The organism is Steroidobacteraceae bacterium (assembly GCA_041395505.1).
In the GTDB taxonomy this organism is placed as follows: Bacteria; Pseudomonadota; Gammaproteobacteria; order Steroidobacterales; family Steroidobacteraceae; genus JAWLAG01.
Genome location: JAWLAG010000002.1, coordinates 488,015 through 718,700, shown reverse-complemented (window position 1 = coordinate 718,700; position 230,686 = coordinate 488,015). Strand labels below are relative to the sequence as shown.

The 230,686-nt window shown below is 62.3% G+C and carries 200 protein-coding genes, 1 tRNA gene and 1 riboswitch (2 of these 202 cut by a window edge); of the genes, 123 read left to right on the top strand and 78 right to left on the bottom strand.

What is annotated here, in order from left to right:
• The 4 genes in view from R3E77_15930 to R3E77_15915 are tightly spaced (at most 57 nt apart) and all read left to right on the top strand, a layout consistent with a single transcriptional unit that may run on beyond the window.
• A protein-coding gene (locus R3E77_15930) for a hypothetical protein (GenBank protein MEZ5500904.1) crosses the window boundary here: on the top strand, positions 1-85 show its final stretch. The gene continues 704 nt to the left of window position 1, outside the view; only the last 85 of its 789 coding nucleotides appear in the window; its start codon lies off the left edge, out of view; it ends in the stop codon at positions 83-85.
• Positions 60-1,886 (top strand): alginate export family protein, encoded by a 1,827-nt coding sequence (locus tag R3E77_15925; GenBank protein ID MEZ5500903.1) that lies wholly within the window; start codon positions 60-62, stop codon positions 1,884-1,886. The genes R3E77_15930 and R3E77_15925 overlap by 26 nt, the downstream gene beginning before the upstream one ends.
• A 57-nt stretch (positions 1,887-1,943) precedes the next feature.
• The gene (gene acs, locus R3E77_15920) at positions 1,944-4,136 is read left to right on the top strand and encodes an acetate--CoA ligase (protein ID MEZ5500902.1); all 2,193 of its coding nucleotides are present in this window, start codon (positions 1,944-1,946) and stop codon (positions 4,134-4,136) included.
• Positions 4,133-4,597, top strand: a complete 465-nt coding sequence (locus R3E77_15915; protein ID MEZ5500901.1) for an ASCH domain-containing protein — start codon at positions 4,133-4,135, stop codon at positions 4,595-4,597. The genes acs and R3E77_15915 overlap by 4 nt, the downstream gene beginning before the upstream one ends.
• Before the next feature lie 245 nt (positions 4,598-4,842).
• Here the strand turns inward: R3E77_15915 and R3E77_15910 are convergent, their stop codons facing one another.
• Together R3E77_15910 and R3E77_15905 are read right to left on the bottom strand one after the other, a co-directional pair.
• Positions 4,843-5,610 (bottom strand): ABC transporter permease, encoded by a 768-nt coding sequence (locus R3E77_15910; protein MEZ5500900.1) that lies wholly within the window; start codon positions 5,608-5,610, stop codon positions 4,843-4,845.
• Entirely contained in the window at positions 5,603-6,508 is a 906-nt protein-coding gene (locus R3E77_15905) for an ATP-binding cassette domain-containing protein (GenBank protein ID MEZ5500899.1), read from the bottom strand. Before R3E77_15905 ends, R3E77_15910 begins: the two co-directional genes overlap by 8 nt.
• Before the next feature lie 66 nt (positions 6,509-6,574).
• On the opposite strand from R3E77_15905, the gene R3E77_15900 reads away from it, so the two are divergent.
• Positions 6,575-7,597 carry an SDR family NAD(P)-dependent oxidoreductase gene (locus R3E77_15900; GenBank protein MEZ5500898.1) on the top strand — a complete coding sequence of 341 codons (1,023 nt, stop codon included), beginning with the start codon at positions 6,575-6,577 and terminating at the stop codon, positions 7,595-7,597.
• Entirely contained in the window at positions 7,594-8,307 is a 714-nt protein-coding gene (locus tag R3E77_15895) for a hypothetical protein (protein MEZ5500897.1), read from the top strand. The genes R3E77_15900 and R3E77_15895 overlap by 4 nt, the downstream gene beginning before the upstream one ends.
• On the opposite strand, the gene R3E77_15890 is transcribed toward R3E77_15895, so the two are convergent.
• Positions 8,292-9,389 (bottom strand): hypothetical protein, encoded by a 1,098-nt coding sequence (locus tag R3E77_15890; protein ID MEZ5500896.1) that lies wholly within the window; start codon positions 9,387-9,389, stop codon positions 8,292-8,294. The two genes, R3E77_15895 and R3E77_15890, sit on opposite strands and share 16 nt — an antisense overlap.
• A 322-nt stretch (positions 9,390-9,711) precedes the next feature.
• Here R3E77_15890 and R3E77_15885 point away from each other — a divergent pair, with 322 nt between their 5' ends.
• From R3E77_15885 to R3E77_15875, 3 genes are read left to right on the top strand one after another with little or no spacing between them, the layout of a single operon-like run.
• The gene (locus R3E77_15885; protein MEZ5500895.1) at positions 9,712-11,682 is read left to right on the top strand and encodes an EAL domain-containing protein; all 1,971 of its coding nucleotides are present in this window, start codon (positions 9,712-9,714) and stop codon (positions 11,680-11,682) included.
• 32 nt (positions 11,683-11,714) lie between these two features.
• The gene (locus tag R3E77_15880; protein MEZ5500894.1) at positions 11,715-12,287 is read left to right on the top strand and encodes a VOC family protein; all 573 of its coding nucleotides are present in this window, start codon (positions 11,715-11,717) and stop codon (positions 12,285-12,287) included.
• 23 nt (positions 12,288-12,310) lie between these two features.
• A complete protein-coding gene (locus R3E77_15875) occupies positions 12,311-12,727 on the top strand; it encodes a VOC family protein (protein MEZ5500893.1) in 417 nt (138 codons plus the stop codon).
• A gap of 3 nt (positions 12,728-12,730) precedes the next feature.
• Here the strand turns inward: R3E77_15875 and R3E77_15870 are convergent, their stop codons facing one another.
• From R3E77_15870 to R3E77_15860, 3 genes are read right to left on the bottom strand one after another with little or no spacing between them, the layout of a single operon-like run.
• Complete coding sequence (locus R3E77_15870) at positions 12,731-14,881, bottom strand: acetyl-CoA hydrolase/transferase C-terminal domain-containing protein (GenBank protein MEZ5500892.1); 2,151 nt, start codon at positions 14,879-14,881, stop codon at positions 12,731-12,733.
• A gap of 21 nt (positions 14,882-14,902) precedes the next feature.
• Positions 14,903-15,514, bottom strand: a complete 612-nt coding sequence (locus tag R3E77_15865) for a YceI family protein (GenBank protein MEZ5500891.1) — start codon at positions 15,512-15,514, stop codon at positions 14,903-14,905.
• The gene (locus tag R3E77_15860) at positions 15,511-16,068 is read right to left on the bottom strand and encodes a cytochrome b (protein ID MEZ5500890.1); all 558 of its coding nucleotides are present in this window, start codon (positions 16,066-16,068) and stop codon (positions 15,511-15,513) included. The genes R3E77_15865 and R3E77_15860 overlap by 4 nt, the downstream gene beginning before the upstream one ends.
• A gap of 18 nt (positions 16,069-16,086) precedes the next feature.
• Here R3E77_15860 and R3E77_15855 point away from each other — a divergent pair, with 18 nt between their 5' ends.
• Complete coding sequence (locus R3E77_15855; GenBank protein MEZ5500889.1) at positions 16,087-16,812, top strand: YceI family protein; 726 nt, start codon at positions 16,087-16,089, stop codon at positions 16,810-16,812.
• Positions 16,809-18,125: an MFS transporter gene (locus R3E77_15850; protein MEZ5500888.1), complete on the top strand. Its 1,317-nt coding sequence runs from the start codon at positions 16,809-16,811 to the stop codon at positions 18,123-18,125. Before R3E77_15855 ends, R3E77_15850 begins: the two co-directional genes overlap by 4 nt.
• Here the strand turns inward: R3E77_15850 and R3E77_15845 are convergent.
• From R3E77_15845 to R3E77_15825, 5 genes are read right to left on the bottom strand one after another with little or no spacing between them, the layout of a single operon-like run.
• On the bottom strand, positions 18,107-18,829 hold the full coding sequence (locus R3E77_15845; protein ID MEZ5500887.1) for a VOC family protein: 723 nt from the start codon (positions 18,827-18,829) through the stop codon (positions 18,107-18,109). The genes R3E77_15850 and R3E77_15845 overlap by 19 nt on opposite strands.
• 27 nt (positions 18,830-18,856) lie before the next feature.
• The gene (locus R3E77_15840; protein MEZ5500886.1) at positions 18,857-20,068 is read right to left on the bottom strand and encodes an MFS transporter; all 1,212 of its coding nucleotides are present in this window, start codon (positions 20,066-20,068) and stop codon (positions 18,857-18,859) included.
• 7 nt (positions 20,069-20,075) lie between these two features.
• Positions 20,076-21,527, bottom strand: coding sequence for an NADP-dependent succinate-semialdehyde dehydrogenase (gene gabD, locus R3E77_15835; protein MEZ5500885.1), 1,452 nt, complete (start codon positions 21,525-21,527; stop codon positions 20,076-20,078).
• A complete protein-coding gene (locus R3E77_15830; GenBank protein MEZ5500884.1) occupies positions 21,527-22,234 on the bottom strand; it encodes a dienelactone hydrolase family protein in 708 nt (235 codons plus the stop codon). Before R3E77_15830 ends, gabD begins: the two co-directional genes overlap by 1 nt.
• An 11-nt stretch (positions 22,235-22,245) precedes the next feature.
• Positions 22,246-23,535 carry an acetyl-CoA C-acetyltransferase gene (locus R3E77_15825; GenBank protein MEZ5500883.1) on the bottom strand — a complete coding sequence of 430 codons (1,290 nt, stop codon included), beginning with the start codon at positions 23,533-23,535 and terminating at the stop codon, positions 22,246-22,248.
• 62 nt (positions 23,536-23,597) lie between these two features.
• Between R3E77_15825 and R3E77_15820 the strand changes: the two genes are divergently transcribed.
• A complete protein-coding gene (locus R3E77_15820) occupies positions 23,598-25,031 on the top strand; it encodes an MATE family efflux transporter (GenBank protein ID MEZ5500882.1) in 1,434 nt (477 codons plus the stop codon).
• Here the strand turns inward: R3E77_15820 and R3E77_15815 are convergent.
• A complete protein-coding gene (locus R3E77_15815; protein ID MEZ5500881.1) occupies positions 24,977-25,480 on the bottom strand; it encodes a GNAT family N-acetyltransferase in 504 nt (167 codons plus the stop codon). The genes R3E77_15820 and R3E77_15815 overlap by 55 nt on opposite strands.
• Positions 25,480-25,812, bottom strand: coding sequence for a DUF2845 domain-containing protein (locus tag R3E77_15810; GenBank protein MEZ5500880.1), 333 nt, complete (start codon positions 25,810-25,812; stop codon positions 25,480-25,482). The genes R3E77_15815 and R3E77_15810 overlap by 1 nt, the downstream gene beginning before the upstream one ends.
• Positions 25,813-25,939: 127 nt before the next feature.
• On the opposite strand from R3E77_15810, the gene R3E77_15805 reads away from it, so the two are divergent.
• The 5 genes from R3E77_15805 (at position 25,940) to R3E77_15785 (ending at position 30,272) form a co-directional block, all read left to right on the top strand.
• Entirely contained in the window at positions 25,940-26,752 is an 813-nt protein-coding gene (locus tag R3E77_15805; GenBank protein MEZ5500879.1) for a DUF1499 domain-containing protein, read from the top strand.
• Entirely contained in the window at positions 26,749-27,054 is a 306-nt protein-coding gene (locus R3E77_15800; protein MEZ5500878.1) for a DUF962 domain-containing protein, read from the top strand. The genes R3E77_15805 and R3E77_15800 overlap by 4 nt, the downstream gene beginning before the upstream one ends.
• 6 nt (positions 27,055-27,060) lie before the next feature.
• Entirely contained in the window at positions 27,061-28,668 is a 1,608-nt protein-coding gene (gene gshA, locus R3E77_15795; protein MEZ5500877.1) for a glutamate--cysteine ligase, read from the top strand.
• Between the two features lie 110 nt (positions 28,669-28,778).
• Positions 28,779-28,985 (top strand): hypothetical protein, encoded by a 207-nt coding sequence (locus R3E77_15790; GenBank protein ID MEZ5500876.1) that lies wholly within the window; start codon positions 28,779-28,781, stop codon positions 28,983-28,985.
• 30 nt (positions 28,986-29,015) lie between these two features.
• On the top strand, positions 29,016-30,272 hold the full coding sequence (locus R3E77_15785; protein MEZ5500875.1) for a diguanylate cyclase: 1,257 nt from the start codon (positions 29,016-29,018) through the stop codon (positions 30,270-30,272).
• Positions 30,273-30,275: 3 nt separating this feature from the next.
• Here R3E77_15785 and R3E77_15780 read toward each other — a convergent pair whose 3' ends face one another.
• Positions 30,276-31,277 carry an isoaspartyl peptidase/L-asparaginase gene (locus R3E77_15780; GenBank protein ID MEZ5500874.1) on the bottom strand — a complete coding sequence of 334 codons (1,002 nt, stop codon included), beginning with the start codon at positions 31,275-31,277 and terminating at the stop codon, positions 30,276-30,278.
• 31 nt (positions 31,278-31,308) lie between these two features.
• A complete protein-coding gene (locus tag R3E77_15775; GenBank protein MEZ5500873.1) occupies positions 31,309-32,961 on the bottom strand; it encodes a M12 family metallo-peptidase in 1,653 nt (550 codons plus the stop codon).
• Positions 32,962-33,069: 108 nt separating this feature from the next.
• Here R3E77_15775 and R3E77_15770 point away from each other — a divergent pair, with 108 nt between their 5' ends.
• The 3 genes from R3E77_15770 to R3E77_15760 all read left to right on the top strand — a co-directional run bounded on the left by R3E77_15770 (position 33,070) and on the right by R3E77_15760 (position 35,879).
• The gene (locus tag R3E77_15770) at positions 33,070-34,473 is read left to right on the top strand and encodes an MFS transporter (protein ID MEZ5500872.1); all 1,404 of its coding nucleotides are present in this window, start codon (positions 33,070-33,072) and stop codon (positions 34,471-34,473) included.
• A 93-nt stretch (positions 34,474-34,566) separates the two neighbouring features.
• Positions 34,567-34,905 carry a P-II family nitrogen regulator gene (locus tag R3E77_15765; protein ID MEZ5500871.1) on the top strand — a complete coding sequence of 113 codons (339 nt, stop codon included), beginning with the start codon at positions 34,567-34,569 and terminating at the stop codon, positions 34,903-34,905.
• Positions 34,902-35,879, top strand: a complete 978-nt coding sequence (locus R3E77_15760) for a quinone oxidoreductase (GenBank protein MEZ5500870.1) — start codon at positions 34,902-34,904, stop codon at positions 35,877-35,879. The genes R3E77_15765 and R3E77_15760 overlap by 4 nt, the downstream gene beginning before the upstream one ends.
• Here R3E77_15760 and R3E77_15755 read toward each other — a convergent pair.
• Together R3E77_15755 and R3E77_15750 are read right to left on the bottom strand one after the other, a co-directional pair.
• Complete coding sequence (locus R3E77_15755; GenBank protein MEZ5500869.1) at positions 35,876-36,751, bottom strand: AraC family transcriptional regulator; 876 nt, start codon at positions 36,749-36,751, stop codon at positions 35,876-35,878. The genes R3E77_15760 and R3E77_15755 overlap by 4 nt on opposite strands.
• Positions 36,752-36,860: 109 nt before the next feature.
• Positions 36,861-37,985: a zinc-dependent alcohol dehydrogenase family protein gene (locus R3E77_15750; GenBank protein MEZ5500868.1), complete on the bottom strand. Its 1,125-nt coding sequence runs from the start codon at positions 37,983-37,985 to the stop codon at positions 36,861-36,863.
• Positions 37,986-38,002: 17 nt separating this feature from the next.
• On the opposite strand from R3E77_15750, the gene R3E77_15745 reads away from it, so the two are divergent.
• Complete coding sequence (locus tag R3E77_15745) at positions 38,003-38,443, top strand: thioesterase family protein (GenBank protein MEZ5500867.1); 441 nt, start codon at positions 38,003-38,005, stop codon at positions 38,441-38,443.
• Here the strand turns inward: R3E77_15745 and R3E77_15740 are convergent.
• On the bottom strand, positions 38,424-39,296 hold the full coding sequence (locus tag R3E77_15740) for a glycine zipper 2TM domain-containing protein (GenBank protein ID MEZ5500866.1): 873 nt from the start codon (positions 39,294-39,296) through the stop codon (positions 38,424-38,426). The genes R3E77_15745 and R3E77_15740 overlap by 20 nt on opposite strands.
• A gap of 176 nt (positions 39,297-39,472) precedes the next feature.
• A complete protein-coding gene (ilvN, locus tag R3E77_15735) occupies positions 39,473-39,988 on the bottom strand; it encodes an acetolactate synthase small subunit (protein MEZ5500865.1) in 516 nt (171 codons plus the stop codon).
• A 140-nt stretch (positions 39,989-40,128) separates the two neighbouring features.
• On the opposite strand from ilvN, the gene ilvB reads away from it, so the two are divergent.
• The 4 genes from ilvB (at position 40,129) to R3E77_15715 (ending at position 45,306) form a co-directional block, all read left to right on the top strand.
• On the top strand, positions 40,129-41,979 hold the full coding sequence (gene ilvB / locus R3E77_15730) for a biosynthetic-type acetolactate synthase large subunit (GenBank protein MEZ5500864.1): 1,851 nt from the start codon (positions 40,129-40,131) through the stop codon (positions 41,977-41,979).
• Complete coding sequence (locus R3E77_15725) at positions 41,980-42,399, top strand: VOC family protein (GenBank protein MEZ5500863.1); 420 nt, start codon at positions 41,980-41,982, stop codon at positions 42,397-42,399.
• Between the two features lie 173 nt (positions 42,400-42,572).
• A complete protein-coding gene (locus R3E77_15720) occupies positions 42,573-43,844 on the top strand; it encodes an EAL domain-containing protein (protein ID MEZ5500862.1) in 1,272 nt (423 codons plus the stop codon).
• Positions 43,845-43,968: 124 nt separating this feature from the next.
• A complete protein-coding gene (locus tag R3E77_15715; GenBank protein ID MEZ5500861.1) occupies positions 43,969-45,306 on the top strand; it encodes an MFS transporter in 1,338 nt (445 codons plus the stop codon).
• A 12-nt stretch (positions 45,307-45,318) separates the two neighbouring features.
• On the opposite strand, the gene R3E77_15710 is transcribed toward R3E77_15715, so the two are convergent.
• Positions 45,319-46,323: a zinc-binding dehydrogenase gene (locus R3E77_15710; GenBank protein MEZ5500860.1), complete on the bottom strand. Its 1,005-nt coding sequence runs from the start codon at positions 46,321-46,323 to the stop codon at positions 45,319-45,321.
• Between the two features lie 37 nt (positions 46,324-46,360).
• Between R3E77_15710 and R3E77_15705 the strand changes: the two genes are divergently transcribed.
• Positions 46,361-47,080 (top strand): SDR family oxidoreductase, encoded by a 720-nt coding sequence (locus R3E77_15705; protein ID MEZ5500859.1) that lies wholly within the window; start codon positions 46,361-46,363, stop codon positions 47,078-47,080.
• On the opposite strand, the gene R3E77_15700 is transcribed toward R3E77_15705, so the two are convergent.
• The 5 genes from R3E77_15700 to R3E77_15680 form a co-directional block, all read right to left on the bottom strand.
• Entirely contained in the window at positions 47,069-47,794 is a 726-nt protein-coding gene (locus tag R3E77_15700) for a hypothetical protein (GenBank protein ID MEZ5500858.1), read from the bottom strand. The genes R3E77_15705 and R3E77_15700 overlap by 12 nt on opposite strands.
• Positions 47,795-47,858: 64 nt before the next feature.
• Positions 47,859-49,505 carry a hypothetical protein gene (locus tag R3E77_15695; GenBank protein ID MEZ5500857.1) on the bottom strand — a complete coding sequence of 549 codons (1,647 nt, stop codon included), beginning with the start codon at positions 49,503-49,505 and terminating at the stop codon, positions 47,859-47,861.
• A 5-nt stretch (positions 49,506-49,510) separates the two neighbouring features.
• Entirely contained in the window at positions 49,511-50,266 is a 756-nt protein-coding gene (locus R3E77_15690; protein ID MEZ5500856.1) for an SDR family oxidoreductase, read from the bottom strand.
• Positions 50,267-50,364: 98 nt separating this feature from the next.
• Positions 50,365-51,471, bottom strand: a complete 1,107-nt coding sequence (locus R3E77_15685) for an NAD-dependent epimerase/dehydratase family protein (protein MEZ5500855.1) — start codon at positions 51,469-51,471, stop codon at positions 50,365-50,367.
• A 10-nt stretch (positions 51,472-51,481) separates the two neighbouring features.
• Entirely contained in the window at positions 51,482-53,512 is a 2,031-nt protein-coding gene (locus R3E77_15680) for a S9 family peptidase (GenBank protein MEZ5500854.1), read from the bottom strand.
• Positions 53,513-53,598: 86 nt separating this feature from the next.
• Between R3E77_15680 and R3E77_15675 the strand changes: the two genes are divergently transcribed.
• The 3 genes from R3E77_15675 to R3E77_15665 are packed head-to-tail and all read left to right on the top strand — an operon-like array spanning position 53,599 to position 55,234.
• Positions 53,599-53,946 (top strand): nucleotide pyrophosphohydrolase, encoded by a 348-nt coding sequence (locus R3E77_15675; protein ID MEZ5500853.1) that lies wholly within the window; start codon positions 53,599-53,601, stop codon positions 53,944-53,946.
• Positions 53,947-53,972: 26 nt separating this feature from the next.
• Positions 53,973-54,746 (top strand): TerC family protein, encoded by a 774-nt coding sequence (locus tag R3E77_15670; protein MEZ5500852.1) that lies wholly within the window; start codon positions 53,973-53,975, stop codon positions 54,744-54,746.
• Positions 54,743-55,234, top strand: coding sequence for a DUF3598 family protein (locus tag R3E77_15665; GenBank protein ID MEZ5500851.1), 492 nt, complete (start codon positions 54,743-54,745; stop codon positions 55,232-55,234). The genes R3E77_15670 and R3E77_15665 overlap by 4 nt, the downstream gene beginning before the upstream one ends.
• Positions 55,235-55,243: 9 nt before the next feature.
• Here R3E77_15665 and R3E77_15660 read toward each other — a convergent pair whose 3' ends face one another.
• Together R3E77_15660 and R3E77_15655 are read right to left on the bottom strand one after the other, a co-directional pair.
• Positions 55,244-55,645 (bottom strand): DUF1761 domain-containing protein, encoded by a 402-nt coding sequence (locus R3E77_15660; GenBank protein ID MEZ5500850.1) that lies wholly within the window; start codon positions 55,643-55,645, stop codon positions 55,244-55,246.
• A 43-nt stretch (positions 55,646-55,688) separates the two neighbouring features.
• Complete coding sequence (locus R3E77_15655; protein ID MEZ5500849.1) at positions 55,689-56,117, bottom strand: CBS domain-containing protein; 429 nt, start codon at positions 56,115-56,117, stop codon at positions 55,689-55,691.
• 143 nt (positions 56,118-56,260) lie between these two features.
• On the opposite strand from R3E77_15655, the gene R3E77_15650 reads away from it, so the two are divergent.
• The 4 genes from R3E77_15650 to R3E77_15635 all read left to right on the top strand — a co-directional run bounded on the left by R3E77_15650 (position 56,261) and on the right by R3E77_15635 (position 60,396).
• Positions 56,261-56,674 carry an MbcA/ParS/Xre antitoxin family protein gene (locus R3E77_15650; protein MEZ5500848.1) on the top strand — a complete coding sequence of 138 codons (414 nt, stop codon included), beginning with the start codon at positions 56,261-56,263 and terminating at the stop codon, positions 56,672-56,674.
• 9 nt (positions 56,675-56,683) lie between these two features.
• Complete coding sequence (locus R3E77_15645; protein ID MEZ5500847.1) at positions 56,684-57,385, top strand: RES family NAD+ phosphorylase; 702 nt, start codon at positions 56,684-56,686, stop codon at positions 57,383-57,385.
• A 66-nt stretch (positions 57,386-57,451) separates the two neighbouring features.
• Positions 57,452-58,540, top strand: coding sequence for a fatty acid desaturase (locus R3E77_15640; protein MEZ5500846.1), 1,089 nt, complete (start codon positions 57,452-57,454; stop codon positions 58,538-58,540).
• Complete coding sequence (locus R3E77_15635) at positions 58,537-60,396, top strand: ABC transporter ATP-binding protein (GenBank protein MEZ5500845.1); 1,860 nt, start codon at positions 58,537-58,539, stop codon at positions 60,394-60,396. Before R3E77_15640 ends, R3E77_15635 begins: the two co-directional genes overlap by 4 nt.
• Here R3E77_15635 and R3E77_15630 read toward each other — a convergent pair.
• On the bottom strand, positions 60,387-61,016 hold the full coding sequence (locus R3E77_15630; GenBank protein MEZ5500844.1) for an alpha-ketoglutarate-dependent dioxygenase AlkB: 630 nt from the start codon (positions 61,014-61,016) through the stop codon (positions 60,387-60,389). The two genes, R3E77_15635 and R3E77_15630, sit on opposite strands and share 10 nt — an antisense overlap.
• A complete protein-coding gene (locus R3E77_15625; protein ID MEZ5500843.1) occupies positions 60,995-61,870 on the bottom strand; it encodes a hypothetical protein in 876 nt (291 codons plus the stop codon). The genes R3E77_15630 and R3E77_15625 overlap by 22 nt, the downstream gene beginning before the upstream one ends.
• 55 nt (positions 61,871-61,925) lie before the next feature.
• On the opposite strand from R3E77_15625, the gene R3E77_15620 reads away from it, so the two are divergent.
• Entirely contained in the window at positions 61,926-64,004 is a 2,079-nt protein-coding gene (locus R3E77_15620; GenBank protein MEZ5500842.1) for a S9 family peptidase, read from the top strand.
• Positions 64,001-64,444, top strand: a complete 444-nt coding sequence (locus tag R3E77_15615; GenBank protein ID MEZ5500841.1) for a hypothetical protein — start codon at positions 64,001-64,003, stop codon at positions 64,442-64,444. Before R3E77_15620 ends, R3E77_15615 begins: the two co-directional genes overlap by 4 nt.
• Before the next feature lie 15 nt (positions 64,445-64,459).
• Here R3E77_15615 and R3E77_15610 read toward each other — a convergent pair whose 3' ends face one another.
• Both R3E77_15610 and R3E77_15605 read right to left on the bottom strand, forming a co-directional pair.
• A complete protein-coding gene (locus R3E77_15610) occupies positions 64,460-65,275 on the bottom strand; it encodes an aspartate/glutamate racemase family protein (GenBank protein ID MEZ5500840.1) in 816 nt (271 codons plus the stop codon).
• Positions 65,272-65,757, bottom strand: coding sequence for a DUF456 family protein (locus R3E77_15605; GenBank protein ID MEZ5500839.1), 486 nt, complete (start codon positions 65,755-65,757; stop codon positions 65,272-65,274). Before R3E77_15605 ends, R3E77_15610 begins: the two co-directional genes overlap by 4 nt.
• Positions 65,758-65,840: 83 nt before the next feature.
• Between R3E77_15605 and R3E77_15600 the strand changes: the two genes are divergently transcribed.
• Complete coding sequence (locus R3E77_15600) at positions 65,841-66,893, top strand: nitrilase-related carbon-nitrogen hydrolase (GenBank protein MEZ5500838.1); 1,053 nt, start codon at positions 65,841-65,843, stop codon at positions 66,891-66,893.
• Positions 66,890-67,879 carry a zinc-dependent alcohol dehydrogenase family protein gene (locus R3E77_15595; GenBank protein MEZ5500837.1) on the top strand — a complete coding sequence of 330 codons (990 nt, stop codon included), beginning with the start codon at positions 66,890-66,892 and terminating at the stop codon, positions 67,877-67,879. Before R3E77_15600 ends, R3E77_15595 begins: the two co-directional genes overlap by 4 nt.
• On the opposite strand, the gene R3E77_15590 is transcribed toward R3E77_15595, so the two are convergent.
• The gene (locus R3E77_15590; protein MEZ5500836.1) at positions 67,870-68,841 is read right to left on the bottom strand and encodes a zinc-binding dehydrogenase; all 972 of its coding nucleotides are present in this window, start codon (positions 68,839-68,841) and stop codon (positions 67,870-67,872) included. The genes R3E77_15595 and R3E77_15590 overlap by 10 nt on opposite strands.
• Before the next feature lie 10 nt (positions 68,842-68,851).
• A complete protein-coding gene (locus R3E77_15585; GenBank protein MEZ5500835.1) occupies positions 68,852-69,664 on the bottom strand; it encodes a hypothetical protein in 813 nt (270 codons plus the stop codon).
• Positions 69,665-69,782: 118 nt separating this feature from the next.
• Here R3E77_15585 and R3E77_15580 point away from each other — a divergent pair, with 118 nt between their 5' ends.
• Positions 69,783-70,631, top strand: a complete 849-nt coding sequence (locus R3E77_15580) for an alpha/beta fold hydrolase (protein ID MEZ5500834.1) — start codon at positions 69,783-69,785, stop codon at positions 70,629-70,631.
• Here R3E77_15580 and R3E77_15575 read toward each other — a convergent pair.
• A complete protein-coding gene (locus R3E77_15575) occupies positions 70,576-71,799 on the bottom strand; it encodes an MFS transporter (GenBank protein ID MEZ5500833.1) in 1,224 nt (407 codons plus the stop codon). The two genes, R3E77_15580 and R3E77_15575, sit on opposite strands and share 56 nt — an antisense overlap.
• Positions 71,800-71,953: 154 nt before the next feature.
• On the opposite strand from R3E77_15575, the gene R3E77_15570 reads away from it, so the two are divergent.
• Genes R3E77_15570 through ilvA form a run of 3 tightly spaced genes read left to right on the top strand, consistent with a single transcriptional unit; the run spans position 71,954 to position 76,091 of the window.
• Positions 71,954-74,170 (top strand): FHA domain-containing protein, encoded by a 2,217-nt coding sequence (locus R3E77_15570; protein MEZ5500832.1) that lies wholly within the window; start codon positions 71,954-71,956, stop codon positions 74,168-74,170.
• 56 nt (positions 74,171-74,226) lie between these two features.
• Positions 74,227-74,565: a hypothetical protein gene (locus tag R3E77_15565; protein ID MEZ5500831.1), complete on the top strand. Its 339-nt coding sequence runs from the start codon at positions 74,227-74,229 to the stop codon at positions 74,563-74,565.
• Complete coding sequence (gene ilvA, locus R3E77_15560) at positions 74,562-76,091, top strand: threonine ammonia-lyase, biosynthetic (protein ID MEZ5500830.1); 1,530 nt, start codon at positions 74,562-74,564, stop codon at positions 76,089-76,091. Before R3E77_15565 ends, ilvA begins: the two co-directional genes overlap by 4 nt.
• A gap of 16 nt (positions 76,092-76,107) precedes the next feature.
• Here the strand turns inward: ilvA and R3E77_15555 are convergent, their stop codons facing one another.
• Positions 76,108-76,473, bottom strand: a complete 366-nt coding sequence (locus tag R3E77_15555) for a DUF4870 domain-containing protein (GenBank protein ID MEZ5500829.1) — start codon at positions 76,471-76,473, stop codon at positions 76,108-76,110.
• A 44-nt stretch (positions 76,474-76,517) separates the two neighbouring features.
• Between R3E77_15555 and R3E77_15550 the strand changes: the two genes are divergently transcribed.
• The 3 genes from R3E77_15550 to R3E77_15540 are packed head-to-tail and all read left to right on the top strand — an operon-like array spanning position 76,518 to position 79,427.
• Positions 76,518-77,417, top strand: coding sequence for an alpha/beta hydrolase (locus R3E77_15550; GenBank protein MEZ5500828.1), 900 nt, complete (start codon positions 76,518-76,520; stop codon positions 77,415-77,417).
• Positions 77,414-78,208, top strand: coding sequence for an alpha/beta hydrolase (locus tag R3E77_15545; protein ID MEZ5500827.1), 795 nt, complete (start codon positions 77,414-77,416; stop codon positions 78,206-78,208). Before R3E77_15550 ends, R3E77_15545 begins: the two co-directional genes overlap by 4 nt.
• Positions 78,209-78,218: 10 nt before the next feature.
• A complete protein-coding gene (locus R3E77_15540) occupies positions 78,219-79,427 on the top strand; it encodes a hypothetical protein (GenBank protein ID MEZ5500826.1) in 1,209 nt (402 codons plus the stop codon).
• A 1-nt stretch (position 79,428) separates the two neighbouring features.
• Here R3E77_15540 and R3E77_15535 read toward each other — a convergent pair whose 3' ends face one another.
• A complete protein-coding gene (locus R3E77_15535) occupies positions 79,429-79,845 on the bottom strand; it encodes a GFA family protein (GenBank protein ID MEZ5500825.1) in 417 nt (138 codons plus the stop codon).
• Between the two features lie 65 nt (positions 79,846-79,910).
• Between R3E77_15535 and R3E77_15530 the strand changes: the two genes are divergently transcribed.
• Together R3E77_15530 and R3E77_15525 are read left to right on the top strand one after the other, a co-directional pair.
• Positions 79,911-80,153 carry a PGPGW domain-containing protein gene (locus R3E77_15530; GenBank protein MEZ5500824.1) on the top strand — a complete coding sequence of 81 codons (243 nt, stop codon included), beginning with the start codon at positions 79,911-79,913 and terminating at the stop codon, positions 80,151-80,153.
• Positions 80,150-80,713 (top strand): hypothetical protein, encoded by a 564-nt coding sequence (locus R3E77_15525; protein MEZ5500823.1) that lies wholly within the window; start codon positions 80,150-80,152, stop codon positions 80,711-80,713. Before R3E77_15530 ends, R3E77_15525 begins: the two co-directional genes overlap by 4 nt.
• 7 nt (positions 80,714-80,720) lie before the next feature.
• On the opposite strand, the gene R3E77_15520 is transcribed toward R3E77_15525, so the two are convergent.
• Positions 80,721-81,683 (bottom strand): PIG-L family deacetylase, encoded by a 963-nt coding sequence (locus tag R3E77_15520; GenBank protein ID MEZ5500822.1) that lies wholly within the window; start codon positions 81,681-81,683, stop codon positions 80,721-80,723.
• Here R3E77_15520 and R3E77_15515 point away from each other — a divergent pair.
• A complete protein-coding gene (locus R3E77_15515) occupies positions 81,682-82,359 on the top strand; it encodes a response regulator transcription factor (GenBank protein MEZ5500821.1) in 678 nt (225 codons plus the stop codon). The two genes, R3E77_15520 and R3E77_15515, sit on opposite strands and share 2 nt — an antisense overlap.
• Positions 82,360-82,386: 27 nt before the next feature.
• Positions 82,387-83,712, top strand: a complete 1,326-nt coding sequence (locus R3E77_15510) for a HAMP domain-containing sensor histidine kinase (protein MEZ5500820.1) — start codon at positions 82,387-82,389, stop codon at positions 83,710-83,712.
• Between the two features lie 41 nt (positions 83,713-83,753).
• Here R3E77_15510 and R3E77_15505 read toward each other — a convergent pair whose 3' ends face one another.
• The 3 genes from R3E77_15505 to R3E77_15495 all read right to left on the bottom strand — a co-directional run bounded on the left by R3E77_15505 (position 83,754) and on the right by R3E77_15495 (position 84,763).
• A complete protein-coding gene (locus R3E77_15505; GenBank protein ID MEZ5500819.1) occupies positions 83,754-84,014 on the bottom strand; it encodes a PsiF family protein in 261 nt (86 codons plus the stop codon).
• On the bottom strand, positions 84,011-84,466 hold the full coding sequence (locus R3E77_15500; GenBank protein ID MEZ5500818.1) for a hypothetical protein: 456 nt from the start codon (positions 84,464-84,466) through the stop codon (positions 84,011-84,013). The genes R3E77_15505 and R3E77_15500 overlap by 4 nt, the downstream gene beginning before the upstream one ends.
• 69 nt (positions 84,467-84,535) lie before the next feature.
• The gene (locus R3E77_15495; GenBank protein MEZ5500817.1) at positions 84,536-84,763 is read right to left on the bottom strand and encodes a hypothetical protein; all 228 of its coding nucleotides are present in this window, start codon (positions 84,761-84,763) and stop codon (positions 84,536-84,538) included.
• 177 nt (positions 84,764-84,940) lie between these two features.
• On the opposite strand from R3E77_15495, the gene mprF reads away from it, so the two are divergent.
• Both mprF and R3E77_15485 read left to right on the top strand, forming a co-directional pair.
• Positions 84,941-87,499 carry a bifunctional lysylphosphatidylglycerol flippase/synthetase MprF gene (mprF, locus tag R3E77_15490; GenBank protein MEZ5500816.1) on the top strand — a complete coding sequence of 853 codons (2,559 nt, stop codon included), beginning with the start codon at positions 84,941-84,943 and terminating at the stop codon, positions 87,497-87,499.
• On the top strand, positions 87,496-88,938 hold the full coding sequence (locus R3E77_15485) for an AcvB/VirJ family lysyl-phosphatidylglycerol hydrolase (GenBank protein ID MEZ5500815.1): 1,443 nt from the start codon (positions 87,496-87,498) through the stop codon (positions 88,936-88,938). Before mprF ends, R3E77_15485 begins: the two co-directional genes overlap by 4 nt.
• 10 nt (positions 88,939-88,948) lie before the next feature.
• On the opposite strand, the gene R3E77_15480 is transcribed toward R3E77_15485, so the two are convergent.
• The gene (locus R3E77_15480; protein MEZ5500814.1) at positions 88,949-90,646 is read right to left on the bottom strand and encodes an alpha/beta fold hydrolase; all 1,698 of its coding nucleotides are present in this window, start codon (positions 90,644-90,646) and stop codon (positions 88,949-88,951) included.
• Between the two features lie 72 nt (positions 90,647-90,718).
• Between R3E77_15480 and R3E77_15475 the strand changes: the two genes are divergently transcribed.
• Positions 90,719-91,978 carry an MFS transporter gene (locus tag R3E77_15475; GenBank protein MEZ5500813.1) on the top strand — a complete coding sequence of 420 codons (1,260 nt, stop codon included), beginning with the start codon at positions 90,719-90,721 and terminating at the stop codon, positions 91,976-91,978.
• A 91-nt stretch (positions 91,979-92,069) separates the two neighbouring features.
• Positions 92,070-92,483 carry a hypothetical protein gene (locus tag R3E77_15470; GenBank protein ID MEZ5500812.1) on the top strand — a complete coding sequence of 138 codons (414 nt, stop codon included), beginning with the start codon at positions 92,070-92,072 and terminating at the stop codon, positions 92,481-92,483.
• Here R3E77_15470 and R3E77_15465 read toward each other — a convergent pair.
• Complete coding sequence (locus tag R3E77_15465; GenBank protein MEZ5500811.1) at positions 92,467-93,015, bottom strand: hypothetical protein; 549 nt, start codon at positions 93,013-93,015, stop codon at positions 92,467-92,469. The genes R3E77_15470 and R3E77_15465 overlap by 17 nt on opposite strands.
• A 76-nt stretch (positions 93,016-93,091) precedes the next feature.
• On the opposite strand from R3E77_15465, the gene R3E77_15460 reads away from it, so the two are divergent.
• The 12 genes from R3E77_15460 (at position 93,092) to R3E77_15405 (ending at position 107,329) form a co-directional block, all read left to right on the top strand.
• Positions 93,092-94,162, top strand: coding sequence for a PA0069 family radical SAM protein (locus tag R3E77_15460; GenBank protein ID MEZ5500810.1), 1,071 nt, complete (start codon positions 93,092-93,094; stop codon positions 94,160-94,162).
• A gap of 138 nt (positions 94,163-94,300) precedes the next feature.
• A complete protein-coding gene (locus R3E77_15455) occupies positions 94,301-95,029 on the top strand; it encodes a hypothetical protein (protein MEZ5500809.1) in 729 nt (242 codons plus the stop codon).
• Positions 95,026-95,853, top strand: coding sequence for a hypothetical protein (locus R3E77_15450; GenBank protein ID MEZ5500808.1), 828 nt, complete (start codon positions 95,026-95,028; stop codon positions 95,851-95,853). Before R3E77_15455 ends, R3E77_15450 begins: the two co-directional genes overlap by 4 nt.
• A 16-nt stretch (positions 95,854-95,869) precedes the next feature.
• A complete protein-coding gene (locus tag R3E77_15445) occupies positions 95,870-97,132 on the top strand; it encodes a hypothetical protein (GenBank protein ID MEZ5500807.1) in 1,263 nt (420 codons plus the stop codon).
• Positions 97,133-97,149: 17 nt separating this feature from the next.
• On the top strand, positions 97,150-99,486 hold the full coding sequence (locus R3E77_15440) for a serine/threonine-protein kinase (GenBank protein MEZ5500806.1): 2,337 nt from the start codon (positions 97,150-97,152) through the stop codon (positions 99,484-99,486).
• Between the two features lie 7 nt (positions 99,487-99,493).
• A complete protein-coding gene (locus R3E77_15435) occupies positions 99,494-101,983 on the top strand; it encodes an SUMF1/EgtB/PvdO family nonheme iron enzyme (protein ID MEZ5500805.1) in 2,490 nt (829 codons plus the stop codon).
• Positions 101,964-102,239 (top strand): hypothetical protein, encoded by a 276-nt coding sequence (locus tag R3E77_15430; protein ID MEZ5500804.1) that lies wholly within the window; start codon positions 101,964-101,966, stop codon positions 102,237-102,239. The genes R3E77_15435 and R3E77_15430 overlap by 20 nt, the downstream gene beginning before the upstream one ends.
• A 15-nt stretch (positions 102,240-102,254) precedes the next feature.
• Positions 102,255-103,094 (top strand): MotA/TolQ/ExbB proton channel family protein, encoded by an 840-nt coding sequence (locus tag R3E77_15425; GenBank protein MEZ5500803.1) that lies wholly within the window; start codon positions 102,255-102,257, stop codon positions 103,092-103,094.
• Between the two features lie 5 nt (positions 103,095-103,099).
• Positions 103,100-104,419: an FHA domain-containing protein gene (locus R3E77_15420; protein ID MEZ5500802.1), complete on the top strand. Its 1,320-nt coding sequence runs from the start codon at positions 103,100-103,102 to the stop codon at positions 104,417-104,419.
• Between the two features lie 2 nt (positions 104,420-104,421).
• A complete protein-coding gene (locus R3E77_15415; protein MEZ5500801.1) occupies positions 104,422-105,510 on the top strand; it encodes a VWA domain-containing protein in 1,089 nt (362 codons plus the stop codon).
• Positions 105,507-106,559: a hypothetical protein gene (locus R3E77_15410; protein MEZ5500800.1), complete on the top strand. Its 1,053-nt coding sequence runs from the start codon at positions 105,507-105,509 to the stop codon at positions 106,557-106,559. The genes R3E77_15415 and R3E77_15410 overlap by 4 nt, the downstream gene beginning before the upstream one ends.
• On the top strand, positions 106,538-107,329 hold the full coding sequence (locus R3E77_15405) for a hypothetical protein (GenBank protein ID MEZ5500799.1): 792 nt from the start codon (positions 106,538-106,540) through the stop codon (positions 107,327-107,329). The genes R3E77_15410 and R3E77_15405 overlap by 22 nt, the downstream gene beginning before the upstream one ends.
• Before the next feature lie 5 nt (positions 107,330-107,334).
• On the opposite strand, the gene R3E77_15400 is transcribed toward R3E77_15405, so the two are convergent.
• Positions 107,335-108,675, bottom strand: coding sequence for a hypothetical protein (locus tag R3E77_15400; GenBank protein ID MEZ5500798.1), 1,341 nt, complete (start codon positions 108,673-108,675; stop codon positions 107,335-107,337).
• A gap of 182 nt (positions 108,676-108,857) precedes the next feature.
• On the opposite strand from R3E77_15400, the gene R3E77_15395 reads away from it, so the two are divergent.
• Positions 108,858-109,550 (top strand): hypothetical protein, encoded by a 693-nt coding sequence (locus tag R3E77_15395; protein ID MEZ5500797.1) that lies wholly within the window; start codon positions 108,858-108,860, stop codon positions 109,548-109,550.
• A gap of 52 nt (positions 109,551-109,602) precedes the next feature.
• Here the strand turns inward: R3E77_15395 and R3E77_15390 are convergent, their stop codons facing one another.
• Positions 109,603-109,806 (bottom strand): hypothetical protein, encoded by a 204-nt coding sequence (locus R3E77_15390; GenBank protein ID MEZ5500796.1) that lies wholly within the window; start codon positions 109,804-109,806, stop codon positions 109,603-109,605.
• A gap of 206 nt (positions 109,807-110,012) precedes the next feature.
• Between R3E77_15390 and R3E77_15385 the strand changes: the two genes are divergently transcribed.
• The 3 genes from R3E77_15385 (at position 110,013) to R3E77_15375 (ending at position 115,564) form a co-directional block, all read left to right on the top strand.
• Positions 110,013-112,847 (top strand): EAL domain-containing protein, encoded by a 2,835-nt coding sequence (locus R3E77_15385; protein ID MEZ5500795.1) that lies wholly within the window; start codon positions 110,013-110,015, stop codon positions 112,845-112,847.
• A 1-nt stretch (position 112,848) separates the two neighbouring features.
• A complete protein-coding gene (locus R3E77_15380; protein MEZ5500794.1) occupies positions 112,849-113,382 on the top strand; it encodes a C40 family peptidase in 534 nt (177 codons plus the stop codon).
• A gap of 117 nt (positions 113,383-113,499) precedes the next feature.
• A riboswitch (cyclic di-GMP riboswitch) is annotated at positions 113,500-113,579 on the top strand.
• Between the two features lie 92 nt (positions 113,580-113,671).
• Positions 113,672-115,564, top strand: coding sequence for a hypothetical protein (locus R3E77_15375; GenBank protein MEZ5500793.1), 1,893 nt, complete (start codon positions 113,672-113,674; stop codon positions 115,562-115,564).
• Between the two features lie 3 nt (positions 115,565-115,567).
• On the opposite strand, the gene R3E77_15370 is transcribed toward R3E77_15375, so the two are convergent.
• Together R3E77_15370 and uvrA are read right to left on the bottom strand one after the other, a co-directional pair.
• Entirely contained in the window at positions 115,568-115,870 is a 303-nt protein-coding gene (locus tag R3E77_15370; protein ID MEZ5500792.1) for a hypothetical protein, read from the bottom strand.
• A 5-nt stretch (positions 115,871-115,875) separates the two neighbouring features.
• On the bottom strand, positions 115,876-121,386 hold the full coding sequence (gene uvrA / locus R3E77_15365; GenBank protein ID MEZ5500791.1) for an excinuclease ABC subunit UvrA: 5,511 nt from the start codon (positions 121,384-121,386) through the stop codon (positions 115,876-115,878).
• A gap of 214 nt (positions 121,387-121,600) precedes the next feature.
• Between uvrA and R3E77_15360 the strand changes: the two genes are divergently transcribed.
• Both R3E77_15360 and R3E77_15355 read left to right on the top strand, forming a co-directional pair.
• Positions 121,601-123,559 carry a S9 family peptidase gene (locus tag R3E77_15360; GenBank protein ID MEZ5500790.1) on the top strand — a complete coding sequence of 653 codons (1,959 nt, stop codon included), beginning with the start codon at positions 121,601-121,603 and terminating at the stop codon, positions 123,557-123,559.
• Positions 123,560-123,574: 15 nt separating this feature from the next.
• Positions 123,575-125,689 (top strand): YgiQ family radical SAM protein, encoded by a 2,115-nt coding sequence (locus R3E77_15355; protein MEZ5500789.1) that lies wholly within the window; start codon positions 123,575-123,577, stop codon positions 125,687-125,689.
• Positions 125,690-125,735: 46 nt separating this feature from the next.
• Here the strand turns inward: R3E77_15355 and R3E77_15350 are convergent, their stop codons facing one another.
• Together R3E77_15350 and R3E77_15345 are read right to left on the bottom strand one after the other, a co-directional pair.
• Positions 125,736-126,158, bottom strand: a complete 423-nt coding sequence (locus R3E77_15350; GenBank protein MEZ5500788.1) for a DUF4440 domain-containing protein — start codon at positions 126,156-126,158, stop codon at positions 125,736-125,738.
• A 9-nt stretch (positions 126,159-126,167) separates the two neighbouring features.
• A complete protein-coding gene (locus tag R3E77_15345; protein ID MEZ5500787.1) occupies positions 126,168-127,028 on the bottom strand; it encodes a neutral zinc metallopeptidase in 861 nt (286 codons plus the stop codon).
• A 105-nt stretch (positions 127,029-127,133) separates the two neighbouring features.
• On the opposite strand from R3E77_15345, the gene hrpB reads away from it, so the two are divergent.
• The 4 genes from hrpB (at position 127,134) to R3E77_15325 (ending at position 133,141) form a co-directional block, all read left to right on the top strand.
• Positions 127,134-129,635 (top strand): ATP-dependent helicase HrpB, encoded by a 2,502-nt coding sequence (gene hrpB, locus R3E77_15340; protein ID MEZ5500786.1) that lies wholly within the window; start codon positions 127,134-127,136, stop codon positions 129,633-129,635.
• A 140-nt stretch (positions 129,636-129,775) separates the two neighbouring features.
• Complete coding sequence (locus R3E77_15335; protein ID MEZ5500785.1) at positions 129,776-130,333, top strand: NfeD family protein; 558 nt, start codon at positions 129,776-129,778, stop codon at positions 130,331-130,333.
• 35 nt (positions 130,334-130,368) lie between these two features.
• Entirely contained in the window at positions 130,369-131,922 is a 1,554-nt protein-coding gene (locus R3E77_15330; protein MEZ5500784.1) for an SPFH domain-containing protein, read from the top strand.
• Positions 131,897-133,141, top strand: a complete 1,245-nt coding sequence (locus tag R3E77_15325; GenBank protein MEZ5500783.1) for an MFS transporter — start codon at positions 131,897-131,899, stop codon at positions 133,139-133,141. Before R3E77_15330 ends, R3E77_15325 begins: the two co-directional genes overlap by 26 nt.
• Here R3E77_15325 and R3E77_15320 read toward each other — a convergent pair.
• The 9 genes from R3E77_15320 to gstA form a co-directional block, all read right to left on the bottom strand.
• Positions 133,105-133,656, bottom strand: coding sequence for a hypothetical protein (locus R3E77_15320; GenBank protein ID MEZ5500782.1), 552 nt, complete (start codon positions 133,654-133,656; stop codon positions 133,105-133,107). The two genes, R3E77_15325 and R3E77_15320, sit on opposite strands and share 37 nt — an antisense overlap.
• 110 nt (positions 133,657-133,766) lie before the next feature.
• Positions 133,767-134,945: an ABC transporter permease gene (locus R3E77_15315; protein ID MEZ5500781.1), complete on the bottom strand. Its 1,179-nt coding sequence runs from the start codon at positions 134,943-134,945 to the stop codon at positions 133,767-133,769.
• Positions 134,946-134,957: 12 nt separating this feature from the next.
• Complete coding sequence (locus R3E77_15310) at positions 134,958-136,115, bottom strand: FtsX-like permease family protein (protein MEZ5500780.1); 1,158 nt, start codon at positions 136,113-136,115, stop codon at positions 134,958-134,960.
• A gap of 8 nt (positions 136,116-136,123) precedes the next feature.
• The gene (locus tag R3E77_15305; GenBank protein ID MEZ5500779.1) at positions 136,124-136,813 is read right to left on the bottom strand and encodes an ABC transporter ATP-binding protein; all 690 of its coding nucleotides are present in this window, start codon (positions 136,811-136,813) and stop codon (positions 136,124-136,126) included.
• 17 nt (positions 136,814-136,830) lie between these two features.
• Complete coding sequence (locus tag R3E77_15300) at positions 136,831-138,066, bottom strand: efflux RND transporter periplasmic adaptor subunit (protein MEZ5500778.1); 1,236 nt, start codon at positions 138,064-138,066, stop codon at positions 136,831-136,833.
• Between the two features lie 3 nt (positions 138,067-138,069).
• Entirely contained in the window at positions 138,070-138,744 is a 675-nt protein-coding gene (locus tag R3E77_15295; protein ID MEZ5500777.1) for a DUF480 domain-containing protein, read from the bottom strand.
• A gap of 14 nt (positions 138,745-138,758) precedes the next feature.
• Positions 138,759-140,642 (bottom strand): PhoX family phosphatase, encoded by a 1,884-nt coding sequence (locus tag R3E77_15290; protein ID MEZ5500776.1) that lies wholly within the window; start codon positions 140,640-140,642, stop codon positions 138,759-138,761.
• Between the two features lie 50 nt (positions 140,643-140,692).
• Positions 140,693-141,013, bottom strand: coding sequence for a DUF1330 domain-containing protein (locus R3E77_15285; protein MEZ5500775.1), 321 nt, complete (start codon positions 141,011-141,013; stop codon positions 140,693-140,695).
• Positions 141,010-141,621 carry a glutathione transferase GstA gene (gene gstA / locus R3E77_15280; protein ID MEZ5500774.1) on the bottom strand — a complete coding sequence of 204 codons (612 nt, stop codon included), beginning with the start codon at positions 141,619-141,621 and terminating at the stop codon, positions 141,010-141,012. The genes R3E77_15285 and gstA overlap by 4 nt, the downstream gene beginning before the upstream one ends.
• A 157-nt stretch (positions 141,622-141,778) precedes the next feature.
• Here gstA and R3E77_15275 point away from each other — a divergent pair.
• Positions 141,779-141,851: transfer RNA gene (locus R3E77_15275), tRNA-Ile, on the top strand.
• Positions 141,852-141,859: 8 nt separating this feature from the next.
• Here the strand turns inward: R3E77_15275 and R3E77_15270 are convergent.
• Both R3E77_15270 and R3E77_15265 read right to left on the bottom strand, forming a co-directional pair.
• Entirely contained in the window at positions 141,860-143,479 is a 1,620-nt protein-coding gene (locus R3E77_15270) for an AMP-binding protein (protein MEZ5500773.1), read from the bottom strand.
• 12 nt (positions 143,480-143,491) lie between these two features.
• Positions 143,492-143,923, bottom strand: a complete 432-nt coding sequence (locus R3E77_15265; protein MEZ5500772.1) for a hypothetical protein — start codon at positions 143,921-143,923, stop codon at positions 143,492-143,494.
• Positions 143,924-144,172: 249 nt separating this feature from the next.
• On the opposite strand from R3E77_15265, the gene R3E77_15260 reads away from it, so the two are divergent.
• The gene (locus tag R3E77_15260) at positions 144,173-144,703 is read left to right on the top strand and encodes a glycine zipper 2TM domain-containing protein (GenBank protein MEZ5500771.1); all 531 of its coding nucleotides are present in this window, start codon (positions 144,173-144,175) and stop codon (positions 144,701-144,703) included.
• A gap of 12 nt (positions 144,704-144,715) precedes the next feature.
• Here R3E77_15260 and R3E77_15255 read toward each other — a convergent pair whose 3' ends face one another.
• Both R3E77_15255 and R3E77_15250 read right to left on the bottom strand, forming a co-directional pair.
• A complete protein-coding gene (locus R3E77_15255; protein MEZ5500770.1) occupies positions 144,716-146,779 on the bottom strand; it encodes a S9 family peptidase in 2,064 nt (687 codons plus the stop codon).
• A 51-nt stretch (positions 146,780-146,830) separates the two neighbouring features.
• On the bottom strand, positions 146,831-147,217 hold the full coding sequence (locus R3E77_15250) for a DUF302 domain-containing protein (protein MEZ5500769.1): 387 nt from the start codon (positions 147,215-147,217) through the stop codon (positions 146,831-146,833).
• A 110-nt stretch (positions 147,218-147,327) separates the two neighbouring features.
• On the opposite strand from R3E77_15250, the gene R3E77_15245 reads away from it, so the two are divergent.
• Positions 147,328-148,644 (top strand): M48 family metallopeptidase, encoded by a 1,317-nt coding sequence (locus tag R3E77_15245; protein MEZ5500768.1) that lies wholly within the window; start codon positions 147,328-147,330, stop codon positions 148,642-148,644.
• Here the strand turns inward: R3E77_15245 and R3E77_15240 are convergent, their stop codons facing one another.
• Both R3E77_15240 and R3E77_15235 read right to left on the bottom strand, forming a co-directional pair.
• Entirely contained in the window at positions 148,645-149,793 is a 1,149-nt protein-coding gene (locus tag R3E77_15240; protein MEZ5500767.1) for a hypothetical protein, read from the bottom strand.
• 52 nt (positions 149,794-149,845) lie between these two features.
• Positions 149,846-150,874: a hypothetical protein gene (locus R3E77_15235; protein ID MEZ5500766.1), complete on the bottom strand. Its 1,029-nt coding sequence runs from the start codon at positions 150,872-150,874 to the stop codon at positions 149,846-149,848.
• Positions 150,875-151,015: 141 nt separating this feature from the next.
• Here R3E77_15235 and R3E77_15230 point away from each other — a divergent pair, with 141 nt between their 5' ends.
• Positions 151,016-153,040, top strand: coding sequence for a caspase family protein (locus tag R3E77_15230; protein MEZ5500765.1), 2,025 nt, complete (start codon positions 151,016-151,018; stop codon positions 153,038-153,040).
• On the opposite strand, the gene R3E77_15225 is transcribed toward R3E77_15230, so the two are convergent.
• The gene (locus R3E77_15225; GenBank protein MEZ5500764.1) at positions 153,037-154,281 is read right to left on the bottom strand and encodes an autotransporter outer membrane beta-barrel domain-containing protein; all 1,245 of its coding nucleotides are present in this window, start codon (positions 154,279-154,281) and stop codon (positions 153,037-153,039) included. The two genes, R3E77_15230 and R3E77_15225, sit on opposite strands and share 4 nt — an antisense overlap.
• 181 nt (positions 154,282-154,462) lie before the next feature.
• On the opposite strand from R3E77_15225, the gene R3E77_15220 reads away from it, so the two are divergent.
• Positions 154,463-155,017, top strand: coding sequence for an RNA polymerase sigma factor (locus R3E77_15220; GenBank protein ID MEZ5500763.1), 555 nt, complete (start codon positions 154,463-154,465; stop codon positions 155,015-155,017).
• 65 nt (positions 155,018-155,082) lie between these two features.
• Positions 155,083-155,868, top strand: coding sequence for a hypothetical protein (locus R3E77_15215; GenBank protein MEZ5500762.1), 786 nt, complete (start codon positions 155,083-155,085; stop codon positions 155,866-155,868).
• On the opposite strand, the gene R3E77_15210 is transcribed toward R3E77_15215, so the two are convergent.
• A complete protein-coding gene (locus R3E77_15210; GenBank protein ID MEZ5500761.1) occupies positions 155,852-158,137 on the bottom strand; it encodes a winged helix-turn-helix domain-containing protein in 2,286 nt (761 codons plus the stop codon). The two genes, R3E77_15215 and R3E77_15210, sit on opposite strands and share 17 nt — an antisense overlap.
• Before the next feature lie 1,075 nt (positions 158,138-159,212).
• On the bottom strand, positions 159,213-160,298 hold the full coding sequence (locus R3E77_15205) for a thioredoxin domain-containing protein (protein ID MEZ5500760.1): 1,086 nt from the start codon (positions 160,296-160,298) through the stop codon (positions 159,213-159,215).
• A gap of 72 nt (positions 160,299-160,370) precedes the next feature.
• Here R3E77_15205 and gmd point away from each other — a divergent pair, with 72 nt between their 5' ends.
• The 22 genes from gmd (at position 160,371) to R3E77_15095 (ending at position 193,511) form a co-directional block, all read left to right on the top strand.
• Positions 160,371-161,507, top strand: a complete 1,137-nt coding sequence (gmd, locus tag R3E77_15200) for a GDP-mannose 4,6-dehydratase (protein ID MEZ5500759.1) — start codon at positions 160,371-160,373, stop codon at positions 161,505-161,507.
• Positions 161,508-161,513: 6 nt separating this feature from the next.
• Positions 161,514-162,506 carry a GDP-L-fucose synthase gene (locus R3E77_15195; protein MEZ5500758.1) on the top strand — a complete coding sequence of 331 codons (993 nt, stop codon included), beginning with the start codon at positions 161,514-161,516 and terminating at the stop codon, positions 162,504-162,506.
• Between the two features lie 248 nt (positions 162,507-162,754).
• Entirely contained in the window at positions 162,755-163,624 is an 870-nt protein-coding gene (locus R3E77_15190) for a VPLPA-CTERM sorting domain-containing protein (GenBank protein MEZ5500757.1), read from the top strand.
• Between the two features lie 49 nt (positions 163,625-163,673).
• Positions 163,674-165,116 carry a hypothetical protein gene (locus tag R3E77_15185; protein MEZ5500756.1) on the top strand — a complete coding sequence of 481 codons (1,443 nt, stop codon included), beginning with the start codon at positions 163,674-163,676 and terminating at the stop codon, positions 165,114-165,116.
• Between the two features lie 100 nt (positions 165,117-165,216).
• The gene (locus tag R3E77_15180) at positions 165,217-166,845 is read left to right on the top strand and encodes a ShlB/FhaC/HecB family hemolysin secretion/activation protein (GenBank protein ID MEZ5500755.1); all 1,629 of its coding nucleotides are present in this window, start codon (positions 165,217-165,219) and stop codon (positions 166,843-166,845) included.
• A 16-nt stretch (positions 166,846-166,861) separates the two neighbouring features.
• Entirely contained in the window at positions 166,862-177,004 is a 10,143-nt protein-coding gene (locus R3E77_15175; protein MEZ5500754.1) for a filamentous hemagglutinin family protein, read from the top strand.
• A gap of 191 nt (positions 177,005-177,195) precedes the next feature.
• Entirely contained in the window at positions 177,196-178,968 is a 1,773-nt protein-coding gene (locus R3E77_15170; protein MEZ5500753.1) for a DUF2341 domain-containing protein, read from the top strand.
• Between the two features lie 12 nt (positions 178,969-178,980).
• Positions 178,981-179,388, top strand: coding sequence for a biopolymer transporter ExbD (locus R3E77_15165; protein ID MEZ5500752.1), 408 nt, complete (start codon positions 178,981-178,983; stop codon positions 179,386-179,388).
• Positions 179,389-179,401: 13 nt separating this feature from the next.
• The gene (locus R3E77_15160; GenBank protein MEZ5500751.1) at positions 179,402-180,037 is read left to right on the top strand and encodes a TonB C-terminal domain-containing protein; all 636 of its coding nucleotides are present in this window, start codon (positions 179,402-179,404) and stop codon (positions 180,035-180,037) included.
• Between the two features lie 23 nt (positions 180,038-180,060).
• Entirely contained in the window at positions 180,061-181,761 is a 1,701-nt protein-coding gene (locus R3E77_15155) for a putative porin (protein MEZ5500750.1), read from the top strand.
• Positions 181,706-182,425 carry a hypothetical protein gene (locus R3E77_15150; GenBank protein MEZ5500749.1) on the top strand — a complete coding sequence of 240 codons (720 nt, stop codon included), beginning with the start codon at positions 181,706-181,708 and terminating at the stop codon, positions 182,423-182,425. The genes R3E77_15155 and R3E77_15150 overlap by 56 nt, the downstream gene beginning before the upstream one ends.
• Before the next feature lie 175 nt (positions 182,426-182,600).
• Positions 182,601-183,419, top strand: coding sequence for a DUF4114 domain-containing protein (locus R3E77_15145; GenBank protein MEZ5500748.1), 819 nt, complete (start codon positions 182,601-182,603; stop codon positions 183,417-183,419).
• A gap of 560 nt (positions 183,420-183,979) precedes the next feature.
• Positions 183,980-184,399, top strand: a complete 420-nt coding sequence (locus R3E77_15140) for a hypothetical protein (GenBank protein ID MEZ5500747.1) — start codon at positions 183,980-183,982, stop codon at positions 184,397-184,399.
• Between the two features lie 19 nt (positions 184,400-184,418).
• The gene (locus R3E77_15135; GenBank protein MEZ5500746.1) at positions 184,419-184,964 is read left to right on the top strand and encodes a hypothetical protein; all 546 of its coding nucleotides are present in this window, start codon (positions 184,419-184,421) and stop codon (positions 184,962-184,964) included.
• Between the two features lie 140 nt (positions 184,965-185,104).
• A complete protein-coding gene (locus R3E77_15130; GenBank protein ID MEZ5500745.1) occupies positions 185,105-185,692 on the top strand; it encodes a polysaccharide biosynthesis/export family protein in 588 nt (195 codons plus the stop codon).
• Between the two features lie 161 nt (positions 185,693-185,853).
• Positions 185,854-186,846 (top strand): hypothetical protein, encoded by a 993-nt coding sequence (locus R3E77_15125; GenBank protein ID MEZ5500744.1) that lies wholly within the window; start codon positions 185,854-185,856, stop codon positions 186,844-186,846.
• Positions 186,843-188,591 carry a Wzz/FepE/Etk N-terminal domain-containing protein gene (locus R3E77_15120; GenBank protein MEZ5500743.1) on the top strand — a complete coding sequence of 583 codons (1,749 nt, stop codon included), beginning with the start codon at positions 186,843-186,845 and terminating at the stop codon, positions 188,589-188,591. Before R3E77_15125 ends, R3E77_15120 begins: the two co-directional genes overlap by 4 nt.
• Positions 188,515-189,426, top strand: a complete 912-nt coding sequence (locus R3E77_15115; GenBank protein MEZ5500742.1) for a CpsD/CapB family tyrosine-protein kinase — start codon at positions 188,515-188,517, stop codon at positions 189,424-189,426. Before R3E77_15120 ends, R3E77_15115 begins: the two co-directional genes overlap by 77 nt.
• 107 nt (positions 189,427-189,533) lie before the next feature.
• Entirely contained in the window at positions 189,534-190,295 is a 762-nt protein-coding gene (locus tag R3E77_15110; GenBank protein ID MEZ5500741.1) for an AAA family ATPase, read from the top strand.
• A gap of 29 nt (positions 190,296-190,324) precedes the next feature.
• Positions 190,325-191,323, top strand: a complete 999-nt coding sequence (locus tag R3E77_15105) for a TIGR03790 family protein (GenBank protein MEZ5500740.1) — start codon at positions 190,325-190,327, stop codon at positions 191,321-191,323.
• A gap of 94 nt (positions 191,324-191,417) precedes the next feature.
• Positions 191,418-192,734 (top strand): hypothetical protein, encoded by a 1,317-nt coding sequence (locus tag R3E77_15100; protein MEZ5500739.1) that lies wholly within the window; start codon positions 191,418-191,420, stop codon positions 192,732-192,734.
• Between the two features lie 12 nt (positions 192,735-192,746).
• Positions 192,747-193,511, top strand: a complete 765-nt coding sequence (locus tag R3E77_15095; protein MEZ5500738.1) for a methyltransferase domain-containing protein — start codon at positions 192,747-192,749, stop codon at positions 193,509-193,511.
• A 41-nt stretch (positions 193,512-193,552) separates the two neighbouring features.
• Here the strand turns inward: R3E77_15095 and R3E77_15090 are convergent, their stop codons facing one another.
• The 4 genes from R3E77_15090 to R3E77_15075 all read right to left on the bottom strand — a co-directional run bounded on the left by R3E77_15090 (position 193,553) and on the right by R3E77_15075 (position 198,822).
• Positions 193,553-194,602, bottom strand: a complete 1,050-nt coding sequence (locus R3E77_15090) for a glycosyltransferase family 4 protein (protein MEZ5500737.1) — start codon at positions 194,600-194,602, stop codon at positions 193,553-193,555.
• An 83-nt stretch (positions 194,603-194,685) separates the two neighbouring features.
• Positions 194,686-196,176 carry a hypothetical protein gene (locus R3E77_15085; protein MEZ5500736.1) on the bottom strand — a complete coding sequence of 497 codons (1,491 nt, stop codon included), beginning with the start codon at positions 196,174-196,176 and terminating at the stop codon, positions 194,686-194,688.
• Between the two features lie 34 nt (positions 196,177-196,210).
• Positions 196,211-197,362, bottom strand: a complete 1,152-nt coding sequence (locus tag R3E77_15080) for a glycosyltransferase family 4 protein (protein ID MEZ5500735.1) — start codon at positions 197,360-197,362, stop codon at positions 196,211-196,213.
• Positions 197,359-198,822: a family 10 glycosylhydrolase gene (locus R3E77_15075; GenBank protein ID MEZ5500734.1), complete on the bottom strand. Its 1,464-nt coding sequence runs from the start codon at positions 198,820-198,822 to the stop codon at positions 197,359-197,361. Before R3E77_15075 ends, R3E77_15080 begins: the two co-directional genes overlap by 4 nt.
• Positions 198,823-199,267: 445 nt before the next feature.
• Between R3E77_15075 and R3E77_15070 the strand changes: the two genes are divergently transcribed.
• Complete coding sequence (locus R3E77_15070) at positions 199,268-200,473, top strand: glycosyltransferase family 4 protein (GenBank protein ID MEZ5500733.1); 1,206 nt, start codon at positions 199,268-199,270, stop codon at positions 200,471-200,473.
• A 104-nt stretch (positions 200,474-200,577) separates the two neighbouring features.
• On the opposite strand, the gene R3E77_15065 is transcribed toward R3E77_15070, so the two are convergent.
• Positions 200,578-200,835 carry a hypothetical protein gene (locus R3E77_15065; GenBank protein MEZ5500732.1) on the bottom strand — a complete coding sequence of 86 codons (258 nt, stop codon included), beginning with the start codon at positions 200,833-200,835 and terminating at the stop codon, positions 200,578-200,580.
• A gap of 51 nt (positions 200,836-200,886) precedes the next feature.
• Between R3E77_15065 and R3E77_15060 the strand changes: the two genes are divergently transcribed.
• The gene (locus R3E77_15060; protein ID MEZ5500731.1) at positions 200,887-201,171 is read left to right on the top strand and encodes a hypothetical protein; all 285 of its coding nucleotides are present in this window, start codon (positions 200,887-200,889) and stop codon (positions 201,169-201,171) included.
• On the opposite strand, the gene R3E77_15055 is transcribed toward R3E77_15060, so the two are convergent.
• Positions 201,139-202,329 carry a glycosyltransferase gene (locus tag R3E77_15055; GenBank protein ID MEZ5500730.1) on the bottom strand — a complete coding sequence of 397 codons (1,191 nt, stop codon included), beginning with the start codon at positions 202,327-202,329 and terminating at the stop codon, positions 201,139-201,141. The genes R3E77_15060 and R3E77_15055 overlap by 33 nt on opposite strands.
• Positions 202,330-202,348: 19 nt before the next feature.
• Between R3E77_15055 and R3E77_15050 the strand changes: the two genes are divergently transcribed.
• The 9 genes from R3E77_15050 (at position 202,349) to R3E77_15010 (ending at position 214,258) form a co-directional block, all read left to right on the top strand.
• The gene (locus R3E77_15050) at positions 202,349-203,299 is read left to right on the top strand and encodes a WecB/TagA/CpsF family glycosyltransferase (protein ID MEZ5500729.1); all 951 of its coding nucleotides are present in this window, start codon (positions 202,349-202,351) and stop codon (positions 203,297-203,299) included.
• Positions 203,300-203,323: 24 nt separating this feature from the next.
• The gene (xrtD, locus tag R3E77_15045) at positions 203,324-204,937 is read left to right on the top strand and encodes a VPLPA-CTERM-specific exosortase XrtD (protein ID MEZ5500728.1); all 1,614 of its coding nucleotides are present in this window, start codon (positions 203,324-203,326) and stop codon (positions 204,935-204,937) included.
• A 3-nt stretch (positions 204,938-204,940) separates the two neighbouring features.
• A complete protein-coding gene (locus tag R3E77_15040; GenBank protein MEZ5500727.1) occupies positions 204,941-206,548 on the top strand; it encodes an MraY family glycosyltransferase in 1,608 nt (535 codons plus the stop codon).
• A gap of 54 nt (positions 206,549-206,602) precedes the next feature.
• Positions 206,603-209,050 (top strand): tetratricopeptide repeat protein, encoded by a 2,448-nt coding sequence (locus R3E77_15035; GenBank protein MEZ5500726.1) that lies wholly within the window; start codon positions 206,603-206,605, stop codon positions 209,048-209,050.
• A gap of 49 nt (positions 209,051-209,099) precedes the next feature.
• The gene (locus R3E77_15030) at positions 209,100-211,079 is read left to right on the top strand and encodes a hypothetical protein (GenBank protein ID MEZ5500725.1); all 1,980 of its coding nucleotides are present in this window, start codon (positions 209,100-209,102) and stop codon (positions 211,077-211,079) included.
• A gap of 1,393 nt (positions 211,080-212,472) precedes the next feature.
• Positions 212,473-212,754 carry a hypothetical protein gene (locus tag R3E77_15025; GenBank protein ID MEZ5500724.1) on the top strand — a complete coding sequence of 94 codons (282 nt, stop codon included), beginning with the start codon at positions 212,473-212,475 and terminating at the stop codon, positions 212,752-212,754.
• Between the two features lie 60 nt (positions 212,755-212,814).
• Positions 212,815-213,324, top strand: a complete 510-nt coding sequence (locus R3E77_15020; protein ID MEZ5500723.1) for a hypothetical protein — start codon at positions 212,815-212,817, stop codon at positions 213,322-213,324.
• A 107-nt stretch (positions 213,325-213,431) separates the two neighbouring features.
• Entirely contained in the window at positions 213,432-213,755 is a 324-nt protein-coding gene (locus R3E77_15015) for a helix-turn-helix domain-containing protein (GenBank protein ID MEZ5500722.1), read from the top strand.
• Positions 213,756-213,760: 5 nt separating this feature from the next.
• A complete protein-coding gene (locus R3E77_15010) occupies positions 213,761-214,258 on the top strand; it encodes an arsenate reductase ArsC (GenBank protein ID MEZ5500721.1) in 498 nt (165 codons plus the stop codon).
• A 401-nt stretch (positions 214,259-214,659) separates the two neighbouring features.
• On the opposite strand, the gene R3E77_15005 is transcribed toward R3E77_15010, so the two are convergent.
• Positions 214,660-215,046 carry a hypothetical protein gene (locus tag R3E77_15005; GenBank protein ID MEZ5500720.1) on the bottom strand — a complete coding sequence of 129 codons (387 nt, stop codon included), beginning with the start codon at positions 215,044-215,046 and terminating at the stop codon, positions 214,660-214,662.
• 106 nt (positions 215,047-215,152) lie between these two features.
• Between R3E77_15005 and R3E77_15000 the strand changes: the two genes are divergently transcribed.
• The 4 genes from R3E77_15000 to R3E77_14985 all read left to right on the top strand — a co-directional run bounded on the left by R3E77_15000 (position 215,153) and on the right by R3E77_14985 (position 219,643).
• On the top strand, positions 215,153-215,953 hold the full coding sequence (locus R3E77_15000; protein ID MEZ5500719.1) for a UDP-2,3-diacylglucosamine diphosphatase: 801 nt from the start codon (positions 215,153-215,155) through the stop codon (positions 215,951-215,953).
• A complete protein-coding gene (locus tag R3E77_14995; protein MEZ5500718.1) occupies positions 215,950-217,005 on the top strand; it encodes a glycosyltransferase family 1 protein in 1,056 nt (351 codons plus the stop codon). The genes R3E77_15000 and R3E77_14995 overlap by 4 nt, the downstream gene beginning before the upstream one ends.
• 121 nt (positions 217,006-217,126) lie before the next feature.
• A complete protein-coding gene (locus tag R3E77_14990; GenBank protein ID MEZ5500717.1) occupies positions 217,127-217,915 on the top strand; it encodes a hypothetical protein in 789 nt (262 codons plus the stop codon).
• A gap of 21 nt (positions 217,916-217,936) precedes the next feature.
• Positions 217,937-219,643 carry an aminotransferase class III-fold pyridoxal phosphate-dependent enzyme gene (locus R3E77_14985; protein MEZ5500716.1) on the top strand — a complete coding sequence of 569 codons (1,707 nt, stop codon included), beginning with the start codon at positions 217,937-217,939 and terminating at the stop codon, positions 219,641-219,643.
• Here the strand turns inward: R3E77_14985 and R3E77_14980 are convergent.
• A complete protein-coding gene (locus R3E77_14980) occupies positions 219,571-220,182 on the bottom strand; it encodes a hypothetical protein (GenBank protein ID MEZ5500715.1) in 612 nt (203 codons plus the stop codon). The two genes, R3E77_14985 and R3E77_14980, sit on opposite strands and share 73 nt — an antisense overlap.
• A 139-nt stretch (positions 220,183-220,321) precedes the next feature.
• Between R3E77_14980 and R3E77_14975 the strand changes: the two genes are divergently transcribed.
• A complete protein-coding gene (locus R3E77_14975) occupies positions 220,322-220,684 on the top strand; it encodes a DUF1428 domain-containing protein (GenBank protein MEZ5500714.1) in 363 nt (120 codons plus the stop codon).
• Between the two features lie 28 nt (positions 220,685-220,712).
• Here R3E77_14975 and R3E77_14970 read toward each other — a convergent pair whose 3' ends face one another.
• The 3 genes from R3E77_14970 to R3E77_14960 are packed head-to-tail and all read right to left on the bottom strand — an operon-like array spanning position 220,713 to position 223,291.
• A complete protein-coding gene (locus R3E77_14970; protein MEZ5500713.1) occupies positions 220,713-221,177 on the bottom strand; it encodes a cupin domain-containing protein in 465 nt (154 codons plus the stop codon).
• A gap of 27 nt (positions 221,178-221,204) precedes the next feature.
• Positions 221,205-222,566 (bottom strand): HAMP domain-containing sensor histidine kinase, encoded by a 1,362-nt coding sequence (locus tag R3E77_14965; protein MEZ5500712.1) that lies wholly within the window; start codon positions 222,564-222,566, stop codon positions 221,205-221,207.
• On the bottom strand, positions 222,563-223,291 hold the full coding sequence (locus R3E77_14960) for a response regulator transcription factor (GenBank protein ID MEZ5500711.1): 729 nt from the start codon (positions 223,289-223,291) through the stop codon (positions 222,563-222,565). Before R3E77_14960 ends, R3E77_14965 begins: the two co-directional genes overlap by 4 nt.
• A gap of 119 nt (positions 223,292-223,410) precedes the next feature.
• On the opposite strand from R3E77_14960, the gene R3E77_14955 reads away from it, so the two are divergent.
• The 4 genes from R3E77_14955 (at position 223,411) to R3E77_14940 (ending at position 229,172) form a co-directional block, all read left to right on the top strand.
• A complete protein-coding gene (locus R3E77_14955) occupies positions 223,411-224,352 on the top strand; it encodes a hypothetical protein (GenBank protein MEZ5500710.1) in 942 nt (313 codons plus the stop codon).
• 143 nt (positions 224,353-224,495) lie between these two features.
• Positions 224,496-226,196 (top strand): arylsulfatase, encoded by a 1,701-nt coding sequence (locus R3E77_14950; protein MEZ5500709.1) that lies wholly within the window; start codon positions 224,496-224,498, stop codon positions 226,194-226,196.
• Positions 226,186-227,451 carry a hypothetical protein gene (locus tag R3E77_14945; GenBank protein MEZ5500708.1) on the top strand — a complete coding sequence of 422 codons (1,266 nt, stop codon included), beginning with the start codon at positions 226,186-226,188 and terminating at the stop codon, positions 227,449-227,451. The genes R3E77_14950 and R3E77_14945 overlap by 11 nt, the downstream gene beginning before the upstream one ends.
• A gap of 11 nt (positions 227,452-227,462) precedes the next feature.
• Positions 227,463-229,172 carry an NAD-dependent malic enzyme gene (locus R3E77_14940; GenBank protein MEZ5500707.1) on the top strand — a complete coding sequence of 570 codons (1,710 nt, stop codon included), beginning with the start codon at positions 227,463-227,465 and terminating at the stop codon, positions 229,170-229,172.
• A 45-nt stretch (positions 229,173-229,217) separates the two neighbouring features.
• On the opposite strand, the gene R3E77_14935 is transcribed toward R3E77_14940, so the two are convergent.
• Positions 229,218-229,913 carry a cupin domain-containing protein gene (locus R3E77_14935; GenBank protein MEZ5500706.1) on the bottom strand — a complete coding sequence of 232 codons (696 nt, stop codon included), beginning with the start codon at positions 229,911-229,913 and terminating at the stop codon, positions 229,218-229,220.
• Positions 229,914-230,049: 136 nt separating this feature from the next.
• On the opposite strand from R3E77_14935, the gene R3E77_14930 reads away from it, so the two are divergent.
• Positions 230,050-230,686, top strand: partial view of a hypothetical protein gene (locus tag R3E77_14930; protein ID MEZ5500705.1) — the 5' end (the start) only. It continues 977 nt past the right edge of the window; 637 of the gene's 1,614 nt are visible here — the first part of the coding sequence; the start codon lies at positions 230,050-230,052; its stop codon lies beyond the right edge, outside the window.

The following is a 230,686-nucleotide window of genomic DNA, read 5'->3' as shown; positions in this document are numbered from 1 at the left end:
CCGGTTGTGCAACATGCGCAGCCTCTTCGATTCGCACCGCCATGACACCGGTGAAACCAATGACGCAACTCACGCGGCTGCTTAGCGGCCTTCTCATCCTGGCTGCGGCAGCCGCCCAGGCCGACCCGTACGAGGGGCGCAGTTTCCGTGTGACCGGGCGCTGGAACGGCGACATGCTGATCAGCGACCGCGTGCAACTGCGCACGGACTATGACGATCCCGAGCGCGGCCAGATCCGTGGCCGCATGCGCAAGCTGGACCGCAGCGACCAGACGTTCGCGATGGGCCCGCTGCTCGTGCACTGGAACGAGAGAACCGAATTCGAACGCATGTCGCCGGCGCAGCTGGCGAGCGGTAGATCGCTGCGGGTGAGCGGTGTACTCAATTACGATCAGTTCGAGGCGCTCTCGGTCAGGCCGAATGATGACCTCGGGCCCAGCACCTATCAGATTACGGGCACGGTTGCGCAATCCCGCGAGCGCGGCGACGGTACACGAACGCTGCAGATCCTCGATGTCCTGATCGACATGCGCCAGGCCGGATTCAATGGCGTCAGCTCGCTGATCCGCCGCCAGGACTCGCGTCGGCCTGAGGAAGTGCGCACGCGGCGCTTCCTCGGACGACCGCTTGGTATCTCCGGAGAGTTTGGTTTCAATGCCAGGGACCGCAACAACTACGCGCTCGATGACGATGAGCGCATCATCGACACGGCCACGGAATTCAAGCTCGAATTCGTTTATCGCCTGAGCGAACGAATGACGTTCTTCGCCGGTGCCCAGGCCGAGTATCGGGGCGAACTGCTGCGCGATGGTGGCCGCCGCGAACCACAGCTCGCTGCATCACGAGACCAGACCTGGCTATTCATCGACCGAATCGCGGGCACCGGCATCGGCCTGCAGATCGGACGCCAGAATTTCAAGGAGCCGCGCGAATTCTGGTGGGATGATGATCTGGATGCCGTTCGCGTTTATTACGATCGCGGCGCGTTGCACGCGGAGCTCGGCCTGGCCCGCGAGCTCGTGCGCGCGAGCACGGACGAGAGCGACATCGACCCCGAGCAGCAAGGCGTCGATCGCCTCATCGGCACGGTGAGCTGGCAGTGGGCCCCGGCGCACAAACTCGAGGGCTTCTACCTGCGCGCACAGGACCGTTCCGCAACCGGCACCATTGGGGAGTTGATCGCGCCCGACCGCGAGGATGAGAGCGATGCTGACCTCAGGTGGGCCGGCGCGCGTGCCAGTGGCGGGTTCACCCTCAGGCGACTCGGTGACTTCGAATACTGGGCCGACGTTGCAAATGTCAGCGGCGATGAGCGCGTGGTGAGCTACGTCGACGCCGGCGAGCTGTCGCGCATCGACGCCATCCGTACACGGCAGATCAGTGGTTCGGCCTGGGACCTCGGGTTGTCCTGGCGCAGCACCTTGCCGATGTCGCCATCAGTATCGCTCGGCCTCGCGCGCGGCAGCGGCCGGCCGGATGGTGGCGGATTTCGCCAATCCGGTCTGCACAACAACAAGTCCCGGTATTACGGAGTGAATCGCTTCCGCAGCTACGGTGAGGTTCTGCGCCCCGATCTCGCCAATCTTCAGGTCGAGACCGCGTCCGTAGGCCTACCGCTACTGACCAACAGTTCAGTCGAAATCGCATTCCACCGCTACCGCCAGCAGGTTGCCGCTACCGAAATGCGCGGTGCGCGCATCGATGCCGACCTGACGGGCGACTCGAGCGATGTCGGCGAGGAACTCGATATCGTGCTGGGGTTTCGCGAGGGCCGCAGCCTCGATCTCGAGCTGATCGCGGGCGCATTCCGCGCAGGCGACGCTTTCGGCACGCGACGTGGCCAGTACGCCTACCTGGTCGCGCTCGAGGCCAGCTGGAACTTCTGAACTCGCCGGCAGCGCGTACTGCGGTATCCTTGGCTGCCATCGCAGGGGGAGGCGGTTGTGGCCAGCAAGGATATCGAATCGGTACTTATAGAAGAGCGCAGGTTCGCGCCGTCGCGCGAATTCGTCGCCGGCGCGCGCATCGATCAGGCGAAACTTGCCGCGTTGCACCGCGAAGCACAGGCCGATTTCGCCGGATTCTGGGCAAGGCTTGCGCGCGAGGAGCTTGTTTGGCAGCGTGATTTCACCCAGGCACTCGACGCGAGCGAGGCACCCAACTATCGCTGGTTCGCCGATGGCAGGTTGAACGTCAGCTACAATTGCCTTGATCGCCACCTCGACAGTCGTGGACACAAAACGGCTATTGTCTTTGAGAGCGAGTCGGGGGATGCCCGCCATATCAGCTACCGCGAGCTGCATTCCGAGGTGGGACGCCTTGCCAATGGGCTGCGCGAACTCGGCATCGGCAGCGGCGATCGCGTAATCATCTATATGCCCATGGTGCCCGAGGCGATCATCGCCATGCACGCCTGCGCACGCATCGGTGCCATTCACTCGGTGGTATTCGGCGGATTCTCGGCGAACTCGCTCAGGGATCGGATCGAGGATGCCGGCGCACGATTGCTGATCACGGCCGATGGCGGCTATCGCGGCGGACAGATCGTCGAGCTGAAGCAGGCTGCCGACAAGGCGCTGGCCGCGGGCTGCGCCAGCATCGAGCATGTCGTTGTTTTTCGTCGCACTGGCCACGACGTGCCGATGCGTGCGGGCCGCGACCTCGATTGGCAGCAGATCGTCCATGGTCAGTCGCCGATCTGCGAATGCGAGTGGGTCGATTCCGAGCATCCGTTGTTCCTGCTCTATACCTCGGGCTCCACGGGCAAGCCCAAGGGCGTGCAGCATTCGAGCGCCGGCTACCTGCTGGGTGCCAAGGTCACCAGTCAGTGGGTTTTCGATTTTCGCGACGACGACGTGTTCTGGTGCACGGCCGATGTCGGCTGGGTCACGGGACACAGCTACGTCGCCTACGGCCCATTGGCGGCCGGCGCCACCATCGTCGTCTACGAAGGCGCACCCACATGGCCTGATGGCGGGCGCTTCTGGCGCATCTGCCAGGATCATCGCGTCACGATCTTCTACACGGCGCCAACCGCCATCCGCGCGCTCATGCGCCTCGGGGATTCCATTCCCGCGCACTACGATCTGTCGCGCCTTCGCCTGCTCGGTACGGTCGGCGAGCCGATCAACCCGGAGGCGTGGATGTGGTATCACCGGGTGATCGGCCGCGAGCGCTGCCCGATCGTCGACACCTGGTGGCAGACCGAAACGGGCGCGATCATGATTTCTCCCGTGCCGGGCGCGGTCGCAACCAAGCCAGGATCCTGCACCTTGCCCTTGCCCGGGGTGTTCGCGGACATCGTCGATGCCGATGGCGAGCTCGTTCGCGAGGCTGACGCCGGCGGCTACCTGGTCATCAAGAAACCCTGGCCGTCGATGCTGCGCACCATCTGGGGAGACAACGAGCGGTATGTCAGCACGTATTGGGAAAAGTTCGCCAACCGATATTACGTGGCGGGTGACAGTGCGCACCGCGACAAGGACGGCTATTTCTGGATCATGGGACGCATCGACGATGTGCTGAACGTGTCCGGCCACCGGCTTGGCACCATGGAAATCGAGTCGGCGCTGGTTGCGCACGAGATCGTTGCCGAAGCCGCCGTCGTCGGCCGTCCCCATGAAATCAAGGGCGAGGCCGTGGTCGCGTTCGTGGTGTGCAAGGGTGCCGCTGGCAGCCGCGACGATGTGCGGTTGACGCGCGAGCTTCGCGACTGGGTCGGCGAGCAGCTGGGTGCCATAGCCAAGCCCGATGACATCCGTATCGCAGAGAATCTGCCGAAGACGCGCTCGGGCAAGATCATGCGCAGGCTATTGCGCGCCATCGCCCGTGGCGAGGACATCACGCAGGACATCTCCACCCTCGAGAATCCCGCCATCGTCGAGCAACTGCGTGGCAAACCGGCTGCACCCGCACGACCCGCTGGTCGGGCGCGGCCTGTGCGCAGTAGGAAGACAGCCGGGCGCAAGCAAAGTGCGCGACGCAAGCCCGCCACCAGATCCGCGCCGGCCAGGCGTGCGAAGGCTGAAGCGAAACGCAAACCCGCGAAGCGCAAGCGCGCTGCCCCGAAACCCGGGAAGTCGAGCCGTGGCAGGACAGCAGCTGCCACGAAACGCACCGCCCGGCGCAAGAAATGAGCGAGGCCATCGACGACTTCGTAGCCCAGGCGCAGCGTGCAGTCGCCCACGAACGCCTGTATCCATTCAAGGTGCGCGGTTTCGGCAGCCAACCAGAGTTGTCGGAGCGCATCCTCAACGTGATCCGGCGCGGCGAGAAGACGGGAACCTTTGCGCTGGCAGCGGATTTTGCGGCGCAGCCCGAGCAGCGGCCCGAACCGGGTGATATCTTTGTCGTAACGCGGCACGATGGCGTGCCCGCGCTGATCATTCGCATCGATCGTACCGAGACGATGCCCTTTCGCGATATCGATGCGATCCATACGGCTCATGAAGGCGCGGCGCTTCGCGATCCGCAAGCCTGGCGCGCCATGCACCGCGCCTACTGGACAGAGGCGCAGGCCGCGCGCGGCGAGCAATTCAGCGAAGACCTTCCGGTAATCTTCCAGACCTTCACACTGCTCTATCCAGTGGTTGCCTGACGCGCCGGCGTCCTGTGCGCGTTTGACGCACACAACGCCTCTCGCCACCAATTGCCCATCTGCCCATATGCGCGAACGTCGGCACCGCTCCTGCGAGTCATGGCCTGCTTCCAGGACCGCCGTGAACCCATCCATGGGGGCTGCGGGCGCGCCGTCCCTGGCGCGCACGCTCCTGGAAACAGGCCATGACTCGCAGGAGCCGCGCCATTGTTCGAGTTCATCGCGCGCAACCCGTTGCGACAGGTTCAGCGCGCGAGGCGTCGGCGCATCAACCAAAGCGCCAGCGCCGCCGCGGCGCAGGCGTAGAGCAGCAGTACGAGCAGATGCAACCACACGGCGCCGAGCGGCAGGCCTAGCGCAAGGCCGCGCGTCAAGGCCGTGCCGTGGGCAAGCGGCAGGAATTCGGCGACCCGCTGCACAGGCGCTGGCAGCGCGCTCATCGGAAAGAACACACCCGACAGCAGCGTCATCGGTGTCACGATCAGTGTGAAGTAGTAGACGAAGAAATCGTAGGAACGCGCAAACGCAGTCACGACGAGCGCCATGGCCGAAAACGCGAGTCCCACCAGACCCGCGACCGGCAGGGCGAGCAATGGCCACCCTCCGGAAACCAGGCCAAGCAGATACATGACCGCGATGATCGCCGCCGCGGAGAACAGGCTCTTGACCGCTGCCCAGACCCATTCACCGACGACGATGTCGTTGATGGTCATCGGCGCATGCAGGATGCCCTCCCAGCTGCGCTGGATCTGCAGTCGCGTAAAGGCAGAGTAGAGCGCTTCGAAAGAGGCGCTGTTCATCGCTCCGTAGCAGATCATTCCGCCCGCGAGGAAGCTGATGTAGGGGAGCCCCTCGAGGGGACGCAGAAAACTGCCGAGGCCAAAGCCGAGTCCCAGCAGCAGCAGCAGCGGCTCGGCCAGATTGCCGACCAGCGACGGCCACATGAGCTTGCGCCACACCAGCAGGTTGCGGTGCACGACATGCAGAAATCGCCAGCTCAGTCCGTCAGTCACGGATTTCCCGTCCAGTGAGTTTGATGAAAACGTCCTCGAGGTTCGCGGGGCGCTTCAATGCGCGCAATTGCGGCGTCGCGTGCAGGGCCTCGAGCAATGCGTGATCATCGTTGCAGTAACAGAACGCAGTCTCGCCGCTGGTTTCGACGCGTGTGGCATAGCGCGGTGCCACCTCGCGAGCCCACTCCTCGATGCCTTCGCCATAGACCTCCACGACCTGCGCATCGACGTGCTTCGCAACCAGCGCGCGCGGTGAATCGAGGGCGATGATGCGACCCTGATCGAGTATGGCGACACGATCGCAGAGGCGTTCTGCTTCCTCCATGAAGTGCGTGGTCAGGATCAGCGTGCGACCTTCGCTCTTGAGGCCCTTCAGCCGGTCCCAGATCAGATGGCGGGCCTGTGGGTCGAGGCCTGTTGTCGGCTCGTCCATGAACAGAACCTGCGGATCATTCACCAGTGCGCGCGCCAGCGTCAGCCGTCGCTTCATTCCGCCCGAGAGCGTGTCGAGTTTGTCTCCCGCGCGCTCACCGAGACCGGCGAATTCGAGCAATTCGGGCACCCGCTTGCGCACGGTCGCGGCACGCAAACCAAAGTAGCGGCCGAACACCACGAGATTTTCGGTAATGCTGAAATCCGGATCGAGATTGTCGAATTGCGGCACTACGCCGACGCGATAGCGTGCCAGCCGGGCATTGGCCGGGACGGGCTGCTCCGCGAGCGTGATAGCGCCCGAATCTGCAGTGGTAAGACCGAGGCAGCAGCGCAGTGTGGTGGTTTTGCCTGCGCCATTTGGACCGAGCAGCCCAAAGCACTCGCCCGCCGCCACGGCGAAGCTGACGTCATCGACGACCGTACGTCCGCCGTAACGCTTGACCAGATTGCGCACGCTCAACATGGAGCTACTGTAACGCGCTGTGCTGAGCTTGTGGACGACAAATGGCAGTTGTCGCATCATCGCCTCATGCCGACACGACGCCAATTCGTTCATGCCGCGATGGCGACGGCGATCGCACCCGTGCTCGTTGCCTGCTCGGATGATCGCGGCGTGCAGCGACCCGCTGGTTCGGTAGTCGGACCTTTCGGCAGCGACTCGACTGCCGATGAGGTGACCGCGGGAATCGATCTGGCCGGCAAGACCGCATTGGTCACGGGCGCGACCTCCGGACTTGGGCTGGAGACGGCGCGCGTGCTTGCACTGCGCGGCGCGACGGTCATCGCAAGTGGCCGCACACTCGAGAAATCGCGCGAAGCCTGCATTCAGATCGGCGGCGACACGCGGCCACTCGCACTCGAACTCAGCCAGCTGGAATCCGTTGCCGCGGCAGGCGATGCCGTACGAGAGATCGCGCCAGCGCTCGACATCCTCATCTGCAATGCCGGCATCATGGCGCTACCGCGGCTCGAGCAGGTCGATGGCATCGAGAGACAGTTCTTCGTCAATCACCTGGGTCACTATCTCCTGGTTCGGCATCTGTATGACGCAGTGCGAGCGGCGCCGCAGGGACGCGTGGTCATGGTCAGCAGCCTGGGCTATCGCTGGGCGAGCGATGCGGGAATCGAATTCGACAACTTGAGCGGCGAACGCGACTACGAACCCAACCGCATGTACGGACAGTCGAAGCTCGCCAACGCATTGCTTGCGTTGGAACTCGCGCGCCGATTCGCCGGCAGTCAGGCAACTGCCAATGCCGTGCACCCCGGCATCATCAATACCAATCTTGGCCGGCATTTCCCGCGCTGGAAGCGCATGCTCGGCAGCCTGATCGGCTGGACGTTCATGAAATCCGTCGAAGAGGGTGCGGCCACCACCTGTTATGTCGCGACGGCGCCCGCCCTTGCCACGACGAGTGGCCTTTATTTCGAGAACTGCAATCCCGTCGTGCCGCAGGCCGGCAAACACATGGACGACGCGGCCATGGCGCGACGGCTATGGGACGTATCGGCCGACCTCGTGCGCGATTATTTGCCGACCGCGCTTGCATGAGCGGACGCTGGCCACTGTGGGTATTGCTCGCCTCGTCCTGCGGCGTGGCCGGAAGTGCGTCGGACGAGCTGGCTGCCATCGATCGCGCTTATTTCGCGCGCGATGTCGCCGCGCTCGCCCGATTGCAGGAGCAACTCCGCTCCGCGCCGGGTACTGGCGAATATGCTCGCGCCTTCGTCGCCTTCAGGGGTTTGCAGCTCGCCGTCTGGCAGCACGACAAATCCGCTGCGACGCGTTGGGGTTCGAGCTGTGTCGAGGCGGCCGGGCGCGCTGGCAAGACCCTGCCGGCCGAAGCCCTGGCCCTGGAATCCGCGTGCTACGGTTATCTCGCGAGCCAGGGTGGCCTGTCGGCAATCAGGAATGGTTCACGCAGCGGCAAGCGTATCGAAGCAGCTGCCGGGCTTGCGCCAACCAATCCGCGCGTGCTGCTGGTCGATGCGCTGGCACTTTATTTCCGTCCGGCTTTCGTTGGCGGCGACAAGGTCAAGGCCCGCGCCCTCGTCAAATCGGCTACCGAGGAATTCGCTCGCGGCAATCCAGCCGTCGCCGGCGGGCGCGGCTGGGGCGAGGGTGAAGCGTGGTACTGGCTGGCGCGCATGTCGGCAGAGCAGGGTGATGACGAAGCGGCGCGCGCCGCCCTTGCAGAGTCCCGGCGGCGTCTGCCCAACTGGCGCAGGCTCGACGAACCCCTCATTCAGGGCGCGCGATAGGGCCGGTCGTAGAGTTCGTCCCAGGCTGCGAGTGCCGGTTTTGGCATGAAGTCGCTGTCGACCACGCCCAGGTGCGCGAACAACGGCAGGTTGGCCGGGACCGGCTGCGGAAACTGCGCGAGGTCGAGGTCGACGAACAACAACTGGATGAGCGCGCGTGCAGACACCGAATCAAGCAACGCGGCTTGACGGCGGATGTAGCGCGCCTGCAGATCCGGAGTCGATTGCACGTTGGCTACCGCGGCGCTGGTCCAGCCGCCTTCCACGACCATGACCGGCAGGTTGCGACCGTTCAGCACACGCGAGTAGTAGTTGCTCGGGATGTCCTCCGGCGTGCTGAAACCAAAATACGGGTAGGACGACAACCCGACAACGTCAGCGAAAGGGAAATCGGCGAAGTCGGTCTCTGCACCCACATAACTGCCGCCGCCGAGTGCGCCCCATGCCGTATCGACCTGGATGCTGAACAACAACTGGCCCTGGGCGCCCGCTGCGCGCAAATCCGCCGCGGCGTCATTGGCAACCTGTCGCACGGCAGCGTAGAGCGGTGCCGGTGCGGCAACGCGGATCAGGTTGGTCTCCGCCGCGAGGCCCAGGTACTCGGGATGCAGGACCTCGGCAACAGCCAGGGCATAGTCGCGGTACAACTGCTGCACTTCGGGTTCGGTGAGACTGCGACCGAGCGCGCGCAGCTGCGGTGCTTCCTCGGCGCGTGACAACCCGTCGGTCGAATCGAGCATGAAGTAGATCGCGAGGCCCTTGCCGCGCAGGTAATCGACCAGGCCCACCTTGTCGCGAGCCAGGATGTCGCGAGGCGGCATGCCCGCGAGCAGGTCGGCCCAGGGCAGCTCCTCGTGCAAAGCCGCGATCTCGGCGCGCAGGCTGAGTTCGTCGATGGTGCGCAGCACCTCGTTCACGTCAGGTCTCGGAGGAATGGGCGCAAAACCCATGCGCCAGGTGCGTGTTACCGGCGCTGGTGTCGAGGAGCCGGTCCCACCGCTGCCGCCGCCGCAGCCCGCAACGGCCAGCAGGGTGCAAATCGCGGCGAGGCATGCCCTCAGTCGGAACGTCGAGTGGTTCACGGTGACTCCAGGTGTGAACGACGAAGGCGTCAATTATCGAGTGGCCGGCCTGAACCGGAGCTGGCACGAGTCACATTACGGTAAATCCCGACCCGTGGGGGACTCATCAGTGGTGCCGGCGCATACGCCTGATCCTGCAAAAGTGGACATGGATCGCGTGAGCCCCGAACAAACTGTGCGATGGCGCGCAGCCGCCTGACCGCGACCTCTCCAGACTCGAACAAGTTTGTGTCCTGCCGTGGCGACTTCGGGTCCGACCGCGACGGGCATCCGAGTGCCGGGAGTTTGCGCATTGAAGTCGGACGAGGGAACGCCAGGGAAAATGCGTCTTTATGAGTATCTGCCAGGGACTCGGCAGGTCGTCTTCGTCACCTGTGCGCTGACGCTGATTGCCATCGCCGCAGCCTGGCGCATTGGACAGGATGCCATCAATGGCGGGCAGATGATCAACGCCATTGCCGCCTGCACGTCGGCGCTCATCGTCATCGCATTGGCCGCGGTCATCTACAAGATCTGGATCATGGCATTGCGTACCGAACGCGAGCGGCGCGCCGAATCGCATCGCTACGAATCGCTCGTTGGACAGTCCGAGGACCTGATCATAGGTGTCGACGTGCGTACGCGGCGCATCGTCGATGTCAACGCGGCGGCCGCGCGCCGTCTCGATGCACGTCACGAAGACCTCTGCGAACTGCAAATCGATGCGCTGATCGTCGATGACAGCGGCGAGCTGCTGGAGAAGCTGCTCGCCGGCACCACTTCCACGGTAACCGCAAAGCTGCGCGGCCGACGCAATAGCCTCCTTGAGACGGAAATCACCGTCAGCCGCTCGGTGTTGAAGCGTCGGCCGCTCGCGACCATGGTCATCCGCGACGTCACCTTGCGCAAGAAGATCGAGACGCAGCTCGTGGAGAATCAGCAGCGCCTCGATCGCCTCGCGCACCGCGACCAATTGACTTCGCTCCCCAATCGCCTCTACCTGACCAACTACCTGCCGCGCGCACTGAGCGATGCGCAGCAGTCCGGCAGCGGACTTGCGATCCTGTTCATCGATCTCGATCACTTCAAGCACGTGAACGACTCGCGCGGACATGATGTGGGTGACAAGCTTCTGCAAGCCGTGGCGCAGCGGCTCACCTCGGTGACCCGCGAGACCGATACTGTCGTACGCATGGGTGGCGACGAGTTCGTCGTCGTCATGCCGGACCTGCCGGACATGCACCTGGTCAACAAGACGGCAGCGAATATCAACCGGGTCATGTCGACGCCCGTCATCGTGGAAGGACATGCGCTCACGACGACGGCGAGCATCGGCGTTTCCATGTACCCACGCGATGGCGACAACGTCGTGGCGCTGCTGAAGCACTCCGACACGGCCATGTACCAGGCCAAGGACAGCGGTCGCAACAACTGCCAGTCATTCAGCCCGGCCATGGACCGCAAGCTCAAGGAGCGCGTTGCGATCGAGGCGGGACTTCGCAATGCGCTCAAGATGAATCAGCTCACCGTTCACTATCAGCCCATCATCAACACGCGGCTACGCCGCGTGATCGGGCTCGAGGCCTTGCTGCGCTGGCAGCACCCCAAGCGCGGTACCGTCTCGGCTGCGCGTTTCATACCCGTCGCCGAGGAAACAGGACTGATCGTGCCTATCGGCGCCGTCGTGCTGCAGCAGGTGCTTGCGGACATGCGCAACTGGGGCAGCGAAGGCGCAAAGCTCGTGCCCGTGTCGATCAACGTGTCGGCCGTGCAATTGAAGCGGCCGGAGTTCGCGAGCGAACTCGCGCGCGCGGTCGCCGACGCCAACCTGCCACCGGGTCTATTCCAGCTCGAGCTCACCGAGGGCCTGATGATCAACAGTCCCGATGCCCGCGGCGGCGAACCCTGCCATGATGTCGTCGAGGAGCTGCGTGAGCGTGGGTTTCGGATCGCGATCGACGATTTTGGAACCGGGTACTCGAGTCTTACCTATCTGCAACACTGGCGAGTCGACTGCCTGAAGATCGATCGAAGTTTCGTACGCGATATCGTCACCGATCCGAACGACTACGCCATCGTAAGTGCCATTACCACCCTCGCGCGTCATCTCGAGATCCAGGTGGTCGCCGAAGGCGTGGAGAGCTGGCAGCAAAGCGAGAAACTGCGCGAACTGGGTTGCGACCTGGCGCAGGGCTTTCTGTTCGCGCGGCCGGCGCCCGCGAGCGCCTGCAGCAAGCTGCTCGCCGCGCCTGCCTTCGATGTAACCGAGGTGCAGTACATCAACACCCGCCGGACGCGTCGCCTCGCGGGATAGCTCGCAAGAGGCGGCTGTGGCAGGATGGCGCGATGAAATACCTCGCCGCACTGCTCGCCTTGTTTTTCATCGTGGCCGCGGCCTCTGCCGAGCCTGTCGCCCCCGGGGAGCGCATCCCCGTCGATCTGCGGCGTACGACGCTCGTTGTCCGCGACCTCGATCAATCGCTGCGGTTCTACCGCGATGCCCTCGGGCTCACCGTCATCTACGATCAGCTGCTCGGCGGCAACCCGGATGCCGAAGGGGGACCGGTGGCGCCGACTACCCGGCTTGCGCTGCTGCGCGCAAACGATCGCTTCATTGGTGTCCTCGGCCTGATGCAGCGGCTCGATACACCGGCCCCACCGGTTCCGCCGCTGGCCAAGGCTCAGGCGGGACAGGCCATCCTGGTCATCAACGCGGCCGACCTCGACACACGATTCACCCGTATTCGCGAGGCTCCGGGCGTGACGGTTTTCAGTGATCCCAAGCCCATTCAATACCCGAGCGCCGATGGCAAAGGGCACATCGATGTCATGTTCAGCGCGGTGTGGGACCCGGACGGATTCTTCGTCGAGATCAACAAGCTCCTCGGCGCCCCGGCCGGGAGCGACGCGAAAGACTGACCGCCTCGCCCCGGTTGACGGACTTGCCTGCACCTTTTCATCTGGCTGTACCGGTCCACGACCTCGAGGCCGCGCGGGCGTTCTATGGCGGGTTATTGCAGTGCGCGGAGGGCCGCAGCGCGGCGGACTGGGTGGATTTCAATTTCTTCGGCCATCAACTGGTCGCGCATCGCGTCGCCTCGGTGCAGGCTGGAGCACAGTGCAACCCGGTCGATGGCGAGCAGGTGCCGGTGCCGCATTTCGGTGTGGTGCTGCCCTTCGCCGAATGGCAGCAGCTGGTGGAGCGCCTGCGCGAGGCGGGAATCGATTTCGTCATCGAACCCGGCATACGCTTTGCCGGCCTGGTCGGTGAGCAGGCGACTTGCTTCCTTCGCGATCCGTCGGGCAATGCGCTGGAATTCAAGTCCTTCAAGGACCCTGCGCAATTGTTTGCGCGCTAGGCGCTAGAGCATCTGGCCCAGTTGCCGTGCGAGCGCGCGAGCGGTCAGACGCTCGCGCAGGCTCATCGACTGATCGAATCCCATGCGCTGCAGGTAGGGGCGTTCGCGTTCGCGCGGCTGGCGCAGCGCCGCAGCCGCCAGCATCTTCAGCTTGCCGAGCGGTCGCGCGGCCGCGGTTGCCATCGTCCGCAGCGCGCGGGCAATGAGGATCTCCTGTTCATTGAGGTCGCTCCCGAAGGGGTATTCACTGAATCGGCCGAGGGCCCGGTGCGCGGCGAGCACGCGTTCGAGTCTTTCGGGCAGGTTGGCACGACGATTGTCCGGAATCCGGTGATCCCTGGAGATCTTGCCGGCGCGCTTGGCTTCATCCAGGAGTTGGTCCTGGAAGCGCGAGTCGCTGATGTCGAGGATGGCAGCGATGGTTTCGCTGTCGGTGCGGCCGCGCAGGTCCGCTACTCCATATTCGGTGACGATGACATCGCGCAGATGGCGCGGGATGGTGCAGCTGCCGTAGCCGAAGCGCACGTTCGATGAAACGCGACCATTCTTGTTGCGCGTGGCGCGCAGGCAAAGGATCGATCGCGCATCGGGGAGCGCATGGCCCATGGCGACGAAGTTGAATTGTCCACCGACGCCGCTGACGACCTGCCCGTCATCGAGGCCATCCGAAATGGCTGCGCCTAGCAGCGTCACCATCATGGTCGTATTGACGAAACGGGCCGCCGCGCGCTGCAGGACGCGCAGCTCGTAATCGTCGCCGTAGAGCTGGTTGATGTAGCCGACGCCGCGCATGTCGATCTGGGTCAGGACATCGACCGGCAGATCATTCAGCGCCGCATAGAAGCCGGCCGGGCCGAGGAAAAAGCCCGCATGCAGGAGTTTCCCGTTCTGCAACGTTCGTCCGAGGCAGCTCGCTGCAATGGCCTGGCAGGCTGCCTCGTCCGCCAGGTTCGCATCGATCCAGTCGTTGCCGGGATAACGAACGCGTCCGTCGCGGTATTCGCAGCGCTGGCGGAACACGCCGTAGCGTCGAAGTTCCTCGAACCACCTGCGATCGAGCCGCGCCGGTACGCCAGCCTCGAGCAACAGCGGGAGAATTTCGCTCCCGAAAGGTTCACTCAGCTTGCCGCTCGAAAGAAGCCGCTGCAACACCACCGAGTCGTAGACCTTGCGACTCATGATGCCGGCGCGTATCAGATCGAGCATCTGGTCGACCAGCATCTCGCTCGAGCCGAACAGGCCCTTGTCGAATATGTCGCGCCCGCCGATACGATCGCTCCTTTGCCGCCACGATGGGCCGTCGAGTGCCTTGAGCAGATCACGGTAGGGCTGATTGTTCTGCTGCCGCAGCAACAGCGCGTAGACGATGGAGTCGCCGAGTTCACCGATGCCGATCTGCAACGTGCCACCATCGCGGATGAGGCTGCTCGCATGCAGGCCGATCGCGTAATCGACGGTCTGCAGGGCGGGATTCGGCACCGAGAACAGGCCACGTCGTGCGGCCGGGTCATCCAGCACGAAATCGAATCTCTCGGCGGGCAGCTCGGCGCTGCCGGCCATGTAGGGCATCTGCGGATGGATCATCGCGACCAATACGACCCGGCGACCCTCGGCGCGCAGCGGCTCGAGCAAGGGCAGGAGGTCCAGGGTCACATCTGGATTGCAGGCAAGCGACAATCGCTGCGCGCTGCCCGTGTCGCGGCTTGCGACCAGGTGGGCGAGCACATTGACGCCGCGGTCCTGCAGGTCGCGCGCTACGTGGGTGTAGTTCGCGCTGAGATAGTTCTGCTGCGCATTGCCGTTGCCGAGTGCAGACCCGGGTTCGAAGAAGAATTCGATTACAGTGACATTGGGTGGCAACGCGCCACTTTGCCGATCGCGCAGGAAATTGAGTTCTTCGTAATCGCCATACAGTCGCTGCAGGATGGGTTCCACCAGGCGCCGCTCGAGATCGTTGCGTGGCTGGGGGCGGCGCAACGATAGCGCCGTAAGGATGGTGAGCTTCAGATCGGGGTTCGACAGCGCACGCCTGTAGAGCTCGTTGACGAAGGGTACGGGCTTGCCGAGTCCGAGCGGCAACGCGAGTACGATATGCGTGCCTACGGCGGCAAGCACCTGGTCGACACACTCGCCGACATTGTCGATGCGGATCACTGACGGCTGGTCCGGCCTGCCTCAGTCGGGTTGCGGCCGCAACAGTATGTCGAAACGAACCTTGACCTCATTGCCGATCCATTCCGTCGAACTCCACTCGCCCTGGCCGATGCCATAGTCGAGGCGGTGTATGGTGCTCTCGCCGCGCAGACGCAAGGACTGACCGTCGGCCGCGAATACCATCTCGAGCGGCAACGAGTGCGAGTGCGGCACGCCGCGCAGCGTCAGCCTGCCGGAGGCGACATACTGGTCGCGGCCTCTCGCCACGACGGCGTTGGCTTCGAATTTTGCCTGTGGATATTCCTTGACCGCGAGGAAATCCGGACCCTTCAGGATGCCATCGCGATCGGCTTCGCCGGTCTCGACTTCGGCCATGTAGATCGTGACGTTCAGGTCCGCGGCATCGCTGTTTGGCCGGTAGGCGGAAAGCGTCAGCCGAAAATCCGGCAACCGGCCGGTATTCTGCGCACCCGCCTGGTCGAATATGAATTCCAGCCGGCTCGCCGACAGATCTGCCTTCCAGCGCGTGGACGGCGCCGAGGCGATGCTCGCCGCAGATGGAATCAAAGTCAGGATGAGTGTTGCAAGCAGCGGCAGGGTAGCCGGCCGCCAGCCCGACGAACTACCGGTCATGATCCGGGCCGGACAAAGGGCAACATGCGTCGCAGGATGTTGTCTCGATTGACGAAATGGTGTTTCAGCGCAGCGAGCAGGTGCAGGGTCGCGATCGCAACCAGGGCATAAGCGAGCGACTCGTGCAACTCGTGCATGGCATCGAACACGCCATCATCGCGGCCTACCAGGTCCGGCAGCTGCACGAGCCCGAACCAGCTGACCGAGTAACCCTTCGCCGATGACATCAGCCAGCCACTGAGTGGCATGACGAGCAGAACCAGATACAGCAACAGGTGCGTGCCACGAGCGAGCAGCCGTTCGTAGCCTTTCATCGTGGCCGGAAGCTCGGGCGTCGGATTGGCGAAACGCCACACTACGCGCACGAGGGCAATGGCAAAAATCGTGACGCCGAATGACTTGTGGCGCGCGAGCAGCGCGAGCTTCTGCAGGCCGGGCGCGAGGTCATCCGCCATACTGGCGAGTACGAACTGTGCGATCACCAACAGGACCACCAGCCAATGCAGGAATTTGGCGACGCCGCCCCAGGCGTCATTGGTATTTTTCAAAGCCATCGGCGTAAGCTACGCCGGATGCGCGTCGGCGTCAAAATGCTCGTGGCAACGGGTGCGGCGGCCTTGCTTCTCGCCTGCGCGCCACGTAACCGCGCACCCGAAATACCTCCGCGAGGCGTGCCGCCACCGCAGCAACCCATAGCCGATCGTTGGCAGATCGATTCATCGCAGTCCCTGCTGACGGTGCGCGTGCACCGCGCCGGCCCGATGGCCAGCATCGGGCACAACCATGTCATTGCCTTGCGCGATCCGGCGGGTTGGATCGAGAGGCCGGACCGACCGGCCGCGACGCGCCTGCTGCTGCGCCTCGCCCTGGCATCGTTCAGCGTCGATGAACCGCAGCTGCGCGCGCAAGCTGGCGATGAGTTCAGCGCAGTCGTGCCCGACGATGCCCGACAGGGCACGAAGAACAACATGCTGGGCGAGAAGCTTCTCGATGTGAAGGCCTATCCGGAGATCCTTGTGCGCTCTACGGCCGTTCGCCGCGCCGCGACCGGTTATCGCGCCGACCTGATGGTCGATCTGAAAGGCGGGGAGTATCCGCTGCGCGACCTACCCGTGGATGTCACGATCGATGGACCGTTGCTGCGTGCCAGCGGCGCGGTAACGTTGCGTCATGGCGATCTCGGTCTCGTGCCCTTCAGCGTGATGTTCGGCGCATTGCGTGTCGCGGATGAGATGCAGATCGATTACCTCATCGTCGCGCGTGCGCCGACCAGAGAACCAACCGGATATGACCCATGAGTGATCAAGGCTCCGCGGCACCCAGAAAGTTCGGCCCCGTCACGCTCGCAGACGGCTACACGCGCATCAACGCGCTGACCTACCTGTACGCCGCATTCATCACGATTGGCATGCTGAGTTTCGTGAGTTTCATGCAGCCCTATCTGCTCAATGCGAACCTGAAGCTGCCCGACGGCGAGCAAGGTCGTGCCATAGGAATCCTCGGTTTCAGCAACGAGATCGTGTCGTTGTTGCTGGTCGCGCCGATGGGTGCACTGGCGGACAAGATTGGGCGGCGGCCCGTGTACGCGCTCGGATTCCTGTGGCTCGCCGCGGGATTCTTCCTCTACCCGCTGGCCATGTCCTTCACGCAGCTGCTCGCCTGCGCGCTGTTCTTCTCGGTCGGTGTTGCAGCGGTCGGCACGATGCTCGCGACAGTCATGGCCGATACGCCGCGCGAGCAGTCGCGCGGCAAGTTCGTCGGCATTGCGGGATTTTTCAACGGCCTCGGTGCGGTGTTCGCGGTGCTGCTGCTTGGCGGCGTGCCGAAGCGGCTCGCAGCATCCGGACTCGACGACGTGGCGGCCGGACGTATCACCTTCACGATTGCTTCTGCCCTGTGCGTGTTGTCGGCCGCATTGCTGTTCCTCGGTCTCAAGCGTGGCACACCGAGCCGCGTCGGTGGCGCCGAGCGGCTCGGCCGGTTGTTGCGGATCGGCATCGAAGCGGCGCGCGCCAATCCGCTGATCTGGTTCGCATGCGCACTGCAATTCGTCTCTTTCGCCGATCGCATCATCATCGGCAGCTTCTTTACCGCCCGCATGCAGCAAACGGCGATCGCGCACGGCATGTCGGTCGCCGATGCCGCGGACGCATCGCGCCTGCCCTTCGCCATCGGCAACAGCACCGGATTGCTGTTCGCCTTGCTCTTTGGCTGGATGATCGACCGCATCAAGCGCGTGACAGCGGGCGTTCTCGCCATGGCGGTGGCCGGTGTGGGTTACCTCGCCGGCGCGCTGATCGGCGATCCTACGAATCCGCTGATCATTCCGGTGGCCATCATGCTCGGCGTCGGGCAGGTTGCGGCCATCATTGCCTGCCAGACGCTGCTCGGCCAGGAGGCGCCGCGCGATGTTCGTGGCGCGGTGTTCGGACTGGCTGGCATATTCGCCTCGCTCGGCATCCTGTTCACCAACCTGGTCGGCGGCTTCCTCTACGACACGGTCGGCAAGCAAAGTCCGTTCGTATTGATCGGCAGCCTCAACGTAATGATCATGATCTTCGGGCTAACGCTCGCCGGACGATTGCGCCAAACTCAGAACTCGTCGTCCTGAAGGAGGAGCAATCCGGTGCCTTCCGGGGCCACGAGGAGGGCGTTTGCACTGCCCGACAGACCGCCCGGCAGGGGAGTCTTTCCGGTCACGCCGCGTTCGGCGAGCGATGCCACGCGATCTGACATGTGCGAATCGCGAAACACCAGCAATGGTTTCGGTGAAAACGCCGGATGATGCAGTCCGATATTGATCGCGCTGCTTGCGATGACTTGCTGCGCGAAAGGCCGATCGACAGCATCGTGGGCCACGAAGCCCAGTGACTCCCAGAATGCCGCGCATGCCGCGAAGTCGGCACAGGGCTGGCTGAACTCGCTGAAGTAGCCGCAGGCACTGTACTCGGTTGCCGTGCGCTCGCTACGCGAGAACGTACGTGCTTCGAGCACGGCGATCATGCGCCCGCTGGGATCGCCGAAACCGATTTCGTTGAAACTCTCGCCGCCGCTTTTGACGAATGCCATCTCGATGCCGAGTGCCGCGAACTGCGGAACCGACGCGACGATGTGCTCGCGCCAGAAAGTCAGCGCTGGCGAATCGAATCGGTACTCGTGCAGACCGAGCCAGACGCGCCCGTCTGTGAGCACACCGTAGCGATGCGGCCAGGTATCGCTCGTCGTGCAGTGGCTGAACCCGAGCCGTTCATAGAATGCGACGGTTGCGGCGATGTCCGTCGTCGCGATGCTGATTTCCAGGAATTGGCCAAGCACGGCGCGACAATACCCAAGCGTCTTGCACTACGCCAGACGGGCCGCGCGCGAGCGCGGCGTGAACAGCAGCGCCAGCATCGCAAGTCCCGAGACGGCAACGCAGAAGAGCATGACCGGTACCGCGGTGTCGGTTCGGGCAAAACCCATGCCCTGGACTGCTGCGGCCGCGGTAGCCTGCTGGGCAAACCCGAGCAGGCTGCTCGCAAGACCCGCAAATCCGGGTGCCGGCGACACGGCGCGCGCCGACAGGTGCGGCAGCGCGAGTCCCTGCCCGAAGGCCATCGGCAATAGCGGCGCGAACAACCAGATCGGTCGGCCGGGCGGCGCCAAGGCCACCGCAAGCGATGCCAGCGCGCCGAGCAATTGTATGAGCAAAGCAATGCGCAGTACCTTGCGCACATCGGCCTTGATGCGCCCGCGGGAGATCAACCAGTTTCCGACGAAGTACCCGAGCGACATGAGAATGTAATAGCGTCCAACATCGGCAAGGGCACCACCATAAACATCACGCATCAGATAGGGTGCGTAGGCGATCAACACCAGGAAGATCGCGTAAATGGCGCTCGCCTGGCACAGGGTCACGACGAACTCACGCTCCGCCAACGCCCGGCGGCTGCGTAGCAGGATCGCAACGATGCGATGTCCGGCGCCTGCACCAGGGCGCGTCTCCGGCAGGCGTCGAAGCGCAACGACGAGCAGCAGCGTGCCGGCAAGGAGCAGCATCCAGAATCCTGCCTTCCAGCCGAAGGCCGCTGCGATGTAACCGCCGGCCCAGGGCGTCAGAACGGTCGCGATGACCATGGTCATGGTGAGCGTCGCGATCATCCGCGGCAACATCTGATCGCTGAACACGTCGGCGACGACGGTACGCGAGCCGGTGAGCGTTGCCGCCGCGCCCAATGCCTGGACGACACGCCCCGCGATCAATGCGGGTAACGAGGAGGCGAGGGCACACAGCGCCGAGCCCATGGTGAAGATGGCTGCGCCGCTGAGGATTGTCGGCCGGCGGCCGAATCGCTCGGCAATCGGACCTGTGAACAGGGTCGCGAACGCGTAGGCCACGAGGAAGGAGCTGACCGTCGTCTGGGTGGCAGCGACGGTCACCGCGAACTGCTCACGTATGAGCGGTAATGCCGGCAGGAACAGGTTGGTCGCGACCGGGCCGAGTGCGCCGCATACGGCCAGCAGCGCGATCAGCGCGCGCGGATCCGCCGCCCCCGATGCACTGCAAGGACGCATGCGGCGGCTAGATGCCGCCTACGCAGACGTACTTGATCTCGGTGTAATCGTCGATACCGTAGCGCGACCCTTCGCGGCCGATACCTGATTCCTTGATGCCGCCGAACGGGGCGACTTCGGTCGAGATGATGCCGGTATTGACTCCGACGATGCCGTATTCGAGGCGCTCCTGGACACGCCAGGAGCGGGCGAGGTCGCGAGTATAGAAGTATGCCGCCAGGCCGAACTCCGTGTCGTTGGCGAGCGCCATCGCTTCATCCTCGCTTGCAAAGCGAAACAACGGCGCGACGGGCCCGAAGGTCTCTTCGCGCGCGACGCGCATCTCGGGCGTGACATGGGTGAGCACCGTGGGCTGGTAGAACGTGCCGCCGAGTTCGTGACGCCGCCCGCCGGTAGCCACCTTCGCGCCCTTGGCGAGCGCATCAGCGATGTGTTCCTCCACTTTCGCAAGCGCATCGCCATCGATCAGCGGGCCCTGGTCGGTTGCGCCCTTGAGGCCGTCACCAACGCGCAGTTTTTCGACCGCGGCGACCAGTTTCGCTGCGAAACGCTCGTATACTCCGGCCTGCACCAACAACCGGTTCGCGCACACGCAGGTCTGCCCTGTGTTGCGATACTTGCTGGCAATCGCGCCCTCGACCGCGGCATCGAGATCGGCATCGTCGAAGACGATAAATGGCGCGTTACCGCCGAGCTCGAGCGACAATTTCTTGACCGTGCCCGCGCACTGCGCCATCAGCAATTTACCAATTGCGGTGGAGCCTGTGAACGACAGCTTGCGAACGGTGGAGCTCGCGGTGAGAGCGCCACCTATTGTCGCGGCATCGCCGGTAATGACATTGAACACGCCCGCCGGTACGCCAGCACGCGCCGCAAGTTCGGCCATGGCGAGCGCGGAGAACGGCGTCTGCTCCGCCGGTTTGCAGACGAAACTGCAGCCGGCGGCCAGTGCCGGCGCGGCTTTGCGGGTGATCATCGCCGCCGGGAAATTCCATGGCGTAATGGCTGCCACCACGCCGATCGGCTGGCGCAACACCAGGATGCGCTTGTCGGGTTGATGCGCCGGGATGATGTCGCCGTAGATGCGTTTGCCTTCTTCGGCAAACCATTCGACGAATGCCGCCGCATAGGCGACCTCGCCACGCGCCTCGGCCAACGGCTTGCCCTGTTCGGCCGTCATGATGGTCGCCAGATCGTCGGCATTGGCCATCATCAGTTCGAACCAGCGGCGCAGCACATTGGCGCGATCCTTGGCGGTCCGGGCAGCCCAGGCAGGCTGCGCGCGAGCGGCCGCGGCGATGACCGCATCGGTCTCGGGCGCGGACAGCTGCGGGACGCTTCCCAGGGGAGCGCCACTTGCGGGATTGTTGATGGTCAGCTTGTCGCCGCCGGCGGCATCGCGCCATGAGCCGTCGATGTAGCATTGCTGGCGCAGCAGCGCCGGGTCCTTGATCTGCATTACTCGTCCTCGTCCTCGGCACTCGCCGCGGGCTTGCCCTTGCGACGCATGTTGTTGCGTATGAATTCGAGACTCCGCTCCAGCGCGAGTGTTGCGCTGTCGCGATCGAAATCGCCCCGCTCCGAGCAATTGAAACCGTGGCCGGCCGGATAGACGTGAATTTCGCCTTCGGGGCGGGTGGCGCGGATCGCGTCGATTTTCTCGGTGGGGATATGCGCATCCTTCGCACCGAAGTGATACATGATGGGGCAGCGCGGCGCCTCGCCGAGGAATTCGCCGATGCGCGCACCATAATAAGAGACAGCGCAGGCGATCGGCGCGCGACAGGCAGCCACGTAGGCCATGGTTCCGCCCCAGCAATATCCCACAACGGCGACAGGTCCCGCATGCCGTGTCACGGCGATGGCAGCGCCGAGATCCAGCATGACCTTGTCCGTCGCGAGCTGCATGGCGTAGCCGCGACCCTCCTGGATCTGGGCCTCGCCGTAGCCGAGCTCGATGCCGCGCCTCACGCGATCGAAGAATGCCGGGGCGATCGCGACATAGCCCTGGCGCGCAAAACCATCGGTTACGGCGCGGATATGCGAGTTAACCCCGAAAATCTCCTGCAACACCACGATCGCGCCCTGCGCCGCGCCAGTGGCTGGCGCCAGATAGGCGGAGAACTCGTGTCCGTCGCGTGCCATCAGGGTTGTGAACTCGCCCATGAGCCTGCCGCCTAGCGTTCGATGATGGCGGTGACACCCATGCCGCCCGCCGTACACACGGAAATCAGGCCGCGTTTCGCCGACGAGTCGCCCGCCAGGATCTTCGCCAGGGTGGCGACAATGCGCGCGCCGGTGGCCGCGAAGGGGTGACCGATGGCAACACTGCCGCCTTTGACATTGAGTCGCTCGCGATTGATCGAACCGAGCGCCCGGTCGCGACCGAGCCGTGTGCGGCAGAAGTCTTCCGATTCCCAGGCCTTGAGTGTGCACAGCACCTGGCCGGCGAAGGCTTCGTGAATCTCGTAGTAATCGAAGTCCTGCAATGTGAGCCCCGCGTCATCGAGCATCGCCGGCACCGAATAGGCCGGTGCCATCAGCAGTCCTTCGTGACCGGATGCGAAGTCGACGGCGGCTTGCTTGCCATAGCTCAAGTATGCGAGCACCGGCAGGTTGTTGCGCTTCGCCCAGTCATCGGTGCCGAGCAGCACGGCGGACGCGCCGTCTGTCAGCGGCGTACTGTTACCCGCGGTGAGCGTGCCGGAGGACGAGCGGTCGAAAACCGGCTTGAGGCGCGCCAGTTGCTCGATGTTCGAGTCGGCACGTACGTTGTTGTCGGCCTTCAGGCCTTCGAACTCGAAAACCAGGTCGCTGTAGAACCCCTCGCTCCAGGCGCGTGCGGCGTTTTGATGGCTGGCGAGCGCGAGCCGGTCTTGTTCGTCGCGGGTGATCTTCCAGTTCTTGACCATCAGTTCGCAGCTCTCGCCCATCGACAGGCCCGTGCGCGGCTCCTGCACGCCCGGCAACACGGGACGAAAATGTTTTGGCCGCAGCTTGAAAAATGGCCGCAGGCGCTGCCAGGCGCTGCGGCCGCGATGCGCCTCGAGCAACAACTGCTGGTAGCTGCGCGGATATACGACCGGAGGATCGCTCACCGAGTCGACGCCGCCGGCGATACCGCACTCGATCTGGCCGAGCGCAATCTTGTTGGCGATGAGTATGGCGGCCTCCAGGCTCGTGCCGCAGGCGCGCTGCACGTCGAGACCTGGTGTCTGCGGGTCCAGTCCCGTCGATAACAACGCTTCTCGCGTCAGGTTGAAGTCGCGCGAGTGCTTCATTACGGCACCGGCGATGACATCACCCAAGCGTTTGCCGGCGAGGCCGTATTTTTCCACGAGCGCCCGCAGCGCTGCCGTCAGCATGGCCTGATTGCCGACTCGCGAATAGGCGGTGTAGCCGCGCGCGAACGGGATACGCGCGCCGCCCACGATGGCAACGCGGCGTGTAGAAGAGCCGACCAGCATGTATAGGCACTCCGAAACAGGAATCGATGGCCTTAGAATGCCACGCCCACCGGCCGCACGCCATGAACCAGACGAAACGAATCCGCGACGCATCGAGCTTGCTGCCCTCCGATAGCAATCTGCGTTCGATCCTGCGTTACGCCTGGCCCATTCTCGTCAACAATCTGGCGACCATCGGGGTTACCACGGCGGACACGATCATGGCCGGCCGCCTCGGTGCAAACGACCTGGCAGCGGTTGCGGTCGGCGCCAGCTACGCAATGGTGGTCTATATCGCGGGCCTGGGGCTCCTGATGGCGTTGTCGCCGCTCGTCGCGCACGCCTATGGCGCGGGCGAGGACCTGCGCGCCGGCGCCCTGCTGCGCCAGGGCATCTGGCTCGCCGCCATGTTCGCACTTCTCGCGCTGTTGCCATTCCTCGGCAACGCACCGGTGCTCGAGCGCATCGGCATCGAGCCGCGAATCCGGGAGCTCGCCGGCGGCTACCTGCGCATGCTGGCCCTGGGACTGCCCGCGCTGTTCGCCTACCTCGCGTTGCGCTTCAGCGCCGAGGGGTTGGGGCGCACCCGTCCCATCATGTATGCAGCGCTTGTTACCCTCGTGCTCAACATATTCGGAAACTATGTCCTCATGTACGGCAAGTTCGGTGCCCCGGCGATGGGCGCACTCGGCTGCGGCCTGGCGAGTGCCCTGAGCCAGTGGCTGGTTTTCCTGGGTATGTGGTTTTACCTGCGCCGTGCGGCGATGTTCGCGCCATACCGCTTGCTCGAGCGATTCGAATTGCCCAGGCGCCGTGAGCTCCTGGAAATCCTGCGGCTCGGTCTGCCTATCGCGGGATCCCTGCTCGCCGAGGGCGCGTTGTTCTCTGCAGCTGCGTTGCTGGTCGGGACCCTGGGCGCCCGGCAGATGTCCGGCCACGCGATCGCGATCAATTTTGCATCGATCATGTTCATGGTGCCGCTCGCCGTGCATTCGGCAACGACCATACATGTCGGTCATCGCGCCGGTCGCGGCGAGTGGCTGGCTGCCGCCGAGGCCGGCTGGTCAGGAATCCGTCTCTGCGTCGCGTTGATGGCAGCATCGGCCGTCGTGCTGACGTTGTGGCGCTACCCGATCGCGGCACTTTACAGCGATGATGCCGAGGTCGTTGCGCTGGCAGCGCAACTACTGTTGCTCGCGGCCGTGTTCCAGATCGTCGATGGCGCGCAGGTCGGCGCTGCGGGGGCGTTGCGCGGTTTCCGCGATGCCAGGATTCCAATGCTCATCAACGTCATTTCATACTGGTTGATCGGGTTTCCCTGCGCCTGGCTCGCGGGTATCCACTTTGGCCATGGCCCGCGCGGCGTCTGGTGGGGTTTGATCGCGGGTCTCGCCGTGTGCGCACTATTGTTGCTGTTGCGTTACCGTCGGGTCGCCGCGGGTGTGCGCGCAACTCCCGAAGCTCAGCCGGATCGTGGCGTCAGTTCGAGCTCGTACCAGGCATCGCAGGAGAAATGACCGGTCGCACCGCGCGGTGCCGCGATGCGACGAAAGCCGAATTTGCGGTACAACGCCTGGGCGGCGTCCATGCGCGCAAGCGTTTCGAGGTAGCAGCGCTGATAGTGCAGCTCGCGTGCTGCATCGAGACAGGTCTGCAGCAGTTTCGAGCCGAGCCCCAGGCCCCGCAACCGCGGCAGGAAGTACATTTTGCGCAGCTCGCAGGTATCCTGATCGGCGCCCGCCAGCGGTGCAATGCCGGCGCCGCCCATGACCGTGCCATCGAGTTCGATCACGTAGTAGCGGTGGCGGGGCGCACCATAGGCACTGCTCATGGTGGCGACTTCGGCGTCGTTGATGGCGTAGCCTGGACCTTCCGCGCCGAACTCCGGCATCACCGTGCGGATCACATGGGCGATCGCGGCATCATCACCCGGCGCGATTGCGCGCAGGATCGGTGCGTCGGCCATCAACGGTAGCCGTAACCGCCGGTATCGATGTCGACGACCAGACCGTCTTCGAATCGCACTATGCGCATCAGTCGATTGGGTCCGAGATTGTAGGTCCAGGTCTCGACCGGTACTTCGATCAGATCGTTGCCCACCTGGAAGGGTCGTCCATGAAACCACAGGATCGGCTGTCGCCAGACACTGCGCGCCACGACGTCTGCCGGTTCGCCGCACTTGGCTATGACTTCGGCGCGGGTGTCGCCCTCGTGTACCAGGCGCGAGCCGCAGCGGAATGCGAATGCAGGCGCCGACCCGAGCAGGGTCACGACGAGCAGTGCCAGGACGCGCCTCATGGGCAGAAGCTAGCGCGAAAACGCTGAACACACAATGAATGCGATGCCGGCATGGCGTATTGCCACGGGCAGGGCGCATTCGGCAAGATGCCGCTCTGTTCCTGCCAGGGCATCGCAAGCCACTCACGTGAAAGGCCATTCCTACCCCTCGCTGTCGCGACCGTCATGGCCGCAGCGCATGCTGCGTTTCGGCATCGGCTGCCTCCTGCTCGGCGCGTTGGTCGCGGCCCTGTCCGGCCCATCGCATCGGCTGGGTTGGCTCGGTTTCGCGCCCGCGTTGATGGCACTCGGTGTCGGCCTGGCGCTTCTGCTGCTGGGTGCGCTCGCGGCCATCATTGCCTTTCTCATCGCGCAGCAACGCCAGATCGCGATCAACCGTGGCGGTGCCGCGCTCGCGATCGTCGCGGCGCTCGCGCTGGTGGGCTATCTGCTCGGCTGGATCCAACGCGGCACCAGCGTGCCGCCGATTCACGAAATCTCGACGGACCTCGACGACCCGCCGCAGTTCGCGGCGCTCATCGCCGAGCGCGCACGTGACCAGGCCGTCAATCCGCCCGGGTATGTGCGCGAAGTCATGGTTCGCGGCGCGGCGCTCGATGTGCCCGCGGCGCAGCGAGCCGCGTATCCCGACGTCGAGCCCCTGCAATTGCGTGCAACCCTGCCGGAGGTGATGAACGCTGCCGCCGATCTTGCCGGCGAGCTCGACTGGGATGTGGTCGCGCGCGATGATGCGGCTGGTCGCCTGGAAGCCACCGACACCACCTTCTTCTTCGGCTTCAAGGACGATGTCGTCATGCGTGCGCGACCTGACGGGGAATACACACGGATCGATCTGCGATCCAAGTCACGTGTCGGCCTTGGCGATGCGGGGACGAACGCGCGACGAGTGCGTCGCTTCCTGGCCGACCTGCGCAAGCGACTGTCGAGTGACGGATCATGAGCCGTCGTTTCGCCAATTTTGATGAATTCTTCACCTTCTACATGTCCGAACACAGCGACCAGCGTTCGCGCCGCCTGCATCTCGTAGGAACGCTGTTGTTCATTATCTGCTGGGCGCTGGCCGCGCTGTGGGCCGATTGGCGATGGTTCCTCGCGGGGCCGCTCATCGGCTATGCCTTCGCCTGGGTTGGGCACTTCATGTTCGAGAAGAACCGTCCCGCGACTTTCCGCCATCCGCTCTACAGCCTGCGTGGCGATTTCGTCATGCTCTGGCACTGGCTGAGCGGCCGGTTGCGCTGGTAGCCCATCGTGAGCCCGGCCCCCGGCGATCGAAACCTGCAACGCAGGCTGGCGACGCTCGCGAGCGCCGGCGCCGGCAGCGTGCTGCAGGGTGGATTGAAAGGCGTCGAGAAGGAATCGCTGCGCGTCACACCCGATGGCTTCATCGCAATGACGCCCCATCCGCGGGCGCTCGGCTCGGCGCTGACCAATCGCTACATCACGACCGATTATTCCGAGGCGCTGCTCGAGCTGGTGACGCCGACCTTCAACACGACCTGGGAGTTGATCGCCTTCCTCACCGATCTGCACCGCTTTTCCTACTCGGCGCTCGGCGATGAGCTGCTGTGGGCCGCCAGCATGCCGTGCCGGATTCGAAGCGACGACGATGTGCCCATCGCCGTTTATGGCAGCTCACACGCCGGACAGATGAAGCACGTCTACCGGCGCGGCCTCGGTTGGCGTTACGGGCGAAGGATGCAGGCCATATCGGGCGTGCATTTCAACTACTCCTTTCCCCGCGCGTTCTGGGAGGTGCTGGCTGGCGCAGAAGGTGCGGCCGCCGACCAGGATTTCATCTCCGCCGGTTACTTTGCCTTGCTGAGGAATTACCGGCGGTTTGGCTGGTTGGTGCTTTACCTGTTCGGCGTTTCGCCTGTGGTCTGCGGCAGCTTTCTTACGGGCATGAGCGATCATGGTCTCGAGCCTTTCACCCGTGGCACGTTCATCGCCCGACATGCGACCAGTTTGCGCATGAGCGATCTCGGCTACCGCAATCCGGCTCAATCGGGCGTGACGGTGTCGGTCAACAGCCTCGATGAGTACGTGCGCGATCTGTCGCGCGTCGTCGCGACTCCGTATCCGCCCTACGAGAAGATCGGCGTAAAGGTCGACGGCGAATACCGACAATTGACGACCAACATCCTGCAAATAGAGAACGAGTACTACAGCTACATCCGCCCGAAGCGTGTGACCAAATCGGGCGAGAGCCCGACGACGGCCTTGCGCTCGCGCGGCGTGGAGTATGTCGAAGTGCGCGCGCTCGATGTCAGCCCTTTCGATCCGGTCGGCGTCAACCAGAACAAGCTGCGCTTCATCGAGGCCTTGCTGGCACTTTGCGTACTGAAGGACAGTCCGCCGCTCGACGCCTCGGCACAACGCGACGTGGATGCCAACCAGTTGCAGGTTGCGCGCCATGGCCGCGATCCCAAATTGCGCTTGCGCCGTGGCGATCAAGCGTTGTCGCCGGCTGCGTGGGCCGGCGAGCTTCTGGATGAGATGCAGGGGTTGTGCGAAATGCTGGATGCGGGGGATGACAGCCGACCCTACGCCGCCGCCCTGGCCGTGCAGCGCAACAAACTGGCCGATCCCGGCCTCCTGCCCTCCGCCCGCCTGGTGGCCGAGCTCGCGCGCAGCGATGAGTCGTTCTTCGAACTTGCCCTGCGGACTTCCATCGCCCATCGCGACTATTTCCGCGACATTTACCCGGTGAACCCCGCTCGATTGGCTGAGTTCGCGGCCGAGTCCCGCGCGTCGCTGGCGCGCCAGGCCCGGATGGAAGCGGACGATCGCGGCAGTTTCGAGGACTTCCTGCAGCACTATTACAGGGCTGAGTTGGATTCACGCCACAAAATTTGACATATCCACTGTCGCGATTTTTTCACTTCGGCGTCATGTCCTTTTAACCGGCAAACCCCTACACTACGTCACGTTGCAAAGGGAATTGGGTCGGATTCAGGGGTCCGAACATGAAAGCCAAAAAACCAACCGAGCCTGTGAGGCTTGCGGTTCGCTCGTCTGCCGCTGCGGCCAATGAAGACTACCTGCCGGATGCCGTGGCGCATCCCCGTTCCCTGCCGGTCGCGAAGCACGCCGACGGCTGGGATCCCTTCCAGGTGTGGCTGACACGCATCAAGGCCGAGCAGGATATCCGCAAGAGTACGTCCGGGCTTTGACGGCGCGGCCGGGCTGACAGGCTGCGAGGGGTGAACGACGCTCGACTGTGGACCGGCACCGACGGCGCGTCGGGCGAGCGTCTGCTGCCTGCCAGGCAACAGCTCGAGCGCACATCGCGCCGCGGCTTTCACCTGCTGCGCTTCGATGGTCCCCTGGAGGCGGAATTCCTCGCTGCCCACCGCGACGAATTGCGCAGCGGCATCCGCCTGAACATCTTTCTCGCCCTGGTCACGGTGATCGGCTTCTCCTGGCTCGACCACGCGCTGTTGTCGGTGACCGAGAGCATGCGCATCGGGCCGACGATTGCGCGCTTCGGCCTGCAGTTGCCCATCGTGCTCGCCTGCCTCGTGCTCACCTCGCCGCGGCTCTATCGCTGGTACTGGCCCGTCATCTATGTCGGCGCGCCGCTGTTTGCGCTTGGTCACGTCACCATGGTGGCGAACGCGAGCGACCTGCATGCGGCGTTGATAGCGGCCCGTATCGTGCTGGTCTCTTTCTTCTTCTACTTCATGCTCGGCCTGCCGTTTCTGATCGCGCTCGCCGTCAATCTCATTTTCATGCTGTCGTTCGCGGCGGCCGCGGCGATCGGTTACGTCCCGCCGGCCATCGCCGGCTACATCCTGTTCGTGCAGTTCTGCGCCAATCTCTTCGCAGGCGCTGGCTCCTATGCTCTGGAGCGGGCGAATCGCCTCAATTTCCTCGAACGCCGTCTGCTGCGCGAGGTGGCGACGCATGATGGTCTCACCGGACTGCAGAACCGCGGCGCGTTCGAGCTGCAGGTGCGCACGTTGTGGGATCAACTCGCGCGCGAGGGGCAGGCGGTGACCGTGCTGCTCCTCGATATCGATCACTTCAAGGCCTTTAACGATCGCTACGGTCATCAGGCCGGCGACGGTTGTCTGCGCGACGTGGCAACCGCGGTACGCAGGGCCGCGCGGCGCAGGCCGTTCGACCTCGTGGCGCGCTACGGCGGCGAGGAACTCATCGTCGTGTTGCCAGGCGCGGACGCACGCTATGGCGATGAAACCGCGCTCGCACTGGTGGAGGCCGTGCGCGATTTGAAGATTCCGCATGTCGATTCGCCGACCCGGCCCTGCGTCACCGTGAGCGTCGGCTTCGTATGCATTCGCAATGCCCGCGAATCGACATTCGAGGCCGCATTGCGCCAGGCTGACGAGGCACTCTACCGCGCCAAGGACGAAGGTCGGGACCGCCACGCCAAGGCCAGCCGCAGTCCGGCAGCGACGGCCCCGGCAGGTGTCGGCATACGCCGCGCCGCCAGCTGATCCTCAATCCCGGTAGATAGCGATTTCGGCGGCGGAGCCCGCGCGTTGCGCTGCGCGAAACATTCCTTCGCTGTTGAATTCCATCACGACGTTGCCGTCGCGGTCGACAGCGATGATGCCGCCTTCGCCGCCCATCGCCGGTAAGCGCTGCATGATCACCTGGTGCGCGGCCGCGGCGAGCGATTCGCGGGTGTAGCGCTTGCGCGCGCAGATGTCGTAGGCGACGACCGCCCGGATGAAGTACTCGCCATGACCCGTCGCCGACACGGCGCAGCCCGCGTTGTCGGCATAGGTTCCGGCGCCGATGATGGGCGAGTCGCCGACGCGGCCATAGCGCTTGTTGGTCATGCCGCCGGTCGAGGTCGCCGCCGCCAGATTGCCCTGGCTGTCGAGCGCAACGGCGCCCACGGTGCCAAGCGCGGACAGTTCATTTTCCGGTTGCAACCTGCCCTGCAGGACCCGCTCGAGCTGGGCGCGTCGCGCCGGCGTGTAGAAATAGTCGTTCGGCACCAGGGCCATGCCCTGCGTGAGCGCGAACTCCTCGGCGCCTTCGCCGATCAGCATGACATGGGGTGACTTGTCCATGACGGCGCGAGCCAGATCGATCGGGTTGCGCACATGGCGCACGCCCGCGATCGCGCCGGCGCGCAATGTCGCGCCGTCCATGATCGATGCGTCGAGCTCTACGGTGCCCTCATGCGTGAATACGGCCCCGCGGCCGGCATTGAACAGCGGGTTGTCTTCGAGTATCCGCACCGCCAGGGCTACGGCATCGAGGCTTGCGCCGCCGCTTGCGAGCAAGGCGCTGGCCTGCCCGAGGGCGCTCGCGAGGCCGTCGCGATAAGCGGCTTCGCGCTCGGCCGTCATTTGCGCGCGCGGCAGGGTTCCGGCACCGCCGTGTATTGCGATTGCATACATTGCTGGCTCTCCGCCATGTGCGCCAACGGCTGCAAACTGCACGATAAGCAACAGCAGGGCGGCAACGCGCGCAGCACTTGGACGCATGATGATCTATCCGCGGCAGCCGGGGTGGCTGCTATTCGTGGAATATTCTAAGGTGAGTTCGACGGTGCCGCCACGATGCGGCCAATGCCACCATGCCGGCGAGCACGCTCAACAGATCCACCGTCCCGCCGCCACCGCCGCCACCGCCGCCCGAATTGCTGCCGCCGCTCGGCGGTGCCACGGCCGTGATCGACACATTGACCGAAATCGAATTGTTGCCGGCATTGCTGTCGCTGTCGGCGCTCGCCGTCGCGGTCAGGACATCGTTGCCCGTGGACTGCGCCGCAAGGGTCAACTGCAAGGATTGCGACGCTCCGGGCGCGAGCGTTGCCACAGAGCAGTCGGCCGTATTGCCACCGATCGTGCAGCTCGAGCCGGCCAAGGTGGCGCCATCCAGTCTCAGCAAGGCGGGCACATTCACGTGCACAGAGACATTGTTGCTGGCGAGGCTTCCCGTGGCGGTGACGGTCAGCGTATGGGTGAAATTGTTGCCGTTGGTCTGTTGCACGCTGGTCGCGTTGCTGGTGAGCGCGACGTCGGCATTCGCCGGTGTCACGAGGCAGGCAGCCGATGCGACGACGGGCTGAATCTGGGTGAGGCTGCATGAGGAGAACTGATCGCTGCCATTCAAACGCGGCGCCATCAGGAAAGTCTGCGGCGTGCTCTCGCAGGCACTGCCGGCCTCGCCATCGTGTGGCGCGCCGAAGACATGACCGATCTCGTGTGCGGCGATGAGCGCCGCGTTGGTCGTGCTGCGCCAGCCCTCGGACAGCCCGGCCGAGAAGCTGCTGCACAGACTGCCGACATAGGCGACGCCCACGGTATCACCGTCCAGATCGCGGCCGGTGAACAGATGCGTGAGCCCGCGCGCCCGCTCGGCCGGCGTGCCGTTGCGGTAGCTGCGCACCTGGTTCAGCAACGTGTCGGATGCATTGCTGGTGAAGGGATTGTTGCCGGTATTGAAGACGGTGAGCTGGTCGAGCTCGATGGCCACGCCCACCTGCGAGGAGAAGATGCCGTCGACGATGTTCAGTCGCGCCAGCACCTGGGCGTCGAGGTCGTTGCCGAAACGGTCGAATAATTCCGGGTCGGCGAGTGCGCCAAGTCGCAACGCCTGGCTCGCCGTGGCGTTGGCCGTGAGCGGCTGCAGTTCCTGCTGCAGTGCCTGCCAGGCATCGAGACCGGTCGCAGCCGCGGCAACCGGGGTCTGGGCACCGCAATGACCGGCCATGTCGATCAGCAGCGCATCGCGCAGCCGGTAGATCGATGCGCCCGCATTGCGCGCCGCCTTTCTGAGCGCGCTGCCGTCGACCATCAGGCGATCGAGCACGCTGTCCGGTTCGACGGCATAGACATCGCTGCCGTCGAATATGAGGCCCGCGAGACCCTGCGAGGTCTCGGTCAGGCGCACCCAGGACCCTGCCATGCCCGCAACTTCGCCGCGCCAGGCGGCGGCTGAACCTGGCAGACGGCTCAAAGACGCGTTGCGTCGCAGTTCGATATCGAAGCGCCGGCCATAGGCATCGAAAATCAATTGCCGGGGCGATGACGGGGTGCCGACGATCGGCGCCACGCGCTCGGCGTAAAGGACGCGAAATTCCAGCCGGTCCGCACGCGCATGCATTGCGACGAACGCGAGGAGGAGACCAGCGAGCGCTTGCCTGCAATGTGGTGTCTGGACCATGGGGGTCTGCCAAAACCTCGAGATCGACAGTTCACCTCATTTGTCGCCCGAGTGCGAGCTGTCGTCATTGGCAGTCGCTGCAGTTGTGCGCCCGATCACAGTTGGTTAATGTCAACTGAGATGCCACCACAGCTGAGATTTGCGCCGCGCTTCCTGGCGCTCGCGGCGCTCGCCTTCACTGCCGCGTTCTTCGTCGCACCGCTGTGGCGCAATGCCGTGCTCGCGGTGGCAATCGCAGCCCTGGTGCTGGCGCCCCTGCCGCGCGATTCGCGCGGCATCGTCTTCGCCGTCATGGTAGGGCTCGCGACCGGCATCGCCTCCGTTAACTTATTTGCGGTGAGCATATTCCAGGGTCCTGTCACCCGGGAGTTCGGCTGGTCGCAGCGCTCCTATGCGCTCGTATTGACGATCGGCACCATCGTGACCGTGCTCTCGTCGGTTGCGATCGGTCATCTGTTCGACCGCCATGGCGTGCGGCGATTCGCGATCATCAGCATCGTCCTGTTTGCGCTCGCACTGATGTCGCTCTATTTCCTTACCGGCAACCTGTGGCATTTCTACGCCGTGTTCGCGCTCGTGCCGATCATCGGTGCCGGCACATCTTCGATCGCCTATTCGCGGGTGATTGCGCGCTGGTTCGACAAGCGCCGCGGCCAGGCCTTCGGCGCAGCGCTTGCCGGCATTGGCATCGGCGGCGCGGTCATTTCCTCGCTCACTCAATTCCTGATCAACGAAGTCGGCTGGCGCAGCGCTTATGTCGGCCTCGGCGCCCTGTCCCTCGTCGTGACATTGCCGATCGTGCTCTGGCTCCTGCACGATACGCCGGATGCGCGCGGACTCGCGGTTGACGGTGAAGCCGCGCCGCAAACGACGCAGGTTACCGACCCGGGCAGGGCGCTCATCGGATTCACTGCCAGCCAGACATTGCAGCAGCGCCGCTTCTGGCTGATGCTCGCGGCCTTCGTCGCGCTCGCATTCGCAATCGGCGGTGTCATGCTGCAGCTCGTGCCCATTTTGCGGGCGCGCGGCATTACGGCAAACGAAGCCGCCGCTACCCAGGGCGCACTCGGCCTGTCGCTGATCGTCGGCCGCGCATTTGCCGGCATGCTGATGGATCGGCTGTTCGCGCCGCATGTCGCCGCCGCCATCCTGCTTTGCCCGATCGTTGGAGTCGGTCTGCTCGCCTCCGGCGCGACCGGCACATCAGCCCAGCTCGGCGCGGTGCTCCTTGGGCTTGCCGCCGGTGCCGAGCTCGACGTCGTGGCCTACCTCATCACCCGCTATTTCGGTACGCGAGCCTATGCCACGATCTACGGATGGATGTACGCCGGCTGGACGCTGGGTTCGGGCACAGCGCCGTATTTCACCGCTCTGGCATTCGATCGCAGCGGCTCGCATGGCGCCATCCTGTGGCTCTATGTGGCGCTGTTTGCGATATCCGCGTTGATGATTGCACGGCTGGGTCGCTACCCAGACCTCGCGCGACCAGCGCCCCTCGCGGCCACGCATTGAGCGTTCTGCAATCGCGTTGGCCCGTTCCGTGCCAGCGCCGTAAACTAGCCGCAGGGCGGCCGCCGTGACCGTCCCGCAAGTCGGGGTCTTCGCATGAAACTGATCACCGCCATCATCAAACCGTTCAAGCTCGACGATGTACGCGCGGCGCTCGCGGAAATCGGCGTCTCCGGCATGACCGTAACCGAAGTCAAGGGATTCGGCCGACAACGCGGTCACACGGAACTGTATCGCGGCGCCGAATACGTGGTCGATTTCGTACCCAAGACCCGTATCGAAGTGGCAGTACGCGAAGACGTCGCCGAACAGGTCGTCGACGCCGTGTTGAAAGCCGCCAAGACTGGCAAGGTCGGCGACGGCAAGATCTTCATCACCGACATCGAGCGCGTGCTTCGCATCCGCACCGGCGAGACCGACGAGTCGGCATTGTGAAGACTCGCGCCGTCGTGCTTCGCGCCACCGGCGCGGCGAGCCAGCTTGCGATCGATTGCATTGATCTTCCTGCGCCACAGCGCGGCGAAGTACGGATTCGCCATACCGCCATCGGACTCAATTTCATCGATATCTATCAACGTCGCGGACTCTATCCGCTGACGCTGCCCGCCGTGCTCGGCCACGAGGCCGCAGGTGTCGTGACGCAGTTGGGTCCGGGCGTCAGGAGTTTGCGTGTCGGTGACCGCATTGCCTACGTGCATGCAACGCCGGGCGCCTACTGCGATGAGCGTGTGCTACCGGCAAGCCAGGTGCTGCGTTTACCGCGTGCCGTTCGCGATCGCGACGCTGCTGCGATCATGCTGAAGGGACTCACGGCCTGGGTCCTGTTGCGCCGGCTGATTCGCCTCGAGCGCGGCGACTTCGTGCTCGTGCACGCGGCGGCAGGCGGCGTCGGGAGCCTCCTGTGTCAATGGGCACGCCACCTGGGTGCCCGGGTCATCGGCCTCGTCGGCGATGAGGGCAAGGTGGCCGCCGCAAGGCGCAATGGCTGCCGGCACGTGTTGCTGAGCCGCGATCAGGACTGGCCCGCGGCACTGCGCCAACTGACCGGTGGCCAGGGCGCGCGCGTCGTATACGACTCCGTCGGCAAGGATACTTTCATGGCATCGCTCGATTGCCTCGCGCCCCTTGGTCTGATGGTGAGCTATGGCAATGCTTCGGGACCGCCTCCCGCCATCTCGCCCCTCGAACTGATGCGCCGCGGTTCGATCATGCTGGCGCGGCCGTCGTTGTTTCACTTCATTGCGAAACCCACGGACCTCGCGCGCGGGGCACGCGAACTTTTCGCGCTGCTCGGCCGTCGCGAGCTGCGGGTGCGCGTCGGCCATCGCTACCCGCTGGCGCAGGTGACGCAAGCCCACGAGGATCTCGAGTCCCGTCGCACCACGGGTGCAAGCCTGCTCCTGCCCTAGGGGAGCTCCGCCGAGGTGGCGCGGGCGCGACCGCTCCCGGGGCGCAGGCCGACGCGACGCAGGGAGGTCGCGGTTCGTCCCTCGAACAGCCGGATATTGCGCGCGAGCGTTGAGCGACCGTCGAATCCCGCGCGCCGGGCGATCTCCGCGACCGAGAGGCTGGTCGTTGCGAGCATGCGCTTCGCCGCAAGCGCGCGCTTGCGGCGAAGGAACTCGTACGGCGTCTCGCCGTGCACCTGCCGGAAGAAGCGCGCAAAGTAATCGCGCGACAATTGCGCCTCGGCAGCGATAGTCGCGAGACTCAGCGATTCCTCGTAGCAACCGAGTATGTGATCGGTGGCGCGCTGGATCCGCCGCAACAGTTCATCGCCATTGCGAAGGCGCGTGAGGGGCAATGACCGCAGTGTCGCGCGCCGCGCCGCGACTTCGCGCGCCAATCGCTCGAACAGGAAATCGATCTGCTCGCCGTACCATTCGCCGGCACCGCTGCCGCTGCGCAGTTCACGCAGCAGGTAGCCCGCAATATGCGCGCTGGCACCCATGCGCAGGTGCAGTCCGCAGCAGGGTTCGAAACGCGCCGAATCAACCGGGTGCGCGACGACCAAGCAGCTGCTGCGCGCATTGCCGCGCGGGCTCCGCAGTGCCACCAGCCGAGGCGCCGCGCAGAGGGCGTAGCAGTCCTCGTCGAGACGCAGCACGCGATCGCCGAGACATACGAGTAGTGGTCCCCGCGTGGCCTCGATGTAAAGGGTACCGTTGCGTGGCAGGGCGCCGTGGCCGCCGCCGGCGGTGAGCAGCCACTCGCCGATGCGCAATAGTTGCGGCGCGGAATCTTCGGCGGCCCTGTGCAAGATCGGGGCTAGGCTTTCCATCGGCGCAAGTTATGCGCCCGCACTGGCATTGGCGCCACGATCGGTGGACCAAAGTCGCTCATGCGTGACCAACCGGCCCGGAATCGTGACGGATCGCCCGCCGCAGTGGCTACAGGACGACGACTTGCCGCAACATCTGGCCGCTTGCCAAGCGGTCGAACGCGCCGTTCAGGTCTTCGAGGCCGAGGGTTTCGCCCATCAGCGCATCGACGGGCAGGCGGCCTTGCCGGAACCAATCGACGTAGCGCGGCACATCGCGCGCAGGATCGCAGCTGCCGAGATAGCTGCCTTTCAAGGTGCGTTCCTCGGCGACCAGTGTCAGCGGCGACAGCGACAATCGGGCGTCGGGATGGTTGAGGCCGGCGGTTACCGTGGTGCCGCCGCGCCGCGTCGCACGCCACGCAAAATCCAGCGCCGCTACGGCGCCGGCCATCTCGAAGGCGAAATCCACACCGCCATCGGTCAGTTGCCGCAGCTGCTCGAGGGCCTCGCTCGCGCTGACATCGATGGTGGCCGTGGCGCCGAGCTTGCGCGCCAGATCGAGCTTGGGTCCCGCAAAATCGACCGCCAGCAGTTGGCGCGGATTGCGCAGGCGTGCGCCGAGCAATGCGGCGAGCCCGACGCCGCCCAGGCCGATGACGGCGACGCGCGCGCCCTCGGGCAATGCGGCGGTATTGATGACCGCACCGACTCCGGTGATGACGGCGCACCCGAACAGGGCGGCCTGTTCGAGTGGCAGATCCTTGTCGATGCGCACCAGTGACTCGCGCGCCAGAACGGCGTGGCTCGCGAAGGCGGAGACACCGAGATGATGATTGACGGGCTTGCCTGCTGCGTGCAGCCGCCTGTCACCGTGCAACAGCGTGCCCGCACTGTTGCTCGCGAACGCCGGCTCGCACAGCGCCGGACGGCCCGTGACACAGGGCGCACAGCTGCGACAGCTGGGGACGAAGACAGCCACCACGTGATCACCGACCGCCAGATCGTCGACACCCTGGCCGATTTCCAGGACCACGCCGGCCGCCTCATGACCGAGCAGCATCGGCACGGGCCGCGGGCGATTGCCGTCGATCACCGACAGGTCGGAATGACAAAGGCCCGCTGCGTGGAGGCGCACCAGCACTTCGTTGCGTCCTGGCGGATCGAGCTCGAGCTCGCCGATCTCAAGAGGTCGCGAGCGGGCATAGGGCTTTTCTGCGCCAATCGTGGTTAGAATGGCTCCGCGTATTTTCATGGCGCACACACTCGCAAATGTCAGATGATGAACTGAAGCCGGCCCAGCGTGCGGAATTTCCCGTCTTTCGCAGCCTGTCCAGCCGCTGGATGGACAATGACCATTACGGCCACATCAACAACGTCATCTACTACTCGTATTTCGACACCGCGGTCAATGGCTGGTTGATGGCGCAGTGCGCCCGCGACATACGCGAGCTGCCTGCAATCGGTTTGGTGGTGGAGACACGCTGCCGATATTTCGCACCGCTGTCGTTCCCGGATGCGATCGAAGTCGGTATCGCGCTCGAGCGTATCGGGCGCAGCAGCATCATTTATCGGCTAGGCGTATTTCGCGCTGGGGAAGCGGCCGCCGTCGCGGTCGGCCGCTTCGTACACGTGTACGTCGACCGCGCCAGCCGCGCGGCCACTGAAATCCCGCGCGAGATCCGTGCAGCGCTCAGCGCGCTGCAGGGATGACTTCGATCGGCGAGGTCAGCTCGACCGTAAGCACGGTGCCCGGCTCCAGGGTCACGTCGCCGCCGGTCTTCTTGGCGATGAGCGCGCCGGCCGCACCGCCCAGGATGCCGCCGATCACCTTGCCCTTGTCATCGTCGATCTGGTGACCGACAACGGCTCCGACCAGCACGCCGCCTGCGATCTTGGCGGCATCGCGGCCGGTTTCGCTCTTGCCCTGCTGGACCAGGCGGCCGTTCAGGGCGATGGTCTTGCCGTCGGTCAGCACCAGTTTGTCGAAGCTGATGCCGAGCGTTGGCACGCCACCGATCTTCTTGCTGCCGGACACCACTTCCGTCACCGAGCCCTGCACGATTTCGCCGGCGCGCAGTGCGGTCTTGCCGTCGACCAGTACGTCGCTCGCAAGCTTGCCCTCGATGCGATCGCCCACCGTGGAGGTCTTGGTCGACACGGCAGCCGTGACTTCAATGGGCAGCTGCGTCCCGACGGCGACGGTCACTGGTGCGGGCGGGGGCGGTGGAGCCGCCGGTGCACGTGGAGCCGCCGGCGCGGTTGCCGGCCGGGGCGCCTTGGCGACCGGCTTCGGCTTGTTGGCGGCTGCCTGTTGCGCGGCCAGTGCGGCTTCGCGTTCGGCCAGTTCGGCCTCCCGCGCAGCGATCTCGCTCTCGCGCGCTTCGAGTTCGGCGGACGCCTGGTCCTCCATGGGCGGTGTCGTTTCCGCTGGCGCCGGCGCCTCCGCAGGCGCTTCGGTGGGTACATCGGCTGCCGGGGCCGCAGAGTCCCTGGGGGACGGGCTGTTGTTGCCGCAGGCGGCGAGCAACAGGATGAAAGGTGCAATCAGCATTGGGCGGTTCATGCCCGATGAGCATACGGAGCGCATATGAACGTCCTCTTAACGCGCAACAAGCGACAGCGCGGCGCGATCCTAGCATGTGCCGGTGGCACAATCCGGGAACCGGCTCGAGGGCCTTATTGACATACTACTTAAACAATTATAGAGGCAAGTCTATTATTGTATCAATAGTAAATCAATCACCCCGGCTGGCGGCGCACGGCGCGCATCGGCCGGAGTTGGCGGGAGATCCCCAGCGCACCGCTGCGGGCGATTTCCAGGATTTCCGTCGGCCCCTTGGCGAGGTGCCGAACGAACTCGTTGACCTCCGCTTCGCTCGCCGTCAGTTCGACGATGAAGCCCTCGGGAGCCGGGTCGAGGACCCGTCCACCGGCGCGGACCACGAAGCCGCGGACAGCGTCGCTCGCCATCGGGTCCAGCCTGAGGCGCAGCAGGACCAGCTCCCGCTCCAGGTGATCGCCCTCGGTCATGTCGTTGACGGCAACCACGTCGACCAGCTTCATTAGCTGCGCGACGATCTGGCGGATGACCGCGTCGGGGCCGGTGGTCACCAGCGTAATGCGTGAGACAGTCGGATCGTTGGTCGGTGCGACAGACAATGATTCGATGTTGTAGCCGCGGGTCGAGAACAGCCCCGTCACCCGGCTGAGCGCGCCGGACTCGTTTTGCAGAACAATGCCGATGATATGCCGCATGGTGCCCAATCAGTTGCCATCGCGGCCAGCATAAACCATTGCCGCGGCGCTTCCGAGCGGCCCGCTTTGGCGCACAGGCAGCGAACTGCTAGGCTCTCCATTCCCGGCAATTGCCGGCAATCCGCCATCCTGTCGAGACCATGAACAAACCGTCCACTGCCGTAGAGAGCAGCAAACATCCGCAGGCCGGAGCGGCGATGAGCGGTGCCGAAATCATCGTGCAGGTCCTTGCGGACGAGGGCGTCGACACCGTTTTCGGCTACAGCGGCGGCGCGATCCTGCCTACCTATGACGCCGTCTTTCGTCACAACGCGGTGCCGCCGGGCGCACAGCCGCGCCCGCCCATGCGCATGATCGTGCCCGCCAACGAGCAGGGCGCGGCGTTCATGGCGGCGGGCTATGCGCGCGCCAGCGGGCGTGTGGGTGTCTGCCTCGTCACCTCCGGACCGGGCGCGACCAACACCGTCACGCCGGTACGCGATTGCATGGCCGATTCCATCCCCATCGTGGTGATCTGCGGCCAGGTGCCGACCGCTGCCATCGGCAGTGACGCGTTCCAGGAGGCACCCGTTGCGGCGCTGATGGGCGCCATCGCCAAGCATGTCTTCCTGGTCACCGATCCGGCGCGCCTCGAAGCGACCTTGCGCAGCGCGTTTGAGGTTGCGCGAACCGGCCGCCCCGGCCCCGTCGTGGTCGACATACCCAAGGACGTGCAGAACTGGCGCGGGATTTTCGCAGGCGGCGGGCAACTGCCCCTGCCGGGCTATCGGGCGCGCCTGCGTGAACTTGACCAGAACCACCTGACCGACAGCGCCGCACGCCAGCTCCTCGCCATGCTGCAGGAGTCCAGGCGGCCGCTCGTCTACGCGGGCGGTGGCGTCATCCAGGCCGGTGCCTGCGAGACCCTGCGCGAATTCGTCACCAGCTTCGATCTGCCGGTGGTAACCACATTGATGGGCATTGGTGCCATCGACACGACCCATCCTTTGTCGATGCGCATGCTCGGCATGCATGGCGCGGCCTTTGCCAATTACGCTGTCGAGGACTGCGACTTTCTGATCGCCATCGGCGCGCGCTTCGACGATCGGGTGGCCGGTGCACCCGCCCGCTTTGCACCGAATGCGCGGCGAATCGCTCATCTTGATATCGATCGGGCGGAAATCAACAAGGTCAAGGCAGTCGACTGGGCGCATGTCGGCGATCTCGCCCAGGCGCTCGGCATGCTGACCGCGAAAGGTCGCGAACTCGGCACACCGCGCAGCGATCCGGAATGGCTTGCGCATCTGGCGCAGTTGCGTCGTGACCATGCGATGAACTACGACCGCGACAGCACTTTGATCCAGCCCTATTACGTCATCGAGGAGATCAACCGGCTGACGGGCGGTGCGGCGATCATCACGACCGGCGTCGGCCAGCACCAGATGTGGGCCGCGCAATACTGCGATTTTCGCGGTCCGCGCCAGTGGTTGACCTCAGGCAGCATGGGCACCATGGGCTTCGGTCTGCCGGCGGCGATCGGCGCGCAATTCGCGGTGCCGGGCGGACTCGTCATCGATATCGATGGCGACGCGAGCGTGCGCATGAATCTCGGCGAGCTTGAAACCGTGACCACCTACGACCTTCCCATCAAGGTGCTGGTGCTGAACAATTTCGGCGACGGCATGGTGCGGCAGTGGCAAAAGCTCTATTTCGAAGGTCGCATGTCGGCCAGCGACAAATCGCTACACAAGAAGGATTTCGTTCGCGCGGCGGAGGCCGATGGTTTCGCTTTCGCGCGCCGCCTGGATCGCAAGGCAGACGTGCCGGCAACGATCGCCGAATTCGTCAACTTCCCGGGACCCGCCTTCCTCGAAGTGCTCATCGATCCCGATGCCGGCGTCTATCCGATGGTCGGGCCGGGTCAGAGCTACGACGAGATGGTCACCGGCGAGCACATCCGCTCGCGCACCGCCGTCGATATCAAGGCGCCCGGTCCGTCGGAGATGTTCTGAGTGAAATACCTGCACACGATGGTCCGGGTTCGCGACCTTGATGCCTCGTTGCGTTTCTATTGCACCGCTCTCGGACTCATCGAGCATTCGCGCCGTGATGTGTCGCAGGGACGATTCACGCTGGTGTTCCTGTGCGCGCCGGGCGATGAGCAGGCGCAAATCGAACTCACCTACAACTGGGACGACGAGGTCTATGGCGGTGGCCGCAATTTCGGACACGTCGCCTATGCAGTTGACGACATCTATGCGCACTGCCAGCGCCTCGCCGACCATGGTGTGAAGATCCTTCGGCCGCCGCGCGATGGCCGCATGGCTTTCGTTCGCTCCCCCGACGGCATTTCGATCGAACTGCTGCAGCGCGGCGAGGCATTGCCGAAAGCCGAGCCCTGGGCCTCCATGCCGAACGTCGGCGAGTGGTAGCGCCACCAGGGAATCCGTGATGCAGCCTGCGGTTTGTGCAGGTTTGTCCTCCTTTGGCGGTGTGGACATTGACCTTAATCACGTTTGTCCAGGCGCAACTGGTTGATGATTAAGCGGTAAATCGGGGAGCGGTTTATGTCAAACCGCGCCATGAATTGCTGCAAGCGGGGCCTATGGGCGAGGGCGAGCACTCGGAGAAGAATCTGACCGCGATCGGCCGTGAAGCCATCGCTGCGCTGCCGGATGTGCGCATCTATTCGTTGTCGCTGCATGATGACCAGGGCGACATCCTGTGGTTGAGCGAAGGCGCGATGGGGCCCGATGAGCACAGCGCAGTGCGCGCGGCCATGGAAGCATTCGCCGGTCAGAACGCGCCGGCCATGGTCGATTACGACCTCGGCGATGGTCGCTGCGCCGCGCTGGTGCGCGTCGCGGACAAGGCTGACGATTCCCTGGTTGGCCTCGTCATGTTCATCGTCGATACGCGCAATGTGCCGCGCATCGGTTCCACGGACAGGATCGCCCCGGAGCTCAAGGCGAGCGTGCGCAGTTTCGCGGGCGAGCTCGGCGTGCGTGCCACGCAGACGATGAAGATACCGGCCTTCGTCCTGCCCGAGAAAGAGAAAGCCAAGGCCGGCGCGCCAAGACCCGCGGGTCCGCCGGTGACACCGGCGCTCGATCGTTACTATGCCGCGTTGATGAAGGTGCCGTTTGCGCTGTACCTGCAGCGTTTGTTGCCGCTCACGGCAGGCAGTCGCATCCGCCGCTACGAAGTGCTGCTGCGCTCGAAATCGGAGCTCGCGCCCGATGTCGCGCCGCATGCGATGCTGCGCTCGGCGGTCGAAAAGGGCCTCGGCACGGTGATCGACCGGCGCGTGGTCGTCGATCTGATCACCTGGCTGCGTAACCACCCCGCATCGTGGCAGCAGCCGCTGCTCCTGTCTGTCAATCTGACGTCGACCGCGATCGCCGATGACAATTTCCTGCGCTTCGTGGCGATGTGCCTTGAGAAGTCGAAGTTGCCGAAAGGCATGCTCGCCTTCGAAATCGCGAGCGAGCAGGCGTACAAGCATCCGGAGCGCGTTGCGCATGTCGCGCGCACGCTGTCCGCCGCTGGCTGCCCCATCGTGATCGATGATTTCGAGATCCACGAAGGCAGTGACATCGTGCTCAATCTGCGCGGCGCGCGCATGATCAAGTTGAGCGCGAACCTCACCAGCCCCGAGTTTCGCAAGAGCAAGGCACAGCAGGCGATCATCGCCGGCATTGCCCAGATGGCGCGCGTCACCGGCATGCACACGGTGGCCAAGCGCGTGGAATCGCGCGAGGACCGCACCTGGCTCAAGGCGCTCGGCATCGACTTCGTGCAGGGCAATGCCTTCGGTACGCCGATTCCGCTCGAACAGCTGGCCGCCCCGGCTGCGCCGACGGCCCAGCAGGGCTGATTCCCCCCGCAACCAAAGCGCAATCACCGGCGCAGATTCCGCCGGCTGGTAACGCTGGCTTGGGGTAAGCTGCCAAGCGACCTGCCGCACCCAGAACAATGGCAGGCGCAGGGGGCATCGAAAGGTGACGGGCAGCACTCGCTGGCGCATGCATCTCGGATGGGCGATAGGCACGCTCGGCGCTTCGCTCGTGCTCAATTCGTTCTCCTTCCTTGCGCTCTATTACCTGACGACCGTCGTGGGCATGGCGGCGGCGCTCGCCGGCACGGTCATCCTGCTCGGCAAGATCTGGGATGTCATATTCAACCCGCTGATGGGCGTGATCAGCGACCGGATCCGCACGCCCATGGGTCGGCGGCGGCCTTATCTCCTGCTCGGCGCACTCGTATCCGGCGTTGCCGTGGCATTGTTGTTCACACTGGGCGTCGCACCGTGGCGCGACTCGATCGCCGCGACCGCACTGATCATTCTCCTGATAGGCACGGGCTACACGATCTTCAACGTGCCGTACATGGCCATGCCGGCCGAGATGGTCGATAACTACAACGAGCGCTCGGCCATGATGTCCTGGCGGGTCTTTTTCATCGGCATCGGCACGCTCGCCGGCGGCGCGGCGGGCAAGAAGCTGGTCGAGATGTTCGGCGGCGGCGAGCAGGGATTCGCAACGCTCGGCGTCCTGCTCGGTTGTGCAGTAGCCTTCTTCATGGGGCTCACCTTCTTTGCTACGCGCAAGGCGAGTTTTACCGAGCGCGGTGCGCTACGCATTGGTTTCGTGGAGCAGCTGCGCATGCTGGCCGGGAACAGGCCGTTCATGGCGCTGCTCGGTGTGAAGCTGACGCAATTGTTTGGCCTTGCGACCAATACCGCGGTCGCCCTGTTCATCATCCAGTTCGTGATGCATCGACCGAATGTCGGCACCTGGCTGCTGTACTACGGCCTCGCCTCGACCGCCGTGCAGATCATCAGTATTCCGTTCTGGCTGCGCACATCGGTGCGCTTTGAAAAGCGCAACACCTACCTCGTGGCGACGGTGATATTCGCACTTGCCTCACTGTCCTGGCTGCTGGCATCGCCCGCCGAACCGCTGTGGTTTTTCCTGCTGCGCGCAGTCGTCAAGGGCTTCAGCGCCGCGGGTCTCCTGTTGATGGGGCAGTCGATGTTGCCGGATACGATCGAGTTCGATTTCAGGCGCACCGGACTGCGCCGCGAAGGCGTGTTCTCGGGTCTCTACAGCATCGTCGAGAAATTTGCTTTCGCGATCGCACCGGCGATCCTGGGTTGGGTCCTTTCCTACTACGGTTTCGTATCCAAGGCGCCGCAACAGTCGGCGCTGGCTGTCGACGGCATACGATATGCGGCCGCCCTGTTGCCCGCGTTGTACTTCGGGCTCAGCATTCCGTTCCTGCTGAGCTACGGACTCGATGAGTCGAAGCTGAAGGGCACCGGGGCGGGGCGCGCATGAGGACGGAGGCCCTCAGAGCCTGATCACCACCTTGCCGGTGTTGCGGCCCGCGAGCAGGTATTCGACCGCATCGGCGACACTATCGAGGCCCGTAAAGCCGCTCTGGTCGACCCACGCCTTGAGCTTGCCGGCGTAGTACAGCTCGAGTATCCGCGCCACGCCCCAGTCGAAGTGCTCGGGAAATGCCGGATTCTGAAAACCGCGTACCGAAGCGGATTTCCAATAGAGCTTGCGATAGACACGCGGTTGGGGAACGTTCTCAAGCGGTTGGTCGAAATCGCTGGTATGGCCGCTGATCACCAGTCGCCCGCGCATCGCGAGATTGTCGAGCAATGCATCGAAGGTCGGGCCGCCGACCGAATCATAGGCAAGGTTGATGCCCCGCGGGTATTCGCGTTGCAGGACCTGCTGCAGATCCTCCTTGGCAAGATCCACCACCCGGTCGGCGCCGAGGGTCTCGAGCATCGCGACCTTGCGGCTGCTTCCCGTCAGGGCGATGACGTGGTTGCCGGCGAGTTTCGCCAGTTGCACGACGATGTGGCCGAGACCGCCGGCTGCGGCCGAGACAGCAACGGTTTCGCCGCTCGCGAGTTCGCCTATCTTCTCGAGACCGACCAGTGCGGAAACGCCGGTTGGTATCAGGGTGAGAATTTCCGCGCTGGCCTCGCGCACTGGAATAACGCGCGCCGCAGGCGCAAGCTGGTATTCGCGATAGCCGCTGCCGAGGCGGCTCGTTGCGACCGCCATGCCGGGCACGAGCCCGGATACGCCGGGGCCCGTGGCGACGATTTCTCCAATGGCTTCGATGCCCATGTCAAACGGCGGCACCACGTCGACATAGCGAATGGCATTGCGACAGAGGTTCTTGTCGAACACCGCATTGCAGCCGGCAAAGCGGTTGCGGATCAACACCTCATCGCCCTGCGGTTGGCGCAGTCGTTCGCTCGTGATGACCGTGCTGCTACGGAAGTCCCCGGTCAGTTCGCGTATGACGATCTTTCGAAATTCTGCGACCATGTACTATCGTTTGCTATCGACATGGGAGTGACAAGCGGTGGCAACTGTACTCGTTACCGGAGCGGCGCGGGGGCTTGGCCTTGAATTCGTGCGACAGTATGCCGCTGACGGCTGGCAGGTGCACGCCTGTGCACGCGATCCGGCGGCGACTGCGCTCGGTGAACTCTCGCGCGAGCGACCCGGCCTGATTCGCACACATGCCCTCGACCTCACGCAGGCGAACGATATCCGCCGGCTTGCCGGGGAGCTGGCCGACGCCGCCATCGACGTCCTGATCAATTGCGCCGGTACCATGGGCCGAAAGGGATTCGATGGCGGCGGCATGACCGCCGGCGCATTCGGCAAGAGCGACTACGAAGAGTGGCAGGACATATTTCAGCTCAATGTCTTTGCGCCCATGCAGATGGCCGAGGCATTCGTCGGCCAGGTGGCGCGCAGCGAGCAGAAGAAGATCATCACCCTGACCAGCATACTCGGCAGCATCGCGCGCAACAGTCTCGGTGGTCTCTATGCGTATCGCGCGAGCAAGGCCGCAGTCAACGCCATCATGCATTCCATGGCGATCGACCTCGGCAGACGGCATGGCATCATCGCCATCCCATTGCACCCAGGATGGGTGCGCACCGACATGGGTGGCCAACGCGCCGACATCGATGCGCCACAGAGCGTCGCGGGGATGCGCCGCGTCATCGCCGGACTCGATCGGGACCGGTCGGGTCGCTGCTGGATGTATGATGGCAGCGAGCTACCCTGGTAGCGGCGTAACTGGCCGATACCCGGCAACGCCGCCGAGCAGCCAACGCGCGCCGCGCGCGCGTACCAGGCGTTCGAACTGCGGCTCGAAGTGCATACCGCCGACTGCAATGTTGCCGACAGCAGTGCGCGTAACAGGATAGAGAGCCTCCGCGCCATACATCGCCACATAGGCGGCGCGCCGGTTGTGCATCGTACTGACATTCATATTGAATGAGTCTAGCGCGCTGCCACATTGATCGCGCAGGCTCCGGCGCATCCAGTGGCGGCCCGCGATCTCTCCGTTCGCATCGAGTATCGTCGTGATGTGCAGCAATTCACCCGGCCAATCGGCATCGCGCGCCAGCGCGCCGAAAACGACATGGCAGTCGTGGTCCCTCGCGGCTCTACCCAGCACAAGGGACTCTTCACCGGGCACTTCGATCGCAAGCCGTTGCAAATCGTCGCGGCGCCAGTCGTAACGGTGACCGGTCAGCGGCAAGTCGCCGAATATCAGCAGCTCGCAACGCGGTCGCGACGCCTGCCGCGCCGCGATCAGGCGGTACATGCGGCCAAGATTCGCCGCCCGCTCCGATTCGGCGCAGAGTGCATTGACGGTCGGCAGCCGCTGGCGCAGGAGGCCGATGCGGGTGCGTGCCGGCCTGTCTTCGCCAGTTGCGAGCCCCGGGATGACGAACGCCAGCGCCCCTGCGCTGCCTAGAAAGCGACGTCGATCCATTGGCGCTGTGCCTCCCGAATGATCAGCCGAAAGTCGCGCGAATACGATTCACATTGCGTGGCGGTCAGCTGCCAGGCGCGCTGGTGCCTTCGCGCGCAGCGCGCGCGGCATCGCGCAATCGTATGGCCTCGAGGCTACGCGCGAGGCCGCGCTTCGCGTCGGCGAGCCCCGGGTCATGCTCGAGCGAGAGTTGAAACTGTTCGGCGGCGCGTTCCAGGTCGCCACGGCCGAGGCTGACATAACCATTGGCCATCGCCTGCGCCGCGGGGCTGTCGCCCAGTTGGGCGCGAATGTCGGTAATGGCACCACGTGCCCTGCTGTGTCGCGGATCGATCGCGAGTGCATGCGCGTAGCCCTGCAGCGCCCGCGCAAATTCTCCACGCTGCGTTGCGCCATCGGCATCGGCGAGCAGCGGAAGTATGCCCGGCAGACGCCGCGCCCGCTCGAACCCGATGCGCGCGCGCATGTTGTTCGGTTCTATGAGTTGCGCGACGGCGAATGCCGCCTGTGCCGCTGCCACCTTGCCATCGATCAGAAACCGCTCACCGCGCTGCAATCGATCTTGCAGTATTGCGCCAGCGCCGGTATCGATCTCACGCAAGGTGCCGGCTGCCTGCGCAAAGCGCTCCGCCGCGAGGCGACTGTCGGTCGGCAACGCTGCTGCTGCCTGCTCGCCGAGTTCGATGGCGCGCTGGAACTGCTGCGGTGCCCAACGTTGCGCCGATCGCGCGCCAAGTTGCGAGCGCAGTGTCAGATAGTCTCGCCTCGGTGTCTGTACATCCGCAGGCCGCGCGACGGCTGGCGTCGCCGCGGGGACGGTCGGCGCGGCGCGAGCGCTCGCGTTCGCTGCGGGTCGCCGTAACGACAATGCTGCCACGACCAGCATGGCAATCATCACCGTCGCGATGAGCGCGACGCCCAGGACGCGCTGGCGCGCTGGTCGGGCGTACACGGGCTCCAACACGGTAACCTGAGTCGGTAGCACATCGGGCCGCTCCGGTGCGGCGATTGTCGGTCGCGGAGTCGGCACCACAGGCGCTTCGATCACGGGCAATGGTTCAGCGGCGGGCGCCGATACCTGCGGCTGCGGTGTCGCTGGTTTTGCAGCAGCGGGCGACTTCGCCTGCGTTTGTGTGGCCGCGGTCGGCGTTGCAGCTGGCCTTGCGGGCGTACGCAGCTTCGGCGCGCCACGTTGGGCGATGGGGGTATCGAGCGGCAGCAGCGGCGTGCCCGCCGCCGGTACCGCTCGAACCAGCCGCGGCTTGTTGGCGGTAACCTGGAAGGGGATCGTATCTTCCAGACACAGCCGCAGCTCCTCGAGTACGGCTTCAATTGTCTTGAACTCCGAGGGTATAGGCGTTTTACCCAAGCGGGTCAACAGCAGGCGCAGACGCTTCGGCAGTGCACCGTGCTGTTCCTGTTCGAGACGCTTCAAGGCGCTCGCGCCGAACCAGCGCAAATCATCATGGAGTGAAGGCATGTCGGCGTGAATTCTGACCGACCCCTGGATTTGCTCATCGAGCATTGCACTCGTCGGATCGCTCACCGCGTGCTCGATCCAGCGTGCACCCGGCGAGACACCGCGGCGATGGTATCGGCGCAGCCGCTCGCCCGCCTGCAGCAAGTCCGCCACGACGGGAAGGTAACCGACGTCGCTCGCTGTCCTGCTGCTGCGACTCCGCCCGTTGTCCTGATCCGTGAGTTGCGCCATGTGTCTCAGTCCGTCCAGATGGACCAGATATGCTGCCGCTCGGCGTCATAGGCCGTCAGCGTCTTTCGGTAGGTGGCAGGGTCGAACAGCGCGGCAACGGTCAGTCGCGCGAGATCCGCGCGCGTGATGTAGCTGAACGCCTGCGGGTCCTCGATCAATACCGCGCTGCGACCCGCGGGCCCGTTGCCAAGTCCGCCCGGGCGGATGATGGTGTAATCGAGACTGGTCGTGCGCAGATGATCCTCTGCCTTGGTCTTGAGCTCGATGACTTCCTTGAGGAAGTAGCGCGCAAGCGTGGGTTCGCTGCCGGCCGAGTCTCCGGCACCGATCACGGTGATCAGCACCATGCGCTTGATGCCTGCGGCAGCGACGGCGTCGATGATATTGCGATTGCCGAGATAATCAGGCCGATTGGCTTTGTCGCCCCTGGAGGTGCCAACGGTCGAAATGGCAGCGTCGAAATGCTGGCCACTGAGCGCGAGGTCGATGGTGCGTCTCTCCAGCGCATCCGCAACCACCGTGCGCACACCCAGCTTTTCGAGCTCGTCCGTTTCCGAGCTTGCGCGCACAGCAACCGTCACGCGATGACCGTCCGCGCGCAGGCGCTTCGCGATCTCGAGGCCCGTGCCTCGCGTACCACCAAACAATACGATGTTCTTCGACGTTCCTGTCGCTGCGTCCGGCTGCGCACTGGCAGCACGGTCAGCACACAGCACGACCGCGCCCGCGCAAATGAGCGCGAACCACGCTGTTCTTATCATGTGCCGGTGTCCCCTGACGGCGTACGGCTATTGTGCCCGAAGATAATGACAGATTGCCGCGCTATGGAACATAACCGTCCACGCCGCCCATCTGCCGGCTAGCCGGATGCGTCGCGCAAGGCGCGCCAGCGTTCGAGCAAATCGCGCTCGCGGTCGGCACCGAGGCCGGCCTTGAGTGAACTCCGTTCAGTTTCAGGCCGGGTCAGATGCCAGGCAAGCGTATCGTCGACGGTGCGTTCCAGCGTGCCGATTTTGAGTCCCGCGGCATGGGCGCGACCGGTCGGGGTGCTGGCAAATGCGGCCGTGTCACCGCTTGCGGGCAACCACACCGGCATGTCGCTCCAAGGCGCAATCTCGAGCTTGGCAAGATTCGCCGCATCGATCCATGTCGCCCTGGCGCTGGCGCCGCGCGCCGCGGCCGCCCTGGTTGATGCATCGATCAGCTGACCCATGCGAAACTGCTGCGGCGCCGACAGCGCGTTGAAGGTTCCCGACGTACCTGTCTCGAGCAGGTGGATGCAGAACGCCGCCAGGTCGCGTGCATCGATGATTTGAATTGCATCATCGGACGACCCCGGGGCGATGAATTCGCCCCCGCGCAGCGCGCGCGCGGGCCAGTAGGTGAAGCGATCGGTATTGTCCCCGGGACCCACGATCAGCCCCGGTCGCACCACGGTTGCGCGACTTTGGAAGATCGAGCGTACGCGCGCCTCGCACAGCGCCTTCAGCGGCCCGTAGGTCTCGCCGTTGACGGTTTCGACGGTTTCGTCTTCGAGTTTCGCAACCGCGGAGTCTTCATCACGGGGCTGGCTGAAATCGGGATAGACAGAAACCGAGGAGATGAACAAGTACCGCGCAGCGCGCGATTGCAACAGCTGCGCCGAAAGTTCGACATGGCGAGGTATATATCCGGAGTTGTCGATGACGGCGTCCCACTCGCCCGATTCGAGCGCTTCGAGCTCGCCATTGCGATCGCCGGTGAGCCGGGGTATTTGCGGAAGCAGGCCGGGATTGGTTCTGCCGCGATTGAAAAAAGTAATGCGATGCCCGCGCGCAAGTGCGGCTTCGGCCATATGCACGCCGATGAATCGGGTGCCGCCCAGGATCAGGATGGACAGCGGCTTCGCGTTGACCGCGCGGGCTGGCCGAACCAACGACATCGTGCCGAGCGCGAGCGCTCCGGCCATGAAATGCCTGCGTTTCATTTCGTCCTCACTACTCGTCGGGCGGAGCGTACTTGGCCAGCCAGTCGCGCACCGTCTGGTACCAGAAGAGTGAATTCTGCGGCTTCAGTACCCAGTGGTTCTCATCCGGAAAATACACGAGCTTCGATGGCACGCCGCGCTTTTGCAACGTATTGAACAGCTCGATACCGTGATTGACCGGTACTCGCGCATCCTGCTGGCCATGGATGACGAGCGTCGGAGTAGCGAAATTCGCGGCGGCACTGTGCGGCGAGTAGCGCGCGAATTCCTCGGGGCGTTCCCAGGACTCGAAGAAGCGATCCTTTCCGGCGCCGTAATCCGCTGCGATCTGCGTAAAGCTGTTGTACACCGCGGCATGCGCGATCAGTGCCTTGAAGGGATGCTTGCGGCCAAGCAGGGTCGCCGCCAGGAAGCCGCCGTAGGAGCCGCCTCCCGCCACCATGCGCGATGCATCGACATAGGGTTGCGCCGCGAGCCACTCGGCTGCCTTGATCGTATCCTCGTAGGGCAGGGTGATGCGATCGGGATTGATCGAGTCGGCGAAGGCCTGTCCGAATCCGCTCGAACCATGGAAATTGTGCCAGGTGACGATATATCCCCAGCTCGCGAAGACCTGTGCGTTCCAGCGAAACTGCGTGGCGTCGGTGATGGCGTTGTGTGGGCCGCCGTGGAGCAACATGTAGACCGGGTACCGTTTGGCGGCATCGAAGCCGGGCGGGTAGATGACCCACATCTGGATCGGCTCGCCGCGCGCGCCGCTGTATGTGACGCTGTCGACCTTGCCAAAGTCGGTTGCCGCCAGAGCCGCATCGTTGAAGTGCGAAAGCGGCCGCGCTTCGCCACTTTGCAGATTGAGCGATACCAACGTCGGTGGTTCGGTGAAACTCTGGCGCAGCGCGATTGCGGTGCGCCTGGCGCCGAGCGCAAGATTCGAGTAGCTGTCCCGTTGCGTGACGCGATGTGCGGCACCGCTTGCCAGGTCGAAGCGATAGACAGCCTGGTGCGCTGCGTCGTCGATGGTGCCGTACAGGGCCCGTGAGTCGCTCCGCCAGGCAAGGCCGCCCGCGGAGCGATCCCATCCGGGCGAGAGTTCGCGGTTCGCGCCGCTCGCGCGATCGTGAATCATCAGACGCGACCGATCGGCATAGAAACCCTTGATACGCTGCTGCAGGAACGCGAGCTGCTTGCCGTCCGGGCTGTACAACGGTGCATCGTCGTCGGCCGTGTTGTCCGCCGTGATGTCGCGCGCGGGTTTGCAGCCGCAGGCCGGCACCACGAAGATGTCGTAGTTGCTGTCGATGCCGCTCGTGTCGATGTCGGAGGCGAAGGCGATCTCGAGGCCGTCAGGCGAGATGTCATAGGAGTGGCGGGTGGCTTCCTGACGCGAAAGGTGTCGGCCGGTTTCGCGTGTGATGGCGGTGATTTCGCCGGTGGCGACCGCAATCGAGAACAGATGCGGTTCGCGCTCATCGAGGAAGTGGTCCCAGTAGGAAATCGGTGCGCGTTCCCATACCCTGGCCGTCATCTTGCTGTCGGCGAGCGCCTTGCGACGCTTTGCCTGATCCTCCCAGCGCGGCAGGTTCGGCCAGACCGGGGTGATGAATGCCAATCGCTGCCCGTCGGGAAACCAACGCAGTGCGCCGGCACCGCTCGGCAATTGTGTGAGTCGCCGCGCCTCGCCGCCATCCACGGCGATGAGATAAATCTGGCTTTCCTCGTCGTCGCCGCGCTTCGACAGAAAGGCTATCTGCCGGCCGTCCGGACTGAACACCGGCGCGGAGTCATTGGCCGGATCGCTGGTCAATTGGCGCGACTCACCGCTGGCCACGTCGAACAACCACAGGTCGGCGAGGCCCTTGTTCCCGGCAATGTCGTAGCGAGTCACCGCGACCACCGCATGCCGGCCGTCACTCGAGAGGTCGGCATCGCCCAGGCGCAGCAGTTCCCACATGCGCTCGGCCGACATCGGCTCGAGGGCCTGCGCGGCGGGCGACAGCGGCAGCAAAATCAAGGCCAACCATGGCAGTCGCGGGAGTTTCATTGATAATTGCCCCGGGGGTCGCATTGTTGCTGGACGGCATTGTGCCGCTCGCAGCACGGTGCGGCAAACCCCACGGAGCCGCAACGATGGATGAACTGAGTGAGCTCAAGCGCAAGCTGCGCGAATTCGCCGAGGCACGCGATTGGGAGAAATTTCACAATCCGAAGAATCTGGCGATGGCGCTCGCGGCCGAATGTGGCGAACTGCTGGAGATTTTCCAATGGCGGTCGGGTGAGGAAAGTGGCCAGCTCGATGTCGAGATGCGCCACCGGGTGGAGGATGAGCTGGCGGACATACTTATATACCTGGTGCGAATGGCGGATCGCACCGACATCGACCTCCTGGCCGCGGCGCATGCGAAAATGAAGCGCAATGAGTCGCGCTATCCGGCCGAACGCGTGCGTGGCCAGGCGTTGAAATATGACGAGTATTGAGACTTGAGCTGCAGGCAGTCGTCGCAATGACCGAGCTACTCACCGACCCGCAGGCCTGGATCGCCTTTCTGACGCTCACGGCGCTCGAGCTGGTGCTGGGGGTCGACAACATCATCTTCATTGCCATCCTTGCGGACAAACTGCCGCCCGAGCAGCGTGAAAAGGCGCGTCTCACTGGCCTCACAATCGCAATGCTCATGCGCATCGCGCTGCTGTTCGCACTGAGCTGGCTGATAGGACTTACTGCACCACTGTTCGAGATTCTCGGCAATGGCTTCTCCGGCCGCGACCTGATCCTGATCGGCGGCGGCCTATTCCTCCTGATCAAGAGCACTGGCGAGGTACACCAGTTGCTGGAGGGCGAAGAGGGCGTCGCATCGCGTCGGGTCAAGGCGACCATGGCGGGCGTCATCATGCAGATCATCGTCGTCGATGCGGTCTTTTCTCTCGATTCGATCATCACCGCCGTTGGCCTCGTCGATGACATCCGTATCATGATCGCCGCCGTCGTGCTCTCGGTGGCCTTGATGATGCTGTTCGCGAACCCGATCGGTCGCTTCGTTTCGCAGCGGCCCACCGTCAAGATGCTGGCGCTTGCCTTCCTGTTCGTGATCGGCGTGGTGCTGATCGCCGATGGCTTCGATCACCACGTGCCAAAAGGCTATGTCTACTTCGCCATGGCTTTCTCGCTGATCGTGGAATTGCTCAATCTGCGCCTGCGCTCGCGCTCGCGCGAGACCGTGCACCTGCATGCCCCATATGCCCGCGATCAAGCCGGCGCGGTGGGCAAGCGCCAATGATCGCCGCCAGCGAGGCGAGCGTTTTCGAGCGCATGCCGGTGCTCGTACAGCACGCCGGCGAATGGCACGGCCGCTACAGCTTCGTGACGCCCGCGGGCGAGGTGCAGAGCAGTTACCGATTCCAGATCCTGGTGAGCTTCTCACGGGACAACGCCCGGGCCTACCGCCAGGAATCGCAATACCTGCACGACGACGGTCGGCGCGAGTCACGCATTTTCGAAGGCCGGCATCGCGATGGCGTCATCCACTTCGACACGGGGAGGATCGCCGGGCGGATGTGGGAGATCGACGAGACCACGGTCTACCTGCGTTTTGCCTTCGCGGCGGACCCGGAAGTCGAATGTTTCGAGATGATCCAGCTCGCCGCCGGCGGCGCCGACCGCGGCCGAACCTGGCTATGGTATCGGCGCGGCCGCCTGCAGCAATACACATTGATCGACGAGGCGCGTGGCCTCGCCGACTGGTGGCGCGCGGAGCGCTCCCGGTGAAGCTCTGCCCTAGTGCCAGGCTCCCAGGATCAGGCCCATCACACTGAAGAACACCACCATATAGCCTGAGTTGATCAGCCACAGCCGCAGCGTTCTGAACTCGAACAGGTAATTGATGCCGAGCGCCACCGCGACGAAAGTGAGCGCAATCATCAACCCGACATGCAGGCCCGTGCGCCAGCCCGCGAGGCCGATCACCAGCGCCATGCTCCAGGCGGCAATCAGATTGAGTACGAGCACCGTGCCGTAGAGCTTGGCCGGATTGGCGCTACGCGCCTTCTCCTCGGTCACGCCCGTCTCGCGCATCCAGGCTTTGCCGAATAGCGGTCCGTACCAGATCATCCCGAGCGGAAATCCCGCGACCGCGGCAACCGCGACCGCCAGCCAGTTGACTGTCGACATGTTCACCATGCACCCCCCGATTTTGTTTTTCCAGAATTATTCTTGTTGCGTCTTATTGATGGATATAGGCCTGCAGCTGCTCGATCGTTTCGCGCTGCTCGGCGATCAACGCCTTCACCAGGTCACCGATCGACACGACGCCAAGCAGCTCGCGGTCATCGAGCACGGGCAGGTGACGGATGCGATGCTGCGTCATCAGGCGCATGCAACGATCGACGGTCGTCTGTTCATCGACCGCGATGATCGGAGCGCTCATGATTTCCGTGACCTTGGTGTCCCGCGAGGAGCGGCCCTGCAGGATGACCTTGCGGGCGTAGTCGCGTTCGGAAACGATGCCGGCGGCTTGCGTGTCGCGCATTACCACGAGTGCGCCTATGCCGAGCTCCGCCATGCGGCGAATCGCATCGAGTACCGAGGCATCGTGGGCGATCGTGTGGGTCACCCGGCCTTTCTGATCGAGCAGATGCTTGACCAACGCCATTGCAACACTCCCTGGTCGTCAGTACCGGTTCATTATGCGCCGACCGGCGGGGGGGTGGTAGGCACGAGGCGGGATTCTGTCAGATAGTCTCGAATTGGACTGTTTACAGGCAATTAGTCTATTGGTAGACTCTGTACCCGGACATGGCACAGGCAGACCCACAGACCCGACACGACGCCGCGGCACTGGCGCAGCCAGCGAAGGCCGCGGGCGCTGCGCTCGGCGCGTTCTTCCAGATCGCGAAACTCTGGCAACTGACGCCTGCCCAGGCGCAGACGCTCCTCGGCGTGAGTCGCGCGACTTATTTCAACTGGCTGAAGAAGCCTCCGGCCATGCTGCCGCGCGATACCCTGGAGCGTCTCTCCTATCTGCTCGGCATCTACAAAGCGCTGCAGATTCTCATTCCCGACGAAGCTGTCGCGGACGCCTGGTTGCGCCAGCCCAACCAGGCCATGCTCTTTGGTGGGCGCTCCGCGCTCGAGCGCATGCTGTCGGGCAACGTGGCCGACCTCTATGTGGTGCGTGAGTATCTCGACGCCGAGCGCGGCGGTCCTTAGAGCGCAGACATGGATTGGCCGTCCTGGCTGACCGAGAAACGCACCCACTGGCGCAATGCCGTGCGCATCCTGCCAAGCCGTTTCCCGACGATCAACCTGTTCGAGCGGGTTGCACCGCCCGGGGATTTCGCTGCGCTCAACTGGGTGGAATCGCTGACCAACGCGCGTTTGCGACAGCAGGCGGGTGAAATCGACCTGATTCCCCGCGCCGAGCGCGTCTACGGTCCTGGCGCGAGCGTCATCATGGCGCCGTTCACCCACCGCGGCGGCACGGGCTCGAGGTTCGCGAATGCCATGGCAGGGGCACTTTACGCCGCGCGCTCGCTTGCAACGGCAATCGCGGAAACGCGGTTCCACCGCGAGCGCTTCCTGCGACTGACCGGCTCGCCGCGCCTGGAACTCGACATGAGGATCTATGAGCTCGATATCCGCGCAACGCGTTGCATCGATGTTCGCGGCGAAAAAGCCCGCCTGCCGGAGATCTACGAACCCGACGGCTATGAGCGTAGCCAGGCCTTCGCGGCCGAGGCGCGCAAGCGTGGCGCCGAGGCCATCGCCTACGACAGTGTGCGCCACGAGCGCGGACAATGCCTGGCTGCGCTGACCCCGAGGATCTGCTCGCGTGTGCGCGAAGGCGGGCACCTGGCCTATGTCTTTGATGGCGAACGCATTGCCGAGGTCTACCGCAAGGCGCCATTGCGACCTGATTAGCTGTCTGGCAGGCCAAGATGGGCTATCCTTCCCTTGTTGTCGGGTCATCGACTGAGGGTTTTGCCGATGTCTGCGGGTTCGATTCAGCTGCGTCAGGATGCCAAACGGCTGGTGCGGGTTGCGATGCAGGAGTACCTCCGCCGCGATGCCTGGTTGCCGGTCATGAGGTGGCTGCTCGATATCACCTTCCTGCTGGTGGCCATTGCCGGCGCCTGTGTGTTCCAGTCCTGGTGGGCGCGTTGGGGCTGCGTACTGCTCGCGACTATCGCGATTGCGCGCCTGTTCGTCATCGGTCATGACGCCTGCCACGGCAGCTATACGCCCTATCCCTGGCTCAACAAGCTCATTGGCCGCATCGCCTTCCTGCCCTCGCTGACGCCCTTCAGCCTGTGGGACCTTGGGCACAATGTCGCGCATCACGGCTTCACCAACCTGAAGGGTCGCGACCAGGTCTGGGTGCCGATGTCGGCCGAGGAATACATGGCAGCGCCCATCTGGCGTCGCGGACTCGAGCGCATTTACCGCAGCGGCTTTGGCCAGGGACTCTATTACCTGATCGAAATGTGGTGGAACAAACTGATCCTGCCCAACAAGAAACACGTTGGCATACGGCGCGCGGTCTTCTACTGGGACAATGCGCTGGTGCTCGGCGTGGCGGCGCTGTGGGTCGCGGCCCTGGTCGGTTGGGCGCTCTACAAGGATCACTCGGTGACCATGACGTTGCTGCGTGGCTTCCTGCTGCCTTTCCTTGCCTTCAACTGCATCATGGGATTTGTCATCTACGTTCAGCACACGCATCCGGGCGTCGCCTGGTTTGCGCGGCGCGACGAGTGGCAGGCGCGGCTCGGATTCATTACCACGACCATCAACGTGCAGGTGCCGAAGTTCTTCGGACAGATGCTGCACGACATCCTCGAGCACGGGGCGCATCACGTGAACACCGCTGTGCCCCTGTATCGTCTGCGCTCGGCGCAACGCGCACTTGCACAGGCGGTCCCGGGTCTCGCGCGCGCCTACCGGCTCGACTGGAAACGCTACTGGGATACGGTGCGCAGCTGCAAACTCTACGACTACAAGAACCACCGCTGGCTTGATTTTCGCGGCCGCGTGACTGCCGCTCCGCTCTTCCCGGAGCTGGCCGCACCCGCCACTTGAGCTCTCGGCACGGCGCGGCGTCGCCAGCCTCTGGCGGCCGTGTCGGCAGCGGCGCGATCCGCGCCGGCTTTCGCGATGTACTCGTCTATGGCCGCCGCGCCGTGGAACTCGTCTGGGCAACCAGCCATCCGCTGACCCTGGCCCTGGTTGCTCTCACCTTGCTGGTCGGTTTGCTGCCCGCGGGGGTTGCCTGGGTCGGCGCACGGATCGTCGACTCGGTGATCGCCGCCGTTGCAGCTGCCGGTGCGCGACCTGAAACGGAAACGGTCTTCGCATTCGTCGCACTCGAAGCGCTGCTGGTCGCGCTGCTTGCGGCCGGCCAGCGCGGCATTTCCACGGCACAGAGCCTTCTGCGTGCGCAGCTCGGTCAGCGGGTGAATGAATTGATCCTCGAGAAGGCGCTGACGCTCGAGTTGTCCCAGTTCGAGGACGCGGAGTTCTACGACAAGCTCACACGCGCGCGGCGTGAAGCGTCGAGCCGACCGTTGTCGCTGGTGATGCGCACCTTTGGCCTGGCGCAAAATAGCGTTGCCCTTGTCTCATTCGCCGTGCTGATCGCCGACTTCTCGCCCTGGGCCGTGATCCTGCTCTTTCTTGCCGGTCTGCCGTCATTCGTTGCGGAGGCGAAGTTTTCGGGCGATGCATTCCGCCTGTTTCGCTGGCGCTCGCCCGAGACGCGCATGCAGCTTTACCTCGAGACGGTGCTTGCCCGCGAGGATCATGCCAAGGAAGTGCAGCTGTACAACCTCGGGCCGCGTCTGCTCGATCGCTACCGGGACATCTTCCGCCGTGTCTACCAGGCGGATCGCGATCTGACGCTGCGCCGCGATGGCTGGGGATTCGCCGTGGGCCTGCTCGGCACGGCTGCGCTCTATGGTGCGTATGCATTCACGGCCTGGAGCGCGATCGAACGGCGCATCACGCTCGGTGGCATGACCATGTACGTCGCGCTGTTCCGGCAGGGGCAGAGCGCGGTATCGGCGATTTTGTCGGCCGTGAGCGGCATGTACGAAGACAACCTGTACATCGCAACGCTCTACGAGTTCCTCGAGACGCCGGTACGCGCACGCAAGGCCACGATGGCGAGCGGGCCCGAGCCCGCCGACGGCGTGCGCTTCGAGAAAGTGAGCTTCACCTATCCCGGCAGCGACAGTCCGGCGCTGATCGACATCGATCTGCACATCCGGCCTGGACATTCGCTGGCGCTCGTTGGCGAGAACGGTTCTGGCAAGACGACGCTGATCAAACTGCTGACGCGGCTTTACAGCCCGAGCAGCGGCCGGATACTGCTCGATGGCCTCGACCTCGAGCGCTGGGACGAGCAGGCGCTGCGACGCAGGATAGGCGTGATCTTTCAGGACTTCGCGCGCTACCAGTTGCTGGTCGGCGAGAATATCGGCGCCGGGGACGTCGAAGCGTTCGAGGATGAACTGCGCTGGCGTCGCGCCTCGGACCAGGCGATGGCACGCGCCTTCATCGAATCGATGCCGGAGGACTATCGCACTCAACTCGGCAAGTGGTTCAAGGATGGTCGCGAGCTCTCCGGCGGCCAGTGGCAGAAAATTGCGCTGGCGCGTGCATTCATGCGCGTGAAGGCCGATGTGCTCGTGCTCGATGAGCCGACCGCGGCGATGGATGCCGCTGCCGAGGCCAATGTCTTCGAGCATTTTCGCGAGGTCGCGCGCGACCGCATCGTGATCCTGATCTCGCATCGCTTTTCCACCGTGCGCATGGCCGATGAAATCGTCGTGATCCAGGACGGGCGCATTGTCGAGCGCGGCAGTCACGATGCGCTGATGGCCGCAGACGGACATTATCGCAGCCTGTTCACGCTGCAGGCGCGTGGCTACCGCTGAGCATCGCCCCGGCCGCGCAGGGTCACCTGCCGGAACGTCAGGTTGATGCGCGCCGCGCAGGGATTCGGCGCGCGTGGCAGCGCATGTTGCCACGCCTGCTGAAAATCACCGCGCATGACGAGCAGGCTCCCCGAAAGCAAGGACAGGCGCAGGAGCTTCGGCGACCCGCGGCGCGAACGCAGCGCGAAATCGCGCGCTGCACCGAGTGACAGGGACGCGATCAGCGGCTGCTCACCGAGCTCGGCCTCGTCGTCGCTGTGCCAGCCCATGCAATCGTCCCCATCGCGGTAGAGATTGGCAAGCACGCAATTGAACGGCGCGCGGCAGTGCCGGACGAGCCCGTCGCGCAGGCGCGCGAGGGGAGCCGGCCACGGCAGTGCCGACAGACGCTGCCGCGAGTAGCTGTAGCTCACGCCCTCATCGCCGTAGAACGCGATCATCCTCGGTTGCAGGTAACGATGTCCGAAGAGCACGATGCTGCGGCGCTGCCACGCGAGACCGTTGCGTAGTACTGTCATGTAGCGCGCGGCGCCGGCGGCCGACAGATAATCGGGGCAATAGTCGAGATCGCTGATGATTCGCGCCGCCGTCGCCGGCCTCAGGCGCTGCGCTCGAGCCATGCCGTGAGTGCACTCGCCAGATGCCGCGCGCTGCCCGGCGCGTGATTGAAAAACAGCGACGGTTCGGTGAGCTCGAGTTCGAGCAGACGGGGTGCGCCGGCCTCATCGCGTATCAGATCGACGCGGGCGTAGAGCGGCGCGCCGCCCGCGATGGCTGCGACGGCCGCTTGGCCCACCGCAAGTTCGTCCGCTGCGGGCTCGCGCGGTGAAATCTGCTCGGTCGCAAACAGGCCCGTGACATCGCCGCCGTCGCGTTGCAGCAATGCGCCCTTGCGCACGGCGTGGCTGAAACTGCCGGCGAAATAAACCAGGGCGGTCTCGCCGTCGCTGTCGACGCTCGCGAGGTAGGGCTGCAACATCGCACAGTGCCCGCTGGCGCGCAGCGCCAGGGCGTGGCTCGCTGCTGCAGCATGCTGCTGCGATGTGAATCGCCGCGCACCGCGCGATCCGGCGCCAATCGCCGGCTTGATGACGAAATCACCATCGGTCGGCAAACTCCACGGACCCTGGTCGGCAAACTGCGAGGCAATGACCGGCACGCCCGCTGCGGCCAGTTGCAGGAGATAGTGCTTGTCGGTGTTCCACTCGATGAGCTGCGGCGGATTGATCAACTGGGTGTGCGCCGCGGTGGTTCGAGCCCAGTCGAGGAACGCCGGCAGGTCGTCGGTGTAGTCCCAGGTCGAGCGCAGGATGGCAGCGCGGTAGCGTGACCACTCGACCGTGGCATCGCGCCAGCTCGGGCTCGCCACTTCATAACCGGCGTCCGTGAGCGCCGCGGCGAGAGGCGGCAGGTCTTCGTCGAGGGCTCGCGCCGCTTCGACGGTTACGAGCGCTATGCTGTTCGATTGCCGCAAGCGGCCTGCTCCTATCGGTTAAAGTAGACGGATCCGATCTGGTGGAGTCGCTTCCATGCTGATACCCACGCCGCGTCGCACCATGCCGATACAACTGGGGTTCCTTTGCGCCCTCATCGCCGCCCCACTGCTGGCAGCGCAAGCGCCGGCACATTTGCCATTGCAGTCCCGGGACGTGTTCGATCTCGAAACAGCCAGTGATGCGCAGATATCGCCGGATGGGCGGTACATAGTATACGTGCGCAACAACAACGACATCATGACCGACAGCGTCCGCCAGTCGCTGTGGCTGATCGATGTGCAAAGCGGCGAGCAGCAGGCTCTGCAGGCGGACGGTCACGATAACTTCTCGCCGCGCTGGTCACCCGACGGCCGGCGCATTGCCTTCGTTTCCACGGCTGACGGCAAGCCGCAGCTGTACATGCGCTGGCTCGACAGCGGGCGCACCTCCATGCTGACGAATCTCACCGCAGGGCCGGGCGACCTGACCTTCTCTCCCGATGGTCGCTGGCTTGCGTTCTCGCAATTCGTGCCGAAGTCGGTCGAACCGCTGGCCAAGGCCCCGGAGAAACCGGAGGGAGCAACCTGGGCGCCGGAGGTAACGCTCGTCGATTCGGTCGTCTATCGCGTGGATGGACAGGGCTATCTGAAGCACGGCTATCGGCATCTGTTTCTCGTCGCGGCCGATGGCGGCGCCGCAAGGCAGTTGACCACGGGCAATTTCAATCATGGCGGCAGAATGAGCTTCACGCCCGATGGCAAGCGCCTGATCTTCTCCGCCAATCGCAATGACGACTGGGAGTACGACAACGTCGAGAGCGAGATCTACGCCATTGATATCGCGAGCGGCGAAATCGCGGCCCTGACCCATCGCAAGGGGCCGGACGCCACGCCGGCGGTCTCTCCAGACGGCCGGTCGATTGCCTATGTCGGATTCGATGATCGTGAGCAGGGTTATCAAGTCACGCATCTGTATGTCATGGCCAGCGCCGGCGGCGAGCCGCGCACGCTTGCCGCGACGCTCGACCGCGATGTCAACGATCCTCGTTGGGCGAGCGATGGGCGCGGCATCTACTACTCGTATGATGACCACGGCGTGCGCCGCATTGCCTATGTCGGTTTGAACGGTCGGCAGCGCGAAATCGTTGGCGGCCTCGGCGGCGAGGACATCGGCAGGCCGTACTCGGGCGGCGAGTTCTCGGTGGCCGACAACGGGCGCATAGCCTATACGGCCACCTCGATTACGCGACCGCCCGATGTCGCGATGGTCGAACCATCGGGCAGGCAACGCCGGCTGACGCACCTGAATTCCCAACTCGATTATCGCGCGCTCTCCGATGGCGAGCGCATCGAATGGCAATCCTCACACGACGGCCGCACCATCGAAGGCTGGCTCATGAAGCCCGCCGCCTTCGACCCGCAACGGAAGTATCCGCTGCTGCTGGAGATTCACGGCGGCCCCTTCGCCTCCTACGGCCCGGCATTCAGCATCGAGATGCAGCGCTATGCCGCGCAGGGCTATTTCGTTCTCTATTGCAATCCCCGGGGCAGCACCAGCTACGGCGAGGAATTCGGCAATCTAATACACCATGCCTATCCGGGCTTTGACTACGACGATCTCATGTCCGGCGTCGACGCCGTCATGGCCCGCGGCAATATCGATGCCGACAATCTGTTCGTCACCGGTGGCTCGGGAGGTGGTGTTCTGACGGCCTGGATCGTCGGCAAGACTTCGCGATTTCGCGCCGCCGTGGTCGCGAAGCCGGTCATCAACTGGACCAGCTTCGTCCTCACCGCGGATTTCAACAACTTCTTCTATCGCTACTGGTTCGCGGCGCCGCCCTGGGAGGATCAGGCGGCCTACTGGCAGCGCTCGCCACTCTCGCTCGTCGGCAATGTCACCACGCCGACCATGCTGTTGACCGGCGAGGCCGACTACCGCACGCCCATGTCCGAGACCGAGCAGTTCTACCAGGCGCTGAAGTTGCGCAAGGTGCCCACTGCCATGCTGAGGGTGCCCGAGGCATCGCATGGCCTGACCGCAAGACCCAGCAACCAGATTGCCAAGGTCGACAACATCATCGCCTGGTTCGAGAAGTTCCGCCACGGCAAGGCCGAGGCGCCGGGCACATGAGCGAGCTCATCGGACGACTGTCCGTGCGTCGACTCCTGCAGGGGATGGTCGCGGCCGAGTGGCTGCTGATCTCGCTCGGCAGCTGGTTCGGTGTACAGGAAGAAGCGGGCCTGCCGCCCGAGATGCGCAATTTCATCCGCGAACAATTAACGAGGGACGACTGGCAGCCTGTCTATTTTCTGGCCGGCGGACTCTTCGTTGCCAAATTCGTGGCAAGCGTCGGACTGATGCTGCTGCAGCGCTGGGCGCGCTGGCTCTATGCGCTGGTATTCGTCGTCACCGCGCTGTCGATGTTGTGGTTGCGTGCGAGTCTCACGGGCCCGATCGAGGCAGTGTTCGAGTACCTCGCGACAGCCGTGAGCGGCGCCGTGCTCGCAATGATCTTCATCGGACCCGCGCGCGAGTGGTTCGCGGCCGAGCCACGCGGCGATACGAAATAGCTGGACGAGCCGCCGTCAATCGGACGGCAGGATGCAGACCGGGCAGTCGGCTGCGTTGCCGGTCGGCGTGCCCGCGGCCAACCAGGCATCGATCAGGGCCCCGACGCTGGCGTCGGAACTTCCGGCCGGTGGTTCGCGCACCGTGCCATGCAGCGCGGCATCGCGCGCCTTCAGGTAACCGGTGGCGACCGGATCGATAAGCGGCGCGTCGATTCTGCCGGCAACTTCCGCGGCGATGGAAGTCATGCAGGTGCAGCCAAGCACGATGCACTCGCTGCCGGCACTGGCGAGCGATTCGTCGCACGCGGCGACAATCGCGTCGATAACCGCTTTGTCTGCATGCTGCATCCGCTGCATGACGCCATCGGCGCTTCGCAGCCTCGCCAGCTCGCGCTCGTCGAAGACATGGCGCACTTCCGTGCACTGGTGCGCGCCGGGGACGCGGGCCAGGCGCTCATCGTACAGATGCTGCAACGAGGCCGGCCACACGGTGACGATGCCGAATCGGCGCCCGCCCTGCGCCGCCAGCGCGATGGCGGCTTCGCCGGCACCGATCGCGGGAATGGCCAGGCGCGCTCGCATGGCTTCGAGACCGTAGTCGGCAAATGAGTTCACCAGGATCGCTCCATGACCCCTGGCACTTGCGATCTCGGCGGCATCCACGTAGGCGAGGTCGACCAGCAAGCGTTCATAGGGCGTGAACGCGAAGACGGCGAGACGCGGATTGACGATGACGGGATGGACGTCTTCGTCGTCCAGACGCTGTATGGTGACTGGCAGTACCGCGCTCGCGGTGCCGCTGCCAAGCACTGCGACGCTGCGAGTGGTCATGGGATGAAGTACGCCGACACGAAGATCACCAGCATCGATGCCACCAGCGCGACCTTGGCGAGCGTGCCCAGCAACAATCCGAGCCAGGTGCCGATACCGATGCGCGCCGCCTGGCCCACCCGGCCGCGGCTGATGAGTTCGCCGGCGACTGCGCCGAGGAAGGGGGAGAAGATCATGCCGACAAAACCGAAGAACATGCCGATCAAGGCGCCGATCGCAGCGCCAAGAAGTGCCAACCGGCTTGCGCCGACGCGACGGGCGCCGAACACGCTGCCGAGGATGTCGGCCGCGAAAGTCAGCGCGGTGAGCACGCCGAGTACGACGACAGTGACCCAGCTGATGCGCTGGAAGTCATCCAGCCAGGCGCCGAGGAGCATGCCGCCGAAGACCGCGGCAGCGCCGGGCAAAGCCGGCAACACGGTGCCAATCAGCCCGATGGCGATCAATCCCAGTGCGACGATCCAAAGCCAGCCTGCGTGCATCGGCGTTCCTTCTGGCAACAATGGTCAGCGATCCAAGGCATCTTTGCGATTGTCGATCATAACGCCTTACACTGCGCAGGCTTATGAACAACAAGCTTCTGGATCGATATTTTGCCGTCGCGCTGCAGACCGATTGCGATTGCGTGCATCAGGATACCAGTCGCGCCAGTGCCGAAGAACGCATGCTGCGCACGATCCGGCGCATCGACGTGCAGGTGCTCGGCGCGAAGCGCTGGCTTGGCGAGGATCTGCGGCTGCTGGTGCTGCCGGAATATGTCCTCACCGGTCCGCCCTGGGGAGAGAGCATCGCCGAGTGGCGCGATAAGGCGGCGCTCGATCCGGACGGCCGCGAGTATGGGGAGCTTGGCGCGATTGCAGCGCGGCATGGCGTGTACCTCGCGGGCAATGCCTATGAGACCGACCGCCATTTTCCCGGTCTTTATTTCCAGGCCTGCTTTGTCTTCGATCCATCCGGCAAGCGCGTACTCGGCTACCGGCGCCTCATTTCCGTATTCGCGCCGACACCGCACGACGTGTGGGACCGCTATCTCGATGTCTATGGCCTCGAAGGCGTCTTCCCGGTGGCCGACACGCCGCTTGGCAAGCTTGCGACCATCGCATCCGAGGAAATCCTCTATCCCGAGGTTGCGCGATGCTTTGGCCTGCGGGGCGCGGAAGTGCTGCTTCACCCTTCGAGCGAAGTCGGATCACCACAGCTTACCCAGAAGCAGGTTGCGCGTCGCGCCCGGGCGCAGGAGAACATGGCCTACTTGTTGTCCGCGAACACCGCAGTGCTGCGCGGCATCGATGTTCCCTGGGATTCATCCAACGGCTATTCCGATGTCATCGACTATCTCGGCAAACAGCTCGCCGTTGCCGGCCAGGGCGAGTCGATGGTGGCCAGCGCAATGCTCGACATGGCGGGTCTTCGGGCCTGGCGCAGCCGTCCGGGCATGGGTAATTTCCTTGCGCGCCAGGCGCTCGACATGTTCGTCGCGAGCTTTGCCGCGGCGGGCATTCGCGAACCCAACGGCCTGCTGCAAAATGGCAAGATCGTCGTGCCCGAGCGCAGTTTCTTCCAGCAACGAATGAACGCAGCGCTCGCGCGCCTGGCCGAACGCGGCATAACGCGGTGAAGGTCGCGCAGCACAGCCGCTACGGTGATCCGGCCGAGGTGCTCGAGATTATCGATGTCGCGCCGCTCGTGCCGGCCGCGGACGAGGTCATCGTCCGCATGGAAGCGGCGGCGCTGCATATCGCGGACCTGCGCACGATCCAGGGCGTGCCGCCGTTTCAATTGCCATTGCCGCGCACGCCGGGTTTCGAGGGCATCGGGCGGGTCAGCGCAACGGGCTCGGCCGTGACGAATTGCGCAGTCGGGGATCGGGTCTTTCCCGCGTTGCGCTCGGGTACGTTTCGCGAAGAACTGGCCTGCAAGGCCGCGGATTGCCTGCCGGCGCCCGAGGGCGATGCAGTTCAGCTGTCACTCCTTACGGTGAATGCACCGACGGCCGAGGCGCTTTTGCACGAATACGTGCCGATGCAACGCGGTGACTGGTTGATCCAGAACGCTGCCAATTCCAATTGCGGACGTTTCCTCATTCGCCTTGCGCGGCTCGCCGGCGTTCACACGGTCAACGTGGTACGCCGCCCGGAGCTGCTGGCCGAGCTCAAGGCACTCGGCGCGGACGTGGTGCTCGAGGACGGCGACGAGCTCGCCGCGCGGGTCGCCGGCGCGGTGGCCGGAGCGCCCATCAAACTCGGCATCGATGCGGTGGCCGGTGCCGCAACCCAGCGCATCGCCGAGTGCCTGGATTACGGCGGCACGGTCGTGAGTTATGGCTCGATGACCAATCGACCCTGTGAGCTCGATTTCTATCTCATGTTCAGCAATGACATACGCCTGCGCGGCGCGGCGTTCGCGCGCGACCTGCGCGCCTCGCGCAGCGATGAGCAGATTCGCGCCATGTATGCGCGCCTCGCGGACCTGCTGGCCCGCGGCGAACTGAGCGCCAAGATCGCCGGGGTTTATCCACTGCGCGACATTGTCGCCGCCTGCCGCCACGCCGCACGCACAGGCGCCGAACGAGACGGCAAGATCATCATCAGTCTTCAGTCCTGATTGACCATGACGATCTTGCCGTAGTGGTTGCGATCGGCAACCATGGCATGAGCCTGCGGGAGTTCCCGCATCGGCAGGACCTTGTCCACCACGGCACGGAAGGTTCCGTTCGCGAACAGTGGCAGAGCCACGGCGCGAAACTGCGGCATGCTCTCGGGCATGAAGCGGGCGCTGGTCGAGATGCTCATGCTGGACAATCTCAGATTGCGGGTGCCGATATTCAGGTTGAAGCAGACCTTGCGGCCACCGGTGCTGCCATACATGACGATATGACCTTCATCCGCCATCGCCGCGAAGAGGCTGTCCGCCGTTTCCTCGCCAATGGTCATGAGTCCGATATCGATGCCATGATCGCCGGTGTCGGCGCGCGCGCGTGCTGCGACATCCTCCGTCTTGTAATTGTAGGTCGCGTGGGCACCTGCGCCCTTCGCCCGCGCCAGCTTGGCATCTCGGCTCGCCGTGCCCGCGACCCAGCAGCCGCGCCACAAGGCGATCTGCAGGGCGGCGCTGCCGACGCTGCTCGCAATGGCTTCGATCAACACGTGTTGTCCGGCCCCGGCGTTGGCCACGGTGATCAGCGCATGCCAGGCGGTCAGCCAGCCGACCGGTATGGCCGCCGCGGCCTCGAATGACAACTGCGCCGGCATGTGAAAGAGGTGCGCCGCGTCGATGAGGACCTGTTCGGCGTGCGAGCCGCGTGCCCGCCCGAATACGCGATCGCCGGGCTTGAAGCCGGTGACACCATCGCCGAGAGCCGCAACCACGCCGGAGGACTCCATGCCCATGACGAAGGGCAGTGCCTGACCGCCATAGCTGCCTTCGCGCATGCGCGTTTCGGCAAAATTGATTCCGGACGCCTTCACGTCGAGCAGCACCTGTCCGGGTCCCGGCCGCAATGCCGGCAGACGGGTCCAGTGCATGACTTCGACACCGCCGAATTCGCTGACCAGGAAACCGCGCATTGAATGACGCCTATTTGCCAGCGGGCAACGCGGGCAGGCGTTCTTCCTTGTAGCCGTCAGGTACCGTGAACCGGCTCGTGGCAATGGTCTCGCGACGTATCGTTTCGGTGCGAATTTCGCTCTGCAGCTTGCCCAGGGCGTCGTAGCGCTGGTTGATGACCGGCAGGCCGTCGATGTTCTCGAGCTGCTCGAAGCCATTGTCCGGCGGCATGAAACCGCTGCGCTCCATGGCCTTGCGCATTCCGGCGAAATAGGCTGCCAATGTCTTCATGGTCTGCATGAGCTCGACGCCGCCATCGAGCTTCGCCGGTGATGCGACGCACAGGGCCGAATCGAGGCGCTCGCCGCGCCATATGTTCCAGAAACGGCAGTCCGCACCGGCGGCGCTACCCCTGTGATCGCTCGCCTCGATGCGTAGCTTCGGCTGGTCGACCGTTGCACCCATTTTGCCGCGCATCATCTGCTCGACCATCTGTCGTTGCTCCGGGGGAAGCTTGGCGAGCTGCGCCTCCATCTGCTTGCGCATCTCGCCGAGGCGATCGCCCATGGCCTCGAGCTGTTTCCTGTCGAGATGCATATAGGTCTTCTTGACATGGTCGATGATGTAGATCTGCTGATCGCGCAGGATCTGCGCATGCCTGCGCGCGCCGTCAGTCTGCTCGACCAGCAGGCTGGGACCGTCGGCCCAGAAGCGGACGGTCTGCCGGGCGGCACTCTGTCCGGCGTCGCGCTCGATCATTTCCATGTAAACGCCGGCGTGCAGGACGGCCGGCAGGCACAGGCAGGTCAGCATGGCTCCTGCAATGGTCGTTGGCTGTTTCATGGTCACTCCTCGGGATGGTGCAGGGCGATTGGCCCCCGGCGTTTGAGGCGGTAGATTATGCGTGCCGGAGCGGCACATTGCAGCCCACGTGGGAATATTGAGATAGGTTCCAGCAACCATGTCGAGCAGGAAACGCCATACAACGCAGGCTACCGAGGAGCTGCCGCCGCGCATTCGCCGCGCCTATTTCGAGTGCCGCTTCGGTCAGCTGCATGTACTGAATGCCATGCCGAGCGGCGGTGGCTTCGATGAACGCACGCCGCTGTTGTGTCTTCACCAGACACCCATGTCGGGGCGGGTGTTCGAGTCGTTCTTGCCACTGATCGGACGCGACCGATCGGTGTTCGCACCCGACACCCCAGGGTACGGCGCTTCCGATGCACCGAGCGAGCCGCCGCAAATCGCCGACTACGCCGCCGCCATGGGCGATTTTCTGGACAGCATGCGCTTTCGCAGCATCGACGTGCTGGGCTATCACACCGGCGCTGTCATCGCGACCGAGCTGGCCTTGTCGCGGCCCACGCAGATTCGCCGGCTCGTGCAGGTCGGCGTGCCGTTGTTCTCTGCAGACGAGCGTCGCGCGTTCATGCAAGCCCCCTGGCCCGTGCAAATCGCAGAGGATGGCAGTCATCTCACCACCGAGTGGCAAAGGAGCCTGCGTTGGCGTGGCCCGGGCGTTACGCTCGAGATGTTGGCCGATGCGTTCGCGCAGAAGCTCGTCAATGGGCCTCGCGCTCGTTGGGCCGGCCAGGCGGTGATGCAGTATCCGTTGCAGGAGCGCCTGGTTGCGGTCAGGCAGCCGCTGCTGTGCCTGCGCCCAAAGGACGACCTTTGGGAAGCCGGCGGTCGCGTGCCGGCATTGCTGCCGCAAGCGCGCTGCCGTGATCTGCCCGATTATGGTTTCGGATTGTTTACGGTTGCGCCCCAGGTGATCGCCGAGCAGGTAAGGGCATTTCTGGACGGCTGACGGACGCGCGTTCGCGTCGCGAGAGCACCACGGCCGCAATCAGCGTTACGGCAAGGATCGGCAGGGTCGCGAGATTGAGCCTTGCCCAACCCCAGGCTTCGATGGTTGTCCCGGCCAGCAATGACACGGCTGCCTGTGATCCGAACACGAGCAGGTCGTTGCAGCCCTGCGCCTTGAATCTCTCGGCCGGCGTGTAGGTCCGTGTCAAGAGCGTCGTGCCCGCGACGAACAACAGGTTCCAGCCAATGCCGAGCAGCGCAAGTCCGACGAAGTAATGGCTGAACTCACGGCCGACGAAGGCGCCGACCACGACCGTGGCCGTCATGCACAAGGTCCCGAGGATCATCATGCGGCCGAGTCCGAGCGAGCGTGTCAGGAAGCCGCTGAAGAACGACATCACGTACATGGCAACGACGTGAGCGGATATGACGCTGGTCGTCTCGCCAGTCGAGAAATGGTCGTGCACGTGCATGCTGATCGGGGTGGCCGTCATGATGAAACTCATGACGGCATAAGAGGCGACGCCCGCCAGTACGGCGTGCCGGTACTGCGGCTGGGCCGCAATCTGCGCAAGACTGCGCTCGGCGCCGGTCGTGGCCAAAGCGGCGGCGGGCGAGCGTTGCAGGCGGCCAAGCACCGCGCCGCCGCCAAGGAGCAGGAACGCGAGCACGGCGAAGCTGCCAGTGAACTCGGCGGTACCGGGGATCGCGAGGCGCAGCGCATTGCCAATGCCGGGACCGATCAGGGCGGCCGCGAGCGTGCCCAGCATGACGATGCCGACAGCCTTGCCGGCTTCACTGGCGGGCACGAATTCGGTGGCTGCGAAGCGGTATTGCTGAACGACCGACATCGATGCGCCGATGATCATGCTGGCGATGCACAACAACGGAAAATTGGCCGCATTCACCGCAATGGCGCAACCTGCCGCAGCCGCTGCAGCAAGACCGGCATTGGCCATGAATACCCGTTTGCGACCGAAGCGTCGCATCAGTAGCGACGCTGGAAGTGTCGCGCAGGCAAGACCCACTACGGCGAGCGAGACCGGCAGGGTGGCGAGCTGCGGTGTCGGGGCAATCTGTGTGCCGACGATACCGCCAAAGGCGACCAGCATGATCGTGCCGCAACCCCCCAACGCCTGCGCGGCAGCCAGAATCCAGACGTTTTTCATCGTACAGCCCGACCTCGGCCGGCCGTGCGGTACGGCGGCGGTTGCCTAAACCGGGCGCTGCGTCACATTATTGGGTCGAAGGACCCGGGGCGGCGCCTGGACACATTATTATAGAGCCCAAATAACAACTACAGATCCCGAACGAAGGACAAACATGCCGTCTCAACGCGAGGCACCGCCGGCACAGGATGAGCTGGAGCGAACCGCGGAACTTCCGGTTCTGGACGTTAGCGCATTCGAAGCCAAGGGCAACGCCGAGGAATTGAGCCGCACCGACACCTGGGTCTCGCCCATGGCGGAGGGCGATGCGCGCACCCTGCGCAAGGCTGCATCCACGAGCGCGGTGAGTGAGGCGGCCCACAACCGGCTCATTGCCGAGAAGGCCGAAGCACGCGCCGCAGCCCAGGCGAGCAAGGCACAAGCCGAGGCGCTTGCGCGCCAGTTGACCGAACGCGCTGCGGACCTTGCCACGCTGCAGGGCCAGCTGGGCACTATGCGAGCCAAACTCGCCGGCAAGGACCAGCAGATCGAGGCCGGCGTCGCCGAACGCGAGGAAATGCAGCGCGCAATCGCCGATCTCGAGGCGCGTATGGCCGACTTCGACCTGCGCGGCCGACAATTGGACGAAGCCGCGGCGCAGATCGGGAAGCTCGAACAGAAATTGCGCGATGCGCAGGGTGAGCAGCGCCGCACCGAGCAGCACGTCATCGAACTTGACGAACGCCTGCAGTCGCGCAATGGCAAGGACGGCAGCCTCCTCAGCATGCTGCATGAGGCCGACGAGACCATCGATCGCCTGACGCGCGAGCGGGCCGAGCTCGGCTATGTGCTCGAAGAGCGCAACAGCGCCTTGGCGCAACAGACAGCCGGCGCGCAGACACTGCAAAGCGAATTCCAGGCCTTGTCAAACACCCTGCGTGGGCATGAGTCGACGCTCGAGGGCCTGCGGGCACGCGAAGCGGCTTTGCGCGATGATGTCGCGCGGCTGGAGAAGGTCATCGCCGAGCGCGACGCGCTGATCGCCACTGAGCGCGAGGCTGCACGGGAGGCCACGGCTCGACTGGAAACCTCACTCGCAACGGCAGGGACCGAGCTCGAGCAGGCGCGCGCGCAGCTCGGCGAGGTTCATGCAGCGAAAGCGCAAGCCGTGCAGGGCGAGGCCGAACGTCAACAGGCACATGCCAATGCACTTGGCGAGTTGCAGACGCGACATGCCGACGAAGTAGCGGCGTTGCGGCGCGAGGCGGACGCCATCCGTACAGATCTGCAGGACCGCGATGCCAGGCTGTCGGACCAGGATCGGTCGCTCACGCAGTTACGCAAGGAACTGGCCGCCGCGCAAGAGCACGCCGCCGGGCTGGATGCCCGTATCGTCGCTTTGCAGTCCGAGATCGCGACGGCACGCAGCGAGCATGGCGGTGAACTCGATGCGGCGAGGGAGCAGGCCGAATCCCTGCGCACGACCGTGAGCGAACGTGAGCAGTCCCTGGCGAGCCTCCAGGGCAGTGTCGAGGAGCGCGAAGAGCGTCTGGCGACACTTCGCGGCGAGCTCGAGGAGCGCGACCTGCGCAATGCGGCGCTCGAGCGCGATATGGTCGCGTTGCACGGCGAAATCCAGACCTTGCGGGCATTGTTGGCGGACTTCGAGAGCGCCAACGTTTCGGCACGGCCCGACGAAGTGGATGCGGAGTCGGTGACTGCGCCGGCAGCGCCGGACGATGCCTCGCCCGCTGCGACGATCAGCAGCCAGCTGGCGGACAGCCAGGAATTGGTACGCTCGCTCAATGCCCAGCTGCGCGAGCGTGATAGCCGCCACGAGGAACTCGAGGACGACCTGCGCGCCGCCGAGGAACAGATCAACCGGCTCGAATCGCAATTGCGCGTTGGCACCCAGCGCATCGAGTCGCTCGAACGTGCCAACGAGGAGTGGCGCTCTGTTGCCGCGGCAGCACCGCCCAAGGCCGACAGCATGGACAGCGCCAGCAGCGGCCAGGTCGTGCGTATCGACAGCCGCCGCCCCGCGCGAGCCACCGAAGAGGATGCCAGCCAGCCGATCAGCCTTCAGGGTGCCGCCCGCCTGCTCGTGCGCATGGACGGCGAGGGCGATGTCGTGCATGTCTTGAGCCGCCGTACCACCATCGGCAGGACGCCGGACAACGACGTTCAGGTCGACGCCAGCTACATTAGCCGGCACCACGCCGTCGTGCTCGCAGGTCCGGTGCATACGATCGTCGAGGATCTCAACAGCACCAATGGAGTGCTGGTCAACGGTCGCAAGGTCGAGCGCCACACGCTGAAGGATGGCGATGTCGTGACGATGGGCAAGACGCGATTTCGCTTCGTCCTGCGAAGGAACAACGACAAGAACTGAGAGCCTGCGCATCCCGGTTCTTTGCGGTCGCGAGCCGTCGAGGTAAGCTCGCGCACATGACCGAGAAGCCTCTGCGCTCCGGGGTGCCCCGCAGCTCACCCGATCCGGCGTTTTTCGACAATCCGACGATTGATCGACTGATCGAGGTTACCCTCGAGCTCGGCGCCGAGCTCTGGGTGCAGCGCGAACGGCTCGGCCTGATCGAGCGCTTGCTCGCGCAACATGGTGTCGTCACCCGCGAGATGCTCGAGAACCAGCAGCTCGACGACCAAACGTTGCAGGCAACGGCTCGTGATCGCGACGAATTCGTTGCCAGGATCTTCGGCAGCTTTGCGCGCGACAAGGTGAGCGCAGGGCTTCCAGCGGATGGCGAACCCGGCCCGGAAGGCCGATGAAATCCGCAGCCCAGGACTACGTCGAGCGGATACTCAAGGCCCGGGTCTATGACGTCGCGGTCGAATCGCCGCTCGAGAAGGCGTCGCGACTCTCGCGGCGCATCGGCAATACCGTGTTGTTCAAACGTGAAGATCTCCAGCCCGTTTTTTCCTTCAAGCTGCGTGGCGCGTACAACAAGATCGTCGCGTTGAGCGAGGCGGCCGCAGCCCGGGGCGTGATCTGCGCCTCGGCCGGCAACCATGCGCAGGGCGTTGCGCTCGCGGCGCGGCGTCGCGGAATCAAGTCGCTGATCGTCATGCCCCGCACGACACCTTCCATCAAGGTGGAGTCGGTACGCGATCTCGGCGGCGAAGCCATACTGCATGGCGATGATTACGACGCGGCCTATGAACATGCCATGCAGATCGTGCGCGAGCGCAACATGGTGTTTGTCCATCCTTTCGATGATCCCGATGTGATTGCCGGCCAGGGCACGATCGGCGTGGAGATCGCGCGGCAAAGCGGCGGTGATCTCGATGCGCTCTTCATCCCGGTCGGCGGCGGTGGACTCATTGCCGGAATAGCCTCGTATCTCAGGTTCCTCTACCCGAAGGTTCGCATCATCGGCGTCGAGCCGACCGATGCCGATGCCATGTATCGTTCGCTACAGGCCGGCAAGCGCGTGACGCTCGAACGCGTGGGCATTTTCGCGGACGGTGTGGCAGTCAAACGGGTCGGCGAAGAAACCTTCCGCCTCGCTCGCGAGGTGGTCGACGAGATCGTGCTGGTCGATACCGACGAGATCTGCGCGGCCATTCAGGATGCGTTCGAGGATACGCGGGCTATGCTCGAACCCGCCGGGGCGCTCGCGATCGCGGGAATGAAACGTTATGCCGCTCGCGAGAGGCTGCAGGGACGCAGGCTTGCCTGCGTCAACAGCGGCGCCAATTTCAATTTCGACCGGCTGCGCCACGTTGCCGAGCGCGCCGATATCGGCGGCGCGCGCGAGGCGCTTTTCGCCGTGCAGATACCCGAGCGCCCGGGCAGTTTCCTCGATTTCTGCCGCATGCTTGGCGAACGCAGCGTGACGGAATTCAACTACCGCTACGGCGGCAGCAGTTCGGCGCAGATTTTCGTCGGCGTTGCCCTGGGCGGTGGCGCGAGCGATCGCGATTCACTGCTGAGTGCCTGGCGGGGAGCCGGCTACGAAGTCACCGACATGACCGGCGACGAAATGGCCAAGCTGCATGTGCGCTACATGGTCGGCGGTCATTCGCCGGGGCTGGTGGACGAGCAGCTTTACCGCTTCGAGTTCCCGGAACGGCCGGGTGCGCTGCTCGCGTTCCTTGCGGCGGTCGGCACGCGCTGGAACATCAGCCTGTTTCATTATCGCAATCACGGCTCCGACTATGGCCGGGTGCTCGCCGGCATACAGGTACCAGCTGGCGAGCGCAACGATTTTCTGCTGCACCTCGAGGCGCTGCACTACTCGTTCGCCGACGAGACCAACAACCCTGCCTACCGAATCTTCCTAGGCAACGGTTGAGCGGCCATCGACCGCGCTATTTGACCAGTCTGAGCGTGAATGGGTACTGGTAGACAGTGCCTTCGCTCGCGCGAATTCCGGCAATGATGGTCAGTACCAGCCAGCCGATGAACACCACGACCAGGACGACGATACCGATCAGCACGAAGGTCAGGACAATGCCGACCACGGCCGCGATTGCTACCGTGATGTTGAAGTTGAGCGCTTCGCGCGCATTGTCCGCGATGAATGCCGACTGATCCTTCTTGGTCGCCCAGATGATGAGCGGTCCGATGATGCCGCCCAGGGGAATGATCAGGCCGCAAAGTGCCGACAGGTGTCCGAACATGCCCCAGTTGCGCTCATCCGGTGTCGGCGCCCCGGTCTTGTCTGCGTCAGTCATTTTTGAATCCTCCCGCAAGACAATCACGTTAGCATCTACGCGTCATGACAACAAACGATTCCATTTACCAGGCCCGGCGCGCGCCACGGCGTGAATTCCTCACGGTGCGCGGCCTGCGCCATGGGCTCCATCGCTGGGGGCCGGATGACGGCGAGCCCTGGGTCCTGCTGCACGGCTTTCAGGACAACGGCGCGACTTTTCAGTTCCTGGTCGATGAGCTACCCGACGACTGGCCTTGCATCGCCATCGACTGGCGCGGTTTCGGCGCGAGCGAATGGGCCCCCGGTGGCTACTGGTTCCCGGACTATTTTGCGGATCTCGAGGCGCTGCTCGACAGGCTGGTGGGTGACCGACCAGCGCGGCTCGTCGGTCACAGCATGGGCGGCAACGTCGCCACGCAGTATGCCGGCATTCGCCCGCAACGTGTCGCTGCACTCGTGAGTCTCGAGGGTTTCGGCCTGCCGCGCCGGCGCGCCGATGATGCACCGGGGCAAATCGCACGCTGGCTCGATCAACTCGGCGAGCCGCTCGTCGAAACGAGCCGGCATGCTGGTCCGCGGGAATTCGGCGAGTGGCTCAGTTCGCGCAATCCGCGCCTGTCGCGCGACCGCGCACTCTTCATCGCCCAGCACTGGCTGCAACGCAGCGAGGGGGGTTGGCGCCACGCGTTCGATCCGCGACATCGCCATGTCAATCCTGTGCTCTACCGGCGCGAGGAAGTCGAGGCGAGCTGGCGCCGTATCCAGGCGCCGACGCTCCTGTTGCTCGGCGACTCGTCCGAGTACCGGCCGCGACTCGGCGAGGATGGTACCGACGACTACTTCGCGGACAAGATTGCAGATCTTCGCATCGTCACGCTCGCGCAGGCCGGGCACATGCTGCACCATGAGCAGCCTGCTGAGTGCGCCCGGCACATCATGGAGTTCGCCGCACGATTGCCATGAAGGAAATTCGCCACCTGGTGACGACCGACTTCGGCCAGATGCATCTGCGTTGCCGCGGCGACGTACGGCAGCAGCCGTTGCTGCTCCTGCACATGTCGCCGCGCTCGAGCCGGATGTGGCGCCACCTCCAGGATGCGCTCGAACGGCCGAGCATCGCGCCCGATCGCCTGGGCTACGGATATTCCGACAGGCCTGCGCGCGAACTCACCCTCGAGCAGTATGCGCAGGCGACTTTGCAGGCGGTCTCGGCCCTGGGCGCAACCGGCCAGCTCGACGTGCTCGGTATGCATACCGGTGCAATCGAAGCCGTGCAGATCGGGGTGTCGGCTGCGGCGCGCGTGCGCAAGCTTGGTATTGTTGCGATTCCGTTGTTCACGGCTGCGGAGCGCACTGCCAACCTGCAAAGCTTCGGCGAACAGCGCATCGTGCCGCGCCAGGACGGCAGCCATCTGCAGGAGATCTGGGCCAATCGCTTCCAGTATCGAACGCCGCCCTACGATCTTGCCGATGTGCAGGAGCGAACAGTGGACTATCTGAATGCGCCGTTCCCGGGCCAGGCCTACCAGGCCGTGTTCCGCTTCGACTTGGCCGAGTGCCTGCTGCGCCTGCGGCGTCCCATCGTCGCCTTCGTGCCACGTGATGATCTCTACGATGTTTCGCTGCGCGCCCGCGGGAGTCTGCCGCCGGGGTCGACCTTCGTCGACTTGCCGGATTGTGGTATTGATCTATTCCTGCGCGATGTGCCGCGCATGGCGGCACTGCTCTCGGAGTATTTTCCTGTTGACCGATGAGGGGCTGATCATGAATGCGAAATTCTTGCTGCTGCTGGTGTTGGCGCTTGCTGCAACGAACAGCACGGCCGCCGACGCGGTCACTGACTGTGACCGTCTGGCCGCACACCCGAGCGATCCGGACAAACTCGGGGCCGGCGCACCGAGCAAGACCATCGACCTGCCGGTTGCCGAGGCCGCGTGCCGGCGTGTGATTGCCGATGATCCATCGAACATTCGCGCGCATTATCAACTGGGACGCGTGCTTTTCTATCAGCACAAGACCGATGCGGCCTTGCCCGAACTCGAAAAGGCAGCGAGCGCCGGTTACCGCCAGGCGATCTTTGTGCTCGGCTTCGTCAATTACGACGGCAAGCAACTGCCGCGAAACGATTGCCGCGCCGCCGGGCTGTGGCAACGCTCCATAGCTCTCGATCACCCCTGGACGGGCTATTATCTGGTCAAAGGGTATCTCGATGGACGCTTCGATGCCTGTGGCGTGAAGCTCAGCGAAAAGCAGCTGCAGGACTATCTCGATCTCGCTCGTGCGAATATCAGCGTCGCCTCGTCCGCAGGCCGTGTCGAAGCCCTGGAGGAGCAATTGCACGCCGGCAAGACAGGTCGCGAGGCCGAGTCTTCGCGTCCGCAGCCACAGGTCACGGTGACACCCTTCGATCCGGCCAGGTATTCACAACAGGTAACCGAATGCGATCGCCTGGCATCCCATCCCGACGATCCGTACAAGGTGGCCGAGGGTCGTGAGAAACGCGAAATCGATTTGCCGCGCGCGGTGGCTGCCTGCCGAGGAGCTGTTGCAAAGGATCCTGAGAACCCGCGCCTGAATTACCTGCTCGGTCGCGTCCTCGGCTACAGCGGGCTTGGTGACCAGGCCATCCCCTACCGGCAACGCGCCACCGATGCCGACTACCCGCAGGCACTGTTCGTGATCGGCTATATAACGCTGTTTGGAATGAACAAGCAGCCTCAGGACAATTGTCGTGCCGGCGAACTTCTTCGCCGGTCCGCGCAGCAGGGCAGACTCGCGGGGCAGTTCGGCTTCCCGCGCTATGCACTGCAAGGCCGGTTTGCCGGCTGTGATGTCGTGGTCGACATCGCCGAGATGCGCGGTTTCGTGGCGGCGGGGCGTGCGCAAGCGGGTGGCGATTACTACAAGACGCTGCTCGCCGATCTCCTGGACGAAGCCTTGACTGCGCGCAGCGCGTCAGCCGGCCCGGAGTAACTTACTCCGGCGTGCGGAACCGGCTGTGCTGTGGTCGACCGTCTCCGGGTTGTTCCCACTCGAGGGCGTCGCTCATCCAGATGTGATCGACGGGAACGATGCGCGCAGGGTCATCGAGTGTGGCGATCGTCAGATCGATTTTTCCCCTGCCGTAGGATTCGTGCCAGTAACTGAGGCTGCAGCCGCAGTCCGGGCAGAAGCCACGTTGCACCTGCGGTGACGAAGCGTATATCGCGGGCGCAGTGCGAGACCAGTGCAAGCTGTCCCTCGCGATGGTGAACCAGGCAACGCCAGTTGCGCCTATGTTGCGACGGCAGGAAGTGCAATGGCAAAAGGTCGGGGGAAGCACCGGCAGGCCGCAGGTGTAACGCAAGGCGCCACATGCGCAGCCGCCGGCCAGCGTAGAATGCTCAGTCATAAGTCCTACCTCTGTGACAACCAGGCAACCCGGATTCAACCGCCTTGCACGCGCTAAAGCGCTTAATGCGCATAACTTACCAGTGGGCACGGCGGACCGTCATTGTGATTGTCGGGTTCACCGTACTGATCATCGGCATTGCGATGATCGTTCTGCCGGGTCCCGCGATTATCGTCATACCACTGGGCCTCGCCATACTCGGCCTTGAATTCGCATGGGCGCGCCTGTGGTTGAAGCGCGTCAAGGAACGAAGCCGCGAGGTGGCGGACAGCGTGCTTCGCAAACGCAACAACGGTGAGGGGCAATGAAGGCAATACGATCCGTGACACGCCGCCGCCTCCTGGGCGGGGCCACAGGCATTGCCGCGATGATGGCCGCGCTGCCGGCGGCAGGCCGGGACGCAGGCGCAAGCAACTGGCGTCGATTGCGGCGGGTGGTCACGAGCTACGACGCGCAAGGCAGGACCGTCGTGCTCGCCGATGGCGAGCCTGGCAATGTGCTCACGCTGAATGGCACGCGCATTACGCGTCTTTGGGAGTCCTCCGCAGTGCCGGTGCAGTTGCCGTTGGGCGCGGATGCCGGCGCGAGCGCCGGCAATGCCTACCGCCCCGGCTTCGTCGGCACCAGTTTCTACGTGGCGCAGATCCCGGGCGGCACGACGGTGAAGGACATTCCCATGCATCGCAATGCGACCCTCGATTACATGGCGGTGCTGGACGGGCGCGTGCTCCTGAAGCTCGACGACCAGGAAATCGATTTGCGCCAGGGCGACCTGTTGATACAGGGCGGCAACCTGCACAGTTGGGAGAACCGCTGGCGCCGCAGCTGTCTGTTGCTGTTCGTGGTGGTGGCCGGCAGCGCGAGCTGACGCAGCGCTAACGCGGCGCTGCGGAGGGTAGCGCCGAATCTGCCGTGAATATTTCGTCGTTGCGCACGAAAGAGCGCAGGAACGGCGCCATCACTTTCATTTGCGTCGCATGCGCGGCGATTGCGCGCTCTTTTTGCGCGACTTCTGCAGCGCTGAGTGCGAGCGACTGCCAATGCAGCTGGCCCGTGCCCGGCGGGGCCTGCATCGCCCGACCAGGTTCTGCGCGACGCGGTATTGGCCAGTCGTTCCCTGCGTGAACCACCCAGAAACGCAGGCGGTCCAGTTGATCGCGCTCGTTCATCAGGCGTAGCAGAAGAACACCAGCGGCCCGATGATCGGGGTGCCGATCGAGCGGGCTCGGCGCCAGGACGAGCGTCGGTTGCAGCCGGTCCAGCAATTGACGTACATCGCGCTCGAGATTCCTGCCGGTGTATTCACTGCCCGGTGCCAGCGCCTGCGCGTAGGGCACGTGGCTCGCTGCGGTGTACCGCGAGCGATAGGGCGTGACGTAGTTCTGCTGCAGCATCTGCGAGAGTCCGCGATCCGGGTAACCGAGGAATACCTGCGCATCATCGGGAACGCTGAGCAAGCCGGCAGCGGTGCGCGCCTCCCGCATGCGCTTCTCGGCGAGACCCAGCAGGCCTTGCGTGCCCGGCTCGAGGTGCTTCTCGATGACCATGGCATCGAGTTCGAATCCATCGCCGCTGGTCAGCCAGACGATGGCGCGGCGGGCGCCGCGGCGGGCAGCGCGTTGCAGCAGGCCCGCGCAGCACAGGGATTCGTCATCAGGGTGGGGTGCAATGACCAGTACGCTGTCGCGGCTACCAGGCTCGACCATGGGCTCGGCCGGGGCGGCGGCGGCCAGTAGCGAAAGGGCCAGGGCCAGGAAACTTAATCGGCGCCGCCGATGTCGAACGCAGGACGTGCCGTGTCGCTTGGGTTTCATTGACCAGAGGCGTCGACTCACCATGAATCTCCTGCTGATCGAAGATGATAACGATGCCGCCTGCTTTCTGGCGAAAGGTTTGCGAGAGAGCGGGTACAAGGTCGAGATTGCCGGCGATGGTCGGGAAGGACTGTATCGCGCCACCGAAGGCAACTACGACTTGATCATCGCGGATCGGCAATTGCCGCATATCGATGGTCTTACAGTCATCAGCTTGCTGCGCGAGCAGGGCAGTCGGGTCCCGGTGCTTGTCTTGTCGGCTTTCGGCACCGTGGACGATCGTGTCAAAGGGCTCAAGGCGGGCGGCGACGACTATCTCACCAAGCCGTTCGCATTTGCCGAGTTGCTGGCGCGCGTCGAGGCACTGCTCCGACGTGGCCAGGCGCCGAGCGCCATCACTCAGCTGCGGGTCGCCGACCTCGAGCTCGACATGCTGACGCGCCGCGTCTCGCGCGCCGGCCGGTCAATCGAGTTGACGGCGCGGGAATTCCAGCTGCTCGAATACCTGATGCGTCATGCCGATCAGGTGGTGACCCGCACCATGCTGCTCGAGGCCGTATGGGATCTGCACTTCGATCCGCAAACCAACCTGATCGATGTGCATATCAGCCGGCTGCGCAGCGCCATCGACAGGAATTTCTCCCACCCGCTTCTGCACACGATACGCGGCGCGGGCTATTCGCTGCGCGCACCGGCCTGAACGGTGATTCCGACAGCGCGACGCCTCGTGGCGTTCTACGTCGCGCTCGTGGCCATTACGGTCACACTGCTGCTGGCTGCGATCTATCTGCTCACTGCACGCGCGCTCGATCGCGATGTCAGCGCGGTGATCGATGCCGAGGCGGAAGGATTGCTCGAGCGCTACGAAACCGGCGGTTCGTTGCTGCTCGCGGACTCGCTGGCCCTGCGCCGTACCGATTGGACGCGCACCGGTGCGGTCTATCTGCTGGTCGATGCCGATCTGGTGCCGCAGGCGGGCAATCTCGCCGGATGGCCCAAGCACCTGGCCGTTGCCAGCGGCTGGGCGCAATTCACTGTTCTTGAACCCAACAGCACGCAGCGCCATCCGGTTCGTGCGCGCATCGTGCGCCTGGCCGATGGCAATGTATTGCTCGTTGGCACCGACCTCACCCAGCATTTGCGGCTATTGCGAGTGCAACGTCTGGCTGCGATCTGGACGGTACTGTTGACCACGGTTCTGGTGGTTGCCCTCGGGCTGTGGTACGCAAGGCGCAACCGCGACCGCGTTCGCAGTGCAGCCGCGAGCTGCGAGCGAATCATGAGCGGCGATTTCGCAGAACGCCTGCCTGTTGCCGGTGTGAACGACGAATTCGATGCCCTGGCCCAGGCGGTCAACCAGATGCTCGTTCGTATCGAGACACAGACACGGCTGCTGCGCACCACCTTCGACAGCGCCGCCCACGACCTGCGCACGCCACTTTATCGCATGCGCGTACGCCTGGAGGAGGCGCTGCTGCACGATCAGGGCGGCGGCGCAATCGTTGGCGCCATTCATGCTTCCTTGAAGGACGTCGATCATGTGCAACGTACCTTGTCGTCGTTGCTGCAAATTGCCCGAGCCGATGGCGATGCCGTACTGAGTGCTGCAGAGGCCGTGGACCTGGGCCAGCTCAGCCGTGAGATGGTCGAACTCTACCTGCCGGATGCCGAGGCGCAGGGTATGACACTGCGCTGCGAGGTCGATGTCGAACTACCGCTGCGTGGCAGCCGGCAATTGCTCGCACAGCTGTTGGCCAACCTGATAGAGAACGCCATCAAGTACGGACACGGCGGCGGCGAAATCGTGATCACCGCCCGTGCTGACAATGGCAATATCGTCCTGAGTGTCGCCGACCGTGGCCAGGGCATACCGCCCGGAGAACGTGAACGCGTGTTGCGCCCTTTCGAGCGCCTGCATCGTCACGATGACATCGGCGGCAGCGGACTCGGCCTGAGTGTCGTTGCCGCGATCGTCCGGCTGCATCGCGGCACGCTCGCGCTCGAGGACAACCACCCCGGCTTGCTCGTACGCTGCGTGTTCCCTGGCGGCTGAGCGGTCAATGGGAGGCTCAGGAGAACACGCAGCGCCGAAGGCTACTCCTGCTTCTGCTGTTCCGGGCCCTTTTGCTCCGAGCTTGTCTGTGCCATGCAGGCCTTGATGAAATCGATTCGCGCCTGGCCGTGCAGATTCTGCTTCATGGCGTCCTTGCTGCAGCTGCGGCGCGATTTGTGCATGGCCGTGGCCGTTGCCGGGGTCGGCTTGCTACCGGCTGACGGGTCCGTCGCCGGTGTTGCGGCATAGGCGCTGACGGCGCCCAGCAGCAATAGATTGGCTATCACAATAGTGGCTTTCACGGTTTGACTCCTTGGTTTGCAATGCATCCTTCCTCTTCGTCGATGTGAAGGACATTTTCAGAATGCGGTTCGACACTTTTGTTGCAGGACTTGCTGCCGCTCGCGAATTCTCCGGTCACTTTCCACACGCCAGGGGCGAGCAGGGGACTGTGATACTCGAACCAGCATTCGAAGTTCTTTGGACCATCTTCGATGGGCCGTCCCACCTTGAGGGTTTGCGCGACGATGGCGTCGTGGCTGTAGAGGGTCCTGGGTTCGCCATCCCTAACCGTGACCGGGTTGAGGGAAATGCTGGGCGGGTGCTCGCAAACGGATCCTTCGAACCCATCTGCCTCGAGTACGACTGTGAGGTAGGTCTGCCAACCGTAGCCTTTGTCTGGTGGCGCGGATGCGGCCTGGCCGGCCGCGAGGCTTGCCAAGACCACCATGGTCAGTGACGATCGGATTCTCATGGTCGGCTCCTCGATACCCGGCGTGCCCCGGCTGGCGTCAGGCGATGCCAGCCGGAGTCGCTGCGGTTGCTACTTGGCGGCCTTGTCCTTGCCGGTCTGGCATTTGACGATGTACTCATCGCGCGCCTTGCCGGTCAGGTGTTTGGCATCCGCCTCCTTGCGGCAGGCTTCGAATTTTTCATTCTTGGCCTGGGTCCCGGCATTGGCGGCTGGCGCCGGGGCGGCCGCCTGGCCGGCGGCGAACGCGCTGCTCACGGCCAAGGCTGAAACCGCAATCAAGCTCGAAATGGCTCGCATCTTCACTTGCTCCTTTAGTGGGTACGGGGTGTCGTTTGTCGACGGGAACCAATCTAATGCGCTCGCGCTGACGCGGCGATTGCAGCTGCATGAACTATTCGTAATGGCCGCGCGGCGCCAAGTTCGCTTCTCTAGGACCCAATGAAGGCGAACGCGACGACGTCAGACGACCTGCCAATGCAACCAGAATCGTCGCGGTTGCGCTGGATGGGGGCATTGCTGCCATTCGCGGTCTTCATTGCCGTGATCTGGGTATTGCACCATGAACTCGGCAAGCTGCAAGCCGGGGACATCCTTGCGGTGGCGCGGCAAATCGATGCGAAAGTCATGGTCCTTGCGGCACTGCTGACGGCGCTCAGCTATCTGATACTTGCCGTTTATGATCCGTTGGCCTTGCGCGCGATCGGCGCGAAAGTGCGCTGGCGTTACGCGACGCTGGCCTCCTTCATCGCCTACGCGATAGGTCATAACCTCAGCATGGCAGCGTTGACGGGCGCAGCCGTGCGCTATCGCTGGTACGCGCCGGTCGGGCTTGGCGTTGCCGAGGTCGCGCTGGTGACGGCATTCAACTCCGTTACCACGGCGTTGGGATTCATATCACTGGCGGCCATTTCGCTGTTGAGCGGACAATCCTCGGCCGACAGCGTGCTGCATGTACATGGCGGCTGGGCGCGGGCGGTCGGCATCGCACTCGCGTGCATCCCGGTGGGTTACCTGGCGCTTACGGCGCGGCGCGAGCGGAGTCTCGAGATCCTGGGCTGGTCGATTCCAAGCCCGGGGATTGCGATCGCTACGCTGCAGTTGTCGCTTGCGATACTCGACATGTGTGTTGCGGCCGGCGTGCTTTGGTGTCTGCTGCCAAGCGGAGGAGACCTTTCTTTCATCGCGTTCGCCGGCACCTTTGCGGTCGCCGCAGTTGCCGGGGTATTGAGTCACGTGCCAGCCGGTCTCGGCGTATTCGAATCGGTCGTGCTGTTGACGCTGCCGAATCTGCCGCGCGACGCTTTGCTTGCGTCGCTGTTGCTCTATCGCCTGATCTATTACCTGGTGCCTCTGCTGATCGCAGGCGCCATCTTCGCGGTGCGCGAACTGTCAGCGCATCGCGAGCGCTTGCGCCTGATGCAACGAGTGACCACGACCTATATCGGCGCGATTGCGCCGCAGCTGGGTGCCGGCCTGGTGTTCGCGGCGGCCGTGGTCCTGTTGTTCTCCGGTGCGACGCCGGCTATCGATACGCGTCTCGCAGGACTCAAGCGGCTGTTGCCGCTGCCCATCCTGGAGTTCTCGCATCTCGCCGGCAGCGTGATCGGAATCGTGCTGCTGATTCTGGCGCGGGCGCTGCTGCGCCGGGTCCGTGCAGCCTACCACCTGACGCAAATCCTGCTCGGGATTGGCATGGCCGCGTCGATATTGAAGGGCTTCGACTACGAAGAAGCCTTGCTGCTCGCCTTGGTGGCGACATTCCTCCATATCGGCCGTGCAGCCTTCTACCGCAAATCACCACTTCTGCAGGAGCGTTTCACGCCAGGCTGGGCCGTTACCCTGGTCGCGGTCGTCGTGGCTGTGCTATGGGTCGCCGTGCTTGCACATCGCGATGTGTCGTACTCATCGGAACTGTGGTGGACCTTCGCGTTCAAGAGCGATGCGTCACGCGTCCTGCGGGCGTCCCTGGCCGTGGTCATCATCACCGCGTTGTTCCTGAGCGCGAACCTGCTTGGTCCGGCACGTCCCGATGACAGCGATGATGAAGCTGGCCAATTGCGGATTGCGCGCGGGATTCTGCCGTTGGCGCGCCATTCGCTGGCCTTCGCGGTGTTGAGCGAAGACAAACGTTTGCTGCTCACGCCGTCACAGGATGCCTTCATCATGTACCAGGTCGTGAATCGCAGCTGGGTCGCATTGGGCGACCCGGTTGGCAGCGCCGCGCAGTTCGCAAACCTGATTTGGCGATTCCGGGAACTGTCCGATCAACACGGCGGTCGTACCGTGTTCTATCAGGTCAGCGACGAGTATCTCCCGTTGTACGTCGATCTCGGTCTTGCTGCGCTCAAGATAGGCGAGGAAGCGCAGGTGTATCTGCCGGAGTTCTCCCTCGACGGCAGTGCACGCGCCGAATTGCGCCAGGCGCGACGCCGCGCGGAACGCGACGGCGCGACGTTTGAAGTCCTACCGCGTGATCAGTCGGCTGGATTGATGCAAGACCTGCGGCGCCTGTCCGACCAATGGCTGGCCGAGAAATCGACTGCGGAGAAGGGCTTCTCCGTCGGACGTTTTAGCGAGGACTACATGAGCGAGTTTCCGATTGCACTGGTGCGCCGCGAGGGCGAGCCAGCAGCATTCGCCAATCTCTGGGCGACGTCCGGCAAGGAAGAGCTGTCCGTCGACCTGATGCGATTTGGCAACGACGCGCCGCGCGGCGCGATGGACTTCCTGTTCATCGAGTTGATGCTTTGGGGCCGTGCGCAAGGCTACCGGTGGTTCAACCTCGGCATGGCGCCATTGTCCGGGCTCGGCGCGCACCCGTTATCGCCGGTGTGGCACAAGGTGGGCAATTTTGTCTATCGTCACGGCGAGCACTTCTACAACTTCAGCGGTCTGCGCCGGTACAAGAGCAAATTCGATCCGCGCTGGCAGCCGCGCTATCTGGTCGCTCACGGCGGGCTCGCGTTGCCACGGATCGTGTCCGATCTTTCCATCCTGGTCGCGGGCGGTCTCAGGGCAGTGGTGAGCAAGTGATCAAGCAATGGAAAACGACGGGCGTCGCGATGGTCGCGTTGTTGCTGGCGCTGCCGGTCTACGCGACGCCACAGTCGCCGGATGAAGCGCAGTCGATCAGCTGGGGGCGGTTCGGGCGCATGACAATCTATCGCCCGGCGCGGGCACCGACGGCTGTGGTTCTGTTCGTCTCGGGCGATGGCGGTTGGCATCTCGGCGTGGTGGGCATGGCGCGGGCATTGCGCGATCAAGGAGCGCTGGTCATCGGTATCGACATCCGTACCTATCTCGCCAACTTTTCGAAATCAACGGCGAGATGCGAATCCCTTGCGGTCGATTTCGAGAACCTGAGCCATCGCCTGCAGAAAGAACTGAAGTTGCCCGAATACATCAAGCCGATGCTCTATGGGTACTCCTCGGGCGCGACATTGGTATATGCCGCGATCGCGCAGGCGCCGACCGGTACATTCGCGGGCGCGGTGAGCCTCGGCTTCTGTGCCGACCAGGATTTCCGGCATGTCGCACTCTGCCCCGGTGCCGGACTGCACTACGAGGCGAATCACCGCGGTGACTGGGTGCTGCAGCCGAGCACGAGGCTGCGCGACCCCTGGGTGGCCCTGCAAGGCCAGCAGGATGCCGTATGCAATCCGGCAGCGGTGGACGAGTTTGCCGGAAAGACAGGCGACGCGGCGCGCGTCGTGCGCCTTGATCGGGTCGGCCACGGATTCGGCGTTGAAAAGAACTGGCGGCCGCAGTTCCTGCGTACCTTCGCCGGGCTCGAGGACACGGATCACAACAAGCCTTTGGAGGTCTCCGCGCTGTCAGGTTTGCCATTGACCGTGGTGAGCGCGCCGGCGCAGTCGGCGACGGCGAGTGCGGGGAAGGCCGGTTTCGCACTGTTGTTGAGCGGCGATGGTGGCTGGGCAGGGCTCGACCGCGAAGTGGCCCAACAACTCGCTGACGGCGGCCTGCCCGTGGTGGGTCTCGACAGCCTGCGCTACTTCTGGAAGGCGCGGAAGCCCGAGGAGGTGGCTGCGGATGTCAGCCGGATACTGCGCCACTATGCGAACGATTGGCGGCGCGAACAAATCAACCTGATCGGCTATTCATTCGGCGCCGATGTCCTGCCGGCCATCGTCAATCTGTTGCCGCAGGATCTTCGCGAGCACCTGCATTCGCTGACGCTCATCGCGCCGTCTGCGAGCGCGAGCTACGAAGTACATGTGCTCGACTGGCTGCCAGGCTCTACCAGCGGCGGTGATCCGGTATTGCCACAGCTCCGTCGCCTCGGTGACCTGCCGTTGCTTTGCATGCAGGGACATGGCGAAAGCGAGGGTCTGTGCCCGCACATCAACCATGCTGGCGCCAGCGTCGTCGAAGTCGGTACCGGCCATCACCTGGGCGGTGACTATGCGTCGATTGCCACCCACATCCAGAGATTCATTGCGCAGGCGCGTTGACAGGGCGAGGTCAGGCGTCCAGGAAGGCGATCAGCTCCCGGCCCCAGTCGCGCCAGCTCGCCGGCATGCGTCGGAAGGGGATATGCGGAAAGTCGCGGTGAGCATTGCGCGTGTGCGCAAGGTTCGGGTCCCAGTCCGGCGCGACGAGCATCGCCGGGACCTTGAGCGCACGTAACCGGGCCTTGACCGGATAGGCGAAGTGCGCCTGGTAGGCGGCGCGCCACATCTCGGGCGCTTTGAACACTTCGATGACCCGACGGTGCACCATTTCGGTTGCAACGTTCACGGGCTGGTGGATCACGCCCTGACTGCTGCGATCGAACCATGGCCAGAACAGGCTTTGATCGCGAATCATATGCCAGGTGTGCAGCAGATGACCGCCGTACCAGTCCGGTTCGATACGCGGCGTGTAGTGTTTGCGAAGTCGCGCGAGGGTCGGCGCATCGAAGTACATGAGGTCGGCGAGCACGAGGCGGCGCAGGGCGCTGCGCGCCGTCGTGGCGAGCTCGAGGCCAACCAGCGCACCGCCCCAGGTGCCGACAAAATCGTACTGATCCACGCCGAGCGCCCGAAGTGCCTGCTGCACGGCGCGTGCATGGCCCGCGACCGTTACACGACCCGATCCGAGGGTATTGTCCGATTCGCCATGGCCGGGCAAATCGATGGCGATGACCGGACGGTGACCGATGAACGATTCGGCCAGCGGACGGATGATGTCGGAAGATCCCGCGGCATCGTGCTGCACGACCACGGGCCGTCCGGGCGCGTCGAGGTTGCGCCGCAGGCGCAACTGCCCGCCCGGGATGCGCACGGTGTCGTTCCAGGCGCGACCGGCAATGCCTGCGGTTGCAGCGACTGCCGGCGCCGCCGCCGGCTTGCCGCGCTTGAGGAAGTCGCGAACCAGGTCGAGGGTCTCATCGACGCTGCCACCTGCGATCACGCTCGTCGTCCTGGAGCAGTTGCGCAGCCTCGGTAATTGCGTCGCTAGCACATCGGTCTTCGCGGCAGTCACCAGCAAGGGTACGGTCGCATGACGGGTCGCAAGTTCGCCGCGCATGGTGAACGCCGCGCGATAACCGACACGGTAATGATCGCCCGCGCGCAACAGGTCGAGCAGTGCGGCCTGCAGGGTTTGCGGATCCGGCACGCTATTGGGCAGCCGCTCCGCCTGGCTCTTGGCATACCAGGGGAAGAAGATGGTCTGCTCGCGCATCCGCGCCCAGCTCCAGGTCAGGTGCGAGCCATCCCATTCGGGTCGGAAGGGCGGCAGATAATTGGCGACGAGATCGGCACGCTCGTTCTCATCGAGTACCACATAGCCATTGGCTGCAGCTGCTGTTACCCGCTGCGGAAACGCGAGAGCCATCGCGCCGGCTATCATTGCGCCGGTGTGAAAGCCGTAGATCGCAGCGCGTCCTATGCCGAGCGCATCCATGAACTCCGTGACGGCCTCGGCGAAATCGACGGTCTCGGCCGCAGCGACACCCAGAGGGTCCGACAGGCCGAAGCCGGGCGTGTCCGGTGCAATGCAGGTGAAGTGTTTGTGCCAGCGCCGCATGGTGTGGATCATGTCGAGCGATGACAAGGGTGACTGGTGCAGCATGATCACTGCGGGACCGCTGCCGCAGCGGCGGTAATGCACCTGCCGTGCACCCCAGCGACCGTCGGTAATGGTTGCGAAGTGGCGGGTGATTTCCGGCTTGGCCATAACGACTCCGAACTTGCACGCTGGGCTTGGTTATCATGCCTGTATTTGCAGTGCGGCTGAAAGACGGCGTCATTGACTAACCACTCCGCGAGCGCGCTGGACGCATTGCGTCACGGGCAATTCATGCGCTATGCCGCGGCGCGCTTCCTTGCCACGCTCAGCTGGCAGATGATCGGGGTCGCGGTCGGCTGGCAGGTTTATGCCCGCACGGGCAACCCGCTTGACCTGGGCTGGGTGGGGCTCGCGCAGTTCCTGCCGTTCTTCCTCGCCATCCTGCCTGCCGGTTTCGTGGTCGATCGGGTCAACCGTCGCAACGTGCTGATCGCCGCCTATTGCATCGAGGCGAGTTGCGCCGTGGCACTGCTCGTTTTCACGTTGCTGGACGTCGCCGATGTGCGCTTGATCTTCGCCGCCATGGCGCTGTTTGGCCTCGGCCGGGCATTCTGGATGCCGGCCGGGCATGCCATCGTGCCGAATCTGGTACCCGTACCGCTCTTCCCCAGCGCGGTGGCCGCCAACTCGGTGTTGTTCCAGACCGGTGTGATCATCGGCCCGGCGCTCGGCGGACTGCTCTACCTCGCGGGGCCGGCAGTCGTGTACGCGTTCATCCTGTGCCTGCTGGCGTTGGTCGTGCTGCTGATGGCGGGCATACGCCTGCCGCCTGCCGGCGCGGCGGCCATCACCAGCAGCCTTGCGGAAGTCCTCGAAGGCCTGCGCTTCGTGCTGCGCAAGCGAATACTGCTCGGCGCGATCTCGCTCGATCTGTTCGCGGTGCTGTTCGGCGGTGCAACCGCGTTGCTGCCCGTGCTGGCGCGTGATGTGCTGCAGGTCGGGCCTGCCGGCCTCGGGCTTCTGCGCACGGCGCCTGGCCTCGGTGCCGCGCTCATTGCAGCACTGATCGCGCTGCGACCCATACGCCGTCATGCGGGGCGATGGATGTTCGGCGGGATTGGCGCGTTCGCCGTCGCGACCATCGTGCTCGGCCTGTCATCCTGGTTCTGGCTGTCGCTGCTCGCGCTCGTCGTGCTCGGAGGTGGCGACATGGTGAGCGTCTACGTACGTTCCGTGCTGGTGCAGCTCGAGACGCCCGACCATATCCGCGGCCGGGTCAGCGCGGTCAGTTCGATGTTCATAGGCGCTTCGAATGAACTCGGCGAATTCGAATCGGGCGTCACCGCCAGTTGGTGGGGCGCGGTACGCGCCATCGTGATCGGCGGCGTGCTATGTCTCGGCGTGGTTGTGATCTACGCGCGATTGTTTCCGGAATTGCGTCGGATGGATCGACTCCTCGAACGCAGCGATGATGCACTACCCGCGCGCCCGTCAAGCTGACGCAAAACACCGACAAGGAAATCTGCAGATTGCGATTCAAGTCGCGCTGCCATGGCTTGTCCACGCGTCGCGTGGCGGATCTAATAAGCGCATGCAAGCTCCCGCGTTCAGCACCTTCTCGGCGATTGCCGAAATCTTCGTTACCGCCGGCGTCCTGACCGTGGTGCTCCGCAATTATCTGCGCAAGGGTTTCGCAGTGCGACTCGCTGTCGCCGTCATCGTTTTCGAATTCTCCGTGAACATGATGTACATGATCTCGCGCCAGCGTGCAGGGCATGACAGCGCCGCATCGTCACCCTACATCGCGTTCATGGCCGCGCACGGGATCCTGTCATTGCTGGTTTTCGTTCTTTTCGTCGTATTCGCCTACCTGGCATTCGTCGCGATCAAACGCGACCGGCACTTCTTCCACGAGCATCCGTTCCTGTGCTTCGGCTTCCTCGGGCTGTGGATGCTGAGCGTGGGCTCGGGCGAATTCCTGTACGCGCTCAACTACCTGCTATAGCGATTGCGAGCAGCGCGACCGAGGCAGCTGTCGTGAGGCTTGCGCACAGGGCAACGGCGCGCTGACCAATCGACCGCCATCGTGGCGGCAGTCTGCCCACGGTGAGCAGCGCGACCAGCGTCAGATGTGCGCTCAGCAGCAGCACGAAACCGTAGCCGAAGAAAATATGCAGCAGGTCCAGGGTCACATAGCCGCTGCCGTAGCCGACCGCCGGTACCAGCAGCGCAAGGCCGCTGAGGCTCGCGCCACACATGAGATAAAAAGCATGTAATCCGACGCGATAGTGCGTCGGGCGAGCCGGCGCACGGACACGCAGGTAGTGGCGAAGCTGGTAGCTCGCGTACACCGGCAGCACGATCGCCGCCGGCATCCAGTGCACAAATTCCCAGTAGTTGCGGTCGGCGAGGCCCGCACCGAAAAAAAGCAACAACGAGCCCGTCAACGTGGCAAACAGCAGTCCCGCAAGCGTCGTGACGATGAGCGGCGATTGCCAGCGTCGTGCCTGGCGCACCTCGGCTGGTGGCAAGTTCATGGCCGCAGTATGCCCGGCCGATGCGACAGGCTGCGCGCCGCTGGACAGTGAAACTGTATATCTATACAGTTACTTGATGAGTGCGATCGTCAAAGGACGGGGCTCGACACTGCAACCGGCGGTGCGTTTCGATGCGCTGGCCAAGGACTACGAGCCCGAAGCGGGCTTGCTGGCGTCGCAGGGCCAGGGTCTCGCGAGGACGGTCGTCAGCATCGACCATGCGCGCAGCATCATCAGCCACAACCAGTCTCCGGACATCGGTTTCGATCAGTCAGTCAATCCTTACCGCGGTTGCGAGCACGGTTGCGTCTACTGCTATGCGCGTCCAAGCCATGCCTATCTCGGCTTGTCGCCGGGTCTCGATTTCGAGACGCGCATTTTCGCCAAGCCCAATGCCGCGGCCCTGCTTGCCAGGGCGTTGTCGCAGCCGTCCTACCGCGTGAGCACCCTCATGCTGGGCGCCAACACCGACCCGTATCAGCCTGCCGAGCGCAAGCACATGATCACACGCGGTTGTCTCGAGGTCCTGCTCGAGCGGCGTCACCCGGTGGCGATCGTCACCAAATCCACATTGATAGAACGGGACCTCGATTTGCTAGCGAAGCTCGCTGCCCTCGATCTCGTTGCCGTGTCGATCAGCCTGCCGCTCCTCGATAACGATCTCAAGCGCGTGCTCGAGCCGCGCGCCGCGGCGCCTGCCGCGCGGCTCGCCTGCATTCGCGCGCTGCGCGCTGCTTCGGTGCCGGTCACCGTGCTGGTCGCCCCGGTCATACCGTTCATCAATGATCAGGACCTCGAGCGCATCCTGGAACTCGCACGCGAGGCGGGGGCCAGCAGCGCAGGTTATGTCATGTTGCGTCTGCCGCTCGAAGTCGCACCGCTGTTTCGCGACTGGCTTGCAACGCATTATCCCGAGCGTGCCTCGAGGGTCATGGCGGCCGTGCAGAACATGCGCGGCGGGCGGGACAACGACAGCCGTTTCGGCAAGCGCATGACCGGTGCCGGCCCGTACGCCGACCTTCTGCGCTCGAGGTTTCGCCGCGCCTGCCAGCGCCTTGGACTCGCGCAGCGCATGGCACCGCAACTCGACACGTCCCGGTTTCGCGCACCCCCCCAGGCGCCCGGGCAGGCGAGCTTCGGGTTCTAGCCAGGCCCGGCATGGCGCCCGAGCGGGAGGCGCAAGGATCCCGGGAACCCAGCGCGCGCCCGGGAGTCTTAAGTCTTCGGGTGGCCTGCGCGTGGCATACTCAGGGCAGGGCATGCCAGCGCGAAAAGGGGGCGAGTCATGATCAACTGTCTCTCCATGGGCAGCGACCGGCGCATTGCTGTTGTCGGAACGATTGCCACCGCCTGTCTTCTGCTCGGCGGATGCATGTCGGCGCGCGTCGACGAATCGCGAGAGCAACATACCGAGATCGGCAAGGACGAAGCCGTCGTCATACTCGCCAAGCCGCAGATTGAAAGCCTTGGCGCCGAAGACAAGTTCATGGACTGCATCGGCAGCTCGCTGTCGCGAGGAGGCGAGCGGGCCATCCGCGTCGCCGATAACGACACCTTCGTCGACAGCGTCTTCCCCTGGCTCGAAGCCGGCACGGCGCCGACACGTCCTGAAGCGGTTGCCACCTTGCTCACCCGCCCGGGCGTCGCCGAGCAATTCGAACGCACGGGCGTGCGTTATATCGTCTGGCTCGATGGCGGCACGCGCAAGACCGATGGGGGTGGCAGCCTGGCCTGCGGCGCGGCACCGGGTGCCGCGGGCTGCGTCGGTTTCGGTTGGTGGGAAAAGGAGTCGGCTTACGAAGCCACGATCTGGGACGTCAAGACCGCGAAATCCGCTGGCAGCGTCGGTACCAATGTGACTGGCACCTCCGCGATCATCGGCGCCGTCGTGCCGCTGCCGTTCATAGCCCGTGTCGAGGGCACCGCCTGCAATCGCATCAGTGAGCAATTGCGCGGGTTCTTCCATGGTGACGACACCGCGCCCGCTGCGCCCTCGGGTGCAGGGAGCGAATGAACGAAACATTTGCACTCGAGTGGCGTCCAATGATTCCAGATGACCGTTGCCTGCCCCGAGGTGATACCGACATGACCATCGCCGACTCTCGGTCCAACCATCGCCCGACGCCCCTGCTGTTGCTTGCGGCACTGGTGCTTGCCGCCTGCGCCAGCAATGGCAATGGCAGCGGCACCGGCGGCATGCCGGGCAGTCCATCACCCTCGGGCGGCGGCGCCTCCTTGCCCCTGCCGGTGCCCTCGTCGGGGACGGGCGCGTCGACACCGGGTTTGCCGAGCGCCGGCTTGCCCAAGCCCTCGGCCGGCAAGGATGCGAGCGGCAGCGGTACGACAGGCACGGCCGAGCCAGCGACCACGCCTGAGGAGCGCAGCACCACGATTGCCAAGCGCCTCGACGATTCCATCGGCGATTTCGATCGCAAGCTCCAGGGCGAGCAGGACGAACTCGCGCGCCAGCGTGATGCCCGCGCGGCCGATCGCGCCGGCAGCGCGAAGACGGAAGGCACGGACGGCACGGGCGAGGGCGAAGCCGGTGCCGCCGATCCCACCATGGCGAAAAACGGTGCGAACAAATCGCGCGCCGGCGATCTCAAGTCGCAGAACGAGCAGGACCAGAAGCAGGCCGAACAGGACGGCGACCAGACGGCGGGCGGTTCCAGCTCGGGCGGCGGCGGTCGCGGCGCCAGGAACATACCGAGCGGCGATGACGACGACATCGTCGCAAGGCGCCTGCGCCGTGCTGCCGAGCAGGAGACCGATCCGGAGCTCAAGGAGAAACTCTGGAAGGAGTACATCGAATACAAGAAAAGCGTCACGGGCGGCTGAGGCTGGAGGCTGATCGATGAAACTTCTTGCAATTGCACTCCTCGCGTACGGCACTTTGCTCACCGGTTGTGTGGTTCATGAAACCCGGCCGCTCGAGAAGATCAACCCCGTACAGGCGACTCAACAGATTCCTGCCGACGAGTTGCTCGATGTCGGCGTGCATGTGTTCGATCCAGGCATACCGGCCGAGATCGCTGAGGATCCCGATGCGCTCGCCAAACGACGCATCTACCCCGATCTGCGTCGTGCCGAAGCGCGTTTCGTTGCCGCATCGCTCAGCGATACGCTCGAAACCTCCGGCCAATGGGGCGCGGTGCGCACCGTGCCCGACAACGTGCAGTTCGTCGACATCCTGCTCACCGGCAAGATCATCGAATCGACCGGCGCCAATCTTGCGCTGCAGGTACGTGCCGTCGATGCCACTGGTCGCGTCCTCATCGACGACCGGCGCTACGCAGGGGACGCCGATGTCGGCTCGTACAAGACCGATGCCGCGCTCAAGGCGCGCGATCCTTTCCAGAATGTCTATTCGCGCATTGCGAACGATCTGGTCGCGGCGCGCGCCGGCCTCACGGCCGAGGACCGGCGTGCAATTCGCCAGGTCAGCGAGTTGCGGTTCGCGGAGGATCTTGCACCGAGTGCGCTGGCGGGCTACCTGGTTACCGACAACAACGGACGTCGCAGCATTGCGCGGCTGCCGGCGGAGAACGATCCACTCATGCAGCGCGTGCGCCGTATCCGCGAGACCGATGCCACCATCATCGACACCCTGGACGGCTACTACGAGAATTTCGACGACCAGCTCTCCGATGCCTACGACTCCTACCGGCGGGCAAGCTTCGAGGAAATGGAGAAAGAAAACCGCCTGCGTAACCAGGCGCGCACCCGCACCTTCCTCGGTGCCGCGGCGGTGCTGGCCTCGGTGTTCGTGCCGGGCCAGTGTGCCGCGACGGACTACAATTGCCGGCGCATCGAAAGCGCGGCACGCACGGCCGGTGCCATCGGCGGCACCGCGGGTGTGCTGTCCGGACTCAAGAAATATGCCGACGCCAAGAATGCCGCGGCGTCGGTGCGCGAGCTGTCCGAGTCCTTCCAGGGTGAGGCCGCATCGCAGGTCGTCGACGTCGAAGGCAAGACGCTGAAGCTCGTTGGCTCGGCGGACGAGCAGTATCGGGAATGGCGGCAGCTGCTGCGCGAGATGCATCTCGAAGAGACCGCAGGCGTTGCCACGGCGCCACAGAGCACGGATGATAGTGCCAGCAACGCGAAAGGCACGTAACCATACGTTGAGGGTGGATGCTGAGTATTGCCGAAGGCATACAGCTTTGCGGTCGCTTCACGCTTCTTAGCAAAATCGGCTCGGGTGGGCATGGCGAGGTCTGGCGCGCCAGGGATGCGCTGCGCGAGCACGAAATTGCCCTGAAGGTGGTGCACGGCGCGGTCGCGCGGTCGGGCAATGGCTGGGAGGCACTCGAGCGCGAATACGAACTGGCGCAGCGCCTCGCCCACCCCGGCATCCTCGAAGTGTTCGAACCGATGCGTGACGGCCAGCTGCTGATGCTGCCCATGGAGCTCGCGACTGGCGACCTGCGCCGCATGCGCGGCGAGCCCTACACCCGCATCGTCCCCATGCTGCTCGAGACCGCCGAGGCGTTGAGCCACGCCCATTCGCGCGGCGTGATACACCGCGACCTGAAGCCGGGCAACGTGCTCATCGACAACGAAGGGCGGATCAAGCTGGCCGATTTTGGTACCGCATCGCGGGTGGACGACGTCGATCGCGCCGCTTTCGGATCGCCCTTCAGCGCGAGCCCGCAGCAGATCAAGGGTGAACCGGCGACGGCGAGCGACGACATCTACGGCCTCGGCGCGCTCGCCTATGAACTGCTCTCAGGCTATCCGCCTTTCTACCCCCGCTTCGATGCGCGTGCCGTGGTGAGCCAGCCGGCGCCGCAGCTGATGCCGATACACCCGGTGCCGCCGAGGCTCGCAGACCTCGTGATGCGCATGCTCGCAAAGACGGCGGCCGAGCGGCCGGCCTCGATGGAAGAAGTCATCGGCGAGCTGCATGCGGCCTTGCAGGATACGGTGTCCGTCGAGCTGCCGGCTCTGAGCGCCGCCGACGTGGCCTCGCAAGCCGGCGAAACGCCGAATGTCACGGCGGCCGATGGCGAGACGGCCGGCGGTCTGCCGCCACTCATCATCGAAGACGCCGTGCGTGCGCGGCGTGCCGATTCCGGCCCTGCTCGCGGACCGATGCGGCCGGTTCTGATCGCGCTGGTTGCGCTTGTCGCTTTGCTCGGCACCATTTTCTTCGTCCTGCCGCGCTTCGCCGCGAAACTGCCGGCACCCACGGTACCCGTCGGCGCCGGCGGCGAGGCGCCTGCCGATTCCAACGCCGTCGATCCCGAACAGCTGGCGCGGGCCAACGAGTTGCGCGCGAGCTTCGAATCGAGGCTCGCGGCCCTCGAGGAGCATGCGGCTCCGGTGTGGGGCGGCGCTGCCTATGCGGCGGCGCGATCCCTTGGCACGGACGGCATCGCGGCGCTCGACGCGGGCGATTTCGAACTTGGCATCGATCGCATCGAGACTGCCTTGCGACGGCTCGACAAGGTCGATGAGGGTGCGGCCGCGGCCTTGCATGCGCAGCTGGCCGAGTCCGAGCGCGCCTTCAAGGCCGGGCAGACCGACCGGGCCCGCCAGGCCGCGGAACTGGCCCTGCGTATCAAGCCCGATGATGCCGCTGCCAAGGAAGCTCTGGCGCGCACGGCGCAGTTGCCCGATCTTCTGCAGCTGCTCGCGGATGGTGCCAATGCGGCCGCTGCCGGCGAGCCTGCGCGCGCCGCGGAATTCTTCCAGCAGGCACTGGCCCTGGCGCCCGACAACGCCGATGCGAAAGCAGGCCTCACCGCGGCGCGCGCCGCGATGGGGGCCGATGCCTATGCCGGTCATGTGGCCGATGGCTATGCCGCGCTGAAGGCAGGCAAGCTCGATGCGGCGCGCAGCGCCTTCGAGGCGGCCGCGAAGCTTCGCAGCGATGGCCCGGAGGCGCAGAGCGGCTTGGCGGAAGTCGCGGCTGCCGGGCGCAGCGGCAACTGGCAGCAGGCGCGCAGCCTCGCGCTCGGCCATGAGAACATGGAGCGCTGGGCGGACGCACAGAAGATCTACGAGGGCCTCCTCAAGGAGGACGGCGGCATCGCGTTTGCGCGGCAGGGGCTCGCGCGCGTGCGGCCTCGCGCGACCCTGGCGAGCGCCTTGCAGGGCATCATCGATGCGCCGCAGCGGCTTGCCGCTGCCGAAGTCCGCAACGAGGCCGACTCGCTCCTCGAGCAGGCCCGCGGCATCAGTCCCCAGGGACCCGTGCTGCGCTCGCAGATCGCCCGAATCGAACTTTTGCTGCCCGAATACGACAAACCAGTATCGGTCGTGCTCGAGTCTGACGACGCGACCACGGTGAGCATCACGCGTGTCGGGCAGTACGGAAGCTTCATGCGACGACAAGTCGAACTGAAACCCGGACGTTATGTCGTGGTCGGTACGCGTACCGGCTACCGCGACGTGCGCCGCGAGATAGTCGTAACGCCGGGAGAGAGCGTTCAGACGGTCATCGTGCGCTGCGACGAAGCCATCTGAGGCCGACATGACCACCGGCGCGCGTCCCGCAATGCGCGAACTCACCGACCTGACGATCATCGAGCCGCAGGGGCAGCGGCGGATGCGGCTGCCGCTGACCATCGGCGGGGCCGGTGCGACGATCGTCGTGCCCGGCCCGACCGGGCCGATGCTCAACATCGAAGTCATCGACGGTCGGCTGCGGCTCGTGAAGCTCGCCGGCGCCCCCGCAGTCGACGTCAATGGCGACCGTCTCGATGATCACCACGATCTCGCGCCGGGCGATGTCGTTCACTGCGGCCGCGTGCAACTTCGTTTGCAGGAGGCGGACGGCACACTCGCCCTCGACGTCGAGCACGATGTTGCCAATCGCACCCAGGCGCCCGGGCAACTTCCCGCTACGACTCGCGTGGTGACCCACAGCGAAGAGTCGATCGCCATCAAGCCCATTGCGGTGCAGCTTCCGGTCGGCACAACGCTCCCTCGTCGCCGCTCAGCCGCACCGCCGACCCAACGCCTGCGCTGGGTGCTGGCGGCGGTCTCCGCCGCGGCGCTCGCAACGACGCTGTTCATTGCCGCGCTGATTCGCGTGCCGCTCGATCTGGCGCCCAATGACCTCAACGTTCGCGCGACAGGCAGCCTGTTCAGCTGGCATGCCGGCGACACCCTGTTCGTATTTGCAGGTCGACACCAGCTGCGCGCGCGCCGCGAGGGCTATTACGATGGCGAAGTCGCGATCGTGGCGAGCGACGGCATGACCGCACCGGTCCGGATCCGGCTCGTCAGGAAGCCGGGTCTCGTGACGGTCGACACGGCCGACATCGCTGCGCTCGCCTACGTCGATGGTGCCGAGGCGGGGAAAGTGCCGGGCGAGCTCGAGATCAAGCCGGGCGCGCATACCATCACCCTGCGGGCCAAGCGCTATCTCGATGCGATCGGCAAGATCGACGTCGAGGGTGGTGGCCTGCGACAGACGATCGCAATCGAAATGCAACCCGACTGGGGCGTCGTCAATGTCTCGAGCAGCAGCGCGGCCGCCCTGCTTCGCGTCGACGACCAACCGGCGCAAGCGCTTCCGGCGCGTCTCGAGCTGCCTGCCGGCGTACACAGGCTGCGCATCACGGCGAGCGACGCCCGTGCCTGGGACAGCAGCGTCGTGGTGCAGGCGGGCCGGACGATGGATCTTGGTCCCATCGATCTTGGCGCACCGGATGCACTGCTCGAGGTTCGCAGTCAGCCTTCCGCGGCGGAGGTTTCTGTCGGCGGCAAGTATCGTGGCCGCACGCCACTGACTGTCAGTCTCGCACCGGGAGTCGATTATCCGGTGCTGGTGTCGCGGCGTGGCTATCGCAGCCGCGCCGTGCAGTTCACGGCAGTGGCAGGCAAGACCGAGCAGCTCAAGGTTGCACTCGAAGCGCTCAACGTGAGTCTGAATATAGCCGGCGAACCCGCCGCGGCCGATGTATTCATCAACGGTGTCGTCCGTGGACGCGCGCCGCTTCGCGTTGATCTGCCGGCAGGCGATTACCAGCTGGAGTTGCGCGCCGAGGGTTTCGAACCCCTCACGCAGAAGGTGGCGCTGTTACCGGGCGTGGCGCGCCAGGTTGATTACCAGCTGTTCCGTCCCGGTGCGCGCCGCGAAGCCCTGGCGCGAACCATCCGCGCGCCCACGGGTGCTGCCTTGCAGCTCATCACGGGCGGTCAGTTCAACATGGGCAGCGCGCGGCGCGAACAGGGGCGACGTCCCAATGAGTCGCTGCGCGCGGTCACGCTGAAGCGCCCGTTCTACATCGGCGTGACCGAAGTCAGCAACGGCGAATTTCGGCGATTTCGCCCCGATCACAAGTCGGGCATCGTCGGCGATCTCAGCATCGATCTCGACTCCCAGGCCGTCACCGGTGTCGACTGGGCAGAGGCCGTCGAGTATTGCAATTGGTTGTCACGTGAAGCCGGACTCGCCGAAGCCTACGAGCGGCGTTCGGACCACTGGGTGCTGCGTACGCCCGTCGGCGATGGCTATCGTCTGCCGACCGAGGCCGAATGGGAGTACGCGGCGCGCGTGTCCCCGGGCGGTCTCCTGCGTTATGCCTGGGGGAACAGCCTGCCCGTGCCGAGCGGGCGGGACAATCTCGGTGGCAGCGAGGCGGGCGGCATTCTCGGCTCGGCGCTTGCGGGCCACAGTGACGAGTACAAGGCAGTCGCACCAACCGGCCGGTTTCCAGCCAATCCCTCCGGACTCTTCGACATGGGCGGCAACGTGTCCGAGTGGGTCAATGATCGTTACGCCGCGTTTCCGGATCGAGAGGCGAGTATCGACCCGCTGGGCCCGGAGAGTGGGCGCAGCCATGTGTTTCGCGGCGCAAGCTGGCGCACGACGCTCACCGCCGAGCTGCGCCTGGCCTGGCGCGAGGCCGGCGATGTCGCAGCCAACAATCTTGGGTTTCGGATAGCGCGCTACGCTGATCCCGCTGGCGTGCAGTACACCGAGGAGGACAGCAATGCCCTTGCGTCGCGCTGAGCGCCAGACCCTGGCGTTGATCGCCCTGACCGCCCTTGCGGCGCTGCTCTGTGGCACCGCCGTTCTCTACGGTACGCGCCTCCTGGCCCAGGAAGCACAGGCGCAACAGCAGGAGCCCGTGGAGAAAACGGATACCGCGGAGCCGCAGGCCCAGGAAAAGCCGGCCGAACCCTTGAGCCAGGGCGCGGATGCGGAGAGCGACCCGAGCATGCGCGATTCGGCTGACAATAACGTCTCGTTTCCAATCGACATCTAACTGCAGGCGCAGACCATGAATGACACGAATGCAATTTCCAGTCCGGCCAATCTGCTGCAGCTGCGGCGCTATCCGAATGAGTTTTCATTCAACGTAGCGGCGCTGATGCTGGCGATCCTGCTGGTACACACGATCTATGTCCTGCATGTGCGACCGACGGCGAATGCCATCATGGCCGCGCAGAAACTCGCCATGGACCAGGACCCGAATTTCGTCGCCGAGCGCAGTCCCTACATCCTCATCAAGGACTACGAGCAGGAATCCGAGATCATCCTCATGCTCTGGGCCCTTGCGATCATGGGCTACAAGGCCCTGTCGCAGCGTCGCGAGCGGCAGATCCTGGACGGGGAAGTACTGCGCATTCCGGAGGGCATGCGCATACTGCCCGAGGACACGCGCGAGTACTCGCGGCAACTCGAGGCGCTGCCGGCTGAGCAACGCAACGCGCTCGTGCCGCGCGCACTCCTTGCCGCACTCGGACGGTTTGGCGCGACGCGAAACGTCCAGGACGTGTCCGATGTGGCCCACGCGGTATGCGAGACCGAGTCCGAGCGTCTCGATTCGGAGCTGTCGATGCTGCGCTACATCGCCTGGGCCATACCGGCCATCGGCTTCATCGGTACGGTGCGCGGCATCGGCGATGCACTCTCGCAGGCACACAAGGCTGTATCGGGCGATATCAGCGGCGTCACCGCCGGACTCGGTGTGGCATTCAATTCAACGCTGATCGCGCTGTTGCTGTCGATACTGCTGATGTTCCTGCTGCACCAGTTGCAGCTCGTGCAGGAGCGGCTCGTGCACGATGCCGAAACCTATCTCGATCAGAAAGTCATCCGCAACATGCAGGCGCACTGACGGCCATGGCCTGCCTCGGTCTGCATGTCGACGACGCGTCGTATGCCATCGCGAGCGACGGCGTGTTGCTCGATTGCCGACCGAGCCTCGTCGACAATGGCTCGGCCGGCAACGGCAGCCTCGGCGATGACGCGCAATCCCTGCTGCGCGAGGCGCCGGAACGGGTCAGCAGCGATCACTGGCAAAGCCTGCAGCTTGGCAACGGCGACGATGATGCCAACAACATGCTGCTTGCGAGCGAGTTACGCAGGCGTCTTGCCAGCTACGGCGGCAGCGACGACCAGTACGTCGTCGCCGTCCCGGCGCGCTTCGACATCGCTCCGCTCGGCGTGATTCCCGGACTGTTCGCGGCGCTCGAGTTGCCCGAGCCGCAACTGTGCGACGCTGCTGCACTCAGCGCGGCTGCAAGCGGCGTGCAAGGTGCCGCGATCGTGCTCGAAGTGGGTCTTCATCACGTTGCTGCAAGCCTGGTAGAAACCGGCGCGGCTGCGCGCAGGCTGCGATCCGTAACCGTGGAGGGCATCGGGCTGATCCGCATGCAGGAGCTGTGGCTCGAGTGCATCGCGGCCAGCATGGTGCGCCAGACCCGCTTCGATCCTCTCCATCACGGACAGCTCGAACAACAGCTATACGATGCGCTGCCGCGTGTGCTGGAGCGTCTGGCGCACGGGCAATTGGCACAGGTACAACTGAGTTCGCAGGGACGAGCGTTCACCGCCAGGATTGCGGCGGCCGACCTGCAGTACGCCGCAGCGCCACTCTATGAGCGCGTGCAGCAAGTGCTGGCGGAGCTCGGCGCCGTGAGCGACGTTTCGCTTCTCCTGCCGCGGCACTGCGAGCACTGGCCAGGTTTCCCGGTGGCGATCGCGGCGGTCTGCGCGGGTCGAATGGCACTGCTGCCACAAGGCGTCGCGGCGATGGCGGCATCGCGGCAAGCGGTCGCAGGTTCGGGGCTCGCACTGGCACTTGCCGTGCCGACACTGGCAGAGCCCGTGTTCGCGCCGGCCTGGACGCCGATTCGAAGTGCGACCCCGGCAACGCCCACCGCAATCGCCATCAACGGCCAGCGTTTCGAATTGGCTGCCGAACACAGGACCCTTGGGCGCGAGGGCTGCGATATTCCGTTGCCGGCAAACGCGCAGGGCGTGTCGCGCCATCACTGCACCATCGAGGCCGATGGCGACCGGCACTACCTCGTGGATCACAGTCGCCACGGCAGCTTCCACAACGGCCAACGCGTCGCGAAGCGCACGCCGCTGCATGCCGGTGACCTGCTGCGCATCGGCAGTCCGCCGATCTATGCGCAGTTTCTGGCTGGCGACTGAGCATGCCCCGCCGCAAGGTCGAAGTCTTCAGCCTGTCCTTCCTCGACTGCATCAGCTGCGGCTTCGGTGCCGTGATCCTTTTCTATACCATCATCAGCGCACAAAGCGGCCAGGAGCGTATCCGGCGTACCGACGATCTCGCGGCCGAAGTCAGCCGTCTCGAAATCGAAGTGCTGGAAGGCACCAAGAATCTGGTCGTGTTGCGCAATACGCTCGAGAAGACCACCAGTGAAACCGCATCCGCCGCCGAGCGCGCGCGACGCTTCGTGCAGGAGATCCAGGAACGGCGCGAGCAGTCGTCCGTCTTCGACAAGGAGACGCTGGCGCGACGCGAGCACATCGAGAAACTGAAGGCCGACGTGCGTTCGCTGGAGGAGGAATCGCGGCGGTTGTCGGCGCGTGCGGGCGAAGATGATCTACCCTCGGCGACGGGCAAGCTGCGTGGCGGTCCGAGACGCTATATCAATGGCCTTAATTTGCGTGGCAAGCGAATCCTGATCCTGCTGGACCGCTCGGCCAGCATGATGCACGACGACGTCGTGGAGATCCTTCGTTTGCGCAATACCGCGCCTGAGACGCGCCGGCGCACCGAGAAGTGGCGCCGCGCAGTGCGCATCGTCGACTGGCTCAGCACGCAGTTGCCCGGCGAATCGAGCTACCAGCTGTATGCATTCAACGTCAATTCGAAGGCCGTGCTCGGCGAGACTGCAGGCAAGTGGTTGCGTGCCGATGACCGCGCCACACGCGGACGCTTGCGCGACGCCGTCCGTGAACTCGTACCGGAGGAGGGCACGAGCCTGGTCAATGCGCTGGCGGCTTTGAAGGACCTGAAGCCTGCGCCGGATCAGATCGTGTTGATCACCGATGGCCTGCCAACGCAGGGCAGCACCCCGCCGGGATTCGCCAAATACATCTCCGTGCGCGATCGCGCCAAACTGTTCGATGCCGCAACGCGTGACCTGCCCGCAAAGACGCCCATCGACGTCGTTTTGCTGCCCATGAAAGGCGATCTGCCTGCGACACATCGTTACTGGATGGTCGCGCGCAAGAGCGGCGGCAGTTTCGTGATGCCATCGCGGGACTGGCCATGAAGCGGCGACAACGCGAGACCGAAATCATCAGCCTGTCGTTCATCGACTGCATTTGCTGCGGTTTCGGCGCGGTTATCCTGCTTCTCGTGCTGTCGGAATTCGGCCAGCCCGTGATCATCGAAAAATCGCGACAGGACCTGTCCCAGCAATTGAAGAAACTGCAGGAAGAGCTGTTCGCGTTGCGCGGCGAGACCGATCAACTCAACCGCGAATTGCAGGGTCGCATCGACAAGCTCACGATCGAGAAAAGGCGCCTGAGCCGTCTTGCCGGCGATATCAGCAGCGTGCGCGGTGAGTTCAAGACATCGCGCAACGAAGCGAGCGTGAGCGATATCGTCGAGAACGAGCTGGCAGACGCCTACCGGCAGTTGACGGCCGACGTCAAGCTGCTCGAAGCCAAGGTACCCGACCGGCCGTTGCGTTCGGACGCGATCGGCGGCATTCCAGTCGACAGCGAATACATCATTTTCATCATCGATACCTCGAACAGCATGCACGGCCAGCACTGGGATACGGCGGCCGGTGTGATGACTGAAATCCTCGATATCTATCCCAAGGTCAAGGGACTGCAGGTCATGGACGACGAGGGCCGGCCCATGTTCGAGGGCACCCGCGGCAAGTGGCTCGAGGACAACGACCGGCAGCGGCGGCGCATCCTCGAGCGCATGCCCGACTGGGCGCCGTACAGCAATTCCAGCCCGGTCGAAGGCATCGTGGAGGCCATCAGGCGATATTGGGCGCCGGACAAGCGCATCAGCCTCTATGTGCTCGGCGATGAATACACCGGCGATTACATCCAGACGGCGCTCGATGCCGTGGCGGCGGTCAATCTGCCCGGCAAGGGCGGCCGCAAGATGGTGCGCATCCATGCCATTGGATTCCCCGCCGTGGCCGGTCCCACGGCATTTACAAACATCAAGTTTTCCGCCTTAATGCGCAGTATGTGCGCGCAGAACGACGGTACCTTCGTCGGCATCACCCAGGACGACGCCTGCGGCTTTGCGGTCGAATTTGGCGGGGTGCGCAAGTGTCTCAGCGGCGAGCGCTGAGCCGCGTTGGCGCAACGGTCGGCGCCTGCCTCGCCGCGGCGCTGATCGTCGGCTGCGGCGGCGTCGAAATCGCACCTGCCGTGGCGTTGCCGCGTGCGCTCGTCAATCCAATCGAAGCACGCGTCGGCCTGCTCGTGCAGCCCGACATGCGCAATTTCGTCCATAAGGAATCGCGCTGGGGCGTGCCCTGGTCCATCGAACTTGGACCGGGCCACCTTGCCATGGTGCGCGCTTTGTTCGGCGCGGAATTCAAGGATGTCGCCGAGTTCTCGACGCTCGAGGAGGCTCATGCCGCGAGCGGATTACGCGCGATTTTCGAACCCAGGATCGAACAGTTCTCCTTCGCGACCGCGAAGGACACCGGTGGCGGCTACTATGCCGTCACCATTCGCTATCGATTCAACGTCCTGACGCCCGATGGCGCAGCCGTTGATAGCCTGACGCTCACCGGCTATGGCAACAGTGCCGCGAAGGGTGTCTCGAGCGGCAATCCGCTGATCCTCGCCAGCCAGCGCGCCATGCGCGATGCCGTCGCGAAATTCCTGGTGCAGTTTCCCGAGATGACGCTGGCGGCGCAGTTGCGCGATGGCGCGCCCCTGCTGGCGAGTGCGACTGGCGCGAGGGCGAATCGCATCGAGGCCGTACCCATCATCGACACGGCACCGGCGACTGGTGTTGTGTCGCCGCCGGCATCCCTACCCGAACCGGTGCCGCCGGCCGCGGAGCCTGCGCCCGTGCCACCACCACAGGAACGACTCGCAGGGCGATAGCAGCGTCAAGATTTCGGTGGCGCGGGCTTGGCGACCACGAGCGAGTCGCGCACGATGATGCCTTCGGTCGGTACCGTTACCCCGTTTTCCATGCGTGGCGCATAGCGGGATTTCTTCGCCGCGAAAATCACCGAGCGCTCCTGGGCGTCCGACGCCTCGCTGCGCATCGACTCACAATCGCCGATCTTGCCCGTTTCGCTCACGCTGCATTTCACTTCGACCACCCGAAGATCCTCCTTGTCGGGGTCGTAGCTCGAGCGCGTGATGGAACTCGACGGCGCCTTGTAGGCGAGCTGGCGCGGCTTCGCGACCAGGTCCAACTGGTTGCTGGCCACCAGGTCGGGCCAGGCTTGCTGGTAGACACCGAGCGCCTTGGCGGAATTGGCGCCCACAAGGTACCAGTCGCCGAGGTCGAGCAGGGTCTGGCCGCGCAATCCGAGATCGGGTGGTGTCGCCTTGTTGATGCGATCGAGCGCAATCAGCAGCGCTTTCTCGCCGTCGGTATTGACCCGCTGCAGTTGCGCGCCCGTCTGGTTCTGGGATGCAAACGGATCCTGCGCAGCGGCGCTGGCCTCGGGATCCTCGTAGCCGAGCAGGAATTCGAGCATGTAGGTGCGGGCGATCCCGCGCAATGGCGGCACCGACTCGAGGGCGGCTTTGCCCAGACTGTTCTCGGCAACGCCGAGTGCCTGCGCGTACATGCGCCGTGCCGTCGAGAAGCGGCCCATGGACTCGAACCAGGCCGCGTAGTTCGCCATGGCGGGCAACATGCGCGGGTCGGTCGCGCCGTAGTTGGTTTCCGCGATGCGATAGGCGTATTGGTGCTCCTTCTCGGCGTCCGCAAGCTGATTCAGCGCGACCTCGGCGCTGATCAGCGACTCCACGATCGGCAGCTGCCCGATGTTGTATAGGCCGTTGAGGTTACGCGACAGATCGACCGCGCGGCGTAGTGCGATCGCGGCGCTCGTCGGATCATTCTTCGCCAGGTAGGTCAGGCCGAGTCCATGCAACGGCGGGATGAGATCGGCATTGGCGCCGCGGGTATTCGCATCGAGCACCGTGACGCTGCGCAGATAGGATGTCTCGGCAAGACCCAGGTTGCCGAGGCGCAGCGCGGTCGTGCCGACGTTGGTAAGCGGGATGGCCAGCTCGAGCGCATCGTTGCCGAAAGTGCTTTCGGTCGCACTGACCAGCTCGTTGGCCCGCGCCAGTGCGTCCTCGAAGCGGCGCGCATCGAATTCGGCGCGAAATTGCTGATAGAGGGCCAGCCGCTCGCTGTCGTCCTGGGCCCAGGCGGCGGCTGACAGGGTCAGCATGCCGCAGATCAACGCCGCAAATCGCCTCATGGGTGCACCCCGTTCGCTGTCGCGGTCATACTATCGCTTCTTGAACCTGCAATCAGCCATAGCTGACCTTCGCGACGCCCCCGGGGTTCCGTGCTGGCGAGCAGATCAGCCCTGGCGGCGCGCCCGATGTGCGCTTTGGGCGTGCCAAGGCCGTGCCTGCGCAATACAATGGCAGAATAATAATGAACGATACGGATTCGAAGCAGGCCTGGATCGCGGGCGCCAGCGGTTTCGTCGGTAGTCGACTGCTCAGCCTGCTGCTCGAGGTGCCGGATTTCACGCGGGTGGTGGCCATCACCCGCCGGCCGCTGCCGGGCGATCACTCGCGGCTCGCGAACCGGATCGTGCAGTTCGAGCGGCTGGAGGCACAGCTCAAGGGATCGCGTTGCGATACGGCATTCTGCTGTCTCGGCACGACCATCAAGCGTGCCGGCTCACAGGCGGAGTTTCGTCGCGTCGACCACGACCTCGTGATGGCTTTTGGGCGGGCCGCGCGCGCGGGTGGCGCGCAGCGCTTCGTGCTGCTGACCGCGGCGGGCGCCAACAGCGCATCGACCAACTTCTATCTTCGGACCAAGGGCGAGCTGGAAACCGCTGTTGCCGCTCTCGGGTTCAGCTCTCTCGATATCCTGCAGCCCGGCCTGCTGTTGGGATTGCGCCGCGAACTGCGGCCAGCGGAGCTCGCGGCCATGCTGGTCATGCCGGCGGTCAATCCATTCCTGGGTGGCCCGCGACGGCAGTACCGGGCCATCAGCGCCAATACGGTGGCGCGCGCAATGCTGGGTTGTGCCCGCAGTGGCCGTCGTGGCGTCTATCGCTACGCCTACGACGCCATGCAGGAGCTTGGCAAGCTCCGAACTGCGCCCGGAAATTAGCGATCTGTTCTCGCGAAAACCGGCAGCCAGCGACGGTGGCTGCCGGAGCGTGCTATTTCTTCTTGCTGGCTTTCTTGCGCGTCGCTTTCTTGGCCGCGGGCTTCCCGGCGGCTTCCGCCTTCGAGGTGCGGCGCAGGTCTGCTGCATGGGCGCGCTTGTAGCTCTGGATGTCCTTGAATCTGCCCTTGGCATCGCGAACCGCATAGAGCTTGGTGCCCTTGCTGCTGCGATGCGTAGTCCTTCTGGCTTTCGCCATCGTTGGCTCCCTCAGGTAGTTGAATGCTCGAGCGGCGGACGCTAGCGCCTGCGACGTTGCGAGTCAACCACAGGGGGCATGTGACGCAGTCGGCAGTTCCGGGATCGGCGTTGCCGTGTCAGGCCCGAAATTGCGTTAACTCGCAATCTTGGTCTTTGGTTGTTCGCTAAGTTAGCGGACAACTCCACCGGGGCACACGCGTCAGCATGCAGAAGCTGCTTCGCCATCTGAGAACATCGATCGGCCAGCGGATGGCGGAAGTCATCTCCCTGGCCGCATGCGCCCCGCTGCTGGTGCTCTTCGGACTGATCTCATGGCAGCGATCGGTCGATGAGTCCGGGCGAATGCAAAGTGAGCTCGGGGCGCGCAGCGAAGCAGCCGTTTCGGGCCTGCAGAGTCGCCTGGCGGCGGCGCGTGACGTGAGTGCCGTGCTGGTGGCCGGTGCATCGGGGCGTGACGATCGGGTGCTGCGCGCCAACGTGATCGTCTCGCCGGCATTCAGCTCGGTCACCGTCGTGCCGGCAGATCACAACGGTACCGTGGCGCGAACCTTGATGCGTAGCGGCGCTGGCGAGGACGTGCTGCGCAACGTCGATACGGCTGCGCTGGTGACGGCGCAGTTCGACAGCGATACCAGCATCTTCGTCGTGCGCAGGATTGGCCCGGCCGCCGAGGCGCGGCTCGCGATCTTCGAACTCGACAGGCATTGGCTCCTGGGCAGCGACCCGGACCAGGCGCCCACATTCGGTCTGGTACTTGTCGCAGGTGCTGGCGCGCTGCTCACGCCGCCGGGTTTTCCGCGCGACGCGGTTCTGCCAACCGGCGTCAGTGCGCAGTTCGATCCAGCGGCATTCGAGACCTCGGCCGAACGCTTCGGCTGGCAGGCGGGCGGCAGGGAGTGGCTGGGTCACAGCGCTCTGCTGCAACTGCCCTCGGGGCTCGTTGCGCCGCAATCGCTGACCGTGCTCACCATGCAGGCCAATACGCCTGGCGCTTTGCTCACCGCCCGTGGCGTACTGATCACGCTCGCCGCCGTGCTGTCGCTGCTGCTGGCGGTGGGTGCCGCGGTCATCTACCTCACCGGTCTGTACGTTGCACCGCTGGCCGCGCTGCAGACGGCGCTCGACCGGCTGGGCCGGCACCAGCAGGCGCGGTTGGAGCCGCGTCGGGCCGATGAGATCAGCGATGCAGTCGATGCCTACAACCGCGCCGCGACGCGCATCGAGGGCGAGTTCCGCTCGCTCGAAACCCTGGCTGAAGTCGACCGGATGCTGCTCGCAGCCGATGATGTCGAGGCCATCGTCGATGGCCTGCTGGAGCGATTGCTGCGAACGACCGGTGCTGCGTCATCATGCATCGTGCTGCTCGATCCGAATACGCGCTCCTATGGGCGCAACTATTTCCTGACAGCCCAGCGTGCGGCTGCCGAAATGTCGCGTGTGCCCATCGATGCCGAACTGCTGCCAATGGTCGAGAATTCACCGCAGGGACTGACCATTGCGCGCTGCGAAGAACCACGCCACAGCGTCATTGCGCCGTTGCGCGAGGCCGGCAGCGAGTATTTCTGGATGTGGCCCGTCAATGTCGAAGGCGATCTACGTGCTTTGCTGGCAGTCGGGTTCCAGGATGCACCCAGCGTCGTACCCGATACCGCCAGACAGGTCGAGGAGTTCGCCGGACGTCTCGCGGCCGCGCTGTCGAAGCAGGCGCGCGATGCGGTTCTCTACCGCCAGGCCCACTACGATGGCATGACTGGGCTGCCGAACCGCCTGCTGCTCGCCGACCGGCTGGAACAGGAAGTCGCCGCGGTTGCCGGCGGCTCGGCACGCAGCGCTCTCCTGTTCGTCGATCTCGATCACTTCAAGAAGATCAACGACAGCCTGGGACATGCTGCGGGCGATCAGGTGCTGGCCATTGCGGCCCAACGTCTGCGTGGCTGCGTCAAGGACGGCGACACGGTCGCGCGTATCGGTGGCGATGAATTCACGATCATCCTGCGGCAAATTGCCGATCCACAGGCCGCGCAGGTCGTTGCGGAGCGTATCGTTCACAGCCTGCACAAGCCCGTGAGCATCGGCGGCAGGGACTACCGGATCGGTGCCAGTATCGGCGTGACCATGCTGCCCGATGATGCGACCAGTGCCGAGGACGCCATGCGCAACGCAGACCTTGCGATGTATCGCGCCAAGGACAGTGGTCGCGGGCGCGCCGTGTTCTTCGAGCCGCGCATGCGGGACCTGAAAATAACCGCGACGACCAGCGGCCTGCATCGCGCCCTCGAGCGACGCGAATTCGCGCTCTATTATCAGCCGCAGTTCGCGAGCAGCAACGGCGCAATCGTCGCGGTGGAGGCCCTGCTGCGCTGGCAGGCGAGCCGGGGCCGACCGCGCGATCCAAAGGAATTCGTACCAGCCGCCGAGCAGTCGGGCCTGATCATCGACATCGGCGCCTGGGTCCTGGAAACAGCCTGCGAACAGTATGCCGAATGGCGAGCGCAGGAGATTGCGCCGGCCCGGCTGGCCGTCAATATCTCCGCCAAGCAGCTCGATAGCCCGCAGTTCTTCGGTTTGACGGAAAGTATTCTGCAGCGATTTTCCATCGAACCCAGTTGCGTGGAATTCGAGTTGACCGAGTCCGTGCTCGCAGCCAGCGCGGCTGGCGATGCGCTCGAGCGTCTGGCAAAGTTGGGGATACGTATCGCGCTCGATGATTTCGGCACTGGGTATTCGGCCATGAACTATCTGCGGCAGCACCCGATCGCGGTGGTCAAGATCGACCGCAGTTTCGTCGAGGACCTGCCAGCCGATGGCGCGTCGGCCACGCTTACCGACACGATCATCACCATGGCCCATGCGCTCGGCAAGGAGGTCGTTGCCGAGGGAGTCGAGACGGCCGAGCAGCTGGAGTTCCTGCGTCAACATGGCTGTGATTTCATCCAGGGACATCTCCTGTCGCGGCCCCTGCCGGCGCGAAAGATCAGTACATTGCTGGCGCAGCGACCGAGCGTCCAGGAGTCGCTGCCGTACACGGCGACCGGCTGAGATGCGCGAGGCAGCATTGCGTTGCCGACGCAGCTGCGGTCCATCTTGCCTGGCGGCGCTGCTCCTGCCGACCCTGCTGGCGGCCTGCGCCACGACCGCGCCCGATACGTCCGTGGATCGCCAGGGCAGCGACACCGCACCCATCGCCGCAACACCGAAAACGCTCGGCGCGCTGATCGCCACCGATGCGCTGTCGCTCGTCGGCACACCCTATCGCTATGGCGGCGCGGATCGCACGGGCATGGATTGCAGTGGCCTGGTGCTCTATACCCACGCACAACACGGCGTGGTGGTGCCGCGAACGGCGCGCGAGCAACGCCGCAGAGCGCTGCCGGTTGCGATCGCGGATCTGAAACCCGGTGATCTCCTGTTCTTCAGGATCAATGGCGAGGCCACCGATCACGTCGGTCTGTATCTGGGCGACGGCCGATTCATGCATGCGCCGAGTTCGGGACGCGTGGTCAGCATTGCCTATCTGGACGATCCCTATTTCTCTCATCGCCTCGTTGCCGCGGGCCGTTTCTGGAATCCGTAAAATAGCCGGCGCGCAATATGTCTGGTTGCCCAGCGCGCGGGCGCAGCTGTCGGTGGAATGCGACGCGTACCACACAGTCCTTGCTTGACGGATGACACACGCTTGTCCACTCTACCGCTCTGACAAGGGCAAACCCGTCGCGAGGCGGGGACGCAAAGCTTCCGGTCCGTCGATTGTTGGACAGCGGGGTTACCGACGAGGCGCATCGCGTCCTCGACCTTCGATTCCCCAGCGGACGCCACGCAAGCCCGGTCAGTGCGTACGCTTTATTGTTCCGGGGAAAAACTTCATGAATCGACCGGCGAGTTCTCTCGACGACTCAGGTGTGCACGCGGGCCCCGCGTCGGGCGGCGCTCAATCGGGACAATTCGTCATCAATCTGTCTTCGTCCACGACGCCAATGGCACTCGTGAAACCGCAGTCGCCGGAGCTTGCGCGGTTTACGTTCTTTGTCAGTCGCCGACGGGAAGAGGGTCGGGAGCGATTCCGCCTGCACATGGGCTATTTCGCGACGCGTCGCGAAGCCAATGAGCTCCTGAACATCGTCCGGGAAATCTATCCCGCGGCATGGGTGGGTGATGCGCCAGGCAAGAAGCTGGCTGCCGCCCGGCAGGCCGCAGCGCCGGCCGCCGCTCCCGCACCGTCCAGAGCGGCTGCACCGAATGTTGTGGCGACGCCAGCGCCCAAGGCGGCGCCGGTTGTTGCCTGCGTCGTAGGCAAGAATTCTCCGCGCACCGCGTCGGTGACGCCGGCCGCGCCAGCCCAGGCGGCTGTGCCAGCACCGGCAGCTGCGCCGAGCGCACCGCGCAAGGCGTCACCGCCCGCAACCGTGGCGCGAGGCGCAGGCGCACCGGTTGCCGCGCCGGTTGCAACACCGCCGCGCCCGGCCGCGGTCAAGCCAACGACTGCAGCGCGTCCGTCCATAGCCGCCCCCACGACAGCGCCCGCGGCCAAGCCCGCTCCGACGACATCTGCCGCGCGTGCGCCGGCAGGCGCTGCGCCCGTCAGGGGACAACCCGCCAAGCCGGCTGTCATTCCGGCCGCAGAGCCCAGGAGTTCACAGCGACGCAAGAAGCTGCCGCGCAACAACGTACCACCGTCGAATGTGCGCGAGGTGCTTGCGCAATTGGGCGGCGCCAAACCGGCTGTAACATCGCCGCCACGCGCCGTGCCCCAGCCGCCGGCGGCTACCCGCGTAGCGAGTGCAAAAGTACCACCGACGCCGACTCGCGTACCGGCCGCCAAGGCCGCTCCACCCGCGGCACCTGCCGTCGTGGCTCCATCTGCAGCACCTGCCGCCGTTGTTGCGCCGGCTTCGCCAACGGCGCGGCTCGCCAAGCCCGAGTTGTCGGATACACAGGTGCTCAAGATGCTCGAGCGCCAGCGCTCCGACAGCGGTGACAGCGCGACATTGCGCGGCGCCGAAGCGGAGGCCAACGACATTCAGCTGCTGCGTCCAGACGATACCGGCACGATGCGGGCCCTGCGCGGCCAGCTCGAGAACAACGCCCCGGTTTCCTTTGCCGTGCAGCTCGACTGGTCGGTCACACCGATCGACCTGGCGCAGGTGCCGCCGCTCGCGATTTTCAGCGCCTATACGCTATACACCGTCGAAGGCGATCGCGATGGCCGAAAATGGTTCGGCCTGCGGCTCGGTTTCTTCTCCGATGCGGTATCCGCGAAACAGGTTGCGCATTACGTGCGCTCGGACTTCGCATCCGTTGCGGTCGTTCCTGTCGGCCAGGGCGAGAAGGACAGGGCTGCAGCCGATTCGGCCAGCGCCGCGGACAAGGCCCAGGCCAGTCGCAAGCCGCAGGTCGACACCAGTGCCAGCGGCGAGTTCAAGTTGTTCGATGTCGATCAGGAAACTTCGACGGCCAAGCCGCGCGAACCCGTCCAGCGTATGGCGCCCGAGCAGGTGCGCGCCAAGATCGACGCGGTACGCAACGAGAAGAGCAAGTTCAAGGCGACGGCGCCCGGTCGTCGCAGCAAGCCGGCGGGCGCACCGCAATCGCTCGAGGAAACGCTGGAAATCCTCGGTGCGAGCGAGCTTCAGATCGACAACGGGCGCGGCGAATTGCTCAACGACTCGGGCGTGCGGCACTTGCGTGTGCAGGTCGACAACCGCACCAGGAAATTCTCCAAGCTCCTCGATCGGCTGGCGGATCGCCTGAAGAGCTGATCCCTACTTGCCGCCGAACAGTTTGTCGAGTTCAGCACGCGAGCGCTCCCCTGCGGCGCCTTTGGCCGCGTCGAAAGCCCCGCTGCGCGGCCGGAAGTAGTCGCAGAAATTCGCGGCTTCCTTGTCGCGGACCTCCTCGGTGGTCGGTTCCCGGCAGTGCTTGGCGTAATTGCGATCGTATTCGCAGCACATGCGGCAGACATGCAATTCTGCGCGGCAGGCGCGACACTCGTCCCGGCGCGATAGCGGCAACGTCAGCGCGGCGAGGCTCGCGCCGCATTTCCAGCACACCAGATCGTGACTCATGGCGGTCAATTATAGACCGCCCGCCCGCGGGCGCTTCCGCGCGATAGCCCCGTGCCACGCGGATTGTGCAGGTGCCGGCGTAGTATCCGTCCGGTATGTGAAGCACGGTTCGAGGCGATTTGGCGCGGCGTGCCACTCGCGACGATGCGGCCGCCGTTGCTGCCACCTTCCGGGCCAAGGTCGATGACATGATCGGCTGCGGCGATGACCTGCAGATTGTGCTCGACAATGAGCACACTGTTGCCGGTTGCCACCAGGCGGCGCAGCACGTCGAGCAGTCGCTCGACATCGGCCATGTGCAGGCCGACGGTCGGCTCATCGAGCAGGTACAGGGTGTGCTGGCGGCTGCCTTCGGCGCGCGCAAGCTCCGCTACCAGCTTGATTCGCTGCGCCTCGCCGCCCGACAACGTCGGACTGTGTTGTCCGAGTGTCAGGTAACCCAGGCCGATCTGCACCATCAGCCGCAGTGTCGCGGCGATGCGCCGGTGGGCAGCGAAGAACTCGCAAGCGCTCTCCACTTCCATCGCCAGAATCTCGCCGGCGTTCAGGCCGCGGTGCCGCACCTGCAGTGTCTGCGGATCAAAGCGCAGGCCGTTGCAGGCATCGCAGGGCAGTTTCACGTCCGGAAGAAAACTCATCTCGATCCGCTTCATTCCCTGGCCTTCGCAGGTCGGGCAGCGGCCACCGGGCGTATTGAAGGAGAAGCGGCTGGCGCTATAGCCGCGCAGCCGCGCTTCAGTGGTATTGGCCAGCACCCGACGGATCTCGTCCCAGATCCCGACGTAGGTCGCGGGGCAGGACCGCGGCGTCTTGCCGATAGGCGTCTGATCGACTTCCAGCACGCGGTCTATGCTGTCGTAGCCGGATACGCGCCTGCAACCGAGCCACGTCTTCGGCGTGCTGCGTTTGCCGACGACGCGCAGCAGGTTCTCGTAGATCGTGCCTCGGGTCAGTGTCGATTTGCCCGAGCCGGAAACACCTGTGACCAGCGCGAGCGCATGCAGCGGGATGTCGACATCGATATTGCGCAGATTGTTGCGCTTGGCGCCACGTATGCGCAGGTACCGCGCACTGCGCGGTGCGTTTTCGTTCAGCGTGATGCCGCGTTGCGCGGCTGCCTTCATCGCGCGGCCCGTGACCGACTCGGGCGTGCGCATCAATTGCTGCAGGCTGCCGCTTGCAATCACCCGCCCACCGCGCGTGCCGGCGCCGGGCCCAAGGTCGATGATGTGATCCGCACTTCGAATCGTGTCCTCGTCGTGCTCCACGACCAGCAGCGTATTGCCGTTGCGTCCAAGGCGTGCCAGCACATCGAGCAGCATGCGGTTGTCGCGCGGATGCAGGCCGATCGTGGGTTCGTCGAGCACGTAGCAAACGCCTTTGAGGTTCGACCCGAGTTGAGCCGCGAGACGGATGCGCTGCGCCTCGCCGCCAGACAGGGTCGGCGCCGCACGCGCCAGCGACAGGTAGCCTAGGCCCACGCGCTCGAGAAATCCCAGTCGCTCGCGGATCTCGGGAAGGATGTCACGGGCAATGAGGCGATCGCGTCGATCAAGTTTCACACGCCCAAGTCTCGCCCGGCACTCGCTCGCGGTGTCGGCAGTCCAGGTGGCGATAGAGTGGCCGGAGAGTCGCACATGGAGCGCGACTTCATTCAAGCGGTTGCCGTTACATTGCTCGCAGATTGCGGCGCCTTCAGGGTCGGGCGGCTCCTCGGCATCGTCGTTCGATACGCAACCCGTGCCGCGACAGGCCGGGCACCACCCCTGGGGTGAGTTGAACGAGAACAGCCGGGGATCGAGTTCCGCGAAGCTGCGCTGGCAGGAAGGACAGGCGCGCAAGGTCGAATAGGTCGTCATCCGCCCGCCCGCCGCAAGTACCTGCACGATACCTTTGCCATGATCGAGCGCGACCGCGAGCGAATCGCGCAAGGCCTTTTCCCGCCGTATGTCGGGACGCAGCGTCGCGACAGGCAGTTCGATGTCGTGCTGCTCGTAGCGGCGCAGCCGCGGCCAGGCGGCGGTCGGCGTCAACTCGCCATCGACGCGCAAATGGCCATAGCCCTTGCGCAGCGCCCAGGCGGCGAGGTCCGTGTAGTAGCCCTTGCGGCCGACCACGAGTGGCGCGAGCAGCGTGATTTCCCTTCCCCGATGCCGGCGCAGTATCTGTGCGGCGATCGCTGGCATGCTCTGCGGTCTGATCGCAACGTCGCAATCGGGACAATATTGCGTACCGAGCTTCTGAAACAGCAGGCGCAGGAAATGGTAGATCTCGGTCTGCGTCGCCACGGTACTGCGACGGCCGCCGCGGCTGGTGCGCTGCTCGATGGCGACCGTCGGCGGTATGCCCGTGACCGAATCGACATCCGCCCGCGCTGCAGGCTGCACGAACTGGCGCGCATAGGCGTTCAGGGATTCGAGATAACGACGCTGTCCCTCGTTGAATACGATGTCGAAGGCAAGGGTCGATTTGCCCGAGCCGGACACGCCTGTCAACACCGTAAAACGACCATGTGGAATCACGGCGTCGATCTGCCGCAGGTTGTGCTCGCGCGCGTTGTGCACCGAGATTGCGCGCTCGGGCTCCTCGCGCGGATGCGCGCGACCGCGGCTCTGCTCGCTCATGAATCGACCGCGACGCTGGTAACGGCCAAGGGCCGCGCCGGTGTGAGTGCTGGCGTTTCCGGCGAGCGCCGCCGGCGTGCCGGCAAATACGATGCGCCCGCCGCCATCGCCGCCCTCGGGCCCAAGATCGACGATCCAGTCGGCACCGGCGATGACATCCAGGTTGTGCTCGATCACGAGCAGCGAATCGCCGCGCTCCACCAACTGGCGCAGCGCACGCATGAGCCGCGCGATGTCCTCGAAGTGCAGACCGGTCGTGGGTTCGTCCAATATGAAAAGCGTGCCGCGCTCGCTTGTTGAGGCGCTCGCGAGATGGCCGGCAAGTTTGAGTCGTTGTGCTTCACCGCCGGAGAGTGTCGGCACTGGTTGACCGAGCGCAAGGTACTCCAGGCCCACTGCAACGAGCGGAGCGAGCCTGCGCAGGATTTCTGGTTCGGCCGCAAAGAACTCCACGGCTTCGGCAACGGTCATCGCGAGGACATCGGCGATACTGGCGCGCCGACTGCCGGCACCGTCGACGGCGACCTGCAGCACCTCGGCGCGAAAGCGCCTGCCGTCGCAGGCCGGACAGCGCAGATACACGTCCGAGAGGAACTGCATTTCGATGTGTTCGAAACCATTGCCGTTGCATTCCGCACAGCGGCCCGTGCCGGAATTGAAACTGAACGTACCTGCCGTGTACTTGCGCTCACGAGCCAGTGGCTCGGCGGCGAACAATTTGCGAATGGCGTCGAAGGCGCCGACATAGCTCGCCGGATTGGAACGCGTCGTGCGACCGATCGCCGACTGATCCACCAGGATGACGTCGTGAATCTGCTCGGCGCCTGTCAGTTCGCGGAATTCGCCAGGCGCCTCGGTCGGCTGGCCCATGGCTTTGCGCAGCGCGCGGTAGAGCACCAGATCGACCAGGGTTGATTTGCCGGAGCCGGAAACACCGGTCAGGCAGACGAGACAACCGAGCGGCATCGAAAAATCAATATCGCGCAGATTGTTCTCGCGCGCGCCAACGAGACGCAGCCACGCCGCGCCTCGCGGCGGGCCGCCGGAAAATGCAGGAATGCGCCGCCGCGCTGCGAGATAGTCCCCGGTCAGAGAGTTCGGTGTGTCGAGCACGCCTCGCGGCTCCCCGTAATAGACGATTTCGCCGCCTTTGCTGCCGGGTCCCGGCCCGAGATCGAGCAGGCAATCCGCTTCCTGCATGATCTCGGGATCGTGCTCGACGACGAGCAGCGTGTTACCCGCATCGCGCAGCTTCTTCATCACCTGCATCAGGCGATGGATGTCGCGCGAGTGCAGGCCTATCGATGGTTCGTCTAGCACGAACATGGCGTTCACCAGCGACGTACCTAGCGCGGTCGTCAGGTTGATGCGCTGGACCTCGCCACCGGAGAGCGTGCGCGACTGGCGGTCGAGCGTGAGGTAGCCGAGCCCAACGGTCGCCAGGAACCCGAGCCGCTGGCGAATCTCGCCCAGCAGCGTGTCGAGTGCCCGTTGTTCCATGGTGGCGAGCTCGAGCGCGCCGAAGAAACCTGCCAGCCTTTCGATGGGCAGCTGCATCAGATCGTGAATCGACAAGCCGGGGAGCGCCGCGAGCATCTCATCGTTCCACTGCACATCCTGCGGGCGAAAGCGCGGCCGGCCCTGCAACGCCTGCTCGGCGGCATCGCGCCCGCCAATTCGCCACAGCAGCGCCGCTGTCTTCAGGCGAGCGCCGCCGCAGGCCTGGCAGGGCGTGTATGCGCGATAGCGCGAGAGCAGCACGCGGATATGCATCTTGTAGGACTTGCTTTCGAGCCAGGCGAAGAACCGTCGCGCCCCATACCAGACCTTGTCATCGAATCCGCCTTCGCCTTCGATGACCCACTGGCGGGTGGCTGAATCGAGCTCGACCCAGGGACGATCGACATCGACCCCGCGGCGCCTCGCATAGCGCAGCAGATCCGTCTGGCATTCGCGAAATGCCTTGGTCTGCCAGGGTTTGACGGCGCCACCGCGCAGTGTTTTGCTCCCATCCGGAATCACGAGGCCGTAGTCGATACCGATGACACGCCCGAAGCCGCGGCAGGTTTCACAGGCGCCCAGAGGCGAGTTGAATGAAAACAGGCTCGGTGTCGCATCGGCATAGGCAAGATCGCAGCTCGCGCAGGCGAGGGCCTGTGTATACGCCGCCGATTCGACGACTTCCTCGCCCGACTCGCCCGCGAGCCGGTGCGCGACCAGTCGGCCGCCGCCGAGTCGCAACGCCGCTTCGACGGATTCGGTGAGGCGCGATGGGTCGGCGCGATCGATGCGCAATCGATCCTGGATGACTTCGACCCGGCCAGCCCCGACCTCCCGGTAGCGGTGATAGCCTTGCGCCGCCAGGTATTGCTGGACTTCCTCGGTCCGAAAATTCGCCGGCACACTGATTTCAAAAGTCACCAGCCAGCGCGACTGTGGCGACCTTGCGGCGCGCGCCATGAGATCGCGGGTAACCGACTCCGGATCTTCGCGGGTCACGGGCTTGCCGCAGCACCGGCAAAAGAGCTTTGCCGCTCGCGCGAACAGCAGTTTGAGATGGTCGTTGAGCTCGGTCATCGTGCCGACGGTCGAGCGTGACGTTCGAACCGGATTGACCTGATCGATGGCGATGGCGGGCGGTATGCCTTCGATGCGATCGACCTGTGGCTTGTCCATACGGTCGAGGAACTGACGCGCGTAGGTCGAAAAGGTCTCGACGTAGCGGCGCTGACCCTCGGCATAGAGCGTGTCGAAGACCAGCGATGACTTGCCCGAACCGGAGACGCCGGTGACCACCAGGAGCTGGCCGGCGGCAATGTCAAGGTCCAGGTTCTTGAGGTTATTCTGACGCGCGCCGCGGACAATGACCGCGGATGGCCGGGAGTTCTTCATGAGGCGCTGAAGGTTATCTGATTGCAGTCGTTTTGTATCTGGCCAGCGCCGCGCCCGGCGCGGTAAAATTGCCCTCAAGGAGCGGGGCCGGCGCGAGTCGGCCCTTTGCATTACACGCGGAGTGACCCCGATGTTTGCAAACTACATAAGACGATTGCTGTTGCCGGCCGCGATATCGCTCGCAGCCTGCGTGCCGCTACAAGGTGAGCCAACGATGTCCGACACAAAGACAACCACTCCACTCATTGCACGCACGGCATTGTTCGGCAATCCGGATCGTACCCAGGCGCGCTTGAGCCCGGACGGCGCGTACATCTCCTACCTCGCGCCGAAGGATGGCGTGTTGAACGTGTTCGTTGCGCCGAGCAACGACATCTCGGCCGCGCGCGCGATCACAGACGATCGCAAGCGCGGCATAAGGCAGCACTTCTGGTCATTCGACAACCAGCACGTCCTTTATCTGCAGGACGAGGGTGGCGATGAGAACTGGCGCCTGTACAGCGTCGATGTGCGCGATGCGAAACAGCGTGACCTGACGCCGCTGCAGGGCATCCAGGCGCAGGTCATCGGTGCCTCGCATCTGCACCCGGGCAAGGTACTGGTCGGTCTCAACGACCGTACGCCGGAGTGGCACGATGTCTACGAAATCGACATCGCATCCGGCGAGCGCCGACTCGTCGAGCGCAACGATCAGGGCTTCGCGGGTTACCTCGAAGATCTCGATCTGGTGCCACGACTCGCCGTAAAACTCGATGCCGATGGGGGCGAGTTGTTTCGTCGCGATGGCGACAAATGGCAGAGTTTCCTTCGGTTCGGCCAGGCCGACAGCCTGACCACCAACCCGGTTGCCATCAGTGGCGACGGCCGTTCCGCATTGTTGCTCTCTGCCGTAGGCCGCGACAAGGCGGCGCTCGTCAGCATCGACCTTGCGAGCGGCGCCGGGAAGATCGTCGCCGCGAACGAGCGCGCCGACGTGCAGGGCGTATGGCTCAATCCGCGCAGCCGTGTACTCGAGGCCTATTCGGTCAATTACCTGACCAACGAGTACACCGCGGTCGATGATGCCGTGCGCGCCGATATCGAGCGCCTGCGCAATACCCTCGGCGAGGGTTTCGAAGTCGTGAGCCGCACGCTCGATGACAAGCGTTGGATCGTGGTGTCCGATGAGCCGATCAGCGCCTACGCGAGCTATCTCTATGAGCGCGATTCGGGCCGCGTCGTGAAGCTTTTCGACCAGCGTCCGCAGCTGATCGGCGCACCACTCGTCGCCATGCATCCACTTGCGATCAAGGCGCGCGATGGACTCACGCTGGTGAGCTACCTGAGCTTGCCGCGCGGCTCCGATCCGGATGGCGATGGCATACCCGACTCGCCGCTACCCATGGTACTCAATGTGCACGGCGGTCCCTGGGCGCGCGACAACTACGGCTTCGACGCGGAGCACCAGTGGCTCGCCAATCGCGGATATGCCGTGCTCTCGGTGAACTACCGTGGTTCGACGGGTTTTGGCAAGGAATTCGTCAACGCCGGTGACCATCAATGGGCTGCGCGCATGCACGATGACCTGATCGACGCCGTCGACTACGCCATCGCAAAGCACATCACGACCGCGGACAAGGTCGCCATCTACGGCGGCTCCTACGGCGGCTACGCCACCCTGGTCGGACTCACGTTCACACCGGATCGCTTCGCCTGCGGGGTCGACATCGTCGGTCCCTCCAACCTGATGACCCTGCTCGAATCCATACCGCCCTACTGGAAGTCGTTCTTCGAGGACCTGGCGCGCCGCGTTGGCGATCCGCGCACCGAGGAGGGCCGCAAATTGCTGGCCGAGCGCTCGCCGCTCAGCCGCGTCTCGGCTATCGAGCGGCCGCTACTGATTGCGCAGGGTGCGAACGATCCGCGGGTCAAGCAGGCGGAGGCGGATCAGATCGTAGCGGCAATGAAAGCAAAAAATCTGCCGGTCACCTACGTGCTCTATCCCGATGAGGGCCATGGCTTCGCCCGCCCTGAAAACCGCCTGTCGTTCTACGCGATCTCCGAAGGCTTCCTGTCGCAATGCCTGGGCGGGCGCTACCAGGAGGTCGGCGGCGATTTCGCCGGATCGAGCTACGAGGTGCGCGAAGGCGCCGAGCACGTTCGCGGCCTCGCGGCAACGCAAACCGGCAAATGACGCCAGGGGCGTAGCATGGCCCCTGTTCCAAGTGCACAGCCACTTGCGAGCTACCGCAAGTACTGGGCGGAGCGCTTTGGAACGGCGCCCTTCCTGCCCATGTCCCGGGCCGAAATGAATGAACTCGGCTGGGACAGTTGCGATGTCATCATCGTGACGGGCGATGCCTATGTCGATCACCCGAGCTTCGGCATGGCGATCATCGGCCGAACGCTCGAGGCGCAAGGTTTTCGCGTTGGCATCATTGCGCAACCCGACTGGCGAACCGTGGAGCCATTTCGCGCGCTGGGGCGCCCCAATCTGTTCTTCGGCATCACCGCCGGCAACATGGACTCGATGGTCAATCGCTATACAGCCGACCGGCGTCTTCGCAGCGACGATGCTTACAGTCCCGATGGCGAAGGCGGGCGTCGACCTGACCGCGCGGTAATCGTCTACGCACAGCGTGCCCGTGAAGCCTACGGCGACGTGCCGGTCGTAATCGGCGGTATCGAAGCGTCCCTGCGCCGGATCGCGCATTTCGATTACTGGTCGGAGAAGGTTCGTCGCTCCGTGCTGCTCGATGCCAAGGCGGACCTGCTGCTGTATGGCAACGCCGAGCGCGCGGTCGTCGATCTCGCGCACCGGCTCGCGGCACAGGAGCCGGTTGGCTCGATAACCAATCTGCGTGGCACGGCATTCGTTCGCCGCGAGCGCGCCGCGGACTATTCGGAAATCGACTCCACCCACCTCGACACGCCAGGCGCGCTGCCGACGCACCCGGACCCCTACGCGCTGCGCCCGCAAGGCGTGCCTGTCGCACGCTTCGAGCGGCAAGTGAAAGCCGTGCCGCGCGAACGGGTCGTCATACGCCTGCCATCCTTCGAGCAGGTCGGCTCCGATCCCGTGCTTTACGCGCACGCCTCGCGCATCCTGCACCTGGAATCCAATCCCGGCAATGCCCGCGCCCTGGTCCAGCGCCACGGCGAAAACGATGTCTGGCTCAATCCGCCACCGGTGCCACTCACGACGGCGGAAATGGACGGTGTCTACGAATTGCCGTACGCCCGCCGGCCGCACCCGGCCTACGGCAAGGCGGCCATTCCGGCCTACAAGATGATTCGCTTCTCCGTCGCGATCCAGCGTGGCTGCTTCGGCGGCTGCACCTTCTGCTCGATCACCGAACACGAGGGTCGCATCATCCAGAATCGCTCCGAGGCGTCGGTGTTACGCGAGATCGGCACGATACGCGATACCGTACCCGGGTTCACCGGCGTGATCTCCGATCTCGGCGGACCGACCGCCAACATGTACCGTCTTGCCTGCAAGAGCCGCGAGATCGAGTCCGCCTGCCGGCGGCCCTCGTGCGTCTATCCCGCCATCTGCAGCAACCTCGATACCGATCATTCCGCGCTGATCGGTTTGTATCGCAAGGCGCGGGCGGTGCCTGGCGTCAAGAAAGTGCTGGTGGCCTCGGGTGTGCGCTACGACCTCGCGGCCGAGTCACCGCAATATGTACGCGAACTCGCGCAGCATCACGTCGGCGGTTACCTGAAGATCGCGCCCGAAGCCATCGGCGAGGGGCCGTTGTCGAAGATGATGAAGCCCGGTATCGGCACCTACTACCGGTTCAAGGAGCTGTTCGACAAATATTCCGCCGCGGCGGGCAAGAAGCAATATCTCATCCCGTATTTCATCGCCGCCCATCCCGGTACCACGGACGAGGATATGCTCGAGCTCGCGCTATGGCTCAAGAAGAATCGCTATCGCGCCGATCAGGTGCAGGCCTTCCTGCCCGGCCCCATGGCGACCGCGACCGCCATGTACCACACGGGCAGGAATCCACTGCACCGTGTGCATCGCGACAGCGAGGCAGTTCATGTGCCGCGAGGCCTCAAAGTGCGCCGGCTGCACAAGGCATTCCTGCGCTATCACGATGCGCAGAACTGGCCGATGTTGCGTGAGGCCCTGCGGCGCATGGGGCGCGCGGACCTGATCGGCAATGGCAGACATCAACTGGTACCTGCGCATCAGCCACCCGGCACGGGATTGCAAGGCGAGGGCAGGCGCAGCGGCCGTCACGCCCGGCCTTTCCGGACCCAGCACACGCGCAGGAAAAGCGCAGCTCCGCGCGGCAAAACGCAGCGCTGACGCTCCGGTGTGTCCGGCGATCGCGCCGACCCTCGCAATCCCGGCGCTATTGAGGTGCCAGCGTATATGGCGGCGGTCCGGCGGGCCGCATGCCTTCGTGATGGTGCACGATCTGCCATCGCTTCCCGCAGCGGCGCAGCACATCCGTGACGCGCACATGGCCAGCCGTTGCATTCGGCTGCGCATATTCGAAGTGCACGTGATAGCGAACGATGCCGAAATCGTCAAAGCGACTGATCAGCAGCGGCTCGAGCCGCAGCGACAACGGTCCGCGAGCCCGCGCCTGGGCCTGGTCGCGAACATGAAACGCATCGCGCTCGGCGCGGCTGCGGATCAGCGTGGGCTCGAATACGTCCCAGACCGTGCACTCATCGGCGAGCGCCGAATCGATGTCATGGGTGCGTCCGTCCGTGAATGCGGCGAACATGCCCTCGACCACCGACCACAGTTCACGCTCATCACCGGTCATGCCGCTTGGCTATTGAAACGTGTTGCAGGCGTCCATGGATCCCGACTGCAATCCGCGCTGGAACCACTCCATACGCTGGCGCGCACTGCCATGCGTGAATGATTCCGGCACAACGTGGCCCTGCACGCGCCGTTGAATGGTGTCATCGCCGACCGCAGAGGCTGCCTGCAAACCCTCCTCGATGTCGCCCTCTTCGAGGATCTGTCGGGAACGATTGGCGTGATTCGCCCAGATTCCGGCGTAGCAATCGGCCTGCAGTTCCATGCGCACCTGCAACTGGTTGGCCTGTTCCTGGTCGCCGCGTTGCTGCGCCGCCCGGACCTTGGCGGAGGTACCGATGATGGTCTGCACGTGGTGGCCGACCTCGTGTGCGAGCACATAGGCGCGCGCAAAATCGCCGGGCGCCTGGAATTCCCGCTCGAGCTGGTCGTAAAAACTGAGATCGATATAGACTTTCTGGTCGGCGGGGCAATAGAAAGGCCCTGCGCCCGAAGTTGCGAATCCGCAGCCGGTCGATACCTGTTCGCTGAACAACACCAGCTTCGGTGGCGGATAACGCTCGCCTGCTGCCTGGAAAATCTCGCCCCAGGTGTCCTCGGTATCGCCAAGTACCGCCGCAACGAAATCGGCGGCAGCGTCGGTGGGCGCGCCGACCACCGGCGGACCGTCTGCCTCGCCGCCCTGTGGCTGAGTCATCTGCCTTGCGGCCTGCTGCATGCCGAGCACGGTGCGCGGATCGATGTTGAAGAAATAGGCGAGCGCCAGCGCGATCAATATGCCGCCGATGCCAATGCCGGCCGGTTTGCCGCCAAAGCGCCGGCCCCGGTAGTCCTCGATGTTCTCGCTCCGTCGACTCTGGTCGGTGCGCATGACTCGCTCCTTGGAACTGCCCTGTTTATTATCGTAGTCGCAGCATACTAGCAGACGACGATTGCCGTTAGAGAAGGGCGATCGGTTGGCGATGCGAAAACACCCATGCTCTTGCCCGAACTGCCCATAACCGCATCCTTGCCTGCGATCGGCGCGGCGTTGCGGCGCTCGGCATCGGCAATCCTGGTGGCGCCACCGGGTGCCGGCAAGAGCACGCTGGTGCCCCTCGCGCTGCTGGGCGAACCCTGGGCCAAGGGGCGGCGCATCATCATGCTGGAACCGAGGCGATTGGCCGCCCGTTCGCTGGCCGCGCGTATGGCCCGGCTCCTGCGCGTACCGCTCGGCGGCCAAATCGGTTATCGCACGCGCCTGGACACGCGGGTCGGCAAGGACACGCGCATCGAAGTCGTTACCGAGGGTGTGCTGACCCGCATGCTGCAGACCGACCCGGCGCTGGAAGGCGTGGCGGCGGTGCTGTTCGATGAATTTCACGAACGAAGCCTGCAATGCGATCTAGCGCTTGCACTTGCGCTCGATGCCAGGCGAGAGCTTGCAACCGATCTTCGCATCGTGGTCATGTCGGCGACGCTCGCCCTGGCGGCGCTGCGCCGAATTCTGCCCGACGCAGAAGTCATTGAATCGACGCTGCAGGAGTACGAGGTCGCGATGCGATACGTCGGCACTGCGTTGCCGCTGCCCACCGATGACTGGCCCTTGTTCATGCGCGCGTTGCAGTCCGCGGTGGGGCAGGCATGGCGGGAAACCGCGGGCGACGTGCTGGTCTTCCTGCCAGGCGGCGGCGAGATTCGCGCATTGCAGAATGCCCTCGGCGATGCACCGTTTGCCGCCGAGGCGCTGGTGCTGCCGTTGTACGGCGAACTCGACACCGAGGCGCAGGATCGAGTACTCGAGAGGAGCGGTACGGCTCGGCGCATCATCCTGGCCACCAACATTGCCCAGACCAGCCTGACCATCCCGGGAATCGGCGCGGTCGTCGACTGCGGCCTCGTGCGTCGCATGATCTTCGATCCGGCGAGCGGCATGGGGCGGTTGCACACCGAGCGCATCTCGCAAGCCGCTGCGACACAACGTGCCGGACGCGCGGGCCGCGTTGCCGACGGTGTGTGCTATCGCATGTGGAGTGCCGGTGCCCAGCAGACGCTTGCGGCACAGACCGCACCGGAGATTGCGGTAGCCGACCTGACGCCGTTGGCGCTGGAGCTGCTGTTGTGGGGCGTTGACGATCCATCACGCCTCGACTGGGTCGACGTCCCGCCGCCCGCGCAACTGGCGGCCGCGATGGACCTGCTCGCCGGCCTCGGCATGGTCGACTCGCGTGGCCGGATTACCGTGCACGGACGTAACGCTGCGCATTCGGGCGCTCATCCGCGCCTCGCACACATGATGCTGGAGGCCGCGTCACGCGGCGACGCGCCGCTCGGCGCGGAACTCGCCGCATTGCTCGAGATGGATCGGCGCGGCAACCGGCAAATCGACGCGCACGTGCGCACTGACATCGGCGTTGTACTCGAGTGGCATCGCCGCAATCGTGCCGCCGAGCTGCGTCAACAGAGCCAACGCCTGCTGCGTAGGCTCGGCGCCCATGAGACGGCCGCCATGCCAGCGGCGGCTGGCGACGCCACGGGCGCACTACTGTCGCTCGCCTTTCCGGATCGCATCGCACGTCGTCGCGACGGATCCGCCAGCCGCTATCTCCTCGCGAGCGGCCGTGGCGCGAGCCTGCCGCCGGCTCAGAGCATTGCGCGAAACGAGTATCTCGTCGCAGTCGAGCTCGACGGTGGCGGCGCCGACGCCGGGATCCGGCTGGCTGCGCCGCTTTCAGAGGCCATGCTTCGCAGCTGGCATCGCGAGCGCATCACAGAGCGCCAGATCGTGCGCTGGGATCGTGAACAACAGATGGTTGTCGCGCGCGCCGAGGTCCGTCTGGATGCACTCACGCTCGAGGAGCGCAAGCTCGATGCGCCCGCAGGCGATGAAGTTCTCGCAGCGATGCTGGACGGGCTGCGCCAGTTGGGCGTCGGCGCTTTGCCATGGACCCCCGCACTTCGGCAGTGGCAGGCGCGGGTCGCATTTCTTCGGCGCCATCGTGCCGACGACGGCTGGCCCGATGTCAGCGACACGTCGTTGCGGCATACGCTCGGCGAGTGGCTGGCGCCCTGGCTCGACGGCATGACGCGCGCTGCCCATCTCGCGCAAGTGCCACTCAAAAGCGCATTGCAGAGTTTGATCGGACCGGAGTTGTCTGCGCGCATGGACAGCCTCGCGCCAACGCATTTCCTGGCACCGACGGGCTCGCGCAGTGCCATTGACTACTCCGACCCGGAGCAACCGGTCGTTGCGCTGCGGCTGCAGGAGTTGTTCGGACTCGAGGCAGGCCCGCGGCTCGCGGGAGGGACCTGTCCCTTGGGCTTTGTATTGCTCTCGCCCGCCCAGCGGCCAATCCAGATCACGCGGGATCTCGCGGGATTCTGGCGCTCTGGCTACTTCGACGTCAGGAAGGAAATGCGCGGTCGCTATCCGCGCCATGCCTGGCCGGAAGATCCGCTCGCCGCAACACCAACGAGGGGAGCGCGCCGGCGCAGCTGAGTGCTGCGATCGCCTGGCCGTGAGGCTCTTGCGGTTGCGCCCGGCGACGGCTACTGTTGTCGGCAGGCCTCGGTACAATTGAACAACAACGGATTGCCGCGCGCAGCGAAGCCGCAGCCTGTCCTCCTGAGGAGTCCAAGATGTGGGCCTGGTTTCAGCAGTTTGATTCCGTAGAGAAGCTGTTCCTGGGTTGCGCGATCGTTGGCGGCGTCATGCTCCTGACGCGGGTGTTGCTCGCGATCGCGGGGCTCGATCACGACGGATCGGATTTCGACGCGCCCCATCTTTCCAGCGATTCCGGCTTCCAGTTCCTGACGATCCAGGGGCTGTCATCGTTTCTCACCATGTTCGGCCTGGTTGGTTTCGCGCTCTACCGCAACACCACCTGGGGCGTATTGGCGGCCATCATTCTGGCAATTGGCGCGGGTCTCGCATCGGTATGGCTGATGCAGCGGATCTTCCTCGGCATGTTGCGGCTGCAATCGAGCGGTACGGTCGCGATGAGCGACGCCGTAGGCGCCGAGGGTACGGCCTATACCAACGTAACCAGAGCGGGCGGCAGTGTGCAGATCCTGGTCGCCAATCGGCTGCGGGAGTACGAGGCAGTAAGCGCAACCGACACGACCCTGACGTCCGGTACGCGTGTGCGGGTCGAACGAATAGCGGCTGGCAAGCTCGTCGTTGTACCGCTTGACTGATCAATCACGGTGTCCCTGCCACTGAGGTAAATACCATGCCGCTCGCCGAATCACTGTTACCTATAATTGCGTTGTTCCTGCTGGTGATCGTTTCGATCACCTTCCTGGCCGCGCGTTACAAGCGCTGCCCGTCGGACAAGATCCTGGTCGTCTACGGCAAGGTCGGAGCGGGCCAGTCGGCACGCTGTATTCATGGCGGAGGCGCCTTTATCTGGCCGTTGATCCAGGATTACACCTACATGAGCCTTACGCCGATGACCATCGGCATCCCGCTCACCAAGGCGCTATCGCTGCAGAACATTCGCATCAACGTGCCTTGCACCTTCACGGTCGGCATCAGCACAGAACCCGCCATCATGAACAATGCCGCGGAGCGCATGCTGAACCTCGATCAGGATGCAATAGAGAGCATGGCCAAGGAGATCATCTTCGGTCAGCTGCGCCTTACGGTCGCGTCGCTGACCATCGAGCAGATCAATCAGGATCGCGAAAAATTCCTCGACGCCATCCGCCGCAATGTGGCGCCAGAGCTCAACAAAGTCGGTCTGTACCTCATCAACGTCAATGTCACCGACATCACCGACGAATCCGGTTACATCGAGAGCATCGGCAAGAAGGCGGCTTCGGAGGCCATCAACCAGGCGAAGATCGACGTCGCCGAGCAGGACAAGAAGGGTTCGATAGGCGAGGCGGAAGCAGTGCGCGAGAAGTCCATCCGCGTTGCGCAGAACGTTGCCGAATCCGACAAGGGCCAGAAACAGGCGGAAGCCGATCGTCGCGTCTACGTGCAACAGCAGGAGACGCTGGCAACCATCGGCGAAGCAGCGGCCAATCGCGACATGGCCATCAAGGTTGCCGAGAACGAGGCGACGGCGGAGAAGGGCAAGAAAAAAGCCGAGGCCGAAAGACGCGTATACGTCGAGGGGCAGGAGGCGGAGGCGATTTCGGGCGAGAATACCGCCAAGGCGAACATCGCCCGCGCGAATGCCGAACTGTCGGTGCAGCAGGCGGAAGCCAATCGACGCGGCCAGGTTGCCCACTTCGAGGCGGAAGTCGAGATCCAGAAAGCACAGGCCAAGGCGGAACAGCAACGGCTGACGGCAGCTGAGGTCGTTCGCCAGGAAATCGAAAAGCAGAAGGTGGAAATTTCGGCCGAAGCGGAAGCCGAGCGGATACGGCGTCACGCCAAGGGCGAAGCGGATGCCATCCTGATGAAATACGAAGCCGAGGCCCGTGGCGTACAGCAGGTGCTGTCCGCCAAGGCCCACGGTTATCAATCATTGGTGCAAAGCGCGAACAACGATGCGCGAGCGGCCGCAACGCTCCTCATGACGGAGAAGATCGAACAGATCGTTGCCATGCAGGTCGAAGCGATCAAGAGCATCAAGATCGACAAGGTCACGGTGTGGGACTCGGCCGCGGCCGGCAATGGCAGCAATACGGCGAATTTTCTGGCGGGCCTGATCAAGAGCCTGCCACCGTTGCATGACGTTGCCGCGATGGCCGGCATCGAACTGCCGAAGTATCTCGGTGACATGAAGCCCGCTGAGCCGCCGCGTGGCGATGCCGAGCCCACCCGCGCGAAGTGAATTCGCGGGCCAGATCGGCCCGCTGATCGCAAGCGTGCTCGGGTTGGCCTGCGGCATTGCGACGCTGGGGCTGCCCTATTCGATTGGTGTCGTGCTCAAGCCGCTCCAGGCGCAGTTCGGCTGGAGCACACAGGAAATCATGACCGTCCAGCCGGTGGTGACGGTCGCCGTGGTGATCATGTCGATCGTGATCGGCATTCTCGTCGACAGGATCGGGGCGCGCATTCCGGTGCTGATTTCGCAGGCGAGCTTTGGAATCGGCCTGATCCTGCTCGGCGCGCTCACGCAATCGCTGACCGACTTCTACCTCATCTACTTCCTGATGGCCTTCGCCTCCGGCGGTACGCTGGCGGTGCCCTTCACGCGATTGCTCGCGGCACGCTTCGATCGCAACCGCGGGCTTGCGCTGGGCATCGCGCTGTCAGGCACCGGTGTCGCGAGTTTCGTCTTCCAGCCGTATTTCGCCTGGGTCGTCGAACATCACGGCTGGCGCGTTGGCTATTACGCGATCGCGGCGCTTCCCCTGTGCCTTGCTCTGCCAGCGAGCTTCCTGTGGCTGCACGATTCACCGCAACGCGGTGGTGTCGAACGGCGCGCGGTTGCCGGACACAGCCTGCTTGCGGCCATGCGCGACTATCGGTTCTGGATCATGTGCGTCGGCTTCTTCGCCTACTCCGGCGCAATTACCGGAGTGCTCAACAATTTTCCACCCATCCTCATCGAGAAGGGCTTCGCGCCGGTCAGTGCGGCATCGATAGCCGGCTCATTTGGCCTCGCGGTGATCATCGGCCGCATTGGCGTCGGCATGCTGGTGGATCGCTATTGGGCACCCGCCGTGGCGTTCAGCTTTTTCCTGCCCTCGGCGCTTGGACTCTGGCTATTGAGTGGCGCGCCACAACCACTGGTCGTTACGGTTGGCCTGATCGTACTGGCCGGCCTCGCCGCAGGAGCCGAGGTGGATCTCATGGCCTACATGGCGTCGCGCTATTTCGGGGTGCGCGAATTCGGTCGCATCTATGGCGCCTTGTTCGTTGCTTTCGCGTTGGGACCGGGCGTGCTGGTGCCGGCGTTTGCGGCGATGCGCGACTGGACCGGCAGCTATACGCCGGGATTGCGGATCGTTGCGTCGTGCATACTCGGGGTCGCGCTGCTGTTCCTGCTGCTGGGACGCTACCCCGATGCTTATCGCGGCGCCGATGACGGGTCGCGCTTGCGGTAAATGCCGACGAACCAATCGGTCCATTCACCCTTTGCCGCATCGAATTGTTCGAAGTGCTGCCTGACGCTGCCGTCGTCGTTCGCCGTCCAGGTACCGCGAAAGCGCGCGCCATTCGCCGGATTGTCCGGCGGATAACCGATCGTTCCCTCGAGCCGCATGCGGCCCCGGTCATCGAGTCCACCCTGGTAATCGATGGTCGCGCCAGCCGATACCCAGATCTGACGCCAACGGCCCGTAACGCGGTCGACGAAGTTGTAGCTCTGGCCGGTGACACCATTGGCGGAAGTCCAGTGCTCGACGAGCAGGCAGCCGTATTCCTCGCGGGAAATACTGTTATGGCCCGCGAGTTCGCCCTCCGGGGTGGAGACGTCCCAGTCTCCCAGCCAGAAATCGAACTGGTGAAATACCGGGTCCTGACAGCGCTTTTCGGGCGTGGGCGGACTCTGCGGATGAGCCAAAGCAGCGAAACCCAGGGCGATGAGCGCCAGCGTTGCGGAGGAAATCGATGGCCGCATGATGAGCCTCCAGTCGTCGATGCAACGAAGCATTGCCAACGCGCGGGCGCAATGCAAGTGACACGGGACGAACGTCGATACCGCGCCGTAGTAATCGCTGCGAAGTTTTCCTAAAGCGCGCGCAGTGCGGTCGTCACCGGAAGCCTGGCGGCGCGGATAGCTGGCAGCAGGCCGCCGACCATGCCGACAATCACCGCGATCATCAGCCCACGCAGCACGAGCCCCGGCGTTACCCTGAAACTGAACACGATCTGCGTGAAGCTGCTGCCGAGGGTGGATGCCGTCACGTTGTTGAAAAGCACATAGGCAATCGCCGCGCCGATGGCGCCGCCGATGAGTGACAGCAGCAGCGCCTCGAGGAGGACCGAGGTCACGACGGGCAGCCCACCAAAACCGATGGCACGCAAGGTGGCGATCTCGCGCGCGCGCGCTGCGACCGCGGCATACATGGTATTGAGCGCGGCAAATACTGCGCCGAGCCCCATGATGAGCGTCACCACGCCGGCGAGGACGCCGATGGTTGCGCGAAACTGCTTGGTCTGGGCGCTGTAGTAATCGACCTCGCGTTCGACGTCGACGGCCAGGCGGGGATCGCGGTTGAGCGCATCGGCAAGGCCCTTGAGGCTTGCCGGAGTCTCGAGCAGGGCCGAAACGGAGCTATAACCCTGTCGCGCGAATGTCGACTGCGCGACGTCGGCATCCGCCCACAACTCGCTGTCGTGGCCATCGTGGGAATCGAAAATACCCACGATGCGCCAATCCGAACCTCGCATGCGCACTGTTTCGCCGAGCTGCGCGCCGTCGAACTGCTGCGTGACGCCACGTCCCACCACCAATTCGCGCAGGCCGGGTTCGAAGGCGCGGCCGTCGGTGATCTTGAGGTTGGGTCGCAGCAGGAAACCATTGCGTGGATGCACACCGCGTACCGTGATATTTGCGCTGCTGTCGACGTCACGCTTGAGGAGTTCCGCGATGACGATGAGCTCGGCTGAAACGATCGGCTTGTTGTCGCTATCGCGGCGTATCCCCGGCCCCTGGGCGATCAGTTGGGCGGCTTCCCGCGTCAGTCCGGAATTCAGTTCCGCGCTGGAGCCGCCGCGCAGGACTATGGCGACGTCATTGCGACCCGTCGCGGCCACGGTCGCGCGAAAACCCTCGGCCATGGCGAGCAGGGCGGTGAAGACCGCGACGACACCGGCCAGACCCACGACGATGACCAGCGACGGCACCCAGCGCTGCGGGATGCTGCGCAGATTGATGCCGACGATTGCGGATGTCTCCTTGAACATGCGACGCCGAGCCTATCGATTCGCCAATGCGTCCACGATGCGCAGACGATGCGCGCGCAGCGCTGGCAAGACGCCCACCGCCAGACTCATGACGAGCACGGCAACCAGACCGGTAATCCAGACGGTCGCATCGACCGCGATTGGAAAGTTGGCGGTCTGGGACTGGATCATTGCCCCGACAGCCGTTGCCAGCGCCAGGCCGATCAAGCCGCCGATCAGGCAGACGCTCACCGCTTCGGCGAGCACGAGGCCCAGCACACCGCGGTCGGTGAATCCAAGCGTTTTCATGACGGCGAACTCCGGAATGCGCTCGCGAACACTCTGCGCCATGGTATTGCCGACGACGAGCAGCAAGGTGAAGAATACGGCGAAGAGTATCCAGCGCACGATCAGGCCGATATCCCCGAGCTGCTTGACGAACCCGACGTTGAAATCCTTCTCGGTCTGGGTCTTGGTCTCATCAGGAGAGTTCTCGAACATCTTGTCCACACGACGCGCGATGTCCGCTGCCTGCGAAGGGTCGTCGATGACCAGTTCGAAGATGTTGGTTCGCCCCGAGCCGAACTGGTTCTCTTCATCGAAGTATTCATGGTTGACATAGATCTGCACGGTCTGGCTCTGCCATTGGGCATCCTTGCCATCATAGATTCCGACCAGATCGAATGCCCATGCCTTGCTGCCGTCCTTCTTGGGGTAAATATTCGAGGACATCGGGATTTTCTGGCCGACCTTCCAGCCGTATTGCTGTGCGATCTTGCGCCCGGCGATCATGCCGGTGCGCGTATTGGCGAACGCCTGCCATTGCGACTCCGGCATGACCCACTCGGGATAGACCTCGTGCAAACCCGCCGGGTCGGCCGTGAAGGCCACCAGAGGCGTATTGGTCTGCTCCCAAACGCCGCCGAACCAGAGATTGTGCGTTACCGCCTTGACGCCCGGCACGGCCTTCAATTGCGGCAACAGCCGGAGCGGCAGCGGCTGCGTAAAGGACACCCGCGCCTGGGTGACCAGGCGCGTCGCACCGACGAAATCCGCCGCCGAATTGAACAGAACATTGACGGCCTGCAAAAGACCGAACAACAGGAAAGCGCTGATCACGGACAGCAGCGTGAGCACGCCGCGTGTCTTGCGACGAAACAGATTGGCAACTACGAAACCGGTTCTCGTCATCGGATGACTCAGGCGGTCGCAGGCTCCGCAAGGCGGCCCTTGTCGAGATGCAAGGTGCGCTTTGCGTATTCCGCGGCCTTCGGGTCGTGGGTGACCATGATGATGGTCTTGCCGTGGTCCCGGTTCAATGTCTGAAGGAGTGAGAGGATTTCATCCGCAGTCGAGCGGTCGAGGTCACCGGTGGGTTCGTCGCAGACGAGCAGTTGCGGGTCGGAGACGACCGCACGCGCAATGGCGACTCGTTGCTCCTGGCCGCCCGACAATTCGCTCGGTTTGTGGTGCATGCGGTCCGCGAGACCGACGACACTCAGTACGATCTCCACGTTCTTGCGCCGTTGTGCGGCGCTCAGCTTCGTCAACAGCAGAGGCAATTCCACATTGCTCTGCGCAGTGAGCACCGGCATGAGATTGTAGAACTGGAACACGAATCCGACGTTCGCGGCGCGCCAGCGCGCGAGCGCACTGCCGCGCAGCCGATCGATCCGCTCACCGCCGACGCTGACCTCGCCGCTGGATGGCTGGTCGAGGCCGCCGATGAGGTTCAGCAGCGTGGTCTTGCCCGATCCGGACGGTCCCATCATGGCCACGAAATCGCCCTTGGAAATCTCGAGGCTGATATCGTGCAGCACCTCGATCTCCTGCTTGCCACGTGCATAGGCCTTGTTGACGTGGCTGACCTTGACCATGGGTTCCGTCATGCTGTCCTCGATCGTTATCAGTTGGTCTGCCGAACCCGCACGGCAGTGCCGTCCGCCAGCCCGGCGGGAGGCGCCACTATGACCTTGTCTCCCGGACTCACCCCGCCGAGTATCTGCCTCTGCTCCTGCATGGTGGTGCCGGCTGTGACCGCGCGGCGCAGGGCCTTGCCGTCGCGCACGATGAATACGATGTCCGTACCGCCATCATCGCGCAATGCTGACGCCGGGACCAGCACCGCTGGCCGATTGGCCGCCGCGCTCTCGAGCGAATTCGCGTCCTGGAGAAACGCGACACGCACACCCATCTCGGGAACGAGGCGTTCGTCCCTGATCTTGAGGCCAATGCGTACCTTGACCGTTGCCTTGGCGCGATCGGCGGTCGGGATGATGGCGATCACCTCGGCGGGAATGACCCAGTCGGGATATGCATTCAGCACGGCTTCGACAGCCTGACCGGGTCGGACACGGTTGATGTAGCTCTCGTTGACGTCGACCTCGATCTCGAGGGAGTTCATGTCGACCAGCGTGCCGATCCCCGTGCGGGTAAATCCGCCACCTGCGGACAGCGGCGAGACCATTTCGCCAGGCTGCGCGGCCTTGACGGTGACAACACCGTCAAAGGGTGCGCGGACCACGGTATTGTCCAGCTGCACCTGCGCAACGGCGCGCTGCTCTTCGGCGACGCCCGCGAGCCGACGCTGGCTCTGCAGCCGGGCGGTGAGCGCATCGACCAGCGTGCGGGCCGCGTCGAGATTCTGCAGACTGGTCAGTTTGCGTTCTGTCAGTTCCTCCTGGCGCTTGAGGTCGCGCTGCGCGCTCGCGAGATTGGCGCTGATCTCGTCCGCCTGCGATCGGGCGGCAAAAACCTGCGCATTCGCAAGTTCGAGTTGTGATCGGGCATCGGCATCGTCGAGGCGCGCCATGATGTCACCTTGTTTGACGTGCATGCCTTCCTCGATAAGGACTTCGCTCACCTTGCCGGTCACTTTCGCCGACACTGTTGCTTGCCGGCGCGCGACCACATAGCCAGTAGCGTCCAGCACCGAGCCTGCGCCTTTGTCGGCCGTTGCGGTCTCGGCCTGCACGACATCGACCTCCAGGGCGGGTTTTCGCAGGAACAGGAATGCGAGCGCAAGCGCCACAAGCACCGCCAGCGCTGCGAGAATCCACCAGCGGCGCATCGCGCTGTTGCCGTCATTTCCATCGCCGCTGCGATCGATGCGAATTTCCTTGAGAAGCTCGGATGAATTCATGACTCAGTCCGCGACCTGTCCGGCCGCGGTCAGGTTGTCGATGCGCTCACGAAGCGACTGCACTTCGTGCTCGAGCCGCGCGACTCGCTCGCCCAGCGTTTCGCCCGTTGTTGAGCGGGTCGTCGCCGGCGGACTGGTCGTGACGGTGGCCTCGGCGGCGAAATCGACCGGACCGCAGAGCAGATGCATGTACTCGCTGTCCTTGCGGCCGGTGCGGCGCGGCAGTTTGACGATGAGCGCCTCGCCGCCGCGATTCTGCAGTGCATCGAGCGTCGTCGCCACTGCTTCATTGTCGGCAAAATCGTGCAGACGGCCGCTATGTGCGCGCAATTCACCGGGCGTCTGTGGTCCACGCAACAGCAAGAGGCAAATGATCGCGAACTCGGCGTTGTCGAACTGAAGATCGCTGAACGTCGTATTGCAGAAGCGTTGTTTGTACTTCTCGACGCCACGGCGGAAGTTCTCCTCGATGTGCACCAGGTGCTTGTCCGCAAGACTGCGCACAGCCGCCTGTGCCTCACCCGGATCCATTGCCATGACAGGCTCGCGCGATGATTTCTGGTTGCAGGCATTGGTCAGGGAGTTGAGCGTGAGCGGATACTGGTCCGGTGTCAGCACGGATTTTTCCATCAGACAGCCGAGGACCCGGGCTTCATGTTCGTTGAGCAGGATCGACACGCTTCTTCTCCAGACTAGATTGTGGCACTGTCATCGCGTGTGACGGCAACCACCGTCGAGCGAGGTGGGGCAGCTTCGCCGTCCGGCCAATCGCTGACCGGTTCGTCAAGTGTGCCACCCTCGCCAGGATGCTGCACGCTGAGGAAAAGCGTTCGCCCGTCAGGCGTGAACTCGCAGCCCGAGAGCTCCGCCCCGACCGGGGCGCTGGCCAATTGTTGCAGTTGCCCGCGCGCAGCGCCTCGTGTTGCGATGACGAAGCAGCCATTGTTGGCCAGTGTTCGGTCGTCGGTATCCGTCACCACCCAGAGCCGGCCGGACGGGTCGATCGCGAGATTATCCGGACAGGCCATCGCGGCGCCGGCGCCATCGCCGCCGGCAAACACGAACACCTCCCAGGTGAAGCGCAATGCCGCCATATCGCCGTCGTTCTCGCTCAATTCGATAATGTGGCCGCGGCGGTTGTTGGCGCGTGGGTTGGCTGCATCGACACCGGTGTCGATCAGCCTGCCGGACCATTGCTTTTCGCCCGGGTTCGCGCTGCGATCGGGGTTCTTGGTGCAGGCGATATAGACACGGCCGCTACGTGCATCGGGCTCGATATCTTCCGGCCGGTCCATCGGGGTCGCGCCAAGAAGATCCGCCGCGGCGCGCGCCCGAATCACGACATCGGCCTCCGAAGCGAAACCGCTCCCGGGCCCGAGCGGCCCCTTCGGATCGAAGCGCAGTGGCAGCCATTGGCCGCTGCCGTCCGCATCGAAGCGCGCCACATAGAGCGTACCGTTGTCCAGTAGATCGCGGTTGGCGCGTCGATCGACGGGATTGACGACGTCGCGCGTCACGAACTTGTAGATGTATTCGAATTCGTCGTCATCACCCATGTACACGACCAGCCGGCCATCACGGCTTGTCGCGCTATTGGCGCTTTCGTGCGAGAAACGACCGAGCGCGGTTCGCTTGACCGGTCGGCTCGCCGGGTCCTGCGGATCGACTTCGACGATCCAGCCATGACGCAATGGCTCGGTCGGGTTGCTTCGCACATCGAAACGCGTGTCGACATACTCCCAGCCATAGAGGCTGCGCTGCAGCAGCGGAAATCGCCGATGTGCATCGCGCACCGCCGCGTCCGGCTCGCCGGCGAGCCAATCGGTGCTGCCGCCAAAGTAATCGTCGATGTTCTCCTCGGCACTGAGGTAGGTTCCCCAGGGTGTGCGGCCGGCCGAACAATTGGCGAACGTCCCGAGCACCGTACGGCCCTGCGGGTCGGCGCGGGTACGCAGGAGTGCAGCGCCCGCCGCCGGGCCAGCGATCGCGATCGGCGTCGTCGCGCAGATGCGGCGATTGCGCCGCCCGCCACGCAGCATCTTCCATCGACCCGATGAGCGCGCGACCTCGACGATGCTGATGCCGTGCGCGGCCTGCATGAACGAGACGGCCTGGGGATTTTGCCTTGTCCAATCTTCGCGACCTGCAGCGCGGCCCGCGGACGAGTCGGCGATAGCCGCAAAGGTCAGCGCCGCCGTCACGAACTCATTGTTGACGCACAAAACGCCGCGCGCCGAGCTGCCGGCGTCGCCAAAGTAGGCGATACCATCGCAATTGGTGCCCATGCACCCGAGCTGCCTCGTTGCGGCCGCGTCACTCGTGAGCTTGCCAGCGAGTATTTCATCCCCGGTGAGGGAGGTGTCATCACTGAAAATCGCATCGCCCCAGCGTGCGATCACATCGTAGCGATAGCCGCGGGCAAGCCGCAGTGCGTCCTCCCGCCCGGGTTTGATTGCGTCAAATGCGGACGGCTGTGATCCTGTCGGCAGCGCTCTCGCACCGACACCCGTGCAGCCGACGACGGCGAGATTCGCAACCGTCGCCGATCCCGCGCCGATGAACTGCCGGCGGCTCATTCGCAGCGCCAGCAGTTGGGCAAAAGTGGTGGCCCGAATCAAAGTGGCCGTTACTCGGGCAGGCCTTCGAGTACGGCGACGAAGAACTCGCCTTTGCCTTCACGCAATTTCTTCGCCGCAGCGTACTCGGGAGAATTCCAGAACGCCCAGGCAGCCGCCTTCGATGGGAAGCGCGACAGCACGATGCTGCGCATCTCCGCATTGCCCTCCGCGACTTCGACCTTTGGTGCGGGAGTCAGCGCGATGTGCCGGCCGCCGTATTTCTCGTAGATCGGCGGCAGGGCAGCGTTGTACGCCTTGAACCCTTCCGGGTCGGTCACGATACCCTGAACGAGCAGGTATCCGGGACGATCGCCAGATGACGGATTCACTTCATCAACCCTTCGGCGCGCAGCGCGCCCTGCACGGCGGGTCGGCTGCCAATGGACGCGCTGTATTTCGCGAGTACCGGCCACTTGCCTAGATCGATGTTCACGAACTTCGTCCAGCCGAGCACGGTGAACAGGTAGATGTCAGCAACCGAAAACTGATCTCCCAGCAGGAACTTGCGATCCTTGAGCTGCCCCGACAACCAGTCGAAGCGCCGGCCGACGTTCGCCAGCGCAAGTGATTTCATGTCATCGGTCGCCCCTGGCGCAAACATCGGGCTGAAGCTCTTGTGCACTTCCGAACTGATGTAATTGAGCCACTCGAGCAGCCGGTAGCGCGGCATGGTGCCTGCTGCGGGCGCAAGTCCCGCGGCGGGCTTTTGATCAGCCAGGTAATTGAGGATGGCACCAACTTCCGTCAGCACGCTGCCATCGTCGAGTTGCAGGGCTGGGACGTAGCCCTTGGACGTGACCGTCTTCACGTAGTCCGCGCCGCTCGCCGTCGTGTGTTTGGCGAGATCCACTTTTTCGGTTTCGAACTTCGCGCCGATCTCATGCAATGCGATATGCGGAGCCAGTGAACAGGCACCGGGCGTATAGTAGAGCTTCATGTGAGTGACTCCTGTAGGCGGGGGAGGCGATGCTAACCTCTGCCCGGGCGGGAATCCAATACGCGCCCGGGCCGACCAAACGGCCGGCGCGACATATATATAGTGTAGCGCCTGAACCTGACCCGCCGGCTTGTTAGAATAACGGGCTTGCCGCGACGGGCCTGTAGCACAACGGTTAGTGCAGGGGACTCATAATCCCTTGGTTGTAGGTTCGAATCCTACCGGGCCCATAAACGGACTACGCCTTCCTCTCCAGCGCGAATTCGCCCGCCTCGAATTGCTCGCGCAACCGGAATTTCTGGATCTTGCCCGAGCCGGTGAGCGGCCAGGCATCGACCCAAACCCAGTATCGCGGCGTTTTCTGCGGTGAAAGGCGTTCGCGTATGAAGGCCTTAAGGGCGGTTGCGTCTGGCCGCTCCCCGGTCGCCGCCCGCATGAAGCAGGCGACCTGCTCGCCCCATTTCCCGTCCGGCACACCGACCACGGCAACCTCGGCAATCGCCTCGTGCTCGAGCAGGGCGTTTTCGATTTCCGCCGGAAAGAGATTCTCGCCGCCGCGTATGATCATTTCCTTGACGCGGCCGGTGATCTTGAGATAGCCGCGCGCATCCATCGTGCCGAGGTCACCGGTATGCAACCAGCCCTCGCTGTCGATGGCCTTCGCGGTCGCCTCGGGGTTGTCGTTGTAGCCCAGCATGTTCTGATAACCTCGACAGCAGATTTCGCCCTGGGCGCCGATCGGTACCACGGCGTTACTCGCGGGATCGCGTATGGACACCTCGGTGTGAGGCATTGGCTGGCCGATCGTGCCTGTCAGGTCCTCGATGCTGTCGTCGTGCCAGGCTTGTGTAATGAGAGGTGAGGTCTCCGTCTGGCCATAGACAATCTGAACCTGTGCATTCAGTACGACTCTTGCCCGGCGGCACAATTCCGGCGCAACCATGGCGCCGCCGGACATGATGTGCCGCATCGACGTCATGTCGGCGCTGCTGCGTTCCGCCGCGTCGATCAGTGCGACGAGCATGGTGGGCACCGCGAGAATGAATCCGGCTCGCTCCCTGGCGATCACGTTCACGATCATCTCTGCGTCGAATAGCGGTGGCATCAGCAGCGTTGCGCCGGCGCCCAAGCCGCCAATCGCCAGAATCGCGCAGCCGGTCGTGTGAAACATGGGCATGTTGTGCATCACGACTTCGCCTGGCTCGACGCCGCAACGAGCCATACCGTCACGGGCATTCTGCACCAGCCCCTGATGATGTAACACGGCCCCTTTCGGAAAGCCGGTGGTGCCCGATGTGTACTGGATCTGCACCGGATCGCGCGGGGAGGGTTCACGGAGCCTGCCGTCATGCTCGCCTGCAAATAGACCAGCGTGATCGGTGAGCCGTATACGATGGCGCACCGAAGACAAATCGCTGCACGCGGCCTCGACGATGGCCTGCATCGGATTGCCGCGAAACCCGGTGACGTAGTAGATGGCTTCCGATCTCGATTGCTCGAGAACGTAGCGTAATTCGCGCTTCTGGTAGGCAGGATTGACGGTAACGAGCGTGACGCCGGCCAAGGCACAGGCGAGTTCGAGCAATACCCATTCCGGAATATTGTTGGCATAGACGGCGATACGTGCGCCCTGTGCATGCCGCGATGCCAGTGCGCGCGCCAGGCGCTCGCTGTCCGCCAGCAACTGCGCATAACTCCAGACGCGCCCAACTGCGCCATCCTGGCCAATTTCCTTGAGTGCAACCCGTTCGGGTGCAGCGGCAACCGATCGGCGCAGCATGGCGCCGATGGTCGTCAGGTTTTCCGGCTCACCGTCCTGTGCCGGAAACAGCGATTCCTTGAGCGTGACTCGATACATCGTTGCCTCGCTTCAGGCATTCTGGTAGTTCAACCACAACATGCCGCCACCGATGAGCGCGAGCGCTGCAACGCGACTGGCATTGATGGGTTCCCTGAATGCCGCTATTCCAATCAGAAACACGATGGCGGTCGCAGTCGCGTTGATGATGAACGCGCTCGAGAGGCGTAGACCGCGCCCGAATGTCAGCAGCGCAAACGCATCGGCTCCGGCGGCCGCAATGCCGGCGAGCACCAGGAACAGGACTGCCCTGCGATCGAGCTCGATACTCTGGCCACCGGCCTTGAGGCCCATGACGATGCCAAGGTTGACGAGCAGTGCGGTCGCCGAGACGATCGCTGCACCCAGAGCCGCTGTTGTCTGGTTCGAACCGAGTTTGAGAAATATTGCCCAAAGGGCCGCCGCGCATCCGGCGCAAAGCGCGAACAACAAGGCCGTATTCATGCGGCAGCTCTCCCGGCCATTCCAGGGCCGTTGCCATGAAACCACAACGATAACGCCTGTTGCCATTCGAAGACAGTCGTCAGGTCATTTGACGATATGGATGCCGCGAACAGCTTGTCAGTATCGTCCGACAGCACGGCGGGCCATTGTCCGTCACGATCCGTCGACTCCGTCACTTTCCCGACTGCGCCGGCGCTGCTGTAATGTCAGCAAGGTGTTGTTCGAACGCTTGGCGCGTGAGGTGCAAACATGAACAGATCGATGTTGGTCGGTGCAGTCATCGGAGCCGCTGCTGTTACTGCCGGCGGCGCCATTGCCGGTTATAGCGCGTGGGAACGCAGCCACAATGCCGAGGTCCTGAGTGCCGAGCCGCTCACCAAGCTCGTCAAGACGCCCCGGCAGGAATGCCGCGACGTGACCGTCACCCATCAACAGGAGCCTCGCGACAAGAAGCGCGTGACAGGCACCGTGGTCGGTGCTGTCGTCGGAGGTGTGCTGGGGAATCAGGTCGGTGGCGGTACCGGCAAGACCATTGCCACGGTCGCGGGGGCGGCTGCGGGCGGCTACGCGGGCAATCGCGTGCAGCAGCGTGTGCAGGAAGGCAACACCTACGAGACAACGGAACAGCAATGCAAGACGGTTTACGAATCGCACCGCGAGCCCGATGGCTTCAAGGTGACCTATCAGCTCGATGGTGCGACCGGAACGGTACGCATGGCTCGTGACCCAGGCAAGTTCATCCCGGTCAAGGACGGAAAGCTCGTACTCGACGAGGCCTGAGCCCGGGCCTCGCTACTGCAACCCGGCTGGCTGTCCGACGCCCGGCCCCAGGTGTTTTCGCAGGAACTCGTCAAGAGTCCTGAGTGCCAGCTTCTCGTTGTCGTCCGACCAGGCAGGATGGGTCTCGAGTTTGACTTCGACGAGCTCTGTCGCGTTGCCGGCCTTGGTGAGCGCCTTGGCCATGAGACGCGATTGTTGAACGGGCACGACGAAATCTTCGCTGCCATGCATCAATAGCACCGGAATCTTGATGTCGGCGGCCAGGTTCACGGGTGAACGCGCTTCGAGCTTCGCGGTGTCGGTTTCCGGATTGCCAATCGACTTCAGCCAGTACTTGTAACCCTCCGACTGATCGCCCCAATTGCGCTTTCGCCAATTGATGAATTCGACCAGGTCGGTTGGGCCAGCGACGGAAGCCGCGCACTTGAACCGCTCGGAAGTGAGCGCAGCGGCCATCAAGGCCGCATAGCCGCCGTAGGATATGCCGACGACACAGACGCGCCGGGGGTCAACACGCTGGGTGCGAGCGAGTGCATCGAGACCGTCGATCAAATCATCCTGCATTTTGCCGCCCCACTCGCGATAACCCTTTTCGCTGAATGCCCGGCCAAATCCATCCGAGCCGCGAAAATTGGGTTGGAAGACGGCATAGCCACGCGCGGCCATGAACTGCACCCATTGATCGTAGGCGAGATGATCGCGAATCTCCGGTCCGCCATGCGGGAAAAGAACGAGCGGCAGATTCTTGAGGCCGTCCGCACCGGGTGGCATCGTCAGATAGCCATGCAACGCCAGGCCATCACGCGCCTGGTAGTCGATCACCTGCATCGATGGCATGGCCTTGCCGATCGTGGCGCCCTGAAACGCCCCGAGCGGCTGGATACTCTTCTGCTCGACCTGATAATAGTAGAAGCCCGGCGGGTCAGCGGGACCCGCAACGCGCAGCAGGAAGACTTTGTTGTCCGTGGATGAATCGAAGACAGAGACGTCGGCCCGATCGGAAAAGAACTTTCGCAAACCGCGCATATGTGCGTTGATCCGGGGATCGGAGAACTCGCAGACGCGAACGTGCGCCAGGTAGCAATACCACGCAATACCCTTGCCATCCGCGGAAGCATGCGCAGATTCCAGGTCGAATTGGCTGTGCTCGATGATCGGCTCGCCGAATGATTCGCTGCCGAGGTCGTAGAGGTACACGCCTCGCCGGTCGCGGCCCGGTGGTCGTGCGAGCACGTAGTATTTGCCCGCCACATCCGCGGGTCCGATGGCGTCATAGTCCGAGTCGCGTTCGCGCATTTCGCGCAATCGCTCCTTGTGGAAGGGCTTCCAATTGCCATCGTCGAGTTTGCGCAGATAGGTCACTGTGCCAGCCGAAACCTGTACCTGCACAACGGGTTTGCCATCGACATCGAGCCACCAGCTGACAATCTTCGCGTTCGGTTTCTCGATGACGGCACCGCGTCCCGTGGCAATGTCGACCTGCATCAGGCTGGGGCCATAGTCGCCATTGACGATCATCAGGATGTGTTGGTTATCCCTCGGCAGGAGGTCTGCGATCGATCCGAGGTCCAGTGTCCCGACCAGGCCCTGGTCACGGTTATCCTGCAGCAGCCGCAAGAGGTTCTTGCCATCACGATCAATGGCGAACAGCCGGTCGCCGAATTTCTGGTATTGCTGAATTGTGTAGGTGAACGTGCGCGCGTCTTCATCGGGCACGACGCGCGTGCGAAATATCAGTCTTTGATCCGACTTCCAATACACTGAAATGATATATGCATCGGACTTCTGGACCACCTTGTCGCGCGACATGGCGATGATGGCGGCGGAACTGCCGTTCGCGAGGTCCAGGACGAACAGCTGATCCTCGTCCTCATTGCGGTTGATGAACGCGAGGTAACGACCCGATGGCGATACCGCTGCGTCGGGGAGCGACACTGGAGAATAGAGGTCCTCAAGCGTCAGCGGCGCCTTGTTCTCGACGCCCGCTGTCTCGGGCTGCGTGGCCGTCCCCGCAATCGCGACGGCCGATGTCAATGTGGCGCTGAGCACCGCGAGACCGAAGCAAATCATCCGCATGATGCAAATCCCTTCACACGACGAACAATGGCCCGAGAACTGGCCAATCGGTTACACGGCTTCCACGCACTCCTTGAGCAGGCCCTGCACTTGCGTGGCAATGGGTTCGAGCGACGGGTTACGCACTGCCTGCATGGATGCAATCGGGTCGACGGCGGATACCTCGACGCGGCCCGGCCCCAGCTCCTGGACGATGACATTGCAGGGCAGCATGGTGCCGATCTTGTCCTCCGCCGACAGCGCCTGGTAGGCAAAGCGCGGATTACAGGCGCCCAGGATTCGATAGGGCCGAAACTCGACGTTGATCTTCTTGCGCAGCGTCGCGGCGACGTCGATTTCGGTCAGCACGCCGAAGCCGCGGGCGGCAAGTTCCGCCGTGACTTTGGCGATCGCCTGATCGAAGGGCAGGTTAACCGTTTTAGAGAAGTGGTAGCTCATCGGGATTCTCCAGTCGCAAGCGAACATGATATCCCACCGGCCCGTCGGATCGGCAGTTGGCGGCGGTGGCCATCCCGTTACAATGCCGCACCGTATCCCGGAAAAGGGCGATGACCATGAAGATACCTTGCCGATTTGCGCCGCGAGCCGCAGCCTACCTGCTGTCGGGCTTGATGCTCGCGACGCTGGCGTTTACGGCAGGCGCGGCTGAGCTGACCGTGCCTGCGGCAGCCGAATGGCACAAGGACTTCGATGTCGACAAGGCCACACAGGCCTGGATCGACACGTTACCCGCTGCCGCCCGGGCGCGCTCGGACGCCTACTTCGAAGGCGGCTACTGGCTGCAAGTCTGGGGCCTGCTATGGTCACTGGCGGTCGCCGCCTGGTGGCTCATGGGCAAACGCGCGGCGCGCCTGCGCGATCTGATCGGTCGTCACGCCGGCGGCCCCTGGCGTCAGGCGGCGGTCTTCGCCGCCATCTTTCTGGTCGTGTCCTGGGTGCTCACGCTGCCGCTCGATATCTACCAGAACTGGTACCGTGAACGCCAGTACGAGCTCGCGACACAGACCTTCCTGCCCTGGTTCGGCGAGCAGTTGCTGTCGCTCGCCATCGATGTCCTCATCGGTGCGCCTGTCATCGCCACGATCTATGCGGCCGTGCGACGCGCGCGCGAACACGCCTGGGTCTGGGCGAGCGGTATCGTTACAGCGGTGATAATTGTTCTGGTCGCCCTGTCGCCGGTTTTCATCGCGCCGCTATTCAACGACTACAAGCCGCTTGAAGCCGGCCCGGTGCGTGACCAGATCCTGTCCCTGGCGCGCGCCAATGGCGTGCCGGCGGATAACGTATATCGCTTCGATGCGTCGCGGCAGACAACCCGGATCAGCGCCAACGTATCCGGCGCGCTCGGCACGACGCGCATCAGTCTCAATGACAACCTTCTCGAGCATACCAGCTTGCCGGAAATACGCGCAGTGATGGCCCACGAGATGGGCCATTACGTGCTGCATCATGGCTGGAAGACCATCATAGGCTATGCGCTCGTCATCGCGCTGCTCTTGTATTTGCTGCAGCGGATCCTGAGCCGCTTCGTCGCAAGACGCGGCGCGCGCTTTGGCATCTATGACCGAGGGGACATTGCAGGCTTGCCGCTGGCGATGGCGATCCTGTCGGTGCTGGGTTTCCTGGCGACCCCGGTGTTCAACAACATCACCCGTGTTTTCGAATCGGAGGCAGACATCTTCGGTCTGAATGCGGCCGGCGAACCCGAAGGGTTCGCCAGCGTCGCCATGCGCCTGTCAACCTATCGCAAGATCAGTCCAGGTCCGATTGAAGAGGTTATCTTCTACGATCACCCGAGTGGACATACCCGCGTCCAGATGGCGATGCGCTGGTTGGCCGAGCATCCACCCGCCAGTACGCGCTAGCTAGCGTGCGGCGATGCGGGTCAATGCGCCGCTTGCCGACGCCAGGTAGGCTGAAAGGCGCATCGCATTGACATCGGCAGGCGGACACTTCGAGTAGTCGACCATGATAGGTCCGTTGGCCGTGCCCTGGGTGATATCCGGATCCGTCGTAGCGGTGCCGTTTTGCCGCGCATTCAGCGAGCGCTGCACCAATTTGAAATACGCGCCACCGAGCATTGCGTCGAATCGCAACAGTAGCGCAAGGTTGGTCACGCCGTCGGCACCTGGAATCGGCGTGCTTGCGAGCGTTGGCGGGCGTGCAATGACGTTGCGACCGAGCGATGAATTGGTTGCAAGCCCCATGACGATCTGAAACACGATGTTGCGGCCTGGATCGGACTCAGGGCCGAAGCCGGGCGGCAATGTCGTGCCCGATGCAGGGCCCTGGCTCGACGAATCGCTGCTCCAGACCCGGTTGCCTTCTTCGCCAGGGTGCAACAGGTCGTAAATCAGGTCACCGAGCGTATAGCCATCGTTTGCGCCAACCGCGTCAAGAAATGCACCCGCGACCTGGTATGCGCCATACCCGGCCGATGCAGCAGCGATGCCGGCTCCTCCGGCCGCCGCGCCGCCCGCGGTGGCGATGGCGGCAACCGATGTAGAGGCTGCGCTGCTGCCCGCAACGCCGGCGAAGGCCCCACCCGCCGTCAGTACGCCGCCGATGAAGTCGCCCTCGGCCGCCAGCGATGTATTGCCGGTGCGAAAGCCCTGTTCTCCAAGCAGGCGTGTGAGCTGCTCCGGCCGCAGCTCCTGCATCATCGCGCCGGAGACATTTCGTTCGATTGCGGCGCGGATACGCGCGCGCACCGCATCGGGATCCACGTTGACCCCAACGGATAATGTCTGCAATGCCGAGTTGGCGGCGGCGACCAGCTGCGGTGTGCCGATGCTCACGAGATAGCCTGTCAACGACGCCCTGCGCCTGCCGAGAAAATACCGTTCAAAGCTGCTGACGACGAGGAAGTAGCTGTGCGTCCTGCTTTTCGCATTGGCCTTCATGACAAGTCCGAGCGCGGAGGAGGTGTAGGGCTGCTTGGGGCGTGCGAACGCAGCGGGTGTCAGCAACGTGGCGCTCGCGCAGGCGAGCAGCTGTCGGCGGGTCAATTGCATTCGATGAATCTCCGGAGTGATTGAACGGGATACGGCGCCAGAGGGTTGCTGTCTAAAGATGTCTGAAGAAGATCGTAATTTCGCGTGGTGCGACGGCGCCTGAGTCGAGTTCCGCAGGCGCAACCGCATCGAGCGCGAACGCTGTGGCACCTTCGACCGCTACCTTGCGGATGTCGCGGGTCGTCGCCGCGGCGGCGAAACGGTTCGCTTGCGCGCAACTGCCAAGGCCGCTGCCAGCGGCATCGATGGCGGCAACGTTCACGATGTCCCGCGTGGCTGCGAGAAGTTGCGGCGTCGCGCAGGGCGTCAGGACGAGCCGCAACTGTTCGTTTCCTGTGAGCGCAGTGAACTCGTATGGACCCAGCTGGGCAAGTTGCGCGCCAGCGAGATCGATATGGTCAATCTGCGTCTGCTGCCCGGCTGGATTGATATTGAAGACGTCCATCTGTCCGGGCAGTGTGGGGCGCAGGAATACGATGAAGCGGTCCCCCGACCGGAATTCATGACCCGCCGGATCCACAGGCTGCGTCGATCCGTCGGGAAAAAGCAAATGAACCTCGAATGCAAGGCCGGCAAACATTTCGCCGCCCGTCGCACCGGCCTCCAGGTTCTGGGAAAACTGCGAATCGCCAGTCAGTGGTGCGCCGGTTGCCGGATCGAAGAAGCGCGGTTGGGACGCACTCGAGACCAGCGGTTGTCCGGTAGATTGGGCGAACCCGTTCGCGTCCGGCACCGGGAGTGGCTCCTGGGCGGCCACGGAAGCCTGCGGTGCGACCTTCAACTTGCGACTGAACCATTCAGTCAAACCGCCCGTGATGGTTTGAGTCAATCCATTCAGCAGGACCGCGCCGCCAGCTTGCACGACGTTACCCAGGGTCTGCGCGAAAAGTCGCTTGAAACTCGGTCGCGGCGGACTGTCCGGGATGATCGGGCCACTCGACGTGAGCTCGCCCGGCGCGGCGACGGGTGGAAAATCGGCCGTCTGGACGACCTCCTGGCAATGGCCAGGCGTCTGGCTCGCCAGGGACAAGCCCGCGATCAGAAGCAGCGTCTTGATATGGAAATCTCGTGCGGGATTCATCGGTGTCAGGCCTCTTTCGCGTTCCCTGTCGGTGCAGAACGAATCATGGCGAGGAAGTGGTCTTGAGCCTGTCGGCACGCCATTTGTGCGAAGTGGTTCGTTATTGATCGCGGCACAGTGGCAGGACGGTGAGGTGGCGGAGTGTCTATTGCGCGAACAGGGGATTGGCGACGCGGTTTCATCGGCGCTTGCGCCGTGGCGATGGCGGCCACTTCGCTCGGGGGCGCTCGAGCGGTGGCAGCCGAACCCGATAGCACAACGCAATGGTTGGTGGTCGACTGCCTGTTGCCGGGGCAGGTGCGCACCCTGGGTCAGCGCAGCGTCTATATGACCGCGCGTCGCCCGGCACGATTGCCTGCCCGCGAGTGCCAGATCCGGGGCGGCGAGTTCGTGTCCTACGATCGGGCGGACCTCGCCAGTGCGCTTGCGGCCTGGCTACCGGCGGCTGAGCGGGGCGACAAGTCAGCGCAGGTAATCGTCGGTGAAATCTACGAGCGCGGCATGGGCGTTGGCCCCGACTATGCTGCTGCGATGGGCTGGTACCGTCGTGCCGCTGATCAGGGCGATGCGCGCGCAGAGGTCAACATCGGTCAGCTCTTCGAGCGGGGATTGGGCGTTGCACCCGATGCTGCGACTGCCCTGGAGTGGTACCGTCGAGCGGCCGGCAAGGGCATTGGCGTTGCCATCGACAGGCTGCAAACCGCCGCCGCAGAATCCTCGATGACCACCGCGCTCGAAGCGCTGCAAAGCAAAGCCGCAGCGCTGCAGCACAACTATGATGAACAACGCCGCGTGGCTGATGAGCTACAGTCGCAACTCGAGATCGCACGACGCGAAGGTGCCGCCCAGGCGCAACGAGTCACCGAGCTGGAAGCGGGCACGACTGACTCGGATGCGGCTCTGGCGAACGAGAAGGCTCGGTTCGTGCAGCTGACCGCGCAGTTGACTGCTCGCGAACAGGAATTGACTGTCCAGCGTGACCGCGCCTCGGGGCTTGACAGTGAGCTTCAGCGAGTTCGTGCGGAACTCGAGAGCCTGCGCCTGCCGATCAGGCAGGGATTGCTCGCAGGTCCGGAAGTCACGCTGATCGAACCATTGCTCAGCAAGACCCGTGACATCGTACCGGTCGCTGCGACCGCAACCGGGACCCATATTGTCGGCCGCGTGACTGCACCTGCCGGATTGACCATGTTGAGTGTCAATGACCAGGTTGTGAATACCAATGAGTTCGGCGTATTCAGGATGGATCTGAAGGCCAGCGACGCCGAAATCCCCGTGCTGATCACCGCCATCGATGCGCAGGGCAAACGCTCCGATCTGCATTTCGCGTTTCGTGGCGCGAGCGTGCATCCTGCCGTGGATAACCGGCCGAGCCGCACCCGGCTACCTGGCGAACTGCCACGCAGCGCCTTCGGCCGTTTCCACGCGCTGATCATCGGTAACAACAATTACCGCTTCCTCCCGAAATTGTCATCACCCATCGATGATGCGAAGGATCTCGCGGATGTTTTGCAGCGCCGCTATGGATTTGCAACGACTGTGCTCATCGATGCGGATCGGTATCAGGTCCTTTCGGCGCTTAACAACCTGCGCGAGTCACTCACCAGCGAAGACAACCTGCTGATCTACTTCGCCGGGCATGGTGAGCTCGATGAGGTCAATCAGCGCGGCCACTGGTTACCTGTGGACGCCGAACGAAACAGCACGGCCAACTGGATTCCAACGACTGCCGTCACCGACCTCATCAATATCATGCGCGCCAAACAGGTCATGCTGGTCGTCGATTCATGCTATGCGGGCGCGCTGACGAGATCCGCCATGGCTCACCTCGACACCGGCATGAGTGATATCGAACGCATGCACTGGTTGCGCACCATGGCACAGAAACGGTCAAGGACGGTACTCACCTCGGGTGGCGTTGCGCCCGTGCTCGACGCGGGCGGCGGGCGACACTCGGTATTCGCCAAGGCGCTACTTCAGGTCCTGGATGCCAACGATGGCATCCTCGAAGGCCAGCGATTGCATCGCGAGGTTGCCGCCCGTGTTGCCTATGCCGCGGCGAACATGCGATTTGATCAGGTGCCGGAGTACGCTCCGATCCGATTCGCCGGTCACGAGGCGGGTGAATTCTTCCTGGTCGCCGATGGGCGCGAAAAAGCTCGTTAGAACTCAACCCGCAGGCCGAGCGTGGCCCGCTGCCTGTCGAAGTCTTCACTGCCGACCAGTATCGAATAGTCAATGAACGGCATCCAACCACCAGGCAGTATGCAGGCCACGCTAAGCCCGGCGTTCAGGGCATTGCGATCGCCCTGTTGTCCGTTGAAGGAATAGTTCGTTGCTGCGCCATCCTGGACGAAGCGGGCTGTTGCCCGCCCCGCATCAGCCTTGAGTTCCTGTTGATACTCGAGGCGCAGCTGCGGCAATACGACGCCCAACCGGGAGCTGGCAGAATAGCCGATACGCATGCCCGCGTGTGCCAACAGCGAGTTTCGTGACGAGGCATCGAACGCCATGTTGAGGCCCGATCCGTTCAAATCGGTTTCCTCGTAAGATCCAATACGTGTACGTGAGAGCGTCACACCAGCATAGGGACCGAAACTGACAGCACCGCGCTGTTGATCGAATCCCGCGTTGATGCTCGCCCAGTTGGTGCGGATACTGGCGCTGCCCGCCACCCGCACATCGAACTGGGGAAGGGACCTGGTCGATTCCTGAAAGACCGGGTTGCGGGCGAAGTCCGAATCGCCACGCTCGGAACCGGCGCTCAGTTCCATGTAGAAGCGGTCGCTGATGCGCCAGGTTCCGAAAACGGTAAGGTAGCGCTGCTTGCCGTCGGCCGAGCCCGCACTCGCAGCGGGCACGAAATTGACGCCGGGTGCTTCGGCCGCAAAGGCGTAGTCGCTCTTTTCATAGCCGACCAGCGCGCCCATGACCAGGCGGTCCGAACGACGATAATCGAGCCCGATTTCGAGCGCCCGGCTGTCGCCATCGAAATTTCGTTCCGAAGCATTGTCCTTGCTGTCGCGCTCGAACCAGCTCGCGTGGATGTTGACGAGTACCGACAGCGGTCCGGCGACCGCGGTCGTGTCATCGCCGTTTGACAGCGGGCCGCCGTCACGCAGCTTTTCGCCCTTCTCGCGCACCGCCTTGCTGCGCGATTGCGCCGAGCTCAATGCGGGTCGGCTATGGCCGATGTTCTGGCTGGGGTTCAGCGATGACTCGCTGTCACCGGAGAGATTGCCCAGGCCAGCGGGGGTTTCCCCGCATCGGGCGGCGAGCTGCCCGGTTGGAGACTGGCAGACATCGAAGAAAAAGTTCTGGAATTCGGCATTGGCGGCAAATGCTTGCGGCAGGACAGTGGCGCAACCTGTCAGGGCAGCGACCAGTACGCTGGGTTTGGCGGGCATGGGAGTCGACTCCTGGGCGTTGGGATGCGACGTAACAACGATTACCCGCCCGGAAATGGCTTGGCAGCAGTGGCCGGTGCCCCTCATAAGCAATTCTTGAGTGATCCTTCAGCCTAGCTTGAGGACCCTGCGCGCGGCGCCCGGCTCAATGACCACTGTGTCAAACCCGGGAGCCACTACCATGTCGAATGCCCAATCCAGCCGCCCGTGCATAACGCAACTGTTCAATCACCACCACCGCAGCCTGGTTCGCTTTCTGTTCAGGATGACCCGCTGTCCACAGCGCGCCGAGGACCTGGCCCAAGTTGCGTGGCTGAAGGTACTGGACGCGCAGTCGCGCGCAGCCTGCGACTGTGCCGATGAGGCGCAAATGCGTGCCTTTCTCTTCACGGTGGCTCGAAATGCGTTCCTCGACGAGTACACGCGCAAGCATGCCAGCACCCGTACCAGTGCAACCGACCCAGCGATACTCGACACGATGATTGATCACGCGGTGCACGAGAGCGGTCCGGAATCCGCCGCCCAGCAGGACCAGGTTCGCAAGGTCCTCAGCAGTGCCGTCGAGCGTCTGCCGGCGGAGCAGCGCAAGGTTCTGGCATTGTGGTGCGGCGGCAGCAGCATCCGTGACATGGCTGCGAAATGCCAAGCACCGACCGACACGGTATTGAGCCGCAAGAAATATGCAATCGCAAGGTTGCGCGGACTTCTCGACAGGCAGGCACTGGCCGGCTGCTAGGGCTGCCCGGTTGAGCCAACTGCGTTCGCCTGATCGTTTAGCATCGCATGATATCCGCGCGCGTCATGCGATCGATGATCGCGGTGGCAGGCTGCATGATTGCGACCGCCGGGTTGGCGTCCGAAGGCGCCTCCATCGTAACAGGCAGGACTGCGTTGTCGGCAGTCCCGAGCGCCCAGGCCATCGGGCCGGCAGGACCGGTCAATCGAGTCGCTTTCGATCTTTCGGCAAGCGCGGCCCGAGCGGGTCCGTTCGAGGTCACCTGCATCTACCCGGATCGCCTGCGTTATCGCTGCCAGTCGTCCGCGGACTCCCAGGACGCCTCTGGTCGGGTGCGCCTGGTTGTTTCAATTCCGGATCTTGGCCGCGGCTCGCCCGTGACGGTGCGTATTGCGGGTGGTTCAGCCAGCCGGGACGAAGTCATTGAACTGCGCAACGTTGCACAGGTTGTACACGAAATCGAGGCATTGCCCCTGCCGCGGGGTGGTCGTACAGCCGTGGGTAATGACGGCCAGCCCGTTGCGATCACGCAGCCGATCAGCCACCAAGCCACTTCCATGCCTTCGATGGCCATGCCGCGAAGGGGCAGCGTGACAGAATGCGAGACACTTTGGCCGAAGTGGGTACAGGTCAGCGCCACTGACCCCGTATTCCTCAGTGACGTGGGTCCGTTGAACGGATCCCTTGTGTTGGCTCGCTCCCCGCGCGCAGACAGCGACGTCACGCCGGATAACCTGCCGCTCTGGCTGATCACCTATCCGCTAAGTGCCCGGCGTGTCCAGTTCATTGCGCACTACGAGGTGCTGTATCGAGTGCATCCCTGTCCGCAACGAATCATTGGCGGGAGCTGACTGCCAGACTCGCGGCGGAGATTGCATTCGCACCGTCGACCTGCGCGAGCAGTCGCGTGTACTCAGGCAGCCCGCGCACGGATTCGAAACTCGGGTCACGCCGCATCAACCAGGCGCGGCGCCAGCCAAGTCCGATCGCCCGCCGCAATGAGGCGAGTGCACTGGTCGCGTCGCCGCGCTGCGCCTGCAGAGCGGCTCGCAGGTAATGCAGGCCATGCCAGACGTGCCCCGCGGCTTCCAGTTCATCCAGGTTTCGCAATGCATCGCGCTCCAACGGTTCGGCGGAGGCCTTGTCGTCGAGTGTCCGCAGCAACGTACCGGCCGCGCATAAATCGCAAACCCCCCAGCGCGTCTGGTAGACGCCCATGGTCAGTTCATCGAGGAGCGCAGCGCGATTCTCGAGCGCAGCGGCGGCCCGTTGCCTGGCCCCCGCGAGATCGCCGCCTGCAAGCCTGAGGAATGCCCACTGAACGGCGTCACGACGCGACTCGCCGGGGATCGAATCAAGATCGGCGGGCAGATTGACAATCTTGTCGCGGCTCGTCGCCAACAGGTAGCGCGCGGCCGTTGCGCGCAGCAAAGCGGGCGGCGCGCCAGCTCGCAGCCGATCGAGTTGTTCCCTGGCCAGCTCCGACTGGCCGAGATCGAGATAGATGAGCACGAGCTCAGCACGGATGTCGCCTCGTGCGGGTGCGCGGCTCAATGCCGCCAGGTAGTGTCCGGCGGCCGCTTCCAGCCGGCCTTGCGCCAGGTCGTTCAGTCCCCAGGCCCAGAGTGCATTCGGAATTTCCGGCTGCAATTCGAAAGCCCGCTGGCAGGCACGCTCGGCATCCGCGAAACGCCCAAGATTCTGCAAAGCGAGGCAGCGACGGACGTGCATGATGGTGTGCAATGGGTCGAGCAGGGCGACCTGATCGTAGGCGGCCAGCGCATCGCGTGGGCGGCTGGCGTATTCGTAGGCAGCACCGAGGCGCAGGTAGGCCTCGCCGTAGTTCGGGTTTATGGCGACTGCACGCTGCAATGCCTTGATGGCTTCATCCGTGCGCCACTGCTCTGTCAACAGCACGGCCCACGCGGCGTAGGCTTCCGCCAGCTCTGGATCGAGTCGCAGCGCCGCATCGACCTCGGGCTGCACGCGCGCCGCAGTTTCCTCGAGCGACGCACCCGCATAGTAGTAGCGTGCCATCTGGGCGTCGGCCAATCCGGCGTGTGCCAGCGCAAAGCCAGGGTCCGCGGCGATGGCAGCCTCGTGATATTCAATCGCACGAGCCAGTGACTCCGGCGTACGTTTCTGTTGCTGGTTGCGGCCGAGCAGGTACAGATCGTAGGCGCTCATTTTCGAGGTCGGATCGCTTGCGAGCCTTTCCGCAACGGCCGGCGAGAGCCTAAGTGACAACGCCGTGGTTACGGCCCGGGCTATTTCCGACTGGATCTGCAACGCGTCGCTTGCGGCGCGGTCGTAGGAGTTGGCCCAGACTTCGACACCATCCTCCGTGCTGACCAGTTGAGCGCTGACCCGCACACGGTTGCCCGATCGCCTGACCGATCCTTCGAGCAGATGCGAAGCACCCAACGTGCCGCCGATCTGCCGCGCATTTTCGGTGCTGTCCGCGAAACGGCTGCTCGACGTGCGGCCGATGACACGCAGGTTCGGAATACGCGCGAGCGAGTTCAGCACTTCATCTGTCAGCCCCTGGCAGAACACTTCATTGTTTCCCTCGGCGCTGAGGTCATCAAAGGGCAGTACGGCGACCGTTGGTCTGTCCGCCGGCAGCGCAGTTTGGCGCAATTGCCACCATGCACCGATGGCGAGAATCATTGCTGCCACGATCCCCAGCGCAATCTCGCGCCGGCTACGTGTGGTCGATGGTCGAGCACTCGCCGCGACAGCCGCGGGCGGTTGCGTGACCTGTGCGGGCAGCGCGGCAGGTGGATCCGGTGGTTGCCTGACTTCGGCGACCAGGCGGTACCCTTTGCGAGGCACCGTCGCAATGAAGCGAGCCGTTTCGTCCGTGTCGCCGAGCTGTCGCCTCAGGTTTGCTATCGCCTGGTAGACGGAGTTGGGGCCGACGATGACGCCACTCCAGACGTGGTCGAGGAGCTCGGTTTGCGAAACAACCTTGCCGGCATCCCGGGCGAGCATGCACAGCAGTCGCATCATGCGAGGCTCGAGTTTGATCCGAACACCACCGCGGGATATTTCATCGAGCGCCGGGTCGACCAGCCAATCCGCGAGCGCAAATGGCCGGGTCGGATCAATGGATGTCATATGTGCAGGATGTTACCGAATGGCTGAAGTTTTTTCCCGTTGGCGTGTCACGCAACGGCATCGGATCGCAGGATGCGGCGCGTTGAATAACTTGACGGACAACAGCAATCAATACGCAAACGAATTGAAAAGTTTCCGCACTAATCTGGCTTTGCCCGCCAAGAGTGTGGGAGATGTCCGGGTACTTCGACCGGGACTGTGCACGTTGGGCGAGGAGATGCGGTTTCCCGCAAGAGCCGCATCTCCCGCCCGGGGATGGAAAACACCCAATCGCAACAGCGCCGAGTTTTGATCGCGACTGGTGCGTGGCCGTCGCTTGTTGTCAACAATACGAGCACGGTTACTACTCGGCTTACCGGCACATGATCCACGATGGGGCGGATATCATTGTTCACCTGGTGACAATATTTGCGAATTGACCTGGGGATAGCAGCACGTTCTGAATCACGACCGCGGCGAGTGCACAACGCCTGACAACTATCGGTCGCGCTACGCGCCGTATCGCAGCGACTACAACCTTCAAGAGACGCACGCTTACTGCCCTTGACTGATGACCTGGGACGACCATGAGGTCGACAACGACTACACTGGGAATCAGTCGGAGAGACAGGACGATCAGCAGCAATTTTGCAGTCGCCGAGCCGTAGCGTACCGTGCCTTTTTCGAGCGCATACCTTTACGCGGCACCGCGCGCCCGCGAGGCGGCATGTTGCGCCTAAATGACCAACGGCAACTCGATCAATCGTTGACTGCTCATTTGCTCAATACGCATCAGCACCGGTCGCCTCAGTTGTGCCCGCGGCCTGGACGGCGGTGGATAACGTGTTGTCGCATCTTCCTGACCGAATTTACGCGCGCCTGGCCGGACCAAACTAGGTCCTGAACAATCGCGCTGGCTTGACAAGTCGCCGCGCAGCTGTCTGATGCTTAGCATCACGAAAGATCGTTGTGAAGTGACTTTGGCGGGTGCCGCAAACGCGCGGGATGCTAGAAGCGCGCGTGGCCGTGCACGTCAATTCATAAACGACCCGGGCTCGCTGACGGCCAGATCTGTGTGAACTCAATGTTAAATTCGCTAGCGCAAGAGGTGTTGAGCTCGCAATTGAACTTTGTGCGAGTGTATCTCCTGGTCAACGATTCTTCGCAGTTCTTCAACGTCGACGGCACCTCGTACGAGTCGGCCGTTCACAAACGTATATGGTGTTGACTCGACAAACAAGTTCTGCGCTGCTTGTACGTCAGCAGCGATTTGCGAATTGTAGCGTCGATCGGTCATGCATTTCTCGAACGCTGGCATATCAAGCGTTAGAGATTCGGCAATCTGTAATAAGAACGAGCGCGACAATGATGCTTGATCGGCAAAGACACGATCGTGAAAATCCCAGAATTTGCCTTGGGAATCGGCACATAGACTCGCCTGTGCGGCGTCGACCGCAAGCGGATGGATATCGCGCAATGGAAGTTGGCGGAAGACCACGCGAACCTGGTCCGGGTAAAGCTCCCGCAGTCGCCGCAGGGTCGGTGCCATCTGCGCGCAGAAGGGACACTGGAAATCGGCGAATTCGACGACGGTCACAGGTGCATCGGGAGGTCCAAGCGACGGGCCTTGATCGGCCACTTTCACACGATAAGGCGCCAAGTGGGCAGAAATATCATACTTGCGACGCAGTTCATCAAGATACCGCCGTTTCGCAACATTTTCCGCGCGCTGCTGAAGATAATTGACTATGGGCTGTCGTACCTGATCGAGCGGAGCGCCGCCAATTTCCACCTGCCTCTGATCGTAAAACTCGACAATCTCAGCGTCCTCTATTTTCCGAACCGGTACAGCGGCTAGCAGCTCGTCCCGGCTCATCTTGGTGCGCTCGATTTCGAGTTGCAGGGCACGCTCGTCAAGCATCTGCTCGAGCGCGGATTGCAACAACTCCGAACGGCCCCGCTCGTATTCCGCCGCAAGACGCAGGCGCGCCTGATCAAGTGCCCGTCGCTGCTCCTGCAGTTTGTCTGCAATTTGGCTTTCGAGTGCGGACTGGGAAACAGTATCGCGCCCGACATGGGCGACGACCGGGTCGTTCGCCTCGGTTGCATACGCGCGAAGGGCGGTCAAGATCAAGGCGCAGCCAATGACGCAGATCAGAAAATACTTGTCACGATCTTGCATATTCGCTGATTCCGTTAAATGCGACCACGGTAGCGCACTCAGGTGACAACCGTGTGTCCGGGCGTCATGTCGATGTCACAGTCGTGGATCAATATCGCGGTGATGGAACTCGGCAGAATAGCGCCGCGTCGCGCGCTCATCACTGGCATTACCGGACAGGACGGCGCCTACCTTGCCGAATTCCTGCTCGCCAAGGGCTACGAGGTGCATGGCGTCAAGCGACGTGCATCATCCTTCAATACACAGCGCATCGACGGGATCTACAAAGATCCACATGAATTGCCGCGTCGCCTGATTCTGCATTACGGCGACTTGACCGATGCCACTAATCTGATACGGGTTCTGCAGCACGTGCGGCCGCTGGAAATCTACAACCTCGGCGCGCAGAGTCACGTCGCCGTATCGTTCGAAACCGCAGAATACACCGCGAACGCGGATGCCCTGGGGCCCTTACGCATCCTTGAAGCCATTCGCATTCTCGGTCTCGAAAAAGAGACTCGGTTCTATCAGGCGTCAACTTCGGAAATGTTCGGTAAGGTCCAGCAGGTACCGCAGTCAGAGACAACCCCGTTCTATCCGCGTTCGCCATACGGTGCCGCCAAGCTTTACGCGCATTGGATTACGGTCAATTACCGAGAATCCTATGGCCTATTTGCATGTAGCGGAATCCTCTTCAATCATGAGTCGCCACTGCGCGGCGAGACATTTGTCTCGCGCAAGATTACGCGCGGACTTACACGGGTCAAACTCGGTCTGGATCGGTGCGTATTCCTGGGAAATCTCGATGCGCGGCGAGACTGGGGGCATGCGCGTGACTACGTTGAGGCGCAATGGCTCATGCTGCAGCAGCATGAGCCGCGAGACTACGTAATCGCCACCGGCGAACAGCACTCCGTCCGTGAATTTGTCCAAACCGCCGGCCTCGAGCTCGGGATGCGCATCGAGTGGCGTGGCGAAGGACTTGCGGAGACGGGGATCGATCTGGCTTCGGGGCGCACAGTTGTGCGTGTGGATTCCCGGTATTTTCGTCCCGCTGAGGTGGATACGCTGCTCGGCGACGCTGCGCGGGCACGCAACGAACTCAATTGGCGGCCACGTATGAGCTTCCACGACATGGTCCGTGAAATGGTGAACAATGACCTTCACGTTGCGCGGCGCGATGCAGCGTTGCTGCGTCAGGGATTCCAAGTCGTCGTACACGGGGACTGAAAACGCGTGGTTGCGCTTACGGATCGCGTGTATCTGGCGGGCCATCGCGGTTTGGCCGGTAGTGCCATCGGGCGCGCGTTGGTCCGTCATGGCTTCAGCGATGTAATAACGCGCAGTCGTCGGCAGCTGGACCTCCTCGACGAGCGCGCAGTGGCGCGCTTCATGTCCCGCAAGCGTCCCCAGATCGTCATCCTCGCAGCTGCCCGCGTCGGAGGCATACTTGCCAACAGCACGCGGCCGGCGGATTTTATTGCCGAGAATCTCACCATACAAAGCAACGTGATCCTTAACGCGTTTCGTTACGGTGTGCGAAAACTAGTCTTTCTTGGTTCAAGTTGCATCTACCCTCGTAACGCTTCGCAACCGATACGCGAAGAGAGTCTGCTGACCGGTCCCCTCGAAACGACCAACGAGTTCTATGCAATTGCCAAGATTGCTGGCATAAAGCTGTGCCAGGCATTGCGCGCGCAACACGGATTCAATGCAATCGCGCTGATGCCAACCAATCTATATGGTTGCGAAGACAATTTCGACGAGCGTGACTCCCATGTGCTTGCGGCGCTTCTGTGGCGGATGCATCGTGCACGTATCGAAGGCGCGGAGGAAGTCGTCGTATGGGGCAGCGGCAGACCCCGACGCGAGTTTCTACATGCGGACGATTTTGCCGAGGCACTCCTGACGGCGTTGCTTCACTATGAGAGCTCCGCCCCCATCAATATCGGTTCTGGCGAGGACATCAGCATCTACGAACTTGCGGAAGTGATTCGTAAGGTAGTGGGTTACCGCGGTCGATTCCGTTTCGACGAAAGCTATCCGGACGGCACACCTCGCAAACTTCTCGATATCAGCAGGATGGCCTCGCTTGGTTGGCGCGCAAAAATCCCTCTGGAAACGGGATTGCATCGCGTCTATGCGACGCTCCAGCGCCGCTGGCAACTGGAAGACGCAACCAACGATCGTCTGGGGATCAACGCCGAACGCCATCGCGTTGCGATTTGATTGACACACATTCGTCTTACGTTTGCCCACATCGCTCGGGCTATGTGACGCGCTTCAAGAATCCTTAACCGCGCTGTCATGAGCGGTTTCTATTGTCGTCGTGGCCGGAGGAATGCTTTGCCTTTCTGATCTTGTGAAGCATGAAATCGGTGTCGGTACCAACCGACTAGCAGGGGACCGAGCGACGACCCGATTGCGGTGGGTGGTTGCGCGGAATGGAAAACGCTCAATCGGGAGTTACTACGTTTATGTTCAAGCATTCATTCATGGGCGCGATCGCGGCGACAGCACTTGCCTTTGTTGGCATGGCTGCCGCGCCAGCTTTCGCACAAATTGATCCGGCGTCCACCGGCAACGGTGAACTAACCCTTACAGTCTGGGATTCAACGGCTCAAGTGTCCATCGTATACGGTCTCGGCTACCGTCTCGATGACGTATTGCCGGCCTCTTTGAATACACCGGGAACCACCATCACGATCGACGTCACTGCGCAGGTACAGTCGCTGCTCGGCGCCGGCGCGACGATACCCAATCTCGGTTACAACGTGATCGCCGTGGACTCGCTGGCGAGCGACCAGGCCTCCACGGGCCTGCTCGACCGCCGTTTTGCTGTCACTGGTGCGCTCGGCTCTCCGGTCACCAACATAACGAATAGCGGCGTCGGAAACGTCGGCACAGCGTTTGACGCGCTGGCGGCAGCTGTCAATGCTGGTGCGGGTCATGACGGTCAGGTCGCAGGACCCGCAGACACATGGTATGTCTCGTCCGTGCAACCGGCATGGGACCTCAATATCGCCGGTGCATTCCCGGCATCGAGTGCCGCATTTGGTACAGCTCTCGGCTTCTACTACTACGACACAGGTAGCACGGTCGTTGGCCTGCCATTCCAGTTCCCGGGTCGGCCGGCCGCCATTCAGCAAGGATATGGCTATGTCGACAGCGGCACCGGTCAAACTGTTTACGGTCAGTGGCTGCTCTCTCAGGTCGGCAACCAGTATTTGCTGACCTACAGCATCGCCGGCAGCACGCCCGTCGTTCCGCTGCCAGCGGCATTCTGGATGTTGCTCTCGGGCCTGGGTGGTCTGGGGGTTGTCGGTCGCCGTCGCGCCGCAGCGTGATCAGGATCTCGACACGATCTATTCCGATTTTTCAGTCAAGGAGCTTGTAATGAAATCTTTCGTATCTGCTGCAGCGCTCGGCGTGCTCGCCTGTGCTGCAACACTTCCGGCGATGGCCTATCCGGCTGGCACAGCAATTCCGGCCAATCGCCTGTTCTATATCTCCGGGGCATCAGCGCAGGATCAAGGCATCGAGTTCGTAATGCGCAAAATTTGCACGGGGAACCTGGACAAATTCCAATTCGGCAACAACGACCGCTTCTGGTCGTGCGACGTTACGACCGCTTCATCCGGCCTAACCGCCGGAATTGCGGGCTTCTACAAGTTCTCGTCGGGCGGTTCCGGTAACGGTGTCAATCCCCTGATCGACAATTCACAGCTTACGTTTACTCGCGAGTCTGCAACGTCGGTCTGCACGAATGCTGCGATGCCAGTAATCGCCGGGTTCACCAACGGGACGGATCATACAGGTTGCACCAATCCGTCAACCTCGAACGTCATACCGCAAATTGGGTTTTCGGACGTCGAGCCGAAGCTCATTACGACGCCGGCACGTGCCGGGGCTCTGGTCGCGAATGGCGCCAATCAGCTGGTTTTCGGTATCCCGGTTTCTTTGAATCTTTACCGTGAACTGCAGGCGAACCAGGGGCTCGTAGCAGATGACGAGTACATCAACATGCCGACGCTGTCGAGCACAACAGTAGCGAGTCTCTTCACAGGTTCGATCATCGATTGGAGTCAGCTGGCAAATAATGCGGGAGCCTCCCTCGCAGCAGGTTCTGTGAAGATCTGCCGTCGCGTCAATACGTCAGGCTCGCAGGCAACGACGGAAGTTCATTTCCTTCGCAATCGTTGCACAACAAGTGCCAACAACACCAAACCCATGTTGCCGAACGACGCTGCAGGCACGGGCACAGCGGACCCGACGTTTAACCTCGGTAACGTGTATGCCGGCTCCGGTTCTGGTGACGTTCGCGACTGTCTGGCTGTTGCCAATGACAACGGTTTCCGCGCTGTCGGCTTGCTGTCAATGGAGTGCCAGCCCGAAAATGCTTCCTGCAACATTGCTTCGACAGTTGGCAAATTCCGTTTCGTGAAGATTGACGGTGCGGCGCCGACCCTGGTCGATACCGTCTCGGGTCGCTACTCGTACGTCGCAGAGCAGTCAATCAACCGTGCCGGCGGCCTGTCTGGTGATCCGCTTACGCTCTACAACAAGCTGCTGGCTCTCATGAGCGATCCTGCGGTCCTCGCGCAGATCAATGCGGGCTTCCGCTTCACCTTTGGTGATTCTGGATTGCTTGGTGTGCCCGACGGTGCGACGCTGTTTGCACCGCTGCCGCCCCTCACGGAGGCAGTGGTTCGTGCAACACCCATCAACTCCTGGAACAAGAATTCACTTGGCACTGGTACCAACAATTGCCAGGTATCGGGCCAGGTGAATGGCGCAATTGTCGTCAACGATGACTCGCCGATTCTGCCGCAGGGCTGATGTTGTCGCTGTCATAAATCAGCAGCAAAAAGCTGAGATAAAGCTGGGGTGGCCGTGGAGATCCGCGGCCACCCTTTTTATTCAACCAAAGAGCCAGGGAATGCGTCGCCGAATCCGCACCACTTGTACCGCGTCAATTGTCGGTATGGGGCTATTGCTGAGCTTGAGTGTCGGTGCACAGCAAACGAAACAGGAGGTCGGAGCGTCGCCCACCGCTCAAGCGCATTTCGATGTGCAGGAATTTCGTGTTCTCGGCAACTCATTACTATCGCGCCGAACAATCGAGTCCGCCGTCTATTCGTTTGCAGGACCGGGGCGGACGGCGGCAGACGTGCAGGCAGCGCGGTCGGCGTTGGAAGATGCCTACCGGGCGGCCGGCTACGGCGCAGTGTTCGTGGACGTACCGGAGCAGGATGTCACCCAAGGCGTCGTTCGCCTGAAGGTGACCGAGGGAAAACTAGATAGGGTACGCGTCGTCGGTGCGCAATATTTTTCCGCACGCGATATCAAGTCAGCTATTCCAGCTGCGACGAGCGGTATGTCGCCGCACGTGCCCAGCCTGCAGTCGCAATTGAGTTCGCTGAATCAGGTAACGCGCGACCGGGCGGTCACGCCGGTCATGAAAATGGGTCGGACTCCCGGTACCGTTGATTTGGATTTGCGCGTTGTCGAGGACTTGCCGCTGCATGGTTCGCTTTCGGTCAACGACCGCTACACGGCCGACACGTCGCGCAGTCGCATTGGCGCATCGCTCAGTTACGACAACCTGCTTCAGCGAGCGCACAGTATCGCTCTGCAATATCAAGTCTCACCCGAAGAACCGAGTGAGACACAAGTGTGGGCGGCAACATATGCGCTCCCGATTCCCGACACTGGCTGGCTGCTTGCGCTATATGCGGTGCGATCCGACAGCGACGTCGCCGCCATAGGGGCACTGTCGGTGCTTGGCAAAGGACGGATCCAGGGCGTGCGCGCCATTCGTCGTTTGCCGGGGAACGCGCGTTTTTCGCAATCCTTGACCCTTGGTTTGGACCACAAGGATTTTCTGGAGGACATTCGGCTGGATGTCAGCAACGGCTTGTTGACGCCGATAGAGTACTGGAATGCATCTTTGCTTTATTCCGGGGCCTTGCGCGGCGAGTCTACGAATAGCAGTTTCGACCTCGGATTGGGACTTGGGCCTCGTCGATTGGGAACGACCGCTCAAGAGTTTGCCGACAAGCGTTTCAAGGGGCGCAGCAACTACTGGTACCTGCGGAGCAATATCCGCCACACGCGTAACCTGCCGACAGGTTTTTCGGTGGCCGGGCGGTTGTCCTGGCAATACGCGCCAGCGCCGCTGATCAGCAACGAGCAGTTTTCAATGGGCGGGGCCGAAAGTGTGCGCGGCTATCTCGAAGCACAAGAGTTCGGCGATTACGGATTCTCTGCGTCTTTGGAGCTGCACAGCCCGTCGCTACTCAAGTATATCGGCGGTGGCGCGAAGGCTCTTGATCTATTTGCGTTCTATGATGTGGGTGTCACCAGTATTCACGATCCGCTTCCCGAGAACGGTGTGCGTGCTGCCCAGACAGATCGCTTCGATCTTGCAAGCGTAGGGTTGGGGCTGAGATTTCTCGGTTATCACGGCCTGGATCTGGCGCTTGATTGGGCCTACCCGCTGGTGAGTGCGGATACTGTAGATGCGGGCGACGATCGGTTGCACTTCGATGTCCGATACAATTTCTGACCGCAGGCGAGAACTGATGGGCCGCACACTCGTATTGGTGCTCAGCGCCCTGGGAACGGCTTTTTCGGTCTCCGCCGCTGAACTGCCTATTCCTTGTGCCGGCGGTGCCTGCGGCGTTAATGCGGGGAGCTTCGTAACATCAGGCGCGGCGACCGCAGTCCAAAGCGGCAATACCCTCGAAATCAATCAGACGACACCGAGTGCCGTGCTCAATTGGCAAAGTTTCGACGTATCGGAAGACGGTACTGTCAACTTCAACCAGCCCGACTCAACGGCCGTCGCGCTAAATCGTATTTTCCAGAATGATCCCAGCCGCATCTTCGGTGCCGTGAATGCCAATGGGCGCATTTACCTGGTCAACCAGAACGGCATCCTTTTTGGAGACGGCGCACGCGTCAATGTCGGTGGTCTTGTAGCATCCAGTCTTGCCATCACACCCGAGGCGCTGCAACAAGGCATCGCCAGAGCGTCCCTCGATCGACGACCGGCCTTTGTCAACTTCGTCGATGCGAATGGGCAACCCTTGCCATCGGGACCGGTCGAAGTCGACGCTGGGGCGGAAATTCGCACCCAGGAAGGCGGCCAGGCCATGCTCTTCGGGCCGCAGGTAGCCAACCGCGGACAGATTTCGACTCCAGGCGGTCAGGCGGTGCTCGCGGCCGGCGATTCGATATTCATCGTCCCGAGTAGCGATCCGAATTTGCGCGGCCTTATAGTGGAAGTCGGTGAGGGCGGCATGGTCACGAATGGCGAGACTGCCAATGCCGGCCGCACGCCGGAAGCGCTGGTCGGAAGTATCGTCGCCGAGCGCGGCAACGTCACTTTGGTTGGTCTTGCGGTCAACCAACTTGGACGAGTCAGTGCAACGACTTCCGTGAGCGCCAACGGCTCCATCCGCTTGGTGGCGCAGGATCGAGCGGTTCTATCGCCAGACGGATCACTGGTGGATGCGAGCCAGGGCGGATTGCTCGAGATTGGGCCGAGCAGTATCTCAGAAGTCGTTCTCGACCTTGCTAGTACCGCGACAACGGTCGATCTCAACGAACAACCGCGGTCGCGCATCGAACTGGCCGGCAGCCGCGTTAACGTGCGCCGCGACAGCCTGCTTCTGGCCACGGGCGGAGATCTCGTCTTGTCCGCGCAGGACGACCCGCGCGCACCGGCGCCAGATCAAGTTTCGGCCAGTGACTCCAGAGTCAACATCGAAGCGCGCGCGCGTCTCGACGTTGCTGGCGCGACCGTCGATCTGCCAATGGAGCGTAACGTAGTACGCGCCGAGTTACGTGGCAATGAGTTGCGCGATAGCCCGGATCAGCGTGACAGCGTCCTTCGCGGATTGCCTGTGTTCGTGGACGTTCGCCAATTTGGAACGCGTCCCGACGGCAGTGTGTGGCAGGGAACCCCGCTTGCCGACGTGTCTGGACAAATTGCGGCCGTCCCGCGTGGCGTCGCGGAACGTAATCTGGCGGGCGGGAACATTACGATCCGCTCGCAGGGTTCCATTGTCGTGGCGCCGCAGGCGCAGCTGAATATCGCCGGAGGCGCAATTCGCTATGCCGACGGATTCGTCAATACCACACGGCTTGTATCGAATGGCGTGATCGTCGATATATCTCAAGCGGATCCGTTGCGCGACTACCAGGGTATGGTGCAAGCCGGCGCAGCGGTTACCTACAGCCGTTGGGGTGTCACCGAGACTTTCGCTGGCTTTGTCGGTGCATTCGATCGAGGTCGCTTCGAGGCCGGCTATGTCGAAGGCAAGGATGCAGGCCAACTAATATTGCTCTCGCCCAACATGGTCTTCGATGGTGACGTCGATGCCCATGTTGTCGTGGGTCCTTACCAACGCGCTGCGACAAGCGATTTGGCAACTGCGTCGGGTGATGTGCTATATCGGCGTTTTGACGAGGTCCCACGCGGCGGCGCACTCATCGTCGGCTCACAGTCGGGCGCTCCGTCGAGTAACGGATTTCCAATCTACTTTGCGCCGGATATTCGTCTGGCGGAAGGCCTCATGCTGCCTACGATGCGCAACGCCGACAGCAGTGCTTTTGATCCGGCTGCCGATCTGTGGCCGGTTGACGTCACGGAGTTTCGCCTGCGGCCGCAGCTTCTCGAGAATAGCGGTCTCAGCGAGATCAGCCTCTACAGTGAGGGCCAAGTCACACTACCCGAAGAGAATCAGTTGCGGCTGCCAGCGGGTGCTCGCCTGACGATCGCTGCAGCCGACATTGAGCTGGCCGGAAGCGTATTTGCGCAATCCGGGCGCGTCGATTTGCTCGCGACGCCGACCGCCACGCGCACGGAAGGCATACGTCTCGCACTTGGTCCCACAAGCATCATCGATGTGCGTGGGCAATGGGTTAATGATCTTCGCGATTTCGCAGGAAACGGTCTGTCACCGTTGTGGATTGACGGCGGTGAAATCAGCCTGGCTGCCGTCCGGGGTGATCTGTTCTTGCCAGCCGGTTCTGTACTGGATGTTTCGGCCGGTGCTCGATTGCTTCCAGACGGTCGCGTTGACGGCGGGATGGCCGGTGGTATCGATCTAGTAGCAACAGGCGTGGCCGGCATCGTGCCAAGCCAATTCGTTCTGGAGAGCGAATTGGCTGGTTATTCGCTTGCACGCGGCGCCAGCCTCGGGCTTACGGCCGATTCGGTTTGCATCGGAGATGCTGCCTGCACCGGAGGCGACGCTGCTTTGCAACTCTCAAGCGAATTTTTTTCGACAGGCGGATTTGTCGACTTCAGCGTCGGCGCGGCTACCGATGGCCTGCGCGTTGCCAGTGACGCGGATCTGAGGCTCCAGGCGTTGAACTGGGAGCTCGCCGGTGACCCAACGCGATATGTCACCGGCACTGATTTGCGCAGCATTGTGCGCCCGATTCTGCTTGATCCTGCTCTGCGGCAGCCCGGCGGTCTGACATTGACCAATGTTGGACGGGTTGCCGCAGGCTCGGTCGGGCGGACTTCGTTTGCGGACGTGCCGGTACTCCGCGTTGAACGCGGTGCAAGCATAGTTACCGGCGCGTTGGGGCATATTCGTCTCTCCAGCAACTCGCAACTGTTTATCGATGGCACTCTCAGCGCGCCGGCTGGAACCATTTCGGCACAGCTTACGGCGAATCTGCCGGTCGATGAATTCATCGATAGTCAGGCAATCTGGCTTGGACCTGCAGCCCAGTTGTTCGCGGCCGGCACCGTTGTCTTCGATACGCCTGACGACCTTGGCCGCCAGGCCGGTACCGTGCTGAACGGAGGCGTCGTCGAACTAGCGGCCCAACGTGGTTACGTTATCGCCGATCAAGCATCAGTGATCGACGTTTCAGGTACCACTGCGACCGTGGATCCGGACGAAGCGGCAGGGCTCGGGGCGGCAGCTGGGCGGATGGTCGCCTCCAGCGCTGGGCGCATCGGGATTACCGCCGCAGAGGGCTTCGTGCTGTCAGGCACATTGCTTGCAGCTGCCGGTGACCCCGATCGTAGCTCCGGTGGTGAAATTGCTTTGGCTGTGGATGCCAACAACCGCCGAGATCCACGCACCGAGGATATTCCGCAACGATTCGTATTTCCTACCCCGCCGCGCATTGTTCGTGTCGTTGCGGACGATGCGCCTGTTTCGATCGCACCGGGAAGCGCCATCGATTCGGCGCGCGATGGCGTCGGGGTCATTGGTGCCCAGCAGGTCGCTCGATCGGGCGCGAGCTCGTTGTCAATTCGCGCCGCGAGCATCGAATCGCCGGGAGGCTCGTCGGTGCAAGCGGCAGGCCGCATCGAGTTCCTGGGAAATCTCGCGCTCGCGCTTGATCGGCACCTCGAGTTGGATGCGGCGGAACTCACGGGCAACGGACGTGTTGATCTGCAGGCTCCCTATCTTTCTTTGGGGAATCGTGATCGAAGGTTGCAAATCGCCAATCCTCTGCTCGACTCGAATGGATCGGGGCAATTGACGTTGTCCGGCGATCTGATCGACGTCTTCGGAACATCGACGATCAGCGGATTCCAGGAAGTACGTCTGCAAAGCACGAATGACCTGCGGTTGAGTGGAATACAGCAGCCCATCGGTCGGTCGCTCGATGGTAGCCTTGAGACCAATGCGCAGCTTTTGACCCTGTCAGCACGACAAATTTATCCGAGCACTTTCAGCCGTTTTACAGTTCGGCAAGTTGGTACGAGCCCGCAGACGCTGCGCATCGAATCGAGCGGGCAGATTCCGGAAGTTCCACTGAGTGCAGGTGGTCGATTGCGTCTGGTGAGCGACACGCTCGAGCAGGGTGGTATTCTGCGTGCGCCATTTGGTCAGGTCGAGTTACTTGCAAACTCGGTTGTGCTGCGGCCTGGCAGTGTCACATCGACGTCGGCGGACGGTGCACTGATTCCCTTCGGTCGTACGCAGGGCGGGTTCGACTGGGCCTACGGCCTGGCCGACAACCAGACTCTCATAATCGGCTCTGCGGAGGTGCCGGAACCGCAGCAGAATATTCGAATCGATGCCGCCGATATTGACGCCCAGGTCGGGAGCATCGTGGATATAGCCGGCGGTGGAGACATGCTGGCGCAGGAATTTGTGCCAGGTGTGACCGGCACGTTCGATATTCTGCGTTCGGACTCCGGCTATTTCGCGGTTGTGCCTGCCGTGGGTTCAGGAATCGCGCCCTTCGATACCTCCGAGTACCTGGGCTGGAACCACGACGTGGGCGAGACAATTCATGTTTACGACGGGAGTGGCTTGCCGGCGGGGGACTACACGCTGTTGCCTCCCGCCTATGCTGTGTTGCCGGGTGCCTATTTGATTCGGCCCGTGGACGGGTATCGGGATATTGCGCCGGGGCAGTCGTACCTGCAAAGTAACGGCGCGATGATTGTGGCCGGTCAGCTGCAGATTGGCGGACGTGCGCAGGGCGTCGATCGGCTCACAGGCTTTGAGATTGCCCCGGCATCTTTTGCGCAACGAATTGCGCGTTACGATGTGACCGCGGCAAGTCAGTTCTTCGACGCACGCAGCGATCGTCCGGTGCTGGCTCGATCACCTCAAGACAGCGGTACGCTCACGTTGCAAGCCACACGGTCTCTGGCGCTGAGCTCGACGCTGCGCGCCGCTCCTTCATCCAGTGGGCGTGGCTCAATCGTGGCGCTCGCTAGCGAAAATCTGGCACTAATTGCCAATGGAGCGGTAGCGCCGCAGGGGTTCCTGCCCGTCAATGTCGATGCACTTGGTGCGCTTGGTGCTCAGACGCTGCTGATCGGCGGCGGAGTCGTCGCCGGCAATGACGGTGCACTTCTGACGGCAAGTGCAAACAACGTCCTCGTCGATTCTGGAGCGACGTTGGTCGCGCCTGAAATCATTGTGACGGCAAGGCAGTCCATCGAATTGCGCGACGGGTCGCGACTGGGATCGGCGGGCGTCCTCAGCGGATCGGCAGCGGGCGCACAAGGCTTGGCAGCCGAAGGCGATGGGGCATTCATACGGATTGCGTCCGGGCAGGCGCTGGATTTCGAGCGAACCGGCGCGAGCGGCGTGGCGGGCGATATTCGCGTCTCGCGCGGCGCATCACTCGGCGACGCAGGTTCCGTCATGATCGATGGCAGTGGCCAGATCGACCTGGAAGGCGCTCTCGACGCCTCGCAGCAGGCCTATTTCGGCGGCAATCAACTGTTGATCGGCGCGGTCCCTGTCGGGGATTCCGGTTTCTCGATTTCCCAATCGCGACTTGATGCGTTGGCAGGTATTGACCTCGTCCTGGCGAGTCGATCTCCGCTTTCCCTATTTGGTGACGTGTCGATCGTCGCGGATGAATTGCGGATCATCGCACCTGGCGCGACCCTGATGACTCCGACGGGGCGTGTTTCCGTGAGTGCAAATGCGGTGCGACTGGAAGGTAGTGCGGATCTCAATGAGCCGGTCGTAAACGAGGGGTCGGGCGAATTTTCATTGATCACAGAGCAAGTTCGATTCGAAGGCGCTTTTGGATTTTCTGGTTTCTCGTTAGTTGACCTGTCAAGCGCGAATAGTCTCTACCTTGCTGCAGACACGCGATGGACGTCTTCGGGCGATGTGGCGGTGAGTACGCCGGTCACCTATGCAGCGCCTGGCGTGACCGCCGCGATAACGGCGACAGGTCGACTGGCAATTCAGGGCGCCGGTGCGGTGCCGGTTGCGAATCCAGGACTTGGTGCTTCGCTTGCGCTGAGCGCCGCGAGCCTCACGCTTGATGCCGCGTTTCTGCTGCCTTCGGGGCAGCTGCGTGCCAATGCGCTGGATGGTGATCTAATTATTGGACAGGCCGCCTTGATTGATGTCGCTGGCCGGTCTGTGCGCTTTGATGCGATCGATATTGCGACACCTGGCGGAACCGTCGACCTGCGTGCCAACGCCGGGAATGTATCGCTGGCTGACGGCAGTCGAGTCGACGTATCGAGCGGTGGTCTTGGCGCGCGCGCCGGGCGACTGGCGGTCGCGGCGCCTGCTGGTTCGATAAGCGTGTCCGGCAATCTGCGTGGCTTCAGTCAAAATGCTGTCACCGGGGCAAGCGTGCTTTTCGATGCGCTGACTTTGACAGCCATTGATAATTTGAATGCCACACTCAATCAAGGTGGTTTTGCGTTTGCGCGAGAGTTTCGCCAGCGCGGTCCTGGTGACTTGATCGTCGGCGCACTAACGGATGCGTCAATGACTGCAACCCAGTCGACTTTGACCGCTGACGATGGGTCGGTCGTCATAAACGGCACCATAGACGCCTCGGGTGCGGCGCGTGCGATCGTCAATATCAATGCGTCGAATAATGTCATCGTCAACGGTCAAATTGATGCCCGCACGGATGGGTCTCCGCTGAGTGGGAGCGCCGTGGTGCTGAACGCTGCCAGCGGCGCAATCCGCGTCTCTCCAGGAGGTCGAATCGAACAAGCTGCCGATGACGGAGTGCTATGGCTAAGATTGTCCCAATCGAGTCTGCTGGGTGGCGGACTGCAGCTCAACGGCACAGTTACCGGAGCGCGGCAAAGCACGGTAGAGGCGTACCGCGCTTATGACTTGCCCGCGTTGGCCATCACGGGCACAGAGGCGTCCACCATGGGCAACCCATGGTTCGGCGACGCCAACGCATTTGTTGCGGCTGCGGCGCCACTCGAGGACTCTATTGCGGCGCGCTTGCCAGGCAATTTCCGACTCGTGCCCGGGGTGGAGCTCGACGTCGCCGGGCAATTGGACGTCGCAAGCGATTGGGATTTCATGCCCTGGCGATTTGCGGATAAGGTGGGAGTCCTCACTCTTCGCGCTGCAGGTGATCTGAATATTGCTGGGCTCATCAGCGACGGTTTTGACTCCGCCGGCGGATTATCAAACACAGTCACCGATACCTGGTCATTTCGCCTGGTGGCAGGTGCCGATCTTGGGTCGGCGTCACTAGATGCTGTTCAAGGGCCGGGCTCGGCCGATGGAAGCGTCAATATTGCGCCGGGCACGTTGGGGTTTGGACTCCAGCCTTCGACGCAGCGTGGTGTTCGCACCGGCAGTGGCTTTATCGACATCTCAGCGGCGCGCGATTTGACGCTAGGCAATCGAGCCTCGGTTGTGTATACAGCCGGTCTTGCGAGTTCGCAAGGCGTCCCGCTTGCCGGGCTCGGCGGGCGCAGTTATCCACAAGACGGTGGCGATATTCGCATCGATGTCGGCCGAGACATCATCGGCGCGCCAACCAATCAGCTTTATTCGAACTGGTTGTGGCGGGCAGGGCGCACAACTGGTTTCATTGGAATTCCACCTTCTTCCACCGGCTGGCTGCCAGCGTTCGACCGTTTTGAGCAAGGAGTGGCGACTCTGGCGGGTGGCAACTTGGATGTGCATGCCGGCGGCGATATTCGCGATCTTTTCGCCTCGGTGTCCAGTGTTGGCCGCCAAGTGGGCGGCAACACACCTGACCAGAACAGGATTGAAGTGCTGGGCGGCGGGATCCTCGATGTAGCGGCCGATGGCGACATTGCCGGAGGCGGGTATTTCGTCGCACTGGGACGTGGTGAAGTGCTGGCCGGTGCCAGTGTGACCGATAGTGCAACAACCTCGGCTGCGCCGATCTTTGCTTTAGGCGATGCAACGCTAAGCGTGGCGGCACGCCGGAACTTGGCTGTGCAGAGTGTGCTGAATCCAACTCTCATTCCATTGAGTCGCAATCAGCCGGTTGGTACGAGTTCTTTCTTCACGACCTACGGCGACCAGTCAGCGGTTCGCCTGGAAAGTGTTGGCGGCGACATCGATCTGCGAAATGATGTGCAAGCGATCGCGTCAAATGCGAGTTCGCTGACCTTCCCGACGGTCGTTGGTTTTGATCAACGTATCGCATTGCGGGTATACCCGCCATCGCTGCAGGCACATGCGTTCTCCGGTGATATTGGCGTCGACGGCTCGATGACACTTTTGCCAGCGGCCACCGGCACCCTGGAGTTGCTGGCGCAACGCAATCTTCGGGTGGGTGGCATTGACACGGTCGAAATCATCGTTTCGGATTCCGACCGAGCAGCATGGCCCACACCCGCGCAGCCCGCGGGCTCGGCCTTCGAGCTACTGCGCGTCAGCGCATCCGCACTTTCAACGTCGCCGTTTTTTCATGCGACTACGCCGACACATTTGGTGCAACCCGATTCGACCGGCGTCCGGCGCGAATTGTCGCCGATTCGTCTCGTAGCGCAGACGGGTAACTTGCTTTTCGATCCTGACAATTCGCAAGCGCGTTCGCTGCTATTCGCGTCAAAGCGCGCAGAGATCTACGCCGGTGGTGACATCATCGATTTGACTCTATTGGGTATGAACGTCAATGCCGGTGATGTCACGGGCATCAGTGCGGCTGGCGACCTACGTTATACCTCGGGACGCGATCAGTTCGGCCAGCTGTTGACGAACGAGCGTCAGCTGCGCCTCGATGGTCCGGGCAGTATGCTGGTGACGGCGGGTGGCGCGATCGACCTGCAGGCAAGCCGCGGCATCATTACTGCGGGCAACCTGCAAAATCCAGCCCTTGCCGATGACGGCGCCGGAATTGTCGTACTGGCGGGAGTTGCGGATTGGCGCGCGGGTATTGCCGCATTCGTCGACTACTACCTCGACAATACGACGACCTACGACCAGGCATTGCTTGACTTTCTTGCCTCGAGTACGGGCCAGATCTTTGTCAGCAAGTCAGCCGCAGTCACCGTATTTCGTACGCTGCCGGATAGCAGTCAGGCCTTGTTTGCCTACCAGCTGCTGTTTTCCGAATTGCGACGTGTCGGGCGGGCCGCCGCAGCAACTGGTAGCGGCAATTTCGAAGACGCCTTCCGAGCTCTTGAAATGTTGTTTCCCGGGAGCAATCCGGATGTCGGCGGTGGCGAGGAAAATGCTTATGCAGGCGACGTCAATCTGTTTTTCAGCCAGATTTACACGCTCGACGGTGGGGACATTTCGTTGATCGCGCCTGGCGGCGCCGTGAACGTCGGCCTCGCAACGCCTCCGGCAGCCTTTGGACTCGGCAAAACCCCCGAGCAGCTTGGCATCGTAGCGCAACGCAACGGTTCAATCAGCGCTCTGACTTTCGGCAATTTCGAAGTCAACGAATCTCGCGTATTCGCGGCAGACGGCGGCGACGTCCTGGTATGGTCGACACGCGGCGACATCGACGCTGGCCGCGGCGCTAAGACGGCGGTGTCCGCGCCGCCACCGGTAATCACGTTCGACCAGAACGGCAACCCGCGGTTGGTCGTCTCGCCGGCGCTGGCCGGCAGTGGTATCCAGACGCTCGCTTCCACGCCCGGTCGCAGTCCAGGCGACGTCGACCTGTATGCGCCGCGCGGGATTGTTAATGCCGGGGATGCCGGGATCGTCGCAGGGAACCTGACTATTGCCGCAACTGCCGTACTGGGTGCCAACAACATTCAGGTTTCTGGAACATCCGTGGGTGTGCCCGTCGACGTCGGCGGCCTCGGTGCTTCGTTGTCCGCCGTCAGCGGCACGTCGAGCAGCGCTGCCAGTGCGGGGGTCTCGTCGATCGCCGGCGGCGACGCCAAGGGTCGCGGAGACGCGCCGCTTGCGGAAGCCGCACTCGGCTGGCTGGAGGTTTTCATCGAGGGATTCGGTTCCGAAGTGTGCAAGCAGGACGACGACGACTGCCTGGAGCGAAATCGCAAGCGCTAGCGACCCACGGGATCTTGGGTTGGTGACTGAAATAGCGCCGTCACAAAGAGCGACGACAATCGTCAGACGCGCGTTCGGTGCGCGATTGCCATGCTACGACAGGTTTCAGGGGCCATGCCATTATTATGAGAGCACGGAGTTCCATCTGGCTTACAGGTGTCTTGCTGGCTATAGGTGCTATGCAGGCGCCGGTGGCGCGTGCTTGGTGGAACGACGACTGGCAGTTCCGCAAGGAACTAACATTCGACCTTTCGCCCAGCGGCGCCAATATCACCGAGCCATTGAGCAATGTGCCGGTGTTGGTGCGACTGTCACTTGGAAATTTCACCTATTTCAACGATGTCAAACCCGATGGGGCAGATCTGCGTTTTATTGCCGGTGACGACAAAACGCCGCTCAAGTTTCACATCGAGAAGTTCGATCCTGTGGCACAGATGGCTTTCCTCTGGGTCACGGTGCCGCGCCTCAGCGGCGGCCAGAAAACGGACAAGATTTATCTGTACTATGGTAACCCTGATGCCGAGAACGCCGCGGACTCGGGGGGCAGCTACGATCCGGCACAGTCGCTCGTGTACCATTTCGGGCCACCGGCCGGCGAGACTCAGGATGCGACAGCCTACAAGAACGAGCCGACTGAATTTACCGCGCAAGTCAATGTCACGTCACTGATTGGCGAAGGTATAAGCCTTGACGGCACGAATCGGCTGCGCATCGCTGCGACGCCAACGCTAGGGCTCGACCCCGCCAAAGGCCTCACCATGATGATGTGGCTGCGTATTGAAGCTGCGCAGTCGGGCACCATCGCGCAGATGCGCGGCGCTGCGGGTGGCGTCAAGCTTTTCGTCGATGACGATCGCCTGGTCGCGGAGCTCGATACATCGACCAAAACTGTTCGGGCGGCAGCTTCGAGCGCCGTGCCTGTTTCGCAGTGGGTACACGTTGCACTGCGGATCGATCGCAGCTCTCTACAACTGTTTCAAAATGGCGAACAAGTCGCCAATGCAGCGGTCTCACCGTCCGAAATGGATGGCGAATGGATAGTTGGCGCAGATGGCGCAGCCGCTGGAATACGTGTCGATATCGACGAGCTGACCGTGGCCGCAAGCGCGCGCACGCCCGGCTACATCCAGGCAGCCTCGCGCAGCCAAGGAATTGTCGCGCCGCTGCTGGTGAGTGGCGCAGACGCGCAAAAGGACGGTGGCGGCGGAGAGAGCTATTTTGCAACGACCTTGCGCAATGTGACTATCGACGGTTGGGTCGTGATCGTTCTGTGCATTCTGCTGCTGGTCGCGTCGCTGGCGATCATGGTAGGTAAATTCATATTCCTGAATGCAGTCGTGCGTGGCAATAGCAAATTCCTGGACGCTTTTCGAAAATTGGGTGATGACCCTACGCAACTCATCAAAGCGACGGGCAACGGCGATGACGCCAGCGCCTTCGAGGCGGGCGGTGAGTCTGAACTCGTGGCGGCGCTAGCATCGCGGAAGAGTCCTTTCGGTGTATCAACGCTATCGCGCCTCTATCGGCATGGCATAAACGAAACAAACAAGCGCCTCGCGGGACAGGCAGCAGGGGCGGCGCGGGTTGAATCGCTTTCGCCGCAGTCAATCGAGGCGATCCGGGCGACGATGGATGCGTCACTGACACGCATGACTCAGCGTCTGTCACAAAACATGGTCTGGTTGACCATAGCCATTGCGGGTGGGCCATTCCTCGGGCTGCTAGGCACGGTCATCGGTGTGATGATCACATTCGCCGCGATCGCGCAGGCGGGCGACGTCAACGTCAACGCAATCGCGCCGGGTACCGCAGCTGCCCTTGCGGCAACGGTCGCCGGCCTAGGGGTCGCTATACCCTGCTTGTTCGGATACAACTACCTCAATACGCGCATCAAGAACGTCGTCGCGGACATGCGGGTATTTGTCGACGAATTCGTGACCCGCATTGCGGAAACCTATTCCTAGAGGGAATTGTCCATGTCAGCACCTACTGGTGACGTCGACGTCTACGACGAGGTCAACATCACGCCTATGCTGGATGTAGCGTATGTGCTGCTTGTGATCTTCATCATCATGACGACAGCAACGGTACAAGGCATCAAGGTCAATTTGCCTCAAGCCAGTGCGCAGCCATCGCTGGCTGAGAACAAAACCAAGCCAATCACAATCACAGCCGACGGCACGATCTATCTGGAGACATTTCCAGTCACGTTGGGAGAACTTGAAAATCTGCTTCGGCAGTATAAAGCGGCGGATCCGCATTTGCCGGTGATCATAAAAGCGGATGCAACAATCCAGTACCAACGTGTGGTCGATGTGCTCGATTTGCTTGGGCGTCTCGAGATTACGCAACTCGGCCTCGTCACTCAGCGAATAGTCAAATAGTCCGAAGGGTCAAATGAGCGAGAAGTCGCAGAAACTCCGCTTCGTGCCGGCTTTGGGCCTGCTTGCCATACTGGTGGTTGCCGGCGGCCTGCTCATTTGGGCATTGCGCGCCTGGATGAGTAGCGCGCCGCCAAAAACCAAACAGGTCGTTCAGGAAATTCGGCTTATTCGACCACCGCCACCACCGCCCGAGCCGCCGCCGCCACCGCCACCCAAAGACGAGCAATTGCCTGAGCCGGAGCCGGAGTCGACGCCCGACATGGAGCCTCCGCCGGGTGAACAGTTGGGCGTTGACGCCGAGGGCACGGCAGGGGGCGATGGATTCGGATTGGTCGCCCGCCCGGGTGGTCGCGATCTGCTCGGTAACCGCAGTAGCGCGTTCGTGTGGTACGCGGGCCTCATTCGCAACGAAATACTGAATGAACTCAATGAGGAGCAACGTGCGCGGATGGGCTCCTATTCCGTCCAGATCAAAATCTGGGTACGTCAGGATGGCACGGTCGAACGCATTGAACTCACCAAACCGTCGGGCGACCGCGATCGCGATCGCGCGATAGAAGGCGCATTGGCAAAGATCGACCGCATATCGCAAGGCCCACCGGCCGACATGCCGCAGCCTGTGAGCCTGCGAATCGTTTCGCGCGCCTGAAGCTTTTCTTATAAGGAACCCAAATGGCTTCGAGAGGACATCGGGACACTGCCAAACGACGTTGCGCAGCAATTTCTCTAACTCTGCTGCTCGTGGCCCACCATGCTGGCGCAGCGGCTACCGAGGAGCGCAGTCTCACCGAATTGCGCAATACCGTTGTGAATCTGTTGCAGGCCCTTGTTGAGCGTGGCGTCGTAAGCCGCGAGCAAGCTGAAGCCATGGTCCGAGATGCCCAGAACCGCGCCGCAGAGGAGACCGCCGCTCAAGCAAAGGTCGAAGCGGCCGAGGCGGATGCAGTTCGCGTCCCCTACGTACCGGAAATCGTCAAAGACGAGATACGCAAGCAAGTGGCGGCAGAGCTCGCGCCTCAGATTGCTAGCTCTGTTGTCGATACAGCACATCGCGAGGGGTGGGGAGTTCCTGCAGCACTGCCTGATTGGGCACGGCGCGTAACACTCAGCGCAGACGTCCGTGTGCGAGCCCAGGCGGACACCTTTGCGGCGGAGAACGTCAATCCATTTGCGCCACCACCGCCACCGCCGGCTTTGCCCGATCCTGTATACCTTGACCTCGAAGCCATCAACGCCGCCGGTGGTATCGCGCGCGCAGGTACCGACGCGTTTGCGAATACGACAGAGGACCGTCAACGTCTGCGCGCGCGCTTGCGTCTCGGATTGACCGCCGATCTCGGGCAGGGCTGGAATTTGGGATTTCGCCTCGCCACCGGCAGTCCTCTCGATCCGGTCTCGACAAATCAAACACTGGGGAATTATGGTGGCCGCTTCGAGTTCGCGGTTGATCAGGCGTATATCGGTTGGCGGGGTTCGCTTGGCAGCATGCATCATCAGCTCGACTTCGTGGCTGGCCGATTCAACAATCCATGGCTCGCATCAGACCTGATCTGGGACGAAGATCTGGCATTCGAAGGGGCGAATTTGCGCTACCGATACGTATTGGGATCGTCCATGGACGACGACCGGTCACTGTCGATTAGCGCCGGTGCATTCCCAATGGCCGAGAGCGAATTGACTTCGCGGGACAAATGGCTGTTTGCGGGACAGTTGCGTTTTGATTGGCGTATCGACCCGAGCAGTCAGTTTCAGGCAGCGGTTGGCTACTACCACTTTGATCGAATTGCGGGTAAGCGCAATATTTTCGATAGCAATTTGCTTGATTTTACGGCACCGCGATTCCTGCGTTGTTGCAATACGGTTTTCGATATTCGCAATGACAATGACCCGACAACCGAGCTTTTTGCGCTCGCTGCCGACTACCATGTCGCGAACCTGTTGTTGAACTACGAACACAATGTCCTCGGCCGCTACATGTTTGGTGTGGTGGGTGATTACGCCAGGAACATTGGTTACGATGCCGATCAAGTCTCGACCAGAGTCAGCTCGGGATTAGGTGTACCGGTTACCGTTGCCGATCGGTCGAACGGCTATCGAGTGCAATTCACATTTGGCCGATCTGATCTTGCTGAAGCGGGTGCTTGGCGCGTTGGCTTGGGATATCGCTATCTCGAGCGCGACGCGGTTCTGGATGCTTTCACAGACAGTGATTTTCGCTTGGGTGGTACGGATGTCGAGGGTTTTACGGTTTCAGGTAGTTATGCGCTATCGCCCAGGGCCTGGCTCGCACTTCGATATTTGAGCGCCAACGAAATTGATGGACCACCGCTCGGCATCGATGTCTGGCAGCTTGATCTCAACACGAGGTTCTAAAATGAGTTCGGTGTCCCGCAGCGGTATTTCGCTCGGCTGCTGGGCTATCGTGGCGATAGCCGCGATGCCAATCGTAGCGCAGACAAGCCGCGGTGGTGGCGGTGGTTCCCAACAGCAACTGCTGCAGTTGCAGCAGCTCGCGTCCGAGCGCACCCAGTTGCAGACGGATAACCAGCGCCTGAAAATGGAACTCGCGGATTTGCAGGCGAAATTTGATTCAGCGAACCGCGAACGTGAAGGGCTGGCTCAAAAGATGGCTGGAACGCAGGCGAGCGCCTCACGTGCACGCAGCGAAGCGGCCAATCTTACGGGCGAGTTGGAGCAGACGAAGTCGCGCATGGCTGAGTTAATTACAAAATTTCGTGAAACGGCCGCTTCGTTGCGGGACACCGAGCTTGCGCGCGTGCAGTTGGTGCGTGATCTCGACACGCGCGGCGAACAGCTAGAAAGCTGCGTTAAGGACAATCGGGAATTGCTCGCGATCAATGGTGAAGTTGTCGACCGACTCGAACACAATGGATTCTGGTCGGCTCTCGCCAACGCTGAACCGTTCACGCGCCTGAAGCGAACCCAGCTGGAAAACCTCGCTGATGCGTACCGCGACAAAGCAGACGACCATCGTGTCGACCCGGCCACCACCTCGCGTCGGCCAGGGTCACCCTGATCCGCCAGCGCATCACGTCACACGAACAACAGACGTTTGCATGACAGTCGCCTCGCCGTGGGGTGAAACACGGTACTGTGCAATTGAACTTTAATCCACTCGTAATGCGTCCGCGCAAAGATAGTTGCGTGTGCGGGGGGGCCCGCCACTTGTACGAACTGGCTGGAGCACTATCATGAGTGGACGAATTCTCGTTCTTTGCGTCGCTATTGCGCTCTCGATGTCGGCAAGGCAGGCCTTGGCGGCTTGCAGCTTCGGAACGCCCTCGGGCGGCGAGCCAACCCTGCAGGTTTCGCTGAATCTGTTGCTTTCGCCGGCGCCCGACACTGCGGCGGATTGTCTACTTGACGGCCCTGGACCGAACGGCGATGCAGTATGGACCGCCGCGGGCAGCGTATCGACGTCGCTGCTGCTTGAGATCGCAGGCTTCGCCAACTCCAACAATTTCGGCATTTACGACCCGGCCAACCCGAACAATCAGCTCGCAGTGTTCCTGGGCGCCAACTCGCCGGGTGATACCGCTCAGTTAACATTCAGCCCAGTGTCCGGCGGCGTTCAGGTCGGCGTCGTCGTTCGCAACAGCTATGGCCAGATCACTGGTCAATGGCAGTCGGGGTCACCATTCGAAAGTACCGCGTTCGGGTTCTATCTGCGCACGCCGCAGAACAACGTTTTTTATAGCGATTCCCAACTGAATCCACAGCAATCCGATCAGATGTACGCCTATCGCGGCAATGGCGGCTCATTTGTTTCAGGCCCCGTTTACAACGACGGCAATCCCAGCAATGACATTTTCGGGCCGACCGATGCGATTCTGGCCTACGAAGATTTGCTGAATGGTGACAATGATTACCAGGATTTCGTAGTTCTGGTACGCGGCATACAGCCGGTACCATTGCCCGCCGCTGCCTGGTTGCTCGGCAGTGGTGCCACCATGTTGCTCGGTATGACCGCCGCACGTTCTCGCCGACGAATCATATCGGTTCGACTCTAATGCGATGTTCCTGCGCCTGAAAGTGAGTCGGTACAGGATCGGCCCGAGCGCCGACTCCCTGGCGCATAAGAACTCAAACCCCCACCGGAGCGACACTGTGCGCACCGATAGCCCCGCGCAAGCGGGGCTTTCTTTTTTCGCAGCCCTCGACCGAGGCCCTGACCTGACCGCCGAGCTCTCAAGGCTCGAATTGCACGTAGCGCTCGCGCGATCCTGCTAGCCGCCGTTAGCCAATGACCTGACCGTCGTTTTCAGGCGGCGGCTCTCAGTCTGCCTGGACGCACTTCTCCTCGCCGCTGGTGTTTCCTCCTGTCCGTCCTCACCTGCCCTTCGATGCGGTGCGACTTGTCCGCGCCAAGCTTATGTTATGTCATCGAATCGCCAAATGATTGACACACTAGTTCTCTACGTTTGCACTGTCGACTAGGGTAGATGTGAATTCGAAAAGCATGACAACCGCATTTGATAGCAGGAAACGCGCAGTCTCGATTCGCATGAACAGCTCGGACGTCACCAAGGTGAAACGGCTCGCGGAACGCCTCGGTGCCCGCGATTCGGATGTGATCCGCTTCGCGGTCAAGCTCATGCTCTCGCGCCTGGCGCCGCTCTATGACAACACATCGCACGGAACCAACCTCTTGCCCGTGTTCGTGGAATGTGGACCGGAGTTCGTTCGGTTTTTTGACCTGGACGCTGCCAAACTCGAGTCGATCATCAATCGCAACGCGCCCTCGGAGCTGACGGTAGAGCCAGAAGATTTGGCCCTGCTCGCGATGACCGGTTCAACCGAACCATATGCGGCGCTGCGCCTGGGAGAGCTGCGCAGCGATACGTACAGCGCGCAGGCGACGACGGACCGCCGCGATCCCTTGCGCAACTATTTTTACGACAAGTACGTCTTTCGCGCCGTGGCAAGCCACACCGAAGATGACGACGTGGCTGGTTTTGCAGGTGTTACTCCCGCATCAGGCGAAGCATGAACGACAAAAGGAATCGCATATGAAACAGATAATTGCTTTGCTTGTTCTAATGTTCGCAGCAGCGCTGCCGGCTAGGGCCGACCTCGTTGGCCCGCCCGATACTTTCGGTGTCGGGCCTTTGGGCAATTCTGCTACCGATTCAGTTCTGTACGAAGGCACGTCGCTGGTAACAGGAAGTACTCTGTCAATCATCGGGTTCGATGTTCCAGCAGCTGGCACGGTCACTGTCGCGCTAACCGAAATGAGCTGGCCGGATCGCCTGGCAGAGTTGTCATTTGCCGCCACGACTGCGACCACCACCTTGGGTCAACTGGCTCAGGCCGGCACTACAAGCATAGCCGTCAGCGGGCCGATGGCTCTCTTTGCCATAGTCCACAGTGTTGCCCAGGGTGCGCTGAACGCAGGATTGTATTCACTGCGGATCACATTCACGCCAGCGGGAATCACTCCGGTACCCTTGCCGCCTGCTCTGGGGTTGCTGATTCTGGCTGCGAGCATGCTGCTGTTGGCAGCGCGTCAGAAAGACGGCACCCGGTCTATTTCCTTCGTGGCAGCAACGACTTAACCCCGCAAGAGAGCGTCCCCGGCGCAACGGCGGAATGCCCCCCCCTTTCGCCGCTGCGCCGGGTCTGACGCAAAAAAAACGTCACGTGCCGTGGTTAGTATGACAGGCGTCATTCGTTGGTAATTCGCGGAGCCTGGACCATGACCAAGATGAAACGGACGTTGTTGATGGGGCTACTGCTTGGGGCAATGACCTCCCTCGCGGTGGCTGCGGACGTGGCATCGTCCGCCAATGGAGCCGAGGCTGAATATCTACTTCAGCCCGGCGACATTCTTGGAATTTCCGTCTGGAAGGAAGAAGAACTAAAGGCTGATGTGCTGATTCGACCTGACGGCGGCCTCAGCTTTCCGCTTGCAGGCGACGTGCGGGCCGCAGGTGGCACGATTGCGCAATTGCAGGTGCTGTTGAGCCAAAGGCTCAGTAAATTCATTCCCGATCCGGTTGTAACCGTCGCGCTCAAGCAAATTGGCGGTAATCGAATCTATGTACTCGGCAAAGTAGCGCGCCCCGGGGAATTTGCGTTCGCAAAATCGGTCGACGTGATGCAGGCACTGAGTCTTGCCGGCGGTACGACGCCATTCGCTGACTTGAATTCCATTCGCGTTTTGAGGCGATCGAGCTTGGGTCAACAGACGACGTTTGAATTTCACTACGATGAGGTCGAGCGCGGAAGGAACCTGGGTCAGAACCTGTTGCTGCAAAGCGGTGACACTGTGATCGTACCGTGACGTCCTGTAATGCAATGCGGTGGTCCCCATACATTTGTGCGCTTGTACTTTGGGTCGCAGCCTCGTCGGCTACGAGCGCCGAATACACCGCGGACACGACCGTTCGCGCCTCACTCGATTTCGACAGTAATCCCCGTCTGGCCTTCGATGCGACTGATCGAATGGGTGCAACCGTTATTCTCGACAATCAATTGCAGCGTCGAACCGAACTCGGTTCCTGGGTTCTGAATCCTAAGCTGCAATTGCGGCGATTCACTGAAGCCGGTGAAATAGACGAAAACGATTGGTCAATAGACATGCAGGTCAATCAAAAGTGGCAGACGCGCAGCCTCGAGGCCAGCGCCACTATTGATAACGACAGCACGCTGGTTGCTGATTTCGGCTCAACAGGGTTCGTAGACCGCAGTGCAAGGCGACAAGAACGAGGCGTTCGCCTTGGTCTTGTACAGGCGTTTTCAGATCGATTCGCTGCAAGAGTGGACGCGAGCTACAATCGAGTTACGTATCCCGGCGAGACCTCGACAGCACTGGTGGCTTATGAGATCGCGCGCCTTGGCGTCTCGATGCAATGGTTGGCATCCGAGCGAAGCCAGGTGACATCTACCTTTACAGCATCGCGGGTTGATCCGCTCGATTTCGACAGGCGCAGCCACAGTGCGGAAGCGGCAGTTTCGTGGGACACCAAAGTTAGCGAGCGGACACATTTCAGGCTCAGCGTGGGCCGCAACCGCACGTCCGTTGCCGGACGACGTAGCGATGGTGAGTCATTTGGAGTAGTCGTAGAACATGAGACCGAGACAGCGGTGATGAGCCTTCAATTGCAAAAGTCACTTGTGCCAACAGGCCGCGGCTTATTGAACGAAAGCGATGAAGCGGATCTCACCTATTCCAGACAATTTAGTCCTCGCACGACCGCCAGCGTTGGAATACGAGCAATCCGTCTTGCCGACGTGTTTCCGGGCGTGTTGACAGTGAGTCGCGAGTATTTTTCTGGAACAGCCATTGTCGACTTTAGGCTGCGTGAGCAATTGTCACTCCGTGTCGGCCTGAATGAACGCGAGCAACGCTACGAAAACGTGCCAAATGTGGCGCGCGGGCGGCAGATCTCTCTTGGATTTTCCTGGACACCCATGCAGGAAAGGATTTCTCGATGAATACGCTGGCGATCGCAACAAAAGAACAAGGACCGGGATTTCGTGATCTGCTAGCGATCGTGCGCCGTCGACGCAAACCGATACTGCTGACTCTGGTTACAGGACTTGTTGTGACCTTGCTTCTCGTACTTCTCATCCCACCGCGATATCAGTCCACAGCTGTGATTCTGATCGAGCAGCAGGAAATTCCACAGGACCTCGTCCGATCAACAGTCACTTCCTATGCCGACGAGCGCGTGCAGATCATCAGCCAGCGTGTGATGACGACCCAGAATCTGCTTGGCATCGTCAAACGATTCGATTTGTATGTCGATCGGCAACAGCGCGATAGTCGAGAGCGGTTGATTCAACGCATGCGCGATGACATCGACTTTCAGATGATCAGCGCTGACGTTGTGGATCCACGCAGCGGCTTGCCGCGTCAGGCAACCATAGCATTTTCGGTCTCCTATACGAACCGTTCGCCGCAGGTGGCTTCCAAGGTAGCTAATGAACTGACCACGCTATATTTGAACGAGAATCTAGCGACAAGAAATCGCCTTGCGGCTGATACAACGAATTTCCTGGAAGAAGAGGCAAGCCGCCTCGCGACCGAAATCACTGGTCTCGAGTCGCGCCTTGCGGAATTCAAGGAGAAGAATGTTTCCGCGCTTCCGGAAATCACGCAGCTGAATTACCAAGTTCTTGACCGTACCGGCCAGGAGGTTCGGGATGTGCAGACGCGAATTAGTTCGCTCGATCAGCAGCGGGTTTATCTCGAGGCCCAATTGGCGATGCTTGAACCGTCGTCGAGTGTGTATACTGAAGGAGGCGAGCGTGTGCTCAGCGCGACGGATCGCCTGAAAATCCTCCGTTCGGACCTCACGCAGGCGCAGGCGCGTTACGCAAGCGATCACCCAGACGTGGTCCGATTGTCCCGCGAAATTTCCGGTCTTGAGGCGCAACAAGCCTCGACGACCCAATCGGTCAAAGAACAGCGCCGGTCCGCATTGCAAGCGGAACTGACTGCCCTGCGAGAGCGGTACTCCGAGGATCATCCGGATGTCAAGGCGGTGCAGCGGCAACTCGATGAACTTGCCTCGCAGCGCAAAATTGGTGGTTCTGCAACGATCGATGATGCCGATAACCCTGCCTACATTCAGGTTCGTGCGCAACTCAACGCAGTACTTGAAGAAAAGGCTAGCTTGATCAAGAAGCAGGCGACATTGCACGGCGTATTGTCCGACTACGAGAGCAAGCTCGAGAAGGCCCCGCATGTCGAGCGCGAATATCGTGAGATTTTGCGCGACTATGAAAATGCACGTCGGCGGTACGACGAGGTACGCGACAAGCAAATGCAGGCAAGTCTCGCGCAAAACCTCGAATCGGACCGAAAAGGTGAACGTTTCACATTGATCGAACCGCCACTTCCGCCGCAGGAGCCGGTATCGCCCAATCGTCTCGCCATTCTAATACTCGGAACAATTCTGACCCTGGCATTTGCAGCTGTTGGGGCGGCAATACATGAGTCGCTGGACACCAGTGTACGCAGCCGCATCGACCTCGCGGAATATTTGGCGGCGCCAGTGTTGGCAGCGCTGCCTGTAATGCGGTCACCGTCAGAGATCGTACGGGGGCGGCGGCGAATCTGGATGTCGGCGATGGCAGGGAGCGCATCGCTCGTGGCTATTGTCGTGGCGGTGCATTTCCTTTTTCGACCGCTCGACGTTCTCTGGTTCGTCATCGCGCGCCGGTTTGGAATCTGAAGGGAGCGTAGGCATGGAAAAGCTCAAGAGGGCGTTGGACATGGCACGCGCGGGAACCACGCTTCAGGTCATACCAGGAAGTATGGACGGTGGCGCGCCGCGCAACGTCGATTCGACATCTCAAGCACAGACCCAGTCGCCGACAACCCAAAGCTGGTTGGTGACGATGAAACCGGAGCATCTGCGTGAGCAACGGGTGGTGCTGCCGCAGGAAAAATCTCCTGCCGCGCAGACGTATCGCCTGCTGCGAACGCAGGTGCTGCAGCGCGCACGTGCAGAGGACCTGCGACTGATTGGCATCGTCGGTACCATGCCCGGTGAAGGCAAGACGCTGACGGCAGTCAATCTTGCTTTGGCGATGGCTGCGGAACCCAACCAAACCGTGCTTCTCGTGGACCTCGATCTGCGCCGACCATCTGTAGCGACAGTGCTGGGCATTCCGCCTCGCAAGGGCGTTGAAGCCTACCTGCATGGATCTGCAGATCTTGCCGAGCTGTTTTGTCGACTGTACGGTGTGAACCGATTGGCGATTCTGCCCGCGTTCAACCCGATGGCTGCAACTTCAGAAGTTCTGGCGGATCAACGCGCGCGATCACTGTTGCACGAACTCAAATCAAGGTATGACGACCGATTTATCCTGATCGATCTGCCGCCGGCGCTCACTGCGGACGATGCGTTGACCGTCGCTCCGGAGCTTGACGCAGTCATCGTCGTTGCGGCGGAGGGGCGCACGAGGCGCGAGGACCTACGTCGGCTTGACGCCACCTTGGCCAATGTGAAGATCATTGGAACCGTACTCAACCGGGCATCCGAACGTCAACAAATCGTCTACTGAGAAAATTCAACGTGTACCTTGCGTATTATGGCTTTCGCGAGCACCCTTTCCGGCTGAATCCTGATCCGGCTTTCCTTTTTCGCAGCCGTCAACATAGTTCGGCGTACATGGTCCTCGAATATGCCATTCAGTCCGGCCTGGGATTTGCGCTGATCACGGGGGAAGTAGGCAGCGGCAAGACGATACTCGTGAGACAGCTTCTTGATCAATACAACGATACGATCCGTGTTGCATTGGTCAATGCCTCGCGCCAAGTGCGTCGCAATTTGCTTCAATGGGTTTGCGCTGCTTGCGATATCGATACGCAAGATGCCAGTGCGGCGGATTCGCACAGTCGTTTCAACGACTACTTGGTCTCCCAATATGCCGGTGGCAAGCGCGTCGTGCTTGTTGTTGACGAGGCACAAAATCTTGGCGGCCGCGGTCTCGAGGAGTTGCGGATCCTGTCGAATATTAACGCGGACAAACACCTGGTCCTGCAGACTTTTCTGGTCGGCCAGCCGGAATTGCGCACATTGCTTCAGCGCGCGAGGTTGCGACAATTTGCACAACGTATATCAGTCGACTATCACATCAGTGCGTTGAGCGCGGAAGAAACAGTGGACTACGTGCGGCATCGCCTGCAGATCGCCGGTGGATCCGATCATTTCATATCCAGAGATGCGATCCTGGTTGCGTACGAGAGAGTTGGCGGCATTCCACGGCTGATCAACATGCTGTGCGATCTAGCGCTGGTGTATGGAATGGCAGATGGCATCACGAGCATCGGCATCGAGACCATGCAGGAAGCACTGCGTGACAGATCCGCCGGCGGTATGCTGCCGGGCCCCGCTGTCGTCAAGCCTGCCATATCTCAGTTACGCGCGTGACAGCGGAATCTCATACACGACACGCTTCATTGATTCTGCTGGCACTGCTCCCCTGCCTGCAAACGGTGTCGTATGCAAACACGCGGGCGAGCGCCGGTAACGCGCTGGCGGTGGTGTACAACCGCAGCGACCACGAAAGTGTGGCGATAGCCCATTACTACAGGCAGCGACGCAGGATTCCAGCGCGCAACCTGGTCGCGGTCGACTTGCCGACTGGCAAGGATTCGTTGACGGCGCAGGAATTTTCCCGTCTGGATGCGCAGCTCACAAAGAATTTGCCCCTAGCAGTGCAGTTCGTACTGTTCGCCTGGAGCCGCCCGTTTCGGGTTGAGTGCAACTCGCTGACAGCCGCGTTCACGTTGGGTTTCCAGCCGAAATTGTGCGCGAATGGGTGCACGTTTTCACGCGTCAACCCACTTTACGACAGCGATATCGCACGGCCCTACGATCGATTGGGCATGCGGCCGTCAATGTTGCTGGCAGCCAGTGATTTGATCGCCGGTCGCGCCTTGGTCGACCGCGGAGTGCAAGCCGATGCTAGCCAACCTACTGGTACAGCCTATCTTCTCAAAGGACCGGACCGGAATCGTGCGGTGCGCGAGCCGACGTACTCGCCCTCGCGCTCGCTGGCCAGGCCAAATCTGAAAGTTGCCGTAATCGAGGGGGTATCAATAAAGAACCGCCCGGATGTCATGTTCTACTTCAGCGGCGCAATTCGCGTACCGGACATTCCGAGCAATCGATTCCTGCCCGGTGCGATCGCGGACCATTTGACTTCAAGCGGTGGCAATCTGTTCGGAACTGCGCAAATGAGCGCATTACGCTGGCTGGACGGCGGGGCGACGGCAAGTTACGGGACAGTGTCCGAACCCTGTGCGTACCCGCAGAAATTCCCAAGTATTCCGGTTCTCATACGTCACTATCTGGCTGGTGAGCCCCTGATCTTGGCTTATTGGAAGAGCGTCGCGATGCCGGCACAAGGTCTGTTTGTCGGCGAGCCGATGGCCAGACCGTACGCGCGGAACTAGAACCATGGATTCAGTCGTTGTTTGGATTGTCATCGCGGCGGTCGGCAGCGTGCTGCTGTCAACATTTTGGCGAGCCGGCCTGGCCGCACTCCTGATGCTCATCATTTCGCAATTTCTGGGCACGATGCCACAAATGCAGCTTGCTGTCGCCAACGCTTTTGATGTGCATGCGCTGGTACTGGTCATTCTTGGTGGCGCTACGCTGCTGTCGCTAGGGCGACTGCCGCAATTGCGTCACGCACAATTTCTGGGGCCCGTCACGTTGTTGCTTGCGCTTTGGTTACTCGCTGTTTTGCTACCGGTCGCGCGGCGCGACTCGAGTCTCTGGTTTGCGATACAGGGATCGCGAGAATTCATGATGGTCTTTGCGTACATCCCGGCAACGCTCTTTTTCCGCAGTGAGCGCGATTCGACATGGGCATGGCGTTCGTTGATCGCACTGGGAATTGCGTATTGCTGTATCGAACTCGTCGCACAGTTAGGGGGAGCGACCCTGCTGAGGCGCCTGACGTATTCCTATCGGCCAGATTTTTACGGATTGTGGAAAGTTTATTTTCCATTCTGGACGGTAATCCTGGTCGCTGCGGGATTTGGCTTTTACATGTACCTGGCGGGTCGGCGACGCTACCTCTGGCTGTTGTTCGTTGGTCTGGCTGGTGTGCTGTTGACATTTTATCGCTCTTATGCCCTCGCAACGATGGTCGCATTTCCTCTGGTCGCCGTACTGGCGAAGCGCAGTAAAGCCATTCGTAGCGGCGCTACCATGGAAGTCGCCGCATTGATCACAGGTGGCCTACTACTCGTAGGGCTGGCGGCAGGCGGGCTCAAGGTCGTTTCTAACTATAGTGAGCAGTTCGCTGGTTCGGGGGTGACCGAATTGGCAGGTAAGGCAGGAAGTTCACTGCTCGCAAGGGAGGCTTACGCAACGGTGTTACGTCCCCTTGCGCAAGAGCGACCGCTGTTGGGATATGGATTCATCTATCGCAAAGCGGCGGTCATGTCGAAACTGCACTTAAGCGCATTTGCTGGAAGCGTGCTGGGTTTTGTTGACCGGGGCGACATGGATCTTCGAATAAAGTTTGGTTACCTCGGCGGTCTCGTGTTGTTGCTCGCATTTTGCCTGATCGCATGGCGCTGCATTGCAATTGCGCGCGCCACCGCTGAGCCTGAACTTGCCGCAAGCAGTCTGACGATCGCAGCGGTTATCGTAACTGGGTTCATGGTGCTCCCGGTCCATGCACCATTTTCTTACAGCTTTTCGCTTCTGCCCCTGGCCATTGCGCTCGGGATTGTCGATGGTCAGGTGATTCGTCGTCGCCATCTGTCCAGCGCAGAGCGATTCGTATACACGCATCCGTCATCCGGCTCTGGCAGAGTTCGGGATCAACGAATACATTCCGGTATCCGGTGAGGCAATAGACCTATGAAAGTTCCATATAACGAACGGTTCTACCAAACATATCGCACGGAGTCGCTGCGATCCGCGCGGAGAGTCGTGCCGATTGCTCTGAATTTCGTGCAACCCAGAAGTGTGGTCGATATCGGTTGCGGTATTGGTACGTGGCTGAGCGTATTCAGTGAATTTGGTGTCTCCGACCTGGTGGGTATGGACGGCGATTATTTGCCACGCGGGCAGCTTCTGATTCGACCGGAGCAATTTACTCCGGTCAACCTCAGCGATCCGCCGCATGTCGGTCGACGCTTCGATCTTGCGATCAGCCTTGAGGTTGCCGAGCACCTGCCTGCGGCACGGGCGGACAGCTTTCTCAAGTTCCTGGTTTCTCTGGCACCGGTCGTCATGTTTTCGGCCGCAATCCCGCATCAGGGCGGCGACGGTCATTGCAATGAGCAGTGGCCGGAGTATTGGGCCGAGCGATTCGCCGCTCAAGACTATGTTGCCTACGATTGTTTCAGACCCTTGCTCTGGATGGATGATGATATCGCGTACTACTACGCTCAAAACCTGTTCCTGTTCGTCGATCGCGACCATGTCGGCAAGCTGCCCGGCTTAGCGGACCATCGCCCGGCGAACGGACCACTGTCGCGAGTGCATCCGCGTCGTTGGCTGGAGGCAAATGATCCGCGCCGTCAGCGTCTGCCGTATGTATTGCGGGCACTGCCGCATTCCATCGGTCGAGCGACTGGCACGCGACTACGTCGCTGGTTGATTCCCGAAGTACGCAGCTAGCATTGGTCGGCTGGGTCCAAAGCCACGTTGATACGGCAAAATCACGCCAACGCGCGGATCATTTGATTGATACCGCGCGCGGCAAGTTTTGGATTCATTACGGCCGCGGCGCGTCGAATATCGCAGCGATCGAAACTGCTCGCGCTATCGACGAAAAAGCTCAGTAGTTCTGCAAAAACAGGCCTGTCCAGCGGGTCAAATACGCGGCCCAAGCCGTCGTGCGTGAGCATCTCGCCGCATGCACCAGCATAACGGCTGCCTAGCACGGGCAAGCCGCATAACATGGCTTCATTGACAACAAGCGCCCACACGTCCAGCAGGGACGGGAGCACGAACACGTCGGCCGCCACATAGGCCTGTACGAGGCGATCGGCACTCATGTGTCCGAGAAATCGTACGTTTCTGAGGCCGAGCCGTAGCGACTGATGTAATAGCGCGCCTGCTTCGGGGCCATCACCGACGATCAGCAATGTGGCTTGCCGCTGTCGGCTTGCATCCAGATCCGCCCAGGCGTCCAGTAACAGATGTATACCTTTGAGCTTGAGCAACCGACCAACGACCAGGAAGACGGTACCGCGCACCGCAAGCGCAATACGTAGCGAGCCACGGTCCAGAGTTTTGCTGGCACTGAGCCAATAGTCATTGTCACAGGTCTGATAGCTACGGAAAATGCGGTTCTGATTCAGGCCGATATCGCGCGCATATTGCACAGCCTCCTGACTCCAGGCCAGGACGGCATCGCAGCGACGCGCTAGCCACCGCCGGATAGCATGCTGGATTTCGGATCGTCCGCGGGCGCTGTTTGGGGTTTCTTCCGACCAAATGACAAACTTTGCACGTTTCAGGCGCGCGGCGAGAAGCGCGACAACGGAGCGCAGACCCCAGTCGCCCGCGACAATAACATCGGCACGAACCGCAAGCAGTTGCAAAAAAAGCGCGACTGGTATTGGCACGGGATCCGATTGCTCGGCGGGGGATCTGCGGCGACTGTGCTTGAACCAAGGGTTCAGGCTAATACTGTGCTGAACATCAAAAGTTCGTACTGCGGCAGCGCTGCTATACCGAAGCGGCCTAGACACGAGAAATCTCACACGCAACGAGGAGTCCTCGCAAAGTAGTGCAAACACCGGTACACGGTAATCCGGAAGCACATTCGTAACGAAGGTAACATGCGTCAAGAGATGGGGCTCCGCAGCTGAGGCGCAACCAGCCGATGCATAAGCGCGCGCAAATCAATGATACCGCTATACTGAGCCACAACTATCTGCGCAAGTGCGTATGCACCGTAAATTGCAGCCCCGGCCTCTGTGGAGATAGACACCCAATGTTTGAGGCCAATTACGGCCATAGTGGGCAGCAACACCAACAACAATTTGTTGACGGTCATCAGTGTGACAGTTGGCACCAAAATACGCAGAGCAATCAAATTCAGAATACTGAATGCGAACGCGCCGCACAGCGCAGCCCAAACTACGCCCCGTGCGCCGACTTCGCTTCGAGAAGCGAACAGAATCAGCGCGGTGACCAATAGCGCGAAACACTGATTGACCGCCGTGAACCAAGGCTTACCTGAGGCCTCAATCGTTTTGTATACAAGCTCGGTCGAATAATAAATAGCGAGTGCTGCGAACAGCAGTGGCACAAGGTGTCCCGCAGAACCGGCATTACTACCGAGCCACCAGGTGATAAGTGGCTGCGCAAAGTAGAACAAGAAACCGCAAGCCAGCGATAGACCAAGCGCCATCGCGCCAATTAGTGGATTGACAAGCTTCTCGATCTCATGTGACCGATCCGCCAGCAGAGCGATAGCGGCAAACGCGCCGGCTATGGGGCTAGCGAAGAACGAGACGAGCTGCAATGCAAGTCGGTAGGAGACTTCGAAATCGGCGACAACAGACATCCCTGCGCCCTGTGCGAGAAATGTCTTGTACAAGGGTTCCCGTAACATGACGCAAACGGTTGCGGCGTATGCAAACCCGGAATAGCTGACTAACGATCGATAGGGAACGCGCTCTACGACCGCGGTGTCAGCTCCGTCCGAACTCAGGTAGCGACGCGAACGCGCATACAAGGCGATCACGACCAGCAGATTGCCTATAACGCTGACGATGCCCATCGTGTAGAGTGTAGGTGCAAATGCCAGACCGACAACGGTCAACAAAGTGTTCGCCAGTAACCAGCCAAGCATCGTGAGGTTCGAGTACGAGGCATTTTCATGTGCTTCGATACAGGCCTGTAGCGGCATGCTGAGAAGACGCAACGCGAACGCGACCAATGCCGCCGCTATTACGAATTCCCCGTCAGCACGCAACGCAACGGGTACGGCGAAAAGTCCGAGCAATGAATTCCGAAACCACCAAATCGTGCCGAGCAGTACCGCGAGTGACATGGCGTACATTCTAGTTCCGGCGATCACCAGCGACCGGGTGCTTCCAGCGCGTTCCGTGGTGCGCGCGATATGAAACACCAGACTGTTCTTGAAACCCAGATCAGAAAGATTGATCAGAGAGCCTATGACCGTCGCGAATGACCAGACCCCAAATTGCTCTTTGCCGAGCCGGTCCAGGACGAATGGAGTCAACAACAAGTACACTGGTACTGCGAGCGCAAGTCGGAGTATGCTCGTCGACGTGGCGAGCATCAGCCGGCGGCTGATCGTTTCCATGTCACTCCCGGACACGTCCTGATCTTCCCGAAATTCAGCCGGACACAGCGCGCCGTGTCATGCGTTTGAGCTCGATGTCAGCCGAATCGTTGAGGATCGCGTTTATAGCCTGAAAATAGTTGTCCGAGAATTTTTGAGGGCTGAAGGACAGACCGGCATGATCCTTGCCGGAATCGCCGATCGTAGCGCGCAGCACTGGATGCAGTGCCAGGTCAACTATGGCACCCGCAAGTTGCATCGCATTTCCGGGCTCAAAGAGTACGCCTGTTTCACGATCACGAATCAACTCGGCGTGAGCACCTGCGTTGGCAAGCAGTACGGGAACGCCGGCAAGCATCGCCTCGACGTTTGCAATCCCGAATCCTTCGCTTACTGCCGGATTTACGTAAAGATCGATGGCGTTGAAGAATTCTCCGAGATCGGTTCGGTAACCCGCGAAGTTGACATGGTCGGCTACACCGCATTCAACTGAATAGCGCTCTAGATGGTTGCGTAATGGTCCGTCGCCAACGATAAGCAACTTCGCATCGATTTGGCGCCGGACCTCGGCGAGTGCAAGAATTGCGGTACGCTGATCGCGCGCCGCAATCAGCCCACCTACGTGCCCGACAACCAGCGGACGATTGTTAGCGGTGCGATTGGGCTCATTGACTCTTCTCGTGCCTTGGGATCTCGCTACGACCGGGCAGTGAACCACGTGTATGCGGTTCTCGTCGACTCCAACACCCGAGACGACAGTTCGAGCTGTGTAGTTCGAGTTTGCAATGACGCCGTCGGCATGGCGCAATGCACGCTTCTTAATTTGTTCTCCCGCCCAGGCTCGCGCAGTACCTGCCGGCCTGTGGGCGTCGTAGGGCCCATGCTCATGATGTACCCATGGCAGACCCTTTATTCGCGCTACTAGGGCCCCGCAGCCGAGAGCCAGATTGAAGTGCGTAGCTATTACGTCGAATGTCCGCGCTCTCGTCAAGCGCAAGGCGGTCGCCGTCAGATGTAACGGGTCCCCCCTTGTACAGGTAGTTTCCACGCCCGCTGTCGCAAATTCGCGCGCAATTTCGTCGGTCGCGGTACACAGGATATGGTTGCGCAGGAGCGTTCGGTCACTCGCTTGTGCGAGGTAGAGGAGTTTACGCGGCGTTCCCCCAACAAGCGTGAGCCCTCCCGTAATGTGCAGAATACTCGTCATGGTGTTAGTCCACTTCGCTCCAGCCGCCAAGCCGCGGGGGCAGACGTAGCGAACGCGCCGTTTCGCAAAGAATTCGCCTGTTCGGTCGTGAGCATATTGCTCAGGTAGAACGCGACCGACCGATTGCCGGGTAAACCCTGCGCCAGATAGGCCAAGGCATTGACGACAGGACCGCTGCGCGAGGTTGCGGTCCCTTCAATACGATCGTAGTTGGCAAACAGCGGAATGATGCGCGGCGACGGAAACTCCTTCATGAGACTGCGCAGCCGCTCCTCGTCGACCAGCGCCGAATAGTTCATGTCAAACACGGTATCGACCAGACCAGCATCGAGCCAGGCGATTTCGTTTCGCCCGTCGGCGGCATACACTTCACCTCGGCGATGTATATGGCCATCGACGCTAATAACGGCAGACGGGCGTAATGCGTCTCGTCGCGCGGCAACATGGCGAATCAAATCGCCGACCGCAGAGTCTTGCCATTGCCGAAGCGCCGCAGCGGCCGTTGCATCGCTGCCCCGTGTGGCGATATCGATCAGCAATTCGCGGCCATTAACTTTGGCATATTCCTGCTGGCATTTCGCGGTCGTACAAAAGCCCATGGTGCGCACGTAGTCGAGATTGAGCCCATCAACGGAATAGCTGCTCAGGAGTTCTTCAACCAAACCAACGATCAATTCGCGAAAACCCGGATCCTGCAGATTGAAGGCACCGGGCGGCGTGCCTTTCGGGCTGTATTCGTCAAGGAAGTCACGGTCACGTCTGGCAACTGTAATCCAGGGATGAACCTCAATGCCTCGCTGGTGCGCCAAAGTGATCAGGTATGCAAGCACATCGACGTCCGGGTCAGTCGGCCGCAGAAGGGCGCGCGGTGCTCGTGTCGAGGGGTAGCTCGTGCCAGCGCCATGCCAGACGCAGGGAATAAGAACGTTGAATCCTGCGCGGGCAGCGCGGTCCACCAAAGAATCGGCGGCCGCTGTTGAATATGACCAGTCGAGGCCTTCTTCGAAAAGTACGCGATTACCCATCGGACGGGACACAGGTGCACCAGTGCCTTTGTCCAGAAGCCAACGATGACGATACTCTTTTGATTGCGGGACGCCTCCCAGTGTGCGCGCCAGGTCAGCAAGGACGTCTGTTTCATCGAGCGTCGCGGCAAGCCACTTGACAGCCGAGATTTTCATGCGCGATTCCCTCGGCCGACGATCAGTCGACCCCCGATCGCTGGCGAGAAATACGTCGCCATCCAACCCATAGTCGCCGACCAGACGCAGTGGAGCGTCGGCAATCTGTTCACCATTGACGAAGATGAGGCAACGGCCCTTGTCGCCGCCTTGCCAGCTGAAGACCAGTTGATACCAATGAGCTGGTTGGAGCTCCGCGGGACCGGAGCAGAATGCATGCTCTTGGTTGGAAATGATTAAGTAAAGCTGCCCTAGGCCAGTAGGCTCCCACCAACCCATTGACGCTGCAAAATAATTGCCAGGAGGGTGCGACCAGCGCGCCGTCAGAAACGGAGCCGCGCTGCGTCGTGGCATCGGCCAATCCGGTCGGATCCATAGAATTACCGTACCGCTGCCAGCGGTGGGCGTTGAGTCAGGCTGCAGCCTGATGGTGGGCCGAAGTTGGGGTTGCACCATCGGTCGGCCCGCTGTAAGCGGAGCTTGGACTTTGGAAGGCGCTTTTGCTGCCCAATCAATATAAACGGCAGGTGAGACGTGAGCTGCCGCGCAACATGTGGCAGCAAAGCTCAACCAGACGAAGAACGCCGACGGGGCAACCCGACAAATTCGCATGGTCTGTCATTTCCAGGCAATGCCCGCCGCGCAACAAAACTGCAATGTTGCGCAACGAATGTATGGCAATAATGTACGAACCTCATGACGATCAGGTGACGTAAGGAGCGCCGTGGCAATCAATGTGCTCGTGGTCAGCCTGTTGCGGCAATACGGCCCAACCGGCGTGCAGTCGCATATGCAGCAGGTGCGTACCTACTTGCGCGGGCAGGGCGTGCCATGCGAGATAGTGACGCCTTTCTCGGCACCCAAGCTGCTTTTCTACCCGTTCATGGTACTGCGGATACTACTGGCGCCGATCTCGCCAGCAGCGGCTGTTTGGTGGTACCGATTCTGGCATGGGCGCGCGCTGCGCTTTGCGATACGACGCAAGTTGCCCATTGGTGCCCCATTGATTATTTGCGCGCAATGCCCTGTCTCTGCCGAAATTGCGCGTCGCGCGCGACGATCATTGGAGCAAAAGATCGTGCTCACCGTCCATTTCAATATCTCCCAGGCAGATGAATGGCGGGACAAAGGCATGATACGCGATGGCGATTGGCTATATCGACGCATTCGGCTGTTCGAAGCACGCGTACTGCCGTCGGTTGATGCCATCGTATATGTGTCGAAATTCATGTACGAGACCATTCGGAGCACAATCCCGGCCGTACAGGCAGTACCCCATGCTCTGGTCCCGAACTTCGTCGCCTCTGGCATGGCGGGTCGAGCCCCGGTCAGCAAATTTGACCTCGTCTCAATCGGTACACTGGAGCCGCGCAAGAATCAGGCATATCTGATTGAAATTGTTGCACAGTTACGAAGAAACGGCCGCAACATTTCGCTGGCTATCATAGGCGACGGCCCGGAAATGGCGCGTTTGCAGCAGCTTGCTGTCTCACTGAATGTTTCCGATAGCGTGAGACTCCTCGGATTTAGGAAGGATGCTGTGCAGCACCTGCGTGTCAGTCGGGCCTATATTCACTCGGCAACGCTGGAAAATCTGCCACTGTCAATTATTGAGGCGATGGCGGTCGGACTGCCAATTTTTGCGCCGCAGGTAGGTGGAATTCCTGAGATGTTAAACGATGGTATTAATGGCCGTTTTATTCCGCTCGAAGATGCCAGCATGGCCGCCGATATTGTGCTCGGTACGTTGGACGATCCAGACCGCTACGCTCGCATGGCTGCAGCGTCACGACGGATTTACGCGGATCGGTATTCGGGCGATATTGTCGCCGCAAATCTGCATGCTTTCCTACATCGCATCGCACAGCCGGTCATCATGGCGCATCGAGGTGCGGCCGCCATAGGTAAAGCCAGTACGGGTTTTCGTTGACATTGCAATATGCATGTCAACTTGTCCCGGCATCCTAACCCGAACTTGGACGCGAATTGCGGCGCGATAATGGTTTTCCGAAGGGGTATCACGTGGCTCTTGAGTCAAATGCAAACCAGGGAACTCGGAGCGCGTTGCGCAATGACGATCACAGCCGACCAGCCAATGACGAGTCGAATTTCTGGAGCGTCCTTCTCGAGCTGGAACGTAGGCAGCGCGCGGCGCGCGTACGCCATGATGGTGCCCACCGTCGACTGGATGTCAATCGTGACGTCGCTCTGGATCAGCAGCGGCAACTCTGGCGGGATTACTGTGAAGCCGCAGCTGAGCTGGCGGAATCCACGATCCAGATCGAACTGCACCGAAGTTCGCGGGTACCTGATATCGGGTAACAGCAAGTCCGGAGGTTAGCCGTGGTCGTCGCAACTCGCAGAATTCCAGCCAGGTTACTTGACGAGATTGGAAGTCTAGTTGCGAACATGCGCAAATTGGCAGCTTCCCGCGACGCGTCGCTGGGACGCTTTCTGGTCAGCCGCCATTGCGCAGTACCGACCGCGCAATTCGAATACTGGTACGAATTTGTGATGCTGGATCAGGAATATTACGTTCTCGTTCTCCAGCTCGCCGACATTCTGCGCGAGCGAAATCCAGAATTCCCGCAGTTGCTACCTGCAGGCGAGGCGGTGCTCGGTCAATAGGTCCTGGTATATTCGAGTAAGGCTCCGGAGCGCGGCCGGTGGAGAGAAGCTGTCCTCGTAGGCCTTACGATTATTTTGCGCGATCGCCGACAGGTATTGCGATGTGCCGACCATACGCCGAACTGCATCCGCAAGGCTCTCCGGCGAGCCCGGTTCGAAAGTCTGGCCATTGGTTGGTTCCTTGACGATCGATGCCATCGCCCCATGGCGTGCAGCGATCACGGGCACGCCGCTGGCGTAGGCTTCGGGAATGACGAGAGGCAGTCCCTCGTAACATTCGGATGGGACAACCAATGCACGGGCTTGCCGCATTGCTTCGGTCACCCGATTGGGCGGCTGGGTTCCGCGAAACTGTACATGGGGCCCTAGTTGGGTTGCGAGCTCCTCGAGTTCTTGGCGCAAAGGACCATCCCCGATGATTACCAACTGCTGCCCCGGAAGCAGTCGCCATGCCGCCAATAGAGTGCGCAAGCCTTTTTCAGCTGACAATCGCCCGACGAAAAGGAAATGTTCCTGACTCGAAGTTTGAGGTCGTCCTGGATCGGGGACCCAATTTGGTCGCACGGCAAACTTCTCTGGCGGTAACCCAGCCGCCAGAAACCTGGTCAGCGCAAATTCAGTGAGCACGATAAATTTTTGAACCCGGTCCGAATGTAGCCCGAGCAAGCGGTGAGCTGATACTGACAGTGCAACCGCGGCGCTCGCGTAGCGCGAATGTCGGTAGCAAGCGTGGCGAATACCGCTGAGCATCGAGCGCCCGACGCAGGATTCACAAATGCGACCCGCCCTCAACAGCAACCCGTTCGCGCATAACAATCGGAAATTATGCAGTGTCTGAACAACCGGTATTGCTCGATCGCTACAAGCCGCGAGTATGCTGGGCGATAGCTGCGGAAACAGATTATGACAATGCATGACATCCGGACGAAAGCGATCTATCGCATCGCGCACTTCTTTGTAACTCTCGGTTGACCAGAATGCCGCTAGCGCCGCACCAAGTCGATCTCTAGCGCTGTCGGATATGGCATCGTTGCGCCTGACGACGCTGTGCACGACGTGACCCCCATCCTGCAGAAGCTGCCGCTCCTGTTCGAATACACGGTCCTCACCGCTGGGACTGCTGCTGCGGTAGTAATTATGAGCAACCAGAATTCGCATCGGCCGTGTGCCAATAGAAATGCTCAATGCTATCCGCGAGATATTTCAGGTGCGTTGCGATGCATTTCATTTGTCGTTCAATTGTCATACGACGTTCGTTCATGGAATAGCAAGACTGCCGTCACATTATTTGCCTAACTTTGGGTTCATGAGCACAGTGGTGCGAATAGACGCGCCGTTACCGGCGGCTTGCCCAGGAAGCGAGGTACTCGGCATTAGAATCAGCCGAGCGACGTCGAGGGACCTGGTGTCGGCAAGTCTGGAAGCGATTGCGGATAGGAAGCAATTCGTATTCGCTTGCGCAAATCCTCATTCGTTGGCGGCCGCGCGGCACGACTCGGGCTTTCTCGCGGCACTCAGAAGTGCCAATGCTGTTGTCGTGGACGGTGTTGGCTTGGCGATTATCGGTCGCCTACTCGGACGAAGCTTTGGTCCGCGGGTCACCGGTAGCGACTACTTCGAAGCCGTTATGGGCAGTCTTAATCGGTGCGGCGGTGGCACGGTATTTTTCTTCGGTTCAACAGACACGGTATTGGCACGCATTCGAAGTCGCGTGGCCCAGGACTATCCCTGCGTACAAATTGTCGGAACCTGTTCGCCGCCCTATGGCCGATGGTCTGACGATCTGGATCGGCACTTTGTCGAGCAAGTCCGTGCAGCCAGCCCGGACGTCCTGTGGGTGGGTATGACCGCACCCAAGCAGGAAAAATGGGTGGCGCGCAATGCGGCCAAATTGGGCGTGCCGGTGATCGCATCGATTGGCGCGGTGTTCGACTACTATGCGCAGACCATTGTCCGCGCACCTAAGTGGATTTGCGAAATGGGCTTCGAGTGGTTGTTCCGCCTAGTCAAGGAGCCACGGCGGCTTTGGCGGCGAAGCATCGTGTCCGGTCCACTTTTCCTCAGCATCATGGTCCGCGAAACTTTGCTCGGGTCATCTTCCGACACTGCGTCTGACACACAGTTGTAAGACAGACTGCGTAACTTTGGTCGAGTGAACACGACGACCAGCCGAATGGTGTCGATCGGTCGATCAGGCCAGACGCCGCTCACGCCCGTTTGGGCAACGATCATTGCACTAGCAGCTTGCGCCTGGTGGCAAAGATCCGCTTTGGCAGAGCTCGCCGCGACTTGGCTCAATCGACCCGAGTACAGCCACGGCATGTTGCTTCCGCTCTTGGCCGGCCTGTTGCTATTTCGTGAACGTCCGTTACTCGATTCGGTGCCGGTCGGTTCGTGGAGCGGTTTTGCCATTCTCGGACTCGGCGTCCTGTTGGGATTGCTGGGAAATTTTTCCACGCTTTTCAGTATCTCCCAGTATGGCGTTGCACTGATCGTGTGTGGTTTGTTGTTGATCTGGGTTGGTAATGCAGCGGCACGGCGTGTTTGGATCGCGTTCGCACTGTTGCTACTTGCCGTCCCATTGCCGAACTTCTTGCTGAATTCGCTCTCAGGCGGCATGCAGTTATGGTCATCCTCGCTTGGTGCGCAGCTTATGCGCTCAGTGGGTATGAGCGTGTACGTCGAGGGTAACGTCATCGATCTCGGCAGCCATAAGCTGCAGGTCGCTGAGGCATGCGACGGTCTTCGCTATGTGTTTCCGCTGCTGACGATCGGTTTCCTGATGGCCTATTTCTTTCATGCGAGCTTTTGGAAGCGAGCCACGGTATTTCTAGCGAGCGTTCCGCTTGCTATTGCTATGAACGGGCTGCGCGTCGCGACTATCGGTATGCTGGTCGAACGCTGGGGTCTCAAAATGGCGGAAGGTCTGTTCCACGAGGCGCAGGGCTGGGCAATGTTCATGCTCAGCGCAGCTTTGCTGTGGGGGCTCGTTGTCCTGTTGAGCGGGATAGGACCGGATCGAGCGCCCTGGCGCGAGATTTTCGGTTTGCATGTTCGCGGCCGTGTCACCGCGGAATCGAATGGCGCAACAAGTGAGCAGGCATCGAGGGTGTTGGTGGGCGGATTGCCTCTAGCACTTGGCACTGCCGCTGGACTGTTGGTGCTGGTCGCGGGAACGACGATCCTTCTACCGGAGCGCCGGGACGAGCTGCCGCAACGAGCCCATCTGTCGGAATGGCCACTAATTGCCGGACCGTGGAGCGGACAACGTGAGCCCATCGCGGAACAATATATGGAGGTCTTGCAGCTGGACGACTACGTAATGGCGAACTACACAGATGGCACGCAAGGTCCCATCAACTTCTATGTCGCCTATTACGACTCACAGCGTTCGGGCCATTCGGCACACTCACCGCGATCCTGTATTCCAGGTGGTGGCTGGCGCATTGTTTCCCTCGACGAGGTGAGCTTGACCGCCGGTAGCAGCAGTGCGTCGCGTAGAGTCAATCGCGTGGTGATCGAGCTGGGATTGCAACGACAAGTAGTTTACTACTGGTTCGAACAGCGCGGCAGGCACTTGACTAACGAATATCTCGTTAAGTGGTACATTTTCTGGGACGCGCTTACTCGCAAGAGAACCGATGGCGCTCTGGTACGTCTTACCGCGCCGGTTCGCGCTAATCAGTCAATCGCCGACGTCGACGCTCTGCTCGGAAGTTTCGCCGCGCGCGTAATACCTGAACTCTCGTCCTATATTCCGGGCTAACAATTGCAGATCGCGGCGGCTTTGATTCTTGCATTCGGGTTAACGCTTGCGAGCGTCCCGTTACTGACGCTGCTTGCATTGCGAGCAGGACTCGTCGATCTTCCCGGGCCGCGCAAGGCACATCATGTCCCTGTGCCACGAATAGGTGGCATCGCGATCGTATTCTCCGTCATCGTAACGACTCTGCTTTTGACGGAAGAAAGCCATTTTCTCCTCGCCTATTTGGCAGGTAGTTCGATCCTGTTGATTTTCGGACTTTGGGACGATCTGCGCGGGGCAAACTACCTGGTCAAACTGGTAGGGCAACTACTCGCGGCGACCGTCGTCATGACCGGTGGCGGCCTGTTGATTGGGTCGGTAACACATATTGAGCGAATGACGTTACCCGGATTGATCGCATACCCATTGACAATGATTTTCATCGTCGGCGCTACCAATGCCATGAACATGAGTGACGGTCTAGACGGGCTGGCCGGCGGCTTGGGCCTTGTGATCGTGTCTGCCATCGGCTTGCTGGGGTTTTTCGCCGATACGCCGTTTGTCGTATTGGCATCTTGCGCCCTGCTGGGTGCATTGGCTGGTTTCCTCCGATTCAATACTCATCCCGCAAAAATTTTCATGGGAGATTGTGGAAGCCAGTTTCTCGGCTTTTCCGTCGCGGTATTCTCCATTGTCGCCACGCAATCGCCATCACCATTTAGCGCGGCATTGCCGTTGCTGATTCTGGGTTGGCCAATAATCGACACGATCTGGGTCATCAGCCTGCGCCTGGCGCGCGGGCAATCACCATTTGCGGCAGATCGCGAGCATCTGCACCATCGCCTGATTCGCGCCGGACTTACGCAAACGCAGGCGGTCGCGGCGATCTATGCCTGCCAGGCAGCGATGTTCTTGTTGGTGTATCTATTGCGCTTCGAATCGGACCTGGCAATTGTGGGGACTTTCGCAATCCTTGCGATCGCTTGTACTGCCACCTTGGAGCAACGCCTGCGGGTGGCGAGACCGACGAGAGCCGCGAATCCATCCGAGCCCGGCCCACCCGGAAACGACGCAATTTATTCGGGAAAGAGATACCTGCTTCGTGGTGCGCTGATCGTGTTGGTCGCCGGGTACATTTTGACGACGACCACGGCACCACGCTCGCTCCCGACAGACTTCCGTGTGCTTGCACTGATTGTCCTAGTCTGCGCCCTACTTACGCCGGCCCTGTCGAAGTGGTCGCCTGTCTTGCCGTCGATGCGAATCTCGGCGTACCTGCTAACGGCACTCACAATCTACATTGACCAGCTCGGCTTCGGCCGATACTCGCCGACTTCGCCTCAAATGCTCATATGTTTTTCGTTAATGTCGATCGCAACCGTAACGGCGATTCGGTTGCATTTGTCGACAAGCTTCGAGCTCAATGCGCTGGACTTCCTTGTTATTTTCCTTGCGCTGGTTGTCCCAAGCCTGCCTGGATTTGTTGCCTTGCCAAACACAATAACGACCGGACTAGCGAAGGCAATCGTCTGCTTTTATGCAATCGAGCTGTTACGCCACCAAGTGCCGGTCGTTTTGTGGAGCAGCGGCATTGCAATTGCCGCGATTACGGTATTGGCGCGGGCGTTTTAGCCTGCGTTACATACAGCTGTCATACATTCGTAAAGTCACCTGCCTAGAGTCAGGATGACAAACAGATTTCGTCAGGAAGACTCAATGAACGCTTTATTCGCTATCCCGCACAACATGCGGTTTGCACTCCTGGTTGCTGTGCTGGTCGCTTCACTTACCGCGTGTGGCGGAGCAGACGCGCGCAAAGCGAGCCATTTCGCGCGCGGTCAGGAGTACTACCGGAGTCAGAATTACGACAAAGCGAACGTAGAATTTCGCAACGCACTGCAGATTGACCCAAACGATGCCGAAGCGCGATTTTGGGCGGGTCGTACCGCTGAGGCTCTCGGGAATCTACAGGATGCCGCAGGCATGTATCAGGCGGCGATCGATATCGATCCGAATCACACCGCGGCCATAGCGAATCTAGCACGCATGTTCGTATTCGCCGGAGCTCCGCAGCGCGCAATGGAGTACATCACACCAGCGATCGAGCGATTTACGAAAGACGCCGACTTGCTCACAGTACGAGGCGCCGCGCGACTACAAATGGGAAATACCGACGCTGCTCTCGACGATGCGCAATCGGCACTTGCGCAGGCACCGGACGACGAAAATGCTATAGCTCTACTTGCGTCGATATATCGCCAAAGCAACAAGCTTGATGAGGCCGTCAAACTGGTCTCGCGCGCAGTGGAGCGCAATCCGAAGACCATTGATTTGCGACAAATCCTCGCAAGCTTGTACTTTGACTCCGACAAAATCGACGAATCAAGTGAACAGGTCAGGCGGCTGATAGCATTGCAGCCGCGAGTTCTGCAGCATCGCTATCAACTAGCATTGCTAGAATCACACGCGAACCGCAAGGACGATGCTCAGAGAGTTCTCGAGGAGGCGGTTACGCAGTTCGCGGATTTACCCGATCCAAAAATCACTCTTATCAACTTCATCGCGGACAACTTTGGTCGGGACCGAGCACTTGAGCGTCTTGACCAATTTGTCGCCGCGGAACCAGGAAATTTCGAGCTGCGACTCGGGAAAGGGGCGTTCTTGCAACGTCTCGGGATGGCTGACGCCGCAGTTGAGGCCTATCGCGCGGTGGTTGCTGATGCAAGAACTGGCAAAGCAGCGAATGCCGCTCGCAATCGATTGGCAGCGCTCGAGATTCAACGCGATCACCTCACGGTCGCGAAAAAGCTGATCGCAGAGGTGCTTGAAGAGAACCCTCGCGATAATGACGCGCTCTTGATGCGCGGCAATCTCGCATTGGATGCAAACGACACAGCGACCGCCGTGGCGGACCTTCGAGCGGTATTGCGCGACCAACCCGGCGCAGTCGGCGTGTTGCGTTCGCTCGCTCGAGCGCACGTTCGAAGTGGTGAGATCAAATTGGCCGAAGACAATCTGCGTGCGGCGTTGGACGCTCAGCCCGACAACCCGGATGTTGCCATCGAACTTGCTCAATTGCTTGGTAGCACGGCACGTCTTCCGCAGGCGATAACGATCTTGGAGCGTGTCGGTGAACGGTTTCCGAACAATATTGCTGTCCAACATGCTTTGACGCTGGGGTATGTCAATAGCAAGAACTATGTTGCTGCGCGATCGTCGTCAGAGAAGCTCAAGACAATGGCCCCACAGGAGGCATCGGGATGGTATTTCGCCGGCTTGATTGCGCAAGCGCAGGGCCGTTACGACGAGAGCGTCGATGAATTCTCCGAGGCACTGGCACGCAACCCGCAGGCCGCGGATGCATTGGCGGCACTGGCTCGCAGCGAGATCGCGCTTGGAGAGACCAAGCGTGCCATTGAGCGGGTGCGTAAGATCGTCGACGCCACGCCGGGCGACGTTGTATCGCGCAACCTGCTAGGAGAATTGTTTCTGGCGGCGAAAGACCTGCCGCAAGCACGCACCGAAATCGAAAAAACGATTGCGACCAAATCGAACTGGTGGCTGCCGTATCGCAACCTGGCCTTGGTGGAACTGTCCGCTGGCCGATTGACTGATGCGGTGCGTGCGTATGAGGCTGGCCTCAAGGCCGTGCCGGACCAAGAAATGTTGCTTGGAGAGCTGTCGGCATTGCATGAGCGCTCCGGTCATGCAGACCTAGCGATCGGTCTGTACGAGGAAGCATTCAAGCGTAGGCCACAGTCGAATGTAATTGCCAATAACTTGGCCATGCTGCTTGTGAACTACCGAGGATCGAATCGCGACAGTCTGACACGAGCCAATGAAATCGCCGCGCGATTTGCGGATGCCAGTGAACCTCGGTACCTCGATACCTACGCTTGGATCTTGCTGAAAATGGGTGATGCCGTTGCCGCTCTGCCACTCCTGGAGCGCGCCGCAGAGAATGCACCCGATTCCTCAGTTGTGCGGTATCACCTAGCAGTTGCGCAGCTGCAGTCCGGGCAGGGAAATCATGCTCGCGAGAATCTGGAAAAGGTGCTCAAAGGTACGCCGCGTTTTGCGGGTGTCGCGGATGCACGTCGATTGCTAGACGAACTAAAGGGACGAGGAAGCTGACGTTTAAGTCGGCCAGATACGCGCCGATTCGCGCGTCAAGGATCTTGAAATGAATGGAATTTGTCGATTTCGCTACGCTTTACTGGCACTGGCGATTCTTGTTGTGGGTCTGAGCCCGCCGTCGTTCGCGCAATCAAGCTTGTTCGACGAAGTTCGAACGTTGGGCAATGCGGTCGAACCGGTGGAACAGCCGGTGACAATCGCAACGGCGGGCGCGTACAGGCTGACCGTCACCGATATTGGGCAGCCCGCGCCGCTGACCTCTTTGGCGGTTGCAGTCACACAGAACGAAAGTAAGCTGGCAACCCTCACAAGCGCAGGCAATACGACTTTTGACGCGGCTACTGCAGGCCAGTTTGTTGTGCGAGTGGTGGGTCAGCTGGCAGCGCAGATGGACAGCGGCAGCGTTGGCCTGTTGCTGGAACCGGTCGCTGGCGGCAACCCGGTGTTGCAGCAAGTCGTCGCGTTGCGCGCCAAGACTCCTGGAACTGTTTCCACGCGTAGTGTCATCGACGCCGCATTTGATATTGCGACAGCGGGCACGTTTGAGGTGACACTGGGTGACTTCGCGTTTCCTTCACCGCTTGCGTCCATGTCCTTGGCGATTACGCGTGAGGGAAGCTCCTCAATCGCCTTGCAAATGTCGGGCGCTGGCACGGCCAGCTTTGCCGCGCAATCCGGTCGCTACCGAATTTTTGTGATCGCGGACGCAGCCGCGGCTGTCGTAGCAGGTGCCTACTCGGTCCGTGTTCGCGATCCGTCGACCGACGCGGCGCTGTTCGCGAAGATCGAGCCGGTTGGTCTTGCCCGATACGTCGGCGAGATTGACCTGGCTGGTGGCACACATCGTGCAATCGCAACTGATTTCACTTTTCCGTCGCCACTTGCTGGGGTTGGGCTGTTGGTCGTTCGCGATGGCGTGGCAGTCGCGACCGCAACCAGCGCACAGCCGCAGACATTCCAGGCGACAGCCGGCGTGCATACACTGCTTGCCTACGCCGCGGCAGCCAACTCCCAGAGCGTCGGCGCCTATGGCCTGGCGCTCACTGACGGAGCGGGCTCAGAGGAGTTTTCGGTTGTAGACGTCGCACCAGCGGTATCCGCTGCGGACGCTCGCGCGTTTACATTTGCTGCCAGCGTTGCCAGTGCAGGCCGCTACGACTTGCAGATCGTTGATTTTGCCTTTCCGCAGTCGCTCAGTGCGATCAACTGGGCAGTCGCTCAGAATGGACAGGTGTTGGCAAGCGGCTCGAATGCAACCACCATCGCTGTCGATCTGGAGGCCGGGCCGGCCTTCATTTTGGTACTAGCGGACCGACCATCCGCTACAGCCTCAGGATTGTTCGGCGTTCAACTTACGCATTCATCGGGCGCGCCGGTCGTTTTCGAAAATACCAAGGCTGTCGGTGCGCTGTCGCAAACACGCGTACTTTCGATAGCCACTGCGGGCCGTTACGACGTGGCTGTCACTGACCTTGGCTTTCCCGTCGGATTTTCCGAGCTGGCTGCAGTCGTCACTCGCGGTTCCAACCGGGACGGCTCCATATTTGGCGGCGGTCAGTTCAGTTTCGATGCGACGCCAGGCAACTATTTGCTGACCTTTATTGCGAAGGTTGATCCCGCGGGCGGGTTTGGAAGCTACCGGCTGCATGTTCAAGCGGCGCCACCGCCGCCAACTATCAACCTGACAGCGAGTGCAGCGTCGGTCACCCGAGGCGGAACGGTAACGCTCAACTGGTCCGTTACGGACGCGGACAATTGTTCGGCAAGTGGCGGCTGGAGCGGATCACGACAGGCGACCGGCGGAAGCGAGATGAGTAGCCCGGTGAATGCCACAACGACATTTACGTTGTCCTGCCAAGGTCGCGGTGGTAGTGCGACCGCAAGCACTACGGTTAATCCGACCGATCCGCGCACGAGTAGTGGCGGTGGTGGCAGCATTAACCCGCAATTGCTCTGGTTGCTGGCCGGGCTGTTGGCAACCAAGCACATGGTCAATCCCAGACGACGTAGAATTCCTCGTAAATAGCGCTCCGCCAAAGTAGCCGGGCGACTGTTCGCTGAAAGGGTGACCAAACGAAAAGCCGCCGCAGCAGGACGTGGTCGGTGACGCAAATTGTTGCGACATTATGGCCCTTTGAGATTGCCTTCGGCCTGCTTGCACCATTAGCATGACGGCCGACTTTTTCCCAGCTGCATCGGGTTGTGTTCGGTCAGCGACTTGACTTTGGCCGGTACGGACTGAACACCGCCTTACCTTTGAATGGCGCCGGATCGACGCAACCGGCACAGTGGTTGCCGGGACGCGCTGCATTTTGTATGAATTCATTTAATGTCGGCGCGACGGAAGAATATCCAAAAGACTTACCTCACGGAATGGCGCCATGCGCGCAAGAAGGCGCTCAACAGCGCTGCATCGCGCTCGTCGGTCCACCAATTTCGAATAGCCACGCGTCGCTTGAGCGCTGCACTGATGTTTCTTCATGGCTTGTCTCCAAATGAGGCCCGTGCTCGCCTGGGGCGCAAAGTGCGGCGCGCTTTTCGCGCATCCGGCCAGCTACGTGATCTGCAGGTCTGTCTGCAGCTGGGCAGGTCATTTGCGAACGACGACGCGGCATCGCAGGAAATGCAGCGCTGGATGCGGCGCCGGCTTGTCGGGCATCGTGAAAGATTTCGCAAGCGTCTAGTACGAGCGAAACCAGGTCCACTTATACGCAGACTGAAGAGGCTAGGTGACGAAACAGCGGTCGTAGACATGGCATCCACTTGTGGGCGCATCGATGAACTCGAGGATAAGCTTCGGCGGCGGATCAAGGCGTTACCACCTGATCCTGACGTCGCACTTTTGCATCGCATACGAGTCGCATGCAAACCGCTGCGATACATGGCGGAAATCGCTGCGCACGAATCGACCAGTATGCAGATGAGGGTGCGATCGCGGCGAGCGCTGGAAAGACTCAAGAATGTGCAATCCTCGCTCGGTGATCTCGCGGATGCCAGGATGTGGCAAGAGATGATCGAGTGCTTCAAGCGTGACACAGGAACTCCTGCAAGGGCCCTTTCTAGCCTTCGCCGGGTCGCAGTTCGCTGGCAGCGCAAGCAAGTTCTGGCATTCGCGACCCTTGACGAACGACGTTGACGACAACGATGATTCACCAAGTTCGTCGCGCTCATACCTTGACGGTGTGCGGTGATCAAGCTCTTTGTTCTAAGACATGCGCGTGCCGTCAAGCGACGAACGGATCGCGATGATGCGGGCCGCGAGCTCACCGAAGGCGGCCGCCACCGCATGGTGCGCATTGCCAAGGCAATGAACGCAATGGGGCTCGAATTCGACGCGATATTTACAAGTCCGCTCACTCGCGCGTGTCAGACAGCGGAAAATTGCTGCGCGGATAATTGACAATGCACCGCGACCCATCATGCGATCGGAATTGGCTCCGGGCGGGCTGGTGGCGCAATTGTTGCGACATATTTCGCTTGATTTTGATCAATCCAGAGTCGCCGTGCTGATGGTCGGCCACGAGCCCGACCTTGGTATGCTCGCGTCACGGTTGCTGTACGGACGATCGGGTGTCGCGATCAGCTTGCGCAAAGGTGGGTTTTGTCGGCTCGACGTGGCGCCGGGTTGTCTGCGCAATGGCGCGTGTGCCGTGCTCAGGTGGCTGGTTACACCACGAATTCTTCTGCGGGGCCGAATCTGAAATGGAATCCAGGGTCGGCCTTGGATAAGATCGAATGATCTATCCTAGTCGGGGCGGAACATGAAAAAGAAACCGGATATCGCTGCGCTCGCAAAGGCGGTCGCGGTTGCCAGGCGCCGCAACAGCAGCGCAAAAAAGGTGGCGAAGGAAGCGAAAGCTGCCTTGAAGGCAGCCAAGAAGGCACTTAGGAAAGCCAAGCGAGGGGCAAAGGTCGGGAAACCAGCCGCCAAGCGCGCCAAACCTGATGCCAAGAACCCGCGCAAGCCACCGACCGCAAGGTCGGGCAAGCCCAAGATCAGGAAGCCTGCGATTAGGGCGAATCCCACCGGCCGCAAGGCGGTCACAAAGCACAAGGCGCATCGCCGCAAGACCGCGGCTCGTGTCGGCGCCGCGAAACAGCGCGGGCGGCGCCGTGCCGTCGTGGCGCAACCCAAAACGGGGATGCCCACTGTGGTCCAAACGCAACTAGCGGCAGCTGACCCAGTTGCGAGCGAAGTTGAGCGCGACGTCTGGGAAGCGCCGTTCGATGATTTGCCGGAAGATAGCGACGACGCCGATGTTTCAAACTAAACAGGGCGACTCTTAGCGTCAGAGACGGATAATCCTCGCATTCCGTATGTTTGATCTTTATGCCACGGTGGTTAATAATTCGATAATTGACGAAATATCGTACTAAAATGAATTCGGGCATTGCTGTGGTCGCACTCGGCGCGTTGGCACATGAAAGCCGTCTGGCCGTGTTTCGTCTGCTTGTCGAAGCAGGTCCCGAGGGCATGACGGCGGGGGACATAGCGCACGCGCTCGCAATTGTGCCGTCATCGCTTACTTTCCATACCAAGGCGCTGCAACAGGCTGGCCTCGCAAATCGGCGAAGAGTCAGCCGCCAGATTTTCTACGCTGCGGACTTTTCCGCGATGAAAGAATTGATCGAGTATCTGACGAGAAATTGCTGCGGCGGTGCGTTCGACTGCGAACCTGCGACGGCGCGGTTGCGCGCTTAGCCGTCATGGTGGACTCCGGCATGAACGTATTGTTCCTGTGCACTGGCAACTCCGCACGCAGTATCCTGGCGGAAGCGATTCTCAATCAGAAGGCGCCGAGGCGATTTCGCGCATACAGCGCCGGCAGTCACCCCGCCGGTAGTGTCAGTGCTGGCGCGCTCAAATTGCTTGGCGAACGCGGCATACCAACTACAGGTCTGCGGAGCAAGTCCTGGGATGAATTTGCTCGGCCCGATGCCCCGCGGTTCGACTTCGTGATTACCGTTTGCGATAACGCGGCGGGCGAGCTGTGTCCAATTTGGCCAGGCAGGCCCGTGACCGCTCATTGGGGTGTCCCAGATCCCGCGGCGATTTCCGACCCGATTGCACGGTCGCGTGCTTTTGACGAAGCATTTCAGCTCCTGAGCAAACGTATCGATTTGTTGATCTCTCTGCCAATGACCACGCGTGACAACAGCACAATGGCAAAAGCGCTGCGCGAAATCGGTATGGCGGGACCGTGATATCGATGTCACGTCGCCTTGCTGCGGAGTGCCTGGGCGCCTTACTGCTTGCCGCAACTGTTGTAGGTTCTGGCATCATGGCCGAGCGCCTCGCGCAGGGCAATGCCGCAATGGCTTTGATGGCGAACACTGGCGCTACCGTAGCGGTACTGGCAACACTGATTGCCCTGTTGGGCCCTGTCAGCGGCGCGCACTTCAATCCGGCCGTGTCACTCATCGAGGCTGTTCGGGGTCAACTCACAGTCCCCGCGGCGCTCGCCTATGGAGCTGTTCAGTTGGCGGGTTGTTGCTCCGGAACTGTTCTGGCACACGCGATGTTCGAAATGCCTCTCGTGCAGTCTTCAATGCATGTTCGTTCAGGGTCTGGGGTGTGGTTGTCGGAAGTGGTGGCGACATGCGGGCTAGTCCTTGTCGTCCTTGGTCACCGCCGCAGCGAAGACACACCTTGGATCGTCGCGTCGTGGATCGGCGCGGCCTACTGGTTTACGGCATCGACATCGTTTGCGAACCCAGCCATCTCGGTTGCGCGGACGTTGACCGATACCTTTGCCGGCATACGGCCGGCCGATGCGCCAGGTTTTGTCGTCGCCGAACTTGTTGGAGCAGTCGCGGCATTCCTGTTGTGGCGTTACCTCTGGCCAGCGACGCGCGACGACGCGGGCACCAGCATGTAACGCAATCGGCGCCGCATTCATCGTCACGTGGCAATCCAATGACAAACTTGTGACGATTTCATTAAATAGCGGCTCGGTTCGTAGCTGCACCATGACGTTATCTGCGAGTTCCATCGAACTTTAGATTGTAAGTGCCTCAGTCATAAAGGCGAAATCTGCTTTTGACATCCTCTGTGTCGGACATGCAAATCAAGAACAGGTATGTGCAGAGGTCTCGACGGTGCAAAAGGGACAACGCTGGCCCCTGAAATTTCGGGCTGTATTCATTTCCGACGTCCACTTAGGGTCGCGGGCATGCCGCGCCGATCTTTTGTTGGAATTCCTCTACAGTGTTGACGCTGAGACTGTGTACTTGGTCGGTGACATTGTCGACTTCTGGGCCATGCGAACTGGTGCGTATTGGCCGCAGGAGCACAACAATGTCCTGCGACGTATCCTGGGCATCGCAAAGAGGGGTACCCGCGTAGTGTATATCCCCGGCAATCATGATGAGGTCGCGCGCGAGCATGTGGGTAGCTGGTTCGGCAACATTCTGGTCGAGCGCGAAACAATCCATGTAACCGCCCGCGGGGAACGGCTACTCGTTGTTCATGGAGATGAATTCGACGCCGCGGTTCGTTGTAGCCCAATGCTCGAATGGATTGGCAACCTCATGTACACGGCGACCATAGGGCTCAATTGTGTCTTCAATGGTCTGCGCCGTCTGCTTGGCTTCCCGTATTGGTCGCTCGCCGGTTATCTCAAACATCGTGTCGCAAATGCCATGCAGCATATTGAGCGGTTCGAGCATGCGGCCGCGCACGCGGCCCGGCGCCGCAGCCTTGATGGAATTGTCTGCGGCCATATTCATCGCGCGGAAATGCGCAATATCGACGGCATTCGTTACTGCAACGACGGCGACTGGGTGGAAACATGCAGCGCGCTTGTCGAAGACGGCAATGGTCGGCTATCGGTTCTGCATTGGCCGCAACTGCGCGATGATCTACGAATACAAGATATAGCGGTCGAGCGAGCCGCATGAGAATCCTGATCGTTACCGACGCCTGGCATCCGCAGACCAACGGCGTTGTGACGACATTGACTGCAACGGCCACGATACTGAGAGCAGAAGGGCATGATGTTGAAGTATTGGGGACCGAAGGTTTCAGAACCTTTGGCTGTCCGAGTTATCCAGAGATCCGACTTGCGGTTATGCCGGATAAGGAAGTTCGCCGCCGCCTTGCGCATTTTCGCCCTGAGGCAGTTCACATAGCGACGGAGGGACCGCTTGGTCTGTGCGCACGCGCATGGTGCCTGGAGAACAATTTTCCGTTCACGACGTCATACCACACGCAATATCCCGAATACGTGAGCCGCAGGTATCCGATTCCACTGTCTGTGGGCTACGCCTATATGCGATGGTTTCACCGTCCTGCCGAGCGCACTTTGGTCGCGACAAATACAGTTCGGCAACAACTGCAGGATCGCGGTCTGCGCAACCTTCGCTTGTGGACTCGCGGCGTCGATACTGATCGATTTCAACCATGTCCGACGCGACCGCCAATGGGCAAATCGCCAGTGCTCCTCTATGCCGGCCGTGTGGCCGTCGAGAAGAACCTGGAAGCGTTCCTTGAAGCGTCGGTCGAGGGAACCAAGATGATCGTAGGCGACGGACCCGCTCTTTCGGACCTGAGGCGGCGTTATTCGAATGCTATCTTTACCGGTTACAAGTTCGGTGACGAACTGGTCAAACGAATGGCGGCCGCCGATGTATTTGTGTTTCCAAGTCGAACCGATACCTTTGGTCTAGTTATGCTCGAAGCGATGGCATGCGGAGTGCCGGTTGCGGCCTATCCCGGCGGCGCGCCCGAGGACGTTGTAGCGCACCGTTACAGTGGTGTTCTGGACGAGAACCTCGAAACCGCAATTCGTGGCGCGCTAAAAATTGATCGCGAACATTGCCGAAAGCATGCGCTGCAGTTCAGTTGGATGCGGGCGGCAAAACAATTTCTGGCGGCACTCGCCCCGAAACGCGCGTCGGCCGCTGTTGCACTCACGCGGTGTCTCACGCTCGACTCCGCTTCGCAGGGATGACACGGAACCGCTAGCTTTTAGCAAATGTAAACAGTGGCTGACCGACGCGAATGCACTCACCGGTTCGCAATGTCGCTGACAAGGCGGCGTCTTCGGGAGCGAACACAATGATGGTCGAGCCATGCTCGAACCAACCCATCTCTTCACCCTTGTTGAGCCGGACATCGCAGCCGATTCGTTTCGGTCCCCGATATTGCAGGTGCAAGCGGTAGTCAATGAAATGCAGGCGTATGCTCGCCACCAGTATCGCAGCCACCGGTACCAGTGTAACCGCGCCGGCATTCTTATCGAGCTCGCAGCGAATCACGGCACGTTCGTTTCTGCAATACAATCGCTCGATTCGCTGCAGTGCGACGGGATTTACATTCCACGTGTCGCCCCACAAATAAATAACCTCACGTACGCGGCAGCCATAAGGCGCGTGGATTCGGTGATACATTCCGGCCGTAAGACGGAGCGTCACGTAGTTTCGGCCCTCGTGGTCTTGCGCAAGCAGCGAATCCTGCAGCAGGTCGGCCAGCGAATATCTGAGACCCTTGGTCTGCAAAGCCAATCCACTGCTCACCCGGCCCATGGCGCCGATGATGCCATCGCATGGGCTGACTATCGTATTGGAGTCGGGATTGATCGGGCGGGCTCCACTGCGCAGCGCGCGAGTAAAAACAGCGTGCAAGCTTCGAAACTCGCCACCCGCAGAGTCACTGAGATCGAGATCGCAAAACCGTCGCCAAAGCCAAATGCCAGCCCGCGTGAATCGTCGCGACTCAATTCGACTGATGTGGCGAAAAAGTCGAGTGAGCTGGCGGCGCGGGATGCGATTGGTCAGGAGAAAATTGATCTCACTCCGCAAACTCGTCGGCGTTGGACGATTTTGGTCCGCTTTCATTGTTTTGTCATGAATTCGCAATAGTTTCCGCAAGGCGGCCCAAACATGTACCTGGCTATCATCGCAATTGTGTCAGTGCTCCTGGGGTGCCTGGTCATCATACGGGCGTTCATGCGGCGAATTGCCCTGTCCAGAGCCAAGCACCCCTCATTGGCAGGACACGCTCGCATCGCGCGGCGCTTTGCGCGACTTGTTCCATTTTATGACTATGACGCAGACAGTTTCTTCGCCGTCGACGGCGCTCCAGCCCCGATCGTGACCAGGCGTAGGGAAGGATTCGCGCAACTCGCGGACAGGTTCCGCGCCCACGACCAGCTGTCGCGGCCGCTTGCGGAGCGCGCACGCACTATCCTCTCCGACATGCAGTTTACTTCGCGCTACCAAGTACCGTTTCAATTCAGCGCGCTCGTCCGGCAGCAACTGCAAGTGCCGATCTTCTTTGTTTCCAGCAACGGAATGGAATTGACGGATATCGACGGCAAGTGCAGCTTTGACCTGAGCGGTTCCTATGGCGTCAATGTTCTTGGTTATGATTTCTACAAAGCGTGTATCGAAAAGGGCAACAGCGCTGTGAAAGATCTTGGGCCAGTACTGGGCGCCTATCATCCGCTGGTTGTCGACGTCGTACGCCGATTGAAACAAATATCTCATCTAGATGAAGTGTCCTTCCACATGTCGGGAACGGAAGCAGTCATGCAGGCAGTTCGTCTGGCACGGTACCACACCGGACGCTCCAAGCTGGTTCGCTTCTGCGGCGCGTACCACGGTTGGTGGGGAGATGTGCAGTCCGGTGTCGGAAATCCGACCGTTGCCACCGATACCTATACTCTGCGTGATATTGACGAGCGCAGCCTGAGCGTCGTGCGTGCGCGCGACGACATCGCTTGTGTGCTCATCAATCCATTGCAGGCATTGCATCCTAACTCCAATGCACCAGCCGACAGCGCGTTGGTTGCCTCCCGTCACACACGGCGGATCTCTCGAGATGACTATGCACGATGGCTGGGTCAACTTCGGGAAATCTGTACGGAGCGGAGGATTCCTTTGATTTTCGACGAGGTCTTTGTCGGGTTCCGGCTCGCAGTTGGCGGCGCCCAGGAATATTTCGGTGTTCGCGCTGATCTCGTGACTTACGGCAAGACGTTGGGTGGTGGACTTCCGGTTGGTGTCCTCTGCGGCCAAATGGACCTCATGCGCCGCTTTCGTTCGGACCGCCCGGCAGATATTTGCTTTGCTCGCGGAACTTTCAATACGCATCCTTATGTGATCGGCGCAATGCATGCATTTCTAAGCACGCTGGACGACCCGGAAATACAGACCGAATACATATCTCTCGACTCGCGGTGGAGCGCACGTGCAGCGGCACTCAATGAGCAACTGTCGGCGGCCAGCGTGCCTGTCGCGGTGACCAATCTTTCATCCATCTTTACGACAAATTACCTTAGTTCGTCGCGATATAACTGGATGCTGCAGTTCTATCTGCGGGCGCAGGGATTGCATCTCAGTTGGGTGGGAACTGGACGCTTCATATTCCCCATCGGCGCCAGCGATGCGGATTTTGAAAACGTTTCGGAACGTTTTGTAACAGCGGCAAGACTAGCGGCCGCCGACGGTTGGTTCTATGTACCCGCCGGGCAAAACGACCGCACGATCAGTCTTCAGCTTCTGCGGGAAATGATTCAAGCGCGTTTTCGCACGTCCCACATGGGGTCGATCCACTCGCCGCGCAACAGATACAGCGGCGCTTTGTAGTACAGCATGACGTCGTGGATTGGGTCAGTGAGGATCTTCGTCAGCCAGACGAGCCCCGTGCGTATGTCCCTGACAACGAAGAGTTGCATTGTTCGAAAGAGAAGGCCTGCAATACCTATGCCCAACCAGACTTTTCCGACGTTCTGGATGTACCCCGTCGGATCCCGATGAGCGCTCATCATGCCGAAAAACGTTGGGTCGAACCAAAGCACGACGGGCGACAATGCCCACACAGCGAGCAATATCATTTTGCGCTTCAGGTTATACCCGACCTTGATGTCTTCTTTGTGCTCATGGCTGGCCTGATTGACTTCATCGTAGCCCTTGGGCTCGAAAAAGAAGTGCCCCGCCTGGCGGCTGACCATGGCTAGCAACCATCCGATCAGGGCTGCTGCGGCTGGATCGACCAATACAATGGCATATGCGGTAAGAAAGCTTATAGCGCTCACCAGATGCAGTGACTGATTGACGCGGCTATGGTGATAGTAGCGGTGGTCATCCCAGCGCTGTATACGCAGGGCATCGAAGAATTCGCGCACGCCGGGACCTCATCCAATTTTCCGGTACGCGAAGGTTTTATCGCGTTTTCATGTCATTTCCGTGACCACTTATCCCTAGGTATCGCGATGTCCGATACAATTCGCAATCAGAAGCCAAATCAAATTTCGGGAGACCCGCATGAGCGTCTACGTCGATGGATTTCTGGTACCGGTTCCTCGCAAGAAGATCGCCGACTACCGGCGTATCGCAAGGCTCGCCGGCAAAGTCTGGCGCGACCACGGCGCGCTCGAGTACCGCGAGTGCATGGCCGACGACGTGCCGAAGGGCAAGTACACCTCGTTCACTCGCGCGGTCAAGTTGAAGCCGAGCGAGGTGGTCTGGTTTTCCTACATTGTCTACAAGTCACGCCGGCATCGCGACCAGGTCAACGCCAAAGTCATGAAGGACCGGCGCCTTGCAAAGATGATGAACCCCAAGGCGATGCCCTTCGACGGCAAGCGCCTGATCTTCGGTGGTTTCAAGTCGGTGATCGATCTATAGCCCGGCGGTCGCCGGGGAGCGCACTCCTTTAATAAGGAGTGCCGTCCTTGTGTTTGTAGTAGGGCTTGCCGCTGTAGCGTCCGACATCGAAAACCATGTCGATGTCCGAGTACTCGCCATGATCGCGCTCATCCCGTGAACCGACGATCAGCAGCTCGGCATCGCTGTCGCTCCGGTTTTGCAGATGATGCCCGTCGCCGGTGCCGGCCTTGAAGCCCACCGCGTCGCCGGCGCGCAGCGGCTCTTCCCCCGCGTCCGTGACAAGGATGACGTCGCCGGACAGCACGTAGACGAATTCATCCTCGTGCGAGTGCCAATGACGCTGGCTCGACCAGGTGCCAGGCGGCAGAACCAGACGGTGCACGCCAAACTGGGTGAGCCCGGCCGCGGTTCCGAGCGCCCACCAGATGCGTCCGCGGCAGGGCACGTCGTGGGGCGGCGGGTAGCGCGTGCCACGATTGGGGGTGATTTTCTCCTGATCGATTTTCGCCATGACTCACTCCAGGGATTTGGCCAGGTATCAACTGATTTTCGCGGCCGGCAAGGTCACCTTGATGGCCAGGCCGCCGTCGGTACGGCAGCGCGCCACGATGGTGCCACCATGGGCGGTGAAAACGCGCCGCGCAATGGCCAGCCCGAGGCCCGTGCCGCTGCGATCCGTAGCAGCCGGTGGGCCGCGAAAATAGGGTTCGAAAATGGACTCGAGCATCCCCGATGGCACGCCGGGTCCGCGATCGAGCACTTCGATATGAATGTCGTCATCCAGCCGCGATGCGCGAATCTCAACGTCCGCGCCGCGCGGTGAGTACTTGATGGCGTTGCGTATGATGTTCTCGAGGCCACTGCGCAGCAGCTCCGGGTCCCCGACGACGGCAAGATCGTCATCGATGGCCGTGCGCAGCCGGCAGCCGTGGCTCGATGCCTCGACCTCCTCCTCCTGGACGATTTCGGCGAGCAGCACGTTCACACGCAACAGGCGCCGCTGAACCTGTGCCGCGGAGTCGAGTCGCGAGTAACGCAGCAGGTCACCGATGACCTGATTCATGCGTGCCACGTCACGTTCGATCGATTCACGGTCGGTCGGGCGCAGTGCTTGACGCTGATCGATGAGCGCCACGGCGGCTTGCATGCGGGCGAGCGGCGATCGCAGTTCATGCGATAGCTCGCGCATCAATTCTTCCCGGCCACGCAACAACGCCTCTATCTGGTTCGCCATCGAATTGAAATCCGCTGCCAGCGCGCCGACTTCATCGCGTCGCGCGACGATCGCGGCCGGCGCCCGCGCCTGCACGTGTCCGGATGCCAGGCTACGCACTGCAATCTGCAACTCGCCGATCGGCCGGTTGATGGCGCGGGCAATCAGCCACGCCACGCTCGCAATGACCAGTAGCGCGGCAAAGACAATGCCCGCGATCGTCGCCGGGCTTCCCCACCAGCCCGCGTTGCGCGGCATGACAAGGAATGCGTATCGATCGCCATTCGAGCCGAGGAGCTGCGGCGCGAGGCGGATTGGCTGGTAACTGTCCGCCGGCGCGGTAGGTTCGCCGACGACATATTTGCGAATGAAATCGCCATAGCCCTTGGGCAATGACCGTCCCAATATGTCCTGCGATGACTCATCCAGGATGTATACGGACACGTCCTGGGGTATGCGTGCATCGCGCGCAAGCCATTGCACGAGCGCGCCACGACCGCCGCGGGCCAGCGCCTGTGCGGCCTCGCGCCCGAGTGTGCTGTGTCGCGTGGCGCTGTAGTCCTGGAACTCGTGCGATGCGACCAGCGCGACGCTGGCGATACCAAGCGGCACGAAGGCTGCGATGGCGGCGCCAATATAGAGCGCAATACGCCAATAGAGCCGCGAGCCGAGGCGATCGAGGATCAACCGCGCACTCCATCGTCGAGGACATAGCCGTGACCGCGCAGGCTGCGGATCGTCGGCGTAGCCTTGCCGCTGATGGTGAGCTTGCGTCGCAGATTGCTGATCAGCGTATCGATGCTGCGATCGTAGGCGCCGAGCGGGCGATTGAGCGCAAGCTCGGTCAGTCTTGCGCGCGACAATACCTCACCCGGGCGCAACATCAGCTGCTCGAGCACGCGCAGCTCGCTCGCGGTCAGCGCGACAGGCGTGCCGTCGACGACCACGTCGCGACGTTTGCGATCGAGTGCGATCGCACCGACGCTGAGGTTTGCCTGTGGATCAACGGCGCGCGCCGATACGCGAGTTCGCTTCAGTACAGCGCGAATACGCGCCGCGAGTTCCAACGGGTTGAAGGGCTTCGGCAGGTAATCGTCGGCGCCACGGGTGAGTCCGGCGATACGATCGGATTCATCACCGCGGGCTGTCAGCATCATCACCGGCAAGTCGTGTTCGCGGCGAAGCGTCGCGAGTACGTCGAAACCGCTGATGCCGGGCAGCATGACATCGAGAACGACGAGATCCGGCGGATCGGCGGCGATCGCTTCGAGCGCCGCCTCGCCGTCGTGCACCATCCGCACCTGAAAGCCCTGCAGCGACAGGAACTCCTCGAGGAGGGCCGCAAGATGCCGGTCGTCGTCGACCAGAAGCAGCCTTGGGCGGTGTTGCGGCGATGCGTCGCTGGTATTCACGGTCGATTGTCGTGCGGAATATCCATCAGGTGGCAATTGCCTGCGCGTCGTTGACCGAGTGTTGACCCAGCATACGGAAAGGGCGGGCTAGAATTGTGTCATTCACGAGGATTGCGCGCATGGGTAGTTTCAAGGATTTCTTCTATCGGCCACCATGGGTGGGCCTGATTGCCTTTCTGATCGTGTTTCTCGTGCAGGGCCTCGGTCATGCCCAGATGACGATCATGGAGCATATCTGGCCGGGACCGAATTATGTGCTGCAGACAGCGTTTGGTCTCGGACTGTTCGGCGCTGTCTTTCTGTGGTGGGGGATGCGCCGCAAGAATGAAGTTGCCGCGACCTGGATTGGGTTCTGGGCGGGAACCTGCCTGTGGACGGGTTGGGTCGAATTCTCCTACGTCTGGGCTGCGGACTATCTGGGTGTGAAGGACCTCATGGATCCCTACCACCCCGGCGAAATCGCCACCAAGAACGAGTACCTGGTGATGATGTCCTCCGTTGGCGTGCTGGCCGCAACGCTGACCTATTTCCTGTTCAACAAGGAAACCAAGTGCAATTTCTTCTTGTGGCTGCAGCGCAATCTCGGCCTGAAGACCGGCAAGCCCAATCCCTCGCATGAACGCAACTTCGCGGCGATCACGGCGCTCGAGACGATCTACGTCATCTGGTTCTTCTACGTGCTGCTGCTATTCATCTACGACGAAAGCATTCTTGGTGACCGCCACCCCGTGACCTATGTGCTGTTCTTCCTCAATGTCATATGGGCGGTTTATCTGATCCAGCGTCTCTTGCGTTTCTGGCGCGTGACGACGGCAATCCGTTACGCCATTCCTACTGCGATCATCAGCTGGAATGTCGAGGAGATCATGGGCCGTTGGAATCTGTACAAGGACTTCTGGGTCCATCCGGGCGAATACTGGTTTGAAATCACGCTCGTCACCGTCGGCATAGCCATCGCTGCCGTGCTTGCCATCCTCACGCCGGCGCACAAGAAGGCGGAGCTTTCCCGGCAGCAACTAGATCGCGGCAAACCTTCGCAGCCGAACAACGCGCCGGGTTGAGTCAGCCGGCAACGCTGCCCCGCAGTCGGCGTTTCCGACGGACTGCCCGGCCGATTTTCCGCCGGGAATACCCCGGGCTTGGTGGCCATTCAATTGCGCTGAATGTATTCAATAATATAATATGAACCGATGGGGGTGCCGACGTGCTAGCAAGCCAAGGCAAATCGGTTCTTGTGGGCAGGTTTGCGCTTTGTCTGGCGGTGCTGGCGCAATGCGCGACGGCGCAAACCGTCGAGCGCCCCAACATCCTTCTCATCGTTGCCGACGATCTGGGCTATTCCGATCTTGGCGCATACGGCGGCGAGATCAGCACCCCGAATCTCGACGAAATCGCGCGACACGGCGTGCTGTTCACCGATTTCCATGCCGCCGCGACCTGTTCGGTTTCGCGGTCCATGCTGTTGACAGGCGTCGATCACCATCGCAACGGCATGGGTGGACTCGACGAAGGCGGTGCGCTCTACAGCCGGCCACGGCCAGGCTACGAGGGTTACCTGAACGAGCATGTCGTGACGGTCACCGAATTGTTGCGCGATGCCGGTTATCTCACCTACATGGCCGGCAAATGGCATCTGGGTCGTGGTGACGCGACGGGACCGCATACACGCGGTTTTGCGCACAGTTTCGCCTTGCTGGGAGGTGCCGCGTCGCACTACACCATGGATGCGGGAACCAGTGCCCAGCCCAAGGCCCAGTATCGCGAGGACGGGCAGCCGGTCGACAAGCTGCCGCCCGATTTTTACTCGTCGCGAAGCTACACCGACAAGCTGATCGCTTACAGTGACCAGGCGCGCGCGGCCGGACGGCCCTTCTTCATGTACGCAGCCTATACGGCGCCGCACTGGCCGCTGCAGGCACCGCGACCAACGATCGAAAAATACGCGGGCATCTACGATGCAGGCTACGACGCCATACGAGACGCTCGCGTCGAACGGATGCGCCAGCTTGGAAGGCTTGCGCCTGGCCTCGCGCATCAACCTGAGCGCAGCGATCCGGCCGCCCGCGACTGGTCGAGCCTGGATGCGCAGATGCGCGGTCGGGAAAGCCGACGTATGCAGGTATATGCCGCCATGGTCGATGCCCTCGACGAACAGATCGGCAGGCTGCTCGCGCATTTGCGCGAAACCGGACAGCTCGAACGCACGGCAATCTTCTTTCTGTCGGATAACGGGCCCGAAGGCAACGATCCCTATGTCATTCAGGACAATGCGACCTGGATTCCGCAGCGATTCGACACGCGCACCGAAAGCCTGGGGGATCCTGGCTCATTCGCCGCCTATGGTCCCGGCTGGGCGCGTGTCAGCGCGACACCGTTCGCGCTCTACAAGGCGTTCCCCACGGAGGGGGGCATCCGTGTGCCCGCCATCGCCTGGTTACCCGCCGACATGGCGCCAGCCGGTGTCGACACGCAATTCGCGACCGTGCTTGATATCACGCCGACCCTTCTGGATATCGCTGGCGTGCGCGGCCCTGGCGCCCGGTATCAAGGCCGCAAGCTGATTCCGATCGAGGGACGGTCATTGCTGTCGCGTCTGCAGGATGTGTCGCGAAGAGCTGGCGAAGACAGCTCCCGTGCAGTTGGCTGGGAACTGTTCGGGCGCACTGCCGTTCGTCGCGGGCGCTGGAAAATCGTTCGCGTCGAGTCTCCCTACGGAACGGCTGCGTGGCAGTTGTTCGATCTCGCGCAGGATCCATTCGAGGGCAACGATCTTGCCCAGGGCAATCCGCGGCAGCTGCGGCGCATGCTGAGGGACTGGTCGGCCTATCTGCATCGAAACGGCGTGTGGTTGCAGGATTACAGTAATCTCCAGTATGGCCGCGTAAATCGACACTATGAACACTGAAGTTACCGGTCGTGCGCGACTGCGCTGGAGCCAACTGGGTCCGGGCATACTCTACGCCGGTGCCGCGGTCGGAATCTCGCATCTCGTCCAGGCAACCCGGGCCGGTGCAAATTATTACCTGGCCATGACAGCGGCGATCATAGTCGCCTGCGCGATCAAGTATCCCGCGTTGCGGTTTGGCGGCGAGTATGCCGCGGCGACCGGCAAGTCGTTGATCGAGAATTATCGCGACCGCGGCAGGGTTATTTTCTACTCATATGCGCTGGCGCAGATTCTGACCATGCCGTTTGCGGTTGCCGCCGTGACCATAGCGACTGCCGGACTGTTGAAGGCGACGCTCGGACTCGGGATCAGCGATCTTGCGGTGACGGCCATTCTGCTCGGTGGCTGCGCAGTGCTGCTGTTGAGCGGCAAATATCGAATGCTTGAAATGGTCACCAAGGCTGTCGTCGTCTTGTTTACCGTCCTCATCGTCATCACGATTGCGGTGGTCATTTCGCGCATCCATGTGACGCCGGCGGATTTTCTGCCAGCGAAATTCAATGCCCAGTCAATCGCATTCGTCGTAGCGCTGATGGGCTTCATGCCTTCGCCGATGGATGCCTGCGTCATCCAGTCGTTATGGACGCGGCAGAAGGCCCGGCTGTCGGCGACACCGTTGACGCCGGCGCAGAGCCGGCTCGATTTCAACATTGGATTTGGAATCTCGGTGATACTGGCCCTTGCGTTCATGTTGCTGGGCGCCGCGGTCATGTACGGCAGTGGCCAGAAATTCGCCCAGGATCCTGCGGGATTCGCGAACCAGGTCATCAGTCTGTTCACGGCGACCATCGGTTCGTGGGCATACCCCATCATCGGAGTTGCCGCCGCGGCCGTCATGCTCTCTACGCTGATGACCTTGCTCGATGCCTATCCGAGGGTGATCGAAGCGCTCGTCCTTGCGCGCTGGCCGGAGCGCAGCGGCAAGCTGCGCGGTATGCCCGTATACGACGTGGCGGTCGTTGGTTTGATTGTTGCCGTACTGATGGTGCTTGCCTTGTTCATGAGTGCCTTTGCGGCTTTCATCGATCTGGCTGCGCTCATTGTGTTCGTTACGGGGCCACTGTATGCATGGCTCAATCACTCCGCGATGCTCGGTCCGGACGTTCCCCCCTACCAGCGCCCCGGCAGATTCATGCGCAGCTACAGTATGGCGGGAATCGGTGCTATGGTCGCTCTGCTAGTCATCTATTTCTCGATACGCGCTGGCGGCTGATCGCCCTCACAATGGAAGTTTTCGATCTGCGGCGCTCGTTAAGCGGTGATCGGCTGCGAGTAAAACGGCGCGGCACGGACCTGCTGCGCTTCCCGCTGTACAACAAAGGGACTGGCTTTACGCGCGAAGAGCGACGCCGCCTGGGAATCGAGGCGCTGCTCCCTGCCCAGTACAACGATATCGATACCCAGGCGCGGCGCATTGTCGAATCGATGGGCGGCGAGCGCGACGCTTTCGCCCGCTACCTGGACCTCGCGGCGCTGCAGGATCGCAATGAGGTGCTGTTCTACAAAGTCCTGAGCCTGCATCTTGAATCACTGATGCCGATTGTCTATACGCCGACCGTCGGCAAAGCGTGTCAGCACTACTCGCACGTATTTCGACGCGGCCGCGGGCTATTCATAACTCCTGATCACCTGGGCCGCATGGAGGAAGTCATTCGCGCTGCCGCGCCGTATGCCGGTGTTCGTCTCATGGTCGTGACGGATAACGAAGCGATACTGGGCATCGGCGACCAGGGCGCCGGCGGCATGGCCATCAGCGTCGGCAAGTTGGCGCTGTACTGCGTGGGTGCCGGAATACACCCCGCCAGAACATTGCCGATTTCGCTCGATGTCGGCACGGACAATCGGGCACTGCTGGATGACCCGCTGTATCTCGGCTATCGCAGCGCGCGATTGCGCGGTGACGCCTACCAGGCGTTCGTCGAGGAGTTCGTGGGCGCGGCACGCGCGGTATTTCCCGATGTCATCATTCAATGGGAAGACCTGAGCAAGCACAATGCGCTTGCCGTCCTCGACCGCTATCGCACGGTGTTGCCATCGTTCAATGACGATATACAGGGGACCGGCGCCGTCGCCAGTGCCTGCATGCGGGTGGCGCATCGCATCACGGGCGTGCCTCTCGACAGAAGCCGCGTACTCATCTACGGGGCTGGTGCCGCGGGTCTCGGTATCGCCCGGCAGTGGCGACGGCAATTGCAGCATGAAGGGATGAGCGAAGACGGTCAGGCGAGCGCAATTCTCGTCATGGACAGCCGCGGTGTCATCAGCACGGATCGCCCGGGACTGGAATCATACAAGTGCGAGCTCGCCTGGCCTGCCGAACGCGTGGCGTCGCTGGGATTGGCGCCAGCGAATCATGCGTCGCTGACAGCCGTCGTGAGCGCGTTTCGACCGAGCGCGCTTATAGGTGCGTCGGGGCAATCCGGCGTCTTCGATGAGCAGGTCGTGCGCGCCATGGCAGCAGGCGCTGGGCGGCCCATCATATTGCCCATGTCGAATCCGACGGCTCTGACAGAAGCCTTGCCCGCTGACCTCGAACGATGGACCGGGGGAACTGCGCTCTATGCGACAGGCAGCCCTTTCGATCCGGTTGCTACCGAAAGCGGTCTCAGGCCCGTGAGCCAGGCCAACAATGTATTCGTATTCCCGGGCATTGGCCTCGGAGCGATGATTTGCAATGCGAGGGAAATTACCGGCAGCATGATTGGCGCCGCGAGCACGGCATTGGCGGCCTGCGTAACCGACGCCGAAATGGCGCAAAGGCGGTTGCTGCCCGACTTGCCACGACTGTGGGATGTCTGCGGTGTGGTGGCCGAGGCCGTGGCGCAGCAAGCCATTGCCGATGGTGTCGCTCGGATCGAAGATACCCGAAGTGTGCCCGGAAGACTTGAAAGCGAGCGCTGGCGCGCCGCTTATCCGATCATCGAGGCTGAATAGTCTGGTCGGTCGCGGCCGGCCGCCGAGCAACCGTTCAACGGTCTTTCAGCGCGTCACCACTTCCACAATCTGTACTGGCCCGGTGCCTGCATTCTCGTAGCGATGCACTGTCCCGGCGGGTTGCCATCGATAATCCGCGGCCGAAACGTCGACGATGCTCCCATCGGGTGCGGCCAGCTTCCCGGCCGTGAGGAAAACCGTGGCGAACGATGAGTCGTGCCGATGTTCGCCGGTTCTTTCCCCGGGACCCAACTGCATACTGAAGACGACTGCGCCCGGCTTCTCCGTCGATTTGTGCATTCCGGACAGGTCTCCGCTGAGCGCATTCGTCTGTCGGGTGGAGGCGCGTTTGATACCTACGCCGATGACGTGAAACGGCGTCGTGCCGATATTTCCGACACGGTGGATATGTGGTAGCGGATGGTTGTCGGAGCTGAACCTCAGGTCGCCGGTCGGCACATCAGCCTCACGTCTTTCCGCGCCCAGCGGCTGTGCCCAGACCCGCGAACCCGAGATGGTGACGTACAGCAGGTCCAGTTCGTGCTTGTGATACAGGCTCACATACCCTGGAGGGAGGTCCACGTCGAGGATCATGACCTCATCATTCTCGAATGCCAGCCGGTGCCTCGGCTCGTCGTAAACCGGCACCCAGTTCTGGACGCGATTTGCGTTGCAGCCGCCCGTCGCAACCAACAGGAGCGGCAATGCGCGCAGGGCGGATCCTGCTCGCTTGCTGGTCATGCCAATTCCTTTCGTCCACAGATCATATGCATGCACCACGGGCACCTGGTCATTATTTTATATCTAAAATAATATAGTGTAAAATAACGGCGTGGGCTGGCCTGGTCCAGGCGGACAACCCGGAGAGGCAGGACTGATGAACCTATCAAGAAGACGCGCCCTGGGCATGATTGCCGCCGTACCCCCCTCGCTGATCTGCGGCAGGATTCATGCGGCCTCGATGCAGGCAAGGCAAGACTGGTATCAAGCCGACCTCGTTCATCTGATTCCGAGCGCCAACCACGAGCAGATCCTGATCAAGGCATCTTTCCGTGATTCGCGCCGCATCGCACCCCGGTTGCGGGTCGGCGACGTCGCGATTGACGGAACAATGACCGACACCGCCGGCCGATTCTGGCAATTCCGGGCAAAGGGCTTGCAGCCCGCGACCGAATACGAGCTACGCCTCGAACAGGAGGACAACGGCAAGCGAACCGACTCGTGGCGGCTCAGGACCTTTCCCGCCCCGGGCGCCGATGTCGAACAGCTTCGCATTCTCACCTACACCTGTGCGGGCGGCAATGAGCGCCTGAAAATGGCAAACGGTGAGACCTTTTTCCTGAGCATGGACGAGCGCCGACGCTTGCTGCAACGCGGACTCGACTTCAATCCGGATGTCGTTGTCGCCAATGGTGATCACATCTATTGGGATCAGCGAACGACGCGCAACAAGCCGGAGTGGTTTCGTGCACCGTGGCTCGAGCTGTTCGAGGAATACGGTGCAATGGACCGGG

Coding starts and splice junctions, on each gene's coding strand:
- R3E77_15925 (MEZ5500903.1), top strand. CDS start 60: ATGACGCAACTCACGCGGCTGCTTAGCGGCCTTCTCATCCTGGCTGCG.
- R3E77_15915 (MEZ5500901.1), top strand. CDS start 4,133: ATGAGCGAGGCCATCGACGACTTCGTAGCCCAGGCGCAGCGTGCAGTC.
- R3E77_15905 (MEZ5500899.1), bottom strand. CDS start 6,508: ATGTTGAGCGTGCGCAATCTGGTCAAGCGTTACGGCGGACGTACGGTC.
- R3E77_15900 (MEZ5500898.1), top strand. CDS start 6,575: ATGCCGACACGACGCCAATTCGTTCATGCCGCGATGGCGACGGCGATC.
- R3E77_15895 (MEZ5500897.1), top strand. CDS start 7,594: ATGAGCGGACGCTGGCCACTGTGGGTATTGCTCGCCTCGTCCTGCGGC.
- R3E77_15885 (MEZ5500895.1), top strand. CDS start 9,712: ATGCGTCTTTATGAGTATCTGCCAGGGACTCGGCAGGTCGTCTTCGTC.
- R3E77_15880 (MEZ5500894.1), top strand. CDS start 11,715: ATGAAATACCTCGCCGCACTGCTCGCCTTGTTTTTCATCGTGGCCGCG.
- R3E77_15865 (MEZ5500891.1), bottom strand. CDS start 15,514: ATGACCGGTAGTTCGTCGGGCTGGCGGCCGGCTACCCTGCCGCTGCTT.
- R3E77_15860 (MEZ5500890.1), bottom strand. CDS start 16,068: ATGGCTTTGAAAAATACCAATGACGCCTGGGGCGGCGTCGCCAAATTC.
- R3E77_15855 (MEZ5500889.1), top strand. CDS start 16,087: ATGCGCGTCGGCGTCAAAATGCTCGTGGCAACGGGTGCGGCGGCCTTG.
- R3E77_15850 (MEZ5500888.1), top strand. CDS start 16,809: ATGAGTGATCAAGGCTCCGCGGCACCCAGAAAGTTCGGCCCCGTCACG.
- R3E77_15840 (MEZ5500886.1), bottom strand. CDS start 20,068: ATGCGTCCTTGCAGTGCATCGGGGGCGGCGGATCCGCGCGCGCTGATC.
- gabD (MEZ5500885.1), bottom strand. CDS start 21,527: ATGCAGATCAAGGACCCGGCGCTGCTGCGCCAGCAATGCTACATCGAC.
- R3E77_15830 (MEZ5500884.1), bottom strand. CDS start 22,234: ATGGGCGAGTTCACAACCCTGATGGCACGCGACGGACACGAGTTCTCC.
- R3E77_15825 (MEZ5500883.1), bottom strand. CDS start 23,535: ATGCTGGTCGGCTCTTCTACACGCCGCGTTGCCATCGTGGGCGGCGCG.
- R3E77_15820 (MEZ5500882.1), top strand. CDS start 23,598: ATGAACCAGACGAAACGAATCCGCGACGCATCGAGCTTGCTGCCCTCC.
- R3E77_15815 (MEZ5500881.1), bottom strand. CDS start 25,480: ATGGCCGACGCACCGATCCTGCGCGCAATCGCGCCGGGTGATGATGCC.
- R3E77_15810 (MEZ5500880.1), bottom strand. CDS start 25,812: ATGAGGCGCGTCCTGGCACTGCTCGTCGTGACCCTGCTCGGGTCGGCG.
- R3E77_15800 (MEZ5500878.1), top strand. CDS start 26,749: ATGAGCCGTCGTTTCGCCAATTTTGATGAATTCTTCACCTTCTACATG.
- R3E77_15790 (MEZ5500876.1), top strand. CDS start 28,779: ATGAAAGCCAAAAAACCAACCGAGCCTGTGAGGCTTGCGGTTCGCTCG.
- R3E77_15780 (MEZ5500874.1), bottom strand. CDS start 31,277: ATGCGTCCAAGTGCTGCGCGCGTTGCCGCCCTGCTGTTGCTTATCGTG.
- R3E77_15775 (MEZ5500873.1), bottom strand. CDS start 32,961: ATGGTCCAGACACCACATTGCAGGCAAGCGCTCGCTGGTCTCCTCCTC.
- R3E77_15770 (MEZ5500872.1), top strand. CDS start 33,070: ATGTCAACTGAGATGCCACCACAGCTGAGATTTGCGCCGCGCTTCCTG.
- R3E77_15765 (MEZ5500871.1), top strand. CDS start 34,567: ATGAAACTGATCACCGCCATCATCAAACCGTTCAAGCTCGACGATGTA.
- R3E77_15755 (MEZ5500869.1), bottom strand. CDS start 36,751: ATGGAAAGCCTAGCCCCGATCTTGCACAGGGCCGCCGAAGATTCCGCG.
- R3E77_15750 (MEZ5500868.1), bottom strand. CDS start 37,985: ATGAAAATACGCGGAGCCATTCTAACCACGATTGGCGCAGAAAAGCCC.
- R3E77_15745 (MEZ5500867.1), top strand. CDS start 38,003: ATGTCAGATGATGAACTGAAGCCGGCCCAGCGTGCGGAATTTCCCGTC.
- R3E77_15740 (MEZ5500866.1), bottom strand. CDS start 39,296: ATGAACCGCCCAATGCTGATTGCACCTTTCATCCTGTTGCTCGCCGCC.
- ilvN (MEZ5500865.1), bottom strand. CDS start 39,988: ATGCGGCATATCATCGGCATTGTTCTGCAAAACGAGTCCGGCGCGCTC.
- ilvB (MEZ5500864.1), top strand. CDS start 40,129: ATGAACAAACCGTCCACTGCCGTAGAGAGCAGCAAACATCCGCAGGCC.
- R3E77_15720 (MEZ5500862.1), top strand. CDS start 42,573: ATGGGCGAGGGCGAGCACTCGGAGAAGAATCTGACCGCGATCGGCCGT.
- R3E77_15710 (MEZ5500860.1), bottom strand. CDS start 46,323: ATGGTCGCAGAATTTCGAAAGATCGTCATACGCGAACTGACCGGGGAC.
- R3E77_15700 (MEZ5500858.1), bottom strand. CDS start 47,794: ATGGATCGACGTCGCTTTCTAGGCAGCGCAGGGGCGCTGGCGTTCGTC.
- R3E77_15695 (MEZ5500857.1), bottom strand. CDS start 49,505: ATGGCGCAACTCACGGATCAGGACAACGGGCGGAGTCGCAGCAGCAGG.
- R3E77_15690 (MEZ5500856.1), bottom strand. CDS start 50,266: ATGATAAGAACAGCGTGGTTCGCGCTCATTTGCGCGGGCGCGGTCGTG.
- R3E77_15685 (MEZ5500855.1), bottom strand. CDS start 51,471: ATGAAACGCAGGCATTTCATGGCCGGAGCGCTCGCGCTCGGCACGATG.
- R3E77_15680 (MEZ5500854.1), bottom strand. CDS start 53,512: ATGAAACTCCCGCGACTGCCATGGTTGGCCTTGATTTTGCTGCCGCTG.
- R3E77_15675 (MEZ5500853.1), top strand. CDS start 53,599: ATGGATGAACTGAGTGAGCTCAAGCGCAAGCTGCGCGAATTCGCCGAG.
- R3E77_15670 (MEZ5500852.1), top strand. CDS start 53,973: ATGACCGAGCTACTCACCGACCCGCAGGCCTGGATCGCCTTTCTGACG.
- R3E77_15665 (MEZ5500851.1), top strand. CDS start 54,743: ATGATCGCCGCCAGCGAGGCGAGCGTTTTCGAGCGCATGCCGGTGCTC.
- R3E77_15660 (MEZ5500850.1), bottom strand. CDS start 55,645: ATGGTGAACATGTCGACAGTCAACTGGCTGGCGGTCGCGGTTGCCGCG.
- R3E77_15655 (MEZ5500849.1), bottom strand. CDS start 56,117: ATGGCGTTGGTCAAGCATCTGCTCGATCAGAAAGGCCGGGTGACCCAC.
- R3E77_15650 (MEZ5500848.1), top strand. CDS start 56,261: ATGGCACAGGCAGACCCACAGACCCGACACGACGCCGCGGCACTGGCG.
- R3E77_15645 (MEZ5500847.1), top strand. CDS start 56,684: ATGGATTGGCCGTCCTGGCTGACCGAGAAACGCACCCACTGGCGCAAT.
- R3E77_15640 (MEZ5500846.1), top strand. CDS start 57,452: ATGTCTGCGGGTTCGATTCAGCTGCGTCAGGATGCCAAACGGCTGGTG.
- R3E77_15630 (MEZ5500844.1), bottom strand. CDS start 61,016: ATGGCTCGAGCGCAGCGCCTGAGGCCGGCGACGGCGGCGCGAATCATC.
- R3E77_15620 (MEZ5500842.1), top strand. CDS start 61,926: ATGCTGATACCCACGCCGCGTCGCACCATGCCGATACAACTGGGGTTC.
- R3E77_15615 (MEZ5500841.1), top strand. CDS start 64,001: ATGAGCGAGCTCATCGGACGACTGTCCGTGCGTCGACTCCTGCAGGGG.
- R3E77_15610 (MEZ5500840.1), bottom strand. CDS start 65,275: ATGACCACTCGCAGCGTCGCAGTGCTTGGCAGCGGCACCGCGAGCGCG.
- R3E77_15605 (MEZ5500839.1), bottom strand. CDS start 65,757: ATGCACGCAGGCTGGCTTTGGATCGTCGCACTGGGATTGATCGCCATC.
- R3E77_15600 (MEZ5500838.1), top strand. CDS start 65,841: ATGAACAACAAGCTTCTGGATCGATATTTTGCCGTCGCGCTGCAGACC.
- R3E77_15590 (MEZ5500836.1), bottom strand. CDS start 68,841: ATGCGCGGTTTCCTGGTCAGCGAATTCGGCGGTGTCGAAGTCATGCAC.
- R3E77_15585 (MEZ5500835.1), bottom strand. CDS start 69,664: ATGAAACAGCCAACGACCATTGCAGGAGCCATGCTGACCTGCCTGTGC.
- R3E77_15580 (MEZ5500834.1), top strand. CDS start 69,783: ATGTCGAGCAGGAAACGCCATACAACGCAGGCTACCGAGGAGCTGCCG.
- R3E77_15575 (MEZ5500833.1), bottom strand. CDS start 71,799: ATGAAAAACGTCTGGATTCTGGCTGCCGCGCAGGCGTTGGGGGGTTGC.
- R3E77_15570 (MEZ5500832.1), top strand. CDS start 71,954: ATGCCGTCTCAACGCGAGGCACCGCCGGCACAGGATGAGCTGGAGCGA.
- R3E77_15565 (MEZ5500831.1), top strand. CDS start 74,227: ATGACCGAGAAGCCTCTGCGCTCCGGGGTGCCCCGCAGCTCACCCGAT.
- ilvA (MEZ5500830.1), top strand. CDS start 74,562: ATGAAATCCGCAGCCCAGGACTACGTCGAGCGGATACTCAAGGCCCGG.
- R3E77_15555 (MEZ5500829.1), bottom strand. CDS start 76,473: ATGACTGACGCAGACAAGACCGGGGCGCCGACACCGGATGAGCGCAAC.
- R3E77_15550 (MEZ5500828.1), top strand. CDS start 76,518: ATGACAACAAACGATTCCATTTACCAGGCCCGGCGCGCGCCACGGCGT.
- R3E77_15545 (MEZ5500827.1), top strand. CDS start 77,414: ATGAAGGAAATTCGCCACCTGGTGACGACCGACTTCGGCCAGATGCAT.
- R3E77_15540 (MEZ5500826.1), top strand. CDS start 78,219: ATGAATGCGAAATTCTTGCTGCTGCTGGTGTTGGCGCTTGCTGCAACG.
- R3E77_15535 (MEZ5500825.1), bottom strand. CDS start 79,845: ATGACTGAGCATTCTACGCTGGCCGGCGGCTGCGCATGTGGCGCCTTG.
- R3E77_15530 (MEZ5500824.1), top strand. CDS start 79,911: ATGCGCATAACTTACCAGTGGGCACGGCGGACCGTCATTGTGATTGTC.
- R3E77_15525 (MEZ5500823.1), top strand. CDS start 80,150: ATGAAGGCAATACGATCCGTGACACGCCGCCGCCTCCTGGGCGGGGCC.
- R3E77_15515 (MEZ5500821.1), top strand. CDS start 81,682: ATGAATCTCCTGCTGATCGAAGATGATAACGATGCCGCCTGCTTTCTG.
- R3E77_15520 (MEZ5500822.1), bottom strand. CDS start 81,683: ATGGTGAGTCGACGCCTCTGGTCAATGAAACCCAAGCGACACGGCACG.
- R3E77_15500 (MEZ5500818.1), bottom strand. CDS start 84,466: ATGAGAATCCGATCGTCACTGACCATGGTGGTCTTGGCAAGCCTCGCG.
- R3E77_15495 (MEZ5500817.1), bottom strand. CDS start 84,763: ATGCGAGCCATTTCGAGCTTGATTGCGGTTTCAGCCTTGGCCGTGAGC.
- mprF (MEZ5500816.1), top strand. CDS start 84,941: ATGCAACCAGAATCGTCGCGGTTGCGCTGGATGGGGGCATTGCTGCCA.
- R3E77_15480 (MEZ5500814.1), bottom strand. CDS start 90,646: ATGGCCAAGCCGGAAATCACCCGCCACTTCGCAACCATTACCGACGGT.
- R3E77_15470 (MEZ5500812.1), top strand. CDS start 92,070: ATGCAAGCTCCCGCGTTCAGCACCTTCTCGGCGATTGCCGAAATCTTC.
- R3E77_15465 (MEZ5500811.1), bottom strand. CDS start 93,015: ATGAACTTGCCACCAGCCGAGGTGCGCCAGGCACGACGCTGGCAATCG.
- R3E77_15460 (MEZ5500810.1), top strand. CDS start 93,092: ATGAGTGCGATCGTCAAAGGACGGGGCTCGACACTGCAACCGGCGGTG.
- R3E77_15455 (MEZ5500809.1), top strand. CDS start 94,301: ATGATCAACTGTCTCTCCATGGGCAGCGACCGGCGCATTGCTGTTGTC.
- R3E77_15450 (MEZ5500808.1), top strand. CDS start 95,026: ATGAACGAAACATTTGCACTCGAGTGGCGTCCAATGATTCCAGATGAC.
- R3E77_15445 (MEZ5500807.1), top strand. CDS start 95,870: ATGAAACTTCTTGCAATTGCACTCCTCGCGTACGGCACTTTGCTCACC.
- R3E77_15440 (MEZ5500806.1), top strand. CDS start 97,150: ATGCTGAGTATTGCCGAAGGCATACAGCTTTGCGGTCGCTTCACGCTT.
- R3E77_15435 (MEZ5500805.1), top strand. CDS start 99,494: ATGACCACCGGCGCGCGTCCCGCAATGCGCGAACTCACCGACCTGACG.
- R3E77_15430 (MEZ5500804.1), top strand. CDS start 101,964: ATGCCCTTGCGTCGCGCTGAGCGCCAGACCCTGGCGTTGATCGCCCTG.
- R3E77_15425 (MEZ5500803.1), top strand. CDS start 102,255: ATGAATGACACGAATGCAATTTCCAGTCCGGCCAATCTGCTGCAGCTG.
- R3E77_15420 (MEZ5500802.1), top strand. CDS start 103,100: ATGGCCTGCCTCGGTCTGCATGTCGACGACGCGTCGTATGCCATCGCG.
- R3E77_15415 (MEZ5500801.1), top strand. CDS start 104,422: ATGCCCCGCCGCAAGGTCGAAGTCTTCAGCCTGTCCTTCCTCGACTGC.
- R3E77_15410 (MEZ5500800.1), top strand. CDS start 105,507: ATGAAGCGGCGACAACGCGAGACCGAAATCATCAGCCTGTCGTTCATC.
- R3E77_15400 (MEZ5500798.1), bottom strand. CDS start 108,675: ATGAGGCGATTTGCGGCGTTGATCTGCGGCATGCTGACCCTGTCAGCC.
- R3E77_15395 (MEZ5500797.1), top strand. CDS start 108,858: ATGAACGATACGGATTCGAAGCAGGCCTGGATCGCGGGCGCCAGCGGT.
- R3E77_15390 (MEZ5500796.1), bottom strand. CDS start 109,806: ATGGCGAAAGCCAGAAGGACTACGCATCGCAGCAGCAAGGGCACCAAG.
- R3E77_15385 (MEZ5500795.1), top strand. CDS start 110,013: ATGCAGAAGCTGCTTCGCCATCTGAGAACATCGATCGGCCAGCGGATG.
- R3E77_15380 (MEZ5500794.1), top strand. CDS start 112,849: ATGCGCGAGGCAGCATTGCGTTGCCGACGCAGCTGCGGTCCATCTTGC.
- R3E77_15375 (MEZ5500793.1), top strand. CDS start 113,672: ATGAATCGACCGGCGAGTTCTCTCGACGACTCAGGTGTGCACGCGGGC.
- R3E77_15370 (MEZ5500792.1), bottom strand. CDS start 115,870: ATGAGTCACGATCTGGTGTGCTGGAAATGCGGCGCGAGCCTCGCCGCG.
- uvrA (MEZ5500791.1), bottom strand. CDS start 121,386: ATGAAGAACTCCCGGCCATCCGCGGTCATTGTCCGCGGCGCGCGTCAG.
- R3E77_15360 (MEZ5500790.1), top strand. CDS start 121,601: ATGTCCGACACAAAGACAACCACTCCACTCATTGCACGCACGGCATTG.
- R3E77_15355 (MEZ5500789.1), top strand. CDS start 123,575: ATGGCCCCTGTTCCAAGTGCACAGCCACTTGCGAGCTACCGCAAGTAC.
- R3E77_15350 (MEZ5500788.1), bottom strand. CDS start 126,158: ATGACCGGTGATGAGCGTGAACTGTGGTCGGTGGTCGAGGGCATGTTC.
- R3E77_15345 (MEZ5500787.1), bottom strand. CDS start 127,028: ATGCGCACCGACCAGAGTCGACGGAGCGAGAACATCGAGGACTACCGG.
- hrpB (MEZ5500786.1), top strand. CDS start 127,134: ATGCTCTTGCCCGAACTGCCCATAACCGCATCCTTGCCTGCGATCGGC.
- R3E77_15335 (MEZ5500785.1), top strand. CDS start 129,776: ATGTGGGCCTGGTTTCAGCAGTTTGATTCCGTAGAGAAGCTGTTCCTG.
- R3E77_15330 (MEZ5500784.1), top strand. CDS start 130,369: ATGCCGCTCGCCGAATCACTGTTACCTATAATTGCGTTGTTCCTGCTG.
- R3E77_15325 (MEZ5500783.1), top strand. CDS start 131,897: ATGCCGAGCCCACCCGCGCGAAGTGAATTCGCGGGCCAGATCGGCCCG.
- R3E77_15320 (MEZ5500782.1), bottom strand. CDS start 133,656: ATGCGGCCATCGATTTCCTCCGCAACGCTGGCGCTCATCGCCCTGGGT.
- R3E77_15315 (MEZ5500781.1), bottom strand. CDS start 134,945: ATGTTCAAGGAGACATCCGCAATCGTCGGCATCAATCTGCGCAGCATC.
- R3E77_15310 (MEZ5500780.1), bottom strand. CDS start 136,115: ATGACGAGAACCGGTTTCGTAGTTGCCAATCTGTTTCGTCGCAAGACA.
- R3E77_15305 (MEZ5500779.1), bottom strand. CDS start 136,813: ATGACGGAACCCATGGTCAAGGTCAGCCACGTCAACAAGGCCTATGCA.
- R3E77_15300 (MEZ5500778.1), bottom strand. CDS start 138,066: ATGAATTCATCCGAGCTTCTCAAGGAAATTCGCATCGATCGCAGCGGC.
- R3E77_15290 (MEZ5500776.1), bottom strand. CDS start 140,642: ATGAGCCGCCGGCAGTTCATCGGCGCGGGATCGGCGACGGTTGCGAAT.
- gstA (MEZ5500774.1), bottom strand. CDS start 141,621: ATGAAGCTCTACTATACGCCCGGTGCCTGTTCACTGGCTCCGCATATC.
- R3E77_15270 (MEZ5500773.1), bottom strand. CDS start 143,479: ATGTATCGAGTCACGCTCAAGGAATCGCTGTTTCCGGCACAGGACGGT.
- R3E77_15265 (MEZ5500772.1), bottom strand. CDS start 143,923: ATGAATACGGCCTTGTTGTTCGCGCTTTGCGCCGGATGCGCGGCGGCC.
- R3E77_15260 (MEZ5500771.1), top strand. CDS start 144,173: ATGAACAGATCGATGTTGGTCGGTGCAGTCATCGGAGCCGCTGCTGTT.
- R3E77_15255 (MEZ5500770.1), bottom strand. CDS start 146,779: ATGCGGATGATTTGCTTCGGTCTCGCGGTGCTCAGCGCCACATTGACA.
- R3E77_15250 (MEZ5500769.1), bottom strand. CDS start 147,217: ATGAGCTACCACTTCTCTAAAACGGTTAACCTGCCCTTCGATCAGGCG.
- R3E77_15245 (MEZ5500768.1), top strand. CDS start 147,328: ATGACCATGAAGATACCTTGCCGATTTGCGCCGCGAGCCGCAGCCTAC.
- R3E77_15240 (MEZ5500767.1), bottom strand. CDS start 149,793: ATGCAATTGACCCGCCGACAGCTGCTCGCCTGCGCGAGCGCCACGTTG.
- R3E77_15235 (MEZ5500766.1), bottom strand. CDS start 150,874: ATGAATCCCGCACGAGATTTCCATATCAAGACGCTGCTTCTGATCGCG.
- R3E77_15225 (MEZ5500764.1), bottom strand. CDS start 154,281: ATGCCCGCCAAACCCAGCGTACTGGTCGCTGCCCTGACAGGTTGCGCC.
- R3E77_15220 (MEZ5500763.1), top strand. CDS start 154,463: ATGTCGAATGCCCAATCCAGCCGCCCGTGCATAACGCAACTGTTCAAT.
- R3E77_15215 (MEZ5500762.1), top strand. CDS start 155,083: ATGCGATCGATGATCGCGGTGGCAGGCTGCATGATTGCGACCGCCGGG.
- R3E77_15210 (MEZ5500761.1), bottom strand. CDS start 158,137: ATGACATCCATTGATCCGACCCGGCCATTTGCGCTCGCGGATTGGCTG.
- R3E77_15205 (MEZ5500760.1), bottom strand. CDS start 160,298: ATGCAAGATCGTGACAAGTATTTTCTGATCTGCGTCATTGGCTGCGCC.
- gmd (MEZ5500759.1), top strand. CDS start 160,371: ATGTCACAGTCGTGGATCAATATCGCGGTGATGGAACTCGGCAGAATA.
- R3E77_15190 (MEZ5500757.1), top strand. CDS start 162,755: ATGTTCAAGCATTCATTCATGGGCGCGATCGCGGCGACAGCACTTGCC.
- R3E77_15185 (MEZ5500756.1), top strand. CDS start 163,674: ATGAAATCTTTCGTATCTGCTGCAGCGCTCGGCGTGCTCGCCTGTGCT.
- R3E77_15180 (MEZ5500755.1), top strand. CDS start 165,217: ATGCGTCGCCGAATCCGCACCACTTGTACCGCGTCAATTGTCGGTATG.
- R3E77_15175 (MEZ5500754.1), top strand. CDS start 166,862: ATGGGCCGCACACTCGTATTGGTGCTCAGCGCCCTGGGAACGGCTTTT.
- R3E77_15165 (MEZ5500752.1), top strand. CDS start 178,981: ATGTCAGCACCTACTGGTGACGTCGACGTCTACGACGAGGTCAACATC.
- R3E77_15160 (MEZ5500751.1), top strand. CDS start 179,402: ATGAGCGAGAAGTCGCAGAAACTCCGCTTCGTGCCGGCTTTGGGCCTG.
- R3E77_15155 (MEZ5500750.1), top strand. CDS start 180,061: ATGGCTTCGAGAGGACATCGGGACACTGCCAAACGACGTTGCGCAGCA.
- R3E77_15150 (MEZ5500749.1), top strand. CDS start 181,706: ATGGACCACCGCTCGGCATCGATGTCTGGCAGCTTGATCTCAACACGA.
- R3E77_15145 (MEZ5500748.1), top strand. CDS start 182,601: ATGAGTGGACGAATTCTCGTTCTTTGCGTCGCTATTGCGCTCTCGATG.
- R3E77_15135 (MEZ5500746.1), top strand. CDS start 184,419: ATGAAACAGATAATTGCTTTGCTTGTTCTAATGTTCGCAGCAGCGCTG.
- R3E77_15130 (MEZ5500745.1), top strand. CDS start 185,105: ATGACCAAGATGAAACGGACGTTGTTGATGGGGCTACTGCTTGGGGCA.
- R3E77_15125 (MEZ5500744.1), top strand. CDS start 185,854: ATGGGTGCAACCGTTATTCTCGACAATCAATTGCAGCGTCGAACCGAA.
- R3E77_15120 (MEZ5500743.1), top strand. CDS start 186,843: ATGAATACGCTGGCGATCGCAACAAAAGAACAAGGACCGGGATTTCGT.
- R3E77_15110 (MEZ5500741.1), top strand. CDS start 189,534: ATGGTCCTCGAATATGCCATTCAGTCCGGCCTGGGATTTGCGCTGATC.
- R3E77_15100 (MEZ5500739.1), top strand. CDS start 191,418: ATGCTCATCATTTCGCAATTTCTGGGCACGATGCCACAAATGCAGCTT.
- R3E77_15095 (MEZ5500738.1), top strand. CDS start 192,747: ATGAAAGTTCCATATAACGAACGGTTCTACCAAACATATCGCACGGAG.
- R3E77_15085 (MEZ5500736.1), bottom strand. CDS start 196,176: ATGGAAACGATCAGCCGCCGGCTGATGCTCGCCACGTCGACGAGCATA.
- R3E77_15080 (MEZ5500735.1), bottom strand. CDS start 197,362: ATGACGAGTATTCTGCACATTACGGGAGGGCTCACGCTTGTTGGGGGA.
- R3E77_15075 (MEZ5500734.1), bottom strand. CDS start 198,822: ATGGGTTGGTGGGAGCCTACTGGCCTAGGGCAGCTTTACTTAATCATT.
- R3E77_15055 (MEZ5500730.1), bottom strand. CDS start 202,329: ATGCGAATTCTGGTTGCTCATAATTACTACCGCAGCAGCAGTCCCAGC.
- R3E77_15050 (MEZ5500729.1), top strand. CDS start 202,349: ATGCTCAATGCTATCCGCGAGATATTTCAGGTGCGTTGCGATGCATTT.
- R3E77_15035 (MEZ5500726.1), top strand. CDS start 206,603: ATGACAAACAGATTTCGTCAGGAAGACTCAATGAACGCTTTATTCGCT.
- R3E77_15030 (MEZ5500725.1), top strand. CDS start 209,100: ATGAATGGAATTTGTCGATTTCGCTACGCTTTACTGGCACTGGCGATT.
- R3E77_15025 (MEZ5500724.1), top strand. CDS start 212,473: ATGCGATCGGAATTGGCTCCGGGCGGGCTGGTGGCGCAATTGTTGCGA.
- R3E77_15020 (MEZ5500723.1), top strand. CDS start 212,815: ATGAAAAAGAAACCGGATATCGCTGCGCTCGCAAAGGCGGTCGCGGTT.
- R3E77_15015 (MEZ5500722.1), top strand. CDS start 213,432: ATGAATTCGGGCATTGCTGTGGTCGCACTCGGCGCGTTGGCACATGAA.
- R3E77_15010 (MEZ5500721.1), top strand. CDS start 213,761: ATGGTGGACTCCGGCATGAACGTATTGTTCCTGTGCACTGGCAACTCC.
- R3E77_15005 (MEZ5500720.1), bottom strand. CDS start 215,046: ATGGAACTCGCAGATAACGTCATGGTGCAGCTACGAACCGAGCCGCTA.
- R3E77_14995 (MEZ5500718.1), top strand. CDS start 215,950: ATGAGAATCCTGATCGTTACCGACGCCTGGCATCCGCAGACCAACGGC.
- R3E77_14990 (MEZ5500717.1), top strand. CDS start 217,127: ATGCTCGAACCAACCCATCTCTTCACCCTTGTTGAGCCGGACATCGCA.
- R3E77_14985 (MEZ5500716.1), top strand. CDS start 217,937: ATGTACCTGGCTATCATCGCAATTGTGTCAGTGCTCCTGGGGTGCCTG.
- R3E77_14975 (MEZ5500714.1), top strand. CDS start 220,322: ATGAGCGTCTACGTCGATGGATTTCTGGTACCGGTTCCTCGCAAGAAG.
- R3E77_14970 (MEZ5500713.1), bottom strand. CDS start 221,177: ATGGCGAAAATCGATCAGGAGAAAATCACCCCCAATCGTGGCACGCGC.
- R3E77_14955 (MEZ5500710.1), top strand. CDS start 223,411: ATGGGTAGTTTCAAGGATTTCTTCTATCGGCCACCATGGGTGGGCCTG.
- R3E77_14945 (MEZ5500708.1), top strand. CDS start 226,186: ATGAACACTGAAGTTACCGGTCGTGCGCGACTGCGCTGGAGCCAACTG.
- R3E77_14940 (MEZ5500707.1), top strand. CDS start 227,463: ATGGAAGTTTTCGATCTGCGGCGCTCGTTAAGCGGTGATCGGCTGCGA.
- R3E77_14935 (MEZ5500706.1), bottom strand. CDS start 229,913: ATGACCAGCAAGCGAGCAGGATCCGCCCTGCGCGCATTGCCGCTCCTG.